Source organism: Ensifer sp. PDNC004, from assembly GCF_016919405.1.
In the GTDB taxonomy this organism is placed as follows: Bacteria; Pseudomonadota; Alphaproteobacteria; order Rhizobiales; family Rhizobiaceae; genus Ensifer.
In genome coordinates this window covers 2,909,737-3,139,735 of the sequence record NZ_CP070353.1, presented here as the reverse complement: position 1 = coordinate 3,139,735, position 229,999 = coordinate 2,909,737, and the positions used below count along the sequence as shown (strand labels likewise).

The following is a 229,999-nucleotide window of genomic DNA, read 5'->3' as shown; positions in this document are numbered from 1 at the left end:
GGTCATGGGGGTTCCACTCCAGGAAGAAGCCGAGCGGCGCAGGAGCCCTGCTCTTCTCGGCAATGACGTGAAAGACGGGATGGCCGATGCTGCCGCGAAGCATCGATCCATCCGGTAGCGGTCGCTCGCGCGCCGGCGCCGGCTCGACGAGGAAGCGGAAGAAGGCGCTGCTCGCCTCCTCGTGTCCGGATTGGCGCAAAAGCAGAAGGGGGACGTGGCCGGCGCGCGAGCGCACATGCAGGCGCCGGCTCTCGCTGAGTGCCAGGGCAGCCGGGTTGCCGCGAATTTCGAGAATGACGGCGCAGAAGCTCGGGACGGAAAGTGCAGCCTCGGCGATCCAGAGCGCGTCCTTTATCGTGCGCGGCAGGCTGAAGACGAGGCCGCGGACATCGAGACCGAAGGCCTTCAGACCCAGGCCATAGGGCATGCCCGCCTCGTTGGAAGCCATCGACTGGCTGATCCAGAGAACGGGGGCGGCCGGCTCTCCCTTCTCAAGCCGCGCCCGTTGGCAGAGCACGCCAAGTGCTGCGGCAAAACCGGCGGCAGCACCCGCATCGCGCGTCTCGGCATTGCGGATTTCCGTCATGCCTTCAAGCGGCAGACCGCCTTCGAGAAGATCGTCCAGATCGGGAACGCCGAGCGCCAGCGACTTGCGGCCTGGTTCGTCTTCTTCCCGTTGACGGAAGCCGCCGGGATCGGCCGCCTTGGCGGTGCGCACGACGCCCGGAAGCCGACGGTTTTCGATCCTGGCTATGGTTTCTCGGAGCGAAAGTACCGTCTCCCGCTGCACGGCTGTGTCGGCCATGACGGTCAACTCCCATCAGTATGTTCATGTTATGTTCTATTAGATTCCAGAGCTTCCTAAATGAGTCAACAGCCAATTCTAAGAATTTATTCCTGTCCCTGTGGTCAAGGAATTCAACACTCGAAAAACAAAGGCAAAATCGCTATATGGAGGGCAACAAGGAGTGCCTATGGCCCGCATTGACCAGACCGATGATTGGCGGGAACGCCACGCACCGACGCTTACCACTTTCGAGCAGCTTGCGCTGGAGGCCTATGGCCACCTGCCGCAGGAATTCCGCCAGCTGACGACCGACCTTGTCATCGAAGTTGCCGACTTCCCGAGCGACGACGTTTTCGAGGACATGGCGCTGGAAACGCCTTTCGACCTGCTCGGCCTCTTCGAAGGCAGCGGCATCAGCGAACGCTTCACCATGGAAACCGGCCAGTTTCCGAACCGCATCACCCTCTATCGCCGCCCGATCATCGACTACTGGGCGGAGAACGAGGAGACGCTCGGCGACATCATCACCCACGTTCTGATCCACGAGATCGGCCACCATTTCGGCCTTTCCGACGACGACATGGAACGGATCGAGGCCAGCGTCGAGCACGTCGGCGGCTGACGCTTCATTTGCCTATCATCGTGCGGTAAGGGCTGCCCCATCCGCCTGCAGGCACCTCATCCCCGCAGGCGGGGCGAAGGAAACGCGCGGCACCCGCTCGCATTCATACCCAATTCCAGAAACGGGCTTCACGTGCCGACTATTCGCGATGACCAAGCGTCCGTCGCGTCCCCACTCCCTGCCATCGGGGAGAGGGTTAGTTCTCGGGTTAAACCCGAGGAGAGGGCTAAACTGCCTACTGTTCCGACAGCTTGATATCCGGGGTGTAATCCTTGCCCTCGACCTCTTTGACCACCGCCTGACCGCACTGCATGTGCTGCGTATCGGCATTGAAGGCGTAGGTGGGCGAGCCGTGCAGGCTCCAGCCCTGGTTCAGCGCCGCCGTCACCTTGTGGCAGAAGGTGGCGTCGTCGGGACCGGTCAGGAAGCGGTAGAGTTTCAAGATCTTGTCTTTCGTTGTTCGATGAGGTCCGCCTTGGCGGCAAGCTTTACGGCCTGGTCGAGATGCAGCCGCTCGACCATGCGTCCGTTGAGATTGATGACGCCCTTGCCGGCATTTTCCGAGAGCGCAAAGGCGGCGATGATCGCGCGGGCCTCGTCGACGGCGATCTGCTCGACGCCGAAGCGCTCGTTCGCCGGGCCGATCTGCGCCGGATGGATCAGCATCTTGCCGTCATAGCCCATGTCGCGGCCCTGCCGGCATTCTTCGTCAAAGGTGGCAGCGTCACGAAAATCGTTGAACACGGCATCGATGACATCGAGCCCGCCGCCCCGCGCGGCAAGCAGGATCTGCATCAGCCAGGGGACGAGATAGGGCCGGCCCGGACGATCCGGAACGCCGGTCTCCTTGCGCAGGTCGTTGAGGCCGACGACGAAACAATCGAGCCTGCCGCTGAAGGTGCGGCCGGCCTCGGCGACAAGAGGCGCGTTGATCACCCCGCGCGGCGTCTCGATCATCGCCCAGAGGCGCAACGTCTCCGGCGCATCGTTCTCGTCGAGCCAGTCGGCCGCCGCCTGGATATCCGCCGGGCTTTCGACCTTCGGCAACAGAATGGCGTCGGGATTGGCCACAAGCGCTGCAGCAAGATCGCCCTGACCATAGTCCGAGCCGATCGCATTGATGCGGATGACGATCTCGCAATCCGGCCGGCTTGTCGTCAGATATTGCACCAGCGCCGCACGCGCTTCCACCTTGCGCTCGGGCGCAACCGCATCCTCGAGATCGAAGATCGCAGCATCCGTCGCAAGTTCCGCGACCTTGGCAAGCGCGCGGGCATTGTCGGCCGGCACGCAAAGCACCGAGCGGCGCAGGCGTACCGGGTGATGTTCGCTCGATTTGTTCATGCTTCAGTTGTGCCCGCCTTTGCCGCGTTCCGCAAGACGAGGCGAACCGCCGCACCCCTTTCGAGGGCCCGCCTCTTGCAAGTCCGAAGGCGAGCCCCCACATCGCCATCAGAAAGGTGACGATTATGCAAAGCATTCGCTCTGTTCTCTTTACGGCCGCAGCCCTGACCATCACGTTCGCGGCCTTTGTGCTTACCGCCTCGCTGGCGCTGGCCCTTGCCGGCATCGCCGCCGTCGTCGTGGTCGGCAGCGCCATTGCCACCCGGCTGAACTTCAGGCCAGCCCGCGCCACCGTGCGCCCGGCTGCCGCAGGCCCCGCCCAGGGCCAGCGCGAGATGCGCATCTGGAACGACGGTCGCGGCACGATCATCGACCTCTAATTCCCGGCGGTCGGAATCGATCTCCAGCGATCTTGGTACCCCGCAATCCGGGCCGATCGACGATCGGCTCGAACCCTGTTTGCGTCCCTTGAAAACCGTCGTTCAGCCGGCTGCGATTTTTTTTCGACCCCATGTCGGATCGACCATTCCATGTCCGTCCTTGAAGCAGGCCAGCACGGTCCTGGCTCTTCGAACAGGATGGAGAACGATATGGATACCCAGACGCAGCAGCCGGCACCGGTCCTCAACGGCCTTCTGCCCTATCTTCAGGTCGATGGCGCCGCCAAGGCCTCCGAATTCTACCAGCGCGCCTTTGGCGGCAAGGAAGTGGGCCGGCATCCGCTCGACGAGCAGGGCCGGACGATGCACATCCACCTCTACATCAACGGCAGCTCGCTGATGCTGGCCGATGCCTATCCGGAATACGGCCATCCCTTGGAAAAGCCGCAGGCCTTCACCCTGACGCTCACCGTCGACGATATCGATGCCTGGTGGGACCGTGCGGTTGCCGCCGGCGCCGAGGTGGTGATGCCGATCGAGGTGATGTTCTGGGGCGACCGCTACGGCCAGCTCCGCGATCCTTTCGGCGTTCTATGGGCCATGAACAGCCCGGTGAAGGCAGGCTAAGTCCCTGCAGACAATCGAAATCCGGACGAAGCTCTCGCCGGGCGGGCATTTTCACCCACCCGGCGAAGCCTATTTGAACAGATTTTCCTTCATTTCGGCGCAAAACTCATCTAAACGCTAGCGCAACATTCTTCTGAAATCGAAGGCCTGAAGTTATGGAAAAATTCGTCAAGCTCACCGGTGTCGCAGCCCCCCTCCCCGTCGTCAACATCGACACGGACATGATCATTCCGAAGGACTACCTGAAGACGATCAAGCGCACCGGCCTTGGCAAGGGCCTCTTCGCCGAAGCCCGCTACAACGAAGACGGCTCGGTCAACCCGGATTTCGTCCTCAACAAGCCGGCCTACCAGAACGCAAGCATCCTCGTTGCCGGCGACAACTTCGGCTGTGGCTCCTCTCGCGAGCATGCTCCGTGGGCGCTGCTCGACTTCGGCATCCGCTGCGTGATCTCCACGTCCTTTGCCGACATCTTCTACAACAACTGTTTCAAGAACGGCATTCTGCCGATCGTCGTCAGCCAGGCTGACCTCGACAAGCTGATGGACGACGCCTCGCGCGGCTCCAACGCCATCCTCTCGATCGACCTGGAATCCCAGGAAATCACCGGCCCGGACGGCGGCTCGGTCAAGTTCGAGGTCGATGCCTTCAAGCGTCACTGCCTGCTGAACGGCCTCGACGACATCGGCCTGACGCTGGAAAAGGCAACCGCCATCGACAACTTCGAAAAGACGGTCGGCGCTTCGCGTCCCTGGGCTTAAAGCGAGAAGCATGGCGCGCAAGCTCATCTCCTCGGGTTCACCCTTCGAAAAGACGGCAGGCTATTCGCGTGCCGTCGCGATGGGCGACTGGTGCTTCGTCTCCGGCACGACCGGCTATGACTACGCCACCATGACCATGCCCGAGACGGTGGAGGAGCAGGCGCGCAATTGCCTGAAGACGATCGAGGGCGCGCTGAAGGAAGCGGGCTTCTCGATGAAGGATGTGGTGCGCAACCACTACTACGTCACCGATGCCAGCTTCGCCGACCGGGTGTTCCCGATCTTCGGCGAAGTCTTCGGCGAGATCCGCCCGGCCGCAACGATGATCGTCTGCGACCTGATCCGCCCGGAAATGCTGATCGAGATCGAGGTCACCGCCCTTCGCGGCTGACCGCTTGATCACGCCTGCCCTCAAAACGATTCCGATTTAAGCCATTATGCGATAGTCCATAGGGCATGACTTCGCCTGACTTACGCTGAACCGGAAGACGCCCATGCAATTTCAAGGCACCGCCGACTATATCGCCGACAAGGACCTGATGATCGCCGTCAACGCTGCGATCCGGCTGGAGCGGCCACTGCTGGTCAAAGGCGAGCCCGGCACCGGCAAGACCGAGCTTGCCCGCCAGATCGCCGCAGCCCTTGGCCTCGAACTGATCGAATGGAGCGTCAAGTCGACGACCAAGGCGCAGCAGGGCCTTTACGAATATGACGCCGTGTCGCGGCTTCGCGACAGCCAGCTCGGCGACGAGCGCGTCAACGAGGTCCGCAACTACATCCGCAAGGGCAAGCTCTGGCAGGCCTTCGAGGCGGACCGCCGCGTGGTGCTTCTGATCGACGAGATCGACAAGGCCGACATCGAGTTTCCGAACGACCTGCTGCAGGAACTCGACCGCATGGAATTCCATGTCTACGAGACCGGCGAGATGATCGGCGCCCGTCACCGGCCGATCGTCATCATCACGTCCAACAACGAGAAGGAGCTGCCGGACGCATTTTTGCGCCGCTGCTTCTTTCACTATATCCGCTTCCCCGACGCGGACACGCTCGCCCGCATCGTCGAGGTGCATTATCCCGGCATCCGCAAGACGCTGCTGTCCGCAGCGCTCGCCGCCTTCTACGACATCCGCCAGGTGCCGGGCCTGAAGAAGAAACCCTCCACGTCCGAGGCGCTCGACTGGATCCGCCTGCTCGTCGCCGACGAGGTCGATCCGGCCGACCTCAGGGCCGACGCCAAGACCATGCTGCCGAAGCTGCATGGTGCGCTGCTGAAGAACGAGCAGGACGTGCACCTCTTCGAGCGCCTCGCCTTCATGGCCCGCCGCGACCAATGACGCCCGACGCCCATAAGGTGCTGATCTATGGCACCTGGCAGGACCGGCTGCTGGTCTTCGACGAACCGGACTTTCCCGAGATCGAGCTGCAGGTGCCGGGCGGCACGATGGAGCCGGGCGAAAGCCCGCAGACATCGGCCTTGCGGGAGTTCGTCGAGGAGACAGGGCTGACGCCGTCGCAGACACTCACACATCTCGTCACGCAGGACTACCACTACCCGAAGGACGGCAGGACGATCTGCCATCGGCGGCACTACTTTCACGTCGCGCTCGCCGGCGAGCAACGGCAGACCTGGATACATCAGGAAATGACGCCTTTTGGCGGCGGCGAGCCGATCCGCTTCCGCTTCTTCTGGCTCGGCCTCGATGAGGCTGAGCGCCGGCTCGGTTATGGCATGCGGGAGGCTCTAAGCCTGCTGCGAACTGTTGAGTGGTAGACGCCAACTGGGAGCAGCAAGGCGCCTCCTCCCCGTCAAAACGGCGAGAAGGTCGCGGCAGCGGGATGAGGGACCACGACACCCCGAATCGTTTTTCTTGACCCCCGCGGCCCACTCGCGCTATCAAATTCCCTGTGGTGATTTGGCCGGCCGGCTTGCAGCCACGTTAAACAAGTCGCTAAAGGGCCGAGGAAAGTTGGATTTCCGAGGACCGGTCGCGATCAATCGCCGCCGGTTTTTTTGTATTGATCGAGTGGAAGCCCATGCCCATCAAGATTCCCGATACGCTGCCCGCCTTCGAAACCCTCGTGCATGAGGGCGTGCGGGTGATGACCGAGACCGTGGCGATCCGTCAGGATATCCGCCCGCTCCAGATCGGGCTCCTGAACCTCATGCCGAACAAGATCAAGACGGAGATCCAGATGGCGCGCCTGATCGGCGCCTCGCCGCTGCAGGTGGAATTGTCACTGGTGCGCATCGGCGCTCACCGGGCCAAGAACACCTCGGAAGATCACCTGCTCTCCTTCTACGAGACCTGGGAAGAAGTGCAGGGCCGCAAGTTCGACGGCTTCATAATCACCGGCGCGCCGGTCGAGACGCTCGAATACGAGGACGTCACCTATTGGGACGAGCTGAAGCGCATCCTCGACTGGACCGAGACCAACGTGCATTCGACGCTCAACGTCTGCTGGGGCGCGATGGCGGCGATCTATCACTTCCACAACGTGCCGAAGTATCCGCTGAAGGAAAAGGCCTTCGGCGTCTACCGCCACCAGAACCTCAATCGTTCCTCCGTCTACCTCAATGGCTTCTCCGACGATTTCGCCGTCCCGGTCTCGCGCTGGACCGAGGTCCGCCGCGCCGACATCGACAAGGTGCCGAGCCTCGAAATCCTGATGGAATCGAAGGAGATGGGCGTCTGCCTGGTGCACGAGAAGAAGGGCAACCGGCTCTACATGTTCAACCACGTGGAGTATGATTCGACCTCGCTGTCGGACGAATACTTCCGCGACGTGGATGCGGGCGTGCCGATCAAGATGCCGCACGACTACTTCCCGCACAACGATTCGACCCTGCCGCCGCAGAATCGCTGGCGCAGTCATGCGCATCTCTTCTTCGGCAACTGGATCAACGAGATGTACCAGACGACGCCGTATGATGTCGCGGAGATCGGCGCCGGGAAAAGCTGAGGTCAGATGTTCATTCCCTTCTTCCTCGAACTCAAGGCGGCGAAGGTCCCGGTCACGCTCCGGGAATTCCTGTCCTTGATCGAGGGGATGGAGGCGGGCATCGCCACCTTCGACGTCGAGGCCTTCTACTATCTGGCGCGCACGGCACTGGTGAAGGACGAGCGCCATATCGACCGCTTCGACCGGGTGTTCCAGCATTGCTTTTCCGGTCTTGAAGCCGTCAACCCGATGGAGGCGGGCGAAGAGGCCGTCATCCCCGAGGACTGGCTGCGCAAGCTCGCAGAGAAGCATCTGAGCGAGGAAGAAAAACGCCTGATCGAGGCGCTCGGTGGCTTCGACAAGCTGATGGAGACCTTGCGCCAGCGGCTGCAGGAACAAAATGGCCGGCACCAGGGCGGCTCGAAATGGATCGGCACCGCCGGCACCTCGCCTTTCGGCGCCTATGGATACAACCCCGAGGGTGTGCGGATCGGCCAGGACCAGTCGCGCCACCGCCGCGCCGTCAAGGTCTGGGACCGGCGCGAGTTCAAGGATTACGACGACACGGTCGAACTCGGCACGCGCAACATCAAGGTGGCGCTAAAACGCCTCCGGCGCTGGGTGCGCCAGGGTGCTGCCGACGAGCTTGATCTCGGTGGCACGATCCGCGCCACCGCCGAACACGGCTATCTCGACGTGGTGACAAGGCCCGAGCGTCGCAATGCCGTGAAGCTCCTGATGTTCTTCGACATCGGCGGCTCGATGGACGATCATATCCGCATCGTCGAAGAACTGTTTTCAGCGGCTCGCAGCGAGTTCCGCCACATGGAGCATTTCTACTTCCACAATTGCGTCTACGAGGGCCTGTGGAAGGACAATCGCCGCCGGCGCGTTGACATCACCCGGACGACCGAAGTGCTGCGCACCTATGGCGGCGACTACCGCGCGATCTTCGTCGGCGACGCCTCGATGAGCCCTTATGAGATCAGCCACCCCGGCGGCTCGGTCGAGCATTGGAACGACGAGGCAGGCGCCCTCTGGCTCTCGCGTCTGACGGCGCATTTTCCGCGCTCGATCTGGATCAACCCCGTGCCCGAACAGCACTGGAGTTACACCCAGTCGATCGGCATGGTGAAGAGCCTGTTCGAGGGGCGGATGTTTCCTTTGACGCTCGCTGGCCTTCAGGATGCGACCAAGCAGCTGTCGCGTTGAACGCGCCACGAAAATCTTGAGCGCCGTGTGCCTTTGAACAGACGCCAGGGTCGCCGTAGCGCTTTGAATGGCTTGCATGTTTTCGTGCCGGCAGCGGAGACGATTTAACGGCACGTGCAGTGAGAATTCCAGTTGCCGCGCTCTTTGAAATGACGCAGGTTGCTGCGATCGCGAAGAGGGGAGTAAGCGGTGAACATGCATCAGAACACGGAAATCTTCGGCCACCTGCCATCCGGCGAGCCGGTCCATCGTGTGGTGCTTTCCGGTGGCGGCCTCACCGCGCATGTGCTCACCTGGGGTTCGGTGATCCAGGACCTGCGCCTGGAAGGCCACGAGCCGCCGCTGGTGCTCGGCTTCACCGATCTCGAAAGCTATCTCGCCCATTCGCCCTATCTCGGCGCTACGCCCGGCCGCTGCGCCAATCGCATCGGCAACGGCCGCTTCACGCTCGATGGCGAGGCCTACCAGCTCGAATTGAACGAGAAGGGCGTCACGCATCTGCACGGTGGCAGCGACAATATCGGCAAGCGCAACTGGACGATCGTTCGGCACACGCCCGACAGCGTCACGCTCGCCATTACCGACCCGGATGGTCGCGCCGGCTATCCCGGCAATTGCAAGGTTACCTGCACCTACCAGCTGAAGCCCGGCGGTGTCCTGAGCGTCGTCTACGAGAGCGAAACCGACCGAGCGACGCTCGCCAATGTCTGCCAGCACAGCTATTTCAATCTCGACGGCAGCGCCGACGCCCTCGGCCACGACATCATGATCGCCGCCGACCACTATCTGCCGACCACCGAACGCCAGGTGCCGACGGGTGCGATCCTTGCCGTCGAAGGCACCGCCTTCGATCTCAGGGAGATGACGCGGCTCAGCCGCCAGACCGAAGGCGAGCGCGTCGCCTACGATCATAATTTCTGCCTTTCGAACGAACGCATGGTGAAACATTCGGTGGCGCTTGCCCGCAGCATCGATTCGGGCGTCACGATGGAAGTGCTGACGACCGAGCCCGGCGTGCAGCTCTATACCGGCGCAAAGCTGAACATCCCCGTCCCCGGCCTCGAAGGCCGCCGCTACGGCGCCTTTGCCGGCTTCTGCCTGGAAACACAGATCTGGCCGGACGCGATCAACCATGCCGGCTTCCCGAACGCCGTGCTGCGCCCGGGCGAGACCCGCCGGCAGGAAACGGACTACGTGTTCATGAAGAGCTGAGCGCGGAAGCGCCAGCCGGCTTCACCAACAAAGGCAAAACGCAAAGGAGCCGTCTCGGCGGTCCGAACCACATGGTGCGGACTCGCACTAACGGCGCATGCAATGCCTGACGGCAAATGCCGTTTCATTCCAGAAATGGCTGTGAAATGAAGTGGTTGGGAGAAATTGGAGCGGGTGAGGCGATTCGAACGCCCGACCCCAACCTTGGCAAACTAGGAATTGCACGTTTCGCGCGTTACGCGAAAATATCATCCCATTCACCACGATACATTAAATTGCGCCATCTCACGCAGGCACCTGAGTTAGCCGTTTCGAATTGAGCGGTAACCCAACGGATTGCGGCGAACTAGTTCTAAAACGAGTGATGGTGACCGGGCGGTGACCACAGTTGTGGTTGATTCGTTCATCACTCGAAAGGCTGTACTGTTTCCTTTCAGTAACGCCTGTTGCGCCCATTACCGGTTTCCCGAATGAAGCACTCCGTTCCGGCCGGGATATTTCGCCCTAGGATTCTGGCGCCAACAAAACTCGACCGCAACAGGGATTCGCCATTTTCTCGCGATCCGGTCGACTTCCTTCCAAGCATCGGATGCTGACTGACCCTGTACCGAAATGCCAAGGTCGGCGTGGTATCTGAAGCCCTCGCCCTCGAACTTCGCCGCCTTTGACGAGACGCCTAACTCGCGAACCAGTTCGTCGCCCTCCAAACCTTTCGCTTTCACCTGCGCGATCATCGTCAACAGGATGGAGGACCAGCGTGGATTGGGAACAGCCTTACCGTTGACCGTAGCCACGAGGGGCTTCGTAAACGCGAGGCCCGGATCAGAATCGAACTGCATTACGCCATCGCTGGCGACATTTATATCCTCATCGGGCTCGCCGTCCCGTTCCATTCCCAGCTGCTCCATAACCTCCTTTACAACGCGCTCGATGGTTTCGCTGGGTGTCTTCATCCCGAACCAAGTCGCGATGGATTTAAGATCCGCGAAGGTGGCATCGTTGATTCTGACAACTGGCATGAAGGTCTCCACCGTGGATGACAGGAAATCAATGTTACATATCATCTACCGGTGGTCAATCAGAATATGTTACATGCTTCTGACTGACCCCTAGGCTAAATCCCCGAACGTGATTGAACCTAAGTCACGTCCAATGGCAGTGGCCCGCAGAGAACCAGTGAGAAAGACACCGGCGTAGTGGTGATAGGCATGACCCACAGAAATCTAACTAGCCAAGTCGCTCAGTATAAACTACCTTGCGTTGAATCAATGACTTGGCAGGCTGCAATGAGAGATCATAGCGAACGTGACGTATGCACAAAGCTTGTGACGCCCGCGCTCGTAAGTGCCGGATGGGATTTGCATAAACAAATCAGAGAAGAGGTAACCTTAACCGCTGGTCGAATCGTGGTTCGCGGAAGACTCACCGCGCGCGGTAAGCAAAAGCGGGCAGACTATGTCCTCTACCACAAGCCTAACATTCCAATCGCCGTGATCGAGGTTAAGGATGCCACGCACAATGTAGGGTCTGGAATGCAGCAAGCGCTGGAATATGCGGATATGATTGGCGCGCCCTTCGCCTTTGCGACCAACGGCAAAGGATTTGTGTTTCATGACAAGACCTCAGCCGATGGACGCCTAGAGCGTGAAATTGCACTCCACGACATCCCCTCGCCAAACCAGTTGTGGTCCCGTTATGTCGCATGGAAAGGCATTGCCGCTCCAAAGCGTAACCTCCTCGATCAAGACTATTTCGATGATGGTTCCGACAAAGCGCCGCGCTATTACCAAACTCTGGCAGTCAATCGCGTCATTGAGGAAATCGCTAAGGGGAAGGACCGGCTTCTGCTCGTGATGGCGACAGGAACCGGGAAAACCTACACGGCCTTTCAGATCATTTGGAGGCTGTGGAAGGCCGGCGCCAAGAAGCGCATTTTGTTCCTCGCAGACCGGAACATTCTCGTAGATCAAACCAAGACGAACGACTTCAAGCCCTTTGGTGGGGCGATGACGAAGATCAGTAATCGCCAAGCGGACAAGTCGTATGAGATCTATCTATCACTATACCAGGCGGTGACTGGTACGGACGATGCGGCGAACATCTACAAGCAGTTCTCGCCTGATTTTTTCGATCTCGTGATCATCGACGAATGTCACCGTGGCAGCGCTGCAGCGGACTCTGCTTGGCGCGAGATACTCGAGTATTTTTCTAGCGCGGCTCAGATTGGCCTCACCGCTACACCCAAGGAAACGAAGGACGTTTCCAACGTCGATTACTTCGGTGAACCGGTCTACACCTACTCGCTACGTCAGGGGATCGAAGATGGCTTCCTCGCTCCCTACAAGGTCATCCGTTACGATCTGGATAAGGACCTCACTGGATACAGGCCCGAAGCAGGTACGGTCGATCGATATGGACACGAGGTGCTCGACAGAATCTACAATCAACGGGACTTCGATCGTACACTCGTTCTCGATCAACGTACGAAGTTGGTCGCCGCAAAGATCACCGAGTTTCTGAAGGCAACGAACCGCTTCGACAAGACCATCGTGTTCTGTGAAGACACGGAGCATGCTGAACGTATGCGGCAAGAGCTTACGAATGCGAATGCCGATTTGGTCGCAGAGAATCATCGTTACGTTATGCGGATCACCGGTGATGACCCCTTGGGCAAAGCGGAGCTCGACAATTTCATCGATCCGAAAGCCAAGTATCCTGTGATTGCAACGACTTCGAAGCTGCTGACTACCGGCGTGGACGCCAAAACCTGCAAGCTAATCGTCTTGGACCAACGCATCCAGTCCATGACCGAATTCAAGCAGATTATCGGTCGCGGCACACGCATTGATGAAGAGCACGGCAAAAAATTTTTCACGATAATGGACTTCAAGCGGGCGACTGAGCTTTTCGCTGATCCCGACTTCGATGGCGATCCCGTCCAGATTTACGAGCCCGGCGAAAACGACTCGCCGCTTCCGCCCGATGGAAATGAGGCGCCTGCAACACCTAAAGGAGGGTTCGGCGAGGAAGAACAACCGTCGATCATCGATGGGTCGGACGGCGATCTTCCGCCAGAACCGCTGCGCAAATTCTACGTTGACGGTGTGGAGGTCATCGTGTTGTCGAAGCGGGTCCAATATCTTGGGCCAGGCGGCAAACTGATCACAGAATCGCTGCGCAGCTACGCGCAGAAGACATTGCAGAAGGATTACAAGACGCTGGGCGAATTCCTACGGCGCTGGTCCAGTGCAGAGAAAAAGCAGGCGATCATTGAGGAGCTGGAAGCCTTGGGCGTTTCGCTAGAAGGGCTACGGGAAGAGGTCAGAAACGGCGATGCCTTCAGTTCCTTCGACCTACTCTGCCATGTGGCTTATGGCCAGCCGCCGCTTACGCGCAAAGAACGCGTCGAGAAGGTGAAGAAACGCAATTACTTCGCGAAATACGAGGGTAAAGCCCGCTCTGTTCTAGAGGCGTTGCTAGATAAATACGCCGACGACGACTTCGCGCCATTAGAAAACGCTCGCGTGCTGCAGCTTAAGCCCTTTGATCAAATCGGCACTCCGGTTGAGATCATGAAGGGTGTTTTCGGCGGCAAATCAGCTTATGAAGCCGCCATCAAAGACTTGCAGGCGGAATTGTATCGTGAAGGGGCGTAACGCGTGACCAACGTTTCGGGTGTCATCAAATCGATCCAGGACATCATGCGCAAGGATGCGGGCGTTGATGGAGACGCGCAGCGCATTGGTCAGCTTGTCTGGATGTTCTTCCTAAAGATCCTGGATGATCAAGAAGACTCGCTCATGCTGTTGAGCGACGACTATCGCTCACCCATCCCGGCACATCTGCGCTGGTCTGCGTGGGCCAGCAATCCAGAGGGCATCACCGGAGATGCGCTGCTCGATTTCATCAACAACCAGCTTTTTCCGAAACTGAAGAATCTCACTCTCGATGGACCCGAGCGTGACCGTGCGATCGTCATCCGCTCAGCCTTCGAGGATGCTTACAACTACATGAAAAATGGCACGTTGATCCGCCAAGTGATCAACAAGATCAACGATATCGATTTCAATAACACGGGCGATAAGCACGCGTTCGGCGACGTATACGAACAGATCCTGAAAGACCTGCAAAGCGCCGGGAACGCAGGTGAATTCTATACGCCCCGCGCCGTCACCCAATTCATGGTCGACATGCTCGATCCGAAGCTGGACGAACTGGTTCTTGATCCCGCCTGTGGCACCGGCGGCTTTCTGGCCCATGTAATGGATCACAAGAGCGACCACTATGTGCAGTCCGTCGAAGATGCGAAGACGGTTCAGGAGAGCATTCTCGGCGTAGAGAAAAAAGCACTGCCGCATCTACTTTGCGTCACCAACATGATGCTGCACGGAATCGAGTCACCGATCAACATCGAGCATGACAACACGCTTGCAACAGCGCTCAAGGATCACAAGTGGCGCGGCAAGATCGATGTCATCATCACCAACCCGCCCTTCGGTGGCACGGAGGAGGACGGAATCGAAAAAAACGTGCCCCAGGCCTTCCAGACGCGTGAGACCGCGGATCTTTTTTTGGTGCTGATCATCGAGCTCCTAAAGGACAACGGCCGTGCAGCCGTGGTTCTGCCTGACGGCACGCTGTTCGGTGAGGGCATCAAGACGCGCATCAAGGAAAAGCTCATGACCGAGTGCAACCTGCACACCATCGTCCGCCTGCCCAACGGTGTGTTCAACCCTTACACGGGCATTAAGACGAACCTCCTCTTCTTTGAAAAAGGCAAACCAACTGAAGAGGTCTGGTTTTACGAGCACACCTATCCGGAAGGCTATAAGAGCTACTCCAAAACAAAACCAATGCGGATCGAAGAGTTCGAAGGTGAGAATTCCGAGAAGGCCTGGTGGGGTGATCTGACCACCCGAACAGGTCGCAAAGAGAACGACAGCGCCTGGAAGGTCAGCGCCGCCGAGATCAGAGCCAACGGGTACAACCTCGACATTGCCAATCCGCATCGCAGGGAAGAAGGGCACAAGGACCCAACCGAACTTCTGGGCGAGTGGCAGGAAGCCCGCGCACAATTGGCCGCCACACAGGAAAGCCTGAAGGCCATCCTGACCGCAGCACTCGGCAAGACGACGGCAGCGTGACGCCATGCACGCTAATGTTTTTCTGAAACATTTCGCTCCGCTAACATCCGGTCCCGGTGGTGTCCAAGATCTCCGGGACCTAGTGCTGCAACTTGCAGTCAGAGGGAAATTAACCTCCACATCTTCGGATGACGACAACATTCTGAGCCATTTGAGTCGCGCCGATGATTTCGTTTCTGCTGATATTGCAAGCGGAGTCGGCGCGAAACGAAAAGAGATTGAGTTCGACTTGAGTACGCCGCCGTTTGAGATTCCAAGTTCTTGGCAATGGGTACGGCTCGATACGATCGCCAGCTATATTCAGAGGGGGAAAAGTCCTACTTACGCCGACAGCGGCAGTATAAAGATCATCTCCCAAAAATGTATCCAATGGACAGGGTTTGCCGATCAGCCATGTAGGTGGCTAGACGCCGATGCGTTCAAAAAATTCGGGCGAGAACGGATAATACGAGACGGCGATCTCCTTTGGAATTCAACCGGAACTGGCACGATCGGCCGTATAATCAATTTCGATGGCGCTCCGTTCGGAGAGCAGATTTTTGTCGCAGATAGCCACGTAACAGTAGTCCGGCTTGCATTGGGCGATCCGAAATATGTTTGGTGCTGTCTCGCTTCGCCAGACGTACAGCGTACGCTGGAGTCTGATGCCTCGGGATCGACAAACCAGGTCGAACTATCAACTAGCTATGTTCGCAATACTTGGGTGCCCTTCCCACCTCTCGCTGAGCAGAAGCGCATTGTTGCCAAGGTCGGTGAACTCATGGCGCTATGCGATACGCTGGAGGAGCGACGGGATAGAGCAATCAGCCTCAAGCGCGCCACCGCAGCCTCAGCTTTGATTGATCTGAACGAAGCGAACACCGCTGAAGCGACCGCCGAGCGTTGGGACAGAATTGCCCCAAGATTTAGTGAGCTGTTCGATGAACTTGAGACGATCGAGGCACTGAGAGGGACTATCCTGGATCTGGTAACAAAGGGGAGGTTCTCGAACGGAGCAGCTTCAAGTGTAAATCAATACGAAGCCATTCGCTCTCGGATCGAGGATCGAGTAGCCCAGAAAAAGATCCGCAAACCAAAGCAAACGAGTGGCTTTTGCACTGACACGCTTGCGCCTCTCCCGGACGGATGGCGTTGGGTGCAGTTGGGAGATCTCTGCTGGTCAGTAACCGATGGACCGCACTTTTCGCCAAAATACGTGGATGCAAAAATTGGTGTTCCCTTTATTTCTACCCGCAATATCGTTTCCGGTAAGCTTGATTTCTCCGGTTGCAAATTCATCAGTCGTTTAGACCATGAGGAGTTTTCTAGAAGAACAAAGCCGGAGCATGGTGATTTATTATACACCAAAGGCGGGACCACGGGGGTAGCTGCAGTAAATCGATCAGATAAAGAATTCAGCGTTTGGGTTCACATCGCGGTTCTTAAGTTCGATCATGATTTGATCGTCCCTGAATATTTAGCTTATACCCTGAACAGCCCGCGCTGTTACAAACAAAGTCAAGAGTTCACCCAGGGAATAGGGAATAGGGACCTTGGGCTAACTCGCCTAATCAACATTATACTTCCGCTCCCGCCGGTCGCCGAGCAAAAACGCATTGTCGCCAGGATCGATGAGCTGATGGCGTTGTGCGATCTGCTGGAAGAACAGGTGCGCGAGGGCGAACGGCTGAATACAGAATTACTGGCGTCGCTGGTCCATACCTTAAGCGCGAGCGGGCCCGAAGGCGGCAATGGGCCTCGCTTGCTAGAACCAGTTACGGGTGAGGGAGCCGTTAGCTTCAAAAGCATCAAGGCGCCCCCTGCCAACGTGGTAAACCGTTTAAACAACCGAAACGATCCGCGCACGACCAAGATTGCCGCTGGTGGCGATGAGCACTTGCTCGCTCGCTCAGCTGACGTTGACAGCAAGTTCAAGGAGGCTGTGCTGGTCGGTGCTATCGTGAAGGCGTTTTTCGAGGCCGGCGGCGAGCCCATCGGTAACTTCCGTCTGCAAAAAGCTGTATATTTCGCTCGACGTCACAGTGGCGAGCATGCGCTCAACCGCGAGTTCGCTCGCAAGGCAGCAGGCCCCTACAACCCTTCCATGAAGCATTCCGGCGGCATAGCAATTGCCAAACAGAAGAACTGGCTACGCGAAGCTCGTGGACGCTATGGCTTCGGCCACGTGCCGGGCGGTGCGGCCGCAGAGATGAAGGAGTGGATCGATACCTATGCCTATGGTGAGATTGCCGGTTGGGTCGCAGACCAGTTCCGCTTCAAGAAAAACGAGGACTGGGAAACTCTCGCCACTGTCGACTATGCCATCGAGCACATGCGTTCACTTGGCGTAGAGCCTAACGCAAGCAAGGTCCTCGACTACATTCGTGCAGATGATGAGTGGCGCCCGAAAATCGAGAAGCTCGGATTGACAGAATTCAGCATTCAATCCGCCATTATTGAAATCAAAGCACTGTTCGAGGCGTAAGATGCCGACACATTCGACTTCCATCTCCTGGTGTGAGGAAGACCGGCACGCGACATATCATCAGCATAAGTCATTCAATAATTGGTTGGATGAAAAGGGAGAAGATGCTGAGAAAGTTCTTGAACGATACGGATTGCTGAATATCGCAACGCCCAGCAAAGCTTTATTTGCAGGCGATCCAACGGCCTACGAACTAGAGATCGATCGTCATTTTCAGGAGAAGCGTGATTTCGCACTTGGCGCTGACTCCTTCGATGATCTGTGGTTTCGAAAGAACAAAGCGCATTTCAACCAACTGATTGAGCACCTGAAGGGCGAGTCGATTGTCCCTTTTATTGGTGCGGGCGTCTCTTGTACGTCTGGCTACCCCGGCTGGTCTCAGCATCTTGTAAACCATGCCAATGCAAGCGGGCTTAGCGACGCTCAGCGCCGCATCGATGAGGGGCTTCACGAAGAAATCATCGACGAGCTGATCCAAAAACACAAAATGCCCTTATTCGTCCAAGGCATGAAGGATGACTTCTTGGGGGAGCCCGCCAACCTGGATTTGCAGAGGCTGATTGTTAATTTGTGCAAGCACGTCATCGTCACCACAAACTATGATTTATGCATCGAGAAGGCTCTTGCAGCGTCAGGTGGTGCCTATGTCACTCCAATTTCTTCGACCGAAAGGGACAACCAAGATCTTATTTTTGCTTGTTCCAACCGCAAACGCGCCTTGCTAAAGCTTCACGGCACTATCACATCGCCCGCGAACTGCATCCTGAGCAAGGCGCACTACGACGTAGCTTATGGCGAGGCCTACCTCAACATGAGCTTGCCAATCCCCAAGAAGCTGCGGCGACTATATGAGCACGTTAGCCTTTTGTTTGTCGGCTGCAGTCTCATTGCAGATCGCACTATGAATGTTTTTAGGGCGCTAAAAGAGGAGCTGGGGGAAAACGTTCCTCAACATTTCGCGATCTTAGAAGCGCCGGCCGACGTGAGCCAGTTGCCAAATCGAAACGCGTTTCTATCGCAACATGGGATCACGCCAATTTGGTACCCTAGAGGGGAGCATGATCGCCTACCAGAAATTCTGAACGCCATTTCAGATGAACTTTATCGATATTGATCGAAGTGGTCTATTGCACTCGGCAGTCCGAGGGACAGTTGTGTCAACTACCTGATTTTCTTCAGCAATAGCGGGAGGGACCCATCGAATGGAGCACGAGATGGAGGATGTGCTGGGTCGACTGGCAGAGGCTATCGACAGGGTCCTTGATAACGATCGGCTCGCGCGGTTTCAGCCAAGTGAAGTTGCAGTCACCTTCGAGTTAGGATGGCACCTCCGAGAATTATTTGGCAACGAATGGGATGTTAACGGCGAGTATGATCGTCTTGGCGAAGACGAGAAAGCGCTTCAGTACCCCGGCAGGCCACCTCGAAAACCCACTAACAGGATACGTCCCGACATTATCGTTCACATCATGGGCGAGCGAAATAATCTGCTTGTTGTGGAAGCGAAGCTTCATGGTAACAACAATTACGCCTACGATGACTGGAAACTTCGCGGGATGACATGGCAGGAGGGAGAATACGGTTATTTCGTCGGTGTCCATCTCGTCTTCTTTATTGCCGCTCGAAGATTAGCTTCCTGCACCGTATATACTAACGGCGAGGTCGATGAAGCATGGACCGGATGGCTCCAAGAAAAGTACTTGGAAGATTGACACGACCTTCCGGTTGAACAAATGCGGGTGCCACAATGCCGTGCCGTGCGCCTATGCCGCAGTCGTTCGTGGCAGCGCAGCTACGCGGGCGCGCGACCGGTCTTTGCCGCGAACTCGTTCAGGCACGTCGCGATGTCCTGAGTGTCCCAGGTGCGCATATGCCACCAGGTGTTCGGGCTGCGCAGCTACGCGGGCGCGCGACTGTCCAGCGAGCAAGCCTCCCCTCCCCTCCCCTTGCGTTTCAGTGTACGGCTGACGCCATCACTGCCGCCACGGCATCATGCCTGTGACGGCAGTGACGCTCGTGACGGCGCACCGGTAACCGCCACCGGCAGCGCAAGTTGGAGGGATAGTCCCCTCGGAAGGTTGGAGATGGTTATGGACGCCGAAACGGAGAATGCTTTCTGGGCCAAGATCCAGGTTGAGTTTGGCGAACTCCGGGATCTCTTCAGTATGCATTTTGAAACCCAAGCGGAAGGTATCGGCCAACGAATAGCCACTACCAAAACGAAAAGTGGGAGGAAATCGGAGTGGCGGGACACCGCGCCACATTGGCATGACGAAGAAGTCGGACAGTCGGTTCGTTCATGGCAGATGATTCCATACGTGGATGCCATCGACCAAGAATTGCTTTGCGAACATTTCGAAGCCGGAAGACGACTCATCCCCCAGGTCGAACAGGGGATCGCTGCACGAAAGATGACATTTGAGTTTTTCGAGCAATGGGGCTCGTTGAATCGTTGCGGCGGGGCGGTCCGTATCGTCTATTTTGCTAGGCCCGATGTCGGGCGGCTCCGCGAGGGAAGTGATAATCTGGCCGCCCATCGGCGCTGGTTCGCTCATCAGTTTTTGAAGGCCAGGGTTGGAAAATCCAAATCTGTTGCCATGGACGAAATGGAAGAATTCGTAAACGCCACGATTGTTCGCTTGGACGGAGGCGAACGCGTCTGGTTTGCTCGTTTCCTGAGCGAGAAGGAAGCTGACAGCCGTGAGAACGCCCGCCGCCTGACAAAAGCGTTCATGCAAAACCTTAGCATTTCAGACATGCAAAAGCTGGACCGCGCTCCGTGGGATGGCGTTCCCGAGTTCGCGCGAAAGATTTCCTACCCTTAGGGTTGGATAGACCACTACACCGCGATCGGTCACACATTGATCGTCAAAGGCCTTTGGCACAACTGTAACCGACAGGAGTGTCATGAATGACCCCCACCAATGCTTCTACGACACCCGCTAATCCGGGGCGTGTCGAACCCATGCTCACCGTCCAGAAGGCTGCTGAAATTCTCGGCGTACGCGTTTGGGCTCTTCGCCGCGCCGTTAAGTCGGGCACCATCCCCGCATATACGCCTTTTAACAGCCGGAAGCTCGTACGCCTCTCCGAAGTCGAGGCGGCCATTAGTGCTGCAAAGGTAGGGCGCGCAAATGGTTGAGCACATCTTTCGCAAGGAATCCCGGAGGTTTTGGAACCGCAACCTGCCCGTTATCCCGGTCGAAGGCAAGGTACCGATCCTGCCCGGCTGGCAGGGTCAACTAGGAGCGCTTCCGACTGAAGAAAAGCGTACGCTGTGGCAAAACCAATATGGAGATAACAATATCGGCCTGCTTACCGGATTTGACGTTGGTGATGGTAAGATTTTTGTTGGTCTCGACGTGGATGACGATCGTCTACTGAACGTCAGCCTTCAAATTCTTGGACTAAGTAATCAGCAAAGGCGCGTCGTCCTTTCGGGCAAAAGAGGCAAGAAGGGGGCAACCATCTTCGCCCGCGCGGTTAAGGCGTTGAAATCAACCGTCATCAAAGGTGCTGGTGGCCTCGGCAACATAGACGTACTGGCCGCTGGCAAAATGACGGTCATGCCGCCGTCGGTTCATCCGGATACACGGAAGCCCTACGAGGTCTTGGGTGAACCGATTTTGAACGTTGACTTCGCGAACCTGCCCGAAATCACCGAACACCAGATCAAGCTGATGAAGGTGACGCTTGGCTCCGAACATGCCTTCACCCTTACCATGGGTGAAAGCACCCACGATGCTGGCGTTGCGCTTGTGGCGACACTAGTCAGAACGGGGGCTACGGACGAGGAAATTGCCAACATTTTCGTCGGCCTTCTACCGAGGGACTACAGTGGCAATTCTTTGGACGAGCTACCAGGATGGATTGCCTCGGCACGAGCAAAGGGGTTCGGCAATCTAAGCGACGAGGACGCACCGACGCTTACCCACGCACTCGTATCGCTGGCGCTTAACGCAGGCATCGAGCTGTTCAACGACGGCGATGGCGCCGCGTTCGCGACGCTGCCACACACAGGATCGGCCGTGGCGTATCGCATTAAATCGGACGCCTTCAAGCAGTGGCTCCGTCATCAGGCTTACGTGGTCATGGAAAAGGCGGTGAACTCCACGCCGCTGATGGAGGCAGTAGCGACAATCGAGACGAAGGCCTTGTTTGATGGTCTGGCATACCCCGTTTTCGCGCGCGTGGCTGGCGACGACGAGATCGTGCTCATTGATATAGGTGCATCAGACGGCCGCGTCGTCAAAATCGACAAGATCGGTTGGTCGGTCGAAGGCGGGAGTCGACTGAAGTTCGTGCGGGGAGCCGGTTTTGAAAGCCTTCCTACTCCAGAGGAAGGCGGCAACCTCTTTGCATTAAAGGACTTCCTCGGCCTGGACGAGCACAATTTTCGCCTGTTAGCCGCCTTCCTCATTAACGCACTTAAACCGCACGGCCCCTACTTCGTACTTCTGGTGGAGGGCGAGCAGGGCTCAGGCAAAAGCGTGTTCTGCGAAATAGTGAAGCGCGTCATCGATCCGAACAAGGCGATGCGCCTTCGCTTACCCGATAAGCCGCAGGATCTGATGATCCAGGCCAAAGAGTATCGACTGCTGTCCTTCGACAACGCCTCGGGCATGAAAGCCGAGATGTCGGACGTTCTTTGTACCCTCGCTACAGGCGGCGGCATTGCGGTTCGTAAGCTCTACAGCGACGGCGATATACATGTGATGAGTTATACCCGGCCTTTTATCATGAACGGAATCGCCGGCTATGCCAACCGCCCTGACCTAATGGAGCGCGCCATTCCGATTCGCCTCGTACCGATGCAGGAGGGGGGCAGAAGAACCGAAGCGGAACTGCTCGCGGAGTTTGCAGAGCTTCTGCCGGGTATTTTGGGCGCGCTGTACGATGCTGTCGCGAGAGGCCTAGAAAACTTTAGCATGGTGGAACCACCCCGTCATCTCCGCATGGCGGATGCGGCGAAGTGGATCAAGGCGGCCGAGTCGGCGCTCAAGCTCGAAAATGGCAGCCTTATCGACGCGATCGCCAAGGCCCAGGACGACTTCGTCATCGAGAAGGTCAATGAAGATCCGCTGGTGACAATGCTTCGCCTTGTGTGCCGAAATGGTCCTTTCGAAGGGTATGCCATCGAGTTGTTCGCAGAGTTCAGGGAACGTAGAGACTCCGTTCCCGAGCACGCGCTTCCAAAGACGGCGTCCCATCTTTCGAACCAGCTCAAGCGCATGCGGCCTGCCATGGCAAAGGCAGGGGTCCACGTCGAATACGTCGGCAAGGACCGGAAGGGAATGAAGATCAGAGTGTCGCTTGACGGCGGCTATCAGACGGCTTTCTAGCATGACGTTGTGACGGCCGTGATGCTCACCTTTGAGCTGGTGCCGATTGCGTAGGGGGGTACTCCTGCCGCCCGCCCCTGGCCCCGCCGGCTGCTACTGCCGTCACCGCCGCCACGCGTCACACTTGCGATTTCAACCCGGATGACCGGGGAATCCGAATTCCTTAGAGGCCCCGTCTCTTCAGGGCCTTGATTTCCACGAACACAGCGAGGTTACGCGGCAGGTTACAATTCTGGCCGCCGACGGGCCGTCCGAGCGCAATTCGCGATTAATTGTGCCGGTTACTGCCCCGTGTTTTCCTCGCCATTTTTTCATTCTCAACGGGAACAACATGACCAAATCCGTCAGTATCTCCATCACGTCAACCACCCGTCGCCGCAAGCTTTCAAGTGGAACGATTGCCTCCTACGCACAATGGTACGTCAACTTCCGTGACCCCAAAACTGGAAGACGCGTTCGGCGCGCATTTGATCGCAAGAAGGACGCGGAAGCTAAGCGGAATGAGCTGCTTCTTAAGTTTGCTGAAGGGGATTTCACCGACGAGCGAACAGCTCCATCTGTCGGGAAGGCCATTGATCACTGGCTTGCTGACAAAGAAGGCAAAGTCAAAGAATCCACTCTGAAGGGCTACAAGGTCGTGGCGAACGGTGCGCTCCGGGGGCCATTGTTGATTGGCACCCCGCAGGACCGCGCGGATTACACCGAAAGCGGCGTCCCACCAAAAGGCGCTCGCTTCATAAAGCTATTGGGCGAGATCAAACTCACCGATCTGACGACGGCCATGATCCGCGTCTGGCATCGGACCATCATTGAGCAATGCGGTAACTACACCGCCAACCGGGCAAAGTCGCATCTCAAATCGGTCTTAGCACTCGCCGAGGAAGACTTCGGTATCCGCGCTCCTTCCATGCCAACCGGGCTCACCCGCGCCCGTCACAAGGCGAAGAAAGTCATCCTTACGCCGGAAGACATCGCCAAGCTTATCGCCGCCGCCAAGATGGATGCGGAACACGGCATCTACTATGCCTTCCCTTTCCTCGCCGGCACGCGGCCGTCGGAACAGCTCGGCCTGCTCTGGAGCGAGGTCGACTTTGACAAGAATGTCATCCGGATCCGCCGCATCCAGGAGCGAGACGGTTCGCTGACGGAAATGACAAAGACGGAGGCCGGCACACGCGACATCCCCATGGGCGCAACATTGCGGGAGATGTTACTTGAATGGCGACTTCGCTGCCCGCGCAAGGGAAAGGAGCTCCATCGCGTCTTCCCCGGTCCCGGTCGCCTTCAGGAATGGCCGAAGCTCCGGATTGGCGGCGGTGGGCCGCTGCTCTATCAGAACTTCCGGAAGCGGTACTGGCAGCCTGCGTTCAAGAAGTTTGGCCTCTCCTACGTTACGCCGCATAGCGCCCGCCATTCCTTTATCTCGACCTTGCAGGCCCAGGGGATCGAGGTCGGTCTCGTCGCGCAGATCGCCGGACATGCCAACCCGACCGTGACGCTCGGCCACTACACCCAAGCCGTCCGGGGAGGCGCTGCCGCCGTCGACGCCCTGGAGCGCGCGTATAATCCGACTGGCCTGACGAAATGAGGAGAAACTCATATGCCCTACAAAATCGGTTCAAAGTCGTTTCGTACGAAGGAAGACGCGATCGGATATTGTCAGGAGGTTCTCCACCGGCACCCATTGGAGACTGAGATCGAAGGCGCAGACGCAGAATTTGTGCGCGCAGTGTTCAACCTTCGAGAAGATAAAGTGGCAGCATTGGGAACCAGAACGGTTGTGCGGTTCCTTCGTAAAATGCATCGCCACAATACCCCTGGCTTCTTCGCCGAACTCTCTGATGGATCCTTCCTCGACTTCAGCTTTATGAAGGCGATCAATACCCTGCCACGCGCCCCGTGACTGGCGGCCCCGTAGCTAGGGGCACCCTGTAGCGTCCACACCGCCGGGACGCCGGCGTACAGTGCGCCGGCGTCACCTACCGCAGCAGGCGGCGGTGGCGGCTGCATGCCGGCGGCGGCTACTAAAGCCATTGAAATTACTAGATAAATTGTGGCAGGCCTTACGCCGTGTTTTAATCTCCCAAAGCGGGAGAACGTAGATGGACTATCTTATGGTTATCGACAATGCGACCGGCGAAGCGCGGATGATGGCACTCGCCAATGCCGCCTCTCACACGCATATGGATATGAAAGACATCGAGAGGTCGATACAGAACTCAGGTGTCTGCATCTCGATGGATCATACGATCGTCGACACTGAGGCGGCTGATGAGGCCGACGTGATCGTCGTTTGAACCCTTCATATTGAGCCAGAGCTGCCTTCGACATTCCGGGCTTTTGGTTCGAGCCCTCCCCCCTATCGAACGATTCGGACTAGGCCTGGAAGGACCCGGTCAGCCGCGCTATGCCTCGACGGTCTGTACCCCCATACGCGGCGCTCGCTCCCAGTAGAGCGCTCGCCACCATGACTCAGCGGGTCACTCAACCACATATCGGAGTTCGTTCGCCGCAACGCCGACGACCCGGAGCGTTCTGCCCTGAATGGTCACGCTTTGGCCACTGCCGAGCGCGATCGCTAGAGGTCGCTGCATTGTGGCATATTGCGAGGAGCCGCGCGGCGGAATGAATTGGTAGGACGTCGATCGCGCTGTCCCCGATACATCCGTCATGCCGACAGTTCCGTTGATGGTCGTCGTGGTGGTCTGCGGTATGATCATCGGGCTTTCGGTCATTGTCGTCGCGTTGCTCTCCACAACAACGTCCGTCCGTTCGAGAACTGCCTTCGATCCGCGCGCCCCGATAAAGCGCACCGTCGTCCCGCCAGCATTCGTCGTCCGCCCCCAGATGTCAGCACCGCCGACAATGTTGGGCAGGGCCTTGCGGGACTGGAACGACATCACCACGTCGCCGGGGCCAGCTGACCGGACTTGGCTTCCGGCCGGGGTTACAAGTTTGGTCTTCGTTTCCACCGGCGCACAGGCGGAAACAAGCGGCAGAACCAGTGAGACTGCGAGAAAGGCTACCCTCTTCATTGTCTATCCTATTGAAATTAAAAGTTTTCCAGAAAACACAGGAACAAAATCCCTGTCAATTATTGAGCCGGCGGACCAGCCTTCAAAAGCTGCCCGAGATGAACTCCGCGTCCCAACGTCCACTGGCCTGAATGGCCGCAATTACCAACCGTGCAGGACTCTCGGTGGACCAGTAGGAAGAACACCACGTGTGGCGTCGTGAACGACCAAACGGAAGCCGTGGTAGCGACGGAACAAAGTCGATCAATGCACTGGCGGACAAACCCCAATCGTTCGATGCGCGGGAAGTGTTGGTGGATCAGCAGCGACTTGCCGGCGGCATAAAAGTCAGACACCTCGTCGAGGTAGAGGTATTTAGAGGAGTTCTTTTCGGGTCAAAGAAGATTAAATCGCCGTTGTGGAAAGTATCGAGGCAGCGCCCCATGAAGACATGGCGGCCGGAAAGGTCATCGGAAGCAGGTCGTTGTAGTAGATCGCCCCGGGAATGGTAGCGCGGCTTTTTTCGATCGTCTGCAATCGGCGGCGATGGTGCAGAAGTTGCGTGCTCCAGGATATCGAAAAGCTCCGGGTCGATTTGGCGATGGCGCTCTGGCTGCCGCAAATAGCCGAGCTTCCCGCCATCCAATCCGCCATCCGATGGCGTCATCATCCAACAGACTCCGATGCGGAGAGCGCCCGCAGGAGCGCATATTTTCGATAGTCGTTGATATCCCCGACATACTGATCTTTCACGCGCGCCCCAACGAATCGTGCGCACGTGCAGTATGTCCAAATACCCTAATTTGGGGTACTCGAAATTCGGGTTCTATTGAAGTGCTGGTTCTTGAACTGGCGTTGACATTGTCATCATTACGCTCGGATCTCTATCGTCGCACAATTGAACTGCTGGATTGCGGCTCGAAAGAGCGCGGGCATCATACAGGTCGAACTGGGCAAGCTAATAGGCCAGCGGCAAACGTTCGTTTCCAAGTACGAACTTGGCGAGCGAAGGCTCGATGTAGCCGAATACGTGAGAATCTGCAGAGCGCTTAAAGCTGATCCACATGCGTTTATAGATGAAGCAGAAGCATCGTCACGACGAACAGACGATCTGTAGTGGCACTTCATGGTATGCCGCGCCCCGCCCGTTCCTCTTTAACGGACTTCCATAGGTCAGCTACGGCTAAAGGAACCTCACGATGTTGTCCCGCTGGGTACTCTATGAATGATACATTGTATGTTGACCCTATTGCCTGTCTCAAAGAGGGGTGCTCAAACTTAGACATTAAGGCGTAGTGAGTATGGTCCGCTCGAGTGCGAGCGTGAACACTTTCCAAGATCAACTGTATATCTGGGTCAGATATAGAGTATCCAAGGAAAAGAACTGTATTGACCGTTGAGAGCGCCTGGACTGCATCGTATATACCAGGGTTATCCGCTTTCGCGTTGAAATATGATTTTCTATCCAATACAATCTCGGCGGTATTTGTCACGCATCCATGCAATTTTAAAATTGTTCTAGATGGAGACCTAAGATCTGCAATAAAATTCTTGTAGGTGTGAGTCCTAACATGGTGCGTCACATGCCCGCCACTAAAATGCTCGAAATTCTTCTCAATTAGCTGATCATAGTTTGTCGTAATACACACTTTAAAATCAAGACTAAGTATATCTTTGTATATTTCCGAAATAGGGGGTGGAGCCAATAGAAATTTTTGCTCCAGAAAATTTCTTCGCTCGGCAGCCGAAATGACAGAGTTTATGAGCTCAGCAGCATCCAGTAATCGATCGTTTCGGACGAGTTGACCTACCAGCCGTTGGTCCTTCTTCGCAGGTAACCTTGCTGAAAGGTCCCCTATCAAGGCCGGCCAACTCGGTAAAGCTGGAACGGCAGACTTTGATATTCCCGCGCCTATGAAGACCACCACACGGCGTTCAGCAATTTCTCGGACAAGTGGTACAGGCCAGCTAACCAAAGCTCATACCCTCTCAGAAATGGCTTCGGCCAAATTGCCTATGATTTCCCTGTATCGCGACGCTTGGCTGAATTGACTGCCAACCAATCCATCTCGCGCCTCAAGCGCAATAATCGGGGCGTTCGCGCTCTGCGCTAGGGGGATAAGGCTATAGAGATTCGGTACGTCACCTAAATGGAAAGGCAAGTTGTTGTGTGCCGCAAATCCACTGAGAAATGTATCAACTTCGTCAGGTATATCCGCCAAAATTCTTTCGTACGCTTTTGTCGGGCGACGCACGCCCTCTTTAGCTTTGGCGATGTACTGCTGAAGCGTGAATCCGAGAAACCCGCTCTTTATGGGTAAAGAAGTTAAGATTTCGTACCGTTTAAGTCCACCAGGGTTCAGTCTCTCAGATTGTTCCAAGCCCACTTCATAGTAATCCGCCCAGCTGTTCATCCAGCGCGATATGTTGCGTATTCCGAGCACGCTAAAGGCGTCGGCGCCAAGGGGTGCCACAAAGTAATCGGAGGATAGCAGAACAGACCGGTTTAGGGCTCCCAAAGAAGGACTAACATCAACAAAGACAATATCGTAATCGTCTTCGACTGTCCGCAGGTATGACCTTAACCAATTTGATACGCGAAAGCCCCCGGCTTTACCCGTAGGCAACTCAGCCCACGCAGAAGAAAGTTCATCCTCAAATGTCGAGAAGCGCGGATGCCCTGGAATCAGATCCACCCCAAATCGATTTACACTCGACCTGAGCGGCCGTATTCGACTGTTAATATCTGCGTCACCACTAAGTATTGGATCAACAATGTCTAGTATTGTCTTCGTTTTTGTTTCTTCTCTACTTCCCTTCTCAGGCCAATATAGATCAATTGTTTTTACATCACCAAGTATAAACTGTGTGATATTGCATTGCGGATCGCAATCAATTACCAGAACCCGCTTCTTTTGCTCGATCGCAAAGTATGCCGCAATGTTACCGGTTAATGTTGTTTTTCCGACGCCACCTTTGTTGTTGAAAAAACAAACTGACTTCATGTACTTAACTCACTTTCGGGGGAGGTCGGATCGAGGGCGAAGGAAACACCAAAACGGGTAAATTCGCAACCCAAGCCGAAGATACAGAGGACGATTGCCAGGCGGCAAACACGTAACCCGATGGTAACCGCGGCCTTCCGACATCCTTCTGCGTCCGTCGATTTCAACCGCGCCGGAAAACACAAAAGCCTCGGTAAACCGAGGCTTTGAACGTTTTGGAAAACTGGAGCGGGTGAGGCGATTCGAACGCCCGACCCCAACCTTGGCAAGGTTGTGCTCTACCCCTGAGCTACACCCGCTCATCATCCAAGGTCCGGGGGTAGTCGGTGGACCGTGGCGTCGGCGCTGTCTTGCGGCGACGGGCGGTATATGGCCTAAGCGATTTTGGAATGCAACAGGGAAATGACGAGAAATCGAATATTTTTTGGGAGACCCCCCGCAAAGCCCGGAAATGCCGCGTTTTTGGCTGGCCTCGCCGCCTGTGAGATTGCGTCCTGACGGGCTTCTCCCCTAAAGCTGAGACGAAACGAGTGCCCAAGGGATGAGAATCATGCGTGAATCACAGCCGAAAACCGCCGAAGACCTCTTCAATTTTCTCGATGGACTTGGAATCGAGCATAAGACGAAGACCCACGCGCCGGTTTTCACCGTGGCTGAATCGGTGGCGCTTCGCGACGAGATGCCCGGCGGCCACACGAAGAACCTCTTCGTGAAGGACAAGAAGGACAACTATTTCCTGCTGACCGTCGAGGAGCACGCGACGGTGGACCTGAAGACCGTGCACCAGGTGATCGGCGCGGCCAGCAAGGTGTCCTTCGGCAAGCCGGAGAAGCTGATGGAATATCTCGGCGTCATTCCGGGTGCGGTGACCGCCTTCGGCGCGATCAACGACACCGGGGGCAACGTCAAGGTCATCCTCGACGAGGCGCTGATGACGTTCGATATCGTCAACTGCCACCCGCTTTCCAATGACGCGACGACCGCGATCGCTTCGAAGGATCTTCTGCGCTTCATGGAAGCGACCGGACACGAACCGCTTGTCTTGAAAGTCACGGCCTGACATACGATCTTTGGCGCGAATGCAGTAAGCTGGCGGACGAGCCGGCGAGGAGAGAAGAATGACGGGCAGCGACAATCCCTATGCAGGGTCTTTCGGCACTCAGATGACGGCCTCGGCCTCCTTCGGCCAGCCGGCGCCGGCGGCCGCGTCGAGCGGCGACCTGATCAAGGAAACCACCACTGCCAACTTCACCAAGGACGTGCTCGAAGCCTCCAGGCAGCAGCCGGTTCTCGTCGATTTCTGGGCGCCCTGGTGCGGTCCCTGCAAGCAGCTGACCCCCGTCATCGAAAAGGTGGTCACGGAAGCCGCAGGCCGCGTCAAGCTCGTCAAGATGAACATCGACGATCATCCTTCGATCGCCGGCCAGCTCGGCATCCAGTCGATCCCCGCCGTCATCGCCTTCGTCGGCGGCCGCCCGGTCGACGGCTTCATGGGCGCAGTACCGGAAAGCCAGATCAAGCAGTTCATCGAAAAGATCGCCGGCCCCGCCGTTGACGACAGCAAGGCCGAGATCGAAGCGGTTCTCGCCGACGCCAAGGCGCTGATCGATGCCGGCGATGCCGAGAACGCCGCCGGCCTCTATGGCGCCGTGCTGCAGGCCGATCCCGAAAACGTCGTCGCGATCGCCGGCATGGTCGATTGCATGATCGCGCTCGGGCAGCTCGCCGAGGCCCGCGAGGCGCTGTCCAGCCTGCCGGAAGATCTTGCCAAGGACGCCGGCATTGCCGCCCTCGGCAAGAAGCTCGACCAGATCGAGGAAGCCCGCAAGCTCGGCGATCCCAACGAGTTCGAACGGCGCCTCGCCGCAAACCCCGATGATCACGAGGCGCGCGTGCTGCTCGCCAAGATCCGCAACGTCGAGGGCGACCGGATGGCTGCGGCCGACCATCTGCTCACGATCATGAAGCGCGACCGGGCTTACGACGACGACGGCGCGCGTCGCGAGCTGCTTTCCTTCTTCGAAGTCTGGGGCCCGAAGGATCCGGCAACGATCGCTGCCCGGCGCAAGCTCTCGTCGATCCTGTTCTCCTGAACCGGCAGGCATGTTTTTTTTGAAAGGGGCGCGTCGGCGCCCCTTTTCGTAAGCGGATCCGATCACGATCCATCTTCACCTGTGAAGATCGACAGGCTCCTCCCTTGAGATTTTCAAGCAGCGCACCATCTTTTGATCTGGTTGACCGCGCTTCCTTGGCGGGGCAAAGCGAATACCGGCAGGGTCTATCGGAAATGCACGTCGGAAATGCACGCTATCTCGGTCCGAAGGACTTGCCGGAGATCATTCCGGTGTTTCCGTTGACCGGTGCCTTGCTGCTTCCCGGCGCCCAGCTTCCCCTCAACATCTTCGAGCCGCGCTATCTCGCCATGCTCGACGACGCGCTTTCCGGCAACCGGCTGATCGGCATCGTGCAACCGTCCTTCTGTGAAGGTCGCAACGACACCGCCACCGGCCCGATGCAGGCGCTCTGCGAGGTTGGCTGCATCGGCCGCATCACTTCCTTTGCCGAGACCGGCGACGGCCGCTACATCACCTCGCTCACGGGCGTGTGCCGCTACCGGCTGTTTTCGGAAGTCGGCGGCACCCGCGGCTACCGCCGCTTCCGCATCGGCCCCTTTGCCGCCGATCTCGAAAATCGCGACGACGAGACCCTCGTCGATCGAGCGGCGCTGCTGGCCGCCTTCAAGGCCTATCTCGAAGCCAACAAGCTGAAAGCCGACTGGGAAAGCGTCGAGCGCGCGAGCAACCGCACGCTGGTCAACTCCATGGCGATGATGTCGCCCTATGGCCCGGCGGAGAAACAGGCGCTGCTCGAGGCCCCCGATCTCAAGACCCGTGCCGAAACCCTGATCGCCATCACCGAGATCGTGCTCGCGCGCGACTTCGGCGATATGGACAGCATTTTGCAGTGAGCGACGGACAATGGATATCAATGCCAGCAAGGTCGACCCGAAACTGCTCGAACTGCTCGTCTGCCCGCTGACCAAGGGCCGTCTCAGCTATCATGCGGAAGCCGGCGAGCTCATCTCGGAAAAGGCCCGCCTCGCCTATCCGATCCGCGACGGCGTGCCGATCATGCTGATCTCGGAAGCCCGCAAGATCGAGGATTGAGGGCCGAGTCGGCCCCTCGAACGTCACGTTTTCAGCTGCCCCTCATCCGGCCTGCCGGCCACTCCCCGCTTGCAGGGAGAGGGCCAGTCCTCAGGTTAAACCCGAGGACAGGGTCAAACTCCAAACCACACGAGCCTAGATCGGCTGGCCGGACAGCAGCCGCGGATCCGCGTCTCCGGCAATGCCGGCCGCCTGGCGGATAAAGAAGCTTTTCAGCGAAGGCATGCGATCGACGAGGCCAAGGCCGAAATCGCGGGCGATCCTGACCGGAGTGATGTCGTTGGAAAACAGCCGGTTGAGCACGTCGGTCGTCACACCCATGCGGAACGTGTCGAAGCGCCGCCAGCTCTGGTAGCGCTCAAGCACCGCAAGCGAGCCGATGTCGAGCCCGAGACGATCCGCCTCGACGATGGTCTCGGCCAACGCTGCCACATCCTTGAAGCCGAGATTGAGCCCCTGCCCCGAGATCGGGTGGATGCCATGGGCCGCGTCGCCGGCAAGTGCGAAGCGCGGCTTGACGAAATCACGGGCAAGCGTCAGCCCGAGCGGGAATGCCCGCCTGCCGCCGACCACCTTCAGGTGGCCGAGCTTGTGGCCGAAGCGGCGCTCCAGTTCTTCCTCGAACAGGAAATCGTCGCCCTTGACCAGGCGTTCGGCATCCTCGGTGCGCTCGGTCCAGACGAGCGACGAGCGGTTGTTCTTGAGCGGCAGGGTCGCAAACGGCCCGGCCGGCAGAAAATGCTCCTCCGCCGTGCCCTCGTGCGGCCGCTCGTGCTCGACGGTCGTGACGATGCCGGACTGGCCATAATCGAACTCGACGGTCTTGATGCCTGCGGCATCGCGCAGCTTCGAGCGCACGCCGTCGCAAGCGACCAGAAGACGGGCCTGCAGCTCTTCCCCTCCGGCAAGCGTCACGGCCACCGCATGGTCGCCGCTCTTGAAGCTCTCGACCATGGTCGACTGGCGATTGACGACGCCGAGCGCCTCGCAGGCGCGGCGCAGTGCGCCGACCATCGCCGTGTTCGGCACCATATGGGCGAAGGGACGACCCTCGCCGCCGTCGCCGTCGAAGGTCAGGAACACGGGGCGCACCGGATCGGCCGCCTTCGAATCGGTGATCACCATGCGGCGGATCGGCTCGGCCTCCGGCGCGATCTCATCCCAGACGCCGAGCACGTCGAGCATGCGCTCGGCCGCGGACGCAACGGCGGAAGCGCGCTGGTCCTTTTTCCAGGCATCTTCCGGCGCGCCGTCGATCACCATCACGTCGAGATGCGGCGCCGCCTTCTTCAAGGACACCGCGAGCGAAAGGCCGACATAGCCGCCACCGGCAATCAAGACATCGAGCATCGGCTTTCTCCGTCGCACTTGAGCATCGTTTTATGTCTATATAGATCAATGCCATCGACGTTCCTACCATCGGAGAAAGCCGAAATGTCGCGCCCCACCGAGACCGCCACCCCCATGGATGCGCTGCTGGCCATTCTCGATCTCGAAAAACTCGAGGAAAATCTGTTCCGGGGCTTGAGCCCACAGGTCGGCTGGCAGCGGGTCTTCGGCGGCCAGGTGATCGGCCAGGCGCTGGTTGCCGCCCAGCGCACCGTGGATGCGGACCGCTTCGTCCACTCGCTGCACGCCTATTTCATGCGGCCAGGCGACCCGTCGGTGCCGATCATCTACGAGGTCGACCGCATCCGCGACGGTACGAGCTTCGCCACCCGCCGGGTCGTCGCCATCCAGCATGGCAAGGCGATCTTCTCGATGTCCGCCTCCTTCCAGTATGACGAGGACGGTTTCGACCACCAGATCGACATGCCTGATCTCGCAATGCCCGAGACGCTGCCGGGCGAGCAGGAGCTGAAGGAAAAGTTCCTCGTGCATGCGCCCGAAGCGATCCGTCGCTACTGGGAACGGCCACGGCCGATCGAGATCCGCCCGGCTTCGTTTCACCATTATTTCACCCGCGACGACGGCAAACCGATCCAGGATGTCTGGGTCAAGGCGGTGGGCACCGTTCCGGACGAGCGCCATATCCAGGCGGCGATCCTTGCCTATCTCTCCGACATGACGCTGCTCGACACCTCGCTCTACGCGCACGGCACGTCGGTCTTCGACCGCAACCTGCAGGTCGCAAGCCTCGACCATGCCATGTGGTTCCACCGCCCCTGCAAGATGGACGACTGGCTGCTCTATACCCAGGACAGTCCGAGTGCACATGGTGCCCGCGGGATGACCAGAGGCAGCCTTTTTACGCGTTCCGGCGTACTGATCGCCTCCGTCGCCCAGGAAGGGCTGATCCGGAAAAAGGCATCTGAATAGGAAATAAGCAGAAGTTTCATTCTGCCTATTTTTTAATCTTCTAAAGTGCCGATTTTTTGATGCGCCGCAGCATTCGTGCTGCGGATTTCTTTTTTTCTATTTTTTTTCATACACTTAAGACAGCTATCCGAATCTGGCACGCCCCTTGAATGTCATGGTTCGGTTGCACGGCGCTTGGGGCGCTCCGCAGCAAGGAGAGACGGCCTCCGCCGGAGGCGAACAAGGATGAAACCAGATGAAAATTGTGATGGCCATTATCAAGCCGTTCAAGCTCGATGAGGTTCGCGAAGCCCTCACTGCTGTCGGCATCCAGGGCCTGACCGTGACCGAAGTCAAAGGCTACGGCCGCCAGAAGGGACATACCGAAATCTACCGCGGCACCGAATATGCCGTGAGCTTCCTGCCGAAACTGAAGGTCGAGATCGCCGTCCCTTCGGAGCTCGTCGACAAGGCCGTTGAAGCGATCGCCGTAGCCGCCAAGACCGGCCAGATCGGCGACGGCAAGATCTTCGTCTACGCCATTGACCATGCCGTGCGCATCCGCACCGGCGAAACCGATTCAGAAGCGTTGTAAATCACGCCGTTCAGGGAGCACTTCTCGATGTCATCCAGCAAACTTACCACCTCTCTTGGACGCCTCGGCGCACTCGGCGCCGTCTTGCTTGCGCCGGCCATCGCCTTCGCGCAGGAAGCAGCTCCGGCTGCAGCCGCCGCAGCGCCGGTCCCGGACAAGGCCGATACCGCCTTCATGTTCTTCTCGACGCTTCTCGTCTTCTTCATGCTGATCCCCGGCCTCGCACTCTTCTACGGCGGCCTCGTGCGCGCCAAGAACATGCTGTCGGTGCTGATGCAGTGCACCGTGATCGGCGCGGCGATGATGATCGTCTGGGTCGTCTACGGCTACTCCTTCGCCTTCGGCGGCTCGACCAGCCCCTATTTCGGCGGCTTCGCCAAGATGTTCCTTGCCGGCGTCACCGGTGAGAGCACGGCGGCAACCTTCTCGGAAGGCGTCGTCATTCCGGAATACATCTTCATGCTGTTCCAGATGACCTTCGCGGCGTTGACGCCGGCGCTCATCGTCGGCGCGTTTGCCGAACGCATCAAGTTCTCGGCCGCAGTGCTCTTCTCCATCCTCTGGGCCACCTTCGTCTACTTCCCGATCGCCCACATGGTCTGGGACAGCAACGGCCTGCTCTTCGGCATGGGCGCGCTCGACTTTGCCGGCGGCACCGTCGTTCACATCAATGCCGGCGTTGCGGGCCTGATCGGCGCGATCATGGTCGGCAAGCGCACCGGCTACGGCCGTGACATGATGGCACCGCACTCGATGACGCTGACGCTGGTCGGTGCTGCCATGCTCTGGTTCGGCTGGTTCGGCTTCAACGCCGGCTCCAACCTCGAGGCCTCGGGCGGCGCGGTTCTCGCAACCGTCAACACCTTCCTTGCAACCGCAGCCGCAGTCCTCTCCTGGTCAGTGGTCGAAACCATCACCCGCGGCAAGGCCTCCATGCTGGGTGCAGCCTCGGGCATGATCGCCGGCCTCGTCGCCATCACGCCGGCCGCCGGCATTGCCGGCCCGATGGGCGCGATCGTCATGGGCGTGCTCGTCTCGCCGCTTTGCTACTTCTTCGTCTCGGTCGTGAAGAACAAGTTCCACTACGACGACACCGCGGACGTCTTCGGCGTCCACGGCGTCGGCGGCTTCTTCGGTGCGCTTGCGACCGGCATCTTCGCCTCCTCGTCGCTCGGCGGCATCGGTTATGCCGACGGCGTCACCATGGGTGGCCAGTTCATGACCCAGCTGACCGCGGTTGCCATCACCATCGTCTGGTGCGGCGTCGTCTCGGTCATCCTCTACAAGCTGGTGGACTCGATCGTCGGCCTGCGCGTCTCCGTCGAAGCCGAACGCGAGGGCCTCGACCTCTCGTCGCACGGCGAAGCCGCCTACCACAGCTAAGCGGATCGCGGCGCCGGCAGTCCGGCGCCGTTTACAGTCCCGTCGCGATCCGCCCCACGCGGATCGCTCTTGGCCCGGATCGGAAGCTCCGGGCCTTTTTCGTGCCGATCGGTCCGGCTGCGACTGCTATTTTAGCGCCAACTACGCATGGTTAATGTCGCATTAACCGTACACCGCTTAGGTTGATTCCATGGCGCGCAATGCGCCGTGAAGATCGAGACGGGCAGCAGGCAACATGAGCAGAAGCAATCCGGCAGCGCTTGACAGCCGTTCCAACCGGTTCGTGCTAACCACCTTCGTTTGGCGACAGATCGCGTCGCTGGCGGGCTTTGCGCTGTTCGGCGCATTGGCGCTGGCCGTCGCTGCGCTCTCAACGTGGAATGTCGCCGATCCAAGCTTCTCCTACGCCACGTCACAAGCGCCGACCAACGTGCTCGGTTACACCGGCGCTGCCTTTGCCGACATCTTCATGCAGTTCTTCGGGCTGGCCAGCGTCGTCGCCCTCCTGCCGGCCGTCGCCTGGGCCCTGGTGCTGATCGGCGGCAAGCGTTTCGACAAGGTCTTCAAGCGCCTCGGTCTCTGGTTCGTCGGTTCCGTGCTTGCCGGCGCAGCACTCAGCTGTGTTCCCGCCCCCATCACCTGGCCGCTGCCCAACGGTCTCGGCGGCGTCTTCGGCGACATGATCCTGCGTTTCCCGGCGCTCTTTACCGGCGCCTTCCCGACCGGCACGCTTGCGACCATTCTTGCCTGTATCTTCGCCGTCCCCGCCGCCTGGTGCCTGGTCTATAGCGCCGGCCTGATCGGCGTCAGCGACGAGGAGGAGGAAGAGGAAATCGCCGAGCCGACGCCGAGCAAGGCGCGCACCGTGCGCGACGAACTGGACGAGGACGACAGCGAAGGCCCCTTCACCCTGCTGATGGGCTCCTTTGCCCATATGCGCTACACCATGCACGCGCGCATGCGCCGCATCTTCGGCATGAGCGGCACCCGCGCCACGCCCAAGCGCCAGTACGACGAGCCCTATGATTTCAACAACGACGAGTTCGGCACGCTGAACGAGCCCGCCCGGCCGAAGCCGATGGCCGCCGGCGACCGCATCGAGCCCTCGCTCGACCGCTCCGAGCGCCGCATCCTCACCCCGCCGCCGATCATGGCCGACGACGAGGATGACGACATGCCCTTCGACATCGACGAGCGCCGCCCCGCCGGCATTCTGCCCGACGACGAAGACTACGATCCGGCTGCCGACTGGGCGCCGAAGGCGGCGCCGCCGAAGCAGGGCCTGCCCAACGGCGGCTCGCGCGTCGTCACGCCGGGTCCCCGCCCGAAGACCGGCCAGCGGATCGAACGCGAAGCCCAGCGCTCCTTCGTCGAAGACAACGACGGCGACTTCACACTGCCGCCGATGCATTTCCTCGCCGAGCCGAAGAATGTCAGCCGCGACGCCTCGCTCTCGCCCGATGCGCTGGAGCAGAACGCCCGCATGCTCGAAGGCGTGCTCGAAGACTTCGGCGTCAAGGGCGAGATCATCCACGTTCGCCCCGGCCCGGTCGTTACACTCTACGAACTGGAACCGGCGCCCGGCATCAAGTCCTCCCGCGTCATTGGCCTTGCCGACGATATCGCCCGCTCGATGAGCGCGATCGCGGCCCGCGTCGCCGTCGTTCCCGGCCGCAATGCCATCGGCATCGAACTGCCGAACCAGAGGCGCGAAACCGTCTATCTGCGCGAACTCATCGGCTCGCGCGACTTCGAAACCTCCAAGGCCCGCCTTGCCATGGCGCTCGGCAAGACGATCGGCGGCGAGCCCGTCGTTGCCGATCTCGCCAAGATGCCGCATCTGCTCGTCGCCGGTACCACCGGCTCCGGCAAATCGGTCGCGATCAACACCATGATCCTGTCGCTGCTCTATCGGCTGAGCCCCGATCAGTGCCGCCTGATCATGATCGACCCGAAGATGCTCGAACTCTCCGTTTATGACGGCATCCCGCACCTGCTTTCGCCTGTCGTGACCGACCCCAAGAAGGCGGTCGTCGCACTGAAGTGGACGGTGCGCGAGATGGAAGAGCGCTACAAGAAGATGTCGAAGATCGGCGTGCGCAACATCGACGGCTTCAACAGCCGCGTCGAGCAGGCGCTTGCCAAGGGCGAGCAAATCACCCGCACAGTGCAGACCGGCTTCGACCGCCAGACCGGCGAAGCCATGTACGAGACGGAAGAATTCGATCTGGCGCCGATGCCCTACATCGTCGTCATCATCGACGAAATGGCCGACCTGATGATGGTCGCCGGCAAGGACATCGAAGGCGCCGTGCAGCGGCTCGCGCAGATGGCCCGCGCCGCCGGCATCCACGTCATCATGGCGACCCAGCGCCCCTCGGTCGACGTCATCACCGGCACGATCAAGGCGAACTTCCCGACGCGCATCTCGTTCCAGGTGACCTCGAAGATCGACAGCCGTACCATCCTTGGTGAACAGGGCGCCGAACAGCTGCTCGGCATGGGCGACATGCTCTACATGGCCGGTGGCGGCCGCATCCAGCGCGTCCACGGCCCCTTCGTCTCCGACACCGAGGTCGAAGAGGTCGTCGCCTATCTGAAGACGCAAGGCGTACCGCAATATCTCGATGCCATCACCGAGGATGACGACGAGGATGGCGAGGGCGGCGGCCCCGCCGGCACCTCCAATCTCGCCGATTCCGACGATCCCTACGACCAGGCGGTCGCCGTCGTTCTGCGCGACGGCAAGGCCTCCACGTCCTACGTGCAGCGTCGCCTCGGGATCGGTTACAATCGTGCCGCATCGCTGATCGAGCGCATGGAGCAGGAAGGCATCATCGGCCCGGCGAACCACGCCGGCAAGCGCGAGATCCTCGTTCCGACCGAAGAGTAAGCCAGCGGACGGCAAGGCGATTCCAGCAGATTCGCGTCAAGCGAAGGCATTGAAAGAAAAGACGCCCGGCGGACGCGGGCAAAGGCCCCGCATAAACGGCCAAACCGGTAACAGTCATGTGAGAGCGCGAGCGAAAAAGCTCGAAAATGGCGCCTTGAAGGCGCCGCACTTGCGCTCCAGATGATTCGTAAATGAAGGAGACCGAGATGACAGAGACTAAGACTGGCGAGCGCAACCACCCGGTGATGTCGCGCCGCCTCTTCGTGTGCGGGCTTGCGGCACTTGGCGGCATCGGCGGCACCGGTCTTAACCTCGGCCCGGCCTTCGCGCAGGCCCCGAGCGCTGCCCAGAAGATCGCCGACCATTTCTCCTCGGTGAAGACCATGGCCGGCGAATTCGTGCAGTTCGGCCCGCGCGGCGAGCAGACCGGCGGCAAGTTCTATATCCGCCGTCCCGGCCGCATCCGCTTCAATTACGAGGCCCCCTCGCCGATGCGCGTCATCGCCGACGGCAAGTCCGTCGTCATCGGCAACATGAAGCTCAAGACCTGGGACATCTATCCGCTGTCGAAGACACCGCTCAATCTGCTGCTGAGCGAGCGGATCGACCTGACCGGCAAGATGGTGCGTGGCGTCAAGGAAGAGTCCGATCTCATCACCATCGTGCTCGGCGACCGCTCGATCTTCGGCGATTCGACCATCACCATGATGTTCGACCCGAAGACCTACGACCTGCGCCAGTGGACAATCACCGACGCCCAGAAGAAGGACACCTCGGTGATGATCTTCAACGTCCAGACCGGCATGGCGCTGGACGACAAGGTCTTCCAGATCCCCTATGACGAGGTTCGCAACAAGAAGGGCGGCTGAGCAATCTCAATCGCTGGATTTGTCGACACGAGGCCGCCCTCCATTGGTGCGGCCTTTTTTCATGCCTTGCCTCCCCTCCATTCCTTGTCCCGGCGCGCCGGACCTGCTTAAAGCTCGGGTCAAACATCCATCCCGAGCCGGCCTTCCCTTCGCAAGCGTCCGGCCTCAGCCGATCAGGGAATGACGCATGGCCCTTTCCGTCGCCACTTGGAACATCAACTCCGTTCGCCTGCGCATGCCGCTGGTCGAGCATCTCTTGAAGACCTGGCAGCCCGATATCCTCTGCCTGCAGGAAACCAAGTGCCCGAACGACCAGTTTCCCTCCAAGCCCTTGAAGGCGCTCGGCTACAATCATATCGAGATGCACGGCCAGAAGGGCTATCACGGCGTGGCGACGATCTCGCGCCTGCCGCTGCATGAGCTTAGCGACCGGCGCGACTATTGCGGCGTCGGCGACGCCCGCCACCTCTCGGTCGTCTTCGAGGCGGGCGGCAAGAAGATCCGGCTGCATAATTTCTACGTGCCGGCCGGCGGCGACGAGCCGGATCGCAGCATCAACCCGAAATTCGGTCACAAGCTCGATTTCGTCGAGGAGATGAAACTGCTGCACGCGGAAGCCGAAGCCGGCATTTCCTCGATCCTCGTCGGCGACCTCAACATCGCGCCGCTGGAACACGACGTCTGGTCGCACAAGCAGCTCCTGAAGATCGTCAGCCATACGCCGATCGAGACCGAAGGTCTGACCATGGTCATGAACGGCGGCGGCTGGGTCGACCTGATGCGCCAGCACGCGCCATCCCCGACCAAGCTCTACACCTGGTGGAGCTACCGGGCGAAAGACTGGGAGGCCGCCGACCGTGGCCGCCGGCTCGACCATATCTGGTCGTCCGCCGACCTCGCGCCGGCGCTTAAGAACGTCGACATCCTGCGGGAAGCGCGCGGCTGGGAGCGCCCCTCCGACCACGTGCCCGTCATCGCGCACTTCGACATCTAGGACATGATTTTCCGGGCGGCGGTACGCGCCTCCGGCGCCTACCGCTCCATCAAGAAAAACATGACTAGAATAATCATATTTTTCTTGATGCGCATTTCCAAACGGACTATCCCTCTTGTCGGGCGGCGGGGACACCGCCTCCGATGGCCGCTCGGCTGTCGTTTTCACGAGATCACAATGATTGCGGGTCGGTTCGGCCCACAATCATGGCCGTGATCGATTCTCAAAAATGAGAGCGGGATGTCGTCCCGCTCGGATATTCGGGTGCTTTTCTCTGGCTTTTGCCGGAAGGTTTTCGTGCGCCCGCAAGAGGGCCAGACATGTCGAAGACGTTGCCGATCACGTTCCTGCGCGCCTCGCGCCGCACGCTCTCCGCAACCACAGTTCTGACCGCGAGCGCTGTCGCCATGATCCTTTCGCCGGCAGCGACCCGTGCGCAATCGGCCGAAAACCAGAAGACCACCCGCTTGGAAAAGATCGAAGCGACGGCTGGCAAGGCGGCTGCGACGATCGCCGAGGACAATGACACGATCGTGCCGACACGCAACGTCTCGGCGCTGAAGACCGACACGCCGCTGATCGAAACGCCCCGTTCCGTCTCGGTCGTCACGCGCAAGGAGCTTGAAGAGCGCGGCGTGCAGGACATGATCCAGGCAACGCGCTATGCCGCCGGCGTTACCACCGGCGCTTTCGGCTTCGATCCGCGATTCGACCAGATCTATATCCGCGGTTTCGAGACGACGACGACCGGCGATTTCCGTGACGGCCTGCGCCAGCCCTACATGAACTACGGCACCTTCCCGACGGAGGTTTATGGCCTCGAGCGGATCGAGATCCTGAAAGGTCCGGTCTCGGTCATGTATGGTGCTGCCGGCGTCGGCGGTATCGTCAACCGCATCTCGAAGATGCCCGAAGAGGAGACCCACCGCGAGGTCGAGTTGCAATACGGCACGATCGGCCGCGCCCAGGCCGCCTTCGATGTCGGTGGGCCGATAACGGCCGACGGCGACGTCCTCTACCGCATCGTCGGGCTTCTACGAAACGGCGAGACCAACTACGACGTTGCCGACGACCGTTACCTGCTGCAGCCCTCCGTCACCTGGAAGCCGGACGAAGGCACGTCGCTGACGATTTACGGCCTCGGGCAGAAAGGCGAAAGCGACGCCAGCCCGCGCGTACTCGAGCATGACGGCCGATTGCTGCGCTACAGCGACCCGGACTACGACTACCAGAAGGTCGGCCAGGTCCAGGCCGGTTACAAGTTCGAGCACGAATTCGACAACGGCCTGACCTTTCGCCAGCACGGGCGCGTCAGCGATCTGGATTTGAAGGCCCGTTACCTGCAATTCGGGACAGAGGTGGCGCCCGGCGTGTTCGACCGCTCGCCCGTCGCCATCAAGGACGACCAGCGCGCCTACCAGATCGACAACCAGCTCGAAGCCGCCTTCGACACCGGTGCGGTCTCGCACACACTGCTGACCGGCCTCGACTACACCTGGATCACCTCCGACTTCGGCCTCGGCTTCGGCGCCGTCGATCCGGCCTATCGCTTCGACCTCAACAACCCGACCTTCGGCGTCGGCGGTCCGACGCCAGCGCTGACCAGCTTCAGCGGGCGGGATCTGCGTCAGACCGGCATCTATGTCCAGGATCAGCTGGAGTTCGGCAACTGGCGCGCCGTCGGCGGTCTTCGCTACGACTGGGTCGACCAGACCAGCACCGACAAGAACACCGGCGTCGTCGATCGCAAGGACGATGGCGAACTCACCGGACAGGCGGGCCTGCTCTACCTCTTCGACAACGGCATTGCGCCCTATGCCAGCTACAGCACCTCCTTCGTGCCGCGTACCGAGCTTTCAGCCGATGGCCGCGTGCTCGATCCGACGACCGGCGAGCAGGTCGAACTGGCCGTGAAGTACCAGCCGGAAGGCGAAGCCTATTCTCTGAGCGCGGCCTATTACCGGATCGTCGAAAGCGGCGCGCCGCAATATGTGTCCGACCCGTCCCTTCCCGTCGGCTACTACTACAAGTCGGCCGGCGAGGTGACGACCAACGGTTTCGAGGTGGAAGGACGCCGGGAGTTCGACAACGGCCTGAGCTTTATCGCCGCCTATAACTATAACGACGCCGAAATCACCGGAAACGTCGATCCGTCGCTGATCGGCAACGTGCCGTCGACGAAGCCGCGCCACGTCGCATCGCTGTGGGTGAACTATCTCCTGCCCGAAGACACGCAGCTTGCGGGCCTGAGCCTCGGCGGCGGCGTGCGGCTGGCGTCAAGCTCCTACACATCCGATGCCAACACCGCCGAGAACGGTGGCGCCGTCTATTTCGACGCCTCGATCGCCTATGACTTCGGCGTCAAGAACCCCGAACTCGACGGATTGTCGCTCGCCGTCAGCGCCACCAATCTCGGCGACCGCCGCGAAGGGGTCTGCACCGATGGCTATTGCTATTTCGGCCAGGGCCGCACGGTGCTCGGTTCGCTGAAGTATCGGTGGTAACGGGGAACCGTAACGCGGTTCAGGCAAAACGGCCGGCGAGCGCGCCGGCCCGGCGGATCATCGCCTGCAGGTTTTCGCGGATGCGCGCTTCGACGAGCTCGGCCACTTCAGGATATTCCTCGAGCATGCGGCGGAAGAGCGGCCGATTGATGCGAATGACTTCGCTGTCTTCCTCGGCCGTCGCCGTGAACTTGCGCTCGACCATCGAGATCAGCGCCAGCTCCGACAGAAGCGCCCCGCGGCTGACCGTCGAGACCGCCGTCTCGGCTCCGTCGACACCGACCTTCGACAGGGACAGGCTGCCGCTGGCGATCGCATAGGCACAATCGGCCGGCGCGCCCTCTCGAAACAGCTCCTGTCCCTTGAAGATGCGGCGCCGTTCCGCGCCGAAGGCGATCAGCCTCAGCTTGTCCTCGCTGATATCGGCAAACAGCGGCACGTTGGACAGAAGCACGATATCGTCGTTGAGCGCCAAGCGGCTAACCTCCCACGGTCACGTTGGTGCCGGCCTAGACCGGATCGCGCACGCAACCCATGCAAACAGCAGTCTACGGAGAACGCGCGAGAATCGGTTTTCCACCCTGCGCATTCCGGCTACGGAACGATCTTGTAGCCGCCGTTCTCTGTCACCAAAATCTCGGCATTGGAAGGGTCCCGCTCGATTTTCTGGCGCAGACGATAGACGTGGGTTTCGAGCGTATGGGTGGTCACGCCGGAATTGTAGCCCCAGACCTCTTCCAGGAGCACGTCGCGCGTCACCACCTTCTGGTCGGCGCGGTAGAGATAGCGGATGATCGCCGCTTCCTTCTCGGTCAGCCGGATCTTCTGGCCGTTTTCGAGCGTCAGCAGCTTCTGGCTGGGCTTGAACGTATAGGGCCCGACGCTGAAGGTCGCGTCCTCGCTTTGCTCGTGCTGGCGCAGCTGCGCGCGGATGCGGGCGAGCAGCACGGCGAAACGGAATGGCTTCGTCACATAATCGTTGGCGCCGGCCTCGAGACCGAGGATCGTATCGGAATCGGTATCGTGGCCGGTCAGCATGATGATCGGCGCCTTGAAGCCGCCCTTGCGCAGCAGCTTCACCGCCTCGCGGCCGTCCATGTCCGGCAGGCCGACATCCATGATCAACAGGTCCACCTGCTGGGCACGCGCCGTCTGGATGCCCTTGCCGGCAGTCGCTTCCTGGATGAGGTCGAATTCCTCGTAGAGCGAGAGCTGCTCGACCAGGGTCTCGCGCAGGTCATTGTCGTCATCGACAAGAAGAATGGTACGGGTCGCCATGGGACAATTCCTGTTTGCTTCCGTTTTCAAACTAGCTCAAATGCCTGTGTTGGCAAGCGAACCAGCGTTGCTACGTCTTTATATCCGTAACCGTGCTTATGGTGCCCCCCAAATCACGGGCAAAGCAAAAATCCGTGAGAATGATGCGCAAGAAAACGTCGGGAAGAAGACCAGCCAAATCTGTCATCACCGTGCGCGCCGCACCGCGCGATCGCAAGCGGGCGCTCGTCTCGTTCGACGGCCGCGTCGAGCACGCCGCCATCGGGCGAAGCGGCATTACCAGCCTGAAGCGCGAGGGCGATGGCGCCACGCCACGCGCGGCGATGAAGCTGATCGGCGGCTATGTCAGGCGCGACCGGCTCTTGCTACCACCGACGCCGCTGCCGACCCGGACCACCCGCACGGGCATGCTCTGGTGCGACGCGGCGCGCCACGCGCTCTACAATCGCCCGGTCAAGGCGCCCTTCCAGCCGAGCCATGAGGAGATGATGCGTGACGACGGGCTCTACGACATCTGCCTGGTGATGGACTGGAACCTTCTCGCGCGCCGGCGAAATGCCGGTTCGGCGATCTTCTTCCACCTGATCCGGCCGGGCTACGAGCCGACGCAGGGCTGCGTCGCCGTCAGCCTGCCCGCGATGCGCCGGCTGATCCCGCATATGCGCCGCGGCACCGTCGTGAAGGTAATCTGACCTCGACGTCCGATCGGCTCAATCGAGCGAACGCGGCGTCACGAAGCGCGCCAGCCTGGCCCCGCCGGACAAAAGCTCGCGCCAGCCTGTCGCTTCGAATTCAAGGACGGCAAGAGCTGCCGTCGGAAACTTGTCCGCCATGCGCATGCGCAGATCCGCATCGCCGGATCCGACGAGCTCGTGCGCCAGGTCCTCCATGCCGGGGTTGTGGCCGACGATCAGCAGTGTTCTGATGGCCGGGTCGGTTGCGCGCAGGACACTGAGGATCTGCGCGGCGCCCACCTCGTAGATCGCCCGGGTATTTTCGACCGCGATGCCGGGCGGCAGGGCGGCAGATACCAGCTTCCAGGTCTCCTGCGCCCGTTTCGCCGTCGAGACGAGGGCGAGATCCGGCACAAGCGCATGCCGCGCCATGTAGCCCCCCATCAGTGGCGCCGACTTGCGGCCGCGCTCGCCGAGCGGCCGGTTGATGTCGGCGACGCCATCCGGCCAAGCGGACTTGGCATGGCGCAACAGCAGCAGACGGTAGCGCTGAACAGGCAGATCTTCGCTCATCCCATCCTTCTCCCAAGATGCCTCCGCCAGATAGCTTAGCGCATTTCCGGCGCACAGGTGGGGAGAGCCCAAATAAAAAAGGCCGCCCCGAAGGGCGGCCATCAACGCCGGACAAGCTCAAGTCCGGCTTATTTCCATTCGCGGATATCGACGAAGTGACCGGCGACCGCAGCCGCTGCCGCCATGGCCGGCGAGACCAGATGCGTGCGACCCTTGAAGCCCTGACGGCCTTCGAAGTTGCGGTTCGAGGTGGAGGCGCAGCGCTCGCCCGGCTTCAGACGGTCGTCGTTCATCGCCAGGCACATGGAGCAGCCCGGCTCGCGCCAGTCGAAACCGGCTTCCTTGAAGATCTTGTCGAGACCTTCGGCCTCGGCCTGTTCCTTCACGAGGCCGGAGCCCGGAACGATCATCGCCGAAACGGTCGAGGCGACCTTGCGGCCTTCGACCACCTCGGCCACGGCCCGGAGATCCTCGATGCGGCCGTTGGTGCACGAGCCGATGAAGACGCGATCGACGGCAATGTCGGTGATCTTCGTGCCCGGCTTCAGGCCCATATAGTCGAGCGCGCGCCACTTGGAGGCCCGCTTGTTCTCTTCCTGGATCTCGTCCGGATTGGGAACGATGCCCTGAACCGAGATGACGTCTTCCGGCGACGAGCCCCAGGAGACGATCGGCGGCAGGTTGGCGGCATCGAGCACGACGACGCGATCGTAGTGCGCGCCCTCGTCCGTGTGCAGCGTCTTCCAGTAGTCGAGCGCCATGTCCCAGGCCTTGCCCTTCGGAGCGCGCGGCTTGTCCTTGATGTAGTCGAACGTCGTTTCGTCAGGCGCGATCAGGCCGGCGCGGGCGCCGCCTTCGATCGTCATGTTGCAGATGGTCATGCGGCCTTCCATCGACAGCGAGCGGATCGCTTCGCCGGCAAATTCGATGACGTGGCCGGTGCCGCCGGCAGTGCCGATCTCGCCGATGATGGCGAGAATGATGTCCTTGGCGGTAACGCCCGGCGGCAGCTGGCCGTCGACGCGCACCAACATGTTCTTCGCCTTCTTCTGGATCAGCGTCTGGGTGGCGAGCACGTGCTCGACTTCCGACGTGCCGATGCCATGGGCCAGCGAACCGAAGGCGCCGTGCGTCGAGGTGTGGCTGTCGCCGCAGACGATCGTCATGCCCGGCAGGGTGAAGCCCTGCTCCGGGCCGACGATGTGCACGATGCCCTGGCGCTTGTCGTTTTCCGAGTAGTATTCGACGCCGAAGTCGGCTGCGTTCCTGGCGAGCGCCTCGACCTGGATGCGGCTTTCCTCGTTCTTGATGCCGAGGTGGCGGTCGGCCGAGGTCGGAACGTTATGGTCGACGACAGCGAGCGTCTTTTCCGGCGCGCGGACCTGGCGGCCGGCCATGCGCAGACCTTCGAAGGCCTGCGGACTCGTCACTTCGTGAACGAGGTGACGGTCGATGTAGAGAAGACAGGTGCCGTCGTCCTGTTCGTTGACCAGGTGATCGTCCCAGATCTTGTCATAGAGGGTACGCGGTGCGCTCATGGCGGTATATCCATCGAGTTTTCAAAAAAAGTAGGAAAGCCGGCGGCAAGGCGACCGGAAGCACTGATCAGGAGATCAGGATAGGCGGCTTGTAAGCGCCCCGTGGACGCGCGCAAAGAAGCGTGCCGGCAGGCGCTTGTGGTCCTGCAGCACGACGATTTTCTGCTCGCTACATCCGAATTTGGATTCCATGGCCGTGTTCATATCAATTTTCTGACAGGTCGGCAATTGCTGGAAGCGGACTCAGCGCTGCTCCGCGCGCCTGAGCCGCCGCTCCAGCCCCCGCAATCCCAGCGACAGACCGATGGTCAGCACGAGATAGACATAGGCAACGATCGAATAGGTCTCGAAGAAGCGAAAGGAGCCGGAGGCATAGACCTTGCCCATCTGCGTGATGTCGGCGACGCCGAGCACCGAGACGAGCGAACTGTCCTTGACCATGGCGATAAAATCGTTGCCAAGCGGCGGCAGGATCACGCGGATCGCCTGCGGAAAGATGACGAGACGAAAGCGCTGGTAGCGTGAAAGCCCGAGCGCCTTGGCGGCTTCGACCTGCCCCTTGTCTACCGAGAGGATACCCGCCCGGAACACTTCGGCGATGAACGCAGAATAGCCGATCATCAGCGCCAGGATCGCCCGCCACATCAATGAGATGTCGCGCACGACAACCGGCTCCATCCAGCCGGCGCTAATCAGCGGTGCTGAGATGAAATTGGCAGCGACGACGAGCCCCGGCGCGCCGACGAAGGCAATGTAGAACAGAAGCACCAGGATCGGCACGCCGCGGATCACTTCCGTATAGAAGCGGGCGATCTGCCGAAGGGACGAGTGCTCGGAGAGCGCCATCAGCGCGATGCCGAGGCCGAGCGTCGTCGCCAGCACGAAGCCCATGAGGGTCACGAAGACGGTGACGCCAAGGCCCTTGAAGACGACGGTGAAGACTTCCGAGAAGATGTCATTGCTGATGATCACGGCGGCGAGCGCCACTGCGATCACAACAAGGGCGACCAACCACCAGGGATAGTCGCCCTTGCCGGACATGACTGAAAATTGTGGAGCGGCCATAGCCTGCTATCAGCCGCCCATCTTGTATTCGAGGAACCACTTCTTATCGAGGGCGTCGAAAGTGCCGTCTTCCTTCAGCGCCTTGATCGCGGCGTTGACCGGGGCAACGAGATCCGAGCCCTTCGGGAAGATGAAGCCGAAATCCTCGGTGCCGAGCGGTCCGCCGACGACCTTGAGCTTTCCTTCGGAGGAATCGACATAGCCCTTGGCGGCGACGCTGTCGGTCAGAACCACGTCGACGTCGCCGGCCTTCAAAGCCTGCACGGTCGCGCCAAACGTCTCGAACAGCTTGATGCGCGGGTTCTGCTCGTTGCCGTCGAGCATTTCGTAGACGGCGGTGTAGAACGGCGAGGTGCCCGGCTGCGCGCCGACGAGGCCGTCGGCAAAGGCGCCGAAGCTCTTGCCGTCGTTGAAGCGAACCTCGTCGCTGCGCACCAGCATGAACTGCTGCGAGCGCATGTAGGGGTCCGAAAAGTCGACCTTTTCCTTGCGATCGTCCTTGATGGTGATGCCGGTCATGCCGATCTGGTACTGGCCGTCATGCACCGCCTGGATCATCGCGTCCCAGCTGGTGTTCTGGTATTCGACCTTGAAATTCAACCGCTTGGCGATCTCGTTCATCGCGTCGTATTCCCAGCCCTTGGCTTCGCCGGACTTCGGATCGACGAACTGCAGCGGCGGGTAGGCGTTTTCCGTGACGACGACAACCGTCTTGCCGCCGAGGTCCGGCAGGTCGCTGGCAACGGCCGGTGCAGAGAATGCGAAAGGAACGGCAAGTGCAGCTGCGATGCCCGCAAGCACGTGGCGACGGATTGTCATTGGAGGGCTCCCGAAAATTGTGGCAGCGGAAAATGTCACAAATTCCATCGGAAAGACAAGCGGATAGTACCAAAAAAGAAAGGCGGCCGAGGCCGCCTTTCCAACAATCCGAAAGGATTGAAAACTTATTCTGCTGCGGCTTCCGCTGCTGCCGTTGCTTCGGCAGCTTCGGCTGCTGCCTTCTCGGCGGCGAGCGCCTGAGCTGCTGCAACCTTTTCAGCCTCGATGCGTGCCTTTTCCTCGGCAATCGCCTGACGCTCGGCTTCGTTCAGCTTGCGGGCGCGCGTGCCGGTGTTCTCGACGATACGAGCCGACTTGCCGCGACGGTCACGCAGGTAGTAGAGCTTGGCGCGACGCACCTTACCACGGCGAACCACTTCGACGCTCTCGACGAGCGGGGAGTAAACCGGGAATACGCGCTCGACGCCTTCGCCGTAGGAGATCTTGCGAACGGTGAAGCTCTCGTTGATGCCGCCGCCCGAACGAGCGATGCAAACGCCTTCATAGGCCTGTACGCGGGTACGGTTGCCTTCGACAACGCGGACGTTGACGCGCAGCGTGTCGCCTGCGGAGAATTCCGGGAGCGTGCGCTTGGCGGCAATCTTGGCGGCCTGTTCGGCTTCCAGCTGCTGGATGATGTTCATCGGTCTAACCTTTCAAGTTCTTCTCAAACAGCCAGAGCGCTCTCGATGAACCTGTCGGACCAGCCTTCAGGTCTTGCCGGATACGGCAGGAGCGGATTCGCCATTCTTTGTTTTGGTCGACGGGCATGAAACCCGAACCGGGGCGGCACTTACACCAATCACACTGCCTTGTCATCCCTGAAGGCCATAATTTCTAAGGCATCCGCGCCAGGAAAGCCGAATTTATCAGAAAATGCGCAAACACACCCGGTGCGATTGTCCGATGCAACGGACTTGCGGCCGGCACAACCACCGGCTATCCCGAGCATGAGGGGTCGGGGGAGACCATGAACATCTTCGAAATACTCATGCTGTTTGCGGCCGGCTTCCTGTCCGGCGCCGTCAATGCCATCGCCGGCGGCGGAACGTTCCTGACCTTCGGGGCGATGACGCTTGGCGGGCTCTCGCCGATCGTCGCCAACGCGACTTCGTCGATCATCCAGTTCCCGGGCTATATCACCTCGGCGCTCGCCTATGCCAAGGAGATCCGGGCCGACAAACGCTATGCGATCCTGCTCGGGGTGATCTCGGCAATCGGCGGTCTTGCCGGTGCCCTATTGCTCATCTCGCTCTCCAACGCCTCCTTCCGCGCGCTTGTGCCCTGGCTGCTGCTGGCCGCAACGGCGATCTTCGCTGCCGGACCGCTCCTGAAACCCAAAGCCCGCGTCGACGAGCATGCGATCAATCCGGTCGGCATCGGCGCCCAGTTCGTCACCTCCATTTATGGCGGCTTCTTCGGCGCCGGCATGGGCATCATGATGCTGGCGGTGCTGGGGCTGGCGACCGGCGGCGGCTATCACCGGCTGAATGCGCTGAAGAACTTCATCTCGATCGTGATTGCCGCGATTGCCATCGTCGTCTTTGCCGCCGGTGGGGTCGTCTCCTGGCTGCATGCGGCGATCATGGTGCCGGGAGCCGCCCTTGGCGGCTACAGCGGCGTCTGGGCGGCAAGACGCGTGCCGCAAGCGGTCATCCGCGCGCTGGTCGTCGCCGTCGGCCTGCTGCTGGCAGCCTATTATTTCTTCACGGGCTGATCAAGAAGATCGGGCCGGCGCTCGGCGGTCAGCCGACGCGCCTCCGCTTCACGCCATTTGGCAATGGCGCCGTGATTGCCCGAGGTCAGCACCGCCGGGATTTCGCGGCCTTCGAAGACCTGCGGGCGGGTATAATGCGGGTGCTCCAGCAACCCGCCTTCGAAGCTCTCGTGCACGCCGGAAAGCTCGTTGCCCATCACACCCGGCAGGATGCGCACAACAGCATCGAGCAGCGTGAGCGCCGCCGGCTCGCCGCCCGAAAGAATATAGTCGCCTATGGAAACTTCCTCGAGGCCGCGGGCATCGATCACCCGCTGGTCGACGCCTTCGAAGCGGCCGCAAACGATGACGACGCCGGGGCCGGCGGCGAGTTCACGCACCCGCGCCTGTGTCAACGGTCGGCCGCGCGGGCTCATCAGCAATCGCGGCCGGTCGTCGTTCTCCGAGACACGATCGATCGCGCGCGCGAGCACATCGGCTTTGAGCACCATGCCGGCGCCACCGCCGGCCGGCGTGTCGTCGACGGTGCGGTGTTTGTCCTCGGCGAAATCGCGGATCTGCACCGGCTCGATCGACCATTGGCCACGCTCCAGCGCCTTGCCGGAAAGCGACGCGCCGAGATGGCCCGGAAACATTTCAGGATAGAGCGTCAGGATGGTGGCGCGAAACGTCATTGCCGCAGCTCACTTGCGCTTTGCGGAAAACGGGCTGCCCGGATCCTGGTCCTTGTCGTCCGAAAGGCCGGCGGCCACCGGGTCAACCAGCAGACGCCCGGCTTCCAGGTCGATCTCCAGCACCGACCATTCGGTAAAGGGGATCAGCACCGGACGTCGGCCCGGACCCTTCAGCTCGAGCAGGTCGCCGGCGCCGAAATCGAAGACGCCGCTGACTTTGCCGTAGCTCGTGCCATTGCCGTCGATCGCTTCCAGACCTTCGAGATCGGCATAGAAGAACTCATCCTCGTCGAGATCGTCATCGTGCAGGTTGTCGCGCTCGATGAACAGGTCGAGGCCGTTGAGCGCCTCGGCAGCGTTGCGATCATTGACGCCGCGAAAACGCACGATAACGACGTTCTTCGCCTCGCGGATTTCCAGCACCTCGAACACACGGCCGTCGGCGCTGTGCAGATTGCCATACTCTCCGAGCGCGGTCGGATCATCGGTAAAGGACTTGACCCTGACCTCGCCGCGCAAGCCCTGCGCCGCGCCGATCGTCGCCATCAGAACCGGGTTTTCGAGTTTGCTCATCGTCCGCGTCCGTTTCGGTATATCTCGGTGCACATAACGGAAAACGGGCGGCATGGAAATGCCACCCGTTTCCTTAAGTCACGGCCAGCCGGAAAGGTGCGTCGGCAGATGTCCGCCGATCACTCTCCAGACCGTTCGCCGGCTCTTATTCAGCAGCAGCAGCAGCGGCGTCTTCAGCCTTCTGCTTGGCTTCAGCAGCGCGCTCCTGGGCCTTCTTGCCCGGGACGCCCTTGGTCGGGTTGCTGCGAGCCGGACGCTTTGCGAGGCCAGCCTGGTCGAGGAAGCGCAGAACGCGGTCGGTCGGCTGGGCGCCCTGGGCGATCCAGTGGTTGACGCGCTCGGCGTCGAGCTCGACGCGCTTTTCGTCGTCCTTGCCGAGCATCGGGTTCCACGAGCCGATCTTCTCGAGGAAGCGGCCGTCACGCGGGCTGCGGGCGTCGGCAACAACGATCTGGTAGTAAGGACGCTTCTTGGAACCGCCACGGGCGAGACGAATTTTCAGTGCCATTTGAGTAACTCCTTGCAGGCTTTCTTGACCGCTTCGTTCAAGCGGAATGGTTTGTGCCGGCGGTGCCCGCGGAATGCGAGCGATCGGCGGCGATGGCTTCATGATGCCGGATGACTTCCTTGATGATGAAGTTCAGGAACTTCTCGGCGAAATCCGGATCCAGATTGGCATCCTTGGCCAGGCGGCGCAGGCGTTCGATCTGGTATTCTTCGCGCGCCGGGTCCGCCGGCGGCAGTTCGTGCTTGGCTTTCAGAACGCCGACTGCCTGGGTGCAGCGGAAGCGTTCAGCCAGCATGTGGACGAGCGCGGCATCGATGTTGTCGATCGACTGCCGGTAACCCGCCAATTCCTTTTTGATTTCGGGATCAATCATGTCTTAGCGATCCTCACTTCTTCTTCGGCAGGCCGGGAAGGCCGGGGAAGCCGCCACCGAGACCCGGAAGCTTGGCGCCGCCGAGGCCAGGCAGGCCACCGCCGCCAAGGCCAGGCATGCCGCCCGGCTTCAGACCGGCCGCTTCCGCCTGCTTCTGCAGGGCTTCGAGCTGCTTCGGGTCGAGCTTCGACAGATCGGGCATGCCACCGCCACCGAGGCCGCCAAGGCCCATCTTGTTGGCAAGGCCGCCCATCATCTGCTTCATCATGCCGCCTTTGCCCTTGCCGCCCATCATCTTCATCATGTCCGCCATCTGGCGGTGCATCTTCAGAAGCTTGTTGATGTCTGCGGCATCGGTGCCGGAACCGGCTGCGATGCGCTTCTTGCGCGAATGCTTGAGCAGGTCCGGGTTGGCGCGCTCGGCCTTGGTCATCGACGAGATGATGGCGAGCTGGCGCTTGAACAGGCTGTCGTCGAGGCCGGCGGCAGCCATCTTGTCCTTCATGCCGGCCATGCCGGGCATCAGGCCCATGATACCGCCCATGCCACCCATCTTCTGCATCTGGCCGAGCTGGTCGGCGAGGTCGTTCAGGTCGAACTTGCCCTTGGCCATCTTGGCGGCCATGGCGGCCGCCTTCTCGGCGTCGATGTTCTCGGCAGCCTTCTCGACGAGCGAGACGATGTCGCCCATGCCGAGAATACGGTCGGCGACGCGGCGGGGATGGAACTCTTCGAGTTCGCCCATCTTTTCGCCGACACCGATGAGCTTGATCGGCTTGCCGGTGACCGCGCGCATCGACAGCGCCGCACCGCCACGGCCATCGCCGTCCATACGGGTGAGCACGAGGCCGGTGATGCCGACGCGTTCGTCGAAGTTGCGGGCGAGGTTGACGGCGTCCTGACCGGTCAGCGCATCGGCGACGAGCAGGATCTCATGCGGATTGGACTTCCGCTTGATCTCCGCCATCTCGATCATCAGCGGCTCGTCGATATGGGTACGGCCGGCGGTGTCGAGGATGACGACGTCATGACCGCCGAGCTTGGCAGCCTGGACGGCGCGCGCGGCGATATCGGTCGGCGACTGGCCGGCGATAACAGGCAGCGTGTCGACGCCGGTCTGTACGCCGAGCTGGCGAAGCTGCTCCTGGGCTGCCGGACGACGCGTGTCGAGCGAAGCCATCAGGACCTTCTTCTTGTCCCTGGTCTTCATCCGGCTGGCGATCTTGCCGGTGGTCGTCGTCTTACCCGAGCCCTGCAGACCGACCATCATGATGACGACGGGCGCCGGCGCATTGAGGTCGATGGTGACGCCCTCGGAGCCAAGCATCTCAACGAGCTGGTCATGGACGATCTTGACGACCATCTGGCCGGGCTTGATCGACTTCAGGATCTCGGCACCGACGGCCTTTTCACGAACCTTTTCGGTGAAGGAGCGCACGACGTCGAGCGCGACGTCGGCTTCGAGCAACGCACGGCGAACCTCGCGGAGCGCAGCGGAAACATCGGCTTCCGACAATGCGCCGCGGCCGGTCAGTCCATTCAATATGGAACCAAGGCGGTCCTGGAGGCTCTCGAACATTCTCACTTCCTTCTGGTTTCCGGTGGCGATCAACTCGCCGGAAACGTGGGTTCCTTCGCGCGGAAAACAAGGCGCAAAGCCAAAAACCACCCGAGGGCGCCACGCGCTGTCGGGTGTTGACCTCCGGGTTCTCTTTATACCTTTACGGGACCCGGTCGGTGGCTTCGAAGACTTGAGCTTGCGAAGGAATTGGCGCGGATAAACAGGAAAGCGCGGCAAAAGTCAAGGACGGCAGGCAAATGAGGCACTTTCGCCTCAGAGCGCCTCGTCCTCATCGGCCTCGTCCAGTTCGCCGGCCAGCTGTTCGAAGGCGGTCGACACCCGCGTCATCACCCGAAGCGCGGCCACCACTTCGGTCTGGTTGATATCGCCGAGCAGGGCATGCAGCAACTCCACCTCGCGGCGATGGATCTCCTCGAACAGGTCGCGCCCGGCGGCGGTCGGCGCGCAAAAATAGGCGCGGCGATGCTCCGGATTCGGCCGTCTTTCCAGCAACGCCTTGTCTGTCAGCCCATTGACGATCCTGAGCACGAACTGCCGCTTCATCGACAGGCGACGCGCCGCCTCCGGCACCGTCAGCGGCGTTTCGTAAAAAAGTTCGAGAACCGCCCGCTCCGCCACTGATATGCCGGCACCATCGAGCATATGTTCTGCCGAGCGCTGCATATTGAGATGGATGGAGCGGACCAGCTTCAGGGTCTTGTAGAGACGTTCTTGCGGGTCGAATCGAACGAGCATGGAAACACGATAGCAATCCAGTTGCTGTCTTCAAGAATTTATTAAACCTTGACCTTTCAACCAAGGCGAACCGCCCGGATGAAGACACGCAATCCATACTACCAAGGTCCCGCCTCGGATCATTTCGACGGCACCCGCTTCTTCAACCCCGACGGCAAGCCGCCCAAAGGCGCCGCCGACCTGCTGCGCTGGCAGTTCGGCGGCGGCAAGGTCCGCTGGCCGGCAAACAATCCGAGCCCGTTTGCGCAGGTGAAACCCGAGGCAAGCGTCGAAGGCGAGCGCATGCGCGTGACGATGGTCGGCCATGCGACGCTGCTCATCCAGGTGCGTGGGTTCAACATCCTCACCGACCCCGTCTGGTCGCGCCGCGCCAGCCCCCTCACCTTCGCCGGCCCACAGCGCCACAATGCGCCTGGCATCGACCTCGACGACCTGCCGCCGATCGACATCGTGCTCGTCACCCACAATCACTACGATCACCTCGACGTCGAGACGCTGGCAGCCCTTCACGAGGAACATGCTCCCCGCATCATCACCCCCCTCGGCAACGACACGATCATCCGCCGCGCCGTTCCCGAGGCCGAAATCGACGTGGTCGACTGGGGCGACCGGCTGGAGTACAGCGATGACATCATCATCCATGCCGAGCCCTGCCACCACTGGTCGGCGCGCGGCTCGCGCGACCGGCGCATGGCGCTCTGGGCCGCCTTCGTGCTGGAGACTCCGGCCGGCAAGATCTACCACGTCGGCGATACGGGCTTTCACGACGGCATCAACTATCGGGCAGCCCGCGAAAAACACGGCGCCTTCCGGCTCGCCAACCTACCCTTCGGGGCCTACGAGCCGCGCTGGTTCATGCAGGACCAGCACCAGAACCCGGAGGAAGCCGTGCGCGGCATGGTCGATTGCGCCGCCGCCCATGTCGCCGGCCACCATTGGGGTACGTTTCGACTGACCGACGAAGGCGTCGAGGAGCCGCGACAGGCGCTGGAGCGGGCGCTCGATGCGGCCGGCATCGCCCGCAGCCGCTTCCGGCCGCTTCGCCCCGGCGAAATCTTCGATGTACCGACCGGCGGCGAGGGAGCCGAATAAAGGCGGCACTGGTATTTTCTGGGCTTTTCAGCCATATACAGGCCGAATGAAGGATGGCCCGCCCGGAGTGGGCCCGTTTGGACAATCGCGACATGACCGACAACGTGCAATTTGCCAGGATGAACGGGCTTGGAAACAAGATCCTCGTCGTTGACATGCGCGGTCGGAAGGATCGGGTGACGCCGGCGGCCGCGATCGCGCTCAATGCCGATCCGGCAACAGCCTTCGACCAGATCATGGCGATCCACGACCCCAAGGCTCAGGGCACCGACGCCTGGATCGATATCGTCAATTGCGACGGCTCCATGGCCCAGGCCTGCGGCAACGGCACACGCTGCGTCGTCCAGGCGCTGGCCGCCGAGACCGGCAAGAAGGCCTTCACCTTCCAGACGATCGCCGGCATCCTGAATGCAACGGAGCATGAAGACGGCACGATCTCGGTCGACATGGGCAAGCCGGTCTTTGCCTGGGACAAGATCCCGCTTGCCGAGGAATTTGCCGATACGAGCCGCATCGAACTGCAGATCGGCCCCATCGACAATCCCGTCCTGCATTCGCCCTCGGCCATGTCGATGGGCAATCCGCACGCCGTCTTCTGGGTCGACAAGGACCCGATGTCCTTCGATCTCGATCGTTTCGGCCCGCTGCTCGAAAACCATCCGATGTTTCCCGAGCGCGCCAACATCACGCTGGCGCAGGTGCTTTCGCCCTCGTCGCTGCGCACCCGCACCTGGGAACGCGGCGCCGGGTTGACGCTTGCCTGCGGTTCGGCGGCTTGCGCGGCTGCGGTCAGCGCCGCGCGCACCGGCCGCACCGGCCGCAAGGTGACGATCGACGTCGCCTCCGCCCCTGCCCCGGCAAAGCTGACCATCGAATGGCGTGAACACGACGATCATGTCGTCATGACGGGACCGGCCGAATGGGAATGGTCCGGCACGCTGAACCCGACGACCGGCACCTGGCAGCGCGACGCGGCCGAAGCCGGCGGAGCCCGGGCGCTTTGAGTGGCGTCGAGGTCATAACCTTCGGTTGCCGTCTCAATACCTACGAATCCGAAGTGATGCGGGCGGAAGCCGAGAAGGCGGGGCTGAACAACGCCATCCTCGTCAACACCTGCGCCGTCACCGGCGAGGCGGTGCGCCAGGCGCGCCAGGCGATCCGCCGCGCCCGTCGCGACAACCCGCATGCCCGCATCATCGTCACCGGCTGCGCCGCGCAGACCGAGAAGGAAACCTTTGCCGAAATGGCCGAGGTCGATGCCGTGCTCGGCAACGAGGAGAAGCTGAAGAGCGCCTCCTATCGTTCGCTGCCGGATTTCGGCGTCTCGGCGGAAGAGAAGCTGCGGGTCAACGACATCATGAGCGTGCGCGCCACAGCACCACAGATGGTCAAGCACATCGACGGCCATGTGCGTGCCTTCATCCAGGTGCAGAACGGCTGCGACCACCGCTGCACCTTCTGCATCATCCCCTATGGTCGCGGCAATTCCCGCTCCGTGCCGATGGGTGCTGTGGTCGACCAGGCGCGCAGACTGGTCGAAACGGGTTATTGCGAGATTGTGCTGACCGGCGTCGACGCGACGAGCTACGGCGCCGACCTACCGGGCACGCCGACGCTCGGGATGCTCGCCAAGACGCTCCTGAAGCAGGTACCGGAAATTCGCCGCCTGCGCCTTTCCTCGATCGACGGTATCGAGGCCGACAAGCACCTCTTCGACCTGATCGCCGACGAAGCACGCTTCATGCCGCACCTGCACCTGTCGCTGCAGCATGGCGACGATTTGATCCTGAAGCGCATGAAGCGTCGCCATTCGAGCGCCGACGCCCGCGCCTTTTCCGATCAGGTCCGCCGCCTGCGCCCGGAGATCAGCCTCGGCGCCGACATGATCGCCGGCTTCCCGACCGAAACCGAGGAGATGTTCGAAAATGCCGCGAGGCTGGCCGGGGACTGCGGGATCGCGCATCTGCACGTCTTCCCCTACAGCCCGCGTCCAGGCACGCCGGCGGCACGCATGCCGCAGCTCGACCGGGGCCTCGTCAAGGATCGTGCCGCTAGGCTTCGCGCCGTCGGCGCGATGCTCTACGCCCACCACCTCGACGGCATGGTCGGCAGCGAGCAGACGATCCTGGTCGAGAACAACGGGCTTGCCCACACACAAAACTTCACGCTCGTCGACGCGGTTGGCCTGACGCCCCGTGCGCTTGTCCCGGTCTCAATCACCGGCCACAATGGCAAGCATCTGACGATGCAGGTAAAACAAATGGCTGCGGCCTGATTTATGCGGAATTCCTGAATGGCAATGGGTTTCATCAAGAGGATCTTCACCTTCGGCAAGGGCGCGGTGGAGGAAACGAAGCCGCCGGAAGGTGTGCCGGAGGAGACCATCGTCTCTGCGCCCGAAGCGGAACAGCCGTCTCCGCCGTCCACGGAAAGTCCCGAAGCGGCCGCCCCCGTCGTTCAGGCAGAGGTCGAAGAGAGCTCGGAAGCTGCTTTCGAACCGCCCGTCGAGATCGAGACCTTGCCACTCTCCGACAGCGATCCTGTGCTGGAAGCCGAGATCGAGACCGCCGGCGGCCCGGCTTCGGATGATGCCGAGGAACTGGCGCGTGACGATGCCGCCCCGGTCGAGGCTGAGGTAACACCAGCCGAGACCGAGACCGAGATACCCCGCTCTGTTTCTTCGGGACATCTCCCCCACAAGAAGGGAGAGCCGACGGAGGCCGAGGCTGCGGCAGAAGAAGCGGTAGCAGCTACCGAGACTGCGGAACCAGTTGCCAGCGAAAGCCCGGCAACCGAGGAAGACACGCTCGCAGCCGCTCACGCGGAGACCATCGAAAACACCGCGGACACGTTGCCAGCCGACGCCAACGATGTCGAAGTGGAAGCAACGACCGAAACGCTCGCTTCCGAGCTCGAGAGCGAGCCCAGCGCAATCTCCCCCCCTGTCGAGGAGATGCCCGACAGGGCAGAGGGGGATGAAGCCGCAGCCGCAGCGCTCCGCGAGAGCGTCGAGACCGCGGAGACCGACACGGCAGGAGCGGCCGAAACCCCATCGACCGAGACAACCGAGGCCGAGCCCACTGCCGCCTCCGCTCTCCCCAAAGGCTTCTCGGCCAGCGAGCGCAAGCCCAAGGAAGAACCCGTCGCCGCGCCGAAGGAAAAGCTCAGCTGGTACCAGCGCCTGCGCCGCGGCCTTGCGCGCACCTCGTCGCAACTGACCGGCCAGATCGCCAGCCTGTTCACCAAGCGCAAGCTCGACGAAGCGACGTTGCAGGACCTCGAAGACCTGCTGATCCAGGCCGACCTCGGCGTCGAAACCGCGATGCGCATCACCGACACGCTCGCCTCGGAACGCTACGGCAAGGATGTCTCGGGCGAGGACGTTTCGCGCATCATGGCCGGCGAGATCACCAAGGTGCTTTCGCCCGTCGCCAAGCCGCTGGAACTCGATCTCAGCCACAAGCCGCACGTCATCCTTGTGGTCGGCGTCAACGGCACCGGCAAGACCACGACGATCGGCAAGCTCGCCGCCAAGCTTTCCGGCGCGGGCCTGAAGGTCATGCTCGCCGCCGGCGACACCTTCCGGGCCGCCGCGATCGAGCAGCTGAAGATCTGGGCCGAGCGCACCAACTCCGAAATCGTTTCCTCCAAACTCGGCGCCGACGCCGCTGGCCTCGCCTATGAAGCCTTCCAGCAGGCGCGCGAGAAGAAGTCCGACGTGCTGATCATCGACACGGCCGGCCGCCTGCAGAACAAGGCGGAGCTGATGGCCGAACTCGAAAAGATCGTGCGCGTGCTCGGCAAGCTCGATCCGGATGCGCCGCACACCGTGCTGCAGACGCTCGACGCCACCACCGGCCAGAACGCGCTGCAGCAGGTCGAGATCTTCCGCAACGTCGCCGGCGTCAGTGGACTGATCATGACCAAGCTGGACGGCACGGCGCGCGGCGGCATCCTCGTGGCCATCTCTGCCAAGCACAAGCTGCCGGTCTATTTCATCGGTGTCGGCGAAGGCATCGACGATCTCGAACCCTTCGAAGCCAAGGATTTTGCCGAGGCGATCGCCGGCGTTGCCGCCTGACGGGGCGATCGGGCCCGCGCGTAGTTGCGCCGGCCCGTTGCCTTGATATGGTTTTGCCGCAAAGCTGGTGTTATGAGCAGCAGGTACATGCAGAAACAGGACCCCCAGATGTCGTCGATCGAGGCTTCCAAGCCGCAGAAGGAAGTCAGCCCCTTGCTCAAGATGGTGCTGGAGCTTGGGCCGCTGATGGTCTTCTTCTTTGCCAACTCGCGCGGCGAATGGCTGGCCGGGCATTTTCCGGCGCTTGCCGAGCTCGGCGGTCCGATCTTCATCGCCACCGGCCTCTTCATGGCCGCGACCGCGATCGCGCTTGCCGTCTCCTGGGTGCTGACCCGCACCCTGCCGATGATGCCGCTGATTTCGGGCATCGTCGTCTTCGTCTTCGGCGCGCTGACGCTCTGGCTGCAGAACGACACCTTCATCAAGATGAAGCCGACGATCGTCAACACGCTGTTCGGCGCGATCCTGCTCGGCGGCCTGCTGTTCGGCAAGTCGCTGCTCGGCTACGTCTTCCACTCCGCCTTCAAGCTCGACGAGGCCGGCTGGCGCAAGCTGACGCTGCGCTGGGGCGTGTTCTTCCTGTTCCTGGCTGTGCTCAACGAAGTGGTCTGGCGCTCGTTCTCGACCGATTTCTGGGTCGCCTTCAAGGTCTGGGGCACGATGCCGATCACCATTCTGTTCACGCTCGCCCAGATGCCGCTGATCATGAAGCACTCGCTTGACCAGGAGAACGCCGAGTGAGCACGATGCTCGAGGAGAATGACAGCCGCAATCGGCACGCACTCCTCTGGCTCGCCGCCTGTCTTGCTGTTCTCGTCATCCAGATCATCACCCAGCATCTGATGGGTCGTCTCTGGATCTGCGAATGCGGCTACGTCAAACTGTTCGAGCCGGTCGCCAAATCCAGCGGCAACTCTCAGCACATCGCCGACTGGTACACGCCGTCGCACATCATCCACGGCTTCCTGTTCTACGGCCTCGGCCATCTGCTCCTGCGCGGCAGGCCGCTGACGGCAAAACTCTTCCTTGGGACCGTGATCGAATCCGCCTGGGAGATCGCCGAAAACACGCCGATGGTGATCAACCGCTACCGCTCGGCAACGATCTCGCTCGACTATTTCGGCGACAGCATCCTGAATTCGACGATGGATACGCTGGCCATGGCGGCCGGCTTCCTGTTTGCCGCCCGCATGCCGGTCTGGCTGACCGTGACGGTCGCCATCGTCTTCGAGCTCTTCACCGGCTGGCTGATCCGAGACAACCTCACGCTCAACGTGCTGATGCTCGTCTGGCCGTTGGATGCGGTCCGGGATTGGCAGGCAGGGATCTAGCCGAGTTCGCCCGGCGGCGTTGCGGCCCACATCCGCGCGGATGATTTGCCTCTCATTCCGCGCCCCGACCTTTTGCTTACAAGCGGGGAGAAGATGCCGGCAGGCGGATGAGGAACAATACCCTCACCGTCCGAATCAAGAGCCAATGCCGGGAGCGGTTACGAACCCGCAGTCGCCTTCTCGATCGCCGGCAGCAGACCGGTTTTCACGCTGTTTTCGTCGAACGGGCCGACGCGCTTGTAGAGGATCGTGCCGTCAGCGCCGACGAGATAGGACTCCGGAATACCGTAGACGCCCCAGTCGATCGCCGCCTTGCCGCGCGGATCGACGCCGATGGCTGAGAAGGGATTGCCGAGCTCACCGAGGAACCTGAGCGCGTTTTCGTTCTGGTCCTTGTAGTTGATGCCGACGACGGTCAGCCGCGGATCCTTCGACAGTTCCAGGATAAAGGGGTGCTCCTGCCGGCACGGCACACACCAGGAGGCCCAGACGTTGACGAGCGTCAGCTTGCCCTTGATCGCCTGATCGGTCAAAGCCGGCATCGGCTGGCCGTCACGGGTCGCGCCTTCGAGCACCGGCATGTCGAGCTTCGGGGCCTTGGTGCCGATCAGCGCCGAGGGGATTTCGCTCACGTCCTTGCCGGAGTTGAGCTGGCTCCAGAAGATCGCTGCAAGCCCGGCGAAGATGATCAGCGGCAACGCCGCCAGCACGAAGCGCATCGGCCCGGGCTTGCGCTCCTCTCCGCGCGGAGCGGGGATGTTTCTCATGGCGTTTCTCCCGGGCCCTGACCGGCCGAGCGTCGGCGAATGCCGGAAGCCTCGAGTTCAGCCAGTTCGCGACGGCGGGCGCGACCGTCGAGGACGACCCAGGCGATCAGCCCGAGCACCGTCAGCGTCGCAATCCCGTAGCTCGTAAAGACGTAGGCGGCGTGGCTCATCATTTCGTGCGGGCTCCCCGGCCGGCCGCACGCGCGGCAAGCCGCCTCAGCGCGATCACGCGCCGGCGCAGGATCTCGTTGCGCATGGCGGCGATGTGCAGCGTGAAGAACAGCAGCGTAAATGCGATCGCCATCACGATCAGCGGTCGCAGGAACTCCGGATCGATCGTCGGCCCGTCGAGCCGCATGACGCTCGCCGGCTGGTGCAGCGTGTTCCACCATTCGACCGAGAACTTGATGATCGGGATGTTGACGAAGCCGACCAGGACCAGAATGGCCGAAACCTTGGAGGACCGGGCGGGATCGTCGATCGCGCGGTTGAGCGCCATCAACCCGAGATACATGAGAAACAGCACGAAGACCGAGGTCAGCCGCGCGTCCCAGACCCACCAGGTGCCCCACATCGGCTTGCCCCAGAGCGAGCCGGTGACGAGCGCCAGGAAGGTGAAACAGGCACCGATCGGCGCTGCTGCGCGCGAGGAGACGTCGGCAAGCGGATGGCGCCAGACGAGCGTACCGAGGGCGGCGAGCGCCATCACCGAATAACACATCATCGACAGCCAGGCGGCCGGCACGTGCACATACATGATGCGCACCGTCTCGCCCTGCTGGTAGTCGCCTTCCGTCGTGAAGGAAAGCCAGAGGCCGGCAACGAAGAACAGCGCCGTCAGCCCGGCGAGCCAGGGCAGCAGACGGTCGGCCAGCGCCAGGAACCGCGTCGGGTTGGCGAGATCGCTGAATTTGCGGATGGCCAGGCTGTTTTCGCTCATGTTGGCTCTTTAACGCTTAAGGCGCCCGGCTGCAATTGATCCGCGTCAATCGCCCGATCACGATCGAGTTGGAGCGCGGACCATAAATGTGTTCGATCTGAACAGTTTAGCGCCAAATCCATGGGAACGCCGCAAACACTTTCGCCCGTTCTGGCGCGATTGCGTCAATCGGACGCGTGCCGAAGGGCGGCAGCGGCGGCGACCGGGCCGATGACGGCGAAGAACAGGGTGATCGCCGCAAGGATCATCAATGGCGGCAGGAACGGGGCCGGATCCTCGATCGCCGCATAGACGGCGCTGACACCGAAGATCAGCACCGGGATCGCCAGCGGCAGCACCAGGATCGATACCAGCAGCCCCCCACGCGGCAGCGACACGGCAACGGCAGCACCCACTGCACCGATGAAGGTGATCGCCGGCGTGCCGATCAGAAGCGTCAGCATGGTGGCGCCGATGGCGATCTCGCTCATGTTCATGAAGAGCCCGAGCAACGGCGAGGCGATCACCAGCGGCAGGCCGGTCGCCGCCCAATGGGCCGCGCATTTGACGAAGACGGTGGCAAGCAGCGGCGTTTCCTGCATCAGCATCAGGTCGAGCGAGCCGTCGTCGCGCTCGGCCTGGAACAGCCGGTCGAGTCCGAGCAGCGAGGCGAGCAGCGCCCCAATCCAGAGAATGGCGGGTCCGATGCGCGAAAGCAGGTTCAGGTCCGGACCGACGCCGAAGGGAATGACCGCCACCACCGTCATGAAAAAGAGCACGCCGATCATCGCCCCGCCGCCGGCGCGGATCGACAGCTTGAGATCGCGGAAGAAGAGCGCGATCATAGCGGCAGTGTCCGGCTGGGCACGGGCGCGTTTTCCGGCAATGGGCGTCCAGGCATCGCGTCCCTATGCATCATGCCAGTGGTCTCCCGCCAGATGCTCGAACCCCGTCATGTGCAGTTCCTTCGTGCGGTCGAGCCCGAGCGGCTGGTGGGTCGCCGCAATGACGATGCCGCCCTTGCCAAGATGCGCCTTCACCAGGTCGGCAAACAGCCGGTCGGCGCCGGCGTCAAGGGCTGCTGTCGGCTCGTCGAGGATCCAGATCGGCCGATAGGCAATGAGCAGCTTCGCCATCGCCATGCGCCGCTGCTGTCCGGCCGAGAGATAGCCGAAGGGCAGATGAGCGATATCCGGCAAGCCGACCGCTTCGACGGCCTCGGTGAGCGTCGCGCCCTTCCCTCCTGGTGAATCACCCATGAAGTCCCGCCAGAAGGAGAGATTTTCCGCGACGGTCAGTTCGCGCTTCATCGCGTTGCGGTGTCCGAGATAGTGGCTGATCTCGGATGGATGGGCTATTTCCGGGGGGGCATTCTCAAGTTTCAGATGCCCGCTTTCGGGCCTCAACAACCCCGCCAGAACCCGCAGCAAAGTCGACTTTCCCGACCCGTTCGGGCCTGTCACGACAAGGGCTTCGAAGGCGCCGAGAACAAAGGAAATATCGTTAAAAATCAGATCCTCACCGCGCTTCGCGCTCAACCCTTCAGCCATGAGGCGCATGAACTATCAGCTTCCCTTCACTCTCTTTGTCGCAGGGCAAAAAAAGTCCCCTTTCGACCTTCGTTGCTCTGGCACGTTTTGGAGAAATTATCTATAAGGCGGCCAACACGCCAGCGGTCGGCGTGAATTTCATCCTAGCGCCGAACATGGAATGATTTTCCACGTACGGACAGCGGAAATGGCCGCACCCGCATCCCAATTCGCGCTTCACAGGCGCTCGGGCGTTCGTACGTCAGTTTTTGGCGATCAGACGGAACGGGGTATTATCCAGTGTCCAAGTCCCTAGATAGCTTCAATTGTCGCTCCACGCTCACCGTCAACGGTGTGGACTACGTCTATTACAGCCTGCCCAAGGCTGAGGCGAACGGTCTCGCCGGCGTATCCAAGCTTCCCTACTCGATGAAGGTTCTGCTCGAGAACCTGCTGCGCAACGAAGATGGCCGCTCCGTCACCAAGAAGGACATCGAGAACATTGCCGCCTGGCTCAACGACAAGGGCACGGCTGAAAACGAGATCGCCTACCGTCCGGCCCGCGTGCTGATGCAGGACTTCACCGGCGTTCCGGCCGTCGTCGACCTCGCCGCGATGCGCGACGCCATGGTCTCGCTCGGCGGCGACCCGGAGAAGATCAACCCGCTCGTTCCCGTCGACCTCGTCATCGACCACTCGGTCATCGTCGACGAATTCGGCACGCCGAACGCCTTTGCCCGCAACGTCGAACTCGAATACGAGCGCAACGGCGAGCGCTACCGCTTCCTGAAGTGGGGCCAGCAGGCATTCAAGAACTTCCGCGTCGTGCCTCCGGGCACCGGCATCTGTCACCAGGTCAATCTGGAGTATCTGGGCCAGACCGTCTGGACCCGTGAAGAAGATGGCGAGATCACCGCCTACCCGGATACCTGCGTCGGCACCGACAGCCACACCACCATGATCAACGGTCTCGGCGTTCTCGGCTGGGGCGTCGGCGGTATCGAGGCGGAAGCCGCGATGCTCGGCCAGCCGGTCTCCATGCTTCTGCCCGAGGTCATCGGCTTCAAGCTGACCGGCAAGCTCAAGGAAGGCGTTACCGCGACCGACCTCGTGCTCATGGTCGTCCAGATGCTGCGCAAGAAGGGCGTTGTCTCGAAGTTCGTCGAATTCTTCGGCCCGGGCCTCGACAACATGACGCTCGCCGACCGCGCCACCATCGGCAACATGGGCCCGGAATACGGCGCGACCTGCGGCTTCTTCCCGGTCGACAGCGAAACCATCAACTACCTCACCATGTCCGGCCGCGAAGAGAGCCGCATCGCTCTCGTCGAAGCCTATTCCAAGGCGCAGGGCATGTGGCGCGACGGTGACGGTTCCGAGCTCGTCTTCACCGACACGCTCGAACTCGACCTCGGCGACGTCGTTCCGGCCATGGCTGGTCCTAAGCGTCCGGAAGGCCGCATCCCGCTCGAAAACATCGCCTCGGGCTTCGCCACCGCACTTGAAGGCGACTACAAGAAGCCGGGCCAGCTTTCGAACCGCTACGCCGTCGAAGGCACCGATTTCGATCTCGGCCATGGCGACGTTGCCATCGCTGCGATCACGTCGTGCACCAACACCTCCAACCCGTCGGTCCTGATCGCTGCCGGCCTTCTCGCCCGCAACGCGGTCGCCAAGGGCCTGAAGTCCAAGCCGTGGGTCAAAACCTCGCTCGCACCGGGATCGCAGGTCGTCGGCGAATACCTCGCCAAGTCTGGCCTGCAGAAGGACCTCGACGCGCTCGGCTTCAACCTCGTCGGCTTCGGCTGCACGACCTGCATCGGCAACTCCGGCCCGCTGCCGGCGCCGATCTCGAAGACGATCAACGACAAGGGCCTGATCGCCGCCGGCGTTCTCTCGGGCAACCGTAACTTCGAAGGCCGTATCTCGCCGGACGTCCAGGCGAACTACCTCGCCTCGCCGCCGCTCGTCGTCGCCTACGCGCTTGCAGGTTCCGTCCAGAAGGACCTGACCAGCGAGCCGCTCGGCGAAGACAAGGACGGCAAGCCGGTCTTCCTCAAGGACATCTGGCCGACCTCCAAGGAAATCCAGGAGTTCATCTTCAAGTACGTCACCCGCGAACTCTACGCGACCAAGTACGCCGACGTGTTCAAGGGCGACGAAAACTGGCAGGCCGTTCAGGTTCCTCCGGGCCAGACCTACGCCTGGGACGATGGTTCGACCTACGTCCAGAACCCGCCCTACTTCGTCGGCATGGGCAAGTCCGGTTCGGGCATCTCCGACATCAAGGGCGCCCGCGTGCTTGGTCTCTTCGGCGACAAGATCACCACCGACCACATTTCGCCGGCCGGTTCGATCAAGGCTGCCTCGCCGGCTGGTGCCTACCTCATCGGTCATGGCGTCGGCGTTGCCGACTTCAACCAGTACGGTACGCGTCGTGGCAACCATGAGGTGATGATGCGCGGCACGTTTGCCAACATCCGCATCCGCAACCACATGCTCGGCCCGAACGGCAAGGAAGGTGGCTACACCATCCACTATCCGTCGAAGGAAGAGATGTCGATCTACGACGCCGCCATGCAGTACAAGGAAGAGGGCGTTCCGCTCGTCATCTTCGCCGGCGTCGAATACGGCAACGGCTCGTCGCGCGACTGGGCTGCCAAGGGCACCAACCTGCTCGGCGTCAAGGCCGTCATTGCGCAGTCCTTCGAGCGTATCCACCGCTCGAACCTCGTCGGCATGGGCGTCATTCCCTTCGTCTTCGAGGAAGGCACGACCTGGGAATCGCTGGGCCTCAAGGGCGATGAGATCGTCACCATCGAAAACCTCGCCAACGTACAGCCGCGCGAAAAGCGCGTTGCCAAGGTCACCTATGGCGACGGCAGCGTGAAGGACGTGCCGCTGGTCTGCCGTATCGATACGCTCGATGAAGTGACCTACGTCAACAACGGCGGCATCCTGCAGACGGTTCTGCGCGACCTCGCCGCTTAATCGCGCGAGCGCAGACAAGGCTCTGGAGCCGGGACGCCGACAGGCGCCCCGGCTCTTTCTTTGAGGTGCAACTGCCGCGATCCGGCTGCTGGATCGCACTCACTTGCCACCTCACTCCAACGTGACTTCCCGTTGATGCAGGGGCGTCGTATGTAGTGAACTCCCCCACAAGGAGTAGGCCGACGGCCGGTAACGAAGTGACGCCATGACATCCGCAGACCGTTCTTTCATTCGTCCTGTTGCGCTGGCTCTCGGGCTGCTCGCAGCCGCCACTACACCCGTCGTGGCGCAGGAGAAACAGGCGGTCAAGGGCGTTGTCGAACTGTTCACCAGCCAGGGCTGCTCGTCCTGTCCGCCGGCGGATGCGGCGCTGAAGTCGCTGGTCGACGAAGGCGATGTGGTGGCGCTCGCCTATCACGTCGACTACTGGAACTATCTCGGCTGGGCCGACACGCTGGCATCGAAGGAAAACACCGAGCGGCAATATGCCTATGCGCGCATGCTCGGTCGCAACGGCGTCTACACGCCGCAGGCGATCCTGAATGGCCGCGACCATTTGAACGGCGGCAACCTGCAGGCAATCAAGACGCGGCTGGAAACGATGAAGGCGGAAGGCAAGGGGCTTGCCGTTCCCGTCGACGCCAAGATCCTTGGTGAAGAAATCCAAATCACCGTCGGCAGCGGTATCGGCAAGGCCAATGTCGTCGTCGTCTATTTCGATCGCGCCAAGATCGTGAAGATGGAAAAGGGGGAAAACAGCGGCAAGGAAGTCCCCTATTGGCATGCGGTGCGTGACATTCAGACGATCGGCATGTGGGACGGCCAGCCTGCGACCTTCACGCTGCCGGCGACGGTGCTGACCGAGCGCCCCGGAAACAGCGGCTGCGCGATCCTGCTGCAATCGATGAAGGACAAGGAAACGCCGGGCGCCATCATCGGCGCTGCGGCCGTGCTCGCCGGCCCTCAGGGCAAATTGTAGGGACGGCGAAGCCCAAGGGGTTGGTTCGGCCCGGCAGCATCGAGGGGCTGGGGCTGAGGGTTCGAAGTTACCGGACCGAACCGGCCATAACTGCGTTCGGTGAACTCCCGCAGCATGACGATCTGACCGGACATACGGTGGCAACGACTCTGTCCGTCAGCGCCCGCGAGTTTTGCGATGAATTGGGGCGCCGGTTTGACTGAAATGGGGCAGAGGCAAGAAATGACCTCACCGTCCCATGGCTTCCGGCTTGCTTTTCGGCTCGTGTCAGGCACACTGTAATCGTTCTGTCACAACAGAAGGCCGGATTGCCGATGACCGATGAGCCGGATTTGCCGCAAGGCGAGGCGCGCCATCAGCGCGAGACCACTTCCGAAGTGGTCGTCGATCTTCACGAATACAAGAACGCCAAGAACGCTCCCCCCATCACTTTCCATCGCCGCGAACTGGACCAGATCCTGTGGGTCTACGGCCGCATGGTCGGCGAAGGCGAGTGGCGGGACTACGCCATCGACCACTTGAGGGACCGCGCGGTCTTCTCGGTGTTCAAGCGTTCGGGCGAAATGCCGCTCTACCGGATCGAGAAGAACCCGAAACTGGCCGCGAAACAGGGCGCCTATAGCGTGCTGAACATTCACGGCACGATCCTGAAACGCGGCCACGAGCTCGCCCAGGTGCTCAAGGTGTTCGACAAGGTGCTGAGGCTGGTGGAAACCTGACCACCCGGGAAAGGGTGCCATCAGGACGCACGCCGACGTCACAGGCGGCAACGGCCCGATTTGGCTACCGCGCTGCGAGCGCACTTCGCCGACCGAGACCCTTCAGCAAGCGACGATCACTGGTAGAGCGTGTCCGGATAGACGTCTTCCGGCGGGTCGGTCGCCTGTCCCTCGCCAAGCGCGAGTTGCATGATCGTCGTGTCGAGCCAGCGGCCGTGCTTGAAGCCGGTCGCTTTCATCGTGCCCTGGAGTTCGAAGCCGAGCGACCGGTGTACGGCGATCGAGGCTGGATGGGCACCACCGATCACCGCGACCATCTGGCGGAAGCCGAGCTCCGTGCAACGCCGGACGAGTTCGACCAGCAGCGCCTTGCCGGCGCCCTTGCCGCGGGCTTCCGGCGCCAGGTAGATGGAATCCTCGACCAGGAAACGATAGGCCGTGCGCGTGCGGAAACCGGATGCGTAGGCATAGCCTATGATCGTCCCGCCCTCGTCTACCGCGACCATATAAGGGTAGCCGTTGCCGATGATCGTTTCGAACCGGGCCCGCATCTCCTTTTCGGATGGCGGGTTGATCTCGTAGGTCGCAACGCCGTGCAACACGGATTCGCGATAGATCTCGGTGATGACGGGAAGATCGGCCAGGGTGGCGTCGCGCAGGGTCAGGGACATGGCTTTAGACTTGATCCCAAGGTTTCGTCGTCCTTTCACTCCCACGGAGCCCGGACGCTTTCAAGCTGCTTCAAGAAACAAAAAAGGCGGCCGAAGCCGCCTTTTCCGTCCGCTGTTCAGACTTAGTTGTTCCGGTTGCCCATGAACTGGAGCAGGAACATGAACAGGTTGATGAAGTCGAGGTAGAGCGTCAGCGCGCCCATGATCGCCTTGCGGCCGGCAACGGTGCTGTCATCGGCTTCAAAGTACATTTCCTTGATCTTCTGCGTGTCGTAGGCGGTGAGGCCTGCGAAGATCAGCACGCCGATCACGCTGATCGCGAAGGCGAGCGCCGAAGAGCCGAGGAAGATGTTGACGATAGACGCGATGATGACGCCGAACAGACCCATAATCAGGAACGAGCCCATGCCGGACAGGTCCTTCTTCGTGGTGTAGCCGTAAAGCGACAGGGCGCCGAACGAAGCGGCGGTCACGAAGAACGTCTGAACGATGCTCTGGCCGGTGTAGATCACGAAGATCGACGACAGCGACAGGCCCATCAGGGCGGCATAGATCCAGAACGTCGTCTGCGCGGCAGAAACGCTCATGCTATTGATGCGGAAGCTCATGAAGAACACGAGTCCCAGCGGCGCCAGCATCACCACCCACTTCAGCGGGCTCGTGTAGATCGCAGCACCGAAGGCAGTCAGCTGGCCATCCGAAAACGCCATCTGGAAGGCCAGGTAGGCCGCGACGCCAGTGATCGCCAGACCAAGCGCCATCAGGTTGTAGACCTTCAGCATGTATGCGCGAAGGCCTTCGTCAATCACGGCACCCGCCTGAGCGCCGGCGGGCGACATTCGGGTTTGGTAATTTCTCAGATCAGCCATTGTTTCCTCATTCAAGCTCCGGTGGATGTTACGGTGTCGGGCGGCGAGTATCGCCCTGGAAGATGAGCTTCCACGCCCAGGCGCCGCTGCGGAGCTCCAGCATGCCTGTGGACAAATATGATGCCGAAACCCGCTGCACACAAGACCCGGCACTCCCGGATTCCGTTTCACCGGACCGATTCAGTCCGGTGCAATAGGGATTTACGGTTAACTCGGCCCGTTCAAAGTTCGCGCAGGACCGGCGCCGCCTTCTGCCCGAGAATGCGCCATGTACCGGCAAGTCCGATGCCGACCGTCATCACCAGCGCCGCCACAACCGTCAGGATCGCCACGTCAGGCAGGAAGCTCGATGGCAGCGTCATGATGCGGCTGACGACGAACCAGGCGGCGATACCGCCGGCAAACAGCGCAAAAACGGCGGTTGCAAGACCGAGGATCGCGTATTCGTAGCTGAACGCCTTGATGAGCGTCACCCGCGTTGCCCCCAGCGTCTTCAGAACGACCGCGTCATGGACGCGCGCCCGGTTGCCGGCAGCAAGCGCGCCGGCCAGCACCAGCACGGAAGCGACCAGCGCCACTGCCGCCGCCGCCCGGATCGCCGTCGCCAGCTGCCCGAGCAGACCATTCACAATGTCGAGAGCATCCTTTACCCGCACGCTGGTGATCGTCGGATAGGCATTGGTGACGGCCTTCAGAACCGCCGCCTCCTCTTCCGGCGTCGCCGACGGATCGATCACCGTCGCCAGCCAGGCATGCGGTGCGCCGGCAAAGGTATTCGGCGAGAACACCATGACGAAGTTGATCGACAGCGATTCCCACTCGACATTGCGGAAGTTGGCGATCTTGGCGGTGATGTTGCGGCCGAGCACGTTGACCGTGACCGTATCGCCGATCTTCAGGCCGAGTTCGCCGGCCTCCTCGGACGAAAAGGAAACCAGGGGTTCGCCGCTGTAGTCGGCCGGCCACCAGGTGCCCTCGGACAGCGTCGAGTTCTCCGGCTTGTTCTTGGCGTACGTGATGCCTCGGTCGCCGCGCAGCACCCATTGGCCTGCGGGCGGCACGTTGCGTCTGTTCACGTCCTCGCCGTTGAAGGCGGTGATGCGGCCGCGCAGCATCGGCACCTCGATGACCTTGCCCTTCGGGATCGCCTGGTTCAGCACCGAGCGGAAACCTTCGATCTCGCTGCCCTGGATATCGACGAAGAAGAAGTTCGGCGCGCGCTCCGCCATGCTTCCGGTGAGTTCGCGGCGCAGATTGCCGTCGATCAGCGCCAGCGTCACGAGCAGCGCAAGCCCGAGGCCGAGCGACAGCACCACCGAGGAGGTCAGCGCACCCGGACGGTGAATGTTGCCGATCGCCAGCCTGAGAGCCGGCGAATTGACCCGCGGGCTGCGGCGCGCCAGCCAGGCGATAGCAAGAGCAACGGCCCTGAGCACGATGAAGGCGAAGGCGATCGCGCCGAGGAAGACGAGCGAGATGTAGCGGTCGTAGGCCGTAAAGATCGCCAGGCCGGCAAGCGCGGCCAGACACGCGACGGCACCGAGCAGATAGGGCCATGCCGGAAAGCCCGAGGGATCGAAGCCCTGCTGGCGGAAGAGCGCCGTCGCCGGAATGGCGCGCGCCCGGCCGAGCGGCAGGATGGCGAAGGTCAGCGCCGTCAGCACGCCGAACAGGGCGGCAAGCCCGAGCGCGCCCGGATAGAGATGGAAAGCGGTCGAAATCGGCAGCAGGTCGGCCAGGAATTGCGCTGCGACAAAGGGGATCAGAGCCCCGAGCACGAGCCCGATGACGATGCCGATCAGCGCGATCATCAGGATCTGTGCGAGATAGATCATCGCCACCAAGGCGGCAGGCGCGCCCAGGCATTTGAAGGTCGCGATCACGCTGCGTTTGGCCTCGAGATAGGCGCGCACCGCATTGGCGACGCCGACGCCGCCGACGATCAGCGCCGTCAGGCCGACAAGCGTCAGGAACTGCGAGAAGCGGGTGATGTTGGCCGTCAGCGCCGGTGCTGCGTTGCCGCTGGTACGGATCGACCAGCCGGCGGCCGGCTGGCTTTTCTCCGCCTCGGTGCGAACGGCGGCGACCCCTGCCGGGTCGGCAAGCTTCACCTTGTATGTGTGCTCGACGAGGCTTCCGGTCTGCACCAGTCCCGTCGCCGCCAGGGCTTCTTCCGAGATCATCAGGCGCGGCGCGAAGCCGAAGCCGTCGGAAAGCGCGTCCGGTTCGCGCGTGATCGTGCCGGCGATCCGGACACGGGCGTTGCCGAGAAGGATTTCGTCTCCGACCTTGACGTCGAGGCGGTCGAGCAGCAGAGGCGCCACGACCGCACCGAAGACCTCGCCGTCGCGGGCGATGAGGTCGTGTAGCGGCCGGTCGGGTTCGCTTTCCAGCGTGCCGTAGAGCGGATAGGCCGCATCGACGGCCTTCAGCTCCACCAGGGCCTGGTTGGAGCCATCCGGCAACCGCGCCATCGATCTGAGGCCAGCGGAAACCGCAACGGTTCCAAGGCCATCGAGATAAGCGCGCTCTTCGGCCGTTGCGACACGATTGTTGAGCTCGAAGCGAATATCGCCGGCGAGCAGTTCCTGCCCTTGCGAGGCGATCGTCGCGGTGATCGATTGCGACAGCGAGTTGACGCCGGCAATCGCTGCGGTCCCGAGCGCAATGCAGGCGAGGAAGATGTAGAAGCCCTTGAGCCCGCCGCGCATTTCACGCAGCGCCAGCCTGAGCGCAAGCAGCGGCCGCAGCCGTACCGAAGGCGCGCCGATCATGCGGAGGCCGCCTGCTGGACCGGCGCCACCGCCACGGGGTCCGCCGCGCCGCCGGCAACGATCTCGCCCGAGCGCACCCGCACCTGCCGCGCGCAACGGTCGGCAAGGGCGGCGTCATGGGTCACGAGCACGAGTGTCATGCCACGGTCACGCTGTTCGGCGAAAAGCAGATCGGCGATCTGCCGTCCGGTTTCGGCGTCGAGGTTACCGGTCGGTTCGTCGGCGATCAGAAGCTTCGGCGAAGGCGCAAGCGCCCGTGCGATCGCAACGCGCTGCTGCTCGCCGCCCGAGAGCTGGCCCGGATAGTGGCTGAGCCGCTCGCCGAGGCCGACGGCGACAAGCTCCTTGCGCGCAATCTCGAAGGCGCCGGGGACATTGGCAAGCTCAAGCGGCACGGCGACGTTTTCGAGCGCCGTCATGTTGGGAATGAGGTGGAAGGACTGGAAGACGATGCCGATGTTGCGTCCGCGAAAGTCCGCGACCCGGTCCTCGTCGAGCCGGTGCAGCGGCGTGCCGTCGATAACGATCTCGCCGCGATCCAGCCGCTCGAGCCCGGCAAGCACCATCAGCAATGTTGACTTGCCCGAACCGGACGGGCCGACGATGCCGACGGATTCTCCGGCATCGATCGTCAGGCTCATGCCTTTCAGCACATGCACCGAGGCGGCCGCCTCGCCCAGCGTCAGATCCGCGTTTTTAAGTTCGATGATGGTGCTGGCCAAGCGAAACAACCCTATATGAAACGAAGTGGGGAACAGAAACGGCATTCGGGATTTAGGAACAGGCCCATGGCATTAAAAGGATTTCAACGGGTTTTCTTGGCACTGATGATGACATTTGCGTTATCATACACGGCACGCGCCGAGACGATCAGCCTCATCGGCTTCGGCGACAGCCTGATGGCGGGTTATCAGCTCCCGCCGGAAGACGCCTTCCCGGCCCGGCTCGAAAAGGCGCTGAAGGAAAAGGGCTTCGACGTGACGATCGCGAACGCCGGCGTTTCCGGCGACACGAGTTCAGGCGGTCTTGCCCGCATCGACTGGTCGGTGCCGGATGGCACCAAGGGCGTGATCCTCGAGCTCGGCGCCAACGACGCGCTGCGCGGCATCGCGCCTGAAGAGACCCGCAAGAACATCGAGGCGATGATCACAAGGCTAAAGGACCGCGGCATCGCCGTGCTGTTGGCCGGCATGATGGCGCCGCCGAACATGGGCGCCGACTACGCCGCCCGCTTCAACCCGATCTATCCGGAACTCGCCGAAAAATACGGGCTGGAACTCTATCCGTTCTTTCTCGATGGCGTGGTGACCGAGGCCAAGCTCAAGCTCGAAGACGGCATGCATCCCAATGGCGACGGCGTCGGCGTCATGGTCGAGAAGGCCCTGCCCGTCGTCGAGCGGTTTCTGGCAACGCTGAACAAGACGGAGTGATGACATCGTCCACAGTTAAGACAACGTTAATATTCTGAAGCGTCAAATACCAGTTGCGTGCAGATGCGATGCGTGATTCGCTAAGACATCTGCAAGAGATTCGGGGAGCTCGCCATGCCGAGACTATTCACCGCCCTCGAAATTCCGCGCAATGCTGCAATGAGTCTTTCATTGCTGCGCGGAGGTCTTCCCGGAGCTCGCTGGATCGATGTGGAGAACTACCACATCACACTGCGCTTCATCGGTGACGTCGATTGGCGCACCGCCGACGAGATCATCGACAAGCTCGATCGCATCGAACGTCCTGAATTCCAGCTGCAACTGACCGGCACCGGCGCCTTCGGCTCGAAGAAGCCCCACTCGGTCTGGGCCGGCGTTACCAACCATCCGGAAATGTATGCGCTGCAGGCCGAAATCGAGCGCATCTGCCAGAGGCTCGGACTGGGGCCGGACCCGCGCAAGTTCACCCCGCACGTGACGCTCGCCCGGCTGCGCTCCAGCCGTGTCGAAGACGTGGTCGAGTACCTCTCCGGGCGCGGCAACTTCATGACCTCGCTGTTCACGGTTTCTCGCTTCGTGCTGCTCTCGTCGCGCGATTCAGTCGGCGGCGGACCCTACCTGACGGAAGAAGTCTTCCCGCTTCACGAGGTGCGTTCGCCGAACCTTTCGAGTAACGACGAACACCCGGCCTCAAGCATCTGGTAAAGCGCCTCGAAGGCTTCCGGCCCGTCGTAGTAGGGATCCGGCACGTCCCGGCTCTCGCCTGACGCATAGTCGAGAAAGAGATGCGCCTTGTGCGCCGTGCCCGCAGGCGCGAGCCTTTTCAGCGTGCGGACATTGTTCTCGTCCATGCCGAGGATGAGGTCGAAATCACTGAAATCTGCCGCCGCCACCTGGCGTCCGCGCAGCGTGGAAATATCGATGCCGTGACGCCTTGCCGCCTGGATTGATCGCCGGTCCGGCGGATCGCCGATATGCCAGGCGCCGGTTCCCGCCGAATCGACCTCCAACGCGAACGCCAATCCCTTTTGCTCCGCCAAGGCGCGCAACACGCCCTCGGCAAGCGGCGACCGGCAGATGTTGCCGAGACAAACGAAAAGAACTCTGACCGGTTTCATGCTATTCAGATTCGAAGGCTGGAGACAGTGGACGCTTATACGCGACAGCTCGGCCTTCGAACAGGCGGATGGGAGGAAGAGAGCGATGGCAGCGGAGAAACTGGACGAGGCAGCGATTGCCGACAACCTGCACAAGATGGAAGGCTGGGTGCGGGCCGAAGACGGCAACTCGATCTGGAAGGCGTTCCGCTTCAAGAACTTCGTCGAGGCCTTCGGCTTCATGACGGAATGCGCGATCGTCGCCGAGAAGCTCAACCATCACCCGGAATGGTTCAACGTCTACAATCGCGTCGACGTGACGCTGACGACCCATGACGCCGGCGGCTTGAGCGAACTCGACTTCAAACTGGCTGCGCGCATGGACAAGGCAGCGGCCGGCCGCATGCCCGATCATTTGAAATAGAACAGCCAATCCCCATATTGTGAAGCGCTGCAACAGCGGAAGCGGGACGATGGACGACATCAAGATCGGTGAAATTCTCTTGCCGGGCGAAGAATCCGAGCAGGAGCGGCGGGAAAAGCGCGTGAAGCGCCGCTTCTGGCCCACCTTTCGAAGGGCTGCCCGGCAGATCCCCTTCAGCCGCGACCTAGTCGCCGCCTACTACTGCGCCATCGATCCGAAGACGCCGACGCGCACCCGCGGCATCCTGCTTGCCGCCCTCGCCTACTTCGTGCTGCCGATCGATATCATCCCGGACGTGCTGGCCGTTGTCGGCTTCTCCGACGACGTGGCCGTCTTGACCGCGGCCTTTGCTGCGATCAGCGGGCAGATCAAGGAAACGCACTATACCAAGGCCGACGAGACGCTGGCCGACACGCCGGAGAGCTGACGTCGGACGCACGGCTGTCCGGTTGTGGCGCCCCATTCCCGCCCAAAAGTCAAACTCTTGCCCAATTCTTTGTGGCATACACATGCAAATGACGCTGGCCGCGCGATTTGGCGCGGCTGACGTCAAAGATTGGCTTGGGGCAGGAAACCTTCCGGAACGGCATTCCGAGGCAAGGCGCATCCGGCATCGAACCCGGTTCGGCGAAGATGCGAAGCGGCGGTCGGAAAGCATTGCGCAACGGGGCGAACCGCTCCGTTTCGGGGCTAAAAGCCGAGGTTTTCGGCCATCGTTGACGGTTTGGTAACCTGAATTAAGTCAAAACAAATTCAAATGACGACTACGCGTCGCCCGTCTAACCTGTTTCGGGTGATCGAAGAGCAAGAAAAGCGGCAGGACCTCATGTTTGTAAGAAAGATCGCAACCGCAATCGCACTCGTTCTGGCGACCGCCAGCATGGCTGCCGCCCAGTCTCCGACGCGCATCCAGCAGTTCAACGCCTGGGGTGCCTATTCCTACAACGCCGGCGGCGGCAAGGTCTGCTACGTCCTCTCGGTTCCGAAGGAAAAGAGCCCGGCCGGCGTCGACCACGGCGACATCTTCTTCCTCGTTTCCCAGCGCCCCGGCCAGAACATCAGCTACGAGCCGCAGGCGATGATGGGCTACCCCCTTCAGGAAAACTCCAAGGTCAACGTCGTCATCGACGGCCGCACCTTCGTGATGTTCACCAAGGGCAACTCTGCCTGGGTCGAAAACGCTGCCGAAGAGCCGGCGCTCGTCGCCGCGATGAAGAACGGCAAGGCCATGTCGGTCAACGCCAAGTCGCGCAAGGGAACGGCAACCTCCTACTCCTACTCGCTCTCGGGCATCTCCGCTGCGCTGAAGCAGATCGAGGCCTGCAAGTAATCACGGGACGACACGTCGCGCGCAAAGGGCCGGCTGCAGAGCCGGCCTTTTGCGTTCACGGACCCTGCCTCGTGACTCCGGGCCAAAACAATGCTAAAGCCCGGCCCAACTTGAGAGCCTCCGCGCCCCAATTGGCCGCTTTCGATGGCTCGACCGATTTCAATTCGCGCATCAGGACGATTTCCGGACCCGCTCTCCGGACGGCCTCACGCCGTATGACAGGACATCATGAGCATGGCAGCCACTGAAATTCTGAACCGGGTGGAAATCGCGAAGGCGCCCCAAGTGCGCGCAGCCGTAGAGGCGGAAAAGCCGTCGCTGATCGGCCTGCTGCGCGAGGACATGGCTAAGGCGCTGGTCGAAAAGGGCGTGCCGGAGCGCCAGGTCAAGATGCGCGTCAGCCAGCTCTGGCATTGGCTCTATGTGCGCGGCGTCTCCGACTTCGACCATATGACGAACGTGTCGAAGGACATGCGCGAGATGCTGAAGCAGCATTTCACCATCGCGCGCCCCGAGATCGTCGAAGAGCAGATTTCCGGTGACGGCACCCGCAAGTGGCTGCTGCGCTTCCCGGCCCGCGGCGCCGGCCGTCCAGTCGAGATCGAGACCGTCTACATTCCCGAGGAAGGCCGCGGCACGCTCTGCATTTCGAGCCAGGTCGGCTGCACGCTCACCTGTTCCTTCTGTCATACTGGCACGCAGAAGCTGGTACGCAACCTGACGGCCGAGGAAATCCTCGCGCAGTTGCTGCTTGCCCGCGACCGGCTCGGCGATTTCCCCGAGCGCGATACGCCGCAGGGCGCAATCGTGCCGGCCGAAGGCCGCAAGATCACCAACATCGTGATGATGGGCATGGGCGAACCGCTCTACAATTTCGAGCACGTCAAGACCGCGCTTCTGATCGCCTCCGACGGCGAAGGCCTGTCGCTTTCCAAGCGCCGCATCACCCTTTCGACCTCCGGCATCGTGCCGGAGATCTACCGCACCGGCGAGGAAATCGGCGTCATGCTGGCGATCTCGCTCCATGCCGTGCGCGACGACCTGCGCGACATGCTGGTGCCGATCAACAAGAAGTATCCGCTGAAGGAGCTGATGGACGCCTGCCGCGCCTATCCGGGACTTTCCAACGCTCGTCGCATCACCTTCGAATATGTGATGCTGAAGGACGTCAACGACAGCCTGGAAGACGCCAAGCAACTGGTGAAGCTGCTCAAGGGCGTGCCGGCGAAGATAAACCTCATCCCCTTCAACCCCTGGCCGGGCACCAACTATCAGTGTTCCGACTGGGAGCACATCGAGAAGTTCGCCGACTTCATCAACCAGGCCGGCTACGCTTCGCCGATCCGCACGCCCCGCGGCCGCGACATCCTCGCCGCCTGCGGCCAGTTGAAGTCGGAATCGGAACGCATGCGCAAGGTCGACCGCCTCGCCTTCGAGGCGATGATGATCGCCAACCACGGCGAAGACTGAGGCGCAGCGCCTGCTTGCGGTTCCTCCGCTGTGCCATCACCCATTGATGAAGAACTTTGATGGGTGATGCAGATCCTATCGATTGATTTCATGTCCCCGGTTTCCTAAGAAAGCGGGAAATCAATTCAGGAGGACAACCCATGCGCTCACTTCTCATCGCCCTTGCCGCCACGGTGGCATTCACCCTGCCCGCCCGTGCCGATGAGGTGACCGTCGCCGTGACCGCGATCGTCGAGCATCCGGCGCTCGATGCCGCCCGCGACGGCGTGAAGGATGCGCTGGCCGCCGCCGGTTACAAGGAAGGCGAGAACCTCAAGTTCCTCTACGAGTCGGCCCAGGGCAACCCGGCGACTGCTGCCCAGATCGCCCGTCAGTTCGCAGGCGAAGCCCCGAACGTGATCGTTCCGATCTCCACGCCGTCGGCACAGGCGGTCGTCTCCTCGACCCGTGATATCCCGGTCGTCTTCACAGCCGTGTCCGACCCGGTCGGCGCGCAGCTGGTCAAGGACATGGACAAGCCCGGCGGCAACGTCACCGGCCTCTCCGACATGTCGCCGGTTGCCGAGCACGTCGCCCTGATCAAGGAAATTCTGCCGAACGCCAAGTCGATCGGCTACCTCTACAATTCCGGCGAAGCCAACTCCGTTTCGCTGCTCGCCGTCTTGAAGACCGAAGCCGAAAAGGCGGGCCTGACCGTCGTCGAGTCCGCCGCGACCAAGTCGGCTGAAGTCCAGGGTGCTGCCCGCGCTCTCGTCGGCCGCGCCGATGCGATCTACGTACCGACCGACAACACGATCATCTCCGCGCTTGAAGGTGCCGTAGCCGTAGCCGAGGAAGCCAAGCTGCCGCTCTTCACCGCCGACACGGATTCAGTTGCCCGCGGCTCTCTCGCAGCCCTCGGCTTCAACTACTACGATGTCGGCAAGCAGACCGGCGAAATCGTCGTTCGCATCCTCAAGGGCGAAAACCCGGGTGATATCGGCGTCAAGGTTGCTGCGGGTTCCGACCTGGTGATCAACAAGAAGGCCGCCGAGAAAATGGGCGTCACCCTTCCGGAAAGTGTCGTAAAGCGCGCAACCCGCGTCGTTGAATAACGCTTTCGACCTTTTCAGGTTCAAGTTTGTTGCGTTTTGCCCGCCTCCGTTCCATACGGGGGCGGTTCGCTATGAGGGGCCTGATCCTTTGGATCGCGGGGCCGCTCCGAAAGTTCTGAGCCGCACATGCGCCGGCCTTGGGCCCCATGTGCCAAGCGGGAGCGTCGCGCCCATAACGACAACCACGCGCGACATGTAAAAAGAGGGTCTGGGGTTGAGTCTAATCGCTTTCTGGGGAGCCGTGGAACTGGGGCTGGTCTACGCCTTCGTCGCCCTTGGCGTCTTTCTCGCATTCCGGGTGCTCGATTTCCCCGACCTGACTGTCGACGGATCCTTTCCGCTGGGGGCAGCCGTCACCGCCGTGCTGATCATCGCTGGCGTCAACCCGTGGCTTGCGGCCTGTGTCGCCATGGTGGCGGGTGCCGCTGCCGGTATCGTCACGGCGATGCTCAACGTGCGCTTCAAGATCCTCAACCTGCTCGCCTCGATCCTGACGATGATCGCGCTGTTCTCGGTGAACCTGCGCGTCATGGGCAAGCCGAACGTCGCGCTGATCAATGCCGACACGATGCTCTCGCCCTTCTATGGCCTGGGCTTACGTGATTTCTACGTCCGGCCGCTGTTCATCGGCGTGCTCGTCGTCGTCGCCGTCATCATCGTCTGGCGCTTCCTTGAGAGCGATGCCGGTCTTGCGATGCGCGCCACCGGCGCCAATGCCCGCATGGCCCGCGCACAGGGTGTCGACACCAACCGCCAGATCTATCTCGGCATGGCAATCTCCAACGCGCTCGTCGCCTTCGGCGGCGCACTCTTTGCCCAGACCAACGGTTTCGCCGACGTCACCTCGGGCGTCGGCACGATCGTCGTCGGCCTCGCAGCCGTTATCATCGGCGAGACGCTTCTCGGTGCCCGCGGCATCCTGATTGCGCTCATCGGCTGCGTGCTCGGCTCGATCCTCTACCGCATCGCCATCCAGCTGGCGCTGTCGACCGACATGCTCGGCCTGCAGGCCTCCGACCTCAACTTCGTGACGGCGGCACTCGTGACCTTCGCCCTCGTCCTTCCCCGTCTTCGTCGCGGAGGTGCGGCATGATCAGCGTCAACAACATCCAGGTCATCTTCGGCAAGGGTACGCCGCTGCAGAAGCAGGCGCTGAACGGCGTCAGCCTGACCATCGAGCAGGGCTCCTTCGTCACCGTCATCGGCTCCAACGGCGCCGGCAAGTCGACGCTGCTCGGCGTGCTCGCGGGCGACGTGCTGCCGAGTGCCGGCCAGGTGATGATCGGCAAGACCGACGTCAGCCGCAAGGGCACCGCCGCCCGCGCCGGCCTCGTCGCCCGCGTCTTCCAGGATCCGCTGACCGGCAGCTGCGGCGCACTCTCGATTGAGGAAAACCTGGCGCTTGCCGCCAAGCGTGGCGAAGCACGCGGCCTCGCGGCCGCCCTCGGCCCGAAGCGCCGCGAGCATTTCCGCGAGCGCATCGCCGAGCTCAACCTCGGCCTTGAAAACCGCATGGGCGACCGCATGGATCTTCTGTCCGGCGGCCAACGCCAGGCGGTCTCGCTGGTTATGGCGACGCTCGCAGGCTCCGAAGTGCTGCTGCTCGACGAGCATACGGCAGCCCTCGACCCTGGTATGGCCGAGTTCGTGATGAACCTGACGCAGAAGATCGTCTCCGAGCGCAAGCTGACGACGATGATGGTCACCCATTCGATGCGCCAGGCACTCGACTACGGCCACCGCACCATCATGCTCCACGGCGGCGAGATCGTGCTCGACGTCGCCGGCGACAGCCGCAAGGAACTGCAGGTCGAGGACCTGATCGCCATGTTCCGCCGCATCCGCGGCCAGACGCTCGACGACGATGCGCTGCTGATCGGCTGAGTACGGAAGACGCCTTCAGAACAAGGCCCGAGCATCCACGATGTCCGGGCTTTTTGTTTACCGCGCCGTCGTCATGAATATCTTCACCGCGAACACCGAGAAGACGCCGGCGAAGCTGAAGTCCAGTGCCCGCATCACGCCCCTGTTGCGCTGCAGCCAGGAGGCAAGCCAGTCGGCAGTGAAGACGACCAGCATGTTCACCGGCATGCCGATGGTGATGAAGAACAGGCCGAGGAACAGAAGCTTGCCGGTGACCGAGGGATCATCGGCGCTGACGAACTGCGGCAGGAAAGTCATGAAGAAGATGATGACCTTGGGGTTCAACAGGTTCACCCAGAAGCCGGCCGAGATGTTGGCAAGCGCCTTGCCTTCCGTCGGCTCGACCTTATGCACCGAAATGCTGGAGCCGAAGCGCATCGCCTGCACCGCAAGCCAGAGCAGGTAGGCGGCACCGCCGGTCTTGAGGATGGTGAATGCGGTTGGCGAGGCGGTGATCAGCGCCGAGATGCCGAATGCGACGAGCAGCGTATGCACGACGATGCCGAAGCTGGTGCCGAGCACGACGAAGAGCGCGGCCTTCTTGCCCTGGGCGAGTGCCCGGCTGATCGAAAGCGTCATGTCCGGGCCGGGTGTGGCCGCCAGAAGCAGCGTCGCAGCGGCAAAGGTCAGGAGGGGCGGCAGGCTGGGAATGAAGTCCATCGTCGTTTCCTCGGCACGGAGGTCGCCTCCAGTAATCCTGCGCCTGCGCTTTTGCCAGCGGATTCGCATCGTCAAGCGTTCTAGCGCTTGTATCGCCGCAGGTTCTGGCTAAAGTGCCGCAGATTTGCACGCGGCATCGCCGCCCTCCCCAAGACCAGACGGACGGAAACCATGGCATCGCATAAAGACGTGAAAAAGGTCGTTCTCGCCTATTCGGGCGGTCTCGACACCTCGATCATCCTGAAGTGGCTGCAGACCGAACTCGGCGCGGAAGTCGTCACCTTCACCGCCGACCTCGGCCAGGGCGAAGAGCTCGAGCCGGCCCGCAAGAAGGCCGAGATGCTCGGCATCAAGGAGATCTACATCGAGGACGTCCGCGAGGAGTTCGTCAAGGATTTCGTCTTCCCGATGTTCCGCGCCAACGCCGTCTATGAGGGCGTCTACCTGCTCGGCACTTCGATTGCCCGCCCGCTGATCTCCAAGCACCTGATCGATATCGCCAAGAAGACCGGCGCCGACGCGATCGCCCATGGCGCGACCGGCAAGGGCAACGACCAGGTTCGCTTCGAGCTTTCCGCCTATGCGCTGAACCCGGACATCAAGATCATCGCGCCGTGGCGCGACTGGTCGTTCAAGAGCCGCACCGACCTGCTCGAATTCGCCGAAAAGCACCAGATCCCGGTTGCCAAGGACAAGAAGGGCGAAGCGCCGTTCTCCGTCGACGCCAACCTGCTGCACTCCTCGTCCGAGGGCAAGGTTCTCGAAGACCCGGCACTGGAAGCCCCTGAATACGTGCACATGCGCACGATCTCGCCGGAAGCCGCTCCGGATCAGGCGACCGTCATCAAGATCGGCTTCGAGCGCGGGGACGCCGTCTCGATCAACGGCGTGCGCCTGTCGCCGGCAAGCCTGCTTGCCAAGCTCAATGAATACGGCCGCGACAACGGTATCGGCCGCCTCGACCTCGTCGAGAACCGCTTCGTCGGCATGAAGTCGCGCGGTGTCTACGAGACCCCCGGCGGCACCATCCTGCTCTCCGCGCACCGCGCAATCGAGAGCATCACGCTCGACCGGGGTGCTGCCCACCTCAAGGACGAGCTGATGCCGCGCTACGCCGAGCTGATCTATTACGGCTTCTGGTTCTCGCCGGAGCGCGAAATGTTACAGGCGGCGATCGACAAGAGCCAGGAACATGTCGAAGGCGAAGTGACGCTGAAGCTTTACAAGGGCAACGTCATGGTCATCGGCCGCGAGAGCGACAAGTCGCTCTACTCCGACAAGCTCGTCACCTTCGAGGACGACCAGGGCGCCTACGACCAGAAGGATGCCGCCGGCTTCATCAAGCTCAACGCGCTGCGCCTGCGCACGCTAGCCGCGCGCAACCGCTAAGCCACTATCCAGTGAAGAAAAAAGCCTCCGCGATGCTTTCGCGGAGGCTTTTTTCGTGTCCACTACTCCGCCGCTTGCTGCGAGGGATCCTTGCGCTCGACCGGCACGGCGAGCGGCTGCGAGCGAACGTTGCGGCGATACCAGACATAGCTCAGGATGCAGACGAGGCCGAAGCATGGAATGATCGTGCCGAGCGCCAGCACCGGAGCGCCGACCGCCGCGGCGATCGCGCCACCAAGCAGCCCCGAGCCCATCTGTACGAAACCCATCACTGCCGACGCCGTGCCAGCGATGTCCGGAAACGGCGCCATCGCCGCCGTCATCATGTAGGGCATGACGAAGGCGATGCCGAAGGCATAGATGCCGATCGGCAGCATGACCGAGAGGAAGCTCGGCGGCAGCATGTGCATGGTGTAGGCAAGCGCGAGGCTGGCCGCACCGATGAAGACGAGGCCGGCCGGCACTAGCGCCTGCGGCGTGAAACGCCGCATCAGCAGCCGCACCACAACGGTTCCCGAAAAGAAAAGGCCCGACTGCATCAGCATGCCGACGCCGAACTCGGTCGGTGTCAGCCCCACCGCATTGATCAGCACGAAGGGCAACATGGTCGCCCAAGCATAAAGTGCGCCGACCGCTCCGCCGATCACAAGTGTCGAGGAAACGAAGCGGCTGTCGCTCACCAACCGCCGGTAGGCCGCAAGGATGGGCTTCAGGCGGCCCTTGGCCGGATCCGGGGTCGCGGTCTCGGCCATGAAGAACTGCACGGTGAGACAGGCCATGGCGGCAAAGCCGACCATCAGGAAGAAGATCGACTGCCACCCGAAGAGACCGAGCGCCAGGCCGCCAAGCGTCGGCGACACGGCGGGTCCGAGGGCCAGCATCATGCCGATCATGTTCATGATGCGTGCGGCTTCAGTCCCGGTGAACTGGTCGCGCACGATCGCACGCGCCACGGTCATCCCGACGGAGGCGCCGATGCCCTGCACCAGGCGGCCGGCCAAAAGCACCGCGACGGAAGGCGCAAAGGCCGCCATCAGGCTGCCGACGAGGTAGATGGCCATGAAGATCAGCGTCGCGCGCCGGCGTCCGATGACGTCGGAAAGCGTGCCGGAGACAAGCTGGGCAAAGGCGAAGCCGGCGAAATAGAGCGACAGCGTCATCTTGATCGCCGCTTCGCTTGAGGAGAACGCACGCACCAGTTCGGGCATCGCCGGCGTGTAGAGCGCCATGGAAACGGGGCCGAGCGCCACCAGGAAGGCACCGATGATGCTTGTGCGCCGCTCGCTCATGCGACGCGTCATTGCGCGGCTCCGGCCCGGACCTCGGCCTTCTCCGCTGTATCCTTGCCCGCAAGGCACGGATCGAGCTGACGCAGATTGTCACGCAGGATGCGCAGGTTGGAACAGAGAAGCGCGCGCGCTTCCGCATCCAGCCCTTCGGTATAGGCATCCATCATTTCGCGGAGGCCGGTCATCAACTCGTTGAGCAGCGGACCCGCCTTTTCGGTGATGATAACATTCTTGGCGCGACGATCCGCCGGATCGGGAACACGGGCGACGAGCCCGTTGGTCTCCAGCCGGTCGAGATAGGCCGACAGCGTCATCGGCTCGATGCCCATGCGTGTGGCGATTTCGGCCTGTTTGATGCCCTCGGTAAGCGCCGCCTGGATCAGCGTGCGCGCCTCGCCGGGCGTGATGCCCAGGTCCATGGCATTGACCTTGCGGTCGAAGGCCCCGCGCAAGAGGCGCGAGACATCGGTCAGAAGCATTCCAATGGTTTCGGATTCTAGCTTGAAGGGCATCATGATCGTTCACAGGTGATATAATAAGTTTTACTTATCATATCATCTGATAACGTTCAACGCGGCAAGCGATCATTCCCTTACCAGTTTAACGGTAAAACCCGCAAGGATTCAACGTATTACCTTTGCATTCACGCATGGAACCGTCTTGGCTGTCCCTCAGCCCTCGAGCTCCTCGCGCAGCATCTCGAGCTCCAGCCATTCCTCTTCCATGCGAGCAAGGTCGGCACGCAGCTTCTCCAGCTCCTGCGCCAGTTTCGCAAAAGCATTTGGATCTTTTGTGAAGAGGTTGGGATCCGCCATCTTTTCTTCGCGCTTGGCAGCCTCGGCCTCCGCCTTGGCGATCTCCTTCGGCAGGTTTTCGAGCGCGAATTTCTGCTTGTAGGAAAGCTTGCCCTTGGCAGCCTTCGGCGCTTCGGCCGTGGGTGCGGCGGCATCGGCCCTGGCCTTCTCCGCCTTCTCGGCCTTGCGCTTCTCCTCGATCGCGCCCTTGCGCTGCGCCATCATGTCGGAATAGCCGCCGGCATACTCGATCCAGCGTCCATCCGGCGCCTCCGGATTGGCTGGTGCGATCGTCGAGGTGACGGTGCGGTCGAGGAAGTCACGGTCGTGGCTGACGAGGATCACAGTTCCGGCAAAACCGGCGACGATCTCCTGCAGCAGGTCGAGCGTCTCGATGTCGAGATCGTTGGTCGGCTCGTCGAGGATCAGAAGGTTCGTCGCCCGCGCGAGGATGCGCGCCAGCATCAGCCTTGCGCGCTCGCCGCCCGAAAGCTCACGGATCGGGGTGCGCGCCTGCTCCGGCTGGAACAGGAAGTCCTTCATGTAACCGGTAACGTGGCGCTGCTCGCCATTGACCAGCAGGTTGTCGCCGCGCCCGTCCGTCAGGTAGTGCGCCAGCGTATCGTCGAGATTGAGGTCTTCGCGCTTCTGGTCGAGCGTCGCGATTTCCAGATTGGTGCCGAGCTTTACCGTGCCTGTGTCGGGCTCGATCTGCCCGGTCAGTATCTTCAGGAGCGTCGTCTTGCCGGCACCGTTCGGGCCGACGAGACCGATGCGGTCGCCGCGGTGCACGCGGATCGAGAACGGCGCGACGATTGTGCGCTCGCCATAGGCCTTGGTGATCTTCTCGGCCTCGATCACCAGCTTGCCGGATTCCTTGGCGTCGGCGGCCGTCGCCTGCACGGTGCCCTGCGGCCCCTTGTGGCCGCGATAGGTCGCCCGCATGGTCTGCAGCTCGCCAAGGCGACGCATGTTGCGCTTGCGCCGCGCGGTCACGCCGTAGCGCAGCCAATGCTCTTCGCGTTCGATCGCCTTGCCGAGCTTGTGCTGTTCCAGTTCTTCCGCCTCTAGCACTTCATCACGCCAGGCCTCGAAATGAGCGAAGCCACGGTCAAGGCGGCGCGACTGGCCGCGGTCGAGCCAGACGGTGGCGGTCGAGACCTTTTCCAGGAAGCGCCGGTCGTGCGAGATCAGCACCAGCGCCGAACGGCTGCGGATCAGTTCGTCTTCCAGCCATTCGATCGTCGGCAGGTCGAGATGGTTGGTCGGCTCGTCGAGCAAAAGGATGTCCGGCTCCGGCGCCATGACGCGGGCAAGTGCTGCGCGACGCGCCTCGCCGCCAGAAAGGCGCTTCGGGTCTTCTTCGCCGGTCAGACCCAGGTGTTGCAGCAGGTAGGCGACGCGATAGGGATCGTCGCTCGGGCCGAGGCCCGCCTCGGCATAGGCCTGCACCGTGTCGTAACCGTCGAAGTCCGGCGCCTGGTGCAGATAGCGGATGGTCGCCGAGGGATGGCGGAACACTTCGCCCGACTGCGCCTCTGCAAGGCCCGCGGCGATCTTCATCAGCGTCGATTTGCCCGAGCCGTTGCGGCCGACCAGGCAGATCTTGTCGCCCGGCTCCACTTGAAAATTGGCGCCGGCAAGCAGCGGCGTGCCGCCAAAGGTGAGGAAGATATCGTCGAGTTTCAGAATGGGAGGCGCCAAGGCTCAGGCTCCGGAAAGATCATAGGGGCGGGCAAGCACCAGGGCGCGGCCGCTCTTGAGAGTGAAGCGAAGGGGACCCTCCGCAACGTTGGAAACGGTTCGGGACGAACCGAACGGCAGGGTGAAATCGTCAAGCGGGTAGCGCGCATTGACGATCGAAAGGCCGGTAAGCTCGGTCAGACCCAGCACCGAGAAGAGGCAGCCCTTGGGCAGGTCGACTTCGAGCGGGCCGGCCAGCAGTGGATAGGCCTCTTCCTCGCCCGACGTCATCAACACCGAAAGCCCGCGCTCGGCAAGGGCGACGGCATGAAGCAGATGCATGAACGCATGATCACTGCGGGTGCCGCCGAGCGCGCCGGCGAAGATCAGGCGATCGGCCCCGCGCGACAGCGCCGCCTCGACCGCGATCTCGCCATCCGTCGCGGCCTTTGCCGCCGGATAGGGCTCGCGCGGGACCGACGCGTAGTCCGCAAGAAGGGCTTCCTCGGTCGAATCGAAATCACCGACCCAGACATCGGGCACGATGCCGAGCAGCCGCGCATGGCGCATGCCGCCATCAGCCGCGATGAAGCGACTTGCGGCCAGTTGGTGAGCCAGCCGGTCGGTCAGCGAAAGGGCGCCGCCAAGCAGAATGGTGAAGGTCGATCGAGCCATGGCAAAGCCCATAGCGCAAAGGACCGCCGAAGGAAAACGAAGAAAACCGTCGGGCGACCGGTTCTCGGTATTTTGGTCAGACCGTCAATGCCCCTCGGGCACCGGATCGGGGAACAGCATGCCGGCATAAATGCCGGGGGTCGAATCCGGGATCTCGACAGCCCCGGCCACCCGCTCGTAGAACTTCGCGGGCCCGACACCGCCGATAATCGCATAGCCGTAGCCGGCCGCGCGCATGGCCGTCAGGCTTGCAAGCAGCAGCGCCTCGCCGATCCCCTGCCCGCGCATGCCTTCGTCGACACCGGTCGGACCGAAAAAGCCGAGCGCCGTCACGTCGTGGCAGGAAAAGCCGACGATCTTTTCGTCATGGACTGCGACATGCATGCGTGTCGGGGTCGAGGAAAAGGCGGCTTCCGCCTCGCCCGCCCATCCGGCGCCAAAGGTCTTTTCGATCCAGGACACGACCAGGCGGCGCTCCGGCGCCATGGCGCGGCGAATGCTGATGCCAGGATCAAGCTTCGACTGAGGCTCAGCCGGCAGGGCATAAAGTCGAACGAGCATATCGGGCATGACATTTCCTCCTCGCTGCCGTTGTGTAGCGCAGTTGGCGGCTTACGCAAACATGCGCCGTTGTGCCGGCCAGGCGCCCTTGCTTCCTCGCAAACATCGCTTGCCTTGGGGCCTTGGCAGCGGTAAATCTCTTGCCGCTCTAACGGGGTGCCTCCCGACCGCATGGCGGCCGGAGGCTGAGAGGCGTAAAAACGCCAACCCGCGGAACCTGATCCGGCTCATACCGGCGGAGGGATTAGACGCGATCGGATCGATACGCCCTTTTCCCATGCAACAACGAACTTTGGGAGAGAGGTCCTCGCCATGTCCAATTCATCGCAACTCAAACTCTTTAGCCGGCTAGCCCTTGCGGCCGCCGCAAGCCTCGTTTTTTCCGGCGTCGCGACCGCGGCCGACACGACGCTGACGGTCTTTACCTATGAGAGCTTCATCACCGAATGGGGACCGGGCGCCAAGGTTGCGGAAGCCTTCGAGAAGACCTGCGAGTGCAAGGTCAACTACGTCGGCGTCGCCGACGGCGTCGAGCTTCTCACCCGCCTGAAGCTCGAAGGCGCGGCTTCCAAGGCCGACATCGTGCTCGGCCTCGACACCAACCTCGTGGCCGAAGCCAAGGCGACCGGCTTCTTCGCGCCGCACGGCATCGAGGCAACCGGCGTCACCGTGCCCGGCAACTTCTCCGACGACACCTTCCTGCCCTATGACTACGGCCACTTCGCCGTCGTCTACGATACCGAGACGCTGAAGACGCCACCGAAGAGCCTCAAGGAACTGGTCGAAGGTGACCCGTCACAAAAGATCGTCATCGAGGATCCGCGCACGTCGACGCCGGGCCTCGGCCTGCTCCTCTGGGTCAAGGCCGTCTATGGCGACGAGGCGGGTGCCGCCTGGGCGAAGCTGAAGGACCGCGTCCTGACCGTCACTCCCGGCTGGTCGGAAGCCTATGGCCTCTTCACCAAGGGCGAGGCGCCGATGGTGCTGTCCTACACCACGTCGCCGGCCTACCACATGGTCGCGGAAAACACCGAGCGCTATCAGGCGGCTGCCTTCTCCGAAGGCCACTACATCCAGATCGAAGTCGCCGGCATGACCAAGAACGCCAAGGAGCCGGAACTGGCAAAGCAGTTCCTCGCCTTCATGACCGGTCCGGACTTCCAGTCGATCATCCCGACGACCAACTGGATGATGCCGGTCGCAGCGACCAAGGAGCCGCTGCCGGACGCCTTCAACAAGCTGGTCAAGCCGGAGAACACCTTCCTCCTGCCTTCGGAGGAGGTCGCCAAGAACCGCAAGGCCTGGATCGACGAATGGCTCGCCGCCATGAGCAAGAACTGAGGCCGGATTGTTCGCACTGCGCGAAAATCGCATGACAGTGGTCGCCGGGGCAGCCTGCCTCGGCGCCTTCGTGCTTTTCGTCGGCCTGGCGATCGTCGCCTTGCTGAGCCAGACGGGCGGCGCGAGCGATGACGCGCTGTTCGACGCCTATATCTGGCGCGTCACCCGCTTCACCCTGCTGCAGGCGACACTCTCGACGCTGCTGTCGGTTCTCTTTGCCATCCCGGTCGCCCGGGCGCTGGCGCGACGGCCGCAGTTTCCCGGCCGCATCTGGCTCTTGCGCCTGATGGCGTTGCCGCTCGGCCTGCCCGTTCTCGTCGGCGCACTCGGCTTGATCGAGATCTGGGGGCGCCAGGGCTTCCTCAATTCCGGCCTGCGCTGGCTCGGCCTCGCGCAGCCCGTCAGCATCTACGGCCTGTTCGGCATCCTGCTCGCCCACGTCTTCTTCAACATGCCGCTTGCGGCGCGCCTCTTCCTGGCCGGGCTCGAGCGCATCCCCGCCGAGTATTGGCGCAGCGCCGCCAATCTCGGCATGCCGTCGCGAGCACTCTTCCGTTTCATCGAATGGCCGGTCCTGCGCGGCCTCCTTCCAGGTGCCGCCGGCCTCGTCTTCATGCTCTGTGCCACCAGCTTCACCCTCGTGTTGACGCTTGGCGGCGGGCCTGCGGCCAGCACAATCGAAGTGGCAATCTACCAGGCGCTGCGCTTCGACTTCGATCCGCCGCGCGCCATCGCGCTATCGGCCCTGCAGATCGCCATGACCGGCCTGCTGCTGTTCCTGCTTCGTTATCTGGCGACCGAGCCGGAAGAGGGCATGACCGGTGGCCGCACCGTGCGCCGCTTCGATGGCGCGTCCAGGATCGCGCGCCTGAGTGATGGCGCCTGGATCGCCCTTGCCTTTCTGTTTCTTGGCGCACCGCTGATCGCCGTCCTCACCTCCGGCCTCGAAGCCGATCTGCTGAAGCTCGCGCGCGACCCGGCGGTGCACCGGGCGCTGCTGACCAGCGCGGCAATCGCGCTCGCGTCGGCCCTCGCCTCCGTCACCATGGCGGCCGTGATGATCCGCGCAGCCGCGACCGTCACCGCGCCGCGTCACGCGACGTCGCTCGCCCGCGGCTTTGCCGGCGCCATCGGCGCCAGCACCTCGCTGATCCTGCTGGTGCCGCCCGTGGTGCTCGGCGCCGGCTGGTTCCTTCTGCTGCGTCCCTTCGGCGATGTCGCGCGTTTTGCGCCCTTTATCGTCGTGGCGATCAATGCGCTGATGGCGCTTCCCTTCGTCCACCGCATCCTCGCGCCGGCAATGGCGACCCATGCGGCGCGGTCGGAACGGCTGACGGCAAGCCTTGGCATCCGTGGCTTTGATCGCCTGCGATGGATCGACTTTCCGGCGCTGCGCAAGCCGCTGCTGATGGCACTTTCCTTCGCCATGGCGCTGTCGCTCGGCGACCTCGGCGCCGTCGCCCTCTTCGGCAGCCAGGACATGGTGACGCTGCCCTGGCTGCTCTATAGCCGCATGGGCAGCTACCGCACCGCCGACGCCGCCGGTCTCGCCCTTTTCCTCGGGCTTCTGTGCCTGATCTTCACCATCCTCGGCACGGCGAATGACAGCCGGCCGGAAAGACGCAAAGCATGACCCACCCCGTTCCCGCGATAGAGCTGCGCGATGTCGAGGTCCGTTTCGAAACGGCCGCGCTCACCTTCGATTGCACGATTGCCACCGGTGGCATCGTCGCCGTCGCCGGTGCGTCGGGCTCCGGCAAGTCGACGCTGCTCCACATCATTGCCGGGTTCGAGGACCCCGATCGCGGCGAGGTCCGCATTCTCGGCGAGAACGTGGCCGATCGGGCGCCGTCGGAACGGCCGGTCTCGATGATCTTCCAGGACAACAACCTTTTCGCCCATCTCGACGTCGCGACCAATATCGGCCTCGGCATCGACCCGGCGCTTCGATTGACCGCGACCGATCGCGACAAGATCGAAGACGCGCTCCGCCGCGTCGGGCTCGAAGGCTTCGGGAAAAGGCTGCCGCCGACGCTTTCCGGCGGCGAACGCCAGCGGGTTGCCCTTGCCCGGGCGCTTGTGCGAAAGCGCCCGCTGCTGTTGCTCGACGAACCCTTCGCGGCGCTTGATCCCGGCATGCGCGCCGGCATGCGCACACTCCTGCGCGAACTGCACGCGGAGGAAGGCAACACGATCCTGATGATCACACACCATCCCGAAGACGTGAAAGCCCTGGCCGACAGCGTGCTTTTTCTCGACCGGGGGCGTATCATCGCAAACGACGCCGTCGACCGCTTCCTGGCGCGGCGGGATAATGCGGCGATCGATCGCTTTCTCGGCAATACTTGAAGGACGGACGGGATTCACCACGCCCTTGGCCGGTTGCCACAATTTGACCGCGGCGCCATGCGACGCGCGAAATATCTGGCAAGGCGCGAATATTCCCGCATCCGTTGCCGTGATACCACGGGGCAACTATTTCTACCGAGATAAACTAGGCAGGTGGCGCTGAAATCAGATACAGCAAGACCAGGACTGAAAGGTCGCGGCAGAGCAACGCTGCCGCGCTGAAAAAGTAGGACTTTCAACGCTGTCGTTCCACGTTTCCGCAGAATGCGGGCGGAGCGACGGACGGAAACGGGCTGAGGCATGGAGAGGCATACAGTCACACACGACCGGATCCCGCCGACGGGCGGACGGCTGCGTGGACGCGCCGTGGTTGCATTGCTTGCGACCACGCTCCTTTCCGCATGCCAATCCGTGATCGAGCAGACTTATCAGCCGACGGTTTCGCCTTCATCCAATCCGCAGATCGTCGAGGAAGTCCAGAAGAACGATCCGCGGGCACAGCTGGGCGCGCGCGAACATCCGCGTATCGTCGCAAGCTACGGCGGCGAGTACAAGGACGCCAAGACCGAGCGCCTGGTGGCGCGCATCACCGGCGCGCTGACGGCGGTCTCCGAGAATCCGCAACAGTCCTATCGCATCACCATCCTGAATTCGCCGGCGATCAACGCCTTCGCGTTGCCGGGCGGTTATCTCTACGTCACCCGCGGCCTGCTCGCGCTTGCGAACGACGCCTCCGAGGTCGCCGCCGTGCTGTCGCACGAGATGGCCCACGTCACCGCCAACCATGGCATCGAGCGGCAGCAGCGCGAGGAAGCGGAAGTGATCGCCAGCCGGGTGGTCTCCGAGGTGCTGTCCTCCGATATCGCCGGGAAGCAGGCACTCGCCCGCGGCAAGCTCCGGCTCGCGGCCTTCTCGCGCAACCAGGAACTCCAGGCCGACGTGATCGGTGTGCGCATGCTCGGCGAGGCCGGCTACGACCCCTATGCCGCCGCGCGCTTCCTCGACTCGATGGCCGCCTATAGCCGCTTCACGGCGGTCGATCCGGAATCCGACCAGAGCCTCGACTTCCTGTCGAGCCACCCGAACGCGCCCCAGCGTGTCGATCTCGCGCGCCGGCATGCCCGTGCCTTCGGTCCCGAAGGCACCAGTGGCGACCGCGGGCGCGACTACTATCTCGCCGGTATCGACGGCCTGCTCTATGGCGACAGCCCGCAAGAAGGCTATGTGCGCGGCCAGACCTTCCTGCACGGCCAACTCGGCATCCGCTTCGACGTGCCCGCCGGATTCCAGATCGACAACAAGGCCGAGGCGGTGCTGGCAACCGGCGCCGGCGACATCGCCGTGCGCTTCGACGGCGTCGCCGACACGGGCGGCCGAAGCCTGACCGACTATATCGCCAGTGGTTGGGTCACGGGCCTCAAGCCCGATACGATCCGGCAGATCAGCGTCAACGGCCTGGAAGCCGCAACAGCGCGCGCCTCCGCTGACCGTTGGGATTTCGACGTGACGGTCATTCGTATCGATACGCGGATTTACCGCTTCCTGACCGCCGTGCCCAAGGGGTCGAACGCGCTTGAGCCGACCGCAAACCAGTTGCGCACCTCGTTCCGCCGCATGACGGCCGCCGAGACACAGTCGCTGAAGCCGCTGCGGATCCGGGTCGTGACCGTCCGGCCCGGCGATACGATCACCACGTTGTCGGCCCGCATGATGGGAACCGACCGGAAGCTCGACCTCTTCCGGGTGATCAATGCGATGCAGGTCAGCTCGACGATAAAGCCGGGCGACAAGGTGAAGATCGTTTCCGAATAGCGTGAGGTGGGCGCGGTTGCAGCGCGTTGGTGCGCGCGTGACTGCCTGCCGTCTATTAGACAAGCGCGTCGTTGGGTGCCTCTACGATTGCCAAAAAGCCCAGCGCCAATCGTCTCATTGCCAAGCCATCAACGCGCAGAACTGCAAGCCCGGCTCAGTGCCGGGTCGCCGAGCACAGCACTGGCGTGGCGGCGTCAGACGGTCAATGAATGCCCGCGGTCAGCGCCGGCGCTCTCGTCGCCAGGGCTGCCCGGAGCTTTTCCAAGGCCCGGGTTTCGATCTGCCGCACGCGTTCCTTGGAAATTCCGAGATCGATGCCGAGCTCTTCGAGCGTCGCCCCTTCTTCCGTCAGCCGCCGGGCGCGGATGATGCGCATCTCGCGCTCCGTCAGCGCTCCCAGCGCATCGCGCAGCCAGACGCGGGCCCGTTCGCCGTCGATCATCTCGCTCACCTGCTCGTCCGGCAACGGCGCGTCGCTGGCGAGGAAATCGAGCCGTTCACCGCCATCGGAATCGCTGCCGCCGACCGGCGCCTGCAGCGAGGTGTCGCTGCCGGAAAGCCGCGCATCCATCGTCTGCACGTCAGCGATGCTGACACCGAGGGCAGCGGCAATCTCCTCATGCATAGCCTGCGATGTAAGTTGCCTGTCACCCTGGGCAAGCCGGGCACGAAGGCGCCGAAGGTTGAAGAACAGGGCCTTCTGCGCAGAGCTGGTGCCACCGCGGACAATCGACCAGTTGCGCAGGACATAGTCCTGCATCGACGCCCGGATCCACCAGGTGGCATAGGTCGAGAAGCGAACCTCGCGGCTCGGCTCAAAACGGGCTGCCGCCTCCAGGAGACCGATATGGCCCTCCTGGACGAGGTCACCCATCGGCAGGCCGAAATTGCGGAACTTTGCGGCCATCGAAATGACCAGGCGCATATGCGACATGGCGATCTTGTTGCGGGCTTCCTGATCGTTGTCGTTTCGCCAGGCTTGCGCCAGCTTGTGCTCCTCGTCGCGCTCGAGATACGGCGCCTCCATCGCGATCTTGATCATCCGCCGGTCTGCAGTGAGAGTCTTCATCGATCACTCCGTGACTGGCGCCGGGCGCCATTGCGTGTGAAGTCCAAAAGGCCGGACGGATGCAGTGTCCGGCAGCAGGGGGCGTCTCGCGCCGCGATGTCGAAACTTGAAGAAACGACGCGGCGCCCTAACTTCCAAGTCACGAACCTGAACGGTGACGAAGCACAGAACCAAGATCGCCCGGCGCGCAAGCGGCGCGTTTCTGCCGGCTTTTATAAATGCGCGCAGGCGGCAAAAGTTCCACGCGATCAAAGAAAAAGCCCGGCGCGATGGCCGGGCTTTTTGGTAGTCTCAGTGCAGTCGGACGGCTTATGCAGCTTCGTCCTGAGCGTCGTCTTCATCGATCGCCTTGCCGCGCTTCGGACCCTTGCTGAGATTGGCCTCGACGAGGCGAACAGCTTCGGTTTCCGACATCTTGTTGACGGCAGCGATTTCGCGCGCCATGCGGTCGAGGGCAGCTTCATAGAGCTGGCGTTCGGAATAGGACTGTTCCGGCTGGTTTTCGGCGCGGTAGAGGTCGCGCACGACTTCCGCGATGGAAATCAGGTCGCCGGAATTGATCTTGGCATCGTATTCCTGGGCGCGGCGCGACCACATGGTGCGCTTCACGCGAGCCTTGCCCTGCACAACCTTCAACGCGCGGTCGACGAAATCGGTTTCGGAGAGCTTGCGCATGCCGATGCTGACGGCCTTGGCCACCGGCACTTTCAGGCGCATCTTGTCCTTCTCGAAATCGATGACAAAAAGCTCAAGCTTCATGCCGGCGACTTCCTGCTCTTCGATCGCCACGATCTGGCCAACACCGTGGGCCGGATAGACGATCGATTCACCGGTCTTGAAGCCCTGGCGTGTCGAAGATTTTTTCTGCTGGGTCGTCATTCGTTTCAAAAACTCCCTGTTTCGCGCCGGCCATTCTGGCCGGGGCCGGGTCAGTGAGGCCCGGGATAGACGGGGATACCGCCGGGTGGGTACATCCTGGTCCGTCCAAGGAATGCAAACAGCCTCATGAAATGCGGTCACAACAGAGCAACGCCATGTTGCGTACTAGGGAGAAACCGCGTTTTGGAGATCGTTTGCTTTCGTGATGGTTTTCGGGCGCGCAAAAACACCCTCTGTGGATCAGTAGAAGGAACCTATCACAAAAAAGTGCCGAAATCAATAATTTGCTGCATGGCAGCCATCAAGCCACCATTCTCGCAACTGCGAGCGCGGCTCGTGTTTTCCCCAGCTTTGCGCCCGGGAGCAGTTATGCTTCGTCAGGCTCGGCGAACGGTGGCGACCGCTTCGTCTCAGTCGCCCTGGCCCGGCTCGGTCGAGAAGAACTTCTCGTACTTGCCTTCGACGCCGTCCATTTCCTTCGCTTCCGGCATCGGATCGCGCTTGACGGTGATGTTCGGCCACTTCGAAGCGAAATCCGCGTTCAGTTTCAGCCACATATCAAGACCCGGCTCGGTATCCGGCTTGATCGCCTCGGCAGGACATTCCGGTTCGCAAACGCCACAGTCGATGCACTCGTCCGGATGAATGACGAGGAAATTCTCACCCTCGTAGAAGCAATCCACGGGGCAGACTTCGACACAGTCGGTATACTTGCAGCGAATGCAATTGTCGGTCACGACATACGTCATGAGGTACTCCAGCCGATGCTCACGTTTGATGGCAGACGGCAATCAATGGTGATGCTCGTCGTCCGCGCATGCTAGGAATGTCCGGCGCGCATAGCTGCCGAAGCAAACCCGATGCACCCAACGTGGGTCTGTCAGGTAAAGGCTTTATGGACCCTTTGCAAGAATATTCAATGCGCGAAACGCCACGGCAAAGGCAGAGTTTTCTAAAGGCTGTCGCGCAAAAGCGCTTAGCGTTTTGCAGCCAGGGGCCGGTAGGGAACGAGACGCCCTTCAGTCGTCGCGAGGATCGAAATCGGGCTTCAGCCGGTCGGTTTCCCGCCGCTCCTTCTTCGTCGGCCGGCCTGCGCCACGTTCACGCGTGGCAAGCTCGTAGGCCGACAATTTCTCCTTCGGCTGCTCCGGCGTCAGATCTTCGTAGAGCAGGCGCGCTTCCTCATAGGGACCGCGCCGCTCGCCCGGGCCAAGGACCCGGACGATCAGGCTGCGTCGGTCGAGCGCGAGTTCGAGCAGATCGCCCGTCTTCAATTGAAACGAAGACTGCGTCACGCGCTCGTCGTTGACGGCGACGCGGCCATCCTCGATCGCCTTTTGCGCAAGCGATCGGGATTTGATCAGCCGCGTGAAAAACAGCCACTTGTCGAGACGCTGGCGCGAGGCCGGGTTGGACGCAGGCTGTTTTTCCATGGTCTACCTTACTTCTTCATCTGCTCCTTGAGAGCAGCAAGCTTTGCGAAGGGCGAATCCGGATCCACCGGCTTCTCGCGACGCGGCGGACGCGACTCGAACTTGCCCTGGCCCGGCTTGCCGCCGCGGTCGTGACGATCATGACGATCGCCGCGTTCCTGACGCGGCCCGCCTTCCGGCTTGCCACCGTCATGACGCTTACCGCGCGTCTGCTGACCACTCTTGCGGCCGCCTTCACGTCCTTCGCCCTGGCCCTGGCCTTGACCACGCCCGTGGCGCTGACCGCCGCGACGCTGTTCACCCTCGTGGCGGCCACCGCCCTGGCGCTGGTTGTCCTGGCGGGTGCCGGGACGCCAGAGCAGAACGGGCTTGGCTTCTACCGGCTCACCGGTGTCCGTAACTTGGGTCTCAGTCGCCTGGGCCTCAGCAGGCTGGGCTTCGACGGAAACGTCAGCTTCGGGCTTCTCGCCTTCCGCGGCAGGCGCCTCGACGACTGCAGTCTCGCCTTCAGCTGCACTGTCGCCGGCATCGACATCATCGACGGCAGAAACCGGCTCGGAAGCGGCGGCAGCAACGGCAGCACCGCCATCCTGGCCAGCGAGGAAGGCCTGGGCCTCCTCGGCCTTGACGCTGTCTGCACGGTAGCCGAGGCCCTTCAGGATCTCTTCCATGTCGTCGGGCGTCGCGCCGAGGATCGAGAGCATCGAGGTGGTCGCGGTGAAGCGACGACCGTCATAGGCGCCTTCCGGACGCGGCTGCGTGCCTGGCTTCCACTGCAGGAGCGGCCGGATGAGATCGGCGAGGCGCTCGAGGATATCGATGCGCACCGCACGCTTTCCGAGGAAGCGGAAACCGGCCAGCTTGTAGAAGGTCCGCTCGAAGGACGGATCGGTAACGACAGACGTCCGGCCGGCAGCGAGCATCGGGATGAGGTCGCCATAGCCGGGCTTGTCGAGGCCGTCGTTCTTCAGCGCCCAGAGGAGCGTGATGAGTTCGGCCGGAGCCGGCTTCAGCAGCGCCGGCAGGAAGATGTGGTAGGCGCCGAAGCGAACGCCGTACTTGCGGATCGAAGCGCGGCCGTCCTGGTCCAGCGACTTGACGTCGTCTGCGACATCGCGGCGGAAGAGCACGCCGAGGTTCTCGACGAGCTGGAAAGCGAGGCCCTTGGCAAGACCTTCGAGATCCTCGGCGCGCGAGATATCGTCGAGCGGCTTCAAGACCGTGCCGATGTGATGGTTCACGAAACGCTCGATGCGCGCCAGAACATGCTCGCGGGCGTTCGCCTGCAGCTGATCGTCGGCCAGAAGGATGACGCGCGGGCGCATGACGTGGTCGCTTGCCGTCAGACGGGCGACGGGATCGCCGAGCCAGCGCACCAGACCATCCGACGAAAGCGCCAGGTCGTTGTTGCCGGAAGCATGCAGCCGCGCGGCGCGTGCTTCGAACTCGAGCGCCAGCGCCTTCTGGGCAGCACCCTGCACAGCCTTGGCATCCGGGCCATCGCCGCCGGTCGCCAGCGTAAACCGGAAACCGGTTAGTTGTCCTACGTGGTGTCCTTCGACGAAGACATCACCATTCACACTGATTTCAGCTTCCAGCATAGCATTCTCTCTCAGGCGCTTCATGAGCACAGATGTCCTGCGATCAACAAAGCGTTTCGTCAACCGTTCATGTAGTGCGTCGGATAATCGATCTTCAATTTCCCGCGTCTTTTCTTGCCAGTGTGTCGGATCGGCCAGCCATCCGGGCCGGTTCGACACATAAGTCCATGTCCTGATCTGCGCGATTCGCGCCGAAAGTGTGTCGATCTCACCGTCCGTATGATCGGCACGCCTGACCTGCTCGGCCATGAAATCTTCGTTTACGGTACCGCGGCGGACAAGATCCGCGTAGATCGTCGAGATCAAGTCGGCATGTTGAGCCGGTGTAATGCGCCGATAGTCCGGCAGCGCGCAGGCTTCCCACAGTTTTTCCACCCGCTCGGCATTGGTCGTTATGTCGACGACCTCGGGATAGCGGGCCAAATGCTCGAATGCCTGCTGGTCTACCGCAGGTAGCGCCCGGGCAAGGCCGGGAACCGTCGGCGCGGCCTCAAGACTCTTCTTCAGAGCGGCGATAGAAGCGTAATCGAAAGCCTTCGAGCGCCACTGCAGCACCTTCACCGGATCGAACTCATGCGCCTCGATGCGATGGACGAGTTCGTTGTCGAAGGGATCGACGCGGCCGGTCACCCCGAACGTACCGTCGCGCAAATGCCGACCGGCGCGGCCGGCGATCTGCGCAAGCTCGGCCGGATTGAGATTGCGGAACTGATAGCCGTCGAACTTGCGGTCCTGCGCAAAGGCGACATGGTCGACGTCGAGATTGAGCCCCATGCCGATCGCGTCGGTCGCGACCAGGTATTCGACGTCGCCTTCCTGGTAGAGCGCCACCTGGGCATTGCGCGTGCGCGGCGACAGCGCGCCGAGAACGACGGCGGCACCGCCGCGCTGCCGGCGGATCAGCTCGGCGATCGCATAGACTTCGTCGGCCGAGAAGGCGACGATTGCCGTGCGATGCGGCAGGCGGGTGATCTTCTTCGAGCCGGCATAGAGCAGCTGCGACATGCGCGGCCGCTCGACCACGGTGATGCCGGGCAGCAATTGCTCGAGGATCGGCCGCATCGTCCCGGCACCGAGCAGCAGCGTCTCGCCGCGGCCGCGCAGGTGCAGGATCCGGTCGGTAAAGATGTGGCCGCGCTCGAGATCCCCGGCAAGCTGCACTTCATCGATCGCCACGAAGGAGGCCGTCGTCTCGCGCGGCATGGCTTCGACGGTGCAGACCGAATAGCGCGCCCGGTGCGGCGTGATCTTTTCCTCGCCGGTGATCAGCGCGACGTTGTGATGGCCGACCCTTTCGACCAGGCGCGTATAGACCTCGCGCGCCAAGAGGCGCAGCGGCAGGCCGATGACGCCGCTGTCGTGCGCAATCATGCGCTCGATCGCGTAATGCGTCTTGCCGGTATTGGTGGGCCCGAGCACCGCGGTGACGCCGCGGCCGCTCAGGATCATGGGGTGAACGGACACGTCATCGATCCCGGGCATTCAGAAATTACGGCAGCGTCTTTTCACGCTGGCGGCAAACACATGCCCACGCACCGAGCCAAACGCAAGGGGCGCAGACAACTAAAACCATCGCTTGGCATCTCTCAGCCCATTGCACCACCTGTTGTGGTCGGCGCAATCGACAATTGGAACAGCCGTGGAACGAATCGGCGACGAATCGACGACTCATTGTGATTCACTGTATGTTCACGACTACATATAGATTTCAACACCGAACGTTGCACCACATGCTGAATCTGGCAATGATTCCGCCCATCAGGCGCTTGGGCGCACAATAATCCCGGCTCTCCCTTTGCCTCACAGGCCCAAGGATTCCGAATCCAAGACTCTGGAAAGCCTGGAATTTTTTTCACGAAATTCGTCAGGGATTCACCCAAGCGAGAGAATGAGAATCGCAGTTCGGAGTCGCGACCGGTGCGGGAACATTCGGCAGCGACTCGCAGACCGCGCGTCATTCCACCTTTGTTCTCCACAAGATATAGTGTCTACGCACCGCCCCGGCAACGGAACTGCCGGCGCAACTTCAGGATTTCGAGCAGGATTCTCATGCGCCGCCACCACATGGAAACGGCGCCTCGAAAGGCGCCGTTCGCTGGTGTTCAGCTTGCCTGATGCTTAAACGAAAAACTGTCCACCGTTCGCCGAAATCGTCGAACCGGTGATGAAGCCGGCATCGTCGGAGGCCAGGAACACCACGCAGCGGGCGATTTCTTCGGGCTCGCCGAGGCGGCCGACCGGGATCTGCGGGATGATGCGCTCGTTGAGCACCTTCTCCGGCACCGCCAGCACCATCTCCGTACCGATATAGCCGGGGCAGATCGCGTTCACTGTAATGCCCTTGGCGGCCCCTTCCTGGGCAAGCGCCTTGGTGAAGCCGAGATCGCCGGCCTTGGCCGCCGAATAGTTGGCCTGGCCCATCTGGCCCTTCTGGCCGTTGATCGACGAGATGTTGATGACGCGACCGAAGCCGCGGTCGCGCATGGCCGACCAGAGCGGATGCGTCATGTTGAAGAGACCGGTGAGGTTGGTGCCGATCACCTCGCCCCACTGTTCCGGCGTCATCTTGTGGAACATGGCGTCGCGGGTGATGCCTGCGTTGTTGACCAGCACGTCCACCGGACCGAGGTCGGCCTCGACCTTGGCGATGCCTTCGGCGCAGGCCTGATAGTTGGAGACGTCCCACTTGTAGACCGGGATGCCGGTTTCCTGCTTGAAGGCCTGGGCCTTCTCGTCATTGCCGGCATAGTTGGCAGCCACCCTGTAGCCGGCATTCTTGAGTGCGATGGAAATTGCCGCACCAATGCCGCGCGACCCACCCGTGACCAATGCTACCCTGCTCATATGCGCCTCCCACTTGATCAGTTCAGTTTTCCGAATGCCTTCTTCATCAGCTTTTCGCCGACCTGTTGCCCGTAGAGCCCGGCGGCCGCTTGAAACTGCGGCGTAGCCAGAGCGGACAGAGCCACCTCGCACTTTTCCAGAGCGAGACCCATCATCACCTCGGAGAGCTGCTCCAGCGACGCCTTCAGCGCACCGCTGTCATCGTTCAAGGCCGCGACCATCACGTCCTTGAAAACGCTCTCCTCGTCGGAAGTCGTATGTTTCAGCATGCACTGTACCAGCCGCGCCTCGTCGAGAGGCGCGGGATTGGCATATGCAGAAACGATCGGCGAACCGGCCAGAAGCAGGGAAAATGGAACCCACCTGGCGCTGTTCATGCCGCCAGACCGATCAGAGCCGCTCGACGCACATGGCAACGCCCATGCCGCCGCCGATGCAGAGCGTTGCGAGCCCCTTGGAAACGCCGCGGCGCTTCATTTCAAACAGCAGCGTGTTGAGCACGCGGGCGCCGGAAGCGCCGATCGGGTGACCGATGGCGATCGCGCCGCCATTGACGTTGACGATCGACGGATCCCAGCCGAGATCCTTGTTGACGGCGCAGGCCTGGGCCGCGAAGGCTTCGTTGGCTTCCACCAGTTCGACATCACCGATCGCCCAGCCGGCCCTAGCCAGCGCCTTGCGCGAGGCCGGGATCGGGCCGGTGCCCATGACCTGTGGATCGACGCCGGCGGTTGCCCAGGAAACGATGCGGGCAAGCGGCTGGATACCGCGCTTGGAGGCCTGCGCCTCGGTCATCAGTAGCGTTGCTGCAGCGCCGTCATTGAGGCCCGAGGCGTTGCCGGCGGTGACCGTGCCTTCCTTGTCGAAGGCGGGGCGCAGCTTCGTCATCTGGTCGAGCGTTGCACCGTGGCGGATATATTCGTCCTGGTCGACGGTGACGTCGCCCTTGCGGCCCTTGACGATGAAGGGAATGATCTCGTCCACAAAGCGCCCGGCCTTCTGGGCGGCTTCCGCCTTGTTTTGCGAGGCGAGCGCGAACGCATCCTGCTCCTCGCGGCTGAGCTGCCACTGGCGAGCGACGTTCTCGGCGGTAATGCCCATGTGATAACCGTAGAAGGCGTCGGTCAGGCCGTCCTTGATCATCGTATCGATCATCTTGAAGTCGCCCATCTTAACGCCGCCGCGAAGATGCGAGCAGTGCGGCGCCATCGACATGGATTCCATGCCGCCGGCGACGATGATCTCAGCATCACCGGTTGCAATCTGCTGCATGCCGAGAGCCACGGCACGAAGCCCCGAGCCGCAGAGCTGGTTCATGCCCCAGGCGGTCTTTTCCTGCGGAACGCCGGCCTTCATCGCAGCTTGGCGCGCCGGGTTCTGGCCTTCGCCGGCCTGCAGCACCTGGCCGAGGATAACCTCGTCGACCTCACCGGCTTCGACGCCTGCGCGCTCGAGCACGCCCTTGATGACGGCTGCGCCAAGCTCGTGCGCCGGCGTGTTGCCGAAGGCGCCGTTGAAGGATCCGACCGCGGTGCGGCCGGCGCTGGCGATCACGATGGAGGGATTGCTCATGGGACGTTTCCTCAGATCTTCTGGCCTAATGGAGGCAGACTGGCAAAGCGCGCGACGCAAGTCAAACGCCTTGATGCAGTGCCATAAAAGCATCACCTAAAACGCAACCGCAAGATTTTGCACTTGCGTCGCCGCAACGCACAAAGACATTGTCAGCGGCGCGCTTTTGCGGATACTCTGAAAAACGCAATAAAGACGGGATGATGGGGGAGAGGAGACCCTGATGGCGAAGCACGAAGGCCAGATCGTTATCAAAAAATATGCGAACCGGCGGCTCTACAACACCGGGACCAGCACCTATGTCACGCTCGACGACCTGGCTGTGATGGTGAAGAAGGGTGAGGACTTCATCGTTCAGGATGCAAAATCCGGCGAGGACATCACCCATTCCGTGCTGACGCAGATCATCTTCGAGCAGGAGTCCAAGACCGGCAATACGCTGCTGCCGATCTCCTTCCTGCGCCAGCTGATCTCGTTCTACGGCGACCAGATGCAGATGGTGGTGCCGAGCTATCTCGAACATTCGATGCAGGCTTTCACCGAGCAGCAGTCGCAGATGCGCGAGCAGATCAACAAGGCCTTCGGCGACACGCCGCTCGGCAAGAACCTGCAGGTTCCGCTGCAACTTGTCGAAGAGCAGGTGCGTCGCAACACCGAGATGTTCCATCAGGCCATGCAGATGTTTTCGCCCTTCATCACCGCGCCGCCGGTGAAGGAAACGAAGAAGGCCGAAGCCAAGGATATCGACGAACTGAAGGAGCAGCTGCGCGCGCTCCAGACCAAGCTCGACAATCTCGGCTAAAGGACGACCAGGCAGGGAAAACGCTTCCTGCCTTCACTTCACCTGCAACAGCGATCGCGGAAATCGGGGCGACGCCGCCCCGAACCGTAAGGGCCTAGAGGCCAATCGACACGTCGCGGCCGGCCGAGCGCATCGAGACGGCAAAGCCGGCGATGACATCGATGAAGCTGATCGTCATCAGGATGAAGAAGAGCTGCGTTGCCGCAGGTGCGAGCAGCAGAAATTCGATCAAAAAGACGATGAACAGGATCATCGAGAGCAGATGATCCATCAGTGCGCGGCTGCTCGTGCGCGTCGCTTTCAGCAGCTCGACGAAGAGCAGCAGCAGGGCGCCGACGATCAGGAGGTCGCCGAAGCGCATCGTCCACGTCGCGCCTGAAAGCATGGAGAGCGACACCATGTCGGCGTTCAGGCCGGCGAGGCCGCCGAACATTCCGATCATCGCGAGATTGTAGATTGCAAAAGGCAGGATCAGCAGCGGTATGGCAGCAAGCATCAGAACTCCTTGACCGCGTTTATGGGGGACCATGTTTGTGCGGCGTCGTCACGCAAGGCGCCAGCGATACCACGGCGACCAAGCAAGATCATGTCAGATGCAAAACAAAAGGGCCGGCAGAGCCAGCCCTTTGAACCTAATCCGCGAACGGAAACGCTTATGCGCTTTCCTTCGGGGTCAGAACCTGACGGCCACGGTACATGCCGGTCTTCAGGTCGATGTGGTGCGGGCGGCGCAGTTCGCCGGAGTTCTTGTCTTCGACGTAGGTCGGGGTCTTCAGAGCGTCAGCCGAACGGCGCATGCCACGCTTGGACGGGCTCGTTTTTCTTTTAGGTACAGCCATTTCATTCTCCACTTATCGGGCAAACACTGTTCAGCAGCCGAAATGGCCGTGTAAAACAGATGTTAATCACGGAAATTTGGCGCGCTTATACATGGCCAGCTGCTGTTTGACCAGTCCCCACGGGCAATTTTTCGACTCGACCTTTTCAGACCTCGTCTTCGATGACGACCCAAGGCTCTGCGCGGGCGGCTTCTTCCCATTTCAGGAACGCCGGATGTGCCTTTACGCGGTTCATGTAGCCGAGCGTTTCTGGATCCGCAACGAGATCATAGACGTCGAAGCGGTTGACCACAGGTGCGTACATCGCATCGGCCGCGGTGAAGGCGCCAAAGAGGAACGGACCGCCGGATTGGGCGAGCGCCTGCCGCCAGATCGTTTCGATGCGGGCGACATCCGCACGGACGTCCTCGGCAACGTCCAGCGCCTTCTTCGCCCGACGGATGTTCATCGGGCAAGCGCCGCGCAACGCCCTGAAACCGGAGAGCATTTCCATCGAATAGCTCCGCGCCCGGGCGCGCGACTGACGGTCGGCCGGCCACAGCCCGGCATCGGGAAAAAGCTCGGCGACTTAGTCGATGATCGCCAGCGATTCCCAGACAAGGAAATCGCCATGCCTAAGCAGCGGCACCTTTCCTGTCGGCGAGACCGCGCGAATGTCCGGGTTTCCCGCGGCGAAGTCGAAGGGGATGACCACCTCGTCGAAGGCGATGCCGGCCGCCGTCATCGCGATCCATGGCCGCATCGACCAGGACGAATAGTTCTTGTTGCCGACAAAAAGTGTAAGTCCGGTCATTTCCGTTCCTTGGTTGCTGGTCTCTCCGAGAAAACGATCAGTTCCTCGAAATGGTTCATGTCCTCGAACGAGCAGAAAGCGGGTGGGGCGAGCGCGATCACCGGCGCCTGCTCGCGCAAAAAAGCGAGCTGTTCGTCCAGCATCACCTGCCAGCGCAGCAGCGCCCCATCGTCGAGCCAGTCGACGGGGTAGGCATAGGTGATGTGGAATTCGTAATCGTCATGATCAGGATGCCGGTAGCCGAAGGCGTCTGCGAAGGCGTCGCGCCAAGCCTTGAGACAGGCGCGATCGGCGGCACTGTCGCCTTCGAGTGCAAGGCCCGTCGGGGTGACCTCGGTCACGCGGGCGCGGAACGGCTCCAGCGGCACAAAATTCGCGAGCTGTTCGCGGTAGTGCGCGGTCATCACCTCGATCGGCGTATCGAACGGCATGTCAGCCGGCCAGTAAGGGAGTTTCCGGCGGTGTTCGATGATGCCCTGGAAGATGGTCATGTGCAGGCTGGAGGGCGCGGTAAAGGCGAACTGCCGCGCCTCGGGCATCGCCATCAACCGGTCGCGCACGCCAAGCACGGCGGCCTCGGACGGCGACCCGGCAGTGACGTGAGAGACGACCGTGTTGCCCGGTTCCGGCAGGAAGCGGCCTTCGGTGTCGTAGCGCGTTCCGAGATGTCTCGGCGGGGCATGGTTGGCGTTGCGGCCAAAGGCGAGAAGCGAGGGGGAAATCAAGGTCATGGAGCGATCGGGCCTTTCAAAGGGAGAGAGGCCCAGATGGCAGAACTCTACAACGCGAGCATGACATCGCCCAGTGAGCCCATCCAATGAAAAGGTCTGATCCTAATTATAAAGGCAGGTGATGTAACCGCCAGAGCGGCTGGCGCGGCGCTCGATCAGGTTCGCCAGGCGCTTCAACCCGCGGCCCGGCTTGCCGGCGTTGCGCTCTTTCGGATTGGGCAGCGAGACAGCAAGCAGCGCCGCCTGCCGTCGCGAAAGCTTCGACGCCGAAACCCCGAAATGGTGGCGAGCAGCCGCCTCGATACCGTAGATCCCGTCGCCCCATTCGGCGATATTGAGATAGATCTCCATCATCCGCCGCTTGCTCCAGACGAAGTCGGCGGCGACCGCCAGCGGCAGTTCCATGCCTTTGCGCAGGAAGGAGCGGCCGTTCCAGAGATAGAGGTTCTTCACCGTCTGCATCGGAATGGTGCTGGCGCCGCGGGTGGATTCCCCTTCGAGCGCATCCTCGACCACACCCCGCATCTGGCCCCAGTCGACGCCGTCATGGGCGCAGAATTGGCCATCCTCCGACATCATCACCGATTGCACGAGAACCGGGGCGATATCGTCGAACTCGACCCATTGCCGATCGTAGCCGCGCAGCAGCACGAGATCACGCAGCATCAGCGTCGAGACGGGATGGATGAACTCCACCAGATAGAGAACGATCAGTGCGTAAGGAAGGACGAGCAGGCCAAGCACGGCGAGCACGATCTGGCGGCGGCGCGTGCGCAACGTCCGACGAAGCGAAGACCAGCGACTGGAAGGCACTTCGCCCTCCTCGCGCGCTTCCGGAACGACGTTCGCGGCCTGACTGTTCACCTCGCTGTCCATCCGCTTCTCTTAGTGCATGCGCAGGCAGAGTTGAACGGGCTTTCTGGCAAAAGGCAAGGCGTGCAGGCGGCTGTCCCAGGGAAAGCGCGCGGCTGCGACACGAATCCCCGTTGAAAGCCCTCTTCGCCCATGTCAAAGAGCGCGCATGAGCCAGGAACCATCGCCTTTTACCCGTCGCCTCGCCACCAATGCCCGCGCCGTCGAGGCGCTGCTGGAACGTCTGCTCGGCCAGACGACGGAAGCCGACGAAATCGCCCGGCCGGCAAACCTGTTGGCTGCCATGCGCCACGGCGTGCTGAACGGCGGCAAGCGCCTGCGCCCCTTCCTGGTGACCGAATGCGCCGATCTTCTCGGCGGCAATGCCGACGCGGCTCTGCGGGTCGGCGCGGCACTCGAATGCGTGCATTGCTACTCGCTCGTCCATGACGACCTGCCGGCGATGGACGACGACGATATGCGCCGCGGCCAGCCGACCGTGCACAAGGCCTTCGACGAGGCAACGGCGATCCTTGCCGGCGACAGTCTGCTGACTTTCGCCTTCGATATCATCGCAGCCCCCGAGACAGCGGTTTCGGATGCGCAGAAGGTGGAGCTGGTGCTGGCGCTTGGACGCGCCGCCGGCCACGGCGGCATGGCCGGCGGACAGGCGCTTGACCTGGCCGCGGAAAAGTCGCCGCCGGACGAAGCCGGGATCGTCACGCTGCAGGCGATGAAGACGGGCGCCCTCATCCGTTTCGCCTGTGAGGCAGGCGCCATCGTCGCCGACGCCTCCAGGGACGATCGCGCGCGGCTTCGCGCCTTTGGCGAAAAGATCGGCCTTGCCTTCCAGCTTGCCGACGACCTGCTGGACCTCACCGCCGATGCGGAGACCATGGGCAAGGCAACCGGCAAGGACGCCGCCCGCGGCAAGGGCACGCTGCTGGCGCTACACGGCCAGGCCTGGGCGGAAGAGCGGCTGGAGCAACTGGTCGCAGAAGCCGAAGCGCTGCTTGCGCCCTATGGCGAGCGCTCGGCCATTCTCGTCGAAGCCGCCCGTTTCATCGCCAACCGCAGGAGCTAGATCCATGAGCAAATACTGGTCGCCGATCGTCTCCAAGCTGAAACCCTACGTGCCCGGCGAACAGCCGCGTATCGAAAACCTGGTGAAGCTCAACACCAACGAATGCCCCTACGGCCCGTCTGAGAAGGTGCTCGACGCGATCGCCGCGGCAGCGAGCAGCGATCTTCGCCTCTACCCCGACCCGCTGGCGTTGACGCTGCGCCAGGCGATTGCCACACGCTATGGCGTGACCGCCGAAGAAGTCTTCGTCGGCAACGGATCCGACGAGGTGCTGGCGCATATCTTCGCCGGCTTGCTGAAGCACGACGCGCCGCTGCTTTACCCGGATATTTCCTACAGCTTCTATTCGACCTACGCCCGGCTCTTCGAGATCGACACGGTCGAGGTACCGATCAACGATCGCTTCGAGATCGATCTCGTCGATTACGACCGGCCCTGCGGCGCCATCATCCTGCCGAACCCCAACGCTCCGACCGGCATCGCCTTGCCGCTCGCCGACATCGAGCAGCTGGTTGCAAGCCATCCGGACCAGCCCGTCGTCATCGACGAGGCCTATGTCGACTTCGGCGGCCAGTCGGCGGCAGAACTGGTTTCGAAATACGAGAACCTGCTGGTCGTCCAGACCTTCTCCAAGTCGCGCGCGCTTGCCGGCTTGCGCGTCGGCTTCGCCATCGGCCAACGCCCGTTGATCGAGGCGCTGGAGCGGGTGAAGGACAGCTTCAACTCCTATCCGCTCGGCCGCCCGGCCCAGGCCGGCGCAATCGCCGCGATCGAGGACGAAGCATGGTTCGAGGAGACCCGCGCCAAGATCATCGCGTCGCGCGAGCGCCTTGCGGCCGATCTCACCGCGCGCGGCTTCGAGGTGTTGCCGTCATCGGCAAACTTCGTTTTCGCCCGCCATCCCGGCCATAGCGGCGAAACCCTGATGAAGGCGCTCCGTGAACGCGCCGTGCTGGTGCGCCATTTCGCCAAGCCGCGCATCGGCGATTTCCTGCGCATCACCATCGGCACCGATCAGGAATGCGCCCGTCTGACCGAGGCGCTCGACGAGATCGTCTGACATCTTGTCTCGGTGACATTTCGCCGTTTCAAACCAGCGACGAACTGATCTAGCCTCCGGCGACCTCGCCGGAGCTTTGTCTGACATGTTCGACCTGACGCCCTATCTGCCGCAGTTGCTCATCGCCTGGACCGCCTATCTGATCGCGACCGCTTCACCGGGGCCCGCGATCCTCGCGATCATCACCACCTCGGTCAGCCAGGGACGCAAGGCCGGACTGGCGCTTGCCTTTGGCGTTCTGACGGGAAGTTACACCTGGGCGATGCTGACGGCCTCCGGTCTCTCGGCGCTGATCCGCGCCTATGGCCACGCGATCATCGTCTTGAAGATCGCCGGTGCCTGCTATCTCTTCTGGCTCGCCTACAACGCACTGCGCGCTGCCGTGCGCAGCGACAAAAGCGCGATCGTGCCGATGGCGAAGGCGCAGACGTCGCTGAAGCGGCTCTATCTCAAGGGGCTTGGCATTCACCTCACCAACCCCAAGGCGATCTTTTCCTGGATCATGCTCGTTTCGCTGGGGATGCCCGAGGGTGCGCCCGTCGGCGTCACCGCCACATTCATCGGCGGCTGCATGGTGCTCGGCCTGATGACCTTCTGCGGCTTTGCGATCGTCTTCTCGCTGTCGCCGGTCCACCGTGCTTATCTGAAGTCCAAGCGGCTGATCGAGAGCCTGATGGCCGGCTTCTTCGCCTTTGCCGGCTTCAAGCTGCTGACGTCACGGCTCTGAGATCATCGCGCTCAGACCAAGCGCAGGCTGCTTACTCGGCAGCCGCCTGGCCGCGGCCGTAGCGCTTCTCGATATAGTCGGAAACCAGCGTCTCGAAGTCACCGGCGATGTTGGGGCCGCGTAGCGTCATCGCCTTCTCGCCGTCGATGAAGACCGGAGCGGCCGGCATTTCGCCGGTGCCCGGTAGCGAGATGCCGATATCGGCATGTTTGCTTTCGCCGGGACCGTTGACGATGCAGCCCATGACCGCGACCTTCAGGCCCTCGACGCCGGGATACTTCTCGCGCCAGACCGGCATGTTGCGGCGAATGTCGTCCTGGATCTTCTGGGCGAGTTCCTGGAAGACGGTCGACGTGGTGCGGCCACAGCCGGGACAGGCGGCAACGACGGGAATGAACTGGCGAAAGCCCATGACCTGCAGCAGTTCCTGGGCTACCTGCACCTCGCGGGTGCGGTCGCCGCCGGGCTCCGGCGTCAGCGAAATGCGGATCGTGTCGCCGATGCCCTGCTGCATCAGAATACCGAGCGAAGCCGACGAGGCGACGATGCCCTTGGTGCCCATGCCGGCCTCGGTGAGGCCGAGATGCAGCGCATGGTCGGAACGGGCCGACAGCATGGCGTAGACGGCGATCAGGTCCTGAACGCCGGAAACCTTGGCCGACAGGATGATGCGGTTGCGCGGCAGGCCGATCTCTTCGGCAAGTTCCGCCGACAGCAGCGCCGACTGCACGATCGTTTCGCGCGTCACTTCCTGGGCCGTGAGCGGAAAGCCGTTCGCCTTGTTCTCGTCCATCAGCCGCGTCAGCAGCTCCTGGTCAAGCGAGCCCCAGTTGACGCCGATGCGCACCGGCTTGTCGTAGCGGATCGCCATCTCGACGATCTCGGCGAACTGCTTGTCCTTCTTGTCCTTGAAGCCGACATTGCCCGGATTGATGCGGTATTTCGCCAGCGCTTCCGCGCAGGCCGGATGATCGGCAAGCAGCTTGTGGCCGATATAGTGGAAGTCGCCAACGAGTGGGACATCAAGGCCGAGCCGCTCGAGCCGCTCGCGGATCTTCGGCACCGCCGCCGCACTCTCGTCGCGGTCGACGGTAATGCGCACCAGTTCCGAACCGGCTTTGTGCAGCGCGGCCACCTGCGCCACGGTGCCATCGATATCGGCCGTATCGGTGTTGGTCATCGACTGGACCACGACCGGTGCGCCACCCCCGACGATGACGCCGCCGACATCGACGGCGACGGAGGCGCGGCGGGGCTGCGGATCGAAATCGAAGGCGGAAGACATGAAGGCCTCTTCGTGGGTCACTGAGCCGGGCGAGGATGCGGGCAGAACCCACATGGACTTTCCTCAACTCGCCCTGGCCATTGGCCCATCAGGTGGATGAGGAAAGTCTGATTGTCAACGGCGACATCATGCCCTGACGGCGATTTGATGGCGGCGCTGCGCCTCAGTGCCCCTTGGCGCCATCCGCATGATCGGCATGGTGCGACAAGAGAAGCACGACGATGAAGAGCAGCGGCACCGACGCGAAGATGATGGCAAAGCCCGTATGCTCGGCGACGAAGCCGATCAGCGACGGTGCGAACAGCATCCCGGAATAGCCCATGAAGGTCGCGACCGACAGGCCGATGCCCGGCTGCAGGCCCGGCATGTTGCCGGCGGCCGAGAACGCGATCGGCACCATGTTGGAGATGCCGATGCCGGCGATCGCAAAGCCAAGGATGGCGATGTAGGCATTGGGCGCCGTGCCCGCTATGATCATGCCGACGAGTGCCGTGACGGTGCAGATGCGCAGCGTCCGTTTGGCGCCGAAGCGGTCCCGCACGAAATCGCCGGCAAAACGCATGGTCGCCATGGTTGCGGAGAAGGCGGCAAAGCCGAAGCCGGAAAGCTCGACGGAGGCGCCAAGCTCGTTGCGCAGATAAAGCGCGCCCCAGTCGAGCACCGTGCCCTCCGGCACCATCGAGAACAGCGCCATGATGCCGATCAGCCAGGGAAGCGGCGTCATCGGCAGGCGCAGCTTTTCCTTGGCGGCACCCGGATGCGGCTTGTCGGCCAGGATCATCGGCCAGGCGGCAACGATTAATGCCAGGCAGATCGCAGTGACGACGAGCACATGCGGCAGCACACCGAAGCGAGCCATGAGGAAGCCGCCGATGCCGGCACCGATCAGACCGCCGAGACTCCAATAGGCATGGCAGGACGACATGATCGCCCGGCGCATGGATTTTTCGACCTCGACCGCATTGGCGTTCATCGCGACGTCCATTGCGCCGGCAAAACCGCCAAGCAGGAACATGGCGACGGCCGCCGTCCAGACATCGGGGACAAGCGTCAGAAGCAGAAGCAAGGGCGACAGGATGATGGCGGTGACCTTGACCACCTTCTGCGAACCGACGCGGGCGATAAAGCCGCCGGCAATCGGCATGAGCACCAGCGAGCCGATGCCGAACATCAGGATCAGCAGGCCGAGCACGCTTTCGCTGATGCCGAGCCGGTCCTTGAATTCGGGGATCTTCGGCGCCCAGCTGCCGATGACGAAGCCATTCAACAGAAAGAGCAGCGATACCGCCAGCCGGTTGCGGGTCATGTAGCCCTGGCGGCCGGTCGCGGTGGGAGAACGTTGGTCCATGGTCTTGCCTCAGTGCCGGATCGCCCGGCTCAGATTGTGATTTCGATCAGATTTCCATCGGGGTCGCGAACAACGGCCTCGTAGAAGCCGTCGCCGGTCCAGCGCGGTTTTGCGACCAGAATGCCGTCGGCCTCGGCGCGCGCGGCCATGGCCTCGACCGCCTGCTCGCTGCCGAGCGACAGCGCCACATGGGCAAGGCCGATGCGTTCTTCGGCGGGATCGGCCGGCTCAACCCAGGGGCCTTCCATAATCTCGAATGCCGGCCCGTCGCCAAGCGTCAGGAACCGCGAACGAAAGCCGGGACGCCGCCGGCTTTCATAGATCTCGCCGACTTCGGCGCCGAAGAAGGACGACCAGAACCGGGCGATCGCCTCGAGGTCCCGCGTCCAGAGCGCCACATGCGTGATCGTCGTCATTCCGTCTCTCCCGCCATCAGGACCTCTGCCCCTGCGGCCTCGAAGGCCGACCGATGCTCAGCCGATGCATCCGCCTCGAGCAGCAGCGTCACCTTGTCATTGATATCGGCAACCCCGTGCGCGGCGGCCGTACCGAGCTTGTCGCTGGTGACAGCGACAACCAGGCGCCGGCTGCGCAACGCAATGAGCCGCTTGAATTCCGCATCCTCGAAATAGATCGCCGTCAGGCCCGCGACGGCGTCGGCGCCACAGGTACCGAGAAAGCAGAGATCGGGCCGGAGCAGTTCCGCATCGCGTTGCGCCCTGGCGCTGATCGCCGCGCCGACGGCGCGATTGAGCGGACCGCCGAGCAGGATGAGATCGACGCCCGGTTTCTCCATGAGCGCGACGGCAATCAGCGGCGTATTGGTGACGACAGTGACCGGCAGGTCCGGCTCGATCAGGTGCGCGATGGCGAGATTGGTGGAGCCGGCATCGAGAAACACGGTCATATCAGGCTTGATCAGGCCGACGGCCGCGCGCGCCAGCGCCGCCTTGCGTTCCGGCGCCATCGCCACCCGTTCCCGCAAGGTGCTGTGCGCTGCCGGCGCAACCGGAAGCGCACCGCCATAGACGCGCTCGCACAGTCCCGCCGCCGCCATCTCCCTGAGGTCGCGGCGGATCGTATCCTCGGAAACGCTGAGCTCAGCCGCAAGGTCGGCTGCAAGCACCCGGCCGTTGGCCTTCAGCCGTTCCTGGATCAGCGTCTTTCGCTCACGAAGAAGGAGTTCACCGGACATCGCCATCAACCGTGCATAAACGTGCATGAATCGCTATAAATGTGCATATCAACTTTTGAAACCGTTTTCAAGCCGATGCAGCGAGCAAATCGGGGCCGCGCGCGATTTCCGACAAACCGTGGCTTTTGCGCCCGGCCGGTGCCATTTCGAGGAAAATTCTTCATCAAAACGCTCAGGAATTGGTGTTTTATACGCTCAGATCGCCGATTTTTTATGCGATTGTCCGCTCAATCCGGACGACGGGCCGGGCCAGAAAGAAGATGGAAAATCACGATGAAACTCCTCCCCACGCTGTTTGCCGCCGCTCTGATGCAGGTCGCCGCGCTCGCTTCCGCTGAAGCCGGCGAGAACCTCAATGCGGTCAAATCCGCCGGTGTCCTGAAGATCGGCACCGAGGGTACCTATGCGCCCTTCACCTATCATGACACCTCCGGCGCCCTCGTCGGCTTCGACGTCGAGATCGGCCAGGCGGTCGCCGAGAAGCTCGGCGTCAAGGCGGAATTCCTCGAAGGCAAGTGGGATGGCCTGATCGCCGGCCTCGACGCCAACCGCTACGACACGGTCATCAATCAGGTCGGCATCACCGAAGAGCGCAAGAAGAAGTACGACTTCTCCGAGCCCTACATCGCCTCGAAGGCGGTGCTGATCGTCAAGTCAGACAACGAAGAGATCAAGGGCTTTGCCGATCTCAAGGGCAAGAAGTCCGCCCAATCGCTGACCAGCAACTTCGGCAAGCTCGCAACCGCATCCGGCGCCGAGCTCGTCGGCACCGACGGCTTCGACCAGTCGATCCAGCTGGTGCTGACCGGCCGCGCCGACGCGACGATCAACGATAGCCTCTCCTTCCTCGACTTCAAGAAGAAGAAGCCCGACGCCCCGGTCAAGATTGCCGCCGAGCAGGCCGATGCCGACTTTTCCGGCATCATCATCCGCAAGGGCGAGCCGGAACTGCTGGAAGCGATCAACAAGGCGCTCGTCGACATCAAGGCGGACGGCACCTACGACAAGATCTCGCAGAAGTACTTCGGCGCCGACGTCTCGAAGTAACCCTGAGCCTTCGGCCGGTTTCTCAGCCGGCCATTCTCGGCTATGAAAAGCGATCCGTTCCGGACCCCGGGGCGGATCGCGCTTTTTGAAAGGCTCGCCCTTGACCACCTGGCTCCCACTGATGCTGGAATCCTTGCCGTCCCTGCTCTGGGCCGGCCTGACCTTTACCATCCCGCTGACGCTGCTTTCCTTCATCTTCGGCCTGATCCTGGGGCTCGTTACCGCCGTCGCCCGGCTCTTCGGGCCGGCGCCGGTCGCCTGGATCGCGCGCTTTTACGTCTGGGTGATCCGCGGCACGCCGCTGCTGGTGCAGCTGTTCGTGATTTTCTACGGCCTGCCGAGCGCCGGCATCCTGCTCGACGCCTTTACCGCAGCCCTCATCGGCTTCTCGCTGAATGTCGGGGCCTACACCTCCGAGATCATTCGGGCGGTAATTTCCTCGGTGCCGCGTGGCCAGTGGGAAGCGGCCTATTCGATCGGCATGAGCTGGAGCCAGGCGATGCGCCGCACCATCCTGCCGCAGGCAGCCCGCGTCGCGGTGCCGCCATTGTCGAACACCTTCATCTCGCTGGTGAAGGACACGTCGCTTGCCGCCGCCATTACCGTGCCCGAGATGTTCCAGACAGCGCAGCGCATCGTCGCCACCACCTACGAGCCGCTGATCCTCTACATCGAGGCGGCGCTGATCTATCTTGCCATGAGCTCCGTGCTTTCCGCCCTGCAGGTCAGGCTGGAGCGTCGCTTCGCCCGCTATGGCGGCTTCCTGGAGGCACGCACATGATCGAGCTCTCCCACATCGAAAAGCGCTTCGGCGACAATCTCGTGCTGAAGGATATTTCCGTGACGCTCGCCGAGGGCACTGTGACCGCGCTGGTCGGCCCGTCCGGCGGCGGCAAGAGCACGCTGCTGCGCTGCATCAACCTTCTGGAGATCCCGACCTCCGGATCGATCAGGCTTGGCGACGAGAAGCTTGAATTCGCCCCTGGCCGCAAGATCGGCTGGACGGCGATCCAGCGTCTGCGCCGGCAGACCGGCATGGTGTTCCAGAACTTCCAGCTCTTCCCGCACCAGACCGTACTCGGCAATGTCATGGAAGGCCTCGTCACCGTGCTGAAATGGCCGGCGGACAGGGCAAAGACCAGGGCAATGGAACTGCTCGAAAAGGTCGGCATGACGCACAAGGCCGACGCCTGGCCGGCAACACTTTCCGGCGGCCAGCAGCAGCGCGTGGCGATCGCCCGTGCCCTTGCCCCTTCGCCGCGCGTGCTTCTCTGCGACGAGCCGACCTCGGCGCTCGACCCTGAACTGGCGGAAGAAGTGGTCGAAGTCCTGAGCCGGCTTGCCCGCGAAGGAACCACAATGGTCATGGCGACCCATGACCTCCGGCTCGCCTCGCGCGTCGCCGACAAGGTGATCTTCCTCGACGGCGGCCTCGTCGTCGAGAGCGGCGCGCCGAAGACGATCTTCTCGGCGCCCGAGCGCGAGCGCACCAAGAAGTTCATCGCCTCGCTCAGCGCCCCGCACGACTACGAGATCTGAAGGGAAGCATTGGGACCGGTTACGATGGATCAGGAGCGGGAGGCGACAGGCGTCTCCATTATCTTCGCCTCCCCCCAACAGTTGTAATCCTCGGGCTTGACCCGAGGATGACGGCGGAGAAGTACGTCCGCTACAGTGGCCCTTTGCGCCTCTCGCAAAACAACAACGGCCGGATTCGCATCCGGCCGTTTTTGTCTATCCGTGTGGCAAACGCTTACGCCTCGAACACGATCAGTAGGTCCTTGGCGTCGATCTGGTCGCCGGCGCGCACCAGCACTTCGGCGACCGTGCCGTCCTTCTCGGCGTGCAGCGCCGTTTCCATCTTCATCGCTTCGATCGAAAGCAGCACGTCGCCGGCCTTCACCGTCTGGCCGGCGGCAACGGCAACGGTCGAGATGACGCCCGGCATCGGCGCACCGAGTTGCGCTGCATTGCCGCCCTCGGCCTTGCGGCGTACCGCGCTCGTTGCACTTCGGTTGCGGTCCGGAACCTTGATCAGGCGCGGCTGGCCGTTGAGTTCGAAGAACACCTTGACCATGCCCTTCTCGTCCGGCTCGCTCTTGGCCTGGTGCAGGATCACCAGCGACTTGCCCCTCTCGATCTCCGGCTGCAGCTCCTCGCCCGGTGCCAGCCCGTAGAAGTAAGCCGGCGTCGGCAGAACGCTGACCGGACCATAGGTGTCGGCCGCGATCGCATAGTCGGTGAAGACCTTCGGGTACATCAGGTAGGAGGCGAACTCGAAGTCGTCGACCTTGCGCTCGAGCTTGTCCTCGATGCTTTTACGTTCCGCATCGAGATCGGCCGGCGGCAGCAGCGAGCCGGGAACGGCGGTGTAGGCCTTCTCGCCCTTCAGCGCCTTCTTCTGCAGCGCTTCCGGCCAGCCGCCCGGGGGCTGACCGAGATCGCCCTTCAGCATCGAGACGACCGAATCCGGGAAAGCGATGTCCTTTGCCGGGTTCTCGACGTCGGCAACCGTCAGGTCCTGGGAGACCATCATAAGCGCCATGTCGCCAACGACCTTTGATGACGGCGTCACCTTGACGATATCGCCGAACATCTGGTTGGCGTCGGCATAGGCCTGGGCGACGCGGTGCCACTTGGTTTCCAGCCCGAGCGAACGGGCCTGTTCCTTGAGGTTGGTGAACTGGCCGCCCGGCATTTCGTGCAGGTAGACTTCCGAGGCCGGACCCTTGAGGTCGCTTTCGAAGGCGGCGTACTGGAAGCGCACAGCTTCCCAGTAGAACGAGATCCGGCGGATCCATTCGGGATCGAGGCCCGGATCGCGATCCGAACCGCGCAGCGCCTCGACGATCGAGCCGAGGCAGGGCTGCGAGGTGTTGCCGGAGAGCGCGTCCATGGCCGCATCGACCACGTCGACGCCGCTATCGACGGCGGCAAGCACGGTCGCAGCCGCGATGCCTGAGGTGTCGTGCGTGTGGAAATGGATCGGCAGGTCCGTCGCCTCGCGCAGCGCCTTGAAGAGCACCCGCGCAGCCGCCGGCTTCAAGAGGCCCGCCATGTCCTTGACGGCGATCGTGTGCGCGCCGGCCTTTTCGAGCTCGGCCGCCAAAGCCGTGTAGTACTTGAGATCGTACTTCGGGCGGGCCGAATTCAGGATGTCGCCGGTGTAGCAGATCGCCGCCTCGCAGATGCGGTTCTCCTCGGCAACGGCCTCCATCGAGACGCGCATGTTATCGACCCAGTTGAGGCAGTCGAAGACGCGGAAGACGTCGATGCCGCCCTTCGCCGCCTGGCGGACGAAGTACTTCACGACGTTGTCGGGGTAGTTCTTGTAGCCGACGCCGTTGGCGCCGCGCAAAAGCATCTGCAGCAGCAGGTTCGGCGCATCCTCGCGAATGCGGGCAAGGCGATCCCACGGATCCTCGGTAAGGAAGCGCATGGAGACGTCGAAGGTCGCGCCACCCCAGCATTCGAGCGAGAAGAGCTGCGGCAGGGCACGGGCATAGGTGCCGGCGACACGGGCGATGTCGTGCGTGCGCATGCGGGTCGCAAGCAGCGACTGGTGGCCGTCGCGCATCGTCGTATCGGTGAGGAATACCTGCTTTTCGCCGCGCACCCACTCGGCAAACTTCTTCGGGCCGAGTTCGTCGAGCTTCTGCTTGGTACCCGCGGGGATCTCGCCCTGGAAGAAGGGCACGACGGGCTTGGCCGCGTCTGCCGGCGGCCGCGGACGGCCCTTGGCCTCCGGATGGCCGTTGACGGTGACGTCGGCGAGATAGGTCAAGAGCTTCGTCGCACGGTCCTGGCGCCGCACCTGCTGGAACAGCTCCGGCGTCGTGTCGATGAAGCGGGTGGTGTAGGTGTTGTTGCGGAACTGCTCGTGGCCGATGATCGCCTCGAGGAAGGTGAGGTTGGTCGCCACGCCGCGGATACGGAATTCGCGCAGCGCCCGGTCCATACGGCTGATCGCTTCCTCGGGCGTGCTGCCCGAGGCCGTCACTTTCACCAGCAGCGGATCGTAGTAGCGCGTGATGTAGGCACCGGTATAGGCCGTGCCGCCGTCGAGACGGATGCCGAAACCGGCCGCCGAACGATAGCCGGTGATGCGGCCATAGTCGGGAATGAAGTTCTGTTCCGGATCTTCCGTGGTGATGCGGCACTGCAGCGCGTGGCCGTTGAGCCGGATGTCTTGCTGCTTCGGTACGCCCGATGCCGGCGTGCCGATCGCTTCGCCGTCGAGGATATGGATCTGCGCCTTGACGATGTCGATGCCGGTCACCACTTCGGTGACGGTGTGCTCGACCTGAATGCGCGGGTTCACTTCGATGAAGTAGAATTTGCCGGTGTCGGCATCCATCAGATACTCGACCGTGCCGGCGCCGACATAGCTGGTCGCCTCGGCAATCTTCAGCGAATAGTTGGCCAGTTCCTGGCGCTGCGCGTCCGAGAGGTAGGGCGCAGGCGCCCGCTCGACAACCTTCTGGTTGCGGCGCTGGATGGAGCAGTCGCGCTCGAACAGGTGCACGACATTGCCGTGGGTGTCGCCGAGGATCTGGCTTTCGACGTGGCGGGCGCGCTCGACCAGCTTTTCGAGGTAGACCTCGTCCTTGCCGAAGGCGGCCTTGGCCTCGCGCTTGGCTTCCGTCACCTCGCGGATCAGGTCCTTCGGGTCGCGAATGGCGCGCATGCCGCGTCCGCCGCCGCCCCAGGAGGCCTTGAGCATGACGGGGTAGCCGATCTCGGCGGCCAGGCGATGGATTTCCTTTTCGTCTTCCGGCAGCGGATCGGTGGCCGGCACGACCGGCACGCCGACGGAAATGGCGAGGTTGCGGGCTGCCACCTTGTTGCCGAGCTGGCGCATGGTCGCCGGCCGCGGACCGATGAAGATGATGCCGGCGGCGTCACAGGCATCGACGAACTCGGGGCTTTCCGACAGCAGGCCGTAGCCCGGGTGAATGGCATCGGCACCCGAGAGCTTGGCGACGCGGATCACTTCCTCGATCGACAGGTAGCTCTCGATCGGACCGAGGTCGCGGGCCAGATGCGGACCGCGGCCGATCTGGTAGCTTTCATCCGCTTTAAAGCGGTGCAGCGCGAGTTTGTCCTCTTCCGCCCATATCGCGACCGTTTTCAGACCGAGTTCGTTTGCAGCGCGAAAAACGCGGATGGCAATTTCAGAACGGTTAGCAACAAGGATCTTCGAGATAGGCAAGTCGGTCTCCTCAATGACTTGATATTGCGGGAAATGCTGCACCCGCGAAATAAAGTATTAGCGGGTCACCGGGCAGAGCGCAATTTCAGATGCGACAGGAAACCGAATGCCTTTCGACTTTAGGAAATCAGGCCGAGACGGAAGGCGATCGCCACGACGTGGTGGCGGTTCTTGGCCTTCAGCTTTTCCTGGATTCCGTTCATGTACCAATCGACCGTGTGGCTCGAAATATCGAGTACCTTGCCGATGTCGTTGGAGGTCAGGCCGTCGGCCAGATAGTTGAGCGCTTCCATTTCGCGCCGCGTCATTTGCACTTCGACGCGCGAGCCGAGTTCGGCCGAAACCTCCGGGTCGGTCAGGTCCAGGAGCTTCCAGAACAGCCGCTTGGCGATCGAGTCGAACAGGCTGATCTCGACCGGGCTCAGGTCGACGACACGCCCGCCGACCGTCAGGTTGCCGAGCAGGCCGCGCCGGCCGTGCACCGGGAAGATATAGCCGTCGTAGAGACCGTGGTTGCGGGCCTCGATCATCATGCTTTCCATGCGCTTGCGATGCGGATCGGAGCGGAAGGCAAAGAGCGTATCGCGCCAGCGGAAACCGCGCTGGGCATGGCCGAGATAGCGGATGGTCGGGTCGATCACCACGAACTTCTTGCGGATGTAGATCTGCGGCCAGCCCTCGGGCCAGCGACCGGCAAGCAGCAGCCTCAGCGGGTTGTCATGCGGCTTGGGCTGGCGCACGACGCCGTAGAAGTCGAAGCCACAGCGATCGAGCAGACGCTCGAATTCAGGGATGATTTCCTCGCGAGTCTTCATCTCCTCCAGAAGCGCGAGAAACTGTACGAGCAGCGTAATGTTCATGGATCACCTTCCAGGTCGATGCATATGGTCGCATTTCCGAATCCGGACATAAAGGCACCGTTCAGCGACCATTCATGTTGCACCCGCGATAATCCGTCATACCACGCCCGGTCTTATGCGAAATATGCAAGAAATCGGAGTTGGCACGACAGATAGCAGACTATGAATATTCTCGCCAAGCTCGCAGACGAGCGAAACGGGAAAAGGAATAGCTGTCCTGCGTCCGGCTACGGCTTCCCATTGCCGCCAAAGACCGTCTCAGCGCGGCCCCGAGTGTTCTACCAGCAGCGCGAAGCTTCAATCTTCGCCAAAGGGAACCTCGAGGACGCGGGTGCATCCGCCGCAGAAGGTCTGCGGCGCGTCAAATCCGGTACCCGGAAGGGGTGAGACAGTGTCATTGTTCCAGGTGTATGCAAGAGCGCTTCAGTATCTTGCGGTTCACAAGTTTCGCGTCTCAGCGATCGTTCTCGCCAACGTCGTTCTGGCAGCCATCACCATTGCCGAACCGATCCTGTTCGGACGCATCATCGACGCCATCTCGTCGAAGGGCGAAGTCACGCCGATGCTGCTCATGTGGGCAGGTCTCGGCGTCTTCAACACCGTCGCCTTCGTGCTCGTCGCCCGCGAGGCCGACCGGCTGGCCCATGGCCGCCGCGCCACGCTTTTGACGGAAGCCTTCGGCCGCATCGTTTCCATGCCGCTCGCCTGGCATAGCCAGCGCGGCACATCCAACGCGCTGCACACGCTGCTTCGCGCCTGCGAAACCCTCTTCGGTCTCTGGCTCGAATTCATGCGCCAGCACCTGGCGACCGCCGTCGCCCTCATTCTGCTCGTTCCGACCGCCTTTGCCATGGACGTGCGCCTGTCGCTCGTGCTCGTCGTTCTCGGCGCGCTCTATGTGGTGATCAGCAAGGTGGTGATGAGCCGCACCAAGGAAGGCCAGGCTTCGGTCGAGAACCACTACCACACGGTTTTTTCCCACGTTTCCGATGCGATCAGCAACGTTTCGGTCGTGCACAGCTACAACCGCATCGAGGCAGAAACCCGCGAGCTGAAGAAGTTCACCGAACGGCTGATCTCGGCCCAGTTCCCGGTTCTCGACTGGTGGGCGCTGGCAAGCGGGCTGAACCGCGTCGCCTCGACCATCTCGATGATGGCGATCCTCGTCATCGGTACCGTGCTGGTGCAGCGCGGCGAACTCGGCGTCGGCGAAGTCATCGCCTTCATCGGCTTTGCCAACCTGCTGATCGGCCGTCTCGACCAGATGAAGGCCTTCGTCACGCAGATCTTCGAGGCCCGTGCCAAGCTTGAGGACTTCTTCACCCTCGAAGATGCCGTGCGCGAACGCGACGAGCCGGCCGGTGCGACCGAACTGCCGGCGGTTGTCGGCGAGGTCGAGTTCCGCAACGTCTCCTTCGACTTTGCGAACACGAACCAGGGCGTGCACAACGTCTCGTTCACGGCCAAGGCCGGCCAGACGATCGCCATCGTCGGCCCGACCGGCGCCGGCAAGACCACGCTCGTCAACCTGTTGCAGCGCGTCCACGATCCGCGTGACGGTCAGATCCTGATCGACGGCAACGACATCTCGAAGGTGACGCGCAAGTCGCTGCGCCGTTCGATCGCCACTGTCTTCCAGGATGCGGGGCTGATGAACCGCTCGATCTCGGACAACATCCGCCTCGGCCGTGACGATGCGACGATCGAGGAAATCATGGCTGCCGCCGAAGCGGCTGCCGCCTGCGACTTCATCGAGGGCCGCACGACCGGTTACGACACGGTGGTCGGCGAGCGCGGCAACCGCCTGTCGGGCGGGGAACGCCAGCGCGTGGCCATCGCCCGCGCCATCCTGAAGAACGCGCCGATCCTGGTGCTCGACGAGGCGACCAGCGCGCTCGACGTCGAAACCGAAAACCGCGTGAAGGATGCGATCGACGCGCTGCGCAAGAACCGCACCACCTTCATCATCGCCCACCGCCTGTCGACGGTGCGCGAGGCGGACCTGGTCATCTTCATGGATCAGGGCCGGATCGTCGAGATGGGCGGCTTCAACGAGCTCAGCCAGAGCAACGGCCGCTTTGCCGCCCTGCTCCGTGCCAGCGGCATCCTGACGGACGACGATGTCCGCATGAGCCACACGGCAGCCTAGGACACGCGCTTCAAGCCAAGCGAACAAGCTTCAAGCCACCCGCAGCCAACTGCGGGTGGTTTTTTCGTTTCGGCGTCACTTGCATAGAGCGGACTTGCCATTCTGAGGAATGCTGGTATTCCGGAATTCCGGCTTCAATTCCAAGGGAACCACCAATGCCGGACATTTCCACGATCGCAGTTTTCGCCGCAGCAAGCCTCGTGCTCACCGCCACACCCGGTCCTGACATGATGCTGATTGCCTCTCGCAGCCTCAGCCAGGGACGTGCCGTCGGGTTTCTTACCTATGCTGGCATCGCGCTCGGCACCTATTGCCACGCGCTCGCCGCCGCACTCGGTCTGTCGCAGCTCGTAGTCACCGTTCCGATCGCCTATGAGATCGTCCGCTGGGCCGGCTGCGCCTATCTGCTTTATCTCGCCTGGAAAACCATCCGCTCGGATCCATTCGGCGCCTCCCCGATTGCAACCCTCAAGCGGCTTTCGGCCCGCCGGGTTTTCGGCGAGGGGCTGATGACGAACCTGCTCAATCCGAAGATGGCGCTCTTCGTGCTGGCCCTGTTTCCACAATTCGTCGACCCAGACGGCGGGTCGATGGTCCTGCAAATGCTGCTGCTTGCGACGGTTTTGAACGGGATCGGCCTGCTCGTGAACGGTTCGGTCATCCTCGTCGGCAGCCATCTGCGGGCAAGGCTCTCCGGGTTCCGGCGTTTCCCGAAACTGCCGAAATACCTTCTCGCCGGCGTGTTCACCGCCCTCGCCTGCCGCCTGGCCCTAGGTTCTCGAACCTGACACTGAAGCCCTGTGACGGGTGGTGTTTCTCACATCGCCCTTAGCGGCTTAGCCATGGCGATGCCGCGCAGCCATTCGAGATAATAGGCATAGACGAAGTGCAGCCCGATGCCGGCGACGACGAAGAGGCTGCCGATAACAGGGTTTTTCCCCGTCACGAACAGCAGCACCTGGCCGGACATCGCCAGGATCGTGCCAAAAATGAAGATCGGCAGGGAATGCCGGCCGACCACCGCCAGCGGATGATCGCTGTCGAGTTTGGCAAGGTTGCTGATCCGCGGCGTCACCGCGATGAGGTAGCCGAGCGCCAGCACATGCAGCAGTCGCGGCGTGGACAGAAAGGTCTTGTCGAAGCCCGTCAGAACGGCCGGAAGACCGAAGGAAAAATCGATGCTCCAGAACGAGAAGAGGACCCAGACGGCGGAAACCGCGAGATAGAGCCCGGAAAGCGCGATCAGCCAGGGCCAACGCGGCAGCCATCCGCCGTTGCGCACGTAGGTCATCATGACGACGCCGATGACGAACAGGAACTGCCAGGACCAGGGATTGAGAAACCAGTAGCCCTCGTCGAGGAAGTTCGACGGCACGAACTTGAAGATGCCCGCGGCGAGCCACAACGCGGCCGAGAGCACCAGCAGAAGTTTCTTGCTGACTCCATTCAGCCAGAGGATGCCCGGCAGCATCAGAAACAGCGCCGCATACATCGACAGGATGTTGTTGTAGCCGAGCTGATGGCCCAGGAGCACCATGGCGACGATGCCCTGCTCCGTCTGCTCCACCATCGGGCGGATATTGATCTCGCCGATCAGGTCCTGCCGCCCGAAATAGAGTGCGCCGCCGGCAAAGATCGCCAGCGTCACGATGCTGGTCATGATGTGGGCGACGTAGAGCGCCAGGGCCCGGCGCCATATTTTCAGCGTCATGGCCAGCCGTGCGCCGGAGACGAACTTGCCGCCATAGGCGATCCCGACCGAGAGGCCGGAGATCAGGACGAAGGCTTCGGCTGAATCGGAAAAGCCGAAGTTCTTGTGCGTCAGGTATTCGAGATATTGTCCGGGAACGTGATTGACGAAGATCGTCAGAAGACACAGCGCCCTGAAGACATCAAGGCGTGTGTCGCGCTCCTTCGGAACCAATCGGGCGGACATCGGCTCGACGCCACCCTGAAAAGTCTTTTGCAGCATGCGGTCCGTTATCCAGGATTTGGCGCCCCTGCCCCATCCCTGTTGAAACGGGCACCGACGTCCCGCTTTTCGCGCGATGCCCGGCACCATTAAGGAGAGCGGGATGTCAATGTGCTTGCGGTTTCCCGCCCACACCCCGCTCAGGAGATTTAGAGCACGACGCCCGGCCGTCGAGGTCGTGCCGCCCCGCATCTCCGCAAAGAAAAAACCGGCCTTGCCCTTGCGGGAACAAAGCCGGTTTCATCCTGTCTTCAATGCCGGCCGTTACAGCAAAATGCCTTCATGCGCGTTTTTTGTGACACTATTGTTGACGCTGACGATCGGCTCGCCACTTTTCTTGTCGCGCTCAACCGAAATCTTGTGCCGCGCGCCATTGAGCGTCACTTCGGCCGAGTAGCCATTCCAGGCCGCCGGCAGCACCGGCCGGATAACCAGTCTGTCACCCTGCCTGCGGATCCCGAGGATGCCTTCGACACCGACGCGGTAGAGCCAGCCGGCCGAACCGGTGTACCAGGTCCAGCCGCCGCGTCCCGCAAGGTCGCCTTCGCCGTAAATATCGGCGGCAACCACATAGGGCTCGACGCGGTAGTGTTCCGCCGCTTCGCGGCTTTCCGCATGGGAAACCGGATTCAGCATGTTGAACACGCGCCAGGCTTCTTCCGCCCTGCCCTGTTCGGCAAAGGCGAGCGCCACCCAGGTGGCCGCATGGGTATACTGCCCACCGTTCTCGCGCACGCCGGGCGGATAGGCCTTGATGTAGCCCGGATCCTGCGCCGTGCGCTCGAGCGGCGGCGTGAACAGCCGCACGATGTGCTGGTCCGGATCGACGAGTTCGGCCATGACCGCATCCATCGCCTTCAGCGACCGCTGCTCGTCGCCTTCGCCCGAGAGCACGCTCCAGGACTGGCCGATGGAATCGATCCGGCATTCGAGCGCTTCGCTGGTGCCGAGCGGGGTGCCGTCGTCGTAGTAGCCACGGCGATAGTAGTCGCCGTCCCAGCCCGCCGCGTTGAGCGCCGTCTTGAGCGCTTCGAGATGGGCTTCCCAACGGGTGATGCGGGCCTCGTCCTTGCGCTCGCGCGCATAGGGCAGGAAGCCGCGTAGCGTGCCTGCGAGGAACCAGCCGAGCCAGGTGCTTGTGCCCTTGCCGGCCTGGCCGACCCGGTTCATGCCGTCGTTCCAATCGCCGCCAAGGAACAGCGGCAGGCCGTTTTCGCCGGTCCGCTTGATCGCAAGATCGAGGGCACGGGCGCAATGCTCGTAAACGTCGCCAATCTCTTCGGAGATCTCCGGCTTGTAGAAGGCATCGTGCTGCCCTTCTTCCAGCGCCGGGCCGGTGATGAAGGCGATCCGTTCCGCCAGGATGTCGGAGGTGCCGGTCACCGTGCAATAGTGGGTGACGGCATGGGCGAGCCAGACGACGTCGTCGGAGATCATCGTGCGCACGCCCGCGCCGGTTCCCGGCAGCCACCAGTGCTGTACGTCGCCTTCGACGAACTGGCGCGCCGCGGCGTTGAGGATCTGCGCCCGGGCAAGCTCCGGCCGATGGATCAGGAACGCCAGCGTGTCCTGCAACTGGTCGCGGAAGCCGAAGGCTCCGCTCGCCTGGTAGAAGGCCGAGCGCGCCATGATGCGGCACCCGAGGCTCTGATAGGGCAGCCAGTTGTTGATCATGGCATCGAAAGCCGGATCCGGCGTTTCCACCTTCACGATGTCGGTGAAGTCGCGCCAGAACGACTTTGCTGCATCGAGCACGGTATCGAAAGCGGTTTGGCGCAGCTCGCCGACAACGGCGCGAAGCTGCTCTTCATTGTCGGCATCGCCGAGAATGAAGGTGACCTGCCGCTCGGCACCGGGCTCGATCGTCAGATCGGTGGCGACGACCGCGCAAGGATCGCCGTCGACATCGACGGAGCCCGAGAGATCCGCCCCCGAAAGCACGGCCTGCGGCACGAGGATGCCCCCGAGCGAACCGAGGAACTCCCGTCGGCTGGAGGTGTAGCCGGCCGCCTCGCCACCATCGACGGTGAAGAAGGCGGAACGCCCGCCGAAGTCGATGCTGTAGGGGTTGGTCGCCACCAGTGCCGACGTCTCTTCGTCCCACTTCGAGAGAATGAACGGCGCCGAGCGCGCGCGGTTGTTGCCAAGTACCCATTCGGCATAGCCGTAAAGCCTCAACTGCCGCGCCGTCGCCGCACGGTTGCGGATGGTAAGACGAACGAGCTTGACCGGCAGGCTGCGGTGCACCGTGTGGGTCGCCTCGATGTCGAGGTCGTCCTGGCTGCTGCGGAAGCGCGAGTAGCCGAGCCCGTGAACCGTCTCGAAGACGACCGAACGACGACGCGACAGCGCCGCATAGGGCGTCGACACCGAGCCGCTCGCCATATCGCGGATGAAGATCGCTTCGCCCGGACGGTTGATGACGGTGTCGTTGGTCCAAGGCGTCAGCTGGTAGTCGCGCGAATTGCGGCTCCAGGAGAAGGCAGCGCCTTCGGCCGAAACATGGAAGCCGAACTGCTCGTTGGAGATGACATTGATCCAGGGCTGCGGCGTCGCTTCGCCGCCGCGCAGGCGCACGACGTATTCACGTCCGCCTTCGGCAAAGCCGCCGAAACCGTTCCAGAAGGAGAGATCGTCGCCCTTGATCTCCGCCGGTGCGACATCTGCCGCTTCCTGCGGCGCCGCCAGGAGCGGACCGACGAACTCGCTGCTCTTTTCGGCACCCTTTACCGGCGCCGGCGAATAGAGCGAGTTGGCGCGGGCGATCTGGTCGGAGATCGTGCCGTTGCGGGCATGGAAGACGGCGCGCGAGGCCGACAGCAGCGTCGACCACGTCTCGGCTTCCATCAGGTCGCGGCGCACCGAGAAGATGTGCTGGCGCGGACCGTCCGAGAGGCCGCGAAGCCTCAGGTTCTCGCACATGGAATCGAGCGCGTGCTGCATGTCCTGGGCATAGGACGAGGCGCGCTCGTTGATGATGACGAGATCGGCGGTGATGCCGCGGGCGCGCAGGTATTCCTGGGCGCGCAACGCCTCGCGAGCGATGCCGAGATCGCCGTCGTCGTTGATGCGCAGGCAGAAGATCGGGTAGTCGCCCGAAATCGCCAGCGGCCAGAGCTTCGACTGGGAATCGAGGCCGGCCTGAACCGTCGCCGAATCGGCACGCAGATGCATGTCCGGATAGACGAGATAGCGGCCGAGCATCTGGAAGCTTGCCGCTTCCTGCGAGGTCACGCCGACATGGCGCATCTGCACCTGGCTGCGGGTCCAGGCGTGGATGAGCTCCTGGTTGAAGGTCTCGGGATGGCGGTAGCGATCGATCGCGCGATCGACCTCCTCGCGGCTTGGGGCAGCGATCGTCCAGAAGACGACGCTGACCTTCTTGCCGGCGGGTACGCGCACGACCCGGCGCAGCGACATGATCGGATCGAGCGTGAAGCCGTCCGTGCCCGAAAGCGCCGCATCCGTATCGAAGGCGGCGGCTTCGGCAAGCGTGCGGCCCGGGCCGATGAAGCGGCGACGGTCGGTCTCGGCTTCCGTATGGCGGTCGCTGCCGGCATTGTCGGTGACGAGATGCGCCACTTCCATGTCCGGATCGCTGGAGCTGCGCTTGTTGCGGCTGACACGAATGACGTCGCCGCGGCGGCTGATTTCCGTGCGCAGGAACATCTTCGAAAACGCCGGGTGGGCGCTGTCGGCCTCGTCGGTCGAAAGCACCGGCTCGGCATAGGAGGTCACTTCGATGAAGCGGTCCTGGGTGCCGGTGTTGAGCAGCATGACACGACGGCCTTCGGCATCGTGCTCCGTGGCGACGATGCACTCGACCTCGCTGGTGAGGTCGCCGACGGTCTTGACGAATTCCGCCTTGTCGTCGCCGAAGCGGGTCAGCATCTTCTCACCGACGGCACGCCGCGGCTCCGCGGTCGCCGACCACCAATCGCCGGTCGTCGTATCGCGCAGGAAGATGAAGGTGCCGGTACGGTCCTCGACCGGATCCGGTTTCCAGCGGGTGACGGACTGGCCGTTCCAGCGCGCATAACCCGCACCGTTGGCCGTCAGCATCACCGAGTAGTGGCCGTTGGAGAGAAACACGGTCTCGCGGTCCTGCGAAAGCGGGTTCTCGATGATGCGGACCTCAGGGCGCAGGAGATCGTCCTGGCCCTTGCCGACCGATTCCGGCTCGCGCTTGGCATTCATGATCGGAATGTCGCGCGGCGCCTTTTCCTGCAGCAGCAGTTCGGCAGCCTCGATCACCGGATCGGCGTGGAACCACTCGCGCAGGCGGCCATTGAAGACGACGTTGGCGACAGCCGCGATCGACATGCCATGGTGGTGCGCATAGTAGTTGCGAACGACCGCGCACTTCTGCCCCTCGGGCACGCGCGTCGGCGTGAAGTCGACGGCGTCGTGGTAGCCGTAGGCGCCGAGCGCGCCGACCTCGCGAAGACGCCCGAGGTTGGCGAGCGCCGACTTCGGATCGTACATGCAGGCGAGGATCGAGGCGTACGGCGCGATGACCGCGTTCTGGCCGAGACCACGCTTGAGGCCGAGCGTCGGCACACCGAAGTTGGTGTACTGGTAGGTCAGTTCGTGGTCGCGCGCGTTAAACGCCGCTTCCGAGATGCCCCACGGGGTGCCGAGGCGACGGCCGTGATTGATCTGCTCCTTCACGACCAGATTGTTGGTCTGGTTGAGGATACCGCCCTGACGCTCCTGCATGACCAGCGGCGGCATCAGATATTCGAACATCGAGCCGGACCAGGAGATCAGCGCGCCGCGCGCGCCGATCGGCACGATCGGTCGGCCGAGCTTGTACCAGTGCTCGGTCGGCAGATCGCCCTTGGCGATGGCAAACAGGCTGGTGAGACGCGCCTCCGACGCCAGAAGGTCGTAGCAAGCCTCGTCGAGCTCGTTGGCGTTGACGCGGAAGCCGATCGACAGCAGGCGCCGCTCCGGACGGAAGAGGAAGCCGAAATCCATCGAGAAGGCGATGTCGCGCGCCCGATCCTTCAGCACCAGCAGGCGCTGGCGCAGCGATTCGATTGCGCCGAGGTCGAAGACGCCATCGGCGATATGCGCTTCGCAGGTGGTGACGAGCGAGTTGGCCCACTTCGTCACTTCGCTGCTTTGCGGTGTGCGCACCTCGTGGTCGAGATTGACCGTGAGCTTGTGCATGTCGCGCGCCAGAACGGCCAGGTTGATCACACGGATCGAGGCGAACTCATGTTCGCGCATGATCGCGGCGAGCGCATTCTGGAAGCCGACGATGCGCTCCTCGATCAGGCGGCGCAACGGACGCACCGTCTTGCGGTCGTCGGGCAGGTCGCGCAGCACTTCCTGAAGGATCGCAGCGACGTCGCCGATGCCGATAAGGCTGCCCTGGACATGCGCCGACGGCGCTTCCGCCCAGTCGCGACACATTGACGACACGGCGATCAGATGACCGGCAAGATTGCCGCTGTCGACCGACGAAATGTAGCGCGGTTCCATGGTTTCGAGCGTGTTCGTCCGGTACCAGTTGAACAGGTGGCCGCGATATTTCGGCATCCGGTCGATGGTGGCGATCGTCTGCTCCAGGCGGTTGATCGTCTCCTCGAAGCCGATCCAGCCGAAATCGCGCGCCGACATGACGGAGAGCAGATAGACGCCGATATTGGTCGGCGACGTCCGCTCGGCGAGAACCGGCTGCGGCGTTTCCTGGAAGTTGTCCGGCGGCAGGAAGTGCTGCTCGGCAGTGACGAAGGTCTCGAAGTAGCGCCAGGTGCGGCGCGCGATCAGGCGCATCTCGTCGATCGCCTCGTCGGAAACGACGAGCTGGTCTTCTGTTTCAGCCGACTGGCTGACGAACCAGGCAACGGCGGGCGACAGCGCCCAGAGCAGCGCGAAGGGAATGCCGATGAACGGCAGGCCGGTGTCGGAAATCGCCGCAAGGGCCAGCGAGATCGCCGACAGCGCCGGCGCGATCCACATGGCGCGGTAATAGTCGCCAATGGTGCCGTGGCCGGCGCTTTGCACCTGCGCCGCCGTGCGCCATTCGAGCATCAGCTTGCCGCTGACGAAGGTGCGGTAGAGCGAACGCACGATGGCGTCGCCCATCATCGCCGCATTGTGGGCGATGAAGACGATGCGAAGAGCAACTTGCGCGTTGGCGGCGCGGACTTCGGTCAGGACCGCATGCAGGTGCGCGCGGGCGACGATGTCGTTGCGACGCGGCAGGAGGCCGTTGATCAGCGACAGGGTGGGGGCCACGAACAGGCTGAAGATCAGCACGATCTGCCAGATCAGCGCTTCGGTCGGCTCCATGTAGTACCAGCCCATGACCGAGGCGACGAGCCAGGCGAGCGGGATCAGCGAGCGACGCAGGTTGTCGTACATCTTCCAGCGACCGAGCATCGACAGCCCGTTCGAGAAATTGAAGATGTAGGGCAGGAGCTGCCAGTCGCCCCGCGCCCAGCGATGCTGGCGCGACATCTCGACCTCGTAGCGGGTCGGGAAGTCCTCGACGAGCTCGACGTCGGTGACGAGCGCACAGCGCACATAGGACCCTTCGAGCAGGTCGTGGCTGAGAACGGCGTTTTCCTGGATGCGTCCCTTCAGTGCCGCCTCGAAGGCGTCGACATGGTAGAGGCCCTTGCCGGTGAAGCTGCCTTCGCCGGCGATGTCCTGGTAGACGTCGGACACGGTGAAGACATAGGGGTCGATGCCGCGGTTGGAAGAGAAGATGCGCTGGAAGGCGGAGGCTTCGCTGCCGGTCGTCAGCGACGGCGTCACGCGCGGCTGCAACAGGCTGTAGCCGGCGATCACGTCCTGGGTCTTCGGATCGACCACCGGACGGTTGATCGGATGATACATCTTGCCGACGAGCTTCGTCACCGCGTCGCGCATCAGGCGCGTGTCGGAATCGAGCGTCATGACGTATTGCACGTTGTCCGGCACCGTGTTGGCGCCCTGCAGGAACGAGGTATCGCGGTCACCGCGCAGGAGCATGTTCAGCTCGTGCAGCTTGCCGCGCTTGCGCTCCCAGCCCATCCACACGCCTTCCTGCTCGTTATACAGGCGGCGGCGATGCAGCAGGTAGAAGCGGGTCTTGCCGTCATAGGCATAACGCGCCGAAAGCTGGGCGATCTCGCGCTTGGCATAGTCGAGCACGTCGGCGTCGGCGCTCGATTCCTCGTCTTTGCTGTCGGCCCAGTCGCTGACCAGCGCAAAGTAGATCTCTCCGCGCGGGTTGGCGAGGTAATGGACCTCGAGATTGCGCACCAGTTCGTCGACGTGATCGCGCTTGGAAATCAGGCACGGCACCGCAACGAGCGTGCGGGCGTCCTGAGGGATCCCCTCGAGGAACTCGTAGCCGACCAGCCGCGACGGTTTGACGAACAGCGTCACCAGCGTGTTGAACAGGCCCATCGCACCTTCCGAAGCCGGCAGCGCGAAGAGCAGCAGCATGATCAGCTTCGCGCCGTTCGGGATCTCCATCGGGCTGACGAAGGAATAGACGGCGATCATCGCCAGGATGGTCAGAAGGATGTTTGGCCCGGCGATCGCAAACCAGTCGAGCTTGCGGCTGAGGCGAATGATGCTCTGCAGCACCGACGGCCGGTAGCTGATCTTCTTTTCCAGCAGCTTGCGCTGCTTGCCGACGAGGAACGATCCGACATTCGGCTGTTGCAGCGGCGCTTCCGTCTCCGCCGCGACTTCCGCCTCGCGCACCATCTGGATGGCGATCTGCGTCACTTCGAATTCGCTGTGCCCCGAGCGGCGCGCCAGCTTTTCGATCGTGTCGCGGTACTTGTTGCGCGAGCCGAAATCGAGCGCCGCGTAGTCGGAACCTTCACGCAGTGCCGCGTCGATCTTGCTGACGCTTTCGAACCAGACGGCCCAGTCGGTGTCGTCGATCTCACGCAGGCTGCGGATGATGTTGCTCATCGTCGCGTTGCCGGACGACAGGCGGTTCTGCTCGGCGACCAGCGCGCTTTCGACGTCGCTGCCGCGTTTTTCAAGCTGTTCCTCGATCCAGCCGATGACGGCGCCCGAGGTCTGCGACCCATCGCGCATGCGGTAGAGCAGCTGCGCGACGAAGGTGTTGTCGGCCGCCAATGCCTCCGATTCCGCAAGCAGCGTGCGCGACTTTTCCGGATCGCTGAGACGAATGATCTGGTCGGCGACATCGTTGGCCTTGCGCCGCATGCCGCGCGAGCGTTCGACCCGGATGGCAATCCGGCGCAGGTTCTCGATCAGCACGAAGCGCAGGATCGAAGGCAAGGCCCAGAGTTCGCCGATCTTGAAAGTCTCGTGCTTCTGGAAGCCCTCGACCATCGCCGTGATGCTTTCACGCGTCACCGTGCTGTGGGTATGGGCAGCATAGAGCCAGGCGAGCGCCATGGTGCGCGGGATCACCGTGCCCGAAACCGAAAGCGTCGGGAGCTGGCGATAGAACCGGCGCGGGAAATCGCGTCGCACTTCTTGTATCGCCTCTTCGACGACGTGATGGTTGTCGAGCAGCCATTCGGCAGCCGGCGTGATCGTTGCGCCGGCTTCGACGTCCGCGGCCGTCGCCCGGTAGACGCGCAGGATCTCGTTCTCGTTCTCGCGATGCCGCGGACGGAACTCGAACGGGAAGAAACCCGGCAGCGAGGAGACACCCTTGGCCGCGAGATCCTCGCCGCATTGGCGGAGGTCCTCCATCGAGAAGAAGGTGGCGCGGATCGAATCGTTGTAATCGATCTGCTTCGCTTCCGGTTCGCGCGGAGAGGTGGGCGGCGTAGTTTGGAGCTGCATGGGTACGGGTTCTGAATCCAACCGGGGTTGATCGGCCCGGCCCTCGTCGGGGTGCCGGGTTGGCTGCGGACCTGAGAAATCAGGCTGAGCCGGCGCGTTGCTAGACACGGTCATGTGTCCTCCCATCCACCGTCATTTCCCGGGAAACCGGGACCTGGCGGTAACAGGCACCGCCCACGACTGGGCATCGGAGATCGCAAAGCCGGCGGCGCATTGGTTTTCAAGGCCGCGTGATGCATGAAAATGGCATTTTTTAGCCGTGGTGCCAACAGCTTGCAAGGATTGCTCATACAAGATTGGTCGATTTGCGCACAGACGAAACAGGCCGGAACAGGCCGCTGGACGCGCCCCCAATGGCACTAGGATACAGCTCTCTCAAACGCCCTCTTTCAAGCTTCATGCGGGTGGCAGACGAGGCGAAACGTGATGGGGGCGAGGAAGGTTCCCACGAATTTTCGACAAAACGTCGATCGGTCAGCCCACCTGCTCGGTAATCCACTCGCGAAACGCCAGGCTGATCGGGTTTTCGAGCTTGCCCTCGGGCACCGCGAGATAATAGCTGTTTTCCGTCTGCATCGGCCGGTCGAGCACGATCCGCAGCGTGCCGGCGGCAATCTCCTGCTCGATCAGATAGCGCGGCAGAAGCGCAAAACCGAGGCCGGCGGTCGCCGCCTCGATCACCATGGAGAACTGGTCAAAGCGGTTGCCGCGATAGGCCCCTCGCCCGTCCATGTCGTTGGCCTCGAACCATTGCGCCCAGAGTTTGGGCCGGGTGGCCAGATGCAGGAGCGGACCGGCGACCAGATCTTCCGGGGTTGCGATCGGATGGTCGGCGAGCAGGGCAGGGCTTGCGGCCGGCACGATGATCTCGCTGCAGAGATAGCTGCAGGTGGCGCGTGCCCAGACCGGCTGGCCATAATGAATGGCGAGATCGAAATTCTGCTCTTCGAAATCGAACGGCGCCGAGCGCGAGGCGATGTTGATCACCGTGTCCGGATAACGTTTGAGGAAATCGGGAAGCCGCGGCACCAGCCAGCGGCTGCCGAAGGTCGGCAACGACGCGATCGAGAGCGTCGAATCCGCCCGGGCAGACGCCATCGCCCGCACCATCAGCTCCTCGGTCTGGTTGAGCAGACGGCGCACCTCCGGCAGAAACTTCTGGCCGGCATCGGACAGGATCACCCGCTGGCGCACGCGCTCGAACAGGAGCACGCCGAGCTGGTTTTCGAGATCCTTGATCTGGCGGCTGACGGCGCTCTGGGTAAGGTTCAGCTCGGCGGCGGCCTGCGTGAAGCTGCCGTGTCGCGCCGCGCATTCGAACGCCTGCAGCGTCGTCACGTCGGGAACCAGTCTGCGGCTCAACTTCATTCCGCCCTCGCATCAACATAGTCAGAAGCAACGCAATCAATGGCCAGATCGATCGGATATGATCCGAAATGAGAATGACCTTGTCCTTCACCCATAGCGCGAGGCGAGCCCCAGTGAAAGAGAATAGTTTCGTATCCGCCGACGACATCCGCTCGGCCTTTTCCGCAGCCATGTCGGTCATGTACCGCGAAGAGGTGCCGGCTTACGGCACGCTGATGGAGCTGGTCGCCAAGGTCAACGACGATACGCTCGCCGCCGATCCCAAGCTGAAGGAGCGCCTCGACGCGACGGATACGCTCGACCGCATCTCCGAGGAACGCCACGGTGCGATCCGGCTCGGCACGCCTGCCGAACTTGCGATGATGCGCCGCGTATTCGCCGTCATGGGCATGTACCCGGTCGGCTACTATGATCTCTCGACTGCCGGCGTTCCGGTTCACTCCACCGCCTTCCGTCCGGTCGGCGACGCCGCGCTGAAGCGCAACCCGTTCCGCGTGTTCACCTCGCTGCTGCGCCTCGACCTGATCGCCGACGAAGCGCTGCGCGCCGAAGCCGACGTCATTCTGGCTGCACGCCAGATCTTCACGACGGGCGCCGTCGAACTCACGGAAAAGGCCGAGCGCGACGGTGGTCTCGACAAGGCCGATGCCGAGCGCTTCGTTTCCGAAGTACTAGAAACCTTCCGTTGGCACGACCAGGCCAATGTCAGCCCTGACATGTACAAGCGCCTGCATGACGCCCATCGCCTGATCGCCGACGTCGTCTCCTTCAAGGGCCCGCACATCAATCATCTCACGCCGCGCACGCTCGACATCGACAAGGTGCAGGCGCTGATGCCGGAATACGCGATTGCCCCGAAGGCCGTCGTCGAGGGTCCGCCGACCCGCAAGTGCCCGATCCTCTTGCGCCAGACCTCGTTCAAGGCGCTCGAAGAGGCGGTCTCCTTCAAAAACGCCGATGGCACCTGGAAGGAAGGTTCGCACACCGCCCGCTTCGGCGAGATCGAACAGCGTGGCATCGCGCTGACCCCGAAGGGCCGCGCGCTCTATGACGACTTGCTCGACGCCTCGCGCAAGATCGTTCGGCCGGCCGCCGACGGTTCCAACGCCCGCGAATACGAAGCGGCGCTTGCAGGGGCCTTCGAGCCGTTCCCGGACACCTGGGCAGGCATCCGCGAAGCCGGACTCGGCTATTTCAGCTATTCGCTGACGGAAAAAGGCCGCAAGGCTGGCATCTCTGCTGCACGCGACATCGAAGCGCTGATCGCAGCCGGCCTCGTTCAGTTCGACGCGATCGTCTACGAAGACTTCCTGCCGGTCAGCGCCGCGGGTATCTTCCAGTCGAACCTCGGTGACGGCGCCCAGCAGGACTTTGTTGCCAGCCCGAACCAGAAGCGCTTCGAGAGCGATCTCGGCGCGACCGTGCTCAACGAGTTCGATCATTATGCCGGCATCGAGCAGGCTTCGATCGAAAGCTGCCTCCGGGTCTTGACCGGCGCCATCGCTGCGGAATGATACTGATCCTATGATCGATCAACTGCACATCGACGCGCTCACTGGCATCCTTGGAGACAAGGGTGTCTTGACGCGTCCTGAAGACCTGGAAGCCTATGAGACCGGCGCGCGCTACGATCGCGGCCGGACCTCGCTCGTTCTGCGGCCGGCAACGACCGAAGAGGTCTCTGCTGCCGTCGCCTACTGCGTTGCGAACGGCATTGCGCTGATCCCGCAGTCGGGCAACACCGGGCTTGTCTCCGGTTCGACCCCGGATCAGTCGGGCGACGAAGCCATCCTCAGCCTCGACCGGCTGGCAAAGCGGTTCGAACTCGACCTCGACAACCGCTCTGTGCGGCTCGACGCCGGTTTCCGGCTGTCCGATCTCAACCGGCGGCTGGAAGAACACGGCCTGTTCTTCCCGATCGATCTCGGCGCCGACCCGCGCATCGGCGGCATGATCGCCACCAATACCGGCGGTTCGCGGTTCCTCAAATACGGCGACGTGCGCCGCAACACGCTCGGCCTCAAGGTCGTGCTTGGCGACGCGGACGGAACCGTGCTCGACCTGCAATGCGACCTGCGCAAGAACAACACCGGCGTCGACTGGAAGCAGATCTTCGTCGGCACCTCGGGCGCCTTCGGCATCGTCACCGAATGCGTGCTCAACCTCGAGCGTCTGCCGCAACAGACGGCAACCGCACTGCTGGTTCCGGCAAGCGGCGCCCATGTGCTGCCTCTGCTGCGCGCCATGGAAGAACGCCTCGGCGCTTATCTTTCGGCCTTCGAGGGCATGTCGAAGAACGCCGTAACGGCCGCCTTTGCCCATGTGCCGTCGCTGAAGAACCCGTTCCAGGGCGGTAACGTCCCTGACTACGTCATCCTCGCCGAAATCAGCCGCACCTGGGCACCGCGCGAGGGCGAGCAGTCACTCGACGCCGTGCTGGAGACGGCGCTCGCCGAGATCTGGGAGATGGAGGAGGCACCACTCGCCGATGCCTTCGTCGGCCCGCCGCACGAGATCTGGGCGCTGCGCCACGCTCTGTCCGAGGGCGTCAAGCATCTCGGCAAGCTGATCGCCTTTGACGTCTCCTTCCGAAGGGGTGACATCATGGCCTTCTGCGACCATATGAAGGCCGAAATGCCCTCGAAATTCCCTGATGTCACCGTCTGCGATTTCGGTCATATCGGCGACGGCGGTGTGCACTTCAACCTCGTCGTGCCGAAGGACAGCGACCTTCTCAAGGACGAGACGTTCGAACCGCGGCTGCGCGAGTGGGTTTTCGCAGTCGCCGTCGAGGAGTATCACGGCAGCTTCAGCGCGGAACATGCGATCGGCCGCCGCAATCAGGCCTATTACGACTTTTATACACCAGACAAACTCAAGGACATGGCCGCGGGCCTGAAGACGCTGACCTCGCCGGGAAAGCTCGGCAGCGTGCGTTTCGGATAGGCCAGAGCGAAATACTGTGTGCGGTTTTCCGCCCCATACCGCTCCATCGAATGATCTAAACCAATAAGACGGGAGTCAGACCATGAACATCGCAACCAAGAAAGTCGACGTGACCAAGGAAGCCGCAGCGCTTCTCGAAAAGATGGGCGTCGCCAAGGAACTCTACACCGGCGGCGACATGCCGTCCTTCAGCCCGGTTACCGGCGAAAAGATCGGCAACCTCAAGACGGTTTCGGCTGCTGAAGCTGCCGCCAAGATCGAAAAGGCCCATGAAGCCTTCAAGGCCTGGCGCCTGGTTCCGGCGCCGAAGCGCGGCGAACTGATCCGCCTGCTCGGCGAAGAACTGCGCGCCTTCAAGTCTGACCTTGGCCGCCTGGTTTCGATCGAAGCCGGCAAGATCACCTCGGAAGGCCTCGGCGAAGTCCAGGAAATGATCGACATCTGCGATTTCGCAGTCGGCCTTTCCCGCCAGCTCTACGGCCTGACCATCGCCACCGAGCGTCCCGGCCACCGCATGATGGAAACCTGGCACCCGCTCGGCGTCGTCGGCGTCATCTCGGCCTTCAACTTCCCGGTCGCCGTCTGGTCGTGGAACGCCGCCCTTGCCATCGTCTGCGGCAACTCCGTCGTCTGGAAGCCGTCTGAAAAGACGCCGCTCACGGCGCTTGCCTCGCAGGCGATCTTCGAGCGCGCACTCGCCCGCTTCGGCGATGCGCCGGAAGGCCTGTCGCAGGTCCTGATCGGCGACCGCACCGTCGGTGAAGTTCTCGTCGACAACCCGAAGTTACCGCTCGTTTCGGCAACCGGCTCGACCCGCATGGGCCGCGACGTCGGTCCGCGCCTTGCCAAGCGCTTCGCCCGCGCGATCCTCGAACTCGGCGGCAACAATGCCGGCATCGTCTGCCCGTCGGCCGATCTCGACATGGCGCTGCGCGCCATCGCCTTCGGCGCCATGGGCACCGCCGGCCAGCGTTGCACCACCATGCGTCGCCTGTTCGTGCATGAAAGCGTCTACGACCAGCTCGTGCCGCGCCTGAAGAAGGCCTACGGTTCGGTCTCCGTCGGTAACCCGCTCGAAACCACCGCCCTCGTTGGCCCGCTCGTCGACAAGGCCGCCTTCGACGGCATGCAGAAGGCGATCGCTGAGGCGAAGTCGCATGGTGGCACCGTCACCGGCGGCGAGCGCGTCGAGCTCGGCTACGACAACGGCTACTACGCCAAGCCCGCTCTGGTCGAAATGCCCAAGCAGGCCGGGCCGGTTCTCGAAGAAACCTTCGCGCCGATCCTCTACGTCATGAAGTACAGCGACTTCGACGCCGTCGTTGCCGATCACAATGCGGTCGCAGCCGGCCTGTCGTCCTCGATCTTCACCCGCGACATGCAGGAATCGGAACGCTTCCTCGCCGTCGACGGTTCGGATTGCGGCATCGCCAACGTCAACATCGGCACCTCGGGCGCTGAAATCGGTGGCGCCTTCGGCGGTGAGAAGGAAACCGGCGGCGGCCGCGAATCCGGTTCGGACTCGTGGAAGGCCTACATGCGCCGCGCCACCAACACGGTGAACTATTCGAAGGCTCTGCCGCTGGCGCAGGGCGTGTCGTTCGACATCGAATAATCGGCGCACCCAGGTAGGTAGAGACCATGACTATCAACCAAACGGTCAAGGAGGCGGGCTTTGAGCCCGCCTCGCGGATCTCCTCGATCGGAGTGTCCGAAATCCTCAAGATCGGCGCCCGCGCGCAAGCCATGAAGCGCGAAGGCAAGCCGGTGATCATCCTCGGTGCGGGCGAGCCGGATTTCGACACGCCCGACTTCGTCAAGGACGCCGCCTGCGAAGCGATCAAGCGCGGCGACACCAAGTACACCGCGCTCGACGGCACACCGGAGCTGAAGAAGGCGATCCGAGAGAAATTCCAACGTGAAAACGGCCTTGCCTACGAGCAAGACGAGATCACGGTTTCGACCGGCGCCAAGCAGATCCTGTTCAACGCCATGATGGCGTCGATCAACCCCGGCGACGAAGTGGTCATCCCGACGCCCTACTGGACCTCCTATTCGGATATCGTCCAGATCTGCGAAGGCAAGCCGGTGCTGATCCCCTGTGACGCCTCCTCCGGCTTCCGGCTGACGGCCGACAAGCTCGAAGCGGCAATCACACCGAAAACGCGCTGGGTGCTCTTGAATTCGCCGTCAAATCCGTCGGGTGCCGCCTATAGCGCGAGCGACTATCGGCCGCTGCTCGACGTGCTCCTCAAGCATCCGCATGTATGGCTGCTGGTCGACGACATGTACGAGCACATCGTCTATGACGGCTTCCGCTTCGTCACGCCGGCCCAGCTCGAGCCCCGGCTCAAGGACCGCACGCTGACGGTCAACGGCGTCTCCAAGGCCTATGCCATGACCGGCTGGCGCATCGGCTATGCCGGCGGCCCGCGTGACCTGATCAAGGCGATGGCCGTGGTCCAGAGCCAGGCGACCTCCTGCCCCTCCTCCGTCAGCCAGGCCGCTTCCGTTGCCGCGCTGACCGGCCCGCAGGAGTTCCTCAAGGAACGCACCGCCAGCTTCCAGCGCCGCCGCGATCTCGTCGTCAATGGCCTCAACGCCATCGATGGTCTCGATTGCCGCGTTCCGGAAGGTGCTTTCTACACCTTCTCCGGCTGCGCCGGCATGCTCGGCAAGGTCACGCCGTCGGGCAAGACGATCGCAACGGATACGGACTTCTGCGCCTACCTGCTCGACGACGCCCATGTCGCCGTCGTTCCGGGCTCGGCCTTCGGTCTCTCGCCGTTCTTCCGCATCTCCTATGCGACCTCTGAAGCGGAACTGAAGGAAGCGCTGAAGCGCATCGCAGACGCCTGCGCGCGGCTTTCGTGACGAACTCCGGACGGCGCCTCGGCGCCGTCCGCCCTCAAAACGTCGGCGGCGTACAAGCGCTGATCACTTCGCAGGGCACCGGCCCGACGCAGCGAAAACGATGCGGCCGCCGGCTTTCAAAATAATAGGCATCCCCCGGTCCCAGGATCCGCCGCTCATCGTCGACGGTGACCTCGATACGGCCCGACAACACGATGCCCCCCTCCTCGCCGTCATGCACCAGCGGCACCTTTCCGGTATCGGCGCCCGGCTGATAGACCTCCTTCAGGATCTGCAGGCTGCGGCCGAAGAGATTTTCGCCGATCTGCCGGTAGGAGATCGGCCCCTTGCCGATCTCGACCAGTTCCTCCGCCGCATAGAACGCCTTGCGCGGCTTCTCCGGCTCGAAGGAGAAGAACTCCGCAAGCCCGATCGGAATGCCGTCGAGAATACGCTTCAGCGCACCGACGGAAGGATTGGAGGCGTTCGACTCGATCAGCGAGATCGTCGAATTGGTGACGCCGGCGCGCTTGGCCAGTTCGCGCTGCGACAGAGTGTGCATCAGGCGGAGATGACGAAGCCGGTTTCCGATATCGACGGTCATATGATCCGAACCCTTGGTGTTCAGGTTGTTCGAAATAGCGCAAACACGCTGAAACAGCGTGATGTATTTCAATGACTTAACTGACAGCAGAAAAGGACTTGTTTGGCAAATCAAATCATGGCGTCAATCGCCAACCTCAGGAGGATGCCATGAACCAGCACACCAAACCCAACGCCCCCGTTCTCGACAGCTATTGGATGCCGTTTACCGCCAACCGGCAGTTCAAGCAGGCCCCGCGCCTGCTGGCCTCGGCCGAGGGCATGCACTACACCAGCACCGATGGCCGCACGATCCTCGACGGTACCGCCGGGCTCTGGTGTGTGAATGCCGGCCATGGCCGCCGCCAAATCGCCGCTGCCGTCGAGCGCCAGCTCTCGACGATGGATTTCGCCCCCTCCTTCCAGATGGGCCACCCGATCGCCTTCGACTTCGCCGAGCGCCTCGCCGAAATCGCTCCGGGGCCTGAAGGACAGAAGCTCGACCGCGTGTTCTTCACCGGCTCCGGTTCGGAATCGGTCGACACGGCGCTCAAGATCGCGATCGCCTACCAGCGTGCGATCGGCCAGGGCACCCGCACGCGCCTCATCGGCCGCGAGCGCGGTTATCACGGTGTCGGCTTCGGCGGCATTTCGGTCGGCGGTATCCTCAACAACCGCCGCGTCTTCCCGCAGCTTCCCGGTTCCGACCACCTGCGCCACACTCATGACCCCGCCAAGAACGCCTTCGTCAAGGGCCAGCCCGAGCACGGCGTCGAGCTTGCCGACGATCTCGAGCGGCTGGTGGCGCTGCACGGCGCCGAGACCATCGCCGCCTGCATCGTCGAGCCGGTCGCCGGCTCGACCGGCGTGCTCATCCCCCCGAAGGGCTATCTCGAGCGCCTGCGCGCCATCTGCGACAAGCACGGCATCCTCCTGATCTTCGACGAGGTCATCACCGGCTTCGGCCGCCTGGGCGCAGCCTTCGCGACCGACTTCTTCGGCGTGACCCCCGACATGGTGACGGCGGCCAAGGGCCTCACCAACGGCGCGATCCCGATGGGCGCGGTCTTTGCCAGCCGCAAGGTGCATGACGCGCTGATGCACGGTCCGGAAAACGCGATCGAGCTTTTCCACGGCTACACCTACTCCGGCCATCCGGCCGCCTGCGCCGCCGGTATCGCGACGCTTGACATCTACCGCGACGAGGGCCTGATGACCCGCGCCGTCGAGCTCCAGGACGCCTGGCACGATGCCATGCATTCGCTGAAGGGCCTGCCCAACGTCATCGATATCCGCACGATCGGCCTGATCGCCGGCATTGAGCTGCAGTCGCGCGACGGCGCAATCGGTGCCCGCGCCTACGACGTCTTTGTTGATTGCTTCGAGAAGGGTCTGCTGATCCGCGTCACCGGCGACATCATCGCCTTCTCGCCGCCGTTGATCGCCGAAGAGAAGCACTTTGGCGAGATCGTCTCGATCCTTGGCGACGCTCTGAAGCGCGCCAAGTAAGTCGAAACGCCGCAAATCAAAACAATGCCGCTGCCGAAGATCTCGGCGGCGGCGTTGTCATTTCAGGTACAGTGCTGAATCCGGCTAACGTCTCGACAGAAGAGCCGCACCCTAGCGGATCAACAGCGCCCGGAAATCGTTGACGTTCGTTCCGGTCGGGCCCAATACGAACAGATCGCCGCTCGCCGAAAAGGCCGACCAGGCGTCGTGACGGGCGAGATGGAGCCGCGGGTCGAAACCTGCCGCCCGCATGCGCGCGATGCTCTGCCCATCCGCAAAGGCGCCGGCATTGTCTTCCGAACCGTCGATGCCATCCGTATCGGCGGCAAGTGCATCGATGCCTGCAACACCATCGATGTCGAGCGCCAGCGACAGCAGGAATTCGCTGTTGCGCCCGCCCTTGCCATAGTCCTCGCCGGAGATCGTCACCGTCGTTTCGCCGCCGGATAAAAGCACGACCGGCTTGGCGAAGGGACGATTCCTCAGCGCCACTTCGCGAGCAAGGGCTGCATGCATGCGACCGATGTCGCGTGCTTCGCCTTCGATCGCATCGGAGAGGATATGCGCCTCAATGCCCAGTTCCCGCGCCTTGGCCGCGGCCGCTTCCAATGAGACGCTTGCCGAGGCGATGACGTGGCACACATGCCCGGCAAACCGCGCATCATCGGGGGCAGGCGCTGATGCTGCCTCCGAGCGCAGATGGGCGATGACAGCATCCGGCAGTTCCATTCGGTAGCGGGCGACGATGTCGAGTGCTTCCACCGCTGTGCTACGATCCGGAACGGTCGGCCCCGAGGCGACGAAGGCCGGGGTATCGCCTGGTACGTCCGAAACGACGAGACTGACGACACGAGCCGGGAAGGCGGCGGCAGCGAGGCGACCGCCCTTGATGCGCGAGACGTGCTTGCGCACGACGTTCATCGCCGAGATCGGCGCGCCAGAGGCCAGCAGCGCTTTGTTGACGGCGATCTCGTCAGCGAGGGTCAAGCCTTCAGGCGGCGCCGGCAGCAGGGCCGAGCCGCCACCGGAGATCAGCGCAATGACGAGGTCGTCCGCCGTCAGACCTGCAACCGCCTTCAGCAAGACATCCGACGCGGCAAGCCCCGCCTCATCCGGCACCGGATGGGCCGACTGCAGCACCGTGATTATCGCGCAATGTTCGATCGGTCCATGGCGCGCCACCACCGTGCCGGAGAAGGGATGCTTCCAGAGTTTCTCGAAAGCGGCTGCCATCTGGCTTGCCGCCTTGCCGGCGCCGACCACCACGGTCCGCCCTTTCGGCGGCTCGGGCAGATGCGCCTTGATCGCCTCATAGGGATCGGCGGCCCGCACGGCGGCCTCGAAGAGCTCTGTCAGGAAGGGACGCGCTTCGACCATCGCTGCCACTCAGCCGGCAATTTCGAGGTCGTAGACGAAGATGCCGGCAATGCCGCCTTCGGCGGCCGCCACGATCTTGGCGCCGGTCCTGCGGTACTCCTCGTCCTCCAGATAGGCGTCGCGCGCGGCCGCATCGGTGAAGTCGACGATGAAGCCTTCGCCAAAGCCCTTGTCCATGCCCACTTCCGGGCTGACGTTGCTGCCAATATGGGCCGCCATGAAGCCGGGTAGCCGGGACTTCAGCGCGGATATCTCGGCAAAAATCGCCGCCTTCTCGCCACGTGTGATTTCAGGGCGGAAGCGGATAAAGACGCAGTGGCGGATCATGGAGGACCTCAACGGATATCGGCGCGGGCGCGCGGGCGGCTGTCGTTGCGTTCGTGGGCGAAGATCGCCGGCGGCAGGGGTTGGCGCTCACGGATGATATCGGCGCCCTTCTCACCCATCATGATCGTCGGCCCATTGGTGTTGCAAGAGGGAACGCGCGGCATCACCGAGCTGTCGCAGACGCGAAGGCCTTCGAGCCCTCGCACTTTCAAGTCCAGCCCGACTACGGCCGAGGCATCCGTCCCCATCTTGCAGGTGCCGACAGGGTGATGATCGGTCTTGGCGTTGGCGCAGCCGTATTCGAAGAACTGCTCGTCGCTCATGACCGAGTTGCCCGGCAGGCGCTCCGCCAGAACGAAGGGCTTCAGTGCCGCCTGCTGCATGATCTCGCGGGCGATCTTCAAGCCCTCGATCGACATCTTGCGGTCGTGCGGATCTTCCCAGTAGTTGGGGTCGATCAGCGGTGCTGCCGCCGCATCGGAAGACGAGAGCCGCACCGTGCCGCGCGAGCGCGGATGCAGATAGGCGGAATTCAGCGTCACGCCGGCATTCTTCAGCTTCTCGACGCCCGCCTCGATGCCGGAGCCGAGACCGAGATGAAACTGGATATCCGGCGAACGGGCGTTCGGATCGGCGTACCAGAAACCGCCGGTCTCAAACAGCGAGGACGCCACCGGGCCTGAGCGGAAGAGCACATACTGCAATCCAGCCCATAGCGTACGATGGAGTTTCGCTACACCGTCATAAGTGTGGTCGCCGGTGCATTCCGAGATCACGAAGAGATCGAGATGATCCTGCAGATTGCCGCCGACGCCGGGCAAGTCGTGTTTCACCGAGACGCCCACCGATTTCAAGTGATCGGCCGGCCCGATGCCGGACTGCAAAAGCAGCTTCGGCGAACCGATGGCGCCGGAGGTTACGAGCACCTCGCGATCCGCCCGGATGATCTCGCTGCCCTTGGCCGAGACGACTTCGACGCCGACGGCGCGAGTGCCTTCGAGCACGATCCGCGCCACGCGCGCGCCGGTGCGGACCGTCAGATTGCGGCGGTCCTTGATCGGCGAGAGATAGGCGAGCGACGCACTCGACCGGCGGCGGTTGCGCTGGGTGAGCTGGTAGAAGCCGACACCCGCCTGCTGGCGGCCGTTGAAATCGTGATTGTAAGGAATGCCGAGTTCCTGTCCGGCGCGGATATAGGCGTCGCAGATCGGCAGCGCCGCCGTGGGCATCGAGACACCGAGCGGTCCGCCATAGGCATGGTAGTCGTCGGCAAAGCGCTGGTTGTCTTCCGAGCGTTTGAAATAGGGAAGCACGCTGCGATAGTCCCAGCCGGTGCAGCCGTCCTCGGAGGCCCAGAGGTCGTAGTCGGCAGCGTTGCCACGGGTATAGAGCTGGGCATTGATCGACGAGCCGCCGCCGATCACCTTGGCCTGAGTGTAACGCAGCACCCTGCCCTTCATGTGCTTCTGCGGCACGGTCTCCCAGCCCCAGCTGGCGACGCCCTTGGTCATTTTGGCAAAGCCCGCCGGCATGTGGAACAGCGGGTTCCAGTCGCCGCCACCGGCTTCCAGCAGCAGCACGCGAACCGATGGATCCTCGGAGAGGCGATTGGCGAGAACGCAGCCGGCCGGACCGGCGCCGGTGATGATGTAGTCGTAGCTCATTCCCTGTCTTCCCTCCGCCGTCATCTATTTGGAACGTTCCAAATTTTCGACGTGTTCAACTCAAACCCTGCCCGCTTGCCAGCCTCAAAAGTCCTGCCTGTTCCTAGAGACGGCCGATCGACAGCCCGCCATCCGCCTGGATGACCGAGCCGGTGGCAAAGGCGAATTTGCCGCCGGCAAGCCCGGCCGCGATATTGCCGATATCGTCGGGCTCGCCCCAGCGCCGCATCGGCACCAGTCCGCCATCAATCAAGCCATCGTATTTCGCCGAGACGCCGGCGGTCATGTCGGAGCGAATGATGCCCGGACGGATCTCGAAAACCGAGATGCCGGTATTGGCAAGCCGAAGCGCCAGCCCCTGGCTGAAGGCGGCAAGCCCGGCCTTGGTCATGCAATAGTCGAGCCGCTCCGGCGAGGTCATCGTCGCCGAAACCGAGGTGATGTTGATGATCGAGCGCGGCGTCCGGTCTGCCGGGTCGGTCAGCATCGAAACGAGCACGGCCTGGGTGAAGAACACCGTACCGCGCAGATTGGTGGCGACGATCGTGTCGAAATTTTCCGGCAGCATATCGAGGAAGTCACCCCGCACCACCGAGGCAATACCAGCATTGTTGACGAGGCAGCGGATCGGGCCGAGCTCGGCGCGGACGCGCTCGACCGTCGCCGCATGACCGCCGACATCGGCCAGATTCGCCTCGATGTAGATGGCCCGTCCATGCTCACCGGATAGTTCCGATAGCGTCTGGGCGGTCGTCGCGTCTGCCGCACCCAGGCCGGTAAGCGCAATGTCGAAGCCCTCGCGGGCGAGCGCGCGGGCGACGCCGAGACCGATGCCGCGGCGGCCGCCGGTGACGATGGCGACGGGACGCGTCGATGACGTCATGATCGGATCTCCTTCGCAAGGATATGGTCGGCGACCCTGAGCGCCTGGGCAGCAACCGTCAGCGCCGGATTGACGGCCGCCGATGTCGGCAGGCAGCCGGCGTCGACGACAAAGAGGTTGGGATGGTCGAAGGCGCGGCAATAGACGTCGAGCGGCGCGTCCTTCGGGTCTTTGCCCATCCGCACCGTCCCGCACTGATGCGACGGCGTGCGCTTGTCGAAGGGCTGAGAGAGCACGATCGGATAGCCGGCCGCCTTGAAGTGCGCGCGCATTTTCGCTTCAAGACTCGAAAGCGCCTCCATGTTAGAGCGCCGCCACTGCATGATGATGCCCTTGCCGTCGACCATGATGCGGCTTTCCGGGTTCGGCAGGTCCTCCGTCATCATGTACCAGTCGATCGCATGGCCGGCCATGAGGTCGAAGGCGAAGCGTGGGCCCCAGACCGGCGCATTGGCCTTCAGGATGTCGCCGTTGATCTTGCCGAGAAGCTGGACGTTGCCGAGCGGCAGACCGTCCCGGCCGCCGGTCAGGTAGTAGTCGTTCAGCATCAGCGTTTTCTGGTAGATGCTGTCGTTGCGCTTGAACGGGTTGATTGCCAGCATGGCGCTGCAATTGTGGTTCATGAAGTTGCGGCCGACCTGGTCGGAGGCGTTGGCAAGCCCTTTGCCGTCGCCGGAGCGCAACAGGATGGCAGCGGAATTGATCGCGCCGGCCGACAGGATCACCAGCTTCGGCGACAGCTTCTTCTTCTCGCCCCTGTGCGTGTAGTGGATCGCCTCGATCCGTCCGCCCGGGCCTGCCTCCAGCGTGTCGACATGCGCCGACGTGATCAGCTCGATGTTCGGATCCTTCAGCGCGACGGCGAGCGATGCGGTCTCGGCATCCTTCTTGCCGTTGCCGGTGTTCGGGAACCCGTCCCAGGGCGTGCGCCCGCCGGCAAGCCACGTGTCGATGTCAACGCCGAGCGGCAAGGTCGCCGGATGTAGCCCCTGCGCCTTCAACTCGGCACGGGCACGGGCGATGGCCGGCTCATCCGGCACCGGGCCGAAAGCATACGGGGAGCTATGGAACGGTTCCGTCGGGTCGTCCCCCAGTTCGCCGCGCACCTCGAACAGCTGCTCGGCCTTGCCGTACCACGGTTCCAGCTCTTCATAGGGGAAGGGCCAGGCTGGCGAAACACCTCCGAGATGCTGCATCTCGGTGAAATCCTCGGCCCGGTAGCGCAAAAGCACCGCGCCGAAGAGCTTGGAATTGCCGCCGACGAAATAGAAGTTGCCCGGATTGAACGCGGTCCCGTCGGGCTCGCGCCACATCTCCTTCGGTCGGAAATGGCCCTTGACGAAGATCGAACTGTAGCTGCGCGCCTCCGGCGTGTCGGGCAGGCGCTCGCCACGCTCGAGGATGGCGATGCGGGCACCGGAGCCGGCAAGCCCCGCCGCAAGCGTGGAGCCGCCGATCCCCGACCCGATGATGACGATGTCCGGCTGCTCCTGCATGATCGGTTACGCGATCCGCTGCTGGCTCTGCGGGTCGAAGAACACCGCCTTGTCGAGGTTGAAGGCAAGCCGCGACGTTTGGCCGGCCGCGATGCGGGCATCGGCCCTCAGCCGGGCAACGATTTCCTTGCCGCCGAGACGGGTGACCGCAAAGGTGTCGGAACCGGCCGGCTCGACCACTTCGATCAGGCATTCGCCCTCGGCAACCACCTTGGCATTGCGGTCGGCGCCATCAGGATCGGTCAGCGCTTCCGGGCGGATGCCGAAGACGACATCCTTGCCAGCATAGGCCGACAGCGCGCCGTTCGCCTGCGGCACCGCCAGCTTCAGCGGTTCGGCATTCGGGCGCGCCAGCGCAACCGCGATATCGGAGCCGCTCTTCTCGATGCGCGCGGTCAGGAGGTTCATCGCCGGCGAGCCCATGAAGTCAGCGACGAACATGTTGGACGGGTTGTTGTAGATCTCGGCCGGCGTGCCGAACTGCTGCAGCACGCCGTCCTTCAGAACGGCGATCTTCGTCGCCAGCGTCATCGCCTCGATCTGGTCATGGGTCACGTAGACGATCGTCGTTTTCATGCGGTTATGCAGCCGCTTGATCTCGGTGCGCATGTCGACGCGCAGCTTGGCATCGAGGTTGGACAATGGCTCGTCGAACAGAAAGACCTGCGGGTTACGCACCAGCGCCCGGCCCATGGCGACGCGCTGGCGCTGACCACCGGAGAGCTGGCTCGGCTTGCGGTCGAGCAGATGGCCGATCTGCAGCATGTCCGCCACCTGCTTGATCGCCTTATCGCGCTCGTCCTTCGGCACGCCGCGGATTTCCATGCCGAAGGCGATGTTTCCGGCGACCGTCATGTTCGGGTAGAGCGCGTAGGACTGGAACACCATGGCGATATCGCGCTTCGACGGGTGCAGGTCGGCGACCGAGCGGCCGTTGATGGCGATCTCGCCCGAGGTGATCGGCTCAAGCCCGGCAATCGTGTTGAGAAGCGTGGACTTGCCGCAGCCCGAGGGGCCGACGAGCACCAGGAAGCCGCCCTTTTCGATCTCCAGGTTGATGTCCTTCAGGATCTCAAGCGAGCCATAGGATTTGCGCAGGTTGCTGATTTTCAAGAAAGACATGAGCTTATCCTTTCACGGCGCCCGACATCAGGCCGCGAACGAAGTAGCGGCCGGACACGATGTAGACGATGAGCGTTGGCAGGGCGGCGAGGATCGCGCCCGCGAAGTGAACGTTGTATTCCTTGACGCCTGTCGAGGACGAAACGAGGTTGTTGAGCGCGACCGTCATCGGCGTCGAATAGGGGCCGGAGAAGGACGCGCCGAACAGGAAGTCGTTCCAGATGTTGGTGAACTGCCAGATGACGGAGACAACGATAATCGGGCCGGACGACGGCAGCAGGATGCGCCAGAAGATCTGGAAGAAGCTGGCCCCGTCGATCTGCGCCGCGCGCACCAGCTCGGTCGGGAACGCCTCGTAGTAGTTGCGGAAATAGAGCGTCGTGAAGCCGAGGCCGTAGATCACATGGACGAAGATCAGGCCCCAGATCGAACCGGCGAGCCCGAGAATGCCGAGAATGCGCGCCATCGGGATCAGCACGATCTGGAACGGGATGAAGCAGGAGAGCAGCAGCATGGCAAAGAAGATGTTGGCACCGGGAAAGCGCCACTTCGTCAGCACGTAGCCATTGAGCGCGCCGATGATCGTCGAGATCGCCACGGCCGGCACGACCATCAGGATCGAGTTGATGAAGAAGGGCTTGAGACCCGTCGGCTGCACGCCGATCTGCGCCGTCGACCAGGCTTGAAGCCAGGGTTCGAGCGTAAAGGTCTGCGGCAGGTTGAGCATGCCGCCCTGGCGGATCTCGTCGAGCGGCTTCACCGAGTTCACCAGCATCACATAGAGCGGCAGCAGCGAATAGAGCGCAAAGAGGATCAGCGCGATGTAGATCAACGCGCGGGTGAGGCGGTTGTGCGAGATGATGTTGTCTGGGCTCGGAGCGCTCATCAGCGTCTTGCTCCCCGGATTTCCGAATAGAGATAAGGAACGATGATCGAGAAGATCATCACCAGCATGATGATCGCCGAGGACGCGCCGATGCCCATCTGGTTGCGGGTGAAGGTGTAGGAATACATGAAGGTCGCGGGCAGCTCGGTCGCCTGCCCCGGCCCACCGCCGGTGAGCGCGATGATCAGGTCGTAGGCCTTGATCGCCAGATGCGCGAGCACGACGAAGGCGGAGAGGAACACCGGCCGCATCAAGGGAATGATGATCCGGCGATAGATCGTCGAGGTCTTGGCGCCGTCGATCTGGGCGGCCTTGATGATCTCGTTGTCGACGCCGCGAAGGCCCGCCAGGAACATCGCCATGATGAAGCCGGTCGACTGCCAGACGGCGGCGATGACGACGCAATAGATCGCGTAGTTGCGATCCTTGATCCAGTTGAACGAGAAGCTCTCCCAGCCCCAGAGGTGCATGGTGTTCTCAAGCCCGATGCCCGGATCGAGGAACCATTTCCAGGCCGTGCCGGTCACGATGAAGGAAAGCGCCATCGGATAGAGATAGATCGGCCGCAGGAAGCCTTCAGCGCGGATCTTCTGGTCGAGCAGGATCGCCAGCCCGAGGCCAAGCACCGAGCAGATGGCGATATAGAGCGCGGCGAAGATCGCCAGGTTGCTCACCGCCCGCCACCAATGTGGCAGCGCCCACAGCTTCGTATAGTTGCTTAAACCGACGAAATTGTAGGACGGCAGCATCTTGCTGTCCGTCATCGACAGAAAGCCGGTATAGGCAATGAAACCATAGACAAAGATCAGGACGATGAGGAAGCTCGGGGCAAGCACCAGCTTCGGTATCAGGTCCTGCAGGCGACTGCGGCTATCCATGAACGTTCACCACTTCTGGCGCGGCCGTCGGGCACAACCCTGATATCGGCATCCGCGCGAGGTTCTGGGTATCAAAGCGCCCCTCCCCGCGTCCTATTGGCCACGGTGGTTCGACGGCGCTTGCATGTCGGAATGGGGTGCCCGGGGCGCCTAGCAGCGCCGCGTGTCTCGCAAGACATGCTAAGGTCGCTGCAACACCTAAGTTGCTGCATAATTTTGTCCTTTAATCCATGCGGATCTAAGGAATTATGCAGTACGCGCCCCGGAGCGAGCCCGTTACTTCGCGGCCTCGACGGCCGAGACCAGTTCCTTGACGGCCTCTTCGGACGTCAGTTCGCCGTTGAACTCACGCGTCACGACGTCGTAGATCGCGTTCTTGACGGCAGCCGGATTGGCATGGCCATGGGCCATGGAGCCGAAGAGCTTGCCGTTGGTGTTGGCTTCCGCCAGATCCTTGATGCCCTTCTTGCCGCAGGCGTCGAAGTCCGTATCCGGAACGTCGGTGCGGGCCGGGACCGAGCCCTTGACGACGTTAAAGGCCGACTGGAAGGTCGGGCTTTCGATCGCCGAAGCCATGGCGAGCTGGGCCGGAACCTTGTCGTCGGCAACCTTGAACATCGCGAACTGGTCGGAGTTGAAGGTCACGGAGCCTTGCGTGCCCGGGAAGCGCATGCAGACGAAATCGGTGCCCGGCACCTTCTTCGCCTTCAGGAACTCGCCCTTGGCCCAGTCGCCCATGAACTGCAGGCCGGCCTTGTTCTCGATGACCATGGCGGAAGCGAGGTTCCAGTCACGGCCCGAGAAGTTGTCGTCGACATAGGAGCGCAGCTTCGTCATGCGGTCGAAGGCTTCCTTCATCTTGTCGCCGCCGAGCGCTGCCGGGTCGAGGTCGATGAAAGCCTGCTTGTAGAAGTCGGTGCCCAGTGAAAGCACGACGGCGTCGAAGATCGTCGAATCCTGCCACGGCTGACCACCATGGGCGATCGGCGTGATGCCCTGAGCCTTGAAGTTGTCGAGTAGGGCAACCAGTTCGTCCCAGTTGGTCGGTTCCTTGCCGCCTGCCTTGTCGAGGGCAGCCTTGTTGATCCAGACCCAGTTGGTCGAATGCACGTTGACCGGTGCTGCGATCCAGTGGCCGTCATACTTCGAGAACTGCTGCAGGGCGGTCGGGATCACCTTGTCCCACCCTTCCTTGGAAGCGGTCTCGTCGAGGTTGCCGAGTGCGCCTTCCTTGGCCCAGTCGAGAATGTCGAAGCCGAGCATCTGCACGGCGGTCGGAGCGTTGCCTGCGGTGACGCGCGCGCGCAGCACCGTCATGGCTTCCGTACCGCCACCGCCGGCGACCGGCATGTCGGTCCAGGTGATGCCCTTGCTTTCCAGATCCTTCTTCAGAACGTCGAGTGCGGCGGCTTCGCCACCGGATGTCCACCAGTGCAGAACTTCCACATTTTCGGCTGCGCGCGCGGCGGTGGCCGCCATCATCAGCGCCACAACGGCCGTCGTCGTCATCAACTTGCGCATCGTTTTCCTCCCGTTTGCAAGTTAACGAGGCGGAACCTCCTCCACCCCGGAATTCGCGCCGCTTAAGCCAGCGGCTGGCCATTTAAAACGTTATAAATTCAGCAAGTCAAGCATTCCGCCATTTTGTACTTTAGCACCTTCGGAACCGTTTGAATTTACTGAATTATATAGCTCACATTAGCTATTGCAGCGCAGCAATCCATGCCGCGATGCGAGATTTAAAACGTTTTCATGATTCGATTGCCTAAGCGTTCGCGCCACGTTACAAAACCCGCTCTTGCCCGCTCTCAGGATGACTAGCATTGGCCGATCCCTCCAAGCCCGCCCACCACGAAGACAGCGGCGCCACCGCCAAGCGCGGCAAGCCGACCCTTCGCACGATCGCGGAAATCACCGGCCTTGCGGTCACCACCGTCTCGCGCGCGCTCTCCGATGCGCCGCAGATCTCCATCGAGACCCGAAAGCGGGTGCGCGAGGTCGCCGACGAGATCGGCTATTCGCCCGACCGGGCCGCCCAGCGCCTGAAGACCGGCCGCACCAATGTCATCGGCGTGCTGCTCGATCCGCACGAAGAAATTCTCGGCTACGGCACCTCGATCATGAGCGGCATCGCCAAGGCGCTGCAGGGCACCGCCTACCACCTGATCGTCATGCCGAATTTCCTGAACTCGACCAATGTCGAAGCGGTCAACTACATCACCCGCAACGCGATGGCCGATGGCCTGATCTTCTCGCGCACGGAACCGCTCGATCCCCGCGTCCGATTGCTGTCCGATCTCGGCTTTCCCTTCGTCACCCATGGGCGTACGGAGCTTTCCACCCCACATCCCTATGTCGACTACGACAACTTCACCTTCTCCTACCAGGCGACGAAGCGCCTGATCGCCAAGGGCAGGCGCAAGCCCGCGCTGATCAGCGGGCCGGCGGACTTCACGTTTGCCGGCCATCTGCAGCACGGCTTCATGACCGCCGTGCGCGAGGCCGGCTGCGCCTACGAAATCCTCTCCGGCATCGACCTCGACAGCCCCGCCGGCGCGATCCGCGACCGTGTGCGCCAGCGCTATGCCGAGCCCGATCCGCCGGATAGTTTCATGTGCGGCGGCGAGGTCTGTGCGCTGGCGACCATCACCGGCATGAGCGATTGCGGCCTGACGCTCGGCCGCGAATACGACATCGTCGCCAAGCAGACCTCGCATCTGCTGAGTGCCATCCAGCCGCAGGTCGAAACGATCTACGAGGACCTGACGGCGACCGGCGAGGACATGGGCCGGGTGCTTCTGCAGAAGATCGGCGGCGAGAGCGACATCAGCAAGCTGCAGCTGCTGCTCTGTCCGCAGATCCCATCGAGCTTCGGCACGGCCGGCTGAGCGGGCGAACACGGCGCGCAGGACGGCGTCGCGTGACGCTGCCTCCTGCCCCATTGTTCCCCCCGTCGTCCGCATGTCCTCTCCTCCCTTGTTTCAGCCTTAGCGCGGCATCCACCAGCCGGTGCGCGGCCCCATATGCATGTTGAGCGTCTTCGTCTCGGTGTAGTCCTCGACCGAATGCCGGCCGAGTTCACGGCCGAGGCCGGACTGGCGGTAGCCGCCAAAGGGCAGTTCCGACGCACCGTCCATGAAGGTGTTCATCCAGATGGTGCCAGCACGCACGCGGCGGCCGATCGTCAGGCAGGTGTCGAAGTCCCGGCTCCAGACGCCGGCCGAAAGGCCGTAGTCGATCGCATTGGCGATGCGGATCGCCTCCTCGGTCGTCTCGAAGGTCAAAACGGAAAGAACCGGCCCGAACACTTCTTCCCGCGCCACTGCCATGTCCGGCCGCACGGAAGAAAGGATCGTCGGCGCCATGAACTGGCCCATGCCGAGATCGAGCGCCGTGCCGCCATGAGCGACCGCGGCGCCGTCCTTGGACGCGGCAGAAACATAGCTGGCAATCTTCTCCAGATGCTGGGGCGTGATGATCGCGCCCACCTGGGTTTCCGGATCAAGCGGATCGCCGACCTTGACCTTGGCCGAGAGCTCGGCAATGCGGCGCGTCACCTCGTCGGCGATATCGCGATGCAGGATCAGCCGCGAGCCGGCATTGCAGCATTCGCCGGCATTGAAGTAGGCGCCGAACACTGCGGCATCGATGAACTCATCGAGATTGGCGTCCGGGAAGACGATCTGCGGGTTCTTGCCGCCGAGTTCCAGCGAGACCTTCTTCAGCGTCTGTGCAGCATTGGCCATGGTCAGGCGGCCAACACCGGTCGAGCCGGTGAAGGACACCATGTCGACATCAGGATGCGTCGTCATCGGCGCGCCGACCTCCGGCCCCGTGCCGGTGATGATGTTGACGACACCGGCGGGGACGCCGGCGGCTTCGAGGATCTCGCCGAGCAGCAGCGTCGAGGCCGAGGTCAGTTCCGACGGCTTGACCACCGTGGTGCAGCCCGCGGCAAGTGCGAAGGGCAGCTTCTGGCTGACGATCAGGAACGGGAAATTCCAGGGCGTGATGATCGAGACGACGCCGATCGCCTCGCGCAAGACGACGCCAAGCGTGCCGTCGCCGAGTGTGTTGTAGCTCTCGCCATGCAGGTCGCGAGCAAGGGCCGCCGCATAACGCCAGATATCGGCGGCACCGCCGAGTTCGCCCTTGGCCTGGCTGATCGGCTTGCCGGATTCGATCGCATCGAGATAGGCAAGTTCGTCGGCACGCTCGGCAATGACGTCGGCGGCACGCAGCAGTACCAGCGACCGCTGGGATGCGGTCATGCGTGGCCAGTCGCCTTCGTCGAAAGCGCGGCGGGCAGCGGCAATCGCCTTTTCGGCGTCGGCCTTGGTGCCCGCCTGATAGCGGCTCACGACAACACCATGGCCCGGCGCCACGCGCTCGATCGTGCGCCCTTCGGCGCTATCCACCCACTTGCCGTCGATCAGCATCTGGAAGGCGCGAACCTTGTGGCCTTCGATCGGCTTGGGCTTCACGAGCACGGTCATTACCATTCTCCCTTGAATTGAGCTTCACGCTTCTCGGTGAAGGCGGCGACGCCTTCCTTAAGATCACCGGTCTTGGCGACGAGGATCGAGCCGAGTGCCTCGACCGCAGATCCGTTGTCTTCGCCATTCGCCGAAGCGAGCATCAGTTTCGAAATCTCGAGCGCCGCAGGCCCGCGTTTGGCGACACGCGCTGCGTAGTCGCGGGCGGCGGCAAGCACCGTTCCGGTCTCGACGACGGCGTCGACCAAACCTTCAGTGCGGGCAGCCTCGGCGGTGAACATCTCGCCGCCAAGAACCATGCGCCTGACGATCTGGGCGCCGAAGCGTGAGACGAGACGCTGCGTGCCCGACCAGCCGGGCACCATGCCAAGGCTCGTCTCCGGCAAGCCGATCTTGATCTGCGCCTCGGCCAGCCGGATATCGGCGGCCGCCGCAAGCTCCAGCCCGCCGCCGAGCGCGTGGCCGTTGAGGGCCGCAATGACAGGCATGCGCAGGGTCGCCAGCCGCTCGAACACGCGGTGACCGAAACGCACCCAGTCATGCCCGAATTCAGGCGCATCCATGCCGCCCCACGCCTTGATGTCGCCACCGGCCGAAAACGCCTTGCCCTCGCCGGTGAGGATGACGACGCGCACGTTGCGGTCAGCTTCGACCGTGTCGCAGGCGGATGCCAGCGCCTTCAGCATGTCGATGTCGAAGGCGTTGAGCTTGTCCGGACGGGCAACCGTCATGGTCGCGATCGGCCCATCGACCTCGATGCGAATACGACCTTCAGCCACGACCGCCTCCCTGAAGCCGGCGCGCCGGCTTTTTCGGCAGCTCCAATCCGATCAACGCCTCCTGGAACAGCGCTGCGTCCATCGTCTTCAGCCTGTCGGAAACGATCAGCGGGAATTCCGACTGGTCGAGGATTTGCGTCTGCAGATCAACGCCAGGCGCGATCTCGGTCAGCATCACGCCCTCGGGCGTCAGCTTCATTACGCAGCGTTCGGTCACATAGGTGATGTCCTGGCCCTGCTCGATACCGCGACGGCCGGAGAAGGTGACGTGCTCGACTTCGTTGACCAGCTTCTTCAGCTTGCCTTCCTTCTCGATCACCAGCCTGCCGTCGGCGATAGAAAGCTTGGCGCCGGCATTGAACATGCCGGAAAAGACGATCTTCTTTGCCCGTGCGGTGATGTCGACGAAGCCGCCGGCACCGGCCGTCACATGCGGGCGGAAGGAGAGTTTCGATACGTTGACCGAGCCATGGCGGTCGATCTCAAGGAAGGAAAGCAGCGAGGCATCGAAGCCCGCACCCTGGAAGTAGGTGAACTGGTAGGGAGAGGGCATGAAGGCATCGGCATTGGAAGCGCAGCCGAAGGCAAAGTCGAGAAGCGGCACGCCGCCGACGGCACCCTGCTCGATCACCCAGGTGACGGCACCATGCAGCCCTTCTTCGAGCAGGATGCGCGGCACGTTGGCCGAAATGCCAAAGCCCAGATTGACGGCGCTGCCGGCTTGCAGCTCCTGCGCCACGCGGCGGGCAATCACCTTCTGGATATTGAATTCTGGCACCCGGAAGCTGTCGAGCGGCCGGAAGATCTCGCCGGAGATCGCCGGATCGTAGAGCGTCTGGGTTGTCTGTTTCTGGTCGGGGTCGACGATGACGTAATCCACCAGCACGCCGGGCACACGCACGTCATGCGGCTTCAACGAACCTTCCTTGGTGATGCGCTTGACCTGGGCAATGACGATTCCGCCATTGTTGCGGGCGGCGAGCGCCTGGTCGAGCCCGCCGAGATAGGCGCCTTCGTGCTCATAGGTGAGGTTGCCGCGCTCGTCGGCCGTCGTCGCGCGGATGATTGCCACCTGCGGCGCGATCGCCTTGAAGTAGAGCCAGTCCTCGCCTTCGAACGAGACCTTCTTCACGACCGGCTCGGCGGCCGCCGAAGCGTTCATGGCGCAGCCTTCGCGCGACGGATCGACGAAGGTGTCGAGGCCGACCTTGGTCATCACGCCTGGGCGCTTGGCTGCCGCTTCGCGGTGCATGTCGAAGAGAATGCCGGACGGCACGTTGTAGGCGGCCACTTCGTTGGCGCCGATCATCTGCCAGATCAGTGGCGGTTCGGCACTGGACGGGCCGGAGGGATAGGAGCCGCCGATGATCTTCTTCAGCAGACCTTTCTTGGCGATGTAGTCGACACCCTTGATGCCGCTCATGTCGCCGGCGGCAATCGGGTGCAGTGTCGTCAGGTCGCGCGGATGGCCGGTCGTCTCGAACCGCTCGCCGATCGCCTTCAGCATCAGGTCGGGGCAACCGAGTCCGCTGGACGAGGAGACGGAAACGACGGCACCATCCGGGATCAGGGCGGCCGCTTCGGCCGGCGAGATATGCTTGCTCATCGACATCAGTTCAAAGTCCCGTTTCGATCGCCACGGCCTGACCGGTGGCCGCCGCCTTGACGACGGCAAGGCCTGTTGCCAGCGACCAGACGCCGTCTTCGCCTGTCGCCGAAGCACGGCCTTCGCCCCTGACGGCAGCGTGGAAGGCGGAAAGTGCGGTTTCGTAGAGATTGGCATGGTCGAGCGGAAGCTCGCTTTCGCCATCGGCATTGCGCAGCGTCACCGTTCCGATCGGCTTCTGCGTCATCACGTTGCGGCCGATGAGCGAACCTTCGGTGCCATGCACCTCAAGCCCGGTCTCGGCATATTTGGTGGTGAAGGCATCGTGGAACTGGGCGATGAGGCCGGAGCGGAAGTGGATGACACCCATGACGCCGTCTTCCAGGCCTTCCTTGCCCATGCCGGCGCTATGGCTGATGGCGACCACTTCGATCGGGTCGTCATTGAGGATGAAGCGCAGCGTATCGGCGTCGTGCACGGTGATGTCGAGGATGACGCCGCCGCCGGCATCCGGCCGCTCCAGCCGCCAGCCCTGGAGATGCGGTGGCAGATAGACCGCATGGAAGACGCGAGCAGCAATCGGCCGGCCGATCTTGCCTTCGGCGATCGCATCGTGCATCGCCCGATGGCTGGCGGCATTGCGCAGATGGTGGTTGGTGGCAAGCACCACACCCGCTTCCCGCGCCGCGCTCACCATGTCGCGCGCATCCTCAAGCGTCATGGCCAGTGGCTTTTCGCAGAGCACGTGTTTGCCGGCGGCGATCGCCGCCAGGGTCTGCTCGCGATGCAGCTCATTGGTGGTCGAGACATAGACGGCATCGACATCGGGATCGCCGACCAGGTCCGCGACCGAGGTCACCGACTTGGCGATGCCGTTCTCCTCGGCATAGGCCGCGCCGCGCTCGGCGCTGGTGCTCATGACCGAGACGACATCGCCTCCGGCGGCGCGGATCGCGCCGATCACCCATTCACGCGCAATCGTGCTTGCGCCGATCAGACCCCATCGCGTCATGCCAGTGCCTCCCTTTTTCTCTCGACTGCAGCGCCGCAGCTCTGGCGAACGACGAGACGGACCGAACCGACGATCGTTTCCGGCTCCGCCTTGCCGGCCTTGATCTGCTTCAACAGCAACTCGGCGGCCCGCTGGCCCATGCCTTGTGGATCGACGGACACCGTCGTCAGCGCCGGAACTGCTGTCTTCGCCTCGATCACATCGTCGAAACCGATGACGGCGAAGTCTGCGCCCGGCTCCAGCCGCCGGGCCCGGAGACCATCGCAGACGCCGAAAGCGACCGCATCGTTGAAACAGAGAGCGGCCGTCGGCCGGTCGGCGAGCATCATCGCCTGCTCCACCGCCGTCACCCCGCCGGCACGCGACGGCGCCGAACCGATGATCAGCGCCTCGGAAACCGGCATGCCGGCCTCGACAAGAGCGTCGCGGTAGCCGCGCATGCGCGCCTCGAAAACGGCCGTATCCGGAAAGCCGCCAAGGAAGGCGATGCGCTGGTGGCCACGCTCGATCAGGTGACGCACAGCAGCCATGGCGCCGGCATGGTTGTCTGAAATCAGCGAGGAAACCTCAGCACCCGCGATATCGCGCACGACCAGCACGACCGGAATGCCGCTATCGACCAGCGGCGCGAGATCGGCCGCTTCCGTGCCGCGCGCCGGGGAGACGATGAGGCCGGAAACGCCGTGCTCACGCATCGACGCCACCACTTCACGCTGGCGCTCGATCTTTTCGCCGGTATTGGCAAGGAACTGCACGAAGCCAGCCGACTGCACGACCGCATCGACGCCGACGGCGAGCTCCGCAAAGAAGCTATTGGTGAGATCGTTGACGACGATGCCGATGATCTTGGACTTCGCCTGGCGAAGATTGGCGGCGCTACGGTTATAGACGTAGCCGAGATCGCGGATGGCGGCATTCACCTTGGCGCGTGTCGTCTCGTTGACGAGCGAGCTGCCCTGAAGAACGAGCGACACGGTCGACTTCGACACGCCGGCGGCGCGCGCAATATCGATGACCGTTACCCTCTCCTTGACCACAGCATCCTCCCGAATTCTTCTGCCTGCTTTTCTCTTTCATAATTGGAACGTTCCAATTTCGTCAAGTGTTCGCTGATCACTTTTTTCGAGTCCGGCCGCGCCCGACGCAGAGACAAGACATCCAGAGAGACGTTAAGATTTGCGCTATAGGCAGAATATTCGATTGAATTTCAATAATATTATCGGAAATTCGCAATCACCAAGAGGAGAGGCACTCACCTGAAAAACATTGTCGCTTGCCATTTGGAACGATCCAAAGTATTCCAAGACAAACGTCCGCGGAGGAGACCAACCCCAATGACAAGCCTGACGCTGCCGTGCCAAGACGGTTCGCTTGAACAGTATCGTCTGACCGGAACGCCGATCGAACGGCCCAGCACGCCGCCGACCTTCAACCGCATCGCCTATGCGGCCGCCCATGTGGTTTCGGATCCGCTTCGCGACCTCGATCCCTGGGGCAATCCGGCGATCGACTGGGACGCGACCATGGCGTTTCGCCATCACCTCTGGAGCCTGGGCTTCAAGATCGCCGAGGCGATGGACACCGCCCAGCGCGGCATGGGCCTTGCCTGGCCGGGCGCGCAGGAACTGATCCGCCGCTCGCTCGGCGAAGCGCGGCAAATTCCAGGCGCTGATCTTGCCTGCGGCGCCGGCACCGATCATCTCGCCCCGGCAGACGCGCGGTCGCTGGACGACGTGATTGCGGCCTATGAGGAACAGGTCGGCTTTGTCGAAGGCGAGGGGGGCAGGGCGATCATGATGGCAAGCCGGGCGCTTGCCCGCGTCGCCCGTTCCGCCGACGATTATCGCCACGTCTATGGCCGCATCCTCGGCCAGACCCGAAAAAAGGTGGTGCTGCACTGGCTCGGCGACATGTTCGATCCGCAGCTTCGGGGCTACTGGGGTTCGGAGGATTTCGACAAGGCGCTCGATACGGTGCTGTCGATCATCGAGGCCAACCGCGACAAGGTTGAAGGCATCAAGATCTCGCTGCTCGACAACACCAAGGAAGTGGCACTGCGCAATCGCCTGCCCGAAGGGGTGCTCTGCTTCACCGGCGATGACTTCAACTATGCCGAACTGATCGAAGGCGACGGCACGAAGTATAGCCACGCGCTGCTCGGCATCTTCGATGCGGTGGCGCCATCTGCCTCCAAGGCCTTGGCGGCACTCGCGAAAGGCGATCTAGCGACCTTCCGCGGCGTGATCGAGCCGACCGTGCCGCTGTCCCGCAAGATCTTCGAAGCGCCGACGCAATACTACAAGGCCGGCGTCGTTCTCCTCGCCTGGCTGAACGGTCACCAGCGCCACTTCACCATGCCCGCCGGCATGCAGTCCGCCCGCGGGGTGCTGCACTACGCCGACATCTTCCGCCTCGCCGACCGCGCCAATGTACTCGACCGGCCGGAACTGGCGGCGCAGCGGATGCAAAGCCTGCTATCGACTTTTGGCGTGGACCAAAACGCTTGAGAAAGAGGGGCGCTTGAGAAAAGCGCAGACGGCGCCCGGGAAGGCGCCGTCTGTTCTCGATCCGAAGCCGGGAAGGGCCGGCCGGATGATCAGAATGTCGCCGTCAGGCTCAACCAGAAACGGCGACCTTCCCCGACGGCGTTGAAATCGGTCGGCTCCACTTCCTTGTCGAAAAGGTTGTAGACGGCTGCGTTCAGCGTCAGGCCTTCGCCGACATCATATTTCGTGCCGATATCGACGGTGGTGTAGGCATCATACTTGTAGCCCGTTTTGCCGTTGATCTTCACAGGCTTGCCGCTGGTGGTCGAGACACGCGGGCCGGCAGAGACTTCCTCGCCGCGATAGTTGACCGATGCCCAGGCCTCGAGCCCTTCGACCGGCGTGAACCAGTCAGCTCTCAGATTGGCCATGTGCTCCGGTGTGCGCGCCAGCGGGAAGCCGGCAAAATCTCCGGTCTGCTGTTCCGACTGCGTATAGGTATAGCTGGCGCGAAGTGTCAGATCCGGGGTCGCATTCCAGGTCGCCGTCAGTTCCACACCCTGGATAATCGCGTCGTCGATGTTGTAGTTGTACCAGAGGCGGTAGTTCGGATCCTCGCTCCAACGGACCGGATTGCCCGAGGCGTCCATCACCGGCATGTTGGCGATCTTGTCCCGGAAGTCCGTGTAGAAATAGGTTCCGCCGAGGATGACATCGCCATTGTCCCAAACCGCGCCGATTTCATAGCTGGTGCTCGATTCGGCCTTCAGGTTCGGGTCCGCGATGATGACGCCGCAGGTGCCGGTCGGCCCGTAGGTGCAACCGCCGCCACCGGTGGTGTAGGCATAGCCCGGGGCGATGCTGCGGATATCGGGCGCGCGGAAGCCGGTGGAGACGCCGCCCTTCACCGTCAGCATGTCGGTCGCGTTCCAGACGCCATAGATGCGTGGGCTCAGATGGTAGCCATATTCCTCGTGGTGATCGAGACGCAGGCCGGTGGTCAGCGCGAAGTCATCGACCATGCGCCATTCGTCCTCGGCAAACAGCGCCCATTGGGTGGCCGAGAAAGTTTCGGTTTTGCCCGTGCGTCGACCCGGATTCTGGTCGGAAAGCCGCGCCTCGAAATATTGCCCGCCGGTCACCAGCGTGTGGCTGCCGCCGAGATCGAAGGGGGTGGTGAACTTGCCGTCGATGACGGTGTTGCGGACTTCGGGTGCGCGTGGCTGCTTGATGAAACGGCCGTCCGCCTGGCTGTAATTGTAGTTCCGGCGCTCCGCCCATTCCTGCAGGATGGAGAAGTCGGACGTCGTCGGGCCCCAGCGTCCGGTATGGGAAAACGACCAATGATCGCGGTCGTTTTCGTTGTAGGTGCTGACGGCGCGCGGACCGGGCGCAATGGTGTTGCCGACATTGGCGTCGCGCTTCAGCCGCGCCGTGCCGCCTTCCAGAAAGAAGTCGTGATCCTCGTTCGGCGTATAGGAAAGCCGCGCCGTCAGATCGTGCTCCTTCGCGCCGGTGATGCCGGACAGGAACTTGTCCTCGCTGCGCTTCAGGCCGCGGCCCCAGATCTGCACGCCGAGGGTGTCTTTCAGGATCGGACCGCTGGTGTAGAACGACATCTGGCCTGAATTGCCGAACTGCCTGTGCTGCTGCATCGTGCCGTCGGTGGTGACCGAGCCGGTCCAGCTGTCGGCGACCTTGCGGGTGATGATGTTGATGACGCCACCCATGGCATCGGAACCGTAGAGCGACGACATCGGGCCGCGCACGATCTCGATGCGCTCGATGGCGGCGGCGGGCGGGATGAAGCTCTGCTCGACGCCGGAATTGCCGTTGGTGCGCGCGTCGCGCGTGCTCTGGCGTTTGCCGTCGACGAGGATCAGCGTGTAGGAGCCGGGCAGGCCGCGGATGAAGATGTCGCGCTCGTTGGCGACACCGGTCACCGCCACCCCTTGCGCGTCACGCAGCGCATCGGTGAGATCGCGGAACGACCGCTTCTGCAGGTCTTCGCCCGTGACCACCGTGATGCTCGCCGGCGCATCCTTGACGTTCTGCTCGAATCCGGTCGCCGTCACCACGATCTGCTCAAGCTCGGTCGCTTTCTCCTTATCCTCTTCCTTGGCCTTCTGCGCCAAGGCGTCCGTCGGCACTGTCAACGCCGTGCCGGCAAGGCAGGCGCCGGCGAAACGACGTGACCATCCGCCCGGACCGCACCGGTTCCGGCGGGCCCCTTGCCGCTGCCCCTCGGTTTCGGTCGCAAGCCCCATCCGCTTCATCATCTTCGCCCCGCATATATCTTGAGTAATGAACTCCACTTAGTTATTGGCGAGGGAGGCGGTCAACGACGCTGTTTTGGAACGGTTCCAAATACGAAACGACGCAAAACAGCGCCCGCGAATATGCCGGATGAGACAGGAAGGCAGGACGAACCATGGCGGAAGAACGAACGGGCGAAGCAGTTGGAAAGCCGGTCTCGAACGAACGTCAGACGGATCTGAGCAAGCTGCGCCTGCTGGTGGCGCTCGACGCGCTGCTGCGCGAAAACAGCGTCAGCCGTGCCGCCTCAAGCGTCGGCCTGCAGCCCTCGGCGATGAGCCGCTTGCTCGGTCAATTGCGTGAGGACTATGCTGATCCGCTGTTTCTGCGCACCGGTCACGGGCTGCGCCCGACCCCGCTTGCCGAGTCTCTGCGGCTACGCGTGCGCGCACTTGCCGCAGAGACCGAAGCCCTGCTTGACGCACGCTCCACTGCCTCCGCCTCCACAGCGACGGGTCACGCCGGTTGGGGAGGGCAGGCCCTGACCGACGCACCACCGCTGGCGGTCCGGCCAAGCCGCCTGCTTGAGGGGGAGCCGGCGCCGGAACAGTTCGCCGCAAAGCTGGCCGAAATCGGGGACGATGCCGCCCCTGAACGACGATTGGCTCGCTGCATCGCGACTGTCGGCACCGGCGCCGGCCGCAGCCGCCCCTTGAGCAAAGAGGAGGCCGAGGACGCGCTGGCGATCATCCTTGCCGGCGAAGCGGACCCGGTGCAGATCGGTGCGCTGATGACGGTGCTGCATTATCGCGGACCGACGGCGGTGGAGGTGGCCGGTTTCGTGCGCGCCATGCGCCGCCATATCGGCGCAATTGAACCGGGAAACGGCATCGCCGACCTCGATTGGCCCTGCTACCTCTCGCCCAAATTGAAGACTGCGCCCTGGTTCCTGCATGCGGCACGGCTTGTCGTCGATGCCGGGCATCGCGTCGTGCTGCATGGAAGCTACGGTGAAGAGGGTACGGATCGGCACAAGCTGGAGGTGGCCGCTTCCGCAGCCGGCATCCCGATCTGCACGTCGATCACGGCCGCCAAGACAGCGCTTCGGTCGGCAGGCATCGCCTATCTGCCGCTCTCGGCCTTTGCGCCGCAGGTCTATCGCTTGCTGGGGCTCTATCGGCTGATGGAGATGCGCATGCCGCTAAACGCCGCCATTCACCTCATCAATCCGATGGGCGGACGGACAAGCCTGCTCGGAGTCGCCAATCCCTCGAGCCGCACGCTCAGCCGCGACATCGCCATGCTGCTCGGCACAAGAGAGTTGACGATCCTCGGCAATACCCGCGACCACGCTGAGTTCACGCCCTACCGCCAGACGCCCCTTTTCCGCCTTGTCGGCGGCGAAGCTTCCGACGTCATCATTCCCGCGAAAATCGCGCCGCCGGCCGAACCGCGCACCGGCTTGAGCAGCCGCGAATACTGGCAGGCGGTTTGGACTGGTGCTGCCCGCGACGAGCGCGCGGAAACCACCATCATTACCACGGCGGCTGCCGCCCTTGTCAGTCTGCGCAATCACGACGACTTCGAGGCTGCTTGCGAGACAGTGCGGGGACTTTGGAACAACCGATCACGCCGGATGGCGTGATCGGAGATAGGCGTGACTCAGGCGGCCAGGCCCTTTTTCGCCAGCATCGCATCCGGGCTCGGCAGCTTGCCACGGAAGGCCTTGTAGGCATCCTCCGGATCGATCGAACCGCCGACCGAATAGATGTTGCTCTTGAGACGAGCGGCCATGGCCGGATCGAAGGCGTTGCCGGTTTCCTCGAAGGCAGCGAACGCGTCCGCGTCGAGCACTTCCGACCACATGTAGGAATAGTAGCCGGCCGAGTAGCCGTCGCCCGAGAAGACGTGCAGGAAATGCGGGCTGCGGTGGCGCATGACGATCGATTTCGGCATGCCGATCTCATCGAGCTTCTTGGCTTCGAGCGCCATCGGTTCCGCCGTCACCGCGGCCGTATGATAGGCCATATCGACCAGTGCGGAGGAGGTGAACTCGACCGTGGCGAAGCCCGAATTGAAGGTTCGCGCCGCCAGCACCTTGTCGAGCAGCACCTGCGGCATCGGCTCGCCGGTCTGGTAGTGCACCGCATAACGCTTCAGGATCTCCGGCACCGTCAGCCAATGTTCGTAAAGCTGCGACGGCAGCTCGACGAAGTCACGCGACACACCCGTGCCGGACACCGAAGGGTAGGTGACGTTGGATAGCATGCCATGCAAGGCGTGTCCGAACTCGTGGAAGAGCGTGCGGGCGTCGTCGAGCGACAGCAGCGCCGGCTTGCCCTCGGCGGGCTTCGCGAAATTGCAGACGTTGTAGATGATCGGCAGCTCGCCTTCCGCACCGTTCTTCAGCTTGAGCTTGTGCTGCGACTGGAACGAGCTCATCCAGGCACCCGAGCGCTTCGAGGACCGGGCGAAGTAATCGCCGAGGAACAGCGCCACCAGCTTGCCGGATGCATCCTTGATCTCGAAGACACGCACGTCGGGATGGTAGGCGGCAATGCCCTTCTTCTCCGTCGCGGTAATGCCGAACAGGCGCTTGGCGACATCGAAGCAGGCCTCGATGATCTTTTCGAGCTGCAGGTAGGGCTTGAGTTCGCCTTCAGAGAAATTGAACTTCTCGGCGCGGAGCTTCTCGGCGTAATGGCGCCAGTCCCAGGGCATGACGTCGTGATTGCGGCCCTCGTCGGCAACCAGCCGGGCAAGCTCGGCCTCTTCCTCGCGCGCACGGGCAACCGCCTTTTCCCATACCTGCATCAAGAGGCCGTTCACGGCATCAGGCGTCTTCGCCATGGTGTCGTCGAGTTTCAGCGACGCGAAGTTTTCGTATCCGAGCAGCTTTGCCTTTTCCGCCCGCAGCGCCAGCGTCTCGGCGATCAGCCCGCGATTGTCGGTCGCGCCACCGCTTTCACCGCGCGCGATCCAGGCGCGGAAGGCCTGCTCGCGAAGCTCGCGATTGTCGGAGAAGGTCAGGAACGGTTCGATGATCGAACGCGACAGGGTGACCGCGTATTTTCCCTTCTGGCCGCGGTCTTCGGCGACTGCGGCCATGGCGTCACGCAGGAAGTCCGGTAGCCCGGCGAGTTGCTCCTCGCTCTCCAGGAACAGAACCCAGCTCTTCTCATCGGCGAGCACGTTCTGCCCGAACTTGGCGCCGAGACCGGCGAGCGTTTCGTTGATCGCTGCCAGCCGCTCCTGCTCGGGCTTTGCGAGCTTGGCGCCGGACTTCACGAAGCCCTTCCAGTGCCGTTCGAGCACCCGCGTCGCTTCGAGATCGAGGCCGAGCGCCGCGCGCCCTTCCCAGAGCGTGTCGATGCGCTTGAACAGCGCCGCATTCATGCCGATCTTCGAATAGTGCCGCGACATCTTCGGCGCGATATCGCGCTCCAGCGCTTGGATCGCCTCGTTGGTGTCGGCGCCGGCCTTGTTCCAGAAGATCGAGGATACGCGCGAAAGTCCGTCGCCGGCGACCTCCAGCGCAACGATCGTGTTTTCGAAGGTCGGCGCCGCCGGGTTTTCGGCAATCGCGTCGATCTCCGCCTCATGCTCCCGGAAAGCTGCGTCGAACGCCGGGGCAAAATCCTCGTCCTTCACCAGATCGAAACGCGGCAGGCCTTCGTGGCCGGTCCATGCGGTGAGCGCGGGATTGAGCGGGGTGCTGGTGGTCATCAGAAATCCTTTCGCATGCGGTCCGACGCGGGGCCGGGGAGGGGCGCCACTGATCTATGACATCGAGGCGCGGAGGCAATGGAGGTGGTCGCGCAGTGGCTTGCCGTCAAGGCCTGCGCAAACCGAGAAGTCCGGGGGCTGCGTGCCAGACCGCCTGAACGGCAAAGCCGATGAACAGGAGACCGGAAAGCCGGACGATCGCGAGTTCGTGGCGCCGGTAGAAACGCCGCACGACGGAGGTTCCGATGATGACGATCAGGATCAGGTCGGCAACGAGAAATCCGATCAGCGAGACGCCGAGCAGCGCCGGCAGCGCATCGAACTCGAGCGCGTTGGCCGAACTGGCAAGCAGCGCGGTGAAGGTTGCGAGCGCCACCGGATAACCCTTGGGATTGGTGAGTCCGAAAATCAGTCCGCGCCTTAGGGGGCGCTCGACAGTCACGAGCGCACGGTTTTCGCCGGCGGGGCGTGCGCGCAGTGCCGTCCAGCCGATCCAGCCGAGATAGGCGCCGCAGAAGAGACCAAGGATATCGAAGATCGTCGTGCCGACGGAGCGGGCGCCGACGATTGCGACCAGCGCCAGGGTCGACCAGAGAACGTCACCGGCAAGATGCCCGCCCATGAACAGAGCGCCTGCCTTGCGCCCCTGGCCGGCGCCGATGCCGAGGAGCGCCAGAAACGCCGGCCCGGGAATAAGGACATAGGAGAGGGCGGCGAGAAAGGCTCCGATCAGCAGCGTCTCGGACATGGCGGGTTCCCAGTTGTGTTGCCCGCATTCGATCCGGAGGCACCGATTCAGTCAAGAGGAAAGCTAAGCCAGCTATAGGACGAGGCCGGTGAGCGCCGGGCGGACGGACGGCCAGCAAAGGTCAGGTTCTTGGTCGTGGCGCGGATATGGGCGGCGACGGCGTGGACGAAGTTGCGCATGTTCTTTCTCCTTGAGGGATCGATGGCCGGGCAGGCACGCGGTTTCTGAAAAAATCATCGCAGTCCCCCGGCTGATCAGCTGTTACGTCGGGAACATGTCGCTCGCGGCCGCGCACAAATCTTTCGTTTCGCCGATTTCCCTCGATACGAAGTTGCGCTAGAACGCGCCCGGCAGAGCGGTGCGCATGTTCAGGCGCACCGCGGCCGCTGCAGAACTTAGGAGGGCTGCATGTTTCCTTAAATCGACTGCGATTTCAGGAAACATGCAGCCGGTTTTCCCCCCGCGAGAAGGACTATCCATGACTGTGCGCAACCTCTTCCTTCTGCCCGGCGACGGCATCGGCCCGGAAGCCATGGCGGAAGTCCGCAAAATCATCGCCTACATGAATGCCGAGCTTTCTGCCGGCTTCGTGACCGACGAGGGCCTGGTCGGCGGTTCGGCCTATGACGCCCACGGTCAGGCGATCTCGGAAGGGGACATGGCAAAGGCGCTCGCCGCCGACGCGGTGCTGTTCGGCGCCGTCGGCGGTCCGAAGTGGGATGCGGTGCCTTACGAGGTTCGCCCGGAAGCCGGCCTGCTGCGCCTGCGCAAGGACCTTGAACTCTTCGCCAACCTGCGCCCGGCGATCTGCTATCCGGCGCTCGCGGCCGCCTCGTCGCTGAAGCCCGAACTGGTCGAAGGCCTCGACATCCTGATCGTGCGCGAGCTGACCGGTGGCGTCTATTTCGGCGAACCGAAGGAGATCGTCGATCTCGGCAACGGCCAGAAGCGCGGCATCGACACCCAGGTCTACGACACCTACGAGATCGAGCGCATCGCCGGCGTTGCCTTCGAGCTCGCCCGCACGCGGCAAAACCGCGTCTGCTCGATGGAAAAGCGCAACGTCATGAAGTCGGGCGTGCTTTGGAACCAGGTGGTGACCGAGACGCACAAGGCGAAGTACTCCGACGTCCAGCTCGAGCACATGCTGGCGGACGCCGGCGGCATGCAGCTGGTGCGCCAGCCCAAGCAGTTCGACGTCATCGTCACCGACAACCTGTTCGGCGACATGCTGTCGGACGTGGCCGCCATGCTCACCGGTTCGCTCGGCATGCTGCCGTCGGCCTCGCTCGGCGCGCCGGATGGCGTCACCGGCAAGCGCAAGGCGCTCTACGAGCCGGTGCATGGTTCGGCGCCGGACATTGCCGGCAAGGGCATTGCCAACCCGATCGCGATGATCGCGTCCTTTGCCATGTGCCTGCGCTACTCCTTCAACCTCGTGAAGGAAGCCGACAATCTGGAGAAGGCGATCGCCAACGTGCTCGACCAGGGCATCCGCACCGGCGACATCATGGCCGAAGGCGCCAGGCAGGTCGGAACGACCGAAATGGGCGACGCCATCCTCGCCGAGTTCAAGGCGCTGTCGGCTTAAACGACGACAGATCAGATGCGGGCGTCCCACCGACGCCAGCGGGAACTTGAGAAACAAACACCTCCGGAGCGCATCCGGAGGTGTTTTGCATTTACGGCCTTGAATTTGCCAAAAGAACCGACACATCGGGGAAGACAGCCCGGGCCGCCTGGCGCAGCGAGCGCCCTGCACCAAGCCCCGACGGGAGCAGACAATTGCCGCGCGATCTGGCCGGCAGGACAGGAGAACCATGAACCGACCACTTGCGGCCACCGGATGGATCGTGCTGACGACTGCCGTCCTCGTGTTCGCGCTCATCCCGCTCGATCCGTTCCTGTCGCAGCGCGCTCAGGGCCTGCCGGACAGCATCGTCACCTTCAATGAACGGATCACCGATTTCGGTACCTTTGGCTGGATGATCTATCTTTCGGGTATCCTGCTTGCGGGGGCCTTCGTGCTGCGCCGGGCGGCAGGCCAGGGGCCGCTTCAGAACAAGGCGCGCGCCGCCGGCGATCTCGCCGCCTATTTCCTGCTGACGATCGGCACGGCCAGCGGCCTCGTGCACACGCTGAAGCTCCTGATCGGACGGGCACGACCGGAACTCTTTGCCGAGCTCGGCGCCTACAGCCTGACGCCGTTCGCCACCAGTGATCTCTATGAAAGCTTTCCGTCCGGGCACTCGACCGCGGCCGGTGCGTTTTTCGGCGTCTTCGCCATGCTGCTGCCGAGACTGAGGCCACTGTTTCTGGTCCTGGCGCTGATAATCGGTGTTTCCCGCGTCATCGTTGGCGCACACTATCCGAGCGACGTCGCCGCCGGGCTGCTGCTCGGCCTTTGGACATCGGTGATGATGGCGTTTGTCTTCGCCAAATACGGTCGCCTGTTTCGCCTCGGCCCGGGCGGTTGGCCGCTTGCCGGACGCAGCGAGCCGACCCAATAAAAAAGCCGGCGCGGAAGACCGCGCCGGAGTCAGGAGAGCCATAATAGCTCGGGGAAGATTTGAGGTGCTCCCGGGATGTGCTCTCTCCGGGAGCGCCAGGCTTAATCCATCGCGTGGATGTCGCGATCCTTCGTTTCCGGCAGGAACAGGAGGCCGATGACCAGCGTGATCCCTGCAAAGACGATCGGGTACCAGAGGCCGTAGTAGATATCGCCCTGGGCAGCACTCATCGCGAAGGCCGTTGCCGGAAGCAGCCCGCCGAACCAGCCGTTGCCGATGTGGTAGGGCAGCGACATGCCGGTGTAGCGGATGCGGGTCGGGAAGAGTTCGACCAGCAGGGCTGCGATCGGGCCGTAGACCATCGTCACGTAGATGACGAGCACGGTGAGCACCGCGATGATCGTCGTCCAGTTGACGTTGGCAGGATCCGCGACCATCGCGTAGGTGCCGCCGCCGGCGATCGTGTAGACGGCCATTTCGGTGGCAGCGCCCACTTCATCCTTGGTCAGCAGCTTGTCAGCGATGAGCTTTTCGGCCGGAACCATGGTCTTTTCACCGCCGCGCACTGCGGCTGCGTCAAGCGACAGTTCCGGGTTGGCGGTGACAAAACCGTCAAGCTTGGCGTCCGGAACCTTCGCCGCGCCACGAACCAGCGGGTAGCCGGCATTGTGGAGCGCCATGTTGGTCAGCTTTTCGAAGGCGGCGTTGGCGGCCTTGGCACCATCGCCAGCAGCGACTGCGTCGTAGCTGTTGATCGTGGTGTCGCCGACCTTGACCGTCGCCGCCGTGCCCGCCGCTGCCGTCGTGACGACGTCATAGGGAACGGAGTTCTTGGTAAGGAACGCGGTTGCGATGTCGCACGAGGTCGTGAACTTCGCCGTGCCCGTCGGGTTGAACTGGAATTTGCAGTCGCCGGGAGCCGCGGTCACCGTTGCGCGAACGGTTGCCTGGGCTTCAGCGAGTGCAGGGTTACCGGCCCAGGTCAGCGCCTTGAACAGCGGGAAGTAGGTGAGCATCGCAAGCAGCAGACCGGCCATGATGATCGGCTTGCGGCCGATCTTGTCGGAGAGCCAGCCGAAGAGCACGAAGAAGCCCGTGCCGATCAAAAGCGAGGCGGCGACCATGATGTTGGCCGACTGACCGTCTACTTTCAGGACGCCGGTCAGGAAGAACAGCGCGTAGAACTGACCGGAGTACCAGACCACGGCTTGTCCGACGACGGCACCGAACAGCGCCAGAAGCGCGATCTTGGCGTTCTTCCACTGGCCGAAGGCTTCCCGAAGCGGCGCCTTGGAGCCCTTGCCCTCTTCCTTCATCTTCTTGAAGGCCGGGGATTCGTTCATCTTCAGACGGATCCAGACGGAAATGCCGAGAAGCACGCAGGACAGCAGGAACGGAATGCGCCAGCCCCAGGCGGCGAAGGCTTCCTTGCCGAGCGCGAACTGCACGAGCAGGATCACCACCAGCGACAGGAACAGACCGAGCGTCGCCGTGGTCTGGATCCAGGACGTGAAGTAGCCGCGACGCCCATGCGGCGCGTGTTCGGCCACGTAGGTTGCCGCACCGCCATATTCACCGCCGAGCGCCAGGCCCTGCAGCATGCGCAGCACGATGAGCAGGATCGGCGCGGCAATGCCGATCGAGGCAGCGCCGGGCAGGATGCCGACCAGGAAGGTCGACAGACCCATGATCAGGATCGTCACGAGGAAGGTATATTTGCGGCCAACGAGGTCACCCAGGCGACCGAAGACGAGCGCGCCGAACGGGCGAACCAGGAAGCCCGCGGCAAAGGCCAGAAGCGCGAAGATGTTACGCGTCGTTTCCGGGTAGGAACTGAAGAAGGTCGCGCCGATGTAGACGGCGAGCGAACCGTAGAGATAGAAATCGTACCATTCGAAGACGGTACCGAGCGACGAGGCGAAGATGACCTTCTTCTCCTCGCCGGTCATCGGACGCGTTTTTGCGTCGTCCGCTGTCGCGACATTTGCCATTTTGATAATCCTCCACTCCAAAGGAGCGCCCATTGGCTGGTCCAGCATTCCTCCCTCGAACGTCCGGACGTGGTGCGCCTGAAATGAGGATGTCAGAAAAGTGTCATCACAGGCAGAGATGCTTTCGGCTTATGACTTTCGTCTAATGCGGCGATCGATCGCGGGCAGGGCGGGGAGCGTGCCGGCGCGCGGCAATGTCTTGACTCTTCCCCAAAACCGCGTAAGAGCAGCGACGAACGAGGAAATCACCACCATGCGACCGATCGGTCCAGCCATCGCTGCTTTGATCCTGCCGGCTCTTGCCGCGGGGCAGGATGTCGATTTTTCGTTCGCTTGCAAAACAACGGCCAAAACGACGACGAAAACCGTCTGACGTCTCTGGCCCTCCGCTCTCTCCCCGGTTTGGCCGGGGACAGGAACCCTCGCGGCAGGTCGCGCGGTTTCCCCCTCACCCGACGAGGAGAGACAGAAAAGAGAGCTTAGATCATGGGTTTCAAGATTGCAGTCGCAGGCGCCACCGGCAATGTCGGCCGGGAGATGCTGAACATCCTTTCCGAACGCGGCTTTCCCGCGGATGAAGTGGTCGCCCTCGCTTCCGCCCGCTCCCAGGGCACCGAAGTTTCCTTCGGCGACAAGACCCTCAAGGTCAAGAACCTCGAAAACTACGACTTCTCCGACACCGATATCTGCCTGATGTCGGCCGGCGGCGCCGTATCGCTGAAGTATTCGCCGAAGATCGGCCAGCAGGGCTGCGTCGTCATCGACAACTCCTCGGCCTGGCGCTACGACGCCGAAGTGCCGCTGATCGTTCCGGAAGTGAACCCGGACGCGATCGCGCAGTTCACCAAGAAGAACATCATCGCCAACCCGAATTGCTCGACCGCCCAGCTCGTCGTCGCGCTGAAGCCGCTGCACGACCACGCCAAGATCAAGCGCGTCGTCGTCTCGACCTACCAGTCGGTTTCCGGCGCCGGCAAGGACGGCATGGACGAACTCTTCAACCAGACCCGCGCCGTCTTCGTCGCCGATCCGATCGAATCGAAGAAGTTCACCAAGCGCATCGCCTTCAACGTCATTCCGCACATCGACGTGTTCATGGAAGACGGCTACACGAAGGAAGAGTGGAAGGTTCTGGCCGAAACCAAGAAGATGCTCGACCCGAAGATCAAGGTGACCTGCACGGCGGTGCGCGTTCCCGTCTTCATCGGCCATTCGGAATCGGTCAACATCGAGTTCGAAAACGAGATCACCGCCGACGAAGCGCGCGACATCCTGCGCGAAGCGCCGGGTTGCCTGGTCGTCGACAAGCACGAGAACGGCGGCTACGTCACCCCTTACGAATGCGCCGGCGAAGATGCGACTTACATCTCGCGAATCCGCGAGGACGCGACCGTCGAGAACGGCCTCAACCTGTGGGTCGTCTCCGACAACCTGCGCAAGGGCGCTGCTCTCAACGCCATCCAGATTGCCGAGCTCCTGGTCAACCGTGGCCTGATCAAGCCGCGCAAGCAGGCTGCCTGAAAACGGCACTAGAACCATTCACTCCCGCCAGGCTCTTTCGGGCCTGGCGGGTTTCCTGTTTCACGAGGGGCTGATCCTTCCCGGATTCACGTGAAACCACGATAAAGTTACCTGCCGCTTGCGGGAGGTGACACGGCCGGCGAAGGCTGGCATTTTTAAGAGCAACGAGATTCGGGCTATGACGGGGTATTTCATGCACAGGGCGAAGTGCGCAGCAGTGGGGCTTGTTGCCCTGATTTCGACTGCAGTTTTTCCGGCGGTGGCATCTGCCGCCCAATGCGGCAATGACGGAAGCGGCTTTGAAGCCTGGGTTCAGAACTTTAAGCGGCAGGCTTCCGGCAGCGGCATCAGCCCGCAGGTGCTCGACCGTGCACTCTCCGGCGTCTCCTACAACAAGGCGACGATCCGCGCCGACCGCGGCCAGAAGAGCTTCAAGCTGTCGCTGGACCAGTTCATGCAGAAGCGTGGCGGCCAGGTGATCATTTCCCGCGGCAAAAAGATGAAGCAGCAGAACGCTGCCCTTTTTGCCAGCATCGAGCGGCGCTACGGCGTACCGGCCGGCCCGCTGATCGCCATCTGGGGCATGGAAACCGGTTTCGGCGGCTTCATGGGCAAGGAGCACACGCTCTCGGCCGTTTCGACGCTCGCCTATGACTGCCGTCGCTCGGACTACTTCACCAACCAGCTTTATGCGGCCCTGCAGCTCGTGCAGCGCGGCGACCTGAGCCCGGATGCGCGGGGCGCCGCCCACGGCGAAATCGGCCAGACCCAGTTCCTGCCCGCCAACGTCCTGAAATACGGCGTCGATGGCGACGGCAACGGCCATGTCGACATGGTTCGCTCCAAGGCCGACGCGCTGGCGTCCACCGCCAACTTCCTGCGCGGCCATGGCTGGCAGCCGGGCGCCGGCTATCAGCAGGGTCAGGCGAACTTCGCCGCGATCCAGGGCTGGAATGCGGCAACCGTCTACCAGCAGGCGATCGCCATCATCGGCGCCGAGATCGACGGTCTCTAGGATTTGCGTCTTTCGGAACACTTAGTCGTTCCAAACAGACAAAAGGCCCGGTTCGGAAGAGCCGGGCCTTTTTGCTGATCGATTACATTCCCGGGCGGGAGAAGTCGCCGGTAACCGGGTCCATCACCCAGAGTTCGCCGGTCGAGATGTCGAACCAGGCGCCATGCAGGTGGAGCTTGCCTTTGGCCTCGAGGATCTGGACGCATGGGAACGTGCGCAGATTGGCAAGCGAGTTGCGGATCGAAACCCGCTCGAGCGCGCGCTGGCGCTCAGCCTGAGTCATCACGTCATTGCTCTGGATCTGCTCGGCCGAGGGCTTCAGAAGATGCATCCAGCGTCCGATGAAATCGCCCGGCGACAGCGGCTCGGCATCCGGATCGAGTGCCGCCTTGATACCACCGCAGCGGCCGTGGCCCATGACGACGATGTCGCTGACGCGCAGCGACTGTACGGCGAACTCCAGCGCCGCCGAAGTCGAGTGGTAGTGCCCATCCGGCTCGTAGGGCGGCATGAGATTGGCGACGTTGCGCACGACAAAGAGTTCGCCAGGGCCGCTGTCGAAGATCGTTTCCGGCGCAGCGCGCGAGTCGCAACAGGCAATGACCATTGTCTTCGGCTTTTGCCCGGTTTCCGCCAGCGCCTTGTAGCGTTTCTGCTGTTCGCTGAAGCGACCGTTCATGAAATTGTGGTAGCCGTTCAGAAGATAGTCCGGAAAACGCTGCTGCTGCTTGTCCATCGATTGCTCCGCTCGTGCTTCAAGGCGGCATGGCCGGCTTTCGCCCACCCGCACCTCCGTCATGAAAATGATCGCGATCTAAAATTCAATCCACGATGCCATAGGGTGGCGGTCCGTGAACAGCTTCTTCACTTGCGCCGCATCTGATTCGGATGAACCAGCCGGCGCATCTGCACCATCGCCATGGGCGTCGAGAGGCTCGACGCGTCCTGCTCGATGGTCAATTCATCTGCGCCGCGCTTGACGCTCCGCGCGATGATCTCAAATACGCTCGCCGTCGCCATCTGCAAGGCGCGTTCCTCTGAAAGTCCTTCAAGGATCCGGGCGAGAAACACCGCCGCCAACAGGTCACCCGTGCCGTTCGGCGGGTTTTCGACCAGACGATGTTCGGCAAGCAGCGCGTGGTTGCCCGAAAGAAAGAGATTGCCGGTCCCGCCGCTCATCATCGGTACGGCGGACGTGACCAGCACGCGGGCCGGACCGAGGCCGAGCGCCGCGTCGAGGATCGCCGTGTTCGTCTCCAGCGTCGCGCCAGCGAGCCAGGCGAGCTCGTAGCGGTTCGGGGGTCGCAAGATTTGCAAGCGGCAGCAGGCGGTCGCGAATGGCAACCGCCGTGGTTTCCGGCACATAGAGACCGCCGGCATCGCCGACCACGGGGTCGCAGGCATAGATCAGCTTGGGATCGCGCTCCTTCAGCGCCGTCACCAGCCGCGCCACGGCTTCCGCCTGTCCCGCCGAGCCGAGGTAGCCCGAAAGCACGGCGCGCACCTCTCCGGCCCAGGGTGCTGCAATAAGGTCATCGATCACCGCCCCGAAATCCTGATCGGAAATGGCGATCCGCGTCGAGGGGCCATGACCCGGATGCCAGGGGAGGATGACGGTCGGCAGGGCCCAGACCGGATGCCCCAGGGTCTCCAGCGCGAAGACCACGGCCCTGTTGCCCACCTTGCCGCGCACGACATGGCTCGAGATGACGATGACGGCGCCGGGCAGGGAGGGCATTTCGGGCATCGACCAGTCCAATCCTACGATCTCGAAACTCTGTTCACCCGACTGTCACCGCCCTGTCAACAGCCGATGGCAGATAGGCTCCGGAGAAGCCTCTGGCGTTTTCGTGCTTTTTCTTCGATTTTCGAGCAATTTTCGCGAAATTACCTTCGATTTAAATGGATTTAAGCTGTTTTCACGTGAAATTCTCCGATTTTGGGCTCGATTTTGCCGAAATCAGCGTAAAAAGCGGTCGCCATTAGCCATGGTTCTGATAGGGTTTGGCCTATCATGAATGGGAGAGACTTCATGGGCGTGAAATACAATCCGAAGCGGGACAGACACATCGACGCAGCGAAGGCGGCCGCCATCAAACTGGGCGTCGAGGCGCTGGCGCCGGAGATCCTCTTCGGTGGAGCCAGCAACGATGACCTCGATCTCTATTCGGCGGACATGCTGGCGCTGACCGCAGCCCATGCGGCTCGTGAACTCGCCCGCTGGGATGGCGGCAAGCCGCAGGTTTCGGTCGAAGCCGTCGCCGGCATCGTGCCGGGTGGTACCGAGGTATCGGTCATCGCCGTAACCGAACGCAACATGCCGTTCCTCTATGACTCGGTCATGGGGGAAATCACCAGCACCCACCGTGACATTCACCTCGCGATCCATCCCATCCTGGTCAAGGAACCGGGCAAGCCGGCAAAGCTCTTCGATCCGGAAGAGGAAAGCGATCCGTCGCACCGCGTCAGCCATATCCAGATCCACCTGACCAAGCTTGCGCCCGTCGAGGCGGAGCAGCTCAGCAACCGCATCCGCGACGTGCTGGAGCAGGTCCACCAGACCGTGCACGACTGGCCGGCGATGACGACCTTGCTCGATCAGGCCATGTCGGAACTCGAAACCTACAACGCGACGCGCAAGAAGAGCGACCGCGACGAGGCGCTCGCCTTCCTTCGCTGGCTGCGAGACAACAACTTCACCTTCCTCGGCATGCGCGAATACACCTACTCGGGCAAGGGCGAGAAGGCAGCCGTCGAACGCGGCAAGGGCAGGGGCCTCGGCATCCTCTCCAACCCGGATGTGCGCGTTCTGCGCCAGGGCAAGGACGCGGTGCTGACCACACCTGAAATTCTCGCCTTCCTCGATGGCCCCGATTTCCTGATCGTCACCAAGGCCAACGTCAAGTCGGTCGTGCATCGCCGCGCCTACATGGACTACATCGGCGTCAAGCGCTTCGACGCCGATGGCAACGTCGCTGGCGAGTTGCGCATCGTCGGCCTGTTCACCTCCTCGGCCTACACCCGCCAGGCGGCTGAAATTCCGCTTCTGCGCCACAAGATCGAAAAGATCGTCGATCACTTCGGTTATGATCCGCAAAGCCATTCCGGCAAGATGCTGGCCAACACGCTGGAATCCTATCCGCGCGACGACCTGTTCCAGATCGATGTCGGCCTGCTTGCCGCCTTCTGCGAACAAATCAACGAGCTCGGCGATCGGCCGCGCATCCGCGTGTTGCCGCGTATCGACCATTTCGACCGCTTCGTCTCGGTCATCGTCTTCGTGCCGCGCGAGCAGTACGATTCGGATGTTCGCGAGAAGATCGGCGACTATTTGAAGACGGTCTATGACGGTCGCGTCTCCGCCTACTACCCGGCTTTCCCGGAAGGCGGCCTTGCCCGCGTCCACTTCATTATCGGCCGCTCCGCCGGCAAGACGCCGCGCATTCCGCAGGCAAAGCTCGAAGAGGCGGTTCGCGGCATCGTCACCCGCTGGATCGACCGGTTCGACCTGCTTGCCCGCAAGGACGGCATCGAACTCGATGTCGACAACGCCTACCAGTCGTTCTTCACGCCGGCTGAAGCCTATGCCGATCTGGCAGATATCGCCGCCTGCAAGGGCCCGGATCCGATCCGGATCGAGTTCTATCACTATCCCCGTACCGTTTCGCGGCCCGATACCGCCGAGCTCAAGATCTTCCACGCCAGCGAACCCGTGTCGCTGTCGCGCCGCGTGCCCTTGCTTGAAAACCTCGGCTTCCGAGTGATCAGCGAACAGACCTACGACATCGGCGTCAACGCCCACGGCGAAGAGAAGCGCAAGGTCGTGCTCCACGACATGGAGCTCATCCACCGTGACGGCCACGCGCTGAACCTTGAAAAATCCGGACCGGCGCTCGAAGAAGCGTTCCTGGCCGCCTGGAACGGCACGACCGAGGACGACAACTTCAACCGGCTGGTCCTGCTTGCGGGCCTCAACGCCCGTGAGGTGACGGTGTTGCGCGCCTATGCCCGCTATCTGCGCCAGGCCGGCATCACCTACTCGCAGGGCTATATCGCCGACACGCTGAACAAGTATCCGGCGATTGCCGCCGACATCTTCAAGCTGTTCGTGACCCGCATGGATCCGAAGCTCGAGGAAAAGCCGCGCGCCAAGAAGTGCAACGCGCTGCTGTCGGCGATCGAGGACGCGCTCTCGGCCGTTCCGAGCCTCGACGAGGACCGGATTCTGCGACGCTACGTCAACGCGATCGAAGCAACGCTCCGGACCAACTACTTCCAGCATGACGCCGACGGCAAGCCGCGCGCGGTCCTCGCCTTCAAGCTGGACCCGAAGCAGCTCGACGGCCTACCGGAACCGCATCCGTTCCGCGAAATCTTCGTCTACGGCACCGAGGTCGAGGGCGTGCACCTGCGCTTCGGCAAGGTCGCCCGCGGCGGCCTTCGCTGGTCGGACCGCGCCCAGGACTACCGCACGGAAGTGCTCGGCCTCGTCAAGGCGCAGCAGGTGAAGAACGCCGTTATCGTGCCCGTTGGCGCCAAGGGCGGCTTCTATCCGAAGCTGCTTCCGGTGGGCGGCACCCGCGACGAGGTCTTCAAGGCCGGTACCGAAGCCTACAAGACCTTCATCCGCACGCTTCTGTCGGTCACCGACAACATCGTCGGCCAGGACGTCGTACCGCCGGCCGACACGCAACGCCATGACGGCGACGATCCCTACTTCGTCGTGGCCGCCGACAAGGGCACTGCGACCTTCTCCGACACGGCCAACGGCCTGGCGCAGGAAGCAGGCTTCTGGCTCGACGACGCCTTCGCATCGGGCGGTTCGGCCGGTTACGACCACAAGAAGATGGGCATCACCGCCCGCGGCGCCTGGGAAACCGTCAAGCGACACTTCCGCGAGATGGACATCGATATCCAGACGACGCCCTTCACCGTTGCCGGCGTCGGCGACATGTCGGGCGACGTCTTCGGCAACGGCATGCTGCTCTCCGAAAAGATCCGCCTGATCGCCGCCTTCGATCACCGCGACATCTTCATCGATCCGTCGCCGGATATCGATGCCTCCTTTGCCGAGCGCAAGCGCATGTTCGACCTGCCGCGTTCGAGCTGGCAGGACTATGACCGCAAGACGCTTTCGGACGGCGCGATGATCATCTCGCGTGCCGAAAAGTCGGTGACGCTGACGCCTGAGGCGATGGCCGCCATCGGCCTCGACAAGCACAAGGCAACGCCCTTCGAGATCATGAACGCGATCCTGAAGAGCCAGGTCGACCTGCTCTGGTTCGGCGGCATCGGCACCTATGTGCGCGGCAGCAACGAAACGGACGCCGAAGTCGGCGACCGCGCCAACGACGCCATTCGCGTGGCAGCCGAAGAGGTCCGCGCCCGTGTTATCGGCGAGGGCGCCAACCTCGGCGTTACCCAGAAGGGTCGCATCGGCTTCGGCCTCAACGGCGGCCGCTGCAACTCGGATGCCATCGACAACTCGGCGGGCGTCAACTCGTCCGACGTCGAGGTCAACATCAAGATCGCGCTTGCCTCCGCCATGCGCGACGGTCGCCTGACCCGTCCGAAGCGCAACACGCTGCTCGCCTCGATGACCGAGGAAGTGGGCCACCTGGTGCTGCGCAACAACTACGAGCAGTCGCTGGCGATCTCGCTGACCGCCATGCAGGGGCTTGGCAACCGCACGACACTGGGCCGGCTCATGACTCGCCTCGAGGCCGACGGCCATCTCAACCGCAAGGTCGAGACGCTGCCGACCGACCAGGCGATGACCGAGCGTTACCAGGCGGGCAAGCCTTTGACCCGCCCGGAAATCGGGGTGCTGCTCTCCTATTCCAAGCTCGTTCTCTTCGATGAGCTGATTGCAAGCGAGCTGCCCGACGATCCGTACTTCACGGCAACGCTCGAGCGCTATTTCCCGGGCAAGATGCGCAAGGCCTATGCCGGCGACATCCACGGCCACCGCCTGCGCCGGGAAATCATCGCGACGATCCTCGCCAACGAGGTCATCAACCGCGGTGGTCCGGCCTTCGTTTCGACCCTGACGGACGCCACCGGTTTCCTCTCGGCCGACGTCGTCAAGGCGGCCGTGCTGGCGCTCGACGGCTTCGACCTGCCGCGGATCTATGACGAGATCGACGCGCTCGACAACAAGATCGGCGGCGGCCTGCAGAACATCCTCTACCAGGAAGTGGGCCGCATCTTCACGCTCGTCACCGAGCGGACGCTGCGCACCCATGCGGCGACCGGCTCGGTCTCCGAGGCCGTGTCACGCCTCGGCGATGGCCTGCAGAAGCTGCGCGCGACCATGCGCACTGCAGTCTCCGGCGAAAGCGCCGAAGAAGCTCGGTTGAAGACCGCAGCCTTCGTCGAGGGCGGCGTCCCCGCCAAGCTCGCCGAGGAAATCTCGGAACTGGCGCTGATGACGCTGGTGCCCGAGATCATGCAGATCGCCGCTGAAACCGGCGAGACGCTGAGCCGCACGGCGCAGGGCTACTTCGCCATCACCGACACGCTGCGCATCAACCGCCTGCTGGCGGCATCCGATCGGGTTCCGGCAACCGAGCAGTTCGAGGCCATGGCACTGTCTCGCGCCGTCTCCGATATCGCCGCTGCCCGGCGCGATATCACCGCGGCGGCCCTGCGCGAGCAGAAGAAGGAGCGCAATCCGGTTGCCGCCTGGGAAGAGAACGAACGCGTTCGCGTCGCCCAGGCGACCGGCCAGCTGCGCCTTCTGACCGAGAAGGGTGAAACCACGCTTGCCAAGATCACCGTCGCTGCCGGTCTGCTCAACGACCTGGCACGCGGCAGGGCGAAGTAACGGACAAAAATGCGGGCAGTTTTTTCGCCCGCATCCGGTTCCAGACCTTTTGGAATCGGTTCAATTGAAGATAGGCTGCGCCGCGCGTTCGAGGGGACGCGCGGCGCAGTCGTTTCGGGAGGGGACTTTGCAGATTTCGGCCGAGAGGACTGAAGACCAGCCACGCACGTCCCGTGCGGGCATTGCCGGCTGGATGCTGTTCGATTGGGCGGCGCAGCCCTTCTTCACCGTCATCACCACCTTCATCTTCGGCCCCTATTTCGTATCGCGGCTGACGGAGGACCATGCGGTCGGCCAGGCGATGTGGGGCTACACACTCACCGTTTCGGGCATCGTCATCGCGGTGCTTTCGCCGGTGCTTGGCTCGATCGCCGACGCCACCGGGCCGCGCAAGCCCTGGATCGCCTTCTTCGCCGTCATCAAGATCGGATCGCTGGCTATGCTCTGGTTCGCGGCCCCCGGCTCGCCGATTCTCTATCCGGCGATCTTCATGATCCTTGCGACGGTTGCAGCCGAATTCTCGATCGTCTTCAACGATTCGATGATGCCCCGGCTGGTGGCGGAGAAGGACGTGGGGCGCATTTCCAACATCGCCTGGGGGCTCGGCTATCTCGGCGGCATGATCGTGCTGATCGCCGTGGTGGCGCTGCTTGCCGGAAGTCCAGAGAGCGGCAAGACGGCCCTTGGCATCGACCCATTGTTCGGCCTCGATCCGGCTGAGGGCGAGGATGCGCGCATCACCGGCCCGATCTCCGCCGTCTGGTACCTCGTCTTTATCCTGCCGATGTTCCTGTTCACGCCCGATGCCACCAAGGCGGCGATGTCGCTCGGTAAGGCAACCGTCACTGGCCTCAGGGAGCTCAAGGGCACGCTCGTCGAGCTTCGAGAAAGGCGTGGGATCCTGCGCTTCCTGATCGCGCGCATGGTCTTCCAGGACGGCGTCAATGGTCTGCTGGCGCTCGGCGGCACCTTCGCGGCCGCGATGTTCGCCTGGCAGACCCTGGAGCTCGGCGTCTACGGCATCATTCTCAACGTCGTCGCGATCGGCGGCTGCCTCTGCGCCAGCTGGCTGGATGCGCACCTTGGCTCCAAGGTGATCGTCACCGCCAGCCTGATCTGCCTGACGATTGCCACGATCGGCATCGTCTCGACGGGCCCCGGCTTCACGCTCTTTGGGCTGCTGCCGCTGTCGATGGAAGATACCGGCGGCCTGTTCGGCACGGCCGCCGAAAAGGCTTACATTCTCTACGGCCTGCTCGTCGGTGTCGCCTTCGGCCCCGTTCAGGCCTCGTCGCGCTCCTACCTCGCCCGCAGCGTCAGCCTCGACGAGGCCGGTCGCTACTTCGGCCTCTATGCGCTGTCCGGCCGGGCCACCTCGTTCCTCGCCCCCGCAACCGTTGCCACGATCACGCTTGCCACCGGCTCGGCACGGATCGGCATGATGGCGCTGATTGCTTTTCTGGTGATCGGCCTGCTGATCCTTCTGCGCACGCCCTATCCGGCCGATGACGGTCGCAAAAAAGCCGCCGCGTCCTGGGGAAGCGACGGCTTCTGACTGTTGGGCCTTAGCGGCCAATTCCGGACAGACGCCCAGCGCCCGCCCCGACGATCTTAGTGGCGGAAGTGGCGCATGCCGGTGAAGACCATGGCGACGCCATGCTCGTTCGCAGCCGCAATCACCTCTTCGTCACGCATGGAGCCGCCCGGCTGGATGACGGCCGTAGCACCCGCGGCGATCGCCGAGAGCAGACCGTCGGCAAACGGCAGGAAGGCTTCGGAGGCGACAGCCGAACCCTTCGTGAGCGGCGTTGCAAGGCCCAGCGCCTTTGCGGCTTCTTCGGCCTTGATCGCGGCGATGCGGGCGGAATCGACACGGCTCATCTGGCCGGCGCCGATGCCGGCCGTCTGGCCGTCCTTGGCATAAACGATCGCATTCGACTTCACGTGCTTGGCCACCTTGAAGGCGAACTTCATGTCTTCGAGTTCCTGGGGCGTCGGCGCGCGCTTGGTGACGACCTTGAGTTCGAGATCCTCGACCATGCCGTTGTCGCGCGTCTGCACGAGCAGACCGCCCGAGACGGTCTTTGCGGCAAGACCCGGAATGCGCGGATCCGGCAGGCCACCGGTCGCAAGCAGACGCAGGTTCGGCTTGCGGGCAATCACGGCCTTGGCCGCGTCGCTGACAGCAGGCGCGATGATCACTTCGGTGAAGAGCTTGACGATCTCTTCGGCCGTCTCCGCGTCGAGTTCCTGATTGAGCGCGATGATGCCGCCGAAGGCCGAGGTGGAATCGCAGGCAAGCGCCCGGCGATAGGCTTCGGCGAGCGTCGGAGCAGTCGCGACGCCGCAAGGGTTGGCGTGCTTAATGATGGCGACAGCCGGTGCCTTCTCGGGCAGGAACTCGGCCACCAGCTCGAAGGCCGCATCCGTGTCGTTGATGTTGTTGTAAGAGAGCTGCTTGCCCTGCAGCAGCGTCGCGGTAGCGACACCCGGGCGGTTCTCGCCGGTCAGATAGAAGCCCGCCTTCTGGTGCGGGTTCTCGCCGTAGCGCATCTCTTCCTTCAAGACGCCGCCGATCACCCGGTGGCGCGGCATCGGTGTGTCGAGCGCTTCGGCAAACCAGTTGGAAATGGCGGCGTCGTAAGCCGCGGTGCGGGCATAGGCCTTGGCGGCCATCTTCTGGCGGAAGGCGTAGGTCGTCTTGCCGGAGGCAAGCTCTTCGAGCAGCACCGGATAGTCGGCCGGATCGGTGACGATCGTCACATAGGCATGGTTCTTGGCCGAAGCGCGGATCATGGCCGGACCGCCGATATCGATGTTTTCGACGGTTGTCGGGTAGTCGCCGCCCTTGGCCCGGACTTCCTCGAAGGGATAGAGGTTGATAATCGCAAGATCGATGGCGGTGATGCCGTGCGTCGACATGGCGGCAACGTGATCCGAATCGTCGCGGATCGCCAGGAGGCCGCCGTGAACGCCCGGATGCAGCGTCTTCACGCGGCCGTCCATGACCTCGGGGAAACCGGTCAGCTCGGAAACGTCGCTCACCGGCAGGCCGGCCTCGGAGAGCGCCTTGTGCGTGCCGCCCGTCGAAACGAGCCGGATGCCCTTCTCGTTAAGAGCGCGCGCGAGCTCGACGACACCCGTCTTGTCGGAGACGGAGAGGAGGGCGGTGCGGACCGTAACCTCGTTCGGGGCGGGGATTTTCTTGGAGGCGACAGCCACAACCATGCTCCTTTGGCGGCGCCGGACGCCCCGGGAGGAAGCTCCGGCGGTTGAGATGGCTGCCCGTTAGCATAGCTTGCCGGGCGAAGGAACCTCGCGCGGCCTGAAGATCGCGATGAATTTGGATCGGATCGATCCAAATTCATGAATGCGACCGTTCCTGAAACGTGACCGGAAAACCTGAGGCGCTTTCTCGGGCGCACCCGATCTCAAGACGGAAGGCTCAGTTGGCGCGTGAAAACGTCCACTGGATCTCCGGCTGCTGCGCGATCGCAAAGGTCACCGTCAGCTGCTGCGAGGCCCGGATACCCGAGGGATCGGCAAAGAAGATATCCTCCTCGACCGCAAGGTCCCCGTCTTGGCAAGCAAACAGCCAGATCTCGCCGTCGGGCGCCGTCAGGAAGATCTCGCGCGCGCTGTTCTGGCGAATGGCGACCGCGGGGTGAATGTGGAATCGTGCTACGGCAACCCCCGTATCGCCTGCCTCAGGGTCGCTGCCGTCGGCGCGCGACAGCCGGTCGCGGCCGCGGATCATGCGGCCGCCGTTCAGGACACCGATGCCACGCTCGTGAACGAGGCCGAAGGCGGAAAGGTAGCCGTCATGGCTTGCCGTCACCGACTCGAGCCCGCCCGCCTCGTCCTTGCGAGCCGCAGTCACTTGTCTGACGCCCGACGTCATGATCGGTCCGAGAAAGCGCGACTGCGAGAAGCGTGATGACGAGGTGTCGTTGACCGTCACGGTCGAATGGGCAGCCGTCATCCGCGCCATCTGGCGGAAACGCTCCCCGGCAAACTTCGGCGCACCGGAATTGACGACGAAGCGCGTCTTGCCCGAGGACATTTCGAAGGATAGGCAACCGGCATGGGCGCTACGCGACAGGTCGACCGAAAGCGGCCGGCCGGTATCCATGATCACGACGGTGTTTTCCATCGCCATACGTTCATAGTGGGCGTGGGGCAGCGAGCGGAAGGGTTCGCCAGCCGTCTCGTCATAACGCAGCACCGACGCCAGTTCATGCGCCAGAACCGAGGTAGCGCCATTGAACAGCGCCAACTCACCACCTTGATGCCGGAAGAAGCGCAGGGCCGGGTACATCCGGTCGATGCAGGGAATGAGGCGCGACGGCACGTCATGGCCGAGATTGACGTAGGTCTGGCGGAGCGGCAGCAGGTCCAGCAGCAGTTCGAGGCCGGCGCGCGGGCTGCGCGAGAAGTGGCTGCCGTCGGGCAGGATCTGCCGGTCGAGTTCGAGATCGAGGTGGCGCGATGCCTTGCGGATGGCGCTGGGCGATGCCGGCATGGAAACCGACGCCATGGCAAGCGCAAGCCGCACCCGAAGCCTCTGCTCGCCGTCGCGCACCGTATCGGCGATATGCCGGAGATAGCGTACCTGCAGCGCCAGGCTCTTGAGGAAGCGTCGGTAGAAGCCATGTTCGGCATTGCGCAGCACGACGGGCGAATGGGAAAGCCAGGCGATGATGCGCTGCGCCATGATATCCGCATCCCAGGCAACGCCGCCGAGATCGCGTCCATGGGTGCCGATCCAGTCGTCGACGATCTGCCGTAGCCGGACGAAGCCTGCGTCCTCGCGGATCGCCCGCAGGTGTCGCAGCCAGCCGAAGGAATGCAGCCGGGCGGCAAATTCGCGCGACGGCAGATCGATCTCGAACGGCGACTCGCCCTCCGTGTCGAGCACGCGGCCGGCAAGCGGGAAACGCCCGGCAAGAATCTCTTCCGCGACAAAGGGATCGACGGCCCTGAGATCCGTCGGCGCAACAATCAGACGATTGGGGGTGGAGCCGGTGAAGCGCAGCGTGGAGACGCGCCCGATCGACAGGCGACGCGACACACGGCGCCAGCCTTCACGCACATACAGGTAAGAAAGCCTTCGCCTGCCGGAAAACAACATCAACGCCGCCGGTTACCTCATCTCTGGCACGATCGCTCACGTCATCGGAGCCGGCCAGGACCTCGCGCCAGCGCCCGCATGGTGCCGCGAAGACCATTAAACTTTTATCAATCCTGCCATCTTTGATAGGCTTCCCGGTCGAAAGCGTCAAATGATGCGGTGGAACAGGGCCTTGAGGCCCAGTTCCAAGCGCTGAAATGCGAGTTTGCGCTGTTATTTGCGGCGAATCACCGCTGCGTAGAAACCATCGAGGCCACTCGAAAACGGAGCATCGAGTGGCAGCATGGCAGGCGTCGTCCGCATTTCGCCGATCGGCGTGATCGCGTCCTCGAGCCCCGGCCAGTCGGCGGCGGAAATCGGCACCCGCTCGTAGCTTTCGCCAGAACCGATGACCCGAGAAACGACCTCTTCACCTTCGCGCGGGTCGAGGGAGCAATTGGAGAAGACGACCGTGCCGCCGGGCTTGACCACCGTCAGCGCATGACGAAGCAGCCGCTCCTGCAGGTCGGCGAGCTTTTCGATGTCTTCCGGTCCCTTGGTCCACAGCACGTCAGGGTGACGGCGGGTCGTGCCGGTCGAAGAGCAGGGGGCGTCGAGCAGGGCGGCATCGAACAGCGTCTCCGGCTGGAAGTCCGCCATGTTGACTTCCGTGGTCTCGGCTTCGAGCCCAAGCCGCTTGAGATTGCCCTTCAGTCGACGCAAGCGGCTACCGGACTGGTCGAGCGCCGTCACTTCGGCGCCGGCGAGGATGAGCTGGGCGGTCTTGCCGCCGGGTGCGGCGCAGAGATCGACGGTCCGCTTGCCCTTAAGGTCGCCGAAGAGCCGCGCCGGGATCGATGCGGCCGCGTCCTGAACCCACCAAGCACCATCATTGAATCCGGCTAAGGAAGGAATCGAGCCGGAGAATGCGCCGAGCCGCACAGAGCCGGTCGGTAAGACTGTGCCACCAAGCCGCTCGGCCCAAGCCGCAGGCTCGGACTTGACGGAAAGATCGATCGCCGCCGGCGTCAGCTGTGCCTCGGCGATCTTCTCGGCCGCCGCTGCGCCGTAGTGGACAATGAGGCGCTCGAAGAACCATTCCGGCATCGCCGGAATGTGGCGCGTGCTTTCGAGAACGGCATCCTTTTCACGCGACAGTCGCCGCAGCACGGCGTTCACGAGATTGGCGAAACGGCGGTTACGCGGATCGTTCTGTGCCTGTTCGACAGCGAGATCGACAGCGGAATGATCAGGCACGTCCAAATAGAGGATCTGTGCCGCCGCCACGGCAAGCACGTGGTCGAGCGCCCGCGCACCCTCCGGCAAGGGCGTCTGCAGCAGCGAGTTGATCGCAGCCTGCACGCGCGGCAGATGGCGAAGGGCGGAATTGAGAATTGCCCGGACCAGGGCGCGGTCGGCTTCATTCAGCTCGCGATAGGCCGGGTTGCCGTGCTCGCTGTCGAGCATGCCGTCGAGCGACGTCTTGCGGTCGATAACGGCCGCCAGGATCTTCGCGGCGGCCTGACGCGCTCTCAGGCCAGGCTTCTCCGGACCACGCGGCGCCGGGGCAGGCTTCTTCGACTTTGCTGCGCCACCGTTGCGGTGCGATCGTTTCGGACGTGAATCGTTGTTGTTTTCTGCGGACATCAGGACCAGGGACCTTTGGGCGGTTCGGAACCACCGCGACCCCAACCGGTAGAGGGAACAGAGCGCGATTTGCGCACGGGATTATCAGCCCGAACCGGCGGCGTCGAGACCGAAGACATCTCCTGGGCCATCTGCTGCAGGGCAGCGATGCGGTTTTCGGTGTTCGGATGGGTCGAAAACAGGTTGTCCATGCGCTCGCCGGAGAGCGGATTGATGATGAACATATGCGCTGTAGCCGGGTTGCGCTCGGCATCGTCGTTGTGGATCTGATGGGCGGCGCCTGCGATCTTCTGCAGCGCCGAAGCGAGCGCCAGCGGCCTGCCGCAAATCTCGGCGCCGCGACGATCGGCCGAGTATTCGCGCGTCCGGCTGATCGCCATCTGCACCAGCATCGCCGCCATCGGCGCCACGATCATCGCCACCAGCGTGCCGATGAAGCCGAGCGGATTGTTGTTTTCACGGTTGCCGCTGAAGAAGAAGGCAAAGTTGCCGAGCATCGAGATCGCGCCGGCAAGGGTGGCCGTCAGCGTCATCGTCAAGGTGTCGCGGTTCTGTACGTGGGCGAGTTCATGCGCCATCACGCCGGCGACCTCGTCATAGTTGAGAGCGTGAAGCAAGCCGGTCGAAGCGGCGACCGCAGCATTCTCCGGATTGCGGCCGGTGGCAAACGCGTTCGGCTGCGGGCTGTCGATCACATAGACACGCGGCATCGGCAGCCCGGCATTGCGCGCGAGATCGCGAACGATGCCGTAATATTCCGGCGCGCTGCGCTCATCGACCTCCTGCGCGCGGTACATGCGCAGCACCATCTTGTCGGAGTTCCAGTAGGAGAAGAAGTTCATGCCTGCGGCCATGACGAAGGCGATCATCATGCCACCGCGTCCGCCGATGGCGAAGCCTACCGCCATGAACAGGGCGGTCATGACTGCAAGCAGCATGGCGGTGCGGACAAGGTTCATCAGAAGGCTCCGGGTCGTCGACGTTTCACGTGAATCAGGGTTCCCGTACGGGGAACGGCATCCTATATGATGGGTGCAAACACCCAATTCTTCAATATTGATGCTCGAATCCGGATACCGTTCAGATGCAGAACGACAATGACAACGCCGCCGACCGCCCGAAGAAGCCGCTGCCGCCTGCCGCCGTGCGGGCGCTGAAGGAAGCGGAAGAGCGGCGTCAGGCGGAGATCAAGAAAGAGCTGCCGCCGGAGATCGGCGGGCGCGGGGGCGAAGATCCGGCCCGCTACGGCGACTGGGAGATCAAGGGTCGCGCTATCGACTTCTAAGTTCGGGTCGGGCGCCCGCGCCTGAAAAGACGATCTGAATCCGGCTCACGAAATTGTTGGGCGGCCGGAATGGGTGCCGCATTGGCGGCTTAGAAATTCTTACATCGTCTGCGACGATTGGAGACCGCCGCGCGTCCGATAGACGCGCGGCGGTTTTCAAGGTCAGGCCTTGTTCTGCCGATTGGCGATCAGATCGTCGACGACGGCCGGATCCGCGAGCGTCGAGGTATCGCCGAGCGCGCCGAAATCATCCTCGGCGATCTTGCGCAGGATGCGGCGCATGATCTTGCCCGAGCGGGTCTTCGGCAGGCCCGGAGCGAACTGGATCTTGTCCGGCGTGGCGATCGGGCCGATTTCCGAACGGACATGCTTCACCAGGGCGGCGCGCAGTTCTTCGTTGCCGATTTCACCAGCCATCAGCGAGACATAGCAATAGATGCCCTGGCCCTTGATCGGGTGCGGATAGCCAACGACGGCCGCTTCCGAGACGAGGTGGTGCGACACGAGCGCCGATTCCACTTCGGCCGTGCCGAGACGGTGGCCCGACACGTTCAAGACGTCGTCGACCCGGCCGGTGATCCAGTAGTAGCCGTCTTCATCGCGGCGGCAGCCGTCACCAGTGAAATACTTGCCCTTGTAGGTGGCAAAGTAGGTCTGGCCGAAACGCGCGTGATCGCCATAGATCGTGCGCATCTGGCCCGGCCAGCTGTCGATGATGCAGAGGTTGCCGTCGGCAGCGCCCTCGAGCACGTTGCCTTCATTGTCGACAAGCTGCGGCTGAACGCCGAAGAACGGCCGCGTAGCCGAACCCGGCTTGAGGTCTGTCGCACCCGGGAGCGGCGTGATCAGAATGCCGCCGGTTTCCGTCTGCCACCAGGTATCGACGATCGGCGACTTCTGCTCGCCGACGACATTGTAATACCACTCCCAGGCTTCCGGGTTGATCGGCTCGCCGACCGAACCGAGCAGGCGAAGCGACGAGCGCGAGGCACGCTTGACGAAGTCGTCGCCGGCGCCCATCAGCGAGCGGATCGCCGTCGGCGCCGTGTAGAAGACGTTGACCTTGTGCTTGTCGACCACTTCCCAGAAACGCCCGGCATCCGGGAAATTCGGCACCCCTTCAAACATCACGGTGGTCGCCGCATTCGCGAGCGGACCGTAGACGATATAGGAGTGACCGGTGACCCAGCCGACGTCGGCGGTGCACCAGTAAACCTCGCCGTCGCGATAGTCGAAAACATATTCGTGCGTCATCGACGCATAGACGAGGTAGCCGCCGGTCGTGTGCAACACGCCCTTCGGCTTGCCGGTCGAACCCGAGGTATAGAGGATGAACAGCGGATCTTCCGCCTTCATCTTCGCCGGCTCGCAATGCGGCTTCACCGTCGCGATTTCCTGGTGGTACCAGAGGTCACGGCCCGGTGCCCAGGCGGTCTTGCCGCCGGTTCGGCGCACGACCAGAACCTTGTTGACGATGACATGCTGCTTGGCCGCGATGTCGATCGCCGTATCGGTGTTTTCCTTGAGCGGGACCGGCTTGCCGCCGCGAACGCCCTCGTCGCAGGTGATGACGAAGGTGGACTCACAGTCGACGATACGGCCGGCAAGTGCGTCCGGCGAGAAGCCGCCGAAGACGACAGAATGGATGGCGCCGATGCGGGCGCAGGCAAGCATCGCATAGGATGCTTCCGGGATCATCGGCATGTAGATGGTGACGCGGTCACCCTTCTTGACGCCATGCTTCTTCAGGACGTTGGCAAGGCGGCAGACCTGCTCGTAGAGCTGGTTGTAGGTGATCTTCTTGTCGATATAGGGATTGTCGCCTTCCCAGATGATGGCGGTCTTTTCGCCATGCGTCTTCAGGTGGCGGTCGATACAGTTGTAGGAGACGTTGGTAAGGCCGTCTTCATACCACTTGATCGAGACCTTCCCCTTGAAGGATGTGTTCTTGACCTTGGTATAGGGCTTGAACCAATCGATCCGTTTGCCGTGCTTGCCCCAGAACTTTGCCGGATCGGAAACGCTCTCTTCGTACCACTTCAGGTATGTGGCGTTATCAAGCAGCGTCCGGCTCTTGGCAGACTTCAACACCGGATAGATTTTGGCGGACATATTTTCCTCCCTACGCATTCCTAGTGCGGTTCGCCCCTCCTAGGGCTCCCCCGTTTCGCGCACATTCATAGCAGGTCAAATGCCCGCCGCAATTAGACAAAAGGACATTTGGAACTGAAGAATTGCAATTTCGCGACAACGACGGTATAGAGGCCCACATTTCCCGGAAATCAGTGGTAGACTCCACGGCCCGCGACACCGGCGCGGCGGACAAAAGGACTATATCCATGGCTCAGCAACTGCTTATGCCCAAGGCGACCGCCGTCTGGCTGGTTGACAATACCGCGCTGTCCTTCGACCAGATCGCGCAGTTCTGCAAGCTGCACCCGCTCGAAGTGAAGGCGATCGCCGACGGTGAATCCGCGCAGGGCATCAAGGGCCTCGACCCGATCGCGACCGGTCAGCTTTCGCGCGACGAGATCGCCCGCGCCGAAGGCAACCCCAACCACAAGCTGAAGCTGTCCGAGCCGAAGGTTCGCGTACCTGATAGCAAGCGCAAGGGCCCGCGCTACACCCCGGTTTCCAAGCGCCAGGATCGCCCGAATGCCATTCTGTGGCTGGTTCGCAACCATCCGGAACTCAAGGACGCGCAGATCTCGCGTCTCGTCGGCACCACCAAGTCGACGATCGAACAGATCCGCGAGCGCACCCACTGGAACTCCGCCAACCTGACGCCGATGGACCCGGTAACCCTCGGCCTCTGCTCGCAGATCGACCTCGACCTCGAAGTCGAACGCGCTTCCAAGGGCCGTCCGCTGCCGACGGCTGCCGAACTCGGCCAGACGCTGGAATCGGCCCAGGAAACCGAAAAACTGGGCTTCAGCTACGAGCGCGAAGAAGAGAAGGAAATCGACGCCGATGCCGTCTTCGCCAAGCTCAAGTCGCTGAAGTCGGACCGCAAGGACGAGGACGAAGACGATCAGTACTGATCGCCGTCCAGCCCAATGAAAAAAGCCCGGATCTTCGATCCGGGCTTTTTTGTTGGTCGGTGCTCGGCAACGAGTTCAGTAGGCCGAGCCGGACGGATCGTTGAGATTGTGCCGCTCGGTCCCCTTGAGAGGCGGATTGAAGATGCTGACGAGGATCAGGTCTTCGTCCTTGCCGCCGCGCAGGAAATGCTTGTCGTGCTGGTCGAGCACGTAGATATCGCCCTTGTTGATCGGGAAGACCTTGCCCTGCATGTCCTCGACCTCGCCATGGCCGGCAATGCAGTAACACGCCTCCAGATGGTTTCGGTACTCGAGCAACGATACCGTTCCGGCACGAACGACCGTGTGGCAGACAGTGAAACCCATGCCATCCCGCTCGGTCAGCAGCCGGTGGCTGGTCCCGCTGCCCCATTCGACAAAATGGTCGGTATCTTCGATCTGCTGCAGGCTGCGCACGAACATAGGTCTCTCCATCTGTAAGGATTTCTAATGTCTACGGACAGGAAACTCTCTCCCAATCCGGTGGTAGGCCCAGTATCCGTTGACAATGGTGACCAATCAAACGACCTTTCCTCAAGGCATTGATGAGGAACGCTTACAGATGATGTTGCCACCACTCGGCATGCTGCGCGCCTTCGAAGCCGCGGCGCGTCTGGCGAGCTTCTCCCGCGCTGGCGACGAGCTACATGTGACGCACGCGGCCATCAGTCACCAGATCCGGCTGTTGGAGGAGTGGTTCGGCAGACCGCTCTTCGTGCGCGAGAAGCGTGGGGTCAGGCTGGCGCCAGAGGCCGAGAACCTGGCCGCGGTATTGACATCGGCATTGGAGCGCATCGCTGCGGAAACGGAACTGCTGCGACTGAACGCCAAGGCGCAGGTGAGCGTTGCCTGCATACCCTCGATCGCCACGCGCTGGCTGATCCCGGCGCTCGGCGAATTCCTGCACCGTCACCCGGAGGTGGACGTCAAGGTCGTCTATGCGATGGCCGAGCAGCAATTGCGGCAAACCGGCTGCGACGTCCTCATCACACTCGGGGCCGACAAGAGCGAAGGAACTCGTTCCGACCGGCTGTTCTCCCGCATCAACCGTCCGGTTGCGAGCCCTCGCTATCTCGAACGAAAAGGCGCGCTGACGTCACCGCAGGCGATCGCGTCAGCCGATCTGTTGCACGACGAAACGACGTCACGCTGGCGCGATTGGCTGGCAAGGGCAGGGCAGGAGGCCGCGCAGACGTTGCGTGGCCCTGTGTTTCAGGACTTCAACCTTTTGGCAACGGCAGTCATTGCCGGCCATGGTGTGGCGCTTTGCCCGGTCGAAGTCTTCCGGCGCGAAATCGACAACGGAGACCTGGTGATCCTGTCCAATATCGCCACCCTGGAGGACGAAAGCTACTTCCTGATCACCAAAGTCACACGCTCAAAGAGCGCAGCCAGTTTCAGTGATTGGTTTGCCGCGGTCGTGCACACCTAATGCGGCGTGCACTGCGCAAATTCATGAGCCGGCTTAGCAATCACTAGACGCCGATGCCTCGCCCATGCAGAGCGACGGTGATTTCGTCGAGGATGACAGGATCATCGATCGTCGCCGGCATTTTCCAGGGCTGACGGTCGGCGATCTTCTGGATCGTGGCGCGCAAGATCTTGCCCGACCGCGTCTTCGGCAGCCGCTTGACGCAGATCGCCAGCCGGAAGGCGGCAACCGGTCCGATGCGTTCGCGCACGAGGCTGATGACTTCGCGTTCGATCTCCGACGTTTCACGGGAAATATTGGAGTTGATGACGAGGAAGCCGGCCGGGATCTGGCCTTTCAAATCGTCGGCAATACCGATGACGGCACATTCGGCAACATCGGGGTGGCTCGAGCAGACCTCCTCCATCGCTCCGGTGGAGAGGCGATGGCCTGCCACATTGATGATGTCGTCCGTTCGCGCCATGATGAAGATATAGCCATCCTCATCGAGATAGCCGGCATCGGCAGTCTTGTAGTAGCCGGGAAACTCGTCGAGATAGGCCACGCGGAACCGGTGGTCTGCATTCCAGAGCGTCGGCAGGCATCCGGGCGGAAGCGGCAGCTTCACGACCACGTTGCCGAGCGTACCGGCTGTCACCGGATGTCCGGCATCGTCGAGGATCTGGACGTCGTATCCCGGTAGCGGAACGGCCGGCGAACCGTATTTTACCGGCAGAAGGCCGAGTCCCATGGGATTTCCCGCCACAGGCCATCCGGTTTCCGTCTGCCACCAATGATCGATGACGGGCACGCCAAGCGCCTTCTCGGCCCAGTGGATCGTGTCGGGATCCGCCCGTTCACCGGCCAGAAACAAGGCGCGGAACTTCGACAGGTCGTATCGGCGAACGTGAGAGGCCTCCGGATCCTCCTTGCGGATCGCCCTGAGCGCCGTCGGCGCGGTGAACATCACCACGACGCCGTGCTCGGCGATGATGCGCCAATAGGTTCCGGGGTCCGGCGTGCCGACCGGCTTGCCTTCGAACAGGATCGACGTGCTGCCGTTCAGGAGCGGGCCGTAGACGATGTAGGAATGGCCGACGACCCAGCCGATGTCCGACGCGGCCCAGAAGACTTCACCCGGCTGCACGCCGAAGAAGTTCTCCATGGACCATTTGAGCGCGACCATGTGGCCGCCATTGTCGCGCACCACCCCCTTGGGCTGGCCGGTCGTGCCCGAGGTGTAGAGCACATAGAGCGGATCGGTCGAGGCGACCGGCACGCATTCGGTTCCTTCCCCCGCCTCTTTCGCCGCGGCGAGCGCCGACGCGAAATCGATGTCGCGTCCCTCTGTCATGGCGGCTTCCGCCATCTCGCGCTGGAAGACAAGGCAATGGGCCGGCTTGTGGGTTGCGATGTCGAGCGCCGCATCCAGCAGCGGCTTGTAGGCGACAGTACGACCGGGCTCGATACCGCAGCTTGCGGACACGATCAGCTTCGCCTGGCAATCGTCGATGCGTACGGCGAGCTCATTGGCGGCAAAGCCGCCGAAGACCACGGAATGCACAGCGCCAATGCGCGCAGCCGCGAGCATCGCAACCGCCGCCTGCGGGATCATCGGCATGTAGATGATGATCCGGTCGCCCTTGCCGACCCCCAGCTTGCGGTAGGCGGCGGCAAGAGCCGCTACGTCGGCGAGCAGAGATGCGTAGGAGATGCGCTCCACCCGCCCGGTGACGGGGCTGTCATAGATAAAGGCGATCTGCTCGCCACGGCCCGCGGCCACATGGCGATCCAGGCAGTTGTAGCAGGTATTGGTAACGCCATCGGCGAACCAGTGCCCATAGATGCCGGCGTCCGCATCGAACGCCCGTGCCGGTCTTTCAAACCAGTCGATCGTATCGGCGGCATTGGACCAGAAACTCTGCGGGTCCGCTTTCCAGCCCGCGTACACTTCGGCATAGCTGCTCGCCATGTCCGTTCCTCCCTGCGCATGTTGCCGGACATGTCCGGCCTCCTCTTGCACAAGGATAGGCTAATGAGAGACGAGGGGAACCCCGACGAAAGCGGTATGTGACGAGATGACCTCAGCGTGCGCCGAAAATGGCCGAACCGACGCGAACGCCGGTGGCGCCGAACTGGACAGCCGTCTCGAAATCGCCAGACATGCCCATCGACAGCTTCTCGAGCTTGCAGGCAGCAGCCAGCTTGGCGAGCAGAGCAAAGTGCGGACCGGGATTTTCCTCGACCGGCGGAATGCACATCAGCCCCTCGATCGAAAGGCCCAGCTCGCCGCGGCAGAGTTCCACGAAGGCGGCGGTCTCGTCCGGCGCAATGCCGGCCTTCTGCGGCTCCAATCCGGTGTTGACCTGCACATAGAGCCTGAGCGTTCGGCCCTGCTTCTGCATTTCGGCCGCGAGCGCGCGGGCGATCTTCTCGCGATCGACCGTCTCGATGACATCGAACAGCGCGACGGCTTCCGACGCCTTGTTCGACTGCAGCGGGCCGATCAGGTGCAGTTCGAGACCGGGCGTCTCGGCCTTCAGCTCCGGCCACTTGCCCTGCGCTTCTTGCACGCGGTTCTCGCCGAACACCCGCTGCCCGGCCGCGATCACCGGGCGGATGGCATCAGCGTCGAAGGTCTTGGAAACAGCCACAAGCGTGACGCCGCCTTTGGCGCGACCAGCGGACTTCTCCGCCGCCTGAATCCGGCTCACGACATCCTGCAACCGCTCTTGAACTTCCATGGACCTGCTCTCCGACACGGGATTTCCAAACCACTGACCGAGCGGCTTAGGCAAAGTTGAGCCGATTGCCAAGGCCGCTCCGTCGTGGACCGGCTCAAATCCGCCAAAGTGTCGCGCCAAACCCTTCAAAAACTTGACCGTCAGGCGGTTTCGTGGTGAAGGTCACCCCAACTATCATGAGGCGCAACTATGCGCCGCAGAACTTCCGGAACATCGAAAAGACATGTCTAGCGAACGATACAATCCGCGTGATGCCGAGCCCCGTTGGCAGCAGGAATGGGAAAAGAACGAGGTCTTCCAGACCGAGAACGATGATCCGCGCGAAAAGTACTACGTGCTCGAGATGTTCCCCTATCCCTCGGGCCGCATCCACATGGGACACGTGCGCAACTACACCATGGGTGACGTGGTAGCGCGCTACAAGCGCGCCCGCGGCTTCAACGTGCTGCACCCGATGGGTTGGGACGCCTTCGGCATGCCGGCCGAAAACGCCGCCATGGAGCGTGGCGTGCACCCGGCCAGCTGGACCTACCAGAACATCGCCTCGATGAAGGCGCAGCTGAAGGTCATGGGCCTGTCGCTCGACTGGAACCGCGAGTTCGCAACCTGCGACCCCGCCTATTACCAGCGCCAGCAGTACCTGTTCCTGGACTTCCTGGAAAAGGGCCTCGTCTACCGCAAGCAGTCCAAGGTCAACTGGGACCCTGTCGACAACACCGTGCTCGCCAACGAGCAGGTGATCGACGGCCGCGGCTGGCGATCCGGCGCGCTGGTCGAACAGCGCGAACTGACGCAATGGTTCTTCCGCATCACCGACTTCAGCCAGGAACTGCTCGACGCGCTCGATACGCTGGATCAGTGGCCCGAGAAGGTGCGCCTGATGCAGAAGAACTGGATCGGCCGCTCCGAGGGCCTTTCGCTGCGTTGGGAAATCGTCGAAGGCACCGCCGGCGACGCAACCGAACTCACCGTCTACACCACCCGTCCGGACACGCTCTTCGGCGCCTCGTTCCTCGCGATCGCTGCCGATCACCCGCTGGCAAGGCAGGTGGCGGCCAGCAATCCGGACGTCGATGCATTCTGCGAGGAATGCCGCCGCGCCGGTACCTCGCTCGCAGCCCTTGAAACGGCCGAGAAGAAGGGCATCGACACCGGCATCCGCGCCAAGCACCCGCTCGATCCGAGCTGGGAACTGCCGGTCTATGTCGCGAACTTCGTGCTGATGGACTACGGCACGGGCGCCATCTTCGGCTGCCCCTCCGGCGACCAGCGCGACCTCGACTTCGCGCGCAAATACGATCTGCCTGTCGTTCCGGTCGTCATGCCGAAGGACGGCGACGCCGCGACGTTCGCTATCGGTGACGAGGCCTATATCGGCGACGGCGTGATGATCAATTCGCGCTTCCTCGATGGCCTGTCGACGGAAGACGCCTTCGAGACCGTTGCTTCGAAGCTCGAGAAGGAAATGCTCGACGGCGCGCCACGTGCCGAGCGCAAGGTCAATTTCCGCCTGCGTGACTGGGGCATCTCGCGCCAGCGCTACTGGGGCTGCCCGATCCCGGTCATCCATTGCGAGGACTGCGGCGTCGTGCCGGTTCCCAAGGCCGACCTGCCGGTCGTGCTGCCGCCGGACGTTACCTTCGACAAGCCGGGCAATCCGCTCGACCGTCACGCCACCTGGCGCCACGTTTCCTGCCCGCAATGCGGCAAGGACGCCCGCCGCGAGACGGACACGATGGACACCTTCGTCGATTCGTCCTGGTATTTCACGCGCTTCACCGCGCCGTGGGAAGACAATCCGACCGACCCCAAGGTCGCCAACCATTGGCTGCCGGTCGACCAATACATCGGCGGCATCGAGCACGCGATCCTGCATCTGCTCTATTCGCGCTTCTTCACCCGCGCGATGAAAGCGACCGGCCATGTGGCCGTCGACGAGCCGTTCAAGGGCCTGTTCACGCAAGGCATGGTCGTGCACGAAACCTATAGCCGCGGCGAAGGCGCCCAGCGCGAATGGGTAACGCCGGCCGAAATCCACATCGAGGAGATCGATGGACGCCGGCGTGCGACGCTGATCGAGACAGGTGAGGACATCGCCATCGGCTCGATCGAAAAGATGTCGAAGTCGAAGAAGAACGTCGTCGATCCCGACGACATCATCGCCTCCTACGGCGCCGACACCGCCCGCTTCTTCGTTCTCTCCGATTCACCGCCGGATCGTGACGTGATCTGGTCCGAAGCCGGTGTCGAAGGATCGCATCGCTTCGTGCAGCGCGTCTGGCGCCTGATCAGCGAAGCGGCCGAGAAGCTGCGCGCAATCGAGGCCGCCCCGGCGCTCGAAGGCGAGGGACTGTCGGTTTCGCAAGCCGCGCATAAGGCGCTGCGTGCGGTCGAGGCGGACTATGACAAGCTCGCCTTCAACAAGGCCGTGGCGCGCATTTACGAGCTCGTGAACACGCTTGCCGCACCGCTGACCCAGGTTGCCGCCGGCAAGGCCGACACGGCCCTGGCAAGTGCCGTAAAGGACGCAACGACGATCCTGATCGACCTGATCGCACCGATGATGCCGCACCTCGCCGAGGAATGCTGGCGCCAGATCGGCGGCGAAGGGCTGATTGCGGAACGCCGCTGGCCGGCGTTCAACCCAGCCTTGGTCGTCGAGAACGAAATCACCATGCCGGTGCAGATCAATGGCAAGAAGCGCGCTGATTTGACAATCGCCCGCGATGCGGATCAGAGTGCGATCGAAAGCGCCGTCCTGGCGCTCGATGCCGTCAAGTCCGCGCTCAACGGCAGCAGCCCCAAGAAAATCATCGTCGTGCCCCAGAGGATCGTCAATGTCGTTGTCTGATAGAGCTGGTTTCCGTATCCGGTCGATTCCGGTTCTGGCTGGCGTGCTCATGTTGACCGCGCTCGCCGGCTGCCAGGTCCGGCCGCTCTATTCCGACCCCGTCGGCACCTCGACGGCACTGGCGGCGATCGAGATTTCCGAAGCCAACGACCGCGTCGAGCAGGAAGTGCGCAACGCGCTGATCTTCCTGGCCGCAGGTGGCCAGGGCGAGCCTGCGAACCCGCAATATCACCTGGCGCTCACCGTCACCCACCGCTCGATGGGCGTGCTCTACGATCAGGCCAAGGACCGCGCCGGCGCTGGCCGTATCGTCGTCAAGGCGGACTACAATCTGACAAAAATCGGTACGGGCGAGACCATCAAGTCGGGCAACCGCACGGCGGTGGCCCTCGTTGACTTCCCAGTTCAGGAATTTGCCAAGGTGCGCGCCGTTCGTGACGGCGAAAACCGCGCGGCGAAGGAACTGGCCGAGCTGATCCGGGCCGACATCGCCGCGGCTCTCAGCCGCTAACCGGTGTCGGCATGAGCGAGGTCAAGTCGCACGAGTTCGACTCCTTTCTCCAGAAGTCGGCCGGAGTCTACCGGCTTTTCATCCTCTACGGGCCCGATCGCGGGCTCGTCTCCGAGCGTGCTTCGGCAATCGCCGGCCGCTGCGGCGTGCCGCTCGACGATCCCTTTTCGCTGTTGAAGCTCGACGTCAGCGAACTGACCCAAGCGCCCGGACGGCTGCTCGATGAGGTAAACTCGATCGGCCTCTTCGGCGGCGAAAAGCTCGTCTGGGTCCGTGGCGCAGCCAACGAAAAGCCGCTGGTCGATGCCTTGCAGATCCTGTCCACCGAACCACCGACCGGAAGCTATGTGATCGTCGAGGCCGGCGACCTGAAGAAGGGGTCGGCACTTCGAAAGATCGGCGAAAGCGCCCGTTCGGCCGCCTGTATCGCCTGTTACAGTGACGATACGCGCAGCCTGCAGGCGCTGATCGACAAGGAACTCGGCGACGAGAAGCTGGGCATCAGCCCCGCGGCGCGGCAAAGGCTGCTGGAGGCGCTCGGCGGCGACCGGCTGGCCTCGCGCAACGAGTTGCGAAAGCTCGCGCTCTACTGCCGTGGCAAGTCCACGGTGGACGAAGAGGACGTTCTCGATATCGTTGGCGATGCCAGCGCCATCTCCGTCGACGATGCAGTCGATGCGGTGCTGAAGGGCGACCTCGATGGTTTGCTGCACGCCATGCAGAAGATCACGACATCCAAGACGCCGGCCTTTCTGGTGCTGCAGGCGTGCCTGCGCCAGTTCCAGCAACTCGATGTGATGCGCGCCGAGATGGACGCGAGCCGTCAGCAGGCCGGCCAGGTGATCGCCACCCTCGGACGTGGTCTGCACTTTCGCCGCAAGCCGATCGTCGAGGCGGCCTTGAAGCACTGGTCGAGCCCGGCCATCCGTCGCGAACTCAACCGCCTACAGACGACCATTTTTCAGAGCCGCAGCCGCGCGAGCCTGGAAGAGAGCCTTGTGCTACAGAACCTGATGGCGATTGCGGTGCAGTCGGCGCGACGCTGAGCTCTCCGCCCAGGCCCATTGCTGCTTCCATGTCCGAGTTTCACCGCAGGCTTTCGGCCTGTCTGCCGGAGATGTTTGGATGCCTTCAAGTCACCAGCCGAATTAGGCTGAATGCGAAAAGATCTCGTTATATCAAACAATTAGGCGCGCCGCTCTTCGGGCGGCGCGCCATCAACGCATGAATTCGAGATCTGAAGGAGTGGCTTATCGCCGCTCCAGCAGCCGGCAGATTTCTTCAAGCTGATCCAGCGTCTTGTAGGCGATGCGCAGATGGCCACCGGACGCCTTGTGGTTCACGGTGACTTCAAGCCCGAGGCTATCGGACAGCGTACGCTCGAGCGCCAGCGTGTCTGCATCCTTCTCGTCGCGACGGGCGGTCTTGCCGTAGTTCGGATCGTTCTGCGCACGAATATCGTTCTGCGCGATACGCTCGGCGTCACGCACCGAGAGACCCTTGGCAATGATCGCCCGGGCGAGGGTGGCCGGATCCGACGTCGGAATGAGCGCGCGCGCGTGTCCGGCGGACAGCGTGCCTTCCGACAACATGTCTCGAACCGGCTCAGGCAATTTCAAGAGACGCAGGCTGTTGGCCACATGGCTTCGGCTCTTGCCGATGATCTCGCCGAGATCGTTCTGTGTGTAACCGTGCTCCGCGATCAACTGCTCGTAGCCAAGTGCTTCGTCCAGCGGATTGAGATCCGAGCGCTGGACGTTTTCAACGATGGCGATTTCGAGCGCCGTCCGATCGTCGACGTCGCGAATGATGACCGGGATTTCGGTGAATCCGGCCAACTGTGCCGCACGCCAGCGGCGCTCACCGGCGATGATCTCGTAGCGATCGGCGCCGATCGTCCGGGCAACGACCGGCTGAACGATCCCGTGCTGGCGGATCGAATTGGCAAGATCCTGCAGTTCAGCCTCGTCGAACTGGCGACGCGGGTTGCGCGGATTGCGCGATACGAACTCGATCGGCACGCGCCGGTCAGGATTGACCGGGGCAGGGGCGGCCGCGCCCGTTTGCAACGGCTGATCCATCTCGCCGATCAACGCGGCCAGTCCGCGACCGAGCCGCCTCTTCGAGCTATCGTCGTTCATATCGTCACCCGAGTTAAATTACGCTACCGAAATGATTATGCTGCCTTGCGCTGGCGCTCGCGCTGAATGACTTCGGAGGCCAGCTGCAGATAGGCCTGGCTGCCGGCGCATTTCAGATCATACAGAATGGCCGGTTTGCCGTAGGACGGGGCTTCCGAGACGCGAACATTGCGCGGGATCAGAGTGTGGTAGACTTTGTCGCCAAGATGCGTCCGGACGTCGCTGACAACCTGCTGTGCCAAATTGTTGCGCGAATCGAACATGGTCAGGACGATACCCTGGATATCCAGGCTTGGATTCACGGTCCGGCGTATCTGATCCACCGTCTCCAGCAGCTGGCTCAAGCCCTCGAGCGCGAAGAACTCGCACTGCAGAGGGACGAGCACCGAATGGGCCGCTGCCATCGCGTTCATCGTCAGAAGATTGAACGACGGCGGGCAATCGACCAGCACGTAGGAATATTCCATTGCGGCGGGACTGACCAAGGCCTTGCGCAAACGGAAGACGCGATCCGGTTCCTGCGCGATTTCCATCTCGACACCGAGAAGGTCCATCGTCGAAGGAATGATCGCAAGGTTTGGGACCGCGGTCTCCTGGGCGATCTCTCCGATCCCGTGCGATCCCATCATCAATTCATAGGACGACAGGTTCCGATCGCGGCGCTGGATACCAAGACCGGTGCTGGCGTTGCCCTGAGGGTCGAGATCGACGATCAGCACGCGCTCGCCGATAGCCGCCAATGCGGTCGCCAGGTTGATGGCCGTCGTGGTTTTGCCCACGCCACCCTTCTGATTTGCGATTGTGATTATCCGGTTTTTGCCACCAAACATGTTTCCGCTCGCGATCACTAAGCCTTGCGTGACAGATTTGCGATCTCGAGCACGACAGAATCCGGCTCGACCACGCTTGGATGTTTTACCAGATCAAACTGATAGCGGCCAACGGCTTTGTCGATTTCACGCTGGTAATCCCGCCCTTTGTGAAAATACGCGACCGCTTTTTGGTCCTGTGCCGTCATCCACGGCGCAGAATAGTCAAGCAGCAGGGTCAAATCCGCGAGTGCGCGCGCAGAAACAGCATCGGCGCGGGGAATAATTGCTCCCGCATCTTCGATTCGAACCGGGTGAACGGAGCCGCGCGCGCCCGTTTCTGCCAAGGCGACGCGCAAAAAGGCAGCCTTCTTGTTGTTGCTTTCGACGAGATGCACCCAGCCGTCAGCAAACTCGGCGAGATAGATCGCCGTGATCACGCCGGGAAAACCACCACCGCTGCCAAGATCGACCCAGGTCTTCGGACCCGGCGACAGCTGCGCGAGTTGCAGACTATCGACGATATGCCGGCGCCAAAGATCCTCTACCGTCGACGGCGCTACAAGGTTGATCGACTTCGCCCACTTCTGAAAAAGTCTGGCAAAATGCTCGAGCCGTTCATTCGTTTCACGTGAAACACGCAGTCCGTTCAACACATCGATTGGACTCGCCTTCATTGTACACTGGCCCTTTCTTCACGTTCTACGGTACGGTTCTGTCGCTTCAGCCATGCCAGGATCAGCGATGCCGCAGCCGGCGTCATGCCGTCGACCTTCATCGCCTGAGCCAGATTACGGGGCGCCTGCTGCTTCAGCTTCTGCTTCAACTCATTGGAGAGGCCCGAGAGCATATCGAAGTCGAAGCCATCGGGTATGACGAGATTTTCTTCGCGCTGAATGCCGGCAATATCCGCGGCCTGGCGATCCATGTAGACGGCATAGACCGCATCGATCTCAAGCGCCTCAACGACGCGCGGACCAATCGACGACAGCTCGGGCCAGATCTGCTGCAAGCCGGGAATCGACTGATCGGGATAGGACAGGATCTCGAAAGCGGTACGCCGTTGGCCATCCTGATTGAGCTTCAGGCCATGACGGTTACCCTCGGCCGGGGTAACCGAGAGGCTCTTCAGCAGCGCGCGCCCTTCGTCGAAACGCGCACGCCAATCGACGAAGCGATCGCGGCGCGCATCGGAGATGCAACCAATCTCCATGGCAAGCGGTGTCAGGCGTGCATCGGCATTGTCAGCCCGCAGCGACAGTCGGTACTCCGCGCGGGAGGTGAACATGCGATAGGGCTCAGTGATCCCACGCGACGTCAGGTCGTCGATCATGACACCGATATAGGACTGCGTCCGGCTGAACACGACCTCGGGACGGTTTGTCGCGATCAATGCGGCATTCAATCCGGCAACGAGACCCTGGGCACCCGCTTCCTCATAGCCAGTCGTGCCGTTGATTTGCCCGGCCAGGAAAAGCCCCGGCATCTTGCGCACGGCAAGGGTCGCGTTCAATTCGCGCGGATCGACGTGATCATACTCGATGGCATAACCAGGCTGGAGGATTGCGACATTCTCCAGGCCGGGGATCGTCTTGATAAAGGCTTCCTGAATGTCTGCCGGCAGCGATGTCGAAATACCGTTCGGATAGATCGTGTCGTCGTCGAGACCCTCGGGTTCCAGGAAGATCTGGTGACCATCGCGCTCGCCGAACCGTACAATCTTGTCCTCGATGGACGGACAATAGCGCGGTCCTACACCCTCGATCTGACCGGAATACATTGCCGACTTGCCGATATTGTCGGCAATGATCTTGTGTGTCGCTTCCGTGGTGCGCGTCACGCCGCAATCGATCTGGCGGTTCACAATCCTGTCGGTCATGAACGAGAACGGCACCGGATCCTCGTCCGGGCCCTGGCAGCCAACATTTGCCCAATCGATGGTGCGTCCATCCAGGCGGGCGGGCGTTCCAGTCTTCAGGCGGCCAAGCCGTAAGCCAAACCGTAGCAAGGTGCCGGAGAGTCCGACGGACGGTTCCTCACCAACGCGACCGGCCGGGATCTTTTGATCGCCGATATGAATGAGGCCCTTCAAGAACGTGCCCGTCGTCAGGACAATGGACTTGGCTTGGAAGCTTCGGCCGTCCTTCATGACGACACCTTGGATACGGCCCTGGTCTTCCAACAGGTCGAAGGCATCGCCCTCTATAACCGTCAAATTGTCGATGGCAGCGATCTCCCGCTGCATGGCTTCGCGATAGAGGCGACGATCCGCTTGGGTGCGCGGTCCACGCACCGCCGGTCCCTTGCGGCGATTGAGCAGACGAAACTGAATGCCGCCGGCATCGGCGACGCGCCCCATCAAGCCGTCCATCGCATCGATCTCGCGGACCAGGTGTCCCTTGCCCAGTCCGCCGATGGCCGGGTTGCAGGACATAACCCCGATCGTCGATGCCTTGTGCGTGATCAACGCCGTGCTGGCGCCCAGACGCGCGGCCGCAGCCGCGGCCTCGCAGCCGGCATGGCCACCGCCAATGACGATTACGTCAAATTGCATCTTTGCCTCTTCTCCGGGGTTGACCCCGGCACGAATCGTTTCACGTGAAACACAATGAAAGACTCGCAAACGTTGTATTGCTCTGCGCTACTGATTATTTCCCGATACAGAATTCGGAAAATATCACATCAAGAAGGTTCTCAACATCCACACGCCCGGTTATCCGTCCAATTGCATCGCCAGCAAGGCGCAAGAGTTCCGCGCGTATGTCCAGCCCCAGATCCTGCCTTGCCAGGCTGTCGTCGATCGAGCGTTGTGCCTGCCGAAGGCTATCGACATGTCGCCGCCGCGACGGTAGCGACAGCGACGTCCGCCCACTGAGATCGGGCAGGTGTCCCGCGATCGCGTCCAGCAGTTGTTCCATGCCGGCGCCGGTTTTTGTGGAAACCAACACGTCGGCAGAACCATCGCGCCAACTAACAATGCCGCGATCGAGCTTGGTTCCAACGCGCAGCACCGGCGTCATCTCGGATGTAAGGTCGGATATGACATCAAATCCATCCGGTGCATCGGCCAGCAGCAAGATCAGATCCGCTCTCTCGATAATTTCTCGCGCGCGACGAATGCCTTCTTGTTCTACTTTCTCGTCGGTTTCCCGCAGACCGGCCGTGTCATAAAGTTTCACGGAGAATCCGGCTAAGGAAAGGTCGACGGAAAGGACGTCGCGGGTTGTGCCGGCAATCTCAGTGACGATGGCAATGTCGCGCCGGGCCAGCGCGTTGAGCAAACTCGACTTGCCGGCGTTCGGCTCACCCGCGATGACGATCTTCAGCCCATCGCGGATGATCTCCGCGATTGGAGCGTCGGCAATATGCGCTGCGATCTCTTGCGACAGCAGCGACATGTCCCGCCAGATGCGCTCGCTGACCGATCCCGGCACGTCGTCTTCATCGGCAAAATCGAGCTCCGCCTCGATCATCGCCCGCGCATGGGTCAAGCGCTTCGCCCAGCCGGCATAGACCTTCGACTGTCCGCCGCCGGAATGCTCGATCGCAAGCCGACGCTGCATTTCCGTCTCGGCGACAATCAGGTCAGCGAGACCCCCCACCTCGACCAGGTCGAGCTTGCCGTTCTGGAAAGCGCGGCGCGAAAACTCACCGGCTTCTGCATGGCGCAAACCCTCGAGCTTCGAGAGTTCCTCAAGCAACGCGTTGACCGCGGCGCGGCCACCATGGATCTGAAACTCGGCGCAATCTTCTCCGGTAAAGGAGGCAGGTCCGCGAAAGTAGAGAACAAGGCCGCTATCGATGACATCACCGTTACGAGACCGAATCGATCTCAATGCCGCCTTCCGCGGCGAGGGCACGTCACCACATAGTGCCTGCAGCACCGCTTCGGTGTGCCTTCCGCTGACACGCACGACTGCGACGCCGGCGGGCAGAGCTCCGCTGGAAAGCGCATAGATCGTTTGCGTCGCTGTCATGGGCTCACCTGAAAAGACCGCGGGCGCATGTAAGCGCGTCGATGGTCGAAACAATGGGGATCGTCGAAGTTCCCGACCGGATCGTCCTGCTTCGCGGAGTGCGCTCACACAGAGCCAAACGGTATCTCAAAGGGTCGGCGTGCTTATGCCGAAAGAATGCTGAAATTTCAAGATGCCGCTGCATCCTCGTCTTTCACGCCTGCACGTGTTTCACGTGAATCAGCAGGAGGGACGGCGATCCAAAGGCGGGTGTAGAGCGGAGATCGTTGCGAAAGCGAATCGAAAGCGGTGGCGAATCCGGCTAAGGTTTAGAAACGAAAAAACCGGCCGACGCATGGTCGACCGGCCTTCACATTTGGCGATGAACGCGTCTTAGGTGTTCATCGAGTCGAAGAAATCGCCGTTGTTCTTCGTCTGCTTGAGCTTATCGATAAGGAACTCGATCGCGTCCGTCGTTCCCATCGGCGCCAGAATACGGCGGAGCACGAAGATCTTCTGCAGATCCTGGCGCGGAACGAGCAGGTCTTCCTTACGCGTACCGGACTTGAGAATGTCCATCGCCGGGAAGATGCGCTTGTCGGCGACCTTGCGGTCAAGCACGATTTCCGAGTTGCCGGTGCCCTTGAACTCTTCGAAGATGACTTCGTCCATGCGGCTGCCGGTATCGATCAGCGCCGTCGCGATGATCGTCAGCGAGCCGCCTTCCTCGATGTTACGGGCTGCACCGAAGAAGCGCTTGGGACGCTGCAGGGCGTTGGCGTCGACACCACCGGTCAAGACCTTGCCCGATGACGGAACAACGGTGTTGTAAGCGCGGCCGAGGCGGGTGATCGAGTCGAGCAGGATGACGACGTCACGACCGTGTTCCACGAGGCGCTTGGCCTTTTCGATCACCATTTCGGCGACCTGAACGTGGCGCGTCGCCGGCTCGTCGAAGGTCGAGGAAACGACTTCGCCCTTCACCGAGCGCTGCATGTCCGTCACTTCTTCCGGACGTTCGTCGATCAGGAGAACGATCAGGTAGCATTCCGGATGGTTGGCGGTGATCGAATGGGCGATGTTCTGCAGGAGAACGGTCTTACCAGTGCGCGGCGGCGCGACGATCAGGCCGCGCTGGCCCTTGCCGAGCGGTGCGACCAGGTCGATGACGCGGGCCGAAAGATCCTTCGAGGTCGGAACATCGAGTTCCATCTTGAAGCGCTCGTTCGGGTAGAGAGGCGTCAGGTTGTCGAAGTGAACCTTGTGACGGATCTTTTCCGGATCATCGAAATTGATGGTATTGACCTTGAGGAGGGCGAAGTAGCGCTCGCCTTCCTTCGGTCCGCGGATCGGACCCTCGACCGTGTCGCCGGTCTTCAGCGAGAAGCGGCGGATCTGGGAGGGCGAGATGTAGATGTCGTCCGGACCGGGGAGGTAGTTTGCATTCGCCGAGCGCAGAAAGCCGAAGCCGTCCTGCAGCACTTCAACGACGCCTTCACCGATGATCTCGATATCCTGAGCCGCGAGCATCTTGAGGATTGCGAACATCAGCTCCTGCTTGCGCATCGTGCTGGCGTTCTCCACCTCGAGCTCCTCGGCGAAAGCGAGCAGATCGGTCGGCGTCTTGTTCTTGAGTTCTTGTAGCTTCATTTCAGCCATGAAGGATCCATGTTTGGTATGGGTAGTGGAGAGATGGCGAGTATTGATTAGGGAGCTGCAGCTGGAAAGGGCAGGCTCTTGTCTTTGTCACAAGCCATGAAGAGGAGATGGCAGAAAATAGCGATTCACGTGAAACCCTGCAAGGGGCTGTCGCAAATTAGAAACGCCTATGACAGGCCGCAAATCGATTAAATTCAAAATGGCTTCACGACGACCATGATGACGATGAGGATCATCAGGAGGGTAGGGGCCTCGTTCATCAACCGCCAATAGCGCGCGTCGTGCCTGTTTTCGTCGCGCTGAAAGGCGCGCACCGCACGGCTGAAACGCATGTGGACAACCGTCAGCAGCACCACGAACAGAAGCTTGGCATGCAGCCAGCCACCCTGGAAGCCATAGACGCTCCAGGCGAGATAGAGCCCGAGCACCCAGGAAATCATCATCGCCGGGTTCATGATGACCTTCAGGAGCCGCAACTCCATCATCTTGAAGGTTTCCGACTGGGCGGAGCCGGGTTCCGCATCCGTGTGGTAGATGAACAGCCTGGGCATGTAGAGCAACGCCGCCATCCAGGACATCACGGCGATAACGTGCAACGCCTTGATCCAGAGATAGAGATCATCCGGACGCCAGACGAACAGACCGGCAAGAAGCGCCGCGAACGCGCCGAGCGCGATCGCTGCCCTGAGCTGCGCCCTGTTGCCCGGCGCCCGGTCGGTCTGCTTCTCCGCCATCATCTTGCTCCGCGAACCCGGGCAACCAGCGCCGAGACGTGATCGGGATCGGCCTGCGGCGTTATGCCATGGCCGAGATTGAAGATCAGCGGACCGTGACCGAGTGCCTCGAGAATGCGGTCGATGCCTTCCTCAAGCGCCACGCCGCCGGCGACCACCCGCATCGGATCGAGATTGCCCTGTATCGGCCCTTCCTTCTGCAGATCCTTGGCGAAGGAAAGCGGGACCGTCCAGTCGAGACCGATCGCGTCAGCGCCGGTCGCCTGCCGATAGCCGTTCAGCAGCTGCCCTGCGCCCTTTGCAAAGGCAATGATCTTTGCCTGCGGCCGCTGCGCCCGAACGGAGGCGATGATGCGCTGCACCGGCTTGATGGCGTAGCGGGCGAATTCCTCCTCGCCGAGAACACCTGCCCAGGAATCGAAGATCTGCACCGCATCGGCGCCGGCATCGATCTGCCGCACGAGATAGTCCGCCGACACATCCGCCAGAAACGCGAGCAGATGATCGAACGCTTCGGGATTGCGATAGGCGAAGAGACGGGCAGGAGCCTGGTCCGGCGTACCGTGTCCGGCGATCATATAGGTCGCAACCGTCCAGGGAGCGCCACAGAAGCCGAGCAGCGTCGTTTCCGAGGGAAGTTCTGCGCGCAACCGCGAAACCGTCTCAAAGACCGGCTGGAGGTGCTCAGCGATGCCCTCTGGCTTCAGGAGACGGATACCATCGACATCGATCGGATCCATTCGTGGCCCATGGCCTTCTTCGAAGCGCACATTGCGTTTCAGTGCATCGGGAATGACCAGGATGTCGGAGAAGAGAATGGCAGCATCGAAAGCGTAGCGCCGGATCGGCTGCAAGGTGACCTCGACGGCGAGATCGGGCGTGTAGCAAAGATCGAGGAAGCTTCCGGCGACAGCACGTGTCGCCCTGTACTCCGGCAGGTAGCGTCCCGCCTGGCGCATGAGCCAGATCGGAGGAGGTGACACCGTCTTCCCTGCCAAAACTTCCAGAACCTTTCTGCGCGTTTCGGTCACGGATCGTCTCTCCCAATTTAAAATCAAAGATATTTAGAAGGTTTCTATTTCTTAGAGTCGGTGGGTATCAAGGATTAAAACAACCCACCGACTTGTCCACGACCGGCGATCGCGGCGCCAACTGGCGGGACAATGAGAGCGATCTCTGGAAAAACAGCGTGGTCAATCTCGGAAACGCTTTTTGAATCATGTCTTTAAGCCGCGCTCGATTTTTGCCGCGCCTGTGGAAAAGCGGTTGATACGCGTGACACTTTGTCCGCACTGCGAGTCTTGTCCACATCCGTCCCGAAACAATGTCCGCGACAGCGCCAATTGTGAATAACTCGGCTGTTTTCCACTTGCCTGGATCCAGGCCCCGTCGTTAGCTGTGTTTCATCCCGGCTTATCAACAGCACCAGGAGAATTGCGTGGAGAACAAGAAAAACTACTTCCACCTTCACCTGATTTCGGACTCAACGGGCGAGACTCTCATTGCCGCCGGGCGCGCCGCCGCGGCCCAGTTTCAAAGCTCGCATGCGCTCGAGCACGTCTATCCGCTGATCCGAAACCGCAAGCAGCTGCTGCAGGTTCTCGACGCCATAGATGGCGCACCGGGCATCGTTCTCTATACGATCGTCGATCGCGAACTCGCTGACATCATCGATCGCCGTTGCCGCGAGATGGGTGTTCCCTGCGTCTCGGTGCTCGATCCGATCATCGACCTTTTCCAGTCCTATCTCGGATCCCCGTCGCGGCGGCGCTCCGGTGCCCAGCATGTGATGGATGCGGAATATTTCGCCCGCATCGACGCACTCAACTTCACCATGGACCATGACGACGGTCAGCTGCCGGCCGATTTCGATGACGCGGATGTCGTTCTCGTCGGCATCAGCCGGACGTCGAAGACGCCGACCAGCATCTATCTCGCCAACCGAGGTATCAAGACGGCGAATATCCCGATCGTCCCGGGCGTGCCTCTGCCTGAAAGATTGATGGAAGCGACGAAGCCGCTCGTCGTCGGGCTGATCGCGACGGCCGACCGTATTTCGCAGGTGCGCCAGCACCGGGTGCTCGGAACGACGCAAGGCTTTCACGGCGATCAGTACACAGACAAGGCCTCGATTACCGAGGAACTGAAATATGCCCGGTCGCTCTGTGCACGCAACAATTGGCCGGTCATCGACGTCACCCGCCGTTCGATCGAGGAAACCGCGGCGGCGATCGTTGCCCTGCGTCCACGTCTGCGTTAGAGCGGATTCGAACAATTCGGGAACCTGAATGATGACATCTTCGCTCGTCCTGGCCTCGGCCAGCCCGTTTCGCCGGGCGCTCCTGGAAAATGCCGGTCTGGTCTTTAAAGCGAGGGCAGCCGAGATCGATGAGCGCGCGCTGGAAAAGCCGCTTGAAGATAAAGGTGCAGCACCCGAGACCGTCGCTCTCGAACTGGCGGAAGCAAAGGCGCGGGATGTGGCGCGGCATTTTTCAGGGGCGCTGGTGATCGGTTCCGATCAGACGATGTCCCTGGGCTCGCGGGTCTACCACAAGCCGAAGACCATGGCGGAAGCCGCGGCTCACCTGCTTTCGCTTTCCGGCCAGACGCACCGCCTGAACAGTGCGATCGTGCTTCTTCGTGGTGACGAGGTTGTCTGGCGGCACGTGTCGTCCGCCCACATGACAGTACGACCGCTGACAGTGGAGTTCGTCGAGCGTCATCTGGAGCGTGTCGGCGAGAAGGCTCTTTCGAGCGTCGGCGCCTACCAGCTGGAAGGTGAGGGCATCCAGCTCTTCGAAAAGATCGAGGGCGACTACTTCACCATCCTCGGTCTTCCGATGCTGCCGCTGCTTTCCAAACTTCGCGAACTGGGAACGATCGATGCGTGATTCACGTGAAACATTTGTTAACCACGCCTTCGTCACCGGCTACCCGATCAAGCATTCCCGGTCGCCGTTGATCCATGGTTATTGGCTGAAAAAGCTCGGTCTGCCCGGCAGCTACCGCGCCCATGAGGTCAAGCCCGAAGACTTCGCCGCCTTCGTGGCCAGCCTCAAGGATGGGACATCCGGTTTCAGCGGCGGCAATGTCACCATTCCCCATAAGGAAGTGGCCTGTCGGCTGGCGGATCAGCCGGATGAGCTGAGCCAGGAACTCGGCGCTGCCAACACGCTGTGGGTTCAGGACGGAAAGGTGCATGCCACCAACACCGACGGCCGCGGCTTCGTTGCCAACCTCGACGAGCGGGCGGCCGGTTGGGACAAAACGTCGACGGCGGTCATCCTCGGCGCCGGCGGCGCCAGCCGGGCGATCATCCAGGCTGTTCGCGACCGTGGCATCAAGACGATCCATGTCGTCAACCGCACCGTCGAACGGGCGCAGGAACTTGCCGACCGGTTCGGCCCGGCGGTCGAAGCCCACCCGATGGGCGCACTCAAGGACGCAATGACCGGCGCAGGCCTGTTCATCAACACCACCTCACTCGGCATGGACGGCAGCGAAGCACCGGCAATCGATTTCGGTCTCATGTCTTCGAGCGCCATCGTCACGGATATCGTCTATGTTCCCTTGAAGACGCCGATGCTGGCGCAGGCAGAGGCGCAAGGCCTTGCGACCGTCGACGGTCTGGGCATGCTTCTGCATCAGGCGGTGCCCGGCTTCGAACTCTGGTTCGGCTGTCGGCCGACGGTGGACGCCGCACTTCGACAACTGATTATCGACGACATGGACAGGCACTGATGATTATCCTCGGGCTCACCGGATCGATCGCCATGGGCAAGTCGACGACTGCCCAGATGTTTCGCGACTTCGGGGTGCCGGTGAACGATGCCGACGAGGTCGTGCATCAGCTCTATAGCGGCGAGGCGGTTGCACCCGTGGAAGCGGCCTTTCCCGGAAGCACGAGAGATGGAAAGGTCGATCGCGCCGAACTTTCGCGCCAGCTCGTTCAGGCGCCGGAACGGCTGCGCGAACTTGAGGCGATCGTCCATCCGCTGGTGCGCGGCAAGGAGCAGGAGTTCCTTGCGGAAAACCGCGCCGCCAATGCGCCCTTTGTGGTCCTCGACATTCCTCTTCTGTTTGAAACGGGCGCGGAAAAGCGGGTCGATCACGTCGTCGTCGTGACCTGTTCGGCCGAGCTGCAACGCCAAAGGGCGCTGAAGCGCCCAGGGATGACCGAGGAAAAACTTGCGATGATCCTTGCGCGGCAGGTGCCGGACAGCGAAAAGCGTAAACGCGCCGACTACATCATCGATACCAGCGACAGTTTCGACGTCACCCGGGCCCAGGTGAAGGCCGTCGTCGACCAACTCGCAGCCAGCAACGGAGACGCGGATGCGTGAGATCATCTTCGATACGGAAACGACAGGCCTCGACAATCGCGAGGACCGGGTGATCGAAATCGGCGGTGTCGAGCTCGAGAACCAGTTCCCGACCGGCCGCACGCTGCACATCTTCGTCAATCCCGGCAGCCGCAAGGTTCACCCGGATGCACTCGCCATCCACGGGATCACCGACGAGTTCCTGAAGGACAAGCCGCCCTTTGCCGATGTGGTCGAGGAGATCCTCGCGTTCTTTGGCGATGCCCGCTGGGTCGCGCACAACGCCACCTTCGACATAGGCTTCATCAACGCGGAGTTTGCGCGCCTGGGCATGCCGCCGATCGCCATCGAGCGGGTGACCGACACGCTCGCGCTCGCCCGCCGCAAACATCCGATGGGGCCGAACTCGCTCGACGCGCTTTGCCGTCGTTACGGCATCGACAATTCGCACCGCGCCAAGCACGGCGCGCTTCTCGACTCCGAGCTGCTGGCGGAAGTCTATATCGAGATGATCGGCGGCCGTCAGGCGGCCCTCGGTCTCGTGTCCAGCAAATCGAGCGATCAGGCGATCGAACTCGACGACGCGCCGATCCTTATCGGCCAGCGGCCGCGCCCTTTGCCGAACCGGCTCTCGGAGGCTGACCTGGCCGCCCATGCGGCGTTGATCGCAAAGATCGGTTCCAAGGCGATCTGGACAAAATACGAACCTCAGGAATGAGGCAGGTACGAAAAAGCCCGGCACATTTGCCGGGCTTTTCGTTTCAGCAATCTGAAATTCGATCAGTTTGCGGTTTCGTTCGAAACCTGGGCGCGAACCTTTTCTTCGGCCATGCGCTGGGCAAACATCTGCGCGAAGTCGATCGGGTCAATCATCAGCGGCGGGAAGCCGCCGTTGCGGGTTGCGTCGGCAACGATCTGACGGGCGAACGGGAACAGCAGGCGCGGGCACTCGATGAAGAGCAGCGGCAGCATGTGCTCCTGCGGGAACCCGGCAACGCGGAAGACGCCGCCATAGGCGAGTTCGACGTTGAACAGAACGCGGTCGCCGTCCTTGGCTTCTGCGTTCAGCGAGAGCACGACGTCGAAATCGTTCTCTGCGAGCGGGTTTGCATTGACGTTGACGTTGATATTGATCGCCGGCGCCTTGTCACGGGCCTGCAGCGAACGCGGCGCGCCCGGGTTTTCGAAGGAAAGGTCCTTGATATACTGGGCGAGGATGTTCAGCGTCGGGCTCTGCTGCGCGCTGCCGTTGCCGTTGGATGCGGTATCAGTCGTCATAAGGGTTCCTCGACAAAAATAGGTGAGGCCATCTAGCATTTCGGCCTAGGGCTTACAACCCTGCGGGCCCGGCGCTTTCCAGCGGAAGCGCGGCTTTCCGCTCCAAGCGGAGAGCTGAAAGAATGCTCCGGAATATGGGCGATAGCGTGCCGTTCCTGCATTCTGCCGGCATGGCCTTGGCTAGGGCCGGCGGCGATCGCCGACCGGCGGCGGGTCCTCGTCGTCCGTCCGCGAAAATTCGCCGTCTTCCAGATCGATGACCCGCGGCGAGGGGCCCCGTTCGCGCGGCCGTGTCCAACCGGCACCGGAAGCAGTGGTCACGATCGTCATTCGCTTGCGCAGGAAACCGGCAACCGCATTGCGCACGAAAGGCAAAAACAGCAGGAGGCCGATCACGTCGCTGACGAAGCCCGGTACCACCAGCAGGATCGCCGCGACGAACAACAATGCGCCGCCAAGCACCTCCCGGCCCGGGTCGCTGCCGTTGCGCGCGGCGTCCTGCATCCGACGAATGACGGTAAATCCCTGGACTCTCAGCAGGATAACGCCGACAAATGCACTGGCAAGAACCAGAAGCAACGTCATCAGGAGGCCGATCTCTCGGCCGACGACAACGAAACCGGCGATCTCGGCCAGCGGAAGCCCGAGGATGGCAAGGGGGATAAGAAATGAACGCATCGATGCTGCCCGAAAATGTAACCTGGTGTCACATCCCCGTCTAAGGGTGCGACATCGCCATTTGAATGATCTATTCTTGCGGACTATATGGAATAGCCACGAGAAATTCTAACAGCGGTTCCGGGTGGAAATGGGCTCTTTTGACTTCATCACGTTTTTTTTCCTGATCGCCGCGGTGGTCATTTTCCTGCAACTGCGCAGCGTCTTGGGCCGACGGACCGGGAGCGAGCGGCCGCCGTTCGATCCGTATTCGCCACGCGACATGAGTCAGGGGCCGGATAACGGCGACAAGGGCAAGGTCGTGCAATTGCCGCGCCGCGAGAATGCGGACGAAGAAGCGAACCGCTACGAAGCGATCGACGCCTTCGCCAAGACCGGAACGACGCTGAACACCCAGCTGCGGGCGTTGAGCGATGCGGATCAGGGTTTCGATCCCAAGGAATTCGTCAACGGCGCCAAGATGGCCTACGAGATGATCGTCATGGCTTTCGCGGACGGCGACCGCAAGACGCTGAAGAATCTGCTGTCCCGCGAGGTCTATGAAGGCTTCGACGCGGCGATCACCGATCGCGAGCGCAAGGGCGAAGTCGTCAAGTCCACCTTCGTCGGCATCGACAAGGCGGACATCATTCACGCCGAAGTGAAGGACAGCGAAGAAAACATCACCGTTCGCATCGTCAGCCAGCTGATCTCGGCGACCTACGACAAGCAGGGCGGCCTGATCGACGGCGACGCCGAGTCGGTTGCGGAGGTCAACGATCTCTGGACCTTCGCGCGCGACATTCGCTCGCGGGATCCGAACTGGAAGCTGATCGCCACCGAATCCGAAAACTGAGCGGACGCGGTACCGATGTCCTATCGACTTGAGCCAGCCCGTTTCTCCGAGCTTCCGGGCTGGCAGGATGATGATCCGACCACGGTGATCGAGGCGATGCGTCGCTGTCACCAGCATGTCTCGACGGTCAAACCCTATCGCACGGGTTCTCTCGGGATTTCGGTCGACGATCTCGCGCCGGCCTTCTCCGCATCGCAGCAGCAGGTGGAAAACGCAGGGAACGCGCGAGCGTTTTTCGAAGCGCAGTTCGTCCCCTTCCGGATCATGCCCGAGACGGGTTCCGGTTTTGTCACGGCCTTCTACGAGCCCGAGATCGATGTCCGCGCCGAACCGGACGAGACCTATCGTTATCCGCTCTACCGCCGGCCGGACGATCTGGTCGATGTTCATGACGGCAACCGGCCGGAGGGCATGGATCCCTACTTTGCATTCGGCCTCTCCGAGGGTGGACGGATCAGCGAGTATCCGGACAGGCAGGCGATCGAGCAGGGCCATCTGGCCGGCCGCGGTCTGGAGATCGCCTATGCGAAGTCCAAGGTCGAGATCTTCTTCGTTCATGTGCAGGGTGCCGCACGGCTCCGGTTCCCGGATGGTTCGCGTCGTCGCGTCACTTATTCGGCCAAGACCGGGCACTATTTCTCAGCGGTCGGCAAATTGCTGATCGAGCGAGGCAAGATCGATGCCGCCACCGTTTCGATGATGAGCATTCGCGACTGGCTGGAAGCCCATCCCGACGAGGTCGACGAGGCTCTCTGGCACAACCGGTCGTTCATCTTCTTCCGCGAGGCAGAGGTCGAGGACGAGCGGTTGGGGCCGATTGCCGCCGCCAAGGTCTCGCTCGAGCCGAACCGCTCATTGGCCGTCGATCGGCTGATCCATACCTTTGGCGTTCCCTTTTTTATCGCGAGCGAGAGCCTGACGCGGCTCGATGACGGAAAGTCCTTCCAGCGTCTGATGCTGGCGCTCGATACCGGCTCGGCGATCGTCGGCCCGGCTCGCGGCGATATCTTCACCGGGTCCGGTTTCGAGGCTGGCGAACGGGCCGGAGCGGTTCGCAACGCGGCCGACTTCTACGTCTTCGTTCCCAAGGCGGCCGCGGCCCGTTACGGCCATGGCTAAGGACAAGAAGCTCTCGGCCGAGGATCGCATTCTCTGGGGCAAGGTTGCCCGGTCGGCGAGACCGATGCCCGGTCGGCTCGTAGACCTCATGGAGATTCTGGCCGAGGCCGAACAGGCAAAGCCTCCGGAAGAGGTGAAGGCAAAGCAGCAGCGGCAGCAGCCGGCAACGGCGGCCGAGCAATCGGGTATAGCGCTGACGAAGAAGCCCGGCGAAAAAGTGCATCATCCTCTGGAGCGACCGGTCAAGCGCAAGCTGGCCAAGGGGCACCTGGTGCTCGAGGGGCGGATCGACCTGCACGGCATGATCCAGAGCGAAGCCCATGGTCTTCTTCTGCAGTTTCTGCTGAGGGCGCACGAGCGGGGGCTGCGGCATGTGCTCGTCATTACCGGCAAGGGCACCTCGTTTGGCAGTGACGGCGCCTTGAAGCGAGCCGTGCCGCTCTGGTTCTCGCTTCCGGAGTTCCGGCCGCTGATCTCATCCTATGAACCGGCCGCCCGAAACCATGGCGGCGAGGGCGCTCTCTATGTTCGCCTGGCGCGGGTGAGGGGCAGCGCGCTATGACGCCCTTCGGCCAGGCTCTGCGCGAACTCCGGCACCGCAAGGGCGTGTCGCAGAAGGAGATGGCGAAGGCGATCGGTGTCTCTGCGGCTTATCTCTCGGCGCTCGAGCACGGAAAGCGCGGTGCACCGAGCTTCGATTTCCTCCAGCGCGTCACCGGCTACTTCAACGTGATCTGGGACGAGGCGGAGGATTTGTTCCGCATCGCCAATGTTTCCTCGCCGAAAACGGTGCTCGACACGTCGGGTCTAACGCCCGAGCACACCGCATTTGCGAACCGTCTGAGCGAGCAAATTCGCGCTTTGTCTCCGGAGACGATCCGCAAGCTGGAAGATGTTTTGGAAAAAGCCACATTTCCTGATAATGACAGGGGATGAATGCTTGTTTCCGGCCGCTGCCCGGCGGTCCGGGATTTGGAACCGTGGACAAATTTCCTATAGTCCGCGAGGCGTCCGAGACGTGATTCGCAACGAATCACCATGTCCGAAGAACCTGGAAAGACCCGTACCGTATGACCGATACTCCTGAAACCGCAGCCGGCGCCAGCGCCGAATATGGTGCCGATTCCATCAAGGTGTTGAAGGGCCTCGACGCCGTACGCAAGCGGCCGGGCATGTATATCGGCGACACGGACGATGGCTCCGGCCTTCATCACATGGTGTACGAAGTCGTCGACAACGCCATCGACGAGGCGCTTGCCGGCCACGCCGACGTGGTCACGGTGACGCTCAATCCGGACGGATCCGTAACCGTGACCGACAACGGTCGCGGCATCCCGACCGGCATCCACAAGGAAGAGGGTATCTCGGCCGCCGAGGTCATCATGACCCAGCTGCACGCCGGCGGTAAATTCGACCAGAACTCCTACAAGGTTTCAGGCGGCCTGCATGGCGTTGGCGTGTCGGTGGTCAACGCGCTTTCGGTCTCCTTGAAGCTGAAGATCCGCCGCGACGGCAAGATCCACGAGATGAGCTTCACCCACGGCGTCGCCGATGGTCCGCTCGCCGTCACCGGCGATGCGGGTGACGCGACAGGCACCGAGGTGACGTTCCTGCCGAGCGCCGAGACCTTCTCCAAGACCGAGTTCGACTATAGCACGCTCGAACATCGCCTGCGTGAACTCGCCTTCCTCAATTCCGGCGTCCGCATCATGCTGACCGACAAGCGCCATTCCGACGTCCGGCAGGACGAGCTGATGTATGAGGGCGGCCTCGAAGCCTTCGTCGCCTATCTCGACCGCGCGAAGAAGCCGCTGGTGCACAAGCCGGTGGCTATCCGTGGCGAAAAGGACGGCATCACCGTCGAAGTGGCGATGTGGTGGAATGACAGCTACCACGAAAACGTGCTCTGCTTCACCAACAACATCCCGCAGCGCGACGGCGGTACGCATATGGCGGGCTTCCGCGGGGCGCTGACCCGACAGGTCACGTCCTATGCCGATACGTCAGGCATCACGAAGCGGGAAAAGGTCACGCTTCAGGGCGAAGACTGCCGCGAAGGCCTGACGGCCGTGCTCTCGGTCAAGGTTCCCGATCCGAAGTTCTCGTCGCAGACCAAGGACAAGCTGGTATCGTCGGAAGTGCGGCCGGTGGTCGAAAGCCTCGTCAACGAGGCGCTGAGCACCTGGTTCGAGGAACACCCCACCGAAGCCAAGATCCTGGTCGGCAAGGTCGTCGAAGCGGCTGCCGCGCGCGAAGCCGCCCGTAAGGCCCGCGAATTGACCCGCCGCAAGGGCGCGCTCGACATTTCCTCGCTGCCCGGCAAGCTGGCAGACTGCTCCGAACGCGATCCGGCAAAATCCGAAGTCTTCCTGGTGGAAGGTGACTCGGCCGGTGGTTCCGCCAAGCAGGGCCGGTCGCGCGAAAACCAGGCGATCCTGCCGCTGCGCGGCAAGATCCTCAACGTTGAGCGTGCACGCTTCGACAAGATGCTGTCGAGCCAGGAAATCGGCACGCTGATCACCGCGCTCGGCACCTCGATCGGCAAGGACGAGTTCAACGCCGACAAGCTGCGCTACCACAAGATCATCATCATGACGGACGCCGACGTCGACGGCGCCCACATCCGTACGCTGCTGCTCACCTTCTTCTTCCGGCAGATGCCGGAACTGATCGAGCGCGGCCACATCTATATCGCCCAGCCGCCGCTCTATAAGGTGACGCGCGGCAAGTCGGCGCAGTATCTCAAGAACGAACAGGCGCTCGAAGATTACCTGATCTCGATGGGTCTCGAGGAAGCGACGCTGCAGCTTGAATCGGGCGAAGTCCGCGCCGGGCAGGACCTGCGCGAGGTGATCACTGACGCGCTGCGCCTGCGTAACCTCATGAACGGGCTTCACTCGCGCTACAACCGGGCGATCGTCGAGCAGGCGGCCATTGCCGGCGCGCTGAACGTCGAACTCAACGGCCAGCGCGACGAATACGAAAAGACCGCCGCCGAAATCGCCCGCCGTCTCGACGTGATCGCCGAGGAAACCGAGCGCGGCTGGACCGGTACCGTTACCAGCGAAGGCGGACTTCGGTTCGAACGCATGGTGCGCGGCGTCAAGGAAGCCGCGGTGCTCGATATGGCGCTGATCGGTTCGTCCGATGCGCGCTACATCGACCAGCTGGCGTCGAAGTTGAAGGAAGTCTACTCGGCACCTCCGGTATTGCGTCGCCGTGACGGCACGCAGGAGATCAGCGGTCCGCGCGCGCTTCTCGACGCGATCTTCGCCGCCGGCCGCAAGGGCCTGTCGATGCAGCGCTACAAGGGTCTGGGCGAAATGAACGCCGAGCAGCTTTGGGAAACGACGCTCGATCCGAACGTCCGCTCGCTGCTTCAGGTCCGGGTGACCGACGCCACCGACGCGGACGGTCTGTTCTCGCGTCTGATGGGCGACGAGGTCGAGCCGCGTCGCGATTTCATTCAGGAAAACGCGCTGAGCGTCGCCAACCTCGACATCTGATCGAGGTCATTGCGGAGACAAAAAGAAAATCCCGGCCTGAGAGCCGGGATTTTTGTTTGTGCTTCACTCGCCCTTGAACCGGCCCTCGAAGGCGAATTCGTCGACCGGCTTGCGCTGGCTCGGAATTTCGCGTGCGCGCAGATCGTCCGGCAATGTCGAGGGATCGGCGAGCCGGCCGATCGCGACGGCGGCTTCGACCCGGTAGTGTTCGGGAACGCTCAGGACGTGCATCGCCTTGTCGCGATCGATGCCCGCCATGCCGTGGGTGTGCCAGCCCGCAAGCGAGGCCTGCAAGGCGAGGCTGTACCAGGCCGCCCCGGTATCGAAGGCGTGGGTATAGGCATGCCGCATTTCGCCGTTCTGTGCTGCATTATGCGTTCTTGAAATCACGATCAGCAGTGCTGCCGCATTCTTCGCCCAGCGTTGGTTTCCCTCGTCGAGCGTTTCGAGCAGCACCGGGAAGCGATCCGTGCCGCGGCGCGCATAAACGAAACGCCAGGGTTGGCGGTTGCTGGCAGACGGCGCCCAGCGGGCCGCTTCGAAGAAGGAAAGCAGGGTCTTTTCGTCGATTTCCTCGCTGGTGAAGGCGCGGGGCGACCAGCGCTCGATGAACATGGCATCGATCGGATGGTCAGCTTTTCTGTTGTCGGTCGCCGTCATGGACATGCCTCTTCTCGGTGTCGCGTGAACTTGGGAACGCCGCCGGACCGACGGGCGGCCCATGGTTTGATTCGTTTCGAACGCTACATGAGGACGGATGGCGAAGGAACGGGTTGGATGCACGCAAACGTGAGCGTCCGTTCGCCTAGTGCGCCTCAGGAAATTGCAGAAACGGCGACTTGGGGTCATTGCTGTTTCCAAGAAAAAAGTTGTATAAGTTCTGTAGGATTTGAGAGAGGACGGATCATGTCGTTTAAGGACCCATCATTGTTTCGCCAGGCAGCGCTTATCGGCGGCGAGTGGATCGAGGCGGACGAGGCAAACGCGATCGAGGTGAACAACCCGGCGACGGGTGAAATCATCGGTCGCGTGCCGAAGCTCGGCGCCAAGGAAACCAAGGCTGCGATCGAGGCCGCGCGTGTCGCCCAGAAGGGCTGGGCAGCGCGCACGGCCAAGGACCGCGCCGGTGTCCTGCGCAAATGGTTCGAGCTGATGATCGAGAACAAGGAGGATCTCGGCCGCATCCTGACGCTGGAGCAGGGCAAGCCGCTGGCCGAAGCGACCGGCGAAATCGTCTATGGCGCAAGCTTCGTCGAGTGGTTCGCCGAAGAGGCGCGCCGTCTCTATGGCGACCTGATCCCCGGCCACCAGCCCGACAAGCGCATTCTGGTCATGAAGCAGCCGATCGGGGTCGTCGCGGCGATCACGCCCTGGAACTTCCCCAATGCGATGATCACCCGCAAGGCCGGCCCGGCCTTTGCCGCCGGCTGCGCCATGGTGCTGAAGCCGGCCGCCCAGACGCCGTTCTCGGCGATTGCGATCGCGATTCTGGCCGAGCGCGCCGGCCTGCCCAAGGGCCTTTTCAGCGTCATCACCGGTTCCGCCCGCGAGATCGGCGCCGAGATGACTTCGAACCCCGTCGTGCGCAAGCTCACCTTCACTGGCTCGACCGAAGTGGGTGCGGAACTCTATCGCCAGAGCGCGGCCACGATCAAGAAGCTCGGCCTGGAGCTTGGCGGCAACGCGCCCTTCATCGTCTTTGACGATGCCGATCTCGACGCGGCTGTCGAAGGCGCGCTGATCGCCAAGTTCCGCAACAACGGCCAGACCTGCGTCTGCGCCAACCGCATCTATGTGCAGGATAAGGTCTATGACGCCTTCGCCGACAAGCTCGCCAAGGCCGTCGCCAAGCTGAAGATCGGCAACGGCGTCGACGAGGGCGTGATCCTCGGCCCGCTGATCGACAAGGCGGCGCTGGAGAAGGTGGAGGAACATGTCGCCGACGCCACGTCGAAGGGTGCTCGCGTCATCCAGGGCGGCAAGCGTCACACCCTCGGCGGCACCTTCTACGAGGCGACGGTTCTGGCTGACGTCACCCAGGCGATGGCGGTTGCACGCGAGGAAACGTTTGGGCCGGTCGCACCGCTCTTCCGCTTCACCGACGAGGCGGACGTGGTCGAGCAGGCAAACGACACCGAGTTCGGCCTTGCCTCCTATTTCTATGCCAAGGATCTTGCGCGTGTTTTCCGGGTGGCCGAAGCGCTGGAATACGGCATGGTCGGCGTCAACACCGGGCTGATCTCCACGGCCGAAGCGCCGTTCGGCGGCGTCAAGCTGTCTGGCCTCGGACGCGAGGGCTCGCGCTACGGCATCGAGGAGTTCACCGAGATCAAATACGTCTGCCTCGGCGGCGTTGCGTAAGATACGGTACCCAATCTGAAAAACCGGCCGGAAAGTTCTGGCCGGTTTTTTTCTTTGCCGGTAGAAATCTCGTAATTGCGGGATCGAGGCATCGCTCGTCCCGTCGCATTGCAGGAGGAGACGACCCATGCCGGCACCGAAGAACCCCTTCAAAGCAGCGCTGCGCGAAAACCGCTTCCAGCTCGGGCTGTGGGTGGCGCTTGCCAGCCCCTATGCAGCCGAAGTGGTGTCCGGCAGCGGTTACGACTGGCTGCTGCTCGACGGCGAGCACGCGCCGAACGACATTCCGTTGCTGTCGGCGCAGTTTCGTGCCGTCGCCGCATCGGCGAGCCACCCGATGGTTCGCCTGCCGGTGGGCGATACCGTGCTGATCAAGCAGATCCTCGACACCGGCGTGCAGACGCTCCTGATCCCCATGGTCGAAAGCCTGGCGCAGGCGCAGCAGCTGGTGCGCGCCACCCGCTATCCGCCGCATGGTATTCGCGGCGTCGGCGCCGCCCTCGGGCGCGCCTCTGAGTTCGGCCGCATCGGCGATTATCTCCAGACCGCCGGCGATGAAATCTGCCTGATCCTGCAGATCGAAAGCCGCGCAGGTCTTGCCGCCATCGACGAGATTGCCGCACTCGATGGCGTCGACGGCCTCTTCATCGGTCCCTCCGATCTGGCCGCCGACATGGGTTATCTCGGCAAGCCAGGCCATCCGGAGGTGCGCGCGGCGATTGCCGACGCGTTCGAGCGCATCGAGAAGGCCGGCAAGGCACGTGGCATCATGACGCTCGATCTCGAGCAGGCGCGCGACTATCGCGAGATGGGCGCTGATTTCATGGCGATCGGCACGGATGTCACCTCCCTCGTGCGTGCGACGACGACGCTGCGCCAGGAGTTTCTCGGCGAAGAGATGTCGGCTCCGAAGAAGCAAGAATCCGGCTACTGATCGCAGATTGCCTGGAGTTCGGGCATCGCTACGCCCGGGCTCCAGCGCCGCAAATCGACGATCCGCCGCTCGATCTTTTCGCGGTGGTGGTTGGCGATATCGCTGAGGCGGTGATCGAGGAACGGGTTTCTGAAGCGTTCCAGCGTCGCGACAACATAGTCTGCCGCTTCGCTCTCCAGGCCCTTTGCAGCAAAGGCCGGAATCACGTCGGATCGATAGATACGTTCTAGCCGCATGGCGATGTCGGGATCGGCCAGGATTTCCCGCACAGTCTCCTTCGGGTCGCGGCCTTGCCTAAGCCAGAGATCGGCCAGCACCGTGTGGCCGAGATTGAGGATGTGGAGCTTCAGCTTCTCGTAAGGTGTCAGGTCATCCACGAGCTTTACACAGGGGTGGATGCATGGGGGCCGCAAGCCGGGCTGGTTTTCGATTGCCCAGAGCGCATAGGGCTCGGCAATGGCACCGGCCGGCTCGAGCGGCTCGGAGACGATGCGGTCGACCAGCGTATTCGCCCAGACGACATCCTTGTCCAGCCAGTCGGCAAAGGCTTTGTCTTTCACCCGCTGCGCCGCGAGCCGCAGCATCAGCGCCTTCAGCACGTCGCCGTTGCGCGATACCAGTTCACAGGGAAGCATCGTCAGGGGACGGCCGCCTGCATCGAAGCGCGCCTTCAAGAGCAGAAGCAGCTTGCCCGGAAAGGAACGCGGAACTTCCGCTATCGGATCGTCCTCGCCGACCTGGTAGCCCGTGTCGCCGGTGTTGGAGATCAGGATTTCGGCCTCCTCGGCGACAATCGCCCGGATCTCGCTCCAGTTTTGGGCGGTTGAAAGCGCGCGCGCGACGCTTGTCACGTGCTGTGTCGCGTCGATCCTCTCGCCTCCCTGGATGCCACGGATGATGACCGGAAACCCTCCCGGGAGGGCGAGGGCTGCAAGCCGCCCGGACCGTTCGCTCGACCCTGTCGTTTGCACGATCGTGATCGAACCGGGCGCTTCTCCCTTCTTCAGTGCTTGGCTGATGAAGAGATCGGCATGCGCCTGAAGGAAACGGCTCGTCCCGAATTGCACGATCGGCGTCGGCATGCGTAGGCTCCGATAGCTGGCTATGGAATGGATTGGAGAAGGGTTTCGCGCGCCGACTGAAGGTGTCGCCGGCAGGCCTGTTCGGCCCTTGCCGGATCGTGCGAGCGCAGCGCTTCGATATAGGCGAGGTGTTCTTCCAGCGCACGGGCGTTGCGCTGGCGGGCATTCGTCTTGTTCCACTGGTAGTGATAGTGGAAGACGATCGCGATGATGTCGTAGAAATCGACGATGAAGCGGTTGCTCGATGCCTTGTGTACCAGCAGGTGAAACTGCTCGTCGAGTTCGGAAAACTCCCGGTAACGGTTGTCGATGTCGGCGAGGATGTCCCGGTGCAGGGCCTCGATTTCCCGAAGCTCATCCCAGGCCGGATGATCGTGGGGCAGGGAGACAAAGCGCGCGGCCGAGCGCAGCTCGAACATCTCGCGCACTTCCGTCAGTTCCAGCGCGAATTCGCGGGTAAAGCCCTTCAGGATCCAGTGGCTGTTCGGCCGCTTTTCGATCAGGCCGAAGCGGCTGAAGCGGATCAGGAACTCGCGCACGCTGGTCGTGCCGGTGCCAATGTCGCGTGCCAGTTCCAGTTCGTTGATCTGCATGCCCGGCTCGGCACCACCGGCGAGAATCCGGCGCATGAAGCTGCGCTCGATGATCTCGGCGAGTGAATCCGTCTCTTCCGTTGGAAAATAATCGTCGGGCCGGGGTTGGCGCAGCACGCTCTTCTTGCGCTTGTCCCAGGCGATCAGCTGCAGTTCCTCGAAGCGGCCAAGGATCGCCCGCACCGTCGTCCGGCTGACGCCGAGCATCTGCCCGAGCTCCGGCTCCGAGGGCAGCGAGGATGTGTCCGCCAGCAGCTTGAGGCAGCGGTTATAGGCATCCTTGAAGACGGTGTTCTGTTTTGCCATGGGCGACGTCCGGATCGTTCGAAGTTTTCTGCGCTTACGCGGAACGCTCCTCTATCCCGTCGCTCCGGTTTTGTCTGCGTCTGTCATCCATATCTGTTCCTCCCAGCCGCTCCGGGGCACCTCGGCCGTGCCGTCGATGTTTTTCGCTATAATACCCATTGACGGCAATCTGTCTATTGTAGATAAAAGACAGAACAAAAATCATTAGGGAGAAATTGGGTGTCTGCGCCGTCCACCATCCTGCTCGCACCGGAGGACAATGTTGTCGTGGCGACGCTGGCGATTGCCGCCGGCGACGTTCTGCCAAACGGCGTGCGCGCGGCGGCAAAGGTCGATGCCGGAC

The 229,999-nt window shown here is 62.3% G+C and carries 203 protein-coding genes, 1 tRNA gene, 2 pseudogenes and 2 riboswitches (2 of these 208 running past the window's edge); of the genes and pseudogenes, 102 read left to right on the top strand and 104 right to left on the bottom strand.

Annotation, left to right across the window (positions count from 1 at the left end; genetic code table 11):
- A protein-coding gene (locus JVX98_RS32375) for an ImuA family protein (protein ID WP_246764938.1) crosses the window boundary here: on the bottom strand, positions 1-805 show its 5' portion. Its footprint begins 149 nt before the window's first position; the window shows 805 of its 954 coding nt (coding positions 1-805); the start codon lies at positions 803-805; the stop codon falls past the left edge of the window.
- Between the two features lie 169 nt (positions 806-974).
- On the opposite strand from JVX98_RS32375, the gene JVX98_RS23455 reads away from it, so the two are divergent.
- Complete coding sequence (locus tag JVX98_RS23455; protein WP_043620007.1) at positions 975-1,409, top strand: metallopeptidase family protein; 435 nt, start codon at positions 975-977, stop codon at positions 1,407-1,409.
- A gap of 235 nt (positions 1,410-1,644) precedes the next feature.
- On the opposite strand, the gene JVX98_RS23450 is transcribed toward JVX98_RS23455, so the two are convergent.
- On the bottom strand, positions 1,645-1,851 hold the full coding sequence (locus tag JVX98_RS23450) for a DUF1737 domain-containing protein (protein WP_043620008.1): 207 nt from the start codon (positions 1,849-1,851) through the stop codon (positions 1,645-1,647).
- Positions 1,848-2,753 carry a CoA ester lyase gene (locus JVX98_RS23445; protein ID WP_205237560.1) on the bottom strand — a complete coding sequence of 302 codons (906 nt, stop codon included), beginning with the start codon at positions 2,751-2,753 and terminating at the stop codon, positions 1,848-1,850. Before JVX98_RS23445 ends, JVX98_RS23450 begins: the two co-directional genes overlap by 4 nt.
- A 125-nt stretch (positions 2,754-2,878) precedes the next feature.
- On the opposite strand from JVX98_RS23445, the gene JVX98_RS23440 reads away from it, so the two are divergent.
- The 9 genes from JVX98_RS23440 (at position 2,879) to JVX98_RS23400 (ending at position 9,885) form a co-directional block, all read left to right on the top strand.
- Positions 2,879-3,133 (top strand): hypothetical protein, encoded by a 255-nt coding sequence (locus tag JVX98_RS23440; RefSeq protein WP_043620010.1) that lies wholly within the window; start codon positions 2,879-2,881, stop codon positions 3,131-3,133.
- Between the two features lie 210 nt (positions 3,134-3,343).
- A complete protein-coding gene (locus tag JVX98_RS23435; protein ID WP_205237559.1) occupies positions 3,344-3,760 on the top strand; it encodes a glyoxalase/bleomycin resistance/extradiol dioxygenase family protein in 417 nt (138 codons plus the stop codon).
- A 155-nt stretch (positions 3,761-3,915) separates the two neighbouring features.
- Positions 3,916-4,521: a 3-isopropylmalate dehydratase small subunit gene (gene leuD / locus JVX98_RS23430; RefSeq protein ID WP_192451008.1), complete on the top strand. Its 606-nt coding sequence runs from the start codon at positions 3,916-3,918 to the stop codon at positions 4,519-4,521.
- 10 nt (positions 4,522-4,531) lie between these two features.
- The gene (locus JVX98_RS23425; RefSeq protein WP_034802728.1) at positions 4,532-4,912 is read left to right on the top strand and encodes a RidA family protein; all 381 of its coding nucleotides are present in this window, start codon (positions 4,532-4,534) and stop codon (positions 4,910-4,912) included.
- Between the two features lie 103 nt (positions 4,913-5,015).
- The gene (locus JVX98_RS23420; protein WP_043620012.1) at positions 5,016-5,855 is read left to right on the top strand and encodes a MoxR family ATPase; all 840 of its coding nucleotides are present in this window, start codon (positions 5,016-5,018) and stop codon (positions 5,853-5,855) included.
- Positions 5,852-6,292 carry an NUDIX domain-containing protein gene (locus JVX98_RS23415; protein WP_205237558.1) on the top strand — a complete coding sequence of 147 codons (441 nt, stop codon included), beginning with the start codon at positions 5,852-5,854 and terminating at the stop codon, positions 6,290-6,292. The genes JVX98_RS23420 and JVX98_RS23415 overlap by 4 nt, the downstream gene beginning before the upstream one ends.
- Positions 6,293-6,416: 124 nt before the next feature.
- A riboswitch (SAM riboswitch) is annotated at positions 6,417-6,494 on the top strand.
- 61 nt (positions 6,495-6,555) lie between these two features.
- Positions 6,556-7,482: a homoserine O-succinyltransferase gene (gene metA, locus JVX98_RS23410; RefSeq protein WP_192451010.1), complete on the top strand. Its 927-nt coding sequence runs from the start codon at positions 6,556-6,558 to the stop codon at positions 7,480-7,482.
- A 6-nt stretch (positions 7,483-7,488) separates the two neighbouring features.
- Entirely contained in the window at positions 7,489-8,673 is a 1,185-nt protein-coding gene (locus JVX98_RS23405; RefSeq protein ID WP_205237557.1) for a VWA domain-containing protein, read from the top strand.
- 195 nt (positions 8,674-8,868) lie between these two features.
- Entirely contained in the window at positions 8,869-9,885 is a 1,017-nt protein-coding gene (locus JVX98_RS23400) for an aldose epimerase family protein (RefSeq protein WP_192451115.1), read from the top strand.
- Positions 9,886-10,340: 455 nt separating this feature from the next.
- Here JVX98_RS23400 and JVX98_RS23395 read toward each other — a convergent pair whose 3' ends face one another.
- Positions 10,341-10,904, bottom strand: a complete 564-nt coding sequence (locus JVX98_RS23395; protein WP_205237556.1) for a T4SS efffector SepA family protein — start codon at positions 10,902-10,904, stop codon at positions 10,341-10,343.
- 267 nt (positions 10,905-11,171) lie between these two features.
- Here JVX98_RS23395 and hsdR point away from each other — a divergent pair, with 267 nt between their 5' ends.
- The 11 genes from hsdR (at position 11,172) to JVX98_RS23340 (ending at position 25,132) form a co-directional block, all read left to right on the top strand.
- Positions 11,172-13,541, top strand: coding sequence for an EcoAI/FtnUII family type I restriction enzme subunit R (gene hsdR, locus JVX98_RS23390; protein WP_205237555.1), 2,370 nt, complete (start codon positions 11,172-11,174; stop codon positions 13,539-13,541).
- Between the two features lie 3 nt (positions 13,542-13,544).
- The gene (locus tag JVX98_RS23385) at positions 13,545-15,029 is read left to right on the top strand and encodes a class I SAM-dependent DNA methyltransferase (protein ID WP_246764937.1); all 1,485 of its coding nucleotides are present in this window, start codon (positions 13,545-13,547) and stop codon (positions 15,027-15,029) included.
- A gap of 82 nt (positions 15,030-15,111) precedes the next feature.
- Positions 15,112-17,493, top strand: a complete 2,382-nt coding sequence (locus tag JVX98_RS23380; RefSeq protein ID WP_205237554.1) for a restriction endonuclease subunit S — start codon at positions 15,112-15,114, stop codon at positions 17,491-17,493.
- 1 nt (position 17,494) lies between these two features.
- A complete protein-coding gene (locus JVX98_RS23375) occupies positions 17,495-18,607 on the top strand; it encodes an SIR2 family protein (protein ID WP_205237553.1) in 1,113 nt (370 codons plus the stop codon).
- A gap of 100 nt (positions 18,608-18,707) precedes the next feature.
- Complete coding sequence (locus JVX98_RS23370) at positions 18,708-19,205, top strand: hypothetical protein (protein WP_205237552.1); 498 nt, start codon at positions 18,708-18,710, stop codon at positions 19,203-19,205.
- A 378-nt stretch (positions 19,206-19,583) separates the two neighbouring features.
- Positions 19,584-20,318 carry a hypothetical protein gene (locus tag JVX98_RS23365; protein ID WP_205237551.1) on the top strand — a complete coding sequence of 245 codons (735 nt, stop codon included), beginning with the start codon at positions 19,584-19,586 and terminating at the stop codon, positions 20,316-20,318.
- 86 nt (positions 20,319-20,404) lie between these two features.
- A complete protein-coding gene (locus JVX98_RS23360; protein WP_205237550.1) occupies positions 20,405-20,635 on the top strand; it encodes a helix-turn-helix domain-containing protein in 231 nt (76 codons plus the stop codon).
- Positions 20,628-22,835: a bifunctional DNA primase/polymerase gene (locus tag JVX98_RS23355; RefSeq protein ID WP_205237549.1), complete on the top strand. Its 2,208-nt coding sequence runs from the start codon at positions 20,628-20,630 to the stop codon at positions 22,833-22,835. Before JVX98_RS23360 ends, JVX98_RS23355 begins: the two co-directional genes overlap by 8 nt.
- Before the next feature lie 331 nt (positions 22,836-23,166).
- Complete coding sequence (locus JVX98_RS23350) at positions 23,167-24,423, top strand: site-specific integrase (RefSeq protein ID WP_205237548.1); 1,257 nt, start codon at positions 23,167-23,169, stop codon at positions 24,421-24,423.
- Between the two features lie 12 nt (positions 24,424-24,435).
- Entirely contained in the window at positions 24,436-24,738 is a 303-nt protein-coding gene (locus JVX98_RS23345) for a DUF3223 domain-containing protein (RefSeq protein WP_205237547.1), read from the top strand.
- Positions 24,739-24,937: 199 nt separating this feature from the next.
- Positions 24,938-25,132, top strand: coding sequence for a hypothetical protein (locus JVX98_RS23340; RefSeq protein WP_205237546.1), 195 nt, complete (start codon positions 24,938-24,940; stop codon positions 25,130-25,132).
- A 183-nt stretch (positions 25,133-25,315) separates the two neighbouring features.
- Here the strand turns inward: JVX98_RS23340 and JVX98_RS23335 are convergent, their stop codons facing one another.
- Both JVX98_RS23335 and JVX98_RS23330 read right to left on the bottom strand, forming a co-directional pair.
- The gene (locus tag JVX98_RS23335; RefSeq protein ID WP_205237545.1) at positions 25,316-25,870 is read right to left on the bottom strand and encodes a hypothetical protein; all 555 of its coding nucleotides are present in this window, start codon (positions 25,868-25,870) and stop codon (positions 25,316-25,318) included.
- A gap of 298 nt (positions 25,871-26,168) precedes the next feature.
- Positions 26,169-26,519 carry a hypothetical protein gene (locus JVX98_RS23330; protein WP_205237544.1) on the bottom strand — a complete coding sequence of 117 codons (351 nt, stop codon included), beginning with the start codon at positions 26,517-26,519 and terminating at the stop codon, positions 26,169-26,171.
- A 228-nt stretch (positions 26,520-26,747) separates the two neighbouring features.
- Between JVX98_RS23330 and JVX98_RS23325 the strand changes: the two genes are divergently transcribed.
- Positions 26,748-26,966: a helix-turn-helix domain-containing protein gene (locus JVX98_RS23325; protein ID WP_246764936.1), complete on the top strand. Its 219-nt coding sequence runs from the start codon at positions 26,748-26,750 to the stop codon at positions 26,964-26,966.
- A gap of 7 nt (positions 26,967-26,973) precedes the next feature.
- Here the strand turns inward: JVX98_RS23325 and JVX98_RS32725 are convergent, their stop codons facing one another.
- The 3 genes from JVX98_RS32725 to JVX98_RS23310 all read right to left on the bottom strand — a co-directional run bounded on the left by JVX98_RS32725 (position 26,974) and on the right by JVX98_RS23310 (position 29,153).
- Complete coding sequence (locus JVX98_RS32725) at positions 26,974-27,498, bottom strand: SIR2 family protein (protein ID WP_371826576.1); 525 nt, start codon at positions 27,496-27,498, stop codon at positions 26,974-26,976.
- Between the two features lie 330 nt (positions 27,499-27,828).
- Positions 27,829-28,854 carry a ParA family protein gene (locus JVX98_RS23315; protein WP_205237542.1) on the bottom strand — a complete coding sequence of 342 codons (1,026 nt, stop codon included), beginning with the start codon at positions 28,852-28,854 and terminating at the stop codon, positions 27,829-27,831.
- A 224-nt stretch (positions 28,855-29,078) separates the two neighbouring features.
- A tRNA-Gly gene (locus JVX98_RS23310) sits at positions 29,079-29,153 on the bottom strand.
- Positions 29,154-29,404: 251 nt separating this feature from the next.
- On the opposite strand from JVX98_RS23310, the gene JVX98_RS23305 reads away from it, so the two are divergent.
- The 4 genes from JVX98_RS23305 (at position 29,405) to JVX98_RS23290 (ending at position 32,021) form a co-directional block, all read left to right on the top strand.
- On the top strand, positions 29,405-29,914 hold the full coding sequence (locus JVX98_RS23305) for a prolyl-tRNA synthetase associated domain-containing protein (RefSeq protein WP_082006222.1): 510 nt from the start codon (positions 29,405-29,407) through the stop codon (positions 29,912-29,914).
- Positions 29,915-29,972: 58 nt separating this feature from the next.
- On the top strand, positions 29,973-30,947 hold the full coding sequence (trxA, locus tag JVX98_RS23300) for a thioredoxin (RefSeq protein WP_192451012.1): 975 nt from the start codon (positions 29,973-29,975) through the stop codon (positions 30,945-30,947).
- A gap of 194 nt (positions 30,948-31,141) precedes the next feature.
- The gene (locus JVX98_RS23295) at positions 31,142-31,822 is read left to right on the top strand and encodes an LON peptidase substrate-binding domain-containing protein (RefSeq protein WP_034802753.1); all 681 of its coding nucleotides are present in this window, start codon (positions 31,142-31,144) and stop codon (positions 31,820-31,822) included.
- Positions 31,823-31,832: 10 nt separating this feature from the next.
- Complete coding sequence (locus tag JVX98_RS23290; RefSeq protein WP_192451013.1) at positions 31,833-32,021, top strand: Trm112 family protein; 189 nt, start codon at positions 31,833-31,835, stop codon at positions 32,019-32,021.
- 135 nt (positions 32,022-32,156) lie between these two features.
- Here the strand turns inward: JVX98_RS23290 and JVX98_RS23285 are convergent, their stop codons facing one another.
- Complete coding sequence (locus JVX98_RS23285) at positions 32,157-33,371, bottom strand: ubiquinone biosynthesis hydroxylase (protein ID WP_192451014.1); 1,215 nt, start codon at positions 33,369-33,371, stop codon at positions 32,157-32,159.
- An 84-nt stretch (positions 33,372-33,455) separates the two neighbouring features.
- On the opposite strand from JVX98_RS23285, the gene tesB reads away from it, so the two are divergent.
- From tesB to JVX98_RS23250, 7 genes are all read left to right on the top strand, one after another.
- Positions 33,456-34,340, top strand: a complete 885-nt coding sequence (tesB, locus tag JVX98_RS23280; RefSeq protein ID WP_043624878.1) for an acyl-CoA thioesterase II — start codon at positions 33,456-33,458, stop codon at positions 34,338-34,340.
- A gap of 235 nt (positions 34,341-34,575) precedes the next feature.
- Positions 34,576-34,914 (top strand): P-II family nitrogen regulator, encoded by a 339-nt coding sequence (locus JVX98_RS23275; protein WP_192451015.1) that lies wholly within the window; start codon positions 34,576-34,578, stop codon positions 34,912-34,914.
- Positions 34,915-34,941: 27 nt separating this feature from the next.
- Positions 34,942-36,297 (top strand): ammonium transporter, encoded by a 1,356-nt coding sequence (locus tag JVX98_RS23270; protein ID WP_205237541.1) that lies wholly within the window; start codon positions 34,942-34,944, stop codon positions 36,295-36,297.
- A 235-nt stretch (positions 36,298-36,532) separates the two neighbouring features.
- Positions 36,533-39,190, top strand: a complete 2,658-nt coding sequence (locus tag JVX98_RS23265; RefSeq protein ID WP_205237540.1) for a DNA translocase FtsK — start codon at positions 36,533-36,535, stop codon at positions 39,188-39,190.
- Positions 39,191-39,396: 206 nt separating this feature from the next.
- Complete coding sequence (locus tag JVX98_RS23260; protein WP_205237539.1) at positions 39,397-40,059, top strand: outer membrane lipoprotein carrier protein LolA; 663 nt, start codon at positions 39,397-39,399, stop codon at positions 40,057-40,059.
- Positions 40,060-40,246: 187 nt separating this feature from the next.
- Entirely contained in the window at positions 40,247-41,053 is an 807-nt protein-coding gene (locus JVX98_RS23255) for an exodeoxyribonuclease III (RefSeq protein WP_205237538.1), read from the top strand.
- Positions 41,054-41,373: 320 nt separating this feature from the next.
- A complete protein-coding gene (locus tag JVX98_RS23250) occupies positions 41,374-43,557 on the top strand; it encodes a TonB-dependent siderophore receptor (RefSeq protein WP_205237537.1) in 2,184 nt (727 codons plus the stop codon).
- A gap of 19 nt (positions 43,558-43,576) precedes the next feature.
- Here the strand turns inward: JVX98_RS23250 and JVX98_RS23245 are convergent, their stop codons facing one another.
- Together JVX98_RS23245 and JVX98_RS23240 are read right to left on the bottom strand one after the other, a co-directional pair.
- Positions 43,577-44,032 (bottom strand): cyclic nucleotide-binding domain-containing protein, encoded by a 456-nt coding sequence (locus JVX98_RS23245; RefSeq protein ID WP_043625643.1) that lies wholly within the window; start codon positions 44,030-44,032, stop codon positions 43,577-43,579.
- Between the two features lie 119 nt (positions 44,033-44,151).
- Complete coding sequence (locus tag JVX98_RS23240) at positions 44,152-44,835, bottom strand: response regulator transcription factor (RefSeq protein WP_034802783.1); 684 nt, start codon at positions 44,833-44,835, stop codon at positions 44,152-44,154.
- Between the two features lie 143 nt (positions 44,836-44,978).
- Between JVX98_RS23240 and JVX98_RS23235 the strand changes: the two genes are divergently transcribed.
- Positions 44,979-45,527, top strand: a complete 549-nt coding sequence (locus tag JVX98_RS23235) for a L,D-transpeptidase (protein ID WP_192451116.1) — start codon at positions 44,979-44,981, stop codon at positions 45,525-45,527.
- A gap of 18 nt (positions 45,528-45,545) precedes the next feature.
- Here the strand turns inward: JVX98_RS23235 and JVX98_RS23230 are convergent, their stop codons facing one another.
- The 5 genes from JVX98_RS23230 to rplS form a co-directional block, all read right to left on the bottom strand.
- Complete coding sequence (locus JVX98_RS23230; protein WP_205237536.1) at positions 45,546-46,082, bottom strand: histidine phosphatase family protein; 537 nt, start codon at positions 46,080-46,082, stop codon at positions 45,546-45,548.
- A 128-nt stretch (positions 46,083-46,210) separates the two neighbouring features.
- On the bottom strand, positions 46,211-47,620 hold the full coding sequence (leuC, locus tag JVX98_RS23225; protein WP_043625634.1) for a 3-isopropylmalate dehydratase large subunit: 1,410 nt from the start codon (positions 47,618-47,620) through the stop codon (positions 46,211-46,213).
- A gap of 243 nt (positions 47,621-47,863) precedes the next feature.
- Positions 47,864-48,685: an amino acid ABC transporter permease gene (locus JVX98_RS23220; RefSeq protein ID WP_205237535.1), complete on the bottom strand. Its 822-nt coding sequence runs from the start codon at positions 48,683-48,685 to the stop codon at positions 47,864-47,866.
- A 9-nt stretch (positions 48,686-48,694) separates the two neighbouring features.
- Positions 48,695-49,504, bottom strand: coding sequence for a transporter substrate-binding domain-containing protein (locus JVX98_RS23215; protein WP_205237534.1), 810 nt, complete (start codon positions 49,502-49,504; stop codon positions 48,695-48,697).
- Positions 49,505-49,629: 125 nt separating this feature from the next.
- Positions 49,630-50,148 (bottom strand): 50S ribosomal protein L19, encoded by a 519-nt coding sequence (gene rplS / locus JVX98_RS23210; RefSeq protein WP_205237533.1) that lies wholly within the window; start codon positions 50,146-50,148, stop codon positions 49,630-49,632.
- Positions 50,149-50,474: 326 nt separating this feature from the next.
- On the opposite strand from rplS, the gene JVX98_RS23205 reads away from it, so the two are divergent.
- Entirely contained in the window at positions 50,475-51,221 is a 747-nt protein-coding gene (locus tag JVX98_RS23205) for a sulfite exporter TauE/SafE family protein (RefSeq protein WP_205237532.1), read from the top strand.
- On the opposite strand, the gene trmD is transcribed toward JVX98_RS23205, so the two are convergent.
- The 6 genes from trmD to JVX98_RS23175 all read right to left on the bottom strand — a co-directional run bounded on the left by trmD (position 51,203) and on the right by JVX98_RS23175 (position 55,666).
- A complete protein-coding gene (trmD, locus tag JVX98_RS23200; RefSeq protein ID WP_205237531.1) occupies positions 51,203-51,895 on the bottom strand; it encodes a tRNA (guanosine(37)-N1)-methyltransferase TrmD in 693 nt (230 codons plus the stop codon). The two genes, JVX98_RS23205 and trmD, sit on opposite strands and share 19 nt — an antisense overlap.
- Positions 51,896-51,904: 9 nt before the next feature.
- On the bottom strand, positions 51,905-52,468 hold the full coding sequence (gene rimM / locus JVX98_RS23195) for a ribosome maturation factor RimM (RefSeq protein ID WP_043625617.1): 564 nt from the start codon (positions 52,466-52,468) through the stop codon (positions 51,905-51,907).
- A 145-nt stretch (positions 52,469-52,613) separates the two neighbouring features.
- On the bottom strand, positions 52,614-52,976 hold the full coding sequence (gene rpsP, locus JVX98_RS23190) for a 30S ribosomal protein S16 (RefSeq protein ID WP_043625614.1): 363 nt from the start codon (positions 52,974-52,976) through the stop codon (positions 52,614-52,616).
- A 37-nt stretch (positions 52,977-53,013) separates the two neighbouring features.
- The gene (locus JVX98_RS23185; RefSeq protein ID WP_192451027.1) at positions 53,014-53,349 is read right to left on the bottom strand and encodes a chorismate mutase; all 336 of its coding nucleotides are present in this window, start codon (positions 53,347-53,349) and stop codon (positions 53,014-53,016) included.
- A gap of 13 nt (positions 53,350-53,362) precedes the next feature.
- On the bottom strand, positions 53,363-54,928 hold the full coding sequence (ffh, locus tag JVX98_RS23180) for a signal recognition particle protein (RefSeq protein WP_034803123.1): 1,566 nt from the start codon (positions 54,926-54,928) through the stop codon (positions 53,363-53,365).
- Positions 54,929-55,183: 255 nt separating this feature from the next.
- A complete protein-coding gene (locus tag JVX98_RS23175; RefSeq protein WP_192451029.1) occupies positions 55,184-55,666 on the bottom strand; it encodes a MarR family winged helix-turn-helix transcriptional regulator in 483 nt (160 codons plus the stop codon).
- Positions 55,667-55,744: 78 nt separating this feature from the next.
- Between JVX98_RS23175 and JVX98_RS23170 the strand changes: the two genes are divergently transcribed.
- The 6 genes from JVX98_RS23170 to JVX98_RS23145 all read left to right on the top strand — a co-directional run bounded on the left by JVX98_RS23170 (position 55,745) and on the right by JVX98_RS23145 (position 62,170).
- A complete protein-coding gene (locus JVX98_RS23170; RefSeq protein ID WP_205237530.1) occupies positions 55,745-56,758 on the top strand; it encodes an MBL fold metallo-hydrolase in 1,014 nt (337 codons plus the stop codon).
- Between the two features lie 92 nt (positions 56,759-56,850).
- Positions 56,851-57,762 (top strand): diaminopimelate epimerase, encoded by a 912-nt coding sequence (gene dapF, locus JVX98_RS23165; RefSeq protein WP_205237529.1) that lies wholly within the window; start codon positions 56,851-56,853, stop codon positions 57,760-57,762.
- Entirely contained in the window at positions 57,759-59,033 is a 1,275-nt protein-coding gene (mtaB, locus tag JVX98_RS23160; RefSeq protein ID WP_205237528.1) for a tRNA (N(6)-L-threonylcarbamoyladenosine(37)-C(2))-methylthiotransferase MtaB, read from the top strand. The genes dapF and mtaB overlap by 4 nt, the downstream gene beginning before the upstream one ends.
- Positions 59,034-59,051: 18 nt before the next feature.
- Positions 59,052-60,839: a signal recognition particle-docking protein FtsY gene (gene ftsY, locus JVX98_RS23155; protein ID WP_205237527.1), complete on the top strand. Its 1,788-nt coding sequence runs from the start codon at positions 59,052-59,054 to the stop codon at positions 60,837-60,839.
- Between the two features lie 108 nt (positions 60,840-60,947).
- On the top strand, positions 60,948-61,580 hold the full coding sequence (locus JVX98_RS23150) for a septation protein A (RefSeq protein ID WP_156134322.1): 633 nt from the start codon (positions 60,948-60,950) through the stop codon (positions 61,578-61,580).
- 5 nt (positions 61,581-61,585) lie between these two features.
- A complete protein-coding gene (locus JVX98_RS23145; protein WP_205239506.1) occupies positions 61,586-62,170 on the top strand; it encodes a DUF2585 domain-containing protein in 585 nt (194 codons plus the stop codon).
- Between the two features lie 158 nt (positions 62,171-62,328).
- Here the strand turns inward: JVX98_RS23145 and JVX98_RS23140 are convergent, their stop codons facing one another.
- The 5 genes from JVX98_RS23140 to ccmA form a co-directional block, all read right to left on the bottom strand.
- A complete protein-coding gene (locus JVX98_RS23140) occupies positions 62,329-62,937 on the bottom strand; it encodes a DsbE family thiol:disulfide interchange protein (protein WP_205237526.1) in 609 nt (202 codons plus the stop codon).
- Complete coding sequence (gene ccmD, locus JVX98_RS23135) at positions 62,934-63,110, bottom strand: heme exporter protein CcmD (RefSeq protein WP_192451035.1); 177 nt, start codon at positions 63,108-63,110, stop codon at positions 62,934-62,936. The genes JVX98_RS23140 and ccmD overlap by 4 nt, the downstream gene beginning before the upstream one ends.
- Positions 63,107-63,877: a heme ABC transporter permease gene (locus tag JVX98_RS23130; RefSeq protein WP_205237525.1), complete on the bottom strand. Its 771-nt coding sequence runs from the start codon at positions 63,875-63,877 to the stop codon at positions 63,107-63,109. Before JVX98_RS23130 ends, ccmD begins: the two co-directional genes overlap by 4 nt.
- A gap of 164 nt (positions 63,878-64,041) precedes the next feature.
- Positions 64,042-64,701 (bottom strand): heme exporter protein CcmB, encoded by a 660-nt coding sequence (ccmB, locus tag JVX98_RS23125; protein WP_192451037.1) that lies wholly within the window; start codon positions 64,699-64,701, stop codon positions 64,042-64,044.
- Positions 64,702-64,764: 63 nt separating this feature from the next.
- Positions 64,765-65,415 (bottom strand): heme ABC exporter ATP-binding protein CcmA, encoded by a 651-nt coding sequence (ccmA, locus tag JVX98_RS23120; protein ID WP_192451038.1) that lies wholly within the window; start codon positions 65,413-65,415, stop codon positions 64,765-64,767.
- A gap of 270 nt (positions 65,416-65,685) precedes the next feature.
- Between ccmA and acnA the strand changes: the two genes are divergently transcribed.
- From acnA to JVX98_RS23105, 3 genes are all read left to right on the top strand, one after another.
- Positions 65,686-68,376 (top strand): aconitate hydratase AcnA, encoded by a 2,691-nt coding sequence (acnA, locus tag JVX98_RS23115; RefSeq protein ID WP_192451040.1) that lies wholly within the window; start codon positions 65,686-65,688, stop codon positions 68,374-68,376.
- A 205-nt stretch (positions 68,377-68,581) separates the two neighbouring features.
- Positions 68,582-69,355, top strand: a complete 774-nt coding sequence (locus JVX98_RS23110; RefSeq protein ID WP_205237524.1) for a thioredoxin family protein — start codon at positions 68,582-68,584, stop codon at positions 69,353-69,355.
- 314 nt (positions 69,356-69,669) lie between these two features.
- Positions 69,670-70,074, top strand: coding sequence for a DUF2794 domain-containing protein (locus JVX98_RS23105; RefSeq protein ID WP_034802844.1), 405 nt, complete (start codon positions 69,670-69,672; stop codon positions 70,072-70,074).
- A gap of 116 nt (positions 70,075-70,190) precedes the next feature.
- Here JVX98_RS23105 and JVX98_RS23100 read toward each other — a convergent pair whose 3' ends face one another.
- From JVX98_RS23100 to JVX98_RS23085, 4 genes are all read right to left on the bottom strand, one after another.
- Positions 70,191-70,745 (bottom strand): GNAT family N-acetyltransferase, encoded by a 555-nt coding sequence (locus JVX98_RS23100; protein WP_192451042.1) that lies wholly within the window; start codon positions 70,743-70,745, stop codon positions 70,191-70,193.
- A 122-nt stretch (positions 70,746-70,867) separates the two neighbouring features.
- Positions 70,868-71,614 carry a Bax inhibitor-1/YccA family protein gene (locus JVX98_RS23095; RefSeq protein WP_192451043.1) on the bottom strand — a complete coding sequence of 249 codons (747 nt, stop codon included), beginning with the start codon at positions 71,612-71,614 and terminating at the stop codon, positions 70,868-70,870.
- A gap of 221 nt (positions 71,615-71,835) precedes the next feature.
- Positions 71,836-74,388, bottom strand: a complete 2,553-nt coding sequence (locus tag JVX98_RS23090) for an ABC transporter permease (RefSeq protein WP_205237523.1) — start codon at positions 74,386-74,388, stop codon at positions 71,836-71,838.
- The gene (locus JVX98_RS23085) at positions 74,385-75,110 is read right to left on the bottom strand and encodes an ABC transporter ATP-binding protein (protein ID WP_043622338.1); all 726 of its coding nucleotides are present in this window, start codon (positions 75,108-75,110) and stop codon (positions 74,385-74,387) included. Before JVX98_RS23085 ends, JVX98_RS23090 begins: the two co-directional genes overlap by 4 nt.
- Positions 75,111-75,176: 66 nt before the next feature.
- On the opposite strand from JVX98_RS23085, the gene JVX98_RS23080 reads away from it, so the two are divergent.
- Positions 75,177-75,818, top strand: coding sequence for an arylesterase (locus JVX98_RS23080; protein WP_205237522.1), 642 nt, complete (start codon positions 75,177-75,179; stop codon positions 75,816-75,818).
- 114 nt (positions 75,819-75,932) lie between these two features.
- A complete protein-coding gene (thpR, locus tag JVX98_RS23075; RefSeq protein ID WP_205237521.1) occupies positions 75,933-76,523 on the top strand; it encodes an RNA 2',3'-cyclic phosphodiesterase in 591 nt (196 codons plus the stop codon).
- Here the strand turns inward: thpR and JVX98_RS23070 are convergent.
- Positions 76,460-76,936 carry a low molecular weight protein-tyrosine-phosphatase gene (locus JVX98_RS23070; RefSeq protein WP_205237520.1) on the bottom strand — a complete coding sequence of 159 codons (477 nt, stop codon included), beginning with the start codon at positions 76,934-76,936 and terminating at the stop codon, positions 76,460-76,462. The two genes, thpR and JVX98_RS23070, sit on opposite strands and share 64 nt — an antisense overlap.
- An 85-nt stretch (positions 76,937-77,021) precedes the next feature.
- On the opposite strand from JVX98_RS23070, the gene JVX98_RS23065 reads away from it, so the two are divergent.
- From JVX98_RS23065 to JVX98_RS23035, 7 genes are all read left to right on the top strand, one after another.
- On the top strand, positions 77,022-77,339 hold the full coding sequence (locus tag JVX98_RS23065) for a 4a-hydroxytetrahydrobiopterin dehydratase (RefSeq protein ID WP_043622291.1): 318 nt from the start codon (positions 77,022-77,024) through the stop codon (positions 77,337-77,339).
- 49 nt (positions 77,340-77,388) lie between these two features.
- Entirely contained in the window at positions 77,389-77,766 is a 378-nt protein-coding gene (locus JVX98_RS23060) for a YkvA family protein (protein WP_034802857.1), read from the top strand.
- 399 nt (positions 77,767-78,165) lie between these two features.
- The gene (locus JVX98_RS23055; protein WP_192451048.1) at positions 78,166-78,669 is read left to right on the top strand and encodes an invasion associated locus B family protein; all 504 of its coding nucleotides are present in this window, start codon (positions 78,166-78,168) and stop codon (positions 78,667-78,669) included.
- A gap of 234 nt (positions 78,670-78,903) precedes the next feature.
- Entirely contained in the window at positions 78,904-80,139 is a 1,236-nt protein-coding gene (rlmN, locus tag JVX98_RS23050; protein ID WP_104665632.1) for a 23S rRNA (adenine(2503)-C(2))-methyltransferase RlmN, read from the top strand.
- Between the two features lie 140 nt (positions 80,140-80,279).
- On the top strand, positions 80,280-81,233 hold the full coding sequence (locus JVX98_RS23045) for an ABC transporter substrate-binding protein (RefSeq protein ID WP_043622288.1): 954 nt from the start codon (positions 80,280-80,282) through the stop codon (positions 81,231-81,233).
- Between the two features lie 214 nt (positions 81,234-81,447).
- Complete coding sequence (locus tag JVX98_RS23040) at positions 81,448-82,326, top strand: ABC transporter permease (protein WP_043622284.1); 879 nt, start codon at positions 81,448-81,450, stop codon at positions 82,324-82,326.
- Positions 82,323-83,117 (top strand): ABC transporter ATP-binding protein, encoded by a 795-nt coding sequence (locus tag JVX98_RS23035; protein WP_192451051.1) that lies wholly within the window; start codon positions 82,323-82,325, stop codon positions 83,115-83,117. Before JVX98_RS23040 ends, JVX98_RS23035 begins: the two co-directional genes overlap by 4 nt.
- Positions 83,118-83,174: 57 nt before the next feature.
- Here the strand turns inward: JVX98_RS23035 and JVX98_RS23030 are convergent, their stop codons facing one another.
- Positions 83,175-83,816: a LysE family translocator gene (locus JVX98_RS23030; protein WP_205237519.1), complete on the bottom strand. Its 642-nt coding sequence runs from the start codon at positions 83,814-83,816 to the stop codon at positions 83,175-83,177.
- Positions 83,817-83,987: 171 nt separating this feature from the next.
- Here JVX98_RS23030 and JVX98_RS23025 point away from each other — a divergent pair, with 171 nt between their 5' ends.
- Positions 83,988-85,205, top strand: a complete 1,218-nt coding sequence (locus tag JVX98_RS23025; RefSeq protein WP_205237518.1) for an argininosuccinate synthase — start codon at positions 83,988-83,990, stop codon at positions 85,203-85,205.
- 62 nt (positions 85,206-85,267) lie between these two features.
- On the opposite strand, the gene JVX98_RS23020 is transcribed toward JVX98_RS23025, so the two are convergent.
- The 5 genes from JVX98_RS23020 to JVX98_RS23000 form a co-directional block, all read right to left on the bottom strand.
- On the bottom strand, positions 85,268-86,506 hold the full coding sequence (locus JVX98_RS23020; RefSeq protein WP_205237517.1) for a multidrug effflux MFS transporter: 1,239 nt from the start codon (positions 86,504-86,506) through the stop codon (positions 85,268-85,270).
- Positions 86,503-87,006: a MarR family winged helix-turn-helix transcriptional regulator gene (locus tag JVX98_RS23015; RefSeq protein ID WP_192451118.1), complete on the bottom strand. Its 504-nt coding sequence runs from the start codon at positions 87,004-87,006 to the stop codon at positions 86,503-86,505. The genes JVX98_RS23020 and JVX98_RS23015 overlap by 4 nt, the downstream gene beginning before the upstream one ends.
- A gap of 159 nt (positions 87,007-87,165) precedes the next feature.
- Positions 87,166-88,992, bottom strand: a complete 1,827-nt coding sequence (locus JVX98_RS23010) for an ABC-F family ATP-binding cassette domain-containing protein (RefSeq protein ID WP_205237516.1) — start codon at positions 88,990-88,992, stop codon at positions 87,166-87,168.
- Between the two features lie 3 nt (positions 88,993-88,995).
- Positions 88,996-89,646 carry a thiamine diphosphokinase gene (locus tag JVX98_RS23005; protein ID WP_192451056.1) on the bottom strand — a complete coding sequence of 217 codons (651 nt, stop codon included), beginning with the start codon at positions 89,644-89,646 and terminating at the stop codon, positions 88,996-88,998.
- An 84-nt stretch (positions 89,647-89,730) separates the two neighbouring features.
- Positions 89,731-90,216 (bottom strand): GNAT family N-acetyltransferase, encoded by a 486-nt coding sequence (locus JVX98_RS23000; protein ID WP_205237515.1) that lies wholly within the window; start codon positions 90,214-90,216, stop codon positions 89,731-89,733.
- A 133-nt stretch (positions 90,217-90,349) separates the two neighbouring features.
- Positions 90,350-90,468: riboswitch (TPP riboswitch) on the top strand.
- Positions 90,469-90,519: 51 nt separating this feature from the next.
- Here JVX98_RS23000 and thiB point away from each other — a divergent pair.
- The 4 genes from thiB (at position 90,520) to JVX98_RS22980 (ending at position 95,709) form a co-directional block, all read left to right on the top strand.
- Positions 90,520-91,548: a thiamine ABC transporter substrate binding subunit gene (gene thiB, locus JVX98_RS22995; protein ID WP_205237514.1), complete on the top strand. Its 1,029-nt coding sequence runs from the start codon at positions 90,520-90,522 to the stop codon at positions 91,546-91,548.
- Between the two features lie 7 nt (positions 91,549-91,555).
- Positions 91,556-93,181, top strand: coding sequence for a thiamine/thiamine pyrophosphate ABC transporter permease ThiP (gene thiP / locus JVX98_RS22990; RefSeq protein WP_256442654.1), 1,626 nt, complete (start codon positions 91,556-91,558; stop codon positions 93,179-93,181).
- Positions 93,178-93,897: a thiamine ABC transporter ATP-binding protein gene (thiQ, locus tag JVX98_RS22985; protein ID WP_192451060.1), complete on the top strand. Its 720-nt coding sequence runs from the start codon at positions 93,178-93,180 to the stop codon at positions 93,895-93,897. The genes thiP and thiQ overlap by 4 nt, the downstream gene beginning before the upstream one ends.
- Before the next feature lie 300 nt (positions 93,898-94,197).
- Positions 94,198-95,709 (top strand): M48 family metalloprotease, encoded by a 1,512-nt coding sequence (locus tag JVX98_RS22980; RefSeq protein ID WP_192451061.1) that lies wholly within the window; start codon positions 94,198-94,200, stop codon positions 95,707-95,709.
- A 202-nt stretch (positions 95,710-95,911) separates the two neighbouring features.
- On the opposite strand, the gene JVX98_RS22975 is transcribed toward JVX98_RS22980, so the two are convergent.
- The 8 genes from JVX98_RS22975 to JVX98_RS22940 all read right to left on the bottom strand — a co-directional run bounded on the left by JVX98_RS22975 (position 95,912) and on the right by JVX98_RS22940 (position 105,107).
- Entirely contained in the window at positions 95,912-96,778 is an 867-nt protein-coding gene (locus tag JVX98_RS22975; RefSeq protein ID WP_043622257.1) for an RNA polymerase factor sigma-32, read from the bottom strand.
- Between the two features lie 309 nt (positions 96,779-97,087).
- Positions 97,088-97,657 (bottom strand): CarD family transcriptional regulator, encoded by a 570-nt coding sequence (locus tag JVX98_RS22970; protein ID WP_034802893.1) that lies wholly within the window; start codon positions 97,655-97,657, stop codon positions 97,088-97,090.
- 410 nt (positions 97,658-98,067) lie between these two features.
- Positions 98,068-98,406, bottom strand: coding sequence for a ferredoxin FdxA (gene fdxA / locus JVX98_RS22965; protein WP_034802896.1), 339 nt, complete (start codon positions 98,404-98,406; stop codon positions 98,068-98,070).
- Positions 98,407-98,676: 270 nt separating this feature from the next.
- Positions 98,677-99,090: an RNA-binding S4 domain-containing protein gene (locus tag JVX98_RS22960; protein ID WP_205237512.1), complete on the bottom strand. Its 414-nt coding sequence runs from the start codon at positions 99,088-99,090 to the stop codon at positions 98,677-98,679.
- A gap of 8 nt (positions 99,091-99,098) precedes the next feature.
- Positions 99,099-102,155 carry a helicase-related protein gene (locus JVX98_RS22955; RefSeq protein ID WP_205237511.1) on the bottom strand — a complete coding sequence of 1,019 codons (3,057 nt, stop codon included), beginning with the start codon at positions 102,153-102,155 and terminating at the stop codon, positions 99,099-99,101.
- 654 nt (positions 102,156-102,809) lie between these two features.
- Positions 102,810-103,535: a beta-ketoacyl-ACP reductase gene (locus JVX98_RS22950; protein ID WP_192451064.1), complete on the bottom strand. Its 726-nt coding sequence runs from the start codon at positions 103,533-103,535 to the stop codon at positions 102,810-102,812.
- Positions 103,536-103,552: 17 nt separating this feature from the next.
- Complete coding sequence (locus tag JVX98_RS22945) at positions 103,553-103,912, bottom strand: hypothetical protein (protein WP_205237510.1); 360 nt, start codon at positions 103,910-103,912, stop codon at positions 103,553-103,555.
- 13 nt (positions 103,913-103,925) lie between these two features.
- The gene (locus JVX98_RS22940) at positions 103,926-105,107 is read right to left on the bottom strand and encodes an acetyl-CoA C-acetyltransferase (RefSeq protein ID WP_043622249.1); all 1,182 of its coding nucleotides are present in this window, start codon (positions 105,105-105,107) and stop codon (positions 103,926-103,928) included.
- Between the two features lie 223 nt (positions 105,108-105,330).
- Here JVX98_RS22940 and phaR point away from each other — a divergent pair, with 223 nt between their 5' ends.
- A complete protein-coding gene (gene phaR / locus JVX98_RS22935) occupies positions 105,331-105,909 on the top strand; it encodes a polyhydroxyalkanoate synthesis repressor PhaR (protein ID WP_034802922.1) in 579 nt (192 codons plus the stop codon).
- Positions 105,910-106,003: 94 nt separating this feature from the next.
- Here phaR and JVX98_RS22930 read toward each other — a convergent pair whose 3' ends face one another.
- From JVX98_RS22930 to mtgA, 5 genes and pseudogenes are all read right to left on the bottom strand, one after another.
- Positions 106,004-106,405, bottom strand: coding sequence for a membrane protein (locus JVX98_RS22930; protein WP_034802925.1), 402 nt, complete (start codon positions 106,403-106,405; stop codon positions 106,004-106,006).
- Positions 106,406-106,562: 157 nt separating this feature from the next.
- Positions 106,563-106,748 (bottom strand): 50S ribosomal protein L32, encoded by a 186-nt coding sequence (gene rpmF, locus JVX98_RS22925; RefSeq protein WP_034802928.1) that lies wholly within the window; start codon positions 106,746-106,748, stop codon positions 106,563-106,565.
- A gap of 145 nt (positions 106,749-106,893) precedes the next feature.
- Positions 106,894-107,541 (bottom strand): annotated as a pseudogene (locus tag JVX98_RS22920) (glutathione S-transferase family protein).
- Positions 107,538-108,272, bottom strand: coding sequence for a DUF1868 domain-containing protein (locus tag JVX98_RS22915; RefSeq protein ID WP_205237509.1), 735 nt, complete (start codon positions 108,270-108,272; stop codon positions 107,538-107,540). The pseudogene JVX98_RS22920 and the gene JVX98_RS22915 overlap by 4 nt, the downstream one beginning before the upstream one ends.
- 102 nt (positions 108,273-108,374) lie before the next feature.
- Positions 108,375-109,148 (bottom strand): monofunctional biosynthetic peptidoglycan transglycosylase, encoded by a 774-nt coding sequence (mtgA, locus tag JVX98_RS22910; RefSeq protein ID WP_192451069.1) that lies wholly within the window; start codon positions 109,146-109,148, stop codon positions 108,375-108,377.
- Between the two features lie 145 nt (positions 109,149-109,293).
- Between mtgA and JVX98_RS22905 the strand changes: the two genes are divergently transcribed.
- From JVX98_RS22905 to JVX98_RS22895, 3 genes are all read left to right on the top strand, one after another.
- A complete protein-coding gene (locus JVX98_RS22905) occupies positions 109,294-110,208 on the top strand; it encodes a polyprenyl synthetase family protein (protein WP_205237508.1) in 915 nt (304 codons plus the stop codon).
- Between the two features lie 4 nt (positions 110,209-110,212).
- Positions 110,213-111,268, top strand: coding sequence for a histidinol-phosphate transaminase (gene hisC / locus JVX98_RS22900; protein WP_205237507.1), 1,056 nt, complete (start codon positions 110,213-110,215; stop codon positions 111,266-111,268).
- A gap of 85 nt (positions 111,269-111,353) precedes the next feature.
- Entirely contained in the window at positions 111,354-111,995 is a 642-nt protein-coding gene (locus tag JVX98_RS22895; RefSeq protein WP_205237506.1) for a LysE family translocator, read from the top strand.
- Between the two features lie 31 nt (positions 111,996-112,026).
- Here JVX98_RS22895 and ispG read toward each other — a convergent pair whose 3' ends face one another.
- The 4 genes from ispG to JVX98_RS22875 all read right to left on the bottom strand — a co-directional run bounded on the left by ispG (position 112,027) and on the right by JVX98_RS22875 (position 115,823).
- A complete protein-coding gene (ispG, locus tag JVX98_RS22890; RefSeq protein ID WP_034803175.1) occupies positions 112,027-113,280 on the bottom strand; it encodes a flavodoxin-dependent (E)-4-hydroxy-3-methylbut-2-enyl-diphosphate synthase in 1,254 nt (417 codons plus the stop codon).
- Between the two features lie 163 nt (positions 113,281-113,443).
- Positions 113,444-114,628, bottom strand: coding sequence for an MFS transporter (locus tag JVX98_RS22885; protein ID WP_205237505.1), 1,185 nt, complete (start codon positions 114,626-114,628; stop codon positions 113,444-113,446).
- 29 nt (positions 114,629-114,657) lie between these two features.
- Entirely contained in the window at positions 114,658-115,044 is a 387-nt protein-coding gene (locus tag JVX98_RS22880) for a VOC family protein (protein ID WP_205237504.1), read from the bottom strand.
- Positions 115,041-115,823: a DeoR/GlpR family DNA-binding transcription regulator gene (locus tag JVX98_RS22875; protein ID WP_205237503.1), complete on the bottom strand. Its 783-nt coding sequence runs from the start codon at positions 115,821-115,823 to the stop codon at positions 115,041-115,043. Before JVX98_RS22875 ends, JVX98_RS22880 begins: the two co-directional genes overlap by 4 nt.
- A gap of 25 nt (positions 115,824-115,848) precedes the next feature.
- Between JVX98_RS22875 and JVX98_RS22870 the strand changes: the two genes are divergently transcribed.
- From JVX98_RS22870 to JVX98_RS22855, 4 genes are all read left to right on the top strand, one after another.
- Positions 115,849-116,100 (top strand): hypothetical protein, encoded by a 252-nt coding sequence (locus JVX98_RS22870; RefSeq protein WP_205237502.1) that lies wholly within the window; start codon positions 115,849-115,851, stop codon positions 116,098-116,100.
- The gene (locus JVX98_RS22865) at positions 116,097-116,870 is read left to right on the top strand and encodes an amino acid ABC transporter substrate-binding protein (protein ID WP_192451076.1); all 774 of its coding nucleotides are present in this window, start codon (positions 116,097-116,099) and stop codon (positions 116,868-116,870) included. Before JVX98_RS22870 ends, JVX98_RS22865 begins: the two co-directional genes overlap by 4 nt.
- A 100-nt stretch (positions 116,871-116,970) precedes the next feature.
- Positions 116,971-117,651: an amino acid ABC transporter permease gene (locus tag JVX98_RS22860; RefSeq protein WP_089044284.1), complete on the top strand. Its 681-nt coding sequence runs from the start codon at positions 116,971-116,973 to the stop codon at positions 117,649-117,651.
- Positions 117,648-118,409, top strand: a complete 762-nt coding sequence (locus JVX98_RS22855) for an amino acid ABC transporter ATP-binding protein (RefSeq protein WP_205237501.1) — start codon at positions 117,648-117,650, stop codon at positions 118,407-118,409. Before JVX98_RS22860 ends, JVX98_RS22855 begins: the two co-directional genes overlap by 4 nt.
- A 214-nt stretch (positions 118,410-118,623) precedes the next feature.
- Here JVX98_RS22855 and pyc read toward each other — a convergent pair whose 3' ends face one another.
- Together pyc and JVX98_RS22845 are read right to left on the bottom strand one after the other, a co-directional pair.
- Entirely contained in the window at positions 118,624-122,082 is a 3,459-nt protein-coding gene (pyc, locus tag JVX98_RS22850) for a pyruvate carboxylase (protein WP_205237500.1), read from the bottom strand.
- 119 nt (positions 122,083-122,201) lie between these two features.
- A complete protein-coding gene (locus tag JVX98_RS22845) occupies positions 122,202-122,942 on the bottom strand; it encodes an autoinducer binding domain-containing protein (RefSeq protein WP_034802969.1) in 741 nt (246 codons plus the stop codon).
- Positions 122,943-123,333: 391 nt separating this feature from the next.
- Here JVX98_RS22845 and JVX98_RS22840 point away from each other — a divergent pair, with 391 nt between their 5' ends.
- The gene (locus JVX98_RS22840; RefSeq protein ID WP_043625790.1) at positions 123,334-125,091 is read left to right on the top strand and encodes a glucan ABC transporter ATP-binding protein/ permease; all 1,758 of its coding nucleotides are present in this window, start codon (positions 123,334-123,336) and stop codon (positions 125,089-125,091) included.
- A gap of 155 nt (positions 125,092-125,246) precedes the next feature.
- The gene (locus JVX98_RS22835; RefSeq protein WP_205237499.1) at positions 125,247-125,879 is read left to right on the top strand and encodes a LysE family translocator; all 633 of its coding nucleotides are present in this window, start codon (positions 125,247-125,249) and stop codon (positions 125,877-125,879) included.
- A gap of 29 nt (positions 125,880-125,908) precedes the next feature.
- Here the strand turns inward: JVX98_RS22835 and JVX98_RS22830 are convergent, their stop codons facing one another.
- The 3 genes from JVX98_RS22830 to JVX98_RS22820 form a co-directional block, all read right to left on the bottom strand.
- Positions 125,909-127,063 carry an OpgC family protein gene (locus tag JVX98_RS22830; RefSeq protein WP_205237498.1) on the bottom strand — a complete coding sequence of 385 codons (1,155 nt, stop codon included), beginning with the start codon at positions 127,061-127,063 and terminating at the stop codon, positions 125,909-125,911.
- A 264-nt stretch (positions 127,064-127,327) separates the two neighbouring features.
- Positions 127,328-135,955 carry a cyclic beta-(1,2)-glucan synthase gene (gene ndvB, locus JVX98_RS22825; RefSeq protein ID WP_205237497.1) on the bottom strand — a complete coding sequence of 2,876 codons (8,628 nt, stop codon included), beginning with the start codon at positions 135,953-135,955 and terminating at the stop codon, positions 127,328-127,330.
- A 360-nt stretch (positions 135,956-136,315) separates the two neighbouring features.
- Complete coding sequence (locus JVX98_RS22820; RefSeq protein WP_205237496.1) at positions 136,316-137,209, bottom strand: LysR family transcriptional regulator; 894 nt, start codon at positions 137,207-137,209, stop codon at positions 136,316-136,318.
- Positions 137,210-137,322: 113 nt separating this feature from the next.
- Here JVX98_RS22820 and JVX98_RS22815 point away from each other — a divergent pair, with 113 nt between their 5' ends.
- The 4 genes from JVX98_RS22815 to JVX98_RS22800 all read left to right on the top strand — a co-directional run bounded on the left by JVX98_RS22815 (position 137,323) and on the right by JVX98_RS22800 (position 143,029).
- Positions 137,323-138,723, top strand: coding sequence for a VOC family protein (locus tag JVX98_RS22815; RefSeq protein WP_205237495.1), 1,401 nt, complete (start codon positions 137,323-137,325; stop codon positions 138,721-138,723).
- Between the two features lie 10 nt (positions 138,724-138,733).
- A complete protein-coding gene (locus tag JVX98_RS22810; protein WP_205237494.1) occupies positions 138,734-140,155 on the top strand; it encodes an FAD-binding oxidoreductase in 1,422 nt (473 codons plus the stop codon).
- An 82-nt stretch (positions 140,156-140,237) separates the two neighbouring features.
- Positions 140,238-141,770 carry an aldehyde dehydrogenase family protein gene (locus tag JVX98_RS22805; protein ID WP_205237493.1) on the top strand — a complete coding sequence of 511 codons (1,533 nt, stop codon included), beginning with the start codon at positions 140,238-140,240 and terminating at the stop codon, positions 141,768-141,770.
- 26 nt (positions 141,771-141,796) lie between these two features.
- A complete protein-coding gene (locus JVX98_RS22800) occupies positions 141,797-143,029 on the top strand; it encodes a pyridoxal phosphate-dependent aminotransferase (RefSeq protein WP_205237492.1) in 1,233 nt (410 codons plus the stop codon).
- A 34-nt stretch (positions 143,030-143,063) separates the two neighbouring features.
- Here the strand turns inward: JVX98_RS22800 and JVX98_RS22795 are convergent, their stop codons facing one another.
- The gene (locus JVX98_RS22795) at positions 143,064-143,612 is read right to left on the bottom strand and encodes a cupin domain-containing protein (RefSeq protein ID WP_205237491.1); all 549 of its coding nucleotides are present in this window, start codon (positions 143,610-143,612) and stop codon (positions 143,064-143,066) included.
- 149 nt (positions 143,613-143,761) lie between these two features.
- On the opposite strand from JVX98_RS22795, the gene JVX98_RS22790 reads away from it, so the two are divergent.
- Complete coding sequence (locus JVX98_RS22790; protein WP_205237490.1) at positions 143,762-145,099, top strand: aspartate aminotransferase family protein; 1,338 nt, start codon at positions 143,762-143,764, stop codon at positions 145,097-145,099.
- Positions 145,100-145,210: 111 nt separating this feature from the next.
- On the opposite strand, the gene JVX98_RS22785 is transcribed toward JVX98_RS22790, so the two are convergent.
- The 9 genes from JVX98_RS22785 to JVX98_RS22745 all read right to left on the bottom strand — a co-directional run bounded on the left by JVX98_RS22785 (position 145,211) and on the right by JVX98_RS22745 (position 155,241).
- Entirely contained in the window at positions 145,211-146,476 is a 1,266-nt protein-coding gene (locus JVX98_RS22785) for a glycerate kinase (protein WP_205237489.1), read from the bottom strand.
- Positions 146,477-146,485: 9 nt separating this feature from the next.
- Complete coding sequence (locus JVX98_RS22780) at positions 146,486-146,803, bottom strand: Dabb family protein (RefSeq protein ID WP_205237488.1); 318 nt, start codon at positions 146,801-146,803, stop codon at positions 146,486-146,488.
- A gap of 8 nt (positions 146,804-146,811) precedes the next feature.
- Positions 146,812-148,467 carry a GMC family oxidoreductase gene (locus tag JVX98_RS22775; protein WP_192451090.1) on the bottom strand — a complete coding sequence of 552 codons (1,656 nt, stop codon included), beginning with the start codon at positions 148,465-148,467 and terminating at the stop codon, positions 146,812-146,814.
- 103 nt (positions 148,468-148,570) lie between these two features.
- Positions 148,571-149,350 (bottom strand): 3-ketoacyl-ACP reductase, encoded by a 780-nt coding sequence (locus tag JVX98_RS22770; protein WP_192451091.1) that lies wholly within the window; start codon positions 149,348-149,350, stop codon positions 148,571-148,573.
- Positions 149,347-150,846 (bottom strand): GMC oxidoreductase, encoded by a 1,500-nt coding sequence (locus tag JVX98_RS22765; RefSeq protein ID WP_205237487.1) that lies wholly within the window; start codon positions 150,844-150,846, stop codon positions 149,347-149,349. Before JVX98_RS22765 ends, JVX98_RS22770 begins: the two co-directional genes overlap by 4 nt.
- 6 nt (positions 150,847-150,852) lie before the next feature.
- Positions 150,853-151,968: an ABC transporter ATP-binding protein gene (locus tag JVX98_RS22760; RefSeq protein WP_205237486.1), complete on the bottom strand. Its 1,116-nt coding sequence runs from the start codon at positions 151,966-151,968 to the stop codon at positions 150,853-150,855.
- A 4-nt stretch (positions 151,969-151,972) separates the two neighbouring features.
- A complete protein-coding gene (locus JVX98_RS22755; RefSeq protein WP_205237485.1) occupies positions 151,973-152,854 on the bottom strand; it encodes a carbohydrate ABC transporter permease in 882 nt (293 codons plus the stop codon).
- A complete protein-coding gene (locus tag JVX98_RS22750) occupies positions 152,854-153,732 on the bottom strand; it encodes a carbohydrate ABC transporter permease (RefSeq protein ID WP_192451094.1) in 879 nt (292 codons plus the stop codon). Before JVX98_RS22750 ends, JVX98_RS22755 begins: the two co-directional genes overlap by 1 nt.
- A gap of 276 nt (positions 153,733-154,008) precedes the next feature.
- A complete protein-coding gene (locus JVX98_RS22745; protein ID WP_371826575.1) occupies positions 154,009-155,241 on the bottom strand; it encodes an ABC transporter substrate-binding protein in 1,233 nt (410 codons plus the stop codon).
- A gap of 314 nt (positions 155,242-155,555) precedes the next feature.
- On the opposite strand from JVX98_RS22745, the gene JVX98_RS22740 reads away from it, so the two are divergent.
- Positions 155,556-156,620, top strand: coding sequence for a LacI family transcriptional regulator (locus tag JVX98_RS22740; RefSeq protein ID WP_192451095.1), 1,065 nt, complete (start codon positions 155,556-155,558; stop codon positions 156,618-156,620).
- Between the two features lie 99 nt (positions 156,621-156,719).
- Here JVX98_RS22740 and JVX98_RS22735 read toward each other — a convergent pair whose 3' ends face one another.
- From JVX98_RS22735 to JVX98_RS22715, 5 genes are read right to left on the bottom strand one after another with little or no spacing between them, the layout of a single operon-like run.
- A complete protein-coding gene (locus JVX98_RS22735) occupies positions 156,720-158,228 on the bottom strand; it encodes an aldehyde dehydrogenase family protein (RefSeq protein ID WP_205237483.1) in 1,509 nt (502 codons plus the stop codon).
- Positions 158,228-159,007 (bottom strand): enoyl-CoA hydratase/isomerase family protein, encoded by a 780-nt coding sequence (locus JVX98_RS22730; RefSeq protein WP_205237482.1) that lies wholly within the window; start codon positions 159,005-159,007, stop codon positions 158,228-158,230. The genes JVX98_RS22735 and JVX98_RS22730 overlap by 1 nt, the downstream gene beginning before the upstream one ends.
- On the bottom strand, positions 159,000-160,619 hold the full coding sequence (locus JVX98_RS22725) for an acyl CoA:acetate/3-ketoacid CoA transferase (RefSeq protein ID WP_205237481.1): 1,620 nt from the start codon (positions 160,617-160,619) through the stop codon (positions 159,000-159,002). The genes JVX98_RS22730 and JVX98_RS22725 overlap by 8 nt, the downstream gene beginning before the upstream one ends.
- 4 nt (positions 160,620-160,623) lie before the next feature.
- Complete coding sequence (locus tag JVX98_RS22720) at positions 160,624-161,625, bottom strand: Gfo/Idh/MocA family protein (protein WP_205237480.1); 1,002 nt, start codon at positions 161,623-161,625, stop codon at positions 160,624-160,626.
- Entirely contained in the window at positions 161,622-162,662 is a 1,041-nt protein-coding gene (locus JVX98_RS22715; RefSeq protein WP_192451100.1) for a LacI family DNA-binding transcriptional regulator, read from the bottom strand. Before JVX98_RS22715 ends, JVX98_RS22720 begins: the two co-directional genes overlap by 4 nt.
- A 297-nt stretch (positions 162,663-162,959) precedes the next feature.
- Between JVX98_RS22715 and JVX98_RS22710 the strand changes: the two genes are divergently transcribed.
- Positions 162,960-164,132 carry a dihydrodipicolinate synthase family protein gene (locus tag JVX98_RS22710; protein WP_192451101.1) on the top strand — a complete coding sequence of 391 codons (1,173 nt, stop codon included), beginning with the start codon at positions 162,960-162,962 and terminating at the stop codon, positions 164,130-164,132.
- An 89-nt stretch (positions 164,133-164,221) separates the two neighbouring features.
- Here JVX98_RS22710 and JVX98_RS22705 read toward each other — a convergent pair whose 3' ends face one another.
- Positions 164,222-166,390, bottom strand: coding sequence for a TonB-dependent receptor domain-containing protein (locus JVX98_RS22705; RefSeq protein ID WP_246764934.1), 2,169 nt, complete (start codon positions 166,388-166,390; stop codon positions 164,222-164,224).
- A gap of 152 nt (positions 166,391-166,542) precedes the next feature.
- Between JVX98_RS22705 and JVX98_RS22700 the strand changes: the two genes are divergently transcribed.
- The gene (locus JVX98_RS22700) at positions 166,543-168,012 is read left to right on the top strand and encodes a glycosyl transferase family protein (protein WP_205237479.1); all 1,470 of its coding nucleotides are present in this window, start codon (positions 166,543-166,545) and stop codon (positions 168,010-168,012) included.
- A 17-nt stretch (positions 168,013-168,029) separates the two neighbouring features.
- Here JVX98_RS22700 and JVX98_RS22695 read toward each other — a convergent pair whose 3' ends face one another.
- The 3 genes from JVX98_RS22695 to JVX98_RS32575 all read right to left on the bottom strand — a co-directional run bounded on the left by JVX98_RS22695 (position 168,030) and on the right by JVX98_RS32575 (position 171,020).
- The gene (locus tag JVX98_RS22695) at positions 168,030-170,093 is read right to left on the bottom strand and encodes a M3 family metallopeptidase (protein ID WP_205237478.1); all 2,064 of its coding nucleotides are present in this window, start codon (positions 170,091-170,093) and stop codon (positions 168,030-168,032) included.
- A 106-nt stretch (positions 170,094-170,199) separates the two neighbouring features.
- The gene (locus tag JVX98_RS22690) at positions 170,200-170,841 is read right to left on the bottom strand and encodes a LysE family translocator (RefSeq protein WP_034803056.1); all 642 of its coding nucleotides are present in this window, start codon (positions 170,839-170,841) and stop codon (positions 170,200-170,202) included.
- Positions 170,842-170,888: 47 nt separating this feature from the next.
- Positions 170,889-171,020, bottom strand: a complete 132-nt coding sequence (locus tag JVX98_RS32575; RefSeq protein WP_256436981.1) for a hypothetical protein — start codon at positions 171,018-171,020, stop codon at positions 170,889-170,891.
- A gap of 299 nt (positions 171,021-171,319) precedes the next feature.
- Between JVX98_RS32575 and leuB the strand changes: the two genes are divergently transcribed.
- On the top strand, positions 171,320-172,432 hold the full coding sequence (leuB, locus tag JVX98_RS22685; protein WP_205237477.1) for a 3-isopropylmalate dehydrogenase: 1,113 nt from the start codon (positions 171,320-171,322) through the stop codon (positions 172,430-172,432).
- A 229-nt stretch (positions 172,433-172,661) separates the two neighbouring features.
- Positions 172,662-173,351: a phosphatase PAP2 family protein gene (locus JVX98_RS22680; protein ID WP_192451462.1), complete on the top strand. Its 690-nt coding sequence runs from the start codon at positions 172,662-172,664 to the stop codon at positions 173,349-173,351.
- Positions 173,352-173,452: 101 nt separating this feature from the next.
- Here JVX98_RS22680 and JVX98_RS22675 read toward each other — a convergent pair whose 3' ends face one another.
- The gene (locus JVX98_RS22675; RefSeq protein WP_205237476.1) at positions 173,453-175,342 is read right to left on the bottom strand and encodes an MFS transporter; all 1,890 of its coding nucleotides are present in this window, start codon (positions 175,340-175,342) and stop codon (positions 173,453-173,455) included.
- A gap of 100 nt (positions 175,343-175,442) precedes the next feature.
- On the opposite strand from JVX98_RS22675, the gene JVX98_RS22670 reads away from it, so the two are divergent.
- The 3 genes from JVX98_RS22670 to JVX98_RS22660 all read left to right on the top strand — a co-directional run bounded on the left by JVX98_RS22670 (position 175,443) and on the right by JVX98_RS22660 (position 177,878).
- Positions 175,443-175,715: a hypothetical protein gene (locus JVX98_RS22670; RefSeq protein WP_192451535.1), complete on the top strand. Its 273-nt coding sequence runs from the start codon at positions 175,443-175,445 to the stop codon at positions 175,713-175,715.
- Positions 175,716-175,828: 113 nt separating this feature from the next.
- Positions 175,829-176,863 carry an aspartate-semialdehyde dehydrogenase gene (locus tag JVX98_RS22665; RefSeq protein WP_034800169.1) on the top strand — a complete coding sequence of 345 codons (1,035 nt, stop codon included), beginning with the start codon at positions 175,829-175,831 and terminating at the stop codon, positions 176,861-176,863.
- Positions 176,864-177,056: 193 nt separating this feature from the next.
- Entirely contained in the window at positions 177,057-177,878 is an 822-nt protein-coding gene (locus tag JVX98_RS22660) for a lytic transglycosylase domain-containing protein (RefSeq protein ID WP_205237475.1), read from the top strand.
- Between the two features lie 82 nt (positions 177,879-177,960).
- On the opposite strand, the gene JVX98_RS22655 is transcribed toward JVX98_RS22660, so the two are convergent.
- Both JVX98_RS22655 and pdxY read right to left on the bottom strand, forming a co-directional pair.
- Positions 177,961-178,614, bottom strand: a complete 654-nt coding sequence (locus JVX98_RS22655) for a carbonic anhydrase (RefSeq protein WP_043623742.1) — start codon at positions 178,612-178,614, stop codon at positions 177,961-177,963.
- Positions 178,615-178,742: 128 nt separating this feature from the next.
- Positions 178,743-179,625: pseudogene (gene pdxY, locus JVX98_RS22650) on the bottom strand (pyridoxal kinase PdxY).
- A gap of 285 nt (positions 179,626-179,910) precedes the next feature.
- Between pdxY and JVX98_RS22645 the strand changes: the two are divergent.
- Positions 179,911-184,704, top strand: coding sequence for an NAD-glutamate dehydrogenase (locus JVX98_RS22645; RefSeq protein ID WP_205237474.1), 4,794 nt, complete (start codon positions 179,911-179,913; stop codon positions 184,702-184,704).
- 127 nt (positions 184,705-184,831) lie between these two features.
- Complete coding sequence (locus JVX98_RS22640) at positions 184,832-186,259, top strand: MFS transporter (RefSeq protein ID WP_205237473.1); 1,428 nt, start codon at positions 184,832-184,834, stop codon at positions 186,257-186,259.
- Between the two features lie 56 nt (positions 186,260-186,315).
- On the opposite strand, the gene purH is transcribed toward JVX98_RS22640, so the two are convergent.
- From purH to htpX, 4 genes are all read right to left on the bottom strand, one after another.
- Positions 186,316-187,926 carry a bifunctional phosphoribosylaminoimidazolecarboxamide formyltransferase/IMP cyclohydrolase gene (gene purH, locus JVX98_RS22635; protein ID WP_205237472.1) on the bottom strand — a complete coding sequence of 537 codons (1,611 nt, stop codon included), beginning with the start codon at positions 187,924-187,926 and terminating at the stop codon, positions 186,316-186,318.
- 223 nt (positions 187,927-188,149) lie between these two features.
- Positions 188,150-189,835: a heparinase II/III family protein gene (locus JVX98_RS22630; protein WP_192451468.1), complete on the bottom strand. Its 1,686-nt coding sequence runs from the start codon at positions 189,833-189,835 to the stop codon at positions 188,150-188,152.
- Between the two features lie 213 nt (positions 189,836-190,048).
- Positions 190,049-191,461 carry an RsmB/NOP family class I SAM-dependent RNA methyltransferase gene (locus JVX98_RS22625; RefSeq protein WP_192451469.1) on the bottom strand — a complete coding sequence of 471 codons (1,413 nt, stop codon included), beginning with the start codon at positions 191,459-191,461 and terminating at the stop codon, positions 190,049-190,051.
- The gene (gene htpX / locus JVX98_RS22620) at positions 191,461-192,420 is read right to left on the bottom strand and encodes a zinc metalloprotease HtpX (protein WP_192451470.1); all 960 of its coding nucleotides are present in this window, start codon (positions 192,418-192,420) and stop codon (positions 191,461-191,463) included. The genes JVX98_RS22625 and htpX overlap by 1 nt, the downstream gene beginning before the upstream one ends.
- 125 nt (positions 192,421-192,545) lie before the next feature.
- On the opposite strand from htpX, the gene JVX98_RS22615 reads away from it, so the two are divergent.
- Complete coding sequence (locus tag JVX98_RS22615) at positions 192,546-192,746, top strand: DUF1674 domain-containing protein (protein ID WP_043624199.1); 201 nt, start codon at positions 192,546-192,548, stop codon at positions 192,744-192,746.
- A 162-nt stretch (positions 192,747-192,908) separates the two neighbouring features.
- Here JVX98_RS22615 and acs read toward each other — a convergent pair whose 3' ends face one another.
- Positions 192,909-194,858: an acetate--CoA ligase gene (gene acs / locus JVX98_RS22610; RefSeq protein WP_192451471.1), complete on the bottom strand. Its 1,950-nt coding sequence runs from the start codon at positions 194,856-194,858 to the stop codon at positions 192,909-192,911.
- 227 nt (positions 194,859-195,085) lie between these two features.
- On the opposite strand from acs, the gene JVX98_RS22605 reads away from it, so the two are divergent.
- The gene (locus JVX98_RS22605; protein ID WP_034800153.1) at positions 195,086-195,787 is read left to right on the top strand and encodes a DUF1013 domain-containing protein; all 702 of its coding nucleotides are present in this window, start codon (positions 195,086-195,088) and stop codon (positions 195,785-195,787) included.
- A 75-nt stretch (positions 195,788-195,862) separates the two neighbouring features.
- Here JVX98_RS22605 and JVX98_RS22600 read toward each other — a convergent pair whose 3' ends face one another.
- Positions 195,863-196,249 (bottom strand): ectoine synthase, encoded by a 387-nt coding sequence (locus tag JVX98_RS22600; protein ID WP_205237471.1) that lies wholly within the window; start codon positions 196,247-196,249, stop codon positions 195,863-195,865.
- 139 nt (positions 196,250-196,388) lie between these two features.
- Between JVX98_RS22600 and JVX98_RS22595 the strand changes: the two genes are divergently transcribed.
- The gene (locus JVX98_RS22595; protein WP_371826574.1) at positions 196,389-197,258 is read left to right on the top strand and encodes a LysR substrate-binding domain-containing protein; all 870 of its coding nucleotides are present in this window, start codon (positions 196,389-196,391) and stop codon (positions 197,256-197,258) included.
- Positions 197,259-197,301: 43 nt separating this feature from the next.
- Here the strand turns inward: JVX98_RS22595 and JVX98_RS22590 are convergent, their stop codons facing one another.
- Positions 197,302-199,209: an AMP-binding protein gene (locus JVX98_RS22590; protein WP_205237470.1), complete on the bottom strand. Its 1,908-nt coding sequence runs from the start codon at positions 199,207-199,209 to the stop codon at positions 197,302-197,304.
- Between the two features lie 112 nt (positions 199,210-199,321).
- Positions 199,322-199,981 (bottom strand): YggS family pyridoxal phosphate-dependent enzyme, encoded by a 660-nt coding sequence (locus JVX98_RS22585; RefSeq protein ID WP_192451475.1) that lies wholly within the window; start codon positions 199,979-199,981, stop codon positions 199,322-199,324.
- Positions 199,982-200,204: 223 nt separating this feature from the next.
- On the opposite strand from JVX98_RS22585, the gene leuS reads away from it, so the two are divergent.
- The 3 genes from leuS to holA are packed head-to-tail and all read left to right on the top strand — an operon-like array spanning position 200,205 to position 204,389.
- Complete coding sequence (leuS, locus tag JVX98_RS22580) at positions 200,205-202,832, top strand: leucine--tRNA ligase (protein ID WP_205237469.1); 2,628 nt, start codon at positions 200,205-200,207, stop codon at positions 202,830-202,832.
- Complete coding sequence (gene lptE, locus JVX98_RS22575; protein WP_043624211.1) at positions 202,819-203,343, top strand: LPS assembly lipoprotein LptE; 525 nt, start codon at positions 202,819-202,821, stop codon at positions 203,341-203,343. Before leuS ends, lptE begins: the two co-directional genes overlap by 14 nt.
- A gap of 11 nt (positions 203,344-203,354) precedes the next feature.
- Entirely contained in the window at positions 203,355-204,389 is a 1,035-nt protein-coding gene (gene holA, locus JVX98_RS22570) for a DNA polymerase III subunit delta (protein ID WP_205237468.1), read from the top strand.
- Between the two features lie 204 nt (positions 204,390-204,593).
- Here the strand turns inward: holA and JVX98_RS22565 are convergent, their stop codons facing one another.
- The 8 genes from JVX98_RS22565 to hemE form a co-directional block, all read right to left on the bottom strand.
- Entirely contained in the window at positions 204,594-205,484 is an 891-nt protein-coding gene (locus JVX98_RS22565; protein WP_043624216.1) for a ParB/RepB/Spo0J family partition protein, read from the bottom strand.
- Between the two features lie 35 nt (positions 205,485-205,519).
- Positions 205,520-206,314 carry a ParA family protein gene (locus tag JVX98_RS22560; protein ID WP_192451478.1) on the bottom strand — a complete coding sequence of 265 codons (795 nt, stop codon included), beginning with the start codon at positions 206,312-206,314 and terminating at the stop codon, positions 205,520-205,522.
- Positions 206,315-206,331: 17 nt separating this feature from the next.
- On the bottom strand, positions 206,332-206,970 hold the full coding sequence (rsmG, locus tag JVX98_RS22555; protein WP_205237467.1) for a 16S rRNA (guanine(527)-N(7))-methyltransferase RsmG: 639 nt from the start codon (positions 206,968-206,970) through the stop codon (positions 206,332-206,334).
- Positions 206,967-208,847, bottom strand: coding sequence for a tRNA uridine-5-carboxymethylaminomethyl(34) synthesis enzyme MnmG (mnmG, locus tag JVX98_RS22550; RefSeq protein ID WP_205237466.1), 1,881 nt, complete (start codon positions 208,845-208,847; stop codon positions 206,967-206,969). The genes rsmG and mnmG overlap by 4 nt, the downstream gene beginning before the upstream one ends.
- 94 nt (positions 208,848-208,941) lie before the next feature.
- The gene (gene mnmE / locus JVX98_RS22545) at positions 208,942-210,270 is read right to left on the bottom strand and encodes a tRNA uridine-5-carboxymethylaminomethyl(34) synthesis GTPase MnmE (protein WP_205237465.1); all 1,329 of its coding nucleotides are present in this window, start codon (positions 210,268-210,270) and stop codon (positions 208,942-208,944) included.
- Between the two features lie 372 nt (positions 210,271-210,642).
- Positions 210,643-211,908: a transcription termination factor Rho gene (rho, locus tag JVX98_RS22540; protein WP_089044254.1), complete on the bottom strand. Its 1,266-nt coding sequence runs from the start codon at positions 211,906-211,908 to the stop codon at positions 210,643-210,645.
- 194 nt (positions 211,909-212,102) lie between these two features.
- Complete coding sequence (gene hemJ, locus JVX98_RS22535) at positions 212,103-212,645, bottom strand: protoporphyrinogen oxidase HemJ (protein WP_205237464.1); 543 nt, start codon at positions 212,643-212,645, stop codon at positions 212,103-212,105.
- Positions 212,642-213,673 carry a uroporphyrinogen decarboxylase gene (gene hemE, locus JVX98_RS22530; RefSeq protein WP_205237463.1) on the bottom strand — a complete coding sequence of 344 codons (1,032 nt, stop codon included), beginning with the start codon at positions 213,671-213,673 and terminating at the stop codon, positions 212,642-212,644. The genes hemJ and hemE overlap by 4 nt, the downstream gene beginning before the upstream one ends.
- Before the next feature lie 407 nt (positions 213,674-214,080).
- Between hemE and JVX98_RS22525 the strand changes: the two genes are divergently transcribed.
- The 5 genes from JVX98_RS22525 to dnaQ are packed head-to-tail and all read left to right on the top strand — an operon-like array spanning position 214,081 to position 217,682.
- The gene (locus JVX98_RS22525) at positions 214,081-214,902 is read left to right on the top strand and encodes a pyruvate, water dikinase regulatory protein (RefSeq protein ID WP_043624228.1); all 822 of its coding nucleotides are present in this window, start codon (positions 214,081-214,083) and stop codon (positions 214,900-214,902) included.
- Between the two features lie 31 nt (positions 214,903-214,933).
- Positions 214,934-215,533: a Maf-like protein gene (locus JVX98_RS22520; protein WP_192451532.1), complete on the top strand. Its 600-nt coding sequence runs from the start codon at positions 214,934-214,936 to the stop codon at positions 215,531-215,533.
- Entirely contained in the window at positions 215,526-216,383 is an 858-nt protein-coding gene (locus tag JVX98_RS22515; protein ID WP_205237462.1) for a shikimate dehydrogenase, read from the top strand. Before JVX98_RS22520 ends, JVX98_RS22515 begins: the two co-directional genes overlap by 8 nt.
- A complete protein-coding gene (coaE, locus tag JVX98_RS22510) occupies positions 216,383-216,985 on the top strand; it encodes a dephospho-CoA kinase (RefSeq protein WP_205237461.1) in 603 nt (200 codons plus the stop codon). Before JVX98_RS22515 ends, coaE begins: the two co-directional genes overlap by 1 nt.
- Positions 216,978-217,682: a DNA polymerase III subunit epsilon gene (gene dnaQ / locus JVX98_RS22505; protein ID WP_205237460.1), complete on the top strand. Its 705-nt coding sequence runs from the start codon at positions 216,978-216,980 to the stop codon at positions 217,680-217,682. Before coaE ends, dnaQ begins: the two co-directional genes overlap by 8 nt.
- 62 nt (positions 217,683-217,744) lie before the next feature.
- Here the strand turns inward: dnaQ and secB are convergent, their stop codons facing one another.
- A complete protein-coding gene (secB, locus tag JVX98_RS22500) occupies positions 217,745-218,242 on the bottom strand; it encodes a protein-export chaperone SecB (protein WP_043624236.1) in 498 nt (165 codons plus the stop codon).
- Between the two features lie 180 nt (positions 218,243-218,422).
- Positions 218,423-218,920 (bottom strand): FxsA family protein, encoded by a 498-nt coding sequence (locus JVX98_RS22495; protein WP_205237459.1) that lies wholly within the window; start codon positions 218,918-218,920, stop codon positions 218,423-218,425.
- 130 nt (positions 218,921-219,050) lie between these two features.
- Between JVX98_RS22495 and JVX98_RS22490 the strand changes: the two genes are divergently transcribed.
- The 5 genes from JVX98_RS22490 to gyrB all read left to right on the top strand — a co-directional run bounded on the left by JVX98_RS22490 (position 219,051) and on the right by gyrB (position 224,380).
- On the top strand, positions 219,051-219,755 hold the full coding sequence (locus JVX98_RS22490; RefSeq protein ID WP_205237458.1) for a Tim44/TimA family putative adaptor protein: 705 nt from the start codon (positions 219,051-219,053) through the stop codon (positions 219,753-219,755).
- 15 nt (positions 219,756-219,770) lie between these two features.
- A complete protein-coding gene (locus JVX98_RS22485; protein ID WP_205237457.1) occupies positions 219,771-220,874 on the top strand; it encodes a murein transglycosylase A in 1,104 nt (367 codons plus the stop codon).
- Positions 220,867-221,436, top strand: a complete 570-nt coding sequence (locus JVX98_RS22480; protein WP_205237456.1) for a Smr/MutS family protein — start codon at positions 220,867-220,869, stop codon at positions 221,434-221,436. Before JVX98_RS22485 ends, JVX98_RS22480 begins: the two co-directional genes overlap by 8 nt.
- Positions 221,433-221,810 (top strand): helix-turn-helix domain-containing protein, encoded by a 378-nt coding sequence (locus JVX98_RS22475; protein WP_205237455.1) that lies wholly within the window; start codon positions 221,433-221,435, stop codon positions 221,808-221,810. The genes JVX98_RS22480 and JVX98_RS22475 overlap by 4 nt, the downstream gene beginning before the upstream one ends.
- 134 nt (positions 221,811-221,944) lie before the next feature.
- On the top strand, positions 221,945-224,380 hold the full coding sequence (gene gyrB / locus JVX98_RS22470) for a DNA topoisomerase (ATP-hydrolyzing) subunit B (RefSeq protein WP_043624256.1): 2,436 nt from the start codon (positions 221,945-221,947) through the stop codon (positions 224,378-224,380).
- 63 nt (positions 224,381-224,443) lie between these two features.
- On the opposite strand, the gene JVX98_RS22465 is transcribed toward gyrB, so the two are convergent.
- Positions 224,444-225,040 (bottom strand): nitroreductase family protein, encoded by a 597-nt coding sequence (locus JVX98_RS22465; protein ID WP_192451490.1) that lies wholly within the window; start codon positions 225,038-225,040, stop codon positions 224,444-224,446.
- Between the two features lie 246 nt (positions 225,041-225,286).
- On the opposite strand from JVX98_RS22465, the gene gabD reads away from it, so the two are divergent.
- The gene (gene gabD / locus JVX98_RS22460) at positions 225,287-226,741 is read left to right on the top strand and encodes an NADP-dependent succinate-semialdehyde dehydrogenase (protein WP_205237454.1); all 1,455 of its coding nucleotides are present in this window, start codon (positions 225,287-225,289) and stop codon (positions 226,739-226,741) included.
- 127 nt (positions 226,742-226,868) lie between these two features.
- Positions 226,869-227,675 carry a 4-hydroxy-2-oxoheptanedioate aldolase gene (gene hpaI, locus JVX98_RS22455; RefSeq protein WP_205237453.1) on the top strand — a complete coding sequence of 269 codons (807 nt, stop codon included), beginning with the start codon at positions 226,869-226,871 and terminating at the stop codon, positions 227,673-227,675.
- Here hpaI and JVX98_RS22450 read toward each other — a convergent pair.
- Entirely contained in the window at positions 227,669-228,757 is a 1,089-nt protein-coding gene (locus tag JVX98_RS22450) for a mannitol dehydrogenase family protein (protein ID WP_205237452.1), read from the bottom strand. The genes hpaI and JVX98_RS22450 overlap by 7 nt on opposite strands.
- A 20-nt stretch (positions 228,758-228,777) precedes the next feature.
- Positions 228,778-229,656, bottom strand: a complete 879-nt coding sequence (locus JVX98_RS22445; RefSeq protein WP_205237451.1) for a GntR family transcriptional regulator — start codon at positions 229,654-229,656, stop codon at positions 228,778-228,780.
- 219 nt (positions 229,657-229,875) lie between these two features.
- On the opposite strand from JVX98_RS22445, the gene JVX98_RS22440 reads away from it, so the two are divergent.
- Positions 229,876-229,999, top strand: the 5' end (the start) of a protein-coding gene (locus JVX98_RS22440) for a UxaA family hydrolase (RefSeq protein WP_205237450.1). It continues 1,382 nt past the right edge of the window; the window shows 124 of its 1,506 coding nt (coding positions 1-124); it begins with the start codon at positions 229,876-229,878; its stop codon lies off the right edge, out of view.

Excerpts from the sequence above, each read along its gene's own strand:
- JVX98_RS23455 (WP_043620007.1), top strand. The coding sequence starts at position 975 with ATGGCCCGCATTGACCAGACCGATGATTGGCGGGAACGCCACGCACCG.
- JVX98_RS23445 (WP_205237560.1), bottom strand. The coding sequence starts at position 2,753 with ATGAACAAATCGAGCGAACATCACCCGGTACGCCTGCGCCGCTCGGTG.
- JVX98_RS23440 (WP_043620010.1), top strand. The coding sequence starts at position 2,879 with ATGCAAAGCATTCGCTCTGTTCTCTTTACGGCCGCAGCCCTGACCATC.
- JVX98_RS23435 (WP_205237559.1), top strand. The coding sequence starts at position 3,344 with ATGGATACCCAGACGCAGCAGCCGGCACCGGTCCTCAACGGCCTTCTG.
- leuD (WP_192451008.1), top strand. The coding sequence starts at position 3,916 with ATGGAAAAATTCGTCAAGCTCACCGGTGTCGCAGCCCCCCTCCCCGTC.
- JVX98_RS23425 (WP_034802728.1), top strand. The coding sequence starts at position 4,532 with ATGGCGCGCAAGCTCATCTCCTCGGGTTCACCCTTCGAAAAGACGGCA.
- JVX98_RS23420 (WP_043620012.1), top strand. The coding sequence starts at position 5,016 with ATGCAATTTCAAGGCACCGCCGACTATATCGCCGACAAGGACCTGATG.
- JVX98_RS23415 (WP_205237558.1), top strand. The coding sequence starts at position 5,852 with ATGACGCCCGACGCCCATAAGGTGCTGATCTATGGCACCTGGCAGGAC.
- metA (WP_192451010.1), top strand. The coding sequence starts at position 6,556 with ATGCCCATCAAGATTCCCGATACGCTGCCCGCCTTCGAAACCCTCGTG.
- JVX98_RS23405 (WP_205237557.1), top strand. The coding sequence starts at position 7,489 with ATGTTCATTCCCTTCTTCCTCGAACTCAAGGCGGCGAAGGTCCCGGTC.
- JVX98_RS23400 (WP_192451115.1), top strand. The coding sequence starts at position 8,869 with ATGCATCAGAACACGGAAATCTTCGGCCACCTGCCATCCGGCGAGCCG.
- JVX98_RS23395 (WP_205237556.1), bottom strand. The coding sequence starts at position 10,904 with ATGCCAGTTGTCAGAATCAACGATGCCACCTTCGCGGATCTTAAATCC.
- hsdR (WP_205237555.1), top strand. The coding sequence starts at position 11,172 with ATGAGAGATCATAGCGAACGTGACGTATGCACAAAGCTTGTGACGCCC.
- JVX98_RS23375 (WP_205237553.1), top strand. The coding sequence starts at position 17,495 with ATGCCGACACATTCGACTTCCATCTCCTGGTGTGAGGAAGACCGGCAC.
- JVX98_RS23370 (WP_205237552.1), top strand. The coding sequence starts at position 18,708 with ATGGAGGATGTGCTGGGTCGACTGGCAGAGGCTATCGACAGGGTCCTT.
- JVX98_RS23365 (WP_205237551.1), top strand. The coding sequence starts at position 19,584 with ATGGACGCCGAAACGGAGAATGCTTTCTGGGCCAAGATCCAGGTTGAG.
- JVX98_RS23360 (WP_205237550.1), top strand. The coding sequence starts at position 20,405 with ATGACCCCCACCAATGCTTCTACGACACCCGCTAATCCGGGGCGTGTC.
- JVX98_RS23355 (WP_205237549.1), top strand. The coding sequence starts at position 20,628 with ATGGTTGAGCACATCTTTCGCAAGGAATCCCGGAGGTTTTGGAACCGC.
- JVX98_RS23350 (WP_205237548.1), top strand. The coding sequence starts at position 23,167 with ATGACCAAATCCGTCAGTATCTCCATCACGTCAACCACCCGTCGCCGC.
- JVX98_RS23345 (WP_205237547.1), top strand. The coding sequence starts at position 24,436 with ATGCCCTACAAAATCGGTTCAAAGTCGTTTCGTACGAAGGAAGACGCG.
- JVX98_RS23340 (WP_205237546.1), top strand. The coding sequence starts at position 24,938 with ATGGACTATCTTATGGTTATCGACAATGCGACCGGCGAAGCGCGGATG.
- JVX98_RS23335 (WP_205237545.1), bottom strand. The coding sequence starts at position 25,870 with ATGAAGAGGGTAGCCTTTCTCGCAGTCTCACTGGTTCTGCCGCTTGTT.
- JVX98_RS23330 (WP_205237544.1), bottom strand. The coding sequence starts at position 26,519 with ATGATGACGCCATCGGATGGCGGATTGGATGGCGGGAAGCTCGGCTAT.
- JVX98_RS23315 (WP_205237542.1), bottom strand. The coding sequence starts at position 28,854 with ATGAAGTCAGTTTGTTTTTTCAACAACAAAGGTGGCGTCGGAAAAACA.
- JVX98_RS23305 (WP_082006222.1), top strand. The coding sequence starts at position 29,405 with ATGCGTGAATCACAGCCGAAAACCGCCGAAGACCTCTTCAATTTTCTC.
- trxA (WP_192451012.1), top strand. The coding sequence starts at position 29,973 with ATGACGGGCAGCGACAATCCCTATGCAGGGTCTTTCGGCACTCAGATG.
- JVX98_RS23295 (WP_034802753.1), top strand. The coding sequence starts at position 31,142 with ATGCACGTCGGAAATGCACGCTATCTCGGTCCGAAGGACTTGCCGGAG.
- JVX98_RS23290 (WP_192451013.1), top strand. The coding sequence starts at position 31,833 with ATGGATATCAATGCCAGCAAGGTCGACCCGAAACTGCTCGAACTGCTC.
- JVX98_RS23285 (WP_192451014.1), bottom strand. The coding sequence starts at position 33,371 with ATGCTCGATGTCTTGATTGCCGGTGGCGGCTATGTCGGCCTTTCGCTC.
- tesB (WP_043624878.1), top strand. The coding sequence starts at position 33,456 with ATGTCGCGCCCCACCGAGACCGCCACCCCCATGGATGCGCTGCTGGCC.
- JVX98_RS23275 (WP_192451015.1), top strand. The coding sequence starts at position 34,576 with ATGAAAATTGTGATGGCCATTATCAAGCCGTTCAAGCTCGATGAGGTT.
- JVX98_RS23270 (WP_205237541.1), top strand. The coding sequence starts at position 34,942 with ATGTCATCCAGCAAACTTACCACCTCTCTTGGACGCCTCGGCGCACTC.
- JVX98_RS23265 (WP_205237540.1), top strand. The coding sequence starts at position 36,533 with ATGAGCAGAAGCAATCCGGCAGCGCTTGACAGCCGTTCCAACCGGTTC.
- JVX98_RS23260 (WP_205237539.1), top strand. The coding sequence starts at position 39,397 with ATGACAGAGACTAAGACTGGCGAGCGCAACCACCCGGTGATGTCGCGC.
- JVX98_RS23255 (WP_205237538.1), top strand. The coding sequence starts at position 40,247 with ATGGCCCTTTCCGTCGCCACTTGGAACATCAACTCCGTTCGCCTGCGC.
- JVX98_RS23250 (WP_205237537.1), top strand. The coding sequence starts at position 41,374 with ATGTCGAAGACGTTGCCGATCACGTTCCTGCGCGCCTCGCGCCGCACG.
- JVX98_RS23240 (WP_034802783.1), bottom strand. The coding sequence starts at position 44,835 with ATGGCGACCCGTACCATTCTTCTTGTCGATGACGACAATGACCTGCGC.
- JVX98_RS23235 (WP_192451116.1), top strand. The coding sequence starts at position 44,979 with ATGCGCAAGAAAACGTCGGGAAGAAGACCAGCCAAATCTGTCATCACC.
- JVX98_RS23230 (WP_205237536.1), bottom strand. The coding sequence starts at position 46,082 with ATGAGCGAAGATCTGCCTGTTCAGCGCTACCGTCTGCTGCTGTTGCGC.
- leuC (WP_043625634.1), bottom strand. The coding sequence starts at position 47,620 with ATGAGCGCACCGCGTACCCTCTATGACAAGATCTGGGACGATCACCTG.
- JVX98_RS23220 (WP_205237535.1), bottom strand. The coding sequence starts at position 48,685 with ATGGCCGCTCCACAATTTTCAGTCATGTCCGGCAAGGGCGACTATCCC.
- JVX98_RS23215 (WP_205237534.1), bottom strand. The coding sequence starts at position 49,504 with ATGACAATCCGTCGCCACGTGCTTGCGGGCATCGCAGCTGCACTTGCC.
- rplS (WP_205237533.1), bottom strand. The coding sequence starts at position 50,148 with ATGAACATCATCCAGCAGCTGGAAGCCGAACAGGCCGCCAAGATTGCC.
- JVX98_RS23205 (WP_205237532.1), top strand. The coding sequence starts at position 50,475 with ATGAACATCTTCGAAATACTCATGCTGTTTGCGGCCGGCTTCCTGTCC.
- trmD (WP_205237531.1), bottom strand. The coding sequence starts at position 51,895 with ATGACGTTTCGCGCCACCATCCTGACGCTCTATCCTGAAATGTTTCCG.
- rimM (WP_043625617.1), bottom strand. The coding sequence starts at position 52,468 with ATGAGCAAACTCGAAAACCCGGTTCTGATGGCGACGATCGGCGCGGCG.
- rpsP (WP_043625614.1), bottom strand. The coding sequence starts at position 52,976 with ATGGCACTGAAAATTCGTCTCGCCCGTGGCGGTTCCAAGAAGCGTCCT.
- JVX98_RS23185 (WP_192451027.1), bottom strand. The coding sequence starts at position 53,349 with ATGATTGATCCCGAAATCAAAAAGGAATTGGCGGGTTACCGGCAGTCG.
- ffh (WP_034803123.1), bottom strand. The coding sequence starts at position 54,928 with ATGTTCGAGAGCCTCCAGGACCGCCTTGGTTCCATATTGAATGGACTG.
- JVX98_RS23175 (WP_192451029.1), bottom strand. The coding sequence starts at position 55,666 with ATGCTCGTTCGATTCGACCCGCAAGAACGTCTCTACAAGACCCTGAAG.
- JVX98_RS23170 (WP_205237530.1), top strand. The coding sequence starts at position 55,745 with ATGAAGACACGCAATCCATACTACCAAGGTCCCGCCTCGGATCATTTC.
- dapF (WP_205237529.1), top strand. The coding sequence starts at position 56,851 with ATGACCGACAACGTGCAATTTGCCAGGATGAACGGGCTTGGAAACAAG.
- ftsY (WP_205237527.1), top strand. The coding sequence starts at position 59,052 with ATGGCAATGGGTTTCATCAAGAGGATCTTCACCTTCGGCAAGGGCGCG.
- JVX98_RS23150 (WP_156134322.1), top strand. The coding sequence starts at position 60,948 with ATGTCGTCGATCGAGGCTTCCAAGCCGCAGAAGGAAGTCAGCCCCTTG.
- JVX98_RS23145 (WP_205239506.1), top strand. The coding sequence starts at position 61,586 with ATGCTCGAGGAGAATGACAGCCGCAATCGGCACGCACTCCTCTGGCTC.
- JVX98_RS23140 (WP_205237526.1), bottom strand. The coding sequence starts at position 62,937 with ATGAGAAACATCCCCGCTCCGCGCGGAGAGGAGCGCAAGCCCGGGCCG.
- ccmD (WP_192451035.1), bottom strand. The coding sequence starts at position 63,110 with ATGATGAGCCACGCCGCCTACGTCTTTACGAGCTACGGGATTGCGACG.
- JVX98_RS23130 (WP_205237525.1), bottom strand. The coding sequence starts at position 63,877 with ATGAGCGAAAACAGCCTGGCCATCCGCAAATTCAGCGATCTCGCCAAC.
- ccmB (WP_192451037.1), bottom strand. The coding sequence starts at position 64,701 with ATGATCGCGCTCTTCTTCCGCGATCTCAAGCTGTCGATCCGCGCCGGC.
- ccmA (WP_192451038.1), bottom strand. The coding sequence starts at position 65,415 with ATGCGCCTCATGGCTGAAGGGTTGAGCGCGAAGCGCGGTGAGGATCTG.
- JVX98_RS23110 (WP_205237524.1), top strand. The coding sequence starts at position 68,582 with ATGACATCCGCAGACCGTTCTTTCATTCGTCCTGTTGCGCTGGCTCTC.
- JVX98_RS23105 (WP_034802844.1), top strand. The coding sequence starts at position 69,670 with ATGACCGATGAGCCGGATTTGCCGCAAGGCGAGGCGCGCCATCAGCGC.
- JVX98_RS23100 (WP_192451042.1), bottom strand. The coding sequence starts at position 70,745 with ATGTCCCTGACCCTGCGCGACGCCACCCTGGCCGATCTTCCCGTCATC.
- JVX98_RS23095 (WP_192451043.1), bottom strand. The coding sequence starts at position 71,614 with ATGGCTGATCTGAGAAATTACCAAACCCGAATGTCGCCCGCCGGCGCT.
- JVX98_RS23090 (WP_205237523.1), bottom strand. The coding sequence starts at position 74,388 with ATGATCGGCGCGCCTTCGGTACGGCTGCGGCCGCTGCTTGCGCTCAGG.
- JVX98_RS23080 (WP_205237522.1), top strand. The coding sequence starts at position 75,177 with ATGGCATTAAAAGGATTTCAACGGGTTTTCTTGGCACTGATGATGACA.
- thpR (WP_205237521.1), top strand. The coding sequence starts at position 75,933 with ATGCCGAGACTATTCACCGCCCTCGAAATTCCGCGCAATGCTGCAATG.
- JVX98_RS23070 (WP_205237520.1), bottom strand. The coding sequence starts at position 76,936 with ATGAAACCGGTCAGAGTTCTTTTCGTTTGTCTCGGCAACATCTGCCGG.
- JVX98_RS23065 (WP_043622291.1), top strand. The coding sequence starts at position 77,022 with ATGGCAGCGGAGAAACTGGACGAGGCAGCGATTGCCGACAACCTGCAC.
- JVX98_RS23060 (WP_034802857.1), top strand. The coding sequence starts at position 77,389 with ATGGACGACATCAAGATCGGTGAAATTCTCTTGCCGGGCGAAGAATCC.
- JVX98_RS23055 (WP_192451048.1), top strand. The coding sequence starts at position 78,166 with ATGTTTGTAAGAAAGATCGCAACCGCAATCGCACTCGTTCTGGCGACC.
- rlmN (WP_104665632.1), top strand. The coding sequence starts at position 78,904 with ATGGCAGCCACTGAAATTCTGAACCGGGTGGAAATCGCGAAGGCGCCC.
- JVX98_RS23045 (WP_043622288.1), top strand. The coding sequence starts at position 80,280 with ATGCGCTCACTTCTCATCGCCCTTGCCGCCACGGTGGCATTCACCCTG.
- JVX98_RS23035 (WP_192451051.1), top strand. The coding sequence starts at position 82,323 with ATGATCAGCGTCAACAACATCCAGGTCATCTTCGGCAAGGGTACGCCG.
- JVX98_RS23030 (WP_205237519.1), bottom strand. The coding sequence starts at position 83,816 with ATGGACTTCATTCCCAGCCTGCCGCCCCTCCTGACCTTTGCCGCTGCG.
- JVX98_RS23025 (WP_205237518.1), top strand. The coding sequence starts at position 83,988 with ATGGCATCGCATAAAGACGTGAAAAAGGTCGTTCTCGCCTATTCGGGC.
- JVX98_RS23020 (WP_205237517.1), bottom strand. The coding sequence starts at position 86,506 with ATGACGCGTCGCATGAGCGAGCGGCGCACAAGCATCATCGGTGCCTTC.
- JVX98_RS23015 (WP_192451118.1), bottom strand. The coding sequence starts at position 87,006 with ATGCCCTTCAAGCTAGAATCCGAAACCATTGGAATGCTTCTGACCGAT.
- JVX98_RS23005 (WP_192451056.1), bottom strand. The coding sequence starts at position 89,646 with ATGGCTCGATCGACCTTCACCATTCTGCTTGGCGGCGCCCTTTCGCTG.
- JVX98_RS23000 (WP_205237515.1), bottom strand. The coding sequence starts at position 90,216 with ATGCCCGATATGCTCGTTCGACTTTATGCCCTGCCGGCTGAGCCTCAG.
- thiB (WP_205237514.1), top strand. The coding sequence starts at position 90,520 with ATGTCCAATTCATCGCAACTCAAACTCTTTAGCCGGCTAGCCCTTGCG.
- thiQ (WP_192451060.1), top strand. The coding sequence starts at position 93,178 with ATGACCCACCCCGTTCCCGCGATAGAGCTGCGCGATGTCGAGGTCCGT.
- JVX98_RS22980 (WP_192451061.1), top strand. The coding sequence starts at position 94,198 with ATGGAGAGGCATACAGTCACACACGACCGGATCCCGCCGACGGGCGGA.
- JVX98_RS22975 (WP_043622257.1), bottom strand. The coding sequence starts at position 96,778 with ATGAAGACTCTCACTGCAGACCGGCGGATGATCAAGATCGCGATGGAG.
- JVX98_RS22970 (WP_034802893.1), bottom strand. The coding sequence starts at position 97,657 with ATGACGACCCAGCAGAAAAAATCTTCGACACGCCAGGGCTTCAAGACC.
- fdxA (WP_034802896.1), bottom strand. The coding sequence starts at position 98,406 with ATGACGTATGTCGTGACCGACAATTGCATTCGCTGCAAGTATACCGAC.
- JVX98_RS22960 (WP_205237512.1), bottom strand. The coding sequence starts at position 99,090 with ATGGAAAAACAGCCTGCGTCCAACCCGGCCTCGCGCCAGCGTCTCGAC.
- JVX98_RS22950 (WP_192451064.1), bottom strand. The coding sequence starts at position 103,535 with ATGAGCAGGGTAGCATTGGTCACGGGTGGGTCGCGCGGCATTGGTGCG.
- JVX98_RS22945 (WP_205237510.1), bottom strand. The coding sequence starts at position 103,912 with ATGAACAGCGCCAGGTGGGTTCCATTTTCCCTGCTTCTGGCCGGTTCG.
- JVX98_RS22940 (WP_043622249.1), bottom strand. The coding sequence starts at position 105,107 with ATGAGCAATCCCTCCATCGTGATCGCCAGCGCCGGCCGCACCGCGGTC.
- phaR (WP_034802922.1), top strand. The coding sequence starts at position 105,331 with ATGGCGAAGCACGAAGGCCAGATCGTTATCAAAAAATATGCGAACCGG.
- JVX98_RS22930 (WP_034802925.1), bottom strand. The coding sequence starts at position 106,405 with ATGCTTGCTGCCATACCGCTGCTGATCCTGCCTTTTGCAATCTACAAT.
- rpmF (WP_034802928.1), bottom strand. The coding sequence starts at position 106,748 with ATGGCTGTACCTAAAAGAAAAACGAGCCCGTCCAAGCGTGGCATGCGC.
- JVX98_RS22915 (WP_205237509.1), bottom strand. The coding sequence starts at position 108,272 with ATGACCTTGATTTCCCCCTCGCTTCTCGCCTTTGGCCGCAACGCCAAC.
- mtgA (WP_192451069.1), bottom strand. The coding sequence starts at position 109,148 with ATGGACAGCGAGGTGAACAGTCAGGCCGCGAACGTCGTTCCGGAAGCG.
- JVX98_RS22905 (WP_205237508.1), top strand. The coding sequence starts at position 109,294 with ATGAGCCAGGAACCATCGCCTTTTACCCGTCGCCTCGCCACCAATGCC.
- hisC (WP_205237507.1), top strand. The coding sequence starts at position 110,213 with ATGAGCAAATACTGGTCGCCGATCGTCTCCAAGCTGAAACCCTACGTG.
- JVX98_RS22895 (WP_205237506.1), top strand. The coding sequence starts at position 111,354 with ATGTTCGACCTGACGCCCTATCTGCCGCAGTTGCTCATCGCCTGGACC.
- ispG (WP_034803175.1), bottom strand. The coding sequence starts at position 113,280 with ATGTCTTCCGCCTTCGATTTCGATCCGCAGCCCCGCCGCGCCTCCGTC.
- JVX98_RS22885 (WP_205237505.1), bottom strand. The coding sequence starts at position 114,628 with ATGGACCAACGTTCTCCCACCGCGACCGGCCGCCAGGGCTACATGACC.
- JVX98_RS22880 (WP_205237504.1), bottom strand. The coding sequence starts at position 115,044 with ATGACGACGATCACGCATGTGGCGCTCTGGACGCGGGACCTCGAGGCG.
- JVX98_RS22875 (WP_205237503.1), bottom strand. The coding sequence starts at position 115,823 with ATGTCCGGTGAACTCCTTCTTCGTGAGCGAAAGACGCTGATCCAGGAA.
- JVX98_RS22870 (WP_205237502.1), top strand. The coding sequence starts at position 115,849 with ATGAATCGCTATAAATGTGCATATCAACTTTTGAAACCGTTTTCAAGC.
- JVX98_RS22865 (WP_192451076.1), top strand. The coding sequence starts at position 116,097 with ATGAAACTCCTCCCCACGCTGTTTGCCGCCGCTCTGATGCAGGTCGCC.
- JVX98_RS22855 (WP_205237501.1), top strand. The coding sequence starts at position 117,648 with ATGATCGAGCTCTCCCACATCGAAAAGCGCTTCGGCGACAATCTCGTG.
- JVX98_RS22845 (WP_034802969.1), bottom strand. The coding sequence starts at position 122,942 with ATGAACATTACGCTGCTCGTACAGTTTCTCGCGCTTCTGGAGGAGATG.
- JVX98_RS22835 (WP_205237499.1), top strand. The coding sequence starts at position 125,247 with ATGCCGGACATTTCCACGATCGCAGTTTTCGCCGCAGCAAGCCTCGTG.
- JVX98_RS22830 (WP_205237498.1), bottom strand. The coding sequence starts at position 127,063 with ATGCTGCAAAAGACTTTTCAGGGTGGCGTCGAGCCGATGTCCGCCCGA.
- ndvB (WP_205237497.1), bottom strand. The coding sequence starts at position 135,955 with ATGACCGTGTCTAGCAACGCGCCGGCTCAGCCTGATTTCTCAGGTCCG.
- JVX98_RS22820 (WP_205237496.1), bottom strand. The coding sequence starts at position 137,209 with ATGAAGTTGAGCCGCAGACTGGTTCCCGACGTGACGACGCTGCAGGCG.
- JVX98_RS22810 (WP_205237494.1), top strand. The coding sequence starts at position 138,734 with ATGATCGATCAACTGCACATCGACGCGCTCACTGGCATCCTTGGAGAC.
- JVX98_RS22805 (WP_205237493.1), top strand. The coding sequence starts at position 140,238 with ATGAACATCGCAACCAAGAAAGTCGACGTGACCAAGGAAGCCGCAGCG.
- JVX98_RS22800 (WP_205237492.1), top strand. The coding sequence starts at position 141,797 with ATGACTATCAACCAAACGGTCAAGGAGGCGGGCTTTGAGCCCGCCTCG.
- JVX98_RS22795 (WP_205237491.1), bottom strand. The coding sequence starts at position 143,612 with ATGACCGTCGATATCGGAAACCGGCTTCGTCATCTCCGCCTGATGCAC.
- JVX98_RS22790 (WP_205237490.1), top strand. The coding sequence starts at position 143,762 with ATGAACCAGCACACCAAACCCAACGCCCCCGTTCTCGACAGCTATTGG.
- JVX98_RS22785 (WP_205237489.1), bottom strand. The coding sequence starts at position 146,476 with ATGGTCGAAGCGCGTCCCTTCCTGACAGAGCTCTTCGAGGCCGCCGTG.
- JVX98_RS22780 (WP_205237488.1), bottom strand. The coding sequence starts at position 146,803 with ATGATCCGCCACTGCGTCTTTATCCGCTTCCGCCCTGAAATCACACGT.
- JVX98_RS22775 (WP_192451090.1), bottom strand. The coding sequence starts at position 148,467 with ATGAGCTACGACTACATCATCACCGGCGCCGGTCCGGCCGGCTGCGTT.
- JVX98_RS22770 (WP_192451091.1), bottom strand. The coding sequence starts at position 149,350 with ATGACGTCATCGACGCGTCCCGTCGCCATCGTCACCGGCGGCCGCCGC.
- JVX98_RS22765 (WP_205237487.1), bottom strand. The coding sequence starts at position 150,846 with ATGCAGGAGCAGCCGGACATCGTCATCATCGGGTCGGGGATCGGCGGC.
- JVX98_RS22760 (WP_205237486.1), bottom strand. The coding sequence starts at position 151,968 with ATGTCTTTCTTGAAAATCAGCAACCTGCGCAAATCCTATGGCTCGCTT.
- JVX98_RS22755 (WP_205237485.1), bottom strand. The coding sequence starts at position 152,854 with ATGAGCGCTCCGAGCCCAGACAACATCATCTCGCACAACCGCCTCACC.
- JVX98_RS22750 (WP_192451094.1), bottom strand. The coding sequence starts at position 153,732 with ATGGATAGCCGCAGTCGCCTGCAGGACCTGATACCGAAGCTGGTGCTT.
- JVX98_RS22745 (WP_371826575.1), bottom strand. The coding sequence starts at position 155,241 with ATGACGACGACGGCCGTTGTGGCGCTGATGATGGCGGCCACCGCCGCG.
- JVX98_RS22735 (WP_205237483.1), bottom strand. The coding sequence starts at position 158,228 with ATGACCGTGCTCGTGAAGCCCAAGCCGATCGAAGGCCACAAGGTTCGC.
- JVX98_RS22725 (WP_205237481.1), bottom strand. The coding sequence starts at position 160,619 with ATGTCGATGAGCAAGCATATCTCGCCGGCCGAAGCGGCCGCCCTGATC.
- JVX98_RS22720 (WP_205237480.1), bottom strand. The coding sequence starts at position 161,625 with ATGACGCGATGGGGTCTGATCGGCGCAAGCACGATTGCGCGTGAATGG.
- JVX98_RS22710 (WP_192451101.1), top strand. The coding sequence starts at position 162,960 with ATGACAAGCCTGACGCTGCCGTGCCAAGACGGTTCGCTTGAACAGTAT.
- JVX98_RS22705 (WP_246764934.1), bottom strand. The coding sequence starts at position 166,390 with ATGATGAAGCGGATGGGGCTTGCGACCGAAACCGAGGGGCAGCGGCAA.
- JVX98_RS22700 (WP_205237479.1), top strand. The coding sequence starts at position 166,543 with ATGGCGGAAGAACGAACGGGCGAAGCAGTTGGAAAGCCGGTCTCGAAC.
- JVX98_RS22695 (WP_205237478.1), bottom strand. The coding sequence starts at position 170,093 with ATGACCACCAGCACCCCGCTCAATCCCGCGCTCACCGCATGGACCGGC.
- JVX98_RS22690 (WP_034803056.1), bottom strand. The coding sequence starts at position 170,841 with ATGTCCGAGACGCTGCTGATCGGAGCCTTTCTCGCCGCCCTCTCCTAT.
- JVX98_RS32575 (WP_256436981.1), bottom strand. The coding sequence starts at position 171,020 with ATGCGCAACTTCGTCCACGCCGTCGCCGCCCATATCCGCGCCACGACC.
- leuB (WP_205237477.1), top strand. The coding sequence starts at position 171,320 with ATGACTGTGCGCAACCTCTTCCTTCTGCCCGGCGACGGCATCGGCCCG.
- JVX98_RS22680 (WP_192451462.1), top strand. The coding sequence starts at position 172,662 with ATGAACCGACCACTTGCGGCCACCGGATGGATCGTGCTGACGACTGCC.
- JVX98_RS22675 (WP_205237476.1), bottom strand. The coding sequence starts at position 175,342 with ATGGCAAATGTCGCGACAGCGGACGACGCAAAAACGCGTCCGATGACC.
- JVX98_RS22665 (WP_034800169.1), top strand. The coding sequence starts at position 175,829 with ATGGGTTTCAAGATTGCAGTCGCAGGCGCCACCGGCAATGTCGGCCGG.
- JVX98_RS22660 (WP_205237475.1), top strand. The coding sequence starts at position 177,057 with ATGCACAGGGCGAAGTGCGCAGCAGTGGGGCTTGTTGCCCTGATTTCG.
- JVX98_RS22655 (WP_043623742.1), bottom strand. The coding sequence starts at position 178,614 with ATGGACAAGCAGCAGCAGCGTTTTCCGGACTATCTTCTGAACGGCTAC.
- JVX98_RS22645 (WP_205237474.1), top strand. The coding sequence starts at position 179,911 with ATGGGCGTGAAATACAATCCGAAGCGGGACAGACACATCGACGCAGCG.
- JVX98_RS22630 (WP_192451468.1), bottom strand. The coding sequence starts at position 189,835 with ATGTTGTTTTCCGGCAGGCGAAGGCTTTCTTACCTGTATGTGCGTGAA.
- JVX98_RS22625 (WP_192451469.1), bottom strand. The coding sequence starts at position 191,461 with ATGTCCGCAGAAAACAACAACGATTCACGTCCGAAACGATCGCACCGC.
- htpX (WP_192451470.1), bottom strand. The coding sequence starts at position 192,420 with ATGAACCTTGTCCGCACCGCCATGCTGCTTGCAGTCATGACCGCCCTG.
- JVX98_RS22615 (WP_043624199.1), top strand. The coding sequence starts at position 192,546 with ATGCAGAACGACAATGACAACGCCGCCGACCGCCCGAAGAAGCCGCTG.
- acs (WP_192451471.1), bottom strand. The coding sequence starts at position 194,858 with ATGTCCGCCAAAATCTATCCGGTGTTGAAGTCTGCCAAGAGCCGGACG.
- JVX98_RS22605 (WP_034800153.1), top strand. The coding sequence starts at position 195,086 with ATGGCTCAGCAACTGCTTATGCCCAAGGCGACCGCCGTCTGGCTGGTT.
- JVX98_RS22600 (WP_205237471.1), bottom strand. The coding sequence starts at position 196,249 with ATGTTCGTGCGCAGCCTGCAGCAGATCGAAGATACCGACCATTTTGTC.
- JVX98_RS22595 (WP_371826574.1), top strand. The coding sequence starts at position 196,389 with ATGATGTTGCCACCACTCGGCATGCTGCGCGCCTTCGAAGCCGCGGCG.
- JVX98_RS22590 (WP_205237470.1), bottom strand. The coding sequence starts at position 199,209 with ATGGCGAGCAGCTATGCCGAAGTGTACGCGGGCTGGAAAGCGGACCCG.
- JVX98_RS22585 (WP_192451475.1), bottom strand. The coding sequence starts at position 199,981 with ATGGAAGTTCAAGAGCGGTTGCAGGATGTCGTGAGCCGGATTCAGGCG.
- leuS (WP_205237469.1), top strand. The coding sequence starts at position 200,205 with ATGTCTAGCGAACGATACAATCCGCGTGATGCCGAGCCCCGTTGGCAG.
- lptE (WP_043624211.1), top strand. The coding sequence starts at position 202,819 with ATGTCGTTGTCTGATAGAGCTGGTTTCCGTATCCGGTCGATTCCGGTT.
- holA (WP_205237468.1), top strand. The coding sequence starts at position 203,355 with ATGAGCGAGGTCAAGTCGCACGAGTTCGACTCCTTTCTCCAGAAGTCG.
- JVX98_RS22565 (WP_043624216.1), bottom strand. The coding sequence starts at position 205,484 with ATGAACGACGATAGCTCGAAGAGGCGGCTCGGTCGCGGACTGGCCGCG.
- JVX98_RS22560 (WP_192451478.1), bottom strand. The coding sequence starts at position 206,314 with ATGTTTGGTGGCAAAAACCGGATAATCACAATCGCAAATCAGAAGGGT.
- rsmG (WP_205237467.1), bottom strand. The coding sequence starts at position 206,970 with ATGAAGGCGAGTCCAATCGATGTGTTGAACGGACTGCGTGTTTCACGT.
- mnmG (WP_205237466.1), bottom strand. The coding sequence starts at position 208,847 with ATGCAATTTGACGTAATCGTCATTGGCGGTGGCCATGCCGGCTGCGAG.
- mnmE (WP_205237465.1), bottom strand. The coding sequence starts at position 210,270 with ATGACAGCGACGCAAACGATCTATGCGCTTTCCAGCGGAGCTCTGCCC.
- rho (WP_089044254.1), bottom strand. The coding sequence starts at position 211,908 with ATGGCTGAAATGAAGCTACAAGAACTCAAGAACAAGACGCCGACCGAT.
- hemJ (WP_205237464.1), bottom strand. The coding sequence starts at position 212,645 with ATGATGGCGGAGAAGCAGACCGACCGGGCGCCGGGCAACAGGGCGCAG.
- JVX98_RS22520 (WP_192451532.1), top strand. The coding sequence starts at position 214,934 with ATGACATCTTCGCTCGTCCTGGCCTCGGCCAGCCCGTTTCGCCGGGCG.
- JVX98_RS22515 (WP_205237462.1), top strand. The coding sequence starts at position 215,526 with ATGCGTGATTCACGTGAAACATTTGTTAACCACGCCTTCGTCACCGGC.
- coaE (WP_205237461.1), top strand. The coding sequence starts at position 216,383 with ATGATTATCCTCGGGCTCACCGGATCGATCGCCATGGGCAAGTCGACG.
- dnaQ (WP_205237460.1), top strand. The coding sequence starts at position 216,978 with ATGCGTGAGATCATCTTCGATACGGAAACGACAGGCCTCGACAATCGC.
- secB (WP_043624236.1), bottom strand. The coding sequence starts at position 218,242 with ATGACGACTGATACCGCATCCAACGGCAACGGCAGCGCGCAGCAGAGC.
- JVX98_RS22495 (WP_205237459.1), bottom strand. The coding sequence starts at position 218,920 with ATGCGTTCATTTCTTATCCCCCTTGCCATCCTCGGGCTTCCGCTGGCC.
- JVX98_RS22490 (WP_205237458.1), top strand. The coding sequence starts at position 219,051 with ATGGGCTCTTTTGACTTCATCACGTTTTTTTTCCTGATCGCCGCGGTG.
- JVX98_RS22485 (WP_205237457.1), top strand. The coding sequence starts at position 219,771 with ATGTCCTATCGACTTGAGCCAGCCCGTTTCTCCGAGCTTCCGGGCTGG.
- JVX98_RS22480 (WP_205237456.1), top strand. The coding sequence starts at position 220,867 with ATGGCTAAGGACAAGAAGCTCTCGGCCGAGGATCGCATTCTCTGGGGC.
- JVX98_RS22475 (WP_205237455.1), top strand. The coding sequence starts at position 221,433 with ATGACGCCCTTCGGCCAGGCTCTGCGCGAACTCCGGCACCGCAAGGGC.
- gyrB (WP_043624256.1), top strand. The coding sequence starts at position 221,945 with ATGACCGATACTCCTGAAACCGCAGCCGGCGCCAGCGCCGAATATGGT.
- JVX98_RS22465 (WP_192451490.1), bottom strand. The coding sequence starts at position 225,040 with ATGACGGCGACCGACAACAGAAAAGCTGACCATCCGATCGATGCCATG.
- gabD (WP_205237454.1), top strand. The coding sequence starts at position 225,287 with ATGTCGTTTAAGGACCCATCATTGTTTCGCCAGGCAGCGCTTATCGGC.
- hpaI (WP_205237453.1), top strand. The coding sequence starts at position 226,869 with ATGCCGGCACCGAAGAACCCCTTCAAAGCAGCGCTGCGCGAAAACCGC.
- JVX98_RS22450 (WP_205237452.1), bottom strand. The coding sequence starts at position 228,757 with ATGCCGACGCCGATCGTGCAATTCGGGACGAGCCGTTTCCTTCAGGCG.
- JVX98_RS22445 (WP_205237451.1), bottom strand. The coding sequence starts at position 229,656 with ATGGCAAAACAGAACACCGTCTTCAAGGATGCCTATAACCGCTGCCTC.